Annotated in this window: 171 protein-coding genes and 4 tRNA genes (1 of these 175 cut by a window edge); 73 read left to right on the top strand and 102 right to left on the bottom strand. The window is 61.1% G+C overall.

Annotated elements, in window-relative coordinates; all coding sequences use genetic code 11:
• The first annotated feature begins 303 nt into the window (after positions 1-303).
• The 4 genes from accB (at position 304) to FPL22_RS12850 (ending at position 3236) form a co-directional block, all read left to right on the top strand.
• Complete coding sequence (gene accB, locus FPL22_RS12865) at positions 304-747, top strand: acetyl-CoA carboxylase biotin carboxyl carrier protein (RefSeq protein WP_203235156.1); 444 nt, start codon at positions 304-306, stop codon at positions 745-747.
• Between the two features lie 110 nt (positions 748-857).
• The gene (gene accC, locus FPL22_RS12860; protein ID WP_144230819.1) at positions 858-2222 is read left to right on the top strand and encodes an acetyl-CoA carboxylase biotin carboxylase subunit; all 1365 of its coding nucleotides are present in this window, start codon (positions 858-860) and stop codon (positions 2220-2222) included.
• A 133-nt stretch (positions 2223-2355) separates the two neighbouring features.
• Entirely contained in the window at positions 2356-2805 is a 450-nt protein-coding gene (locus FPL22_RS12855; protein WP_144230818.1) for an Asp23/Gls24 family envelope stress response protein, read from the top strand.
• Positions 2806-2828: 23 nt separating this feature from the next.
• Positions 2829-3236, top strand: coding sequence for an alkaline shock response membrane anchor protein AmaP (locus FPL22_RS12850; protein ID WP_238991414.1), 408 nt, complete (start codon positions 2829-2831; stop codon positions 3234-3236).
• Positions 3237-3242: 6 nt separating this feature from the next.
• On the opposite strand, the gene FPL22_RS12845 is transcribed toward FPL22_RS12850, so the two are convergent.
• From FPL22_RS12845 to argC, 4 genes are all read right to left on the bottom strand, one after another.
• Complete coding sequence (locus FPL22_RS12845) at positions 3243-4130, bottom strand: 50S ribosomal protein L11 methyltransferase (protein WP_144230816.1); 888 nt, start codon at positions 4128-4130, stop codon at positions 3243-3245.
• A 113-nt stretch (positions 4131-4243) separates the two neighbouring features.
• Complete coding sequence (gene creD / locus FPL22_RS12840) at positions 4244-5749, bottom strand: cell envelope integrity protein CreD (RefSeq protein WP_144230815.1); 1506 nt, start codon at positions 5747-5749, stop codon at positions 4244-4246.
• A gap of 19 nt (positions 5750-5768) precedes the next feature.
• Positions 5769-6593: a winged helix-turn-helix domain-containing protein gene (locus FPL22_RS12835; RefSeq protein ID WP_144230814.1), complete on the bottom strand. Its 825-nt coding sequence runs from the start codon at positions 6591-6593 to the stop codon at positions 5769-5771.
• A gap of 34 nt (positions 6594-6627) precedes the next feature.
• Entirely contained in the window at positions 6628-7578 is a 951-nt protein-coding gene (gene argC / locus FPL22_RS12830; RefSeq protein WP_144230813.1) for an N-acetyl-gamma-glutamyl-phosphate reductase, read from the bottom strand.
• Positions 7579-7711: 133 nt separating this feature from the next.
• On the opposite strand from argC, the gene FPL22_RS12825 reads away from it, so the two are divergent.
• The 4 genes from FPL22_RS12825 to FPL22_RS12810 are packed head-to-tail and all read left to right on the top strand — an operon-like array spanning position 7712 to position 11828.
• Complete coding sequence (locus FPL22_RS12825) at positions 7712-9451, top strand: DNA translocase FtsK (protein ID WP_144230812.1); 1740 nt, start codon at positions 7712-7714, stop codon at positions 9449-9451.
• 29 nt (positions 9452-9480) lie between these two features.
• Positions 9481-11058: a flagellar biosynthesis protein FlhF gene (locus FPL22_RS12820; RefSeq protein WP_144230811.1), complete on the top strand. Its 1578-nt coding sequence runs from the start codon at positions 9481-9483 to the stop codon at positions 11056-11058.
• 5 nt (positions 11059-11063) lie between these two features.
• Complete coding sequence (locus FPL22_RS12815; protein ID WP_238991413.1) at positions 11064-11411, top strand: hypothetical protein; 348 nt, start codon at positions 11064-11066, stop codon at positions 11409-11411.
• A gap of 21 nt (positions 11412-11432) precedes the next feature.
• Positions 11433-11828 (top strand): hypothetical protein, encoded by a 396-nt coding sequence (locus FPL22_RS12810; protein ID WP_144230810.1) that lies wholly within the window; start codon positions 11433-11435, stop codon positions 11826-11828.
• 10 nt (positions 11829-11838) lie between these two features.
• Here FPL22_RS12810 and purN read toward each other — a convergent pair whose 3' ends face one another.
• From purN to FPL22_RS12785, 5 genes are read right to left on the bottom strand one after another with little or no spacing between them, the layout of a single operon-like run.
• On the bottom strand, positions 11839-12417 hold the full coding sequence (purN, locus tag FPL22_RS12805) for a phosphoribosylglycinamide formyltransferase (RefSeq protein ID WP_144230809.1): 579 nt from the start codon (positions 12415-12417) through the stop codon (positions 11839-11841).
• Positions 12418-12439: 22 nt separating this feature from the next.
• Positions 12440-13612 (bottom strand): molecular chaperone DnaJ, encoded by a 1173-nt coding sequence (dnaJ, locus tag FPL22_RS12800; RefSeq protein ID WP_144230808.1) that lies wholly within the window; start codon positions 13610-13612, stop codon positions 12440-12442.
• 9 nt (positions 13613-13621) lie between these two features.
• Positions 13622-14191: a nucleotide exchange factor GrpE gene (locus FPL22_RS12795; protein WP_144230807.1), complete on the bottom strand. Its 570-nt coding sequence runs from the start codon at positions 14189-14191 to the stop codon at positions 13622-13624.
• Positions 14192-14206: 15 nt separating this feature from the next.
• On the bottom strand, positions 14207-15010 hold the full coding sequence (locus tag FPL22_RS12790; protein ID WP_144230806.1) for an AsmA family protein: 804 nt from the start codon (positions 15008-15010) through the stop codon (positions 14207-14209).
• Between the two features lie 22 nt (positions 15011-15032).
• Positions 15033-15980: a type I phosphomannose isomerase catalytic subunit gene (locus FPL22_RS12785; protein WP_144230805.1), complete on the bottom strand. Its 948-nt coding sequence runs from the start codon at positions 15978-15980 to the stop codon at positions 15033-15035.
• 104 nt (positions 15981-16084) lie between these two features.
• Here FPL22_RS12785 and FPL22_RS12780 point away from each other — a divergent pair, with 104 nt between their 5' ends.
• From FPL22_RS12780 to FPL22_RS12770, 3 genes are all read left to right on the top strand, one after another.
• Positions 16085-18574, top strand: a complete 2490-nt coding sequence (locus FPL22_RS12780) for an FtsK/SpoIIIE family DNA translocase (RefSeq protein WP_144230804.1) — start codon at positions 16085-16087, stop codon at positions 18572-18574.
• Positions 18575-18731: 157 nt separating this feature from the next.
• A complete protein-coding gene (locus tag FPL22_RS12775) occupies positions 18732-20558 on the top strand; it encodes a coiled-coil domain-containing protein (protein ID WP_144230803.1) in 1827 nt (608 codons plus the stop codon).
• A 101-nt stretch (positions 20559-20659) separates the two neighbouring features.
• Positions 20660-21466: a helix-turn-helix domain-containing protein gene (locus tag FPL22_RS12770; RefSeq protein WP_144230802.1), complete on the top strand. Its 807-nt coding sequence runs from the start codon at positions 20660-20662 to the stop codon at positions 21464-21466.
• A gap of 76 nt (positions 21467-21542) precedes the next feature.
• Here FPL22_RS12770 and FPL22_RS12765 read toward each other — a convergent pair whose 3' ends face one another.
• Genes FPL22_RS12765 through FPL22_RS12750 form a run of 4 tightly spaced genes read right to left on the bottom strand, consistent with a single transcriptional unit; the run spans position 21543 to position 25051 of the window.
• On the bottom strand, positions 21543-22145 hold the full coding sequence (locus FPL22_RS12765) for a hypothetical protein (protein WP_144230801.1): 603 nt from the start codon (positions 22143-22145) through the stop codon (positions 21543-21545).
• A 6-nt stretch (positions 22146-22151) separates the two neighbouring features.
• On the bottom strand, positions 22152-23147 hold the full coding sequence (floA, locus tag FPL22_RS12760; protein WP_144230800.1) for a flotillin-like protein FloA: 996 nt from the start codon (positions 23145-23147) through the stop codon (positions 22152-22154).
• A 15-nt stretch (positions 23148-23162) separates the two neighbouring features.
• On the bottom strand, positions 23163-23630 hold the full coding sequence (locus tag FPL22_RS12755; protein WP_144230799.1) for an NfeD family protein: 468 nt from the start codon (positions 23628-23630) through the stop codon (positions 23163-23165).
• Positions 23627-25051: an NfeD family protein gene (locus tag FPL22_RS12750; RefSeq protein ID WP_144230798.1), complete on the bottom strand. Its 1425-nt coding sequence runs from the start codon at positions 25049-25051 to the stop codon at positions 23627-23629. Before FPL22_RS12750 ends, FPL22_RS12755 begins: the two co-directional genes overlap by 4 nt.
• Positions 25052-25183: 132 nt before the next feature.
• On the opposite strand from FPL22_RS12750, the gene FPL22_RS12745 reads away from it, so the two are divergent.
• From FPL22_RS12745 to FPL22_RS12720, 6 genes are all read left to right on the top strand, one after another.
• Positions 25184-26104 (top strand): aldose epimerase family protein, encoded by a 921-nt coding sequence (locus FPL22_RS12745; protein WP_144230797.1) that lies wholly within the window; start codon positions 25184-25186, stop codon positions 26102-26104.
• Positions 26105-26180: 76 nt separating this feature from the next.
• Complete coding sequence (locus tag FPL22_RS12740) at positions 26181-26546, top strand: Sec-independent protein translocase subunit TatA/TatB (RefSeq protein ID WP_144230796.1); 366 nt, start codon at positions 26181-26183, stop codon at positions 26544-26546.
• A gap of 66 nt (positions 26547-26612) precedes the next feature.
• Positions 26613-27875 (top strand): MFS transporter, encoded by a 1263-nt coding sequence (locus FPL22_RS12735; protein ID WP_144230795.1) that lies wholly within the window; start codon positions 26613-26615, stop codon positions 27873-27875.
• A gap of 70 nt (positions 27876-27945) precedes the next feature.
• Positions 27946-28266, top strand: a complete 321-nt coding sequence (locus tag FPL22_RS12730; RefSeq protein ID WP_144230794.1) for a phasin family protein — start codon at positions 27946-27948, stop codon at positions 28264-28266.
• Positions 28263-29900, top strand: a complete 1638-nt coding sequence (locus tag FPL22_RS12725; protein ID WP_144230793.1) for an ABC1 kinase family protein — start codon at positions 28263-28265, stop codon at positions 29898-29900. The genes FPL22_RS12730 and FPL22_RS12725 overlap by 4 nt, the downstream gene beginning before the upstream one ends.
• A gap of 237 nt (positions 29901-30137) precedes the next feature.
• On the top strand, positions 30138-32729 hold the full coding sequence (locus tag FPL22_RS12720) for a U32 family peptidase (protein ID WP_144230792.1): 2592 nt from the start codon (positions 30138-30140) through the stop codon (positions 32727-32729).
• A 94-nt stretch (positions 32730-32823) separates the two neighbouring features.
• On the opposite strand, the gene FPL22_RS12715 is transcribed toward FPL22_RS12720, so the two are convergent.
• The 7 genes from FPL22_RS12715 to FPL22_RS12685 form a co-directional block, all read right to left on the bottom strand.
• The gene (locus FPL22_RS12715; protein WP_144230791.1) at positions 32824-33054 is read right to left on the bottom strand and encodes a DUF3185 family protein; all 231 of its coding nucleotides are present in this window, start codon (positions 33052-33054) and stop codon (positions 32824-32826) included.
• 58 nt (positions 33055-33112) lie between these two features.
• Positions 33113-33319, bottom strand: a complete 207-nt coding sequence (locus tag FPL22_RS12710; protein ID WP_144230790.1) for a hypothetical protein — start codon at positions 33317-33319, stop codon at positions 33113-33115.
• 71 nt (positions 33320-33390) lie between these two features.
• Complete coding sequence (locus FPL22_RS12705) at positions 33391-33741, bottom strand: phage holin family protein (protein WP_238991412.1); 351 nt, start codon at positions 33739-33741, stop codon at positions 33391-33393.
• 48 nt (positions 33742-33789) lie between these two features.
• A complete protein-coding gene (locus FPL22_RS12700; protein WP_162525302.1) occupies positions 33790-34101 on the bottom strand; it encodes an ElaB/YgaM/YqjD family protein in 312 nt (103 codons plus the stop codon).
• Positions 34102-34308: 207 nt separating this feature from the next.
• Positions 34309-36123 (bottom strand): sensor histidine kinase, encoded by a 1815-nt coding sequence (locus FPL22_RS12695; protein WP_144230787.1) that lies wholly within the window; start codon positions 36121-36123, stop codon positions 34309-34311.
• A gap of 18 nt (positions 36124-36141) precedes the next feature.
• Positions 36142-37476, bottom strand: a complete 1335-nt coding sequence (locus tag FPL22_RS12690; RefSeq protein ID WP_144230786.1) for a sigma-54-dependent transcriptional regulator — start codon at positions 37474-37476, stop codon at positions 36142-36144.
• Positions 37477-37951: 475 nt separating this feature from the next.
• Positions 37952-38113: a DUF1328 domain-containing protein gene (locus FPL22_RS12685; RefSeq protein WP_144230785.1), complete on the bottom strand. Its 162-nt coding sequence runs from the start codon at positions 38111-38113 to the stop codon at positions 37952-37954.
• Positions 38114-38430: 317 nt separating this feature from the next.
• On the opposite strand from FPL22_RS12685, the gene FPL22_RS12680 reads away from it, so the two are divergent.
• Entirely contained in the window at positions 38431-39660 is a 1230-nt protein-coding gene (locus FPL22_RS12680; protein WP_144230784.1) for a nucleoside monophosphate kinase, read from the top strand.
• 57 nt (positions 39661-39717) lie between these two features.
• Here the strand turns inward: FPL22_RS12680 and ppgK are convergent, their stop codons facing one another.
• The 4 genes from ppgK to FPL22_RS12660 all read right to left on the bottom strand — a co-directional run bounded on the left by ppgK (position 39718) and on the right by FPL22_RS12660 (position 44321).
• The gene (ppgK, locus tag FPL22_RS12675) at positions 39718-40449 is read right to left on the bottom strand and encodes a polyphosphate--glucose phosphotransferase (protein WP_144230783.1); all 732 of its coding nucleotides are present in this window, start codon (positions 40447-40449) and stop codon (positions 39718-39720) included.
• A gap of 19 nt (positions 40450-40468) precedes the next feature.
• The gene (locus tag FPL22_RS12670) at positions 40469-40972 is read right to left on the bottom strand and encodes an FKBP-type peptidyl-prolyl cis-trans isomerase (RefSeq protein WP_238991411.1); all 504 of its coding nucleotides are present in this window, start codon (positions 40970-40972) and stop codon (positions 40469-40471) included.
• Between the two features lie 53 nt (positions 40973-41025).
• Positions 41026-43551, bottom strand: a complete 2526-nt coding sequence (locus tag FPL22_RS12665; RefSeq protein ID WP_144230782.1) for an ABC transporter permease — start codon at positions 43549-43551, stop codon at positions 41026-41028.
• 65 nt (positions 43552-43616) lie between these two features.
• On the bottom strand, positions 43617-44321 hold the full coding sequence (locus FPL22_RS12660; protein ID WP_144230781.1) for an ABC transporter ATP-binding protein: 705 nt from the start codon (positions 44319-44321) through the stop codon (positions 43617-43619).
• Between the two features lie 45 nt (positions 44322-44366).
• On the opposite strand from FPL22_RS12660, the gene FPL22_RS12655 reads away from it, so the two are divergent.
• Complete coding sequence (locus tag FPL22_RS12655) at positions 44367-44987, top strand: arylesterase (RefSeq protein WP_144230780.1); 621 nt, start codon at positions 44367-44369, stop codon at positions 44985-44987.
• Here the strand turns inward: FPL22_RS12655 and FPL22_RS12650 are convergent.
• From FPL22_RS12650 to FPL22_RS12640, 3 genes are all read right to left on the bottom strand, one after another.
• Complete coding sequence (locus FPL22_RS12650; protein WP_144230779.1) at positions 44979-47408, bottom strand: VWA domain-containing protein; 2430 nt, start codon at positions 47406-47408, stop codon at positions 44979-44981. The two genes, FPL22_RS12655 and FPL22_RS12650, sit on opposite strands and share 9 nt — an antisense overlap.
• Positions 47409-47420: 12 nt before the next feature.
• Entirely contained in the window at positions 47421-47948 is a 528-nt protein-coding gene (locus FPL22_RS12645) for an RNA polymerase sigma factor (RefSeq protein ID WP_144230778.1), read from the bottom strand.
• 88 nt (positions 47949-48036) lie between these two features.
• Positions 48037-48807, bottom strand: a complete 771-nt coding sequence (locus FPL22_RS12640) for an RDD family protein (protein ID WP_144230777.1) — start codon at positions 48805-48807, stop codon at positions 48037-48039.
• A gap of 101 nt (positions 48808-48908) precedes the next feature.
• Here FPL22_RS12640 and FPL22_RS12635 point away from each other — a divergent pair, with 101 nt between their 5' ends.
• The 6 genes from FPL22_RS12635 to FPL22_RS12610 all read left to right on the top strand — a co-directional run bounded on the left by FPL22_RS12635 (position 48909) and on the right by FPL22_RS12610 (position 55608).
• Positions 48909-50519 (top strand): peptide ABC transporter substrate-binding protein, encoded by a 1611-nt coding sequence (locus tag FPL22_RS12635; protein WP_144230776.1) that lies wholly within the window; start codon positions 48909-48911, stop codon positions 50517-50519.
• Between the two features lie 116 nt (positions 50520-50635).
• The gene (locus FPL22_RS12630; RefSeq protein WP_144230775.1) at positions 50636-51208 is read left to right on the top strand and encodes a hypothetical protein; all 573 of its coding nucleotides are present in this window, start codon (positions 50636-50638) and stop codon (positions 51206-51208) included.
• An 18-nt stretch (positions 51209-51226) separates the two neighbouring features.
• Entirely contained in the window at positions 51227-52717 is a 1491-nt protein-coding gene (locus FPL22_RS12625) for a circularly permuted type 2 ATP-grasp protein (RefSeq protein WP_144230774.1), read from the top strand.
• Positions 52718-52722: 5 nt separating this feature from the next.
• On the top strand, positions 52723-53709 hold the full coding sequence (locus FPL22_RS12620) for an alpha-E domain-containing protein (protein WP_144230773.1): 987 nt from the start codon (positions 52723-52725) through the stop codon (positions 53707-53709).
• Positions 53710-53731: 22 nt separating this feature from the next.
• Positions 53732-54697 carry a hypothetical protein gene (locus FPL22_RS12615; RefSeq protein WP_144230772.1) on the top strand — a complete coding sequence of 322 codons (966 nt, stop codon included), beginning with the start codon at positions 53732-53734 and terminating at the stop codon, positions 54695-54697.
• A gap of 59 nt (positions 54698-54756) precedes the next feature.
• Positions 54757-55608, top strand: coding sequence for a DNA-3-methyladenine glycosylase family protein (locus FPL22_RS12610; RefSeq protein WP_144230771.1), 852 nt, complete (start codon positions 54757-54759; stop codon positions 55606-55608).
• Here the strand turns inward: FPL22_RS12610 and FPL22_RS12605 are convergent.
• The 13 genes from FPL22_RS12605 to FPL22_RS12545 all read right to left on the bottom strand — a co-directional run bounded on the left by FPL22_RS12605 (position 55598) and on the right by FPL22_RS12545 (position 70131).
• Entirely contained in the window at positions 55598-56683 is a 1086-nt protein-coding gene (locus tag FPL22_RS12605; RefSeq protein ID WP_144230770.1) for a hypothetical protein, read from the bottom strand. The genes FPL22_RS12610 and FPL22_RS12605 overlap by 11 nt on opposite strands.
• Before the next feature lie 115 nt (positions 56684-56798).
• Entirely contained in the window at positions 56799-57434 is a 636-nt protein-coding gene (locus FPL22_RS12600) for a DUF6498-containing protein (RefSeq protein ID WP_144230769.1), read from the bottom strand.
• A 1-nt stretch (position 57435) separates the two neighbouring features.
• Positions 57436-57828, bottom strand: a complete 393-nt coding sequence (locus tag FPL22_RS12595) for a VOC family protein (protein WP_144230768.1) — start codon at positions 57826-57828, stop codon at positions 57436-57438.
• Between the two features lie 55 nt (positions 57829-57883).
• A complete protein-coding gene (locus FPL22_RS12590) occupies positions 57884-59359 on the bottom strand; it encodes a hypothetical protein (protein ID WP_144230767.1) in 1476 nt (491 codons plus the stop codon).
• Positions 59360-59363: 4 nt separating this feature from the next.
• Entirely contained in the window at positions 59364-59807 is a 444-nt protein-coding gene (locus tag FPL22_RS12585) for an ExbD/TolR family protein (RefSeq protein ID WP_144230766.1), read from the bottom strand.
• Positions 59808-59817: 10 nt separating this feature from the next.
• A complete protein-coding gene (locus FPL22_RS12580) occupies positions 59818-60243 on the bottom strand; it encodes an ExbD/TolR family protein (protein ID WP_144230765.1) in 426 nt (141 codons plus the stop codon).
• A 66-nt stretch (positions 60244-60309) separates the two neighbouring features.
• Complete coding sequence (locus FPL22_RS12575) at positions 60310-61125, bottom strand: MotA/TolQ/ExbB proton channel family protein (protein WP_144230764.1); 816 nt, start codon at positions 61123-61125, stop codon at positions 60310-60312.
• Between the two features lie 38 nt (positions 61126-61163).
• Positions 61164-61964 carry a tetratricopeptide repeat protein gene (locus FPL22_RS12570; RefSeq protein WP_144230763.1) on the bottom strand — a complete coding sequence of 267 codons (801 nt, stop codon included), beginning with the start codon at positions 61962-61964 and terminating at the stop codon, positions 61164-61166.
• Complete coding sequence (locus FPL22_RS12565; protein ID WP_162525301.1) at positions 61961-64861, bottom strand: tetratricopeptide repeat protein; 2901 nt, start codon at positions 64859-64861, stop codon at positions 61961-61963. Before FPL22_RS12565 ends, FPL22_RS12570 begins: the two co-directional genes overlap by 4 nt.
• Before the next feature lie 220 nt (positions 64862-65081).
• A tRNA-Leu gene (locus tag FPL22_RS12560) sits at positions 65082-65165 on the bottom strand.
• Positions 65166-65267: 102 nt separating this feature from the next.
• Positions 65268-67328 carry a hypothetical protein gene (locus tag FPL22_RS12555; protein ID WP_144230761.1) on the bottom strand — a complete coding sequence of 687 codons (2061 nt, stop codon included), beginning with the start codon at positions 67326-67328 and terminating at the stop codon, positions 65268-65270.
• 109 nt (positions 67329-67437) lie between these two features.
• The gene (locus FPL22_RS12550) at positions 67438-68337 is read right to left on the bottom strand and encodes a phosphatidylserine decarboxylase (protein ID WP_144230760.1); all 900 of its coding nucleotides are present in this window, start codon (positions 68335-68337) and stop codon (positions 67438-67440) included.
• Between the two features lie 150 nt (positions 68338-68487).
• Positions 68488-70131: a beta strand repeat-containing protein gene (locus tag FPL22_RS12545; RefSeq protein WP_162525300.1), complete on the bottom strand. Its 1644-nt coding sequence runs from the start codon at positions 70129-70131 to the stop codon at positions 68488-68490.
• 291 nt (positions 70132-70422) lie between these two features.
• Here FPL22_RS12545 and FPL22_RS17855 point away from each other — a divergent pair, with 291 nt between their 5' ends.
• Entirely contained in the window at positions 70423-71235 is an 813-nt protein-coding gene (locus tag FPL22_RS17855; RefSeq protein ID WP_203235155.1) for a PEP-CTERM sorting domain-containing protein, read from the top strand.
• A gap of 112 nt (positions 71236-71347) precedes the next feature.
• Here the strand turns inward: FPL22_RS17855 and FPL22_RS12535 are convergent, their stop codons facing one another.
• Complete coding sequence (locus tag FPL22_RS12535; RefSeq protein WP_144230758.1) at positions 71348-73126, bottom strand: GH1 family beta-glucosidase; 1779 nt, start codon at positions 73124-73126, stop codon at positions 71348-71350.
• Between the two features lie 254 nt (positions 73127-73380).
• Between FPL22_RS12535 and FPL22_RS12530 the strand changes: the two genes are divergently transcribed.
• The 8 genes from FPL22_RS12530 to FPL22_RS12495 all read left to right on the top strand — a co-directional run bounded on the left by FPL22_RS12530 (position 73381) and on the right by FPL22_RS12495 (position 87034).
• On the top strand, positions 73381-74820 hold the full coding sequence (locus FPL22_RS12530; protein ID WP_144230757.1) for a GH1 family beta-glucosidase: 1440 nt from the start codon (positions 73381-73383) through the stop codon (positions 74818-74820).
• An 18-nt stretch (positions 74821-74838) separates the two neighbouring features.
• Positions 74839-77283 (top strand): glycoside hydrolase family 16 protein, encoded by a 2445-nt coding sequence (locus FPL22_RS12525; protein WP_144230756.1) that lies wholly within the window; start codon positions 74839-74841, stop codon positions 77281-77283.
• 78 nt (positions 77284-77361) lie between these two features.
• Positions 77362-78078: a type II secretion system protein gene (locus tag FPL22_RS12520; RefSeq protein WP_144230755.1), complete on the top strand. Its 717-nt coding sequence runs from the start codon at positions 77362-77364 to the stop codon at positions 78076-78078.
• A 35-nt stretch (positions 78079-78113) separates the two neighbouring features.
• Entirely contained in the window at positions 78114-81923 is a 3810-nt protein-coding gene (locus tag FPL22_RS12515) for a hypothetical protein (RefSeq protein WP_144230754.1), read from the top strand.
• Complete coding sequence (locus FPL22_RS12510; RefSeq protein WP_144230753.1) at positions 81899-82651, top strand: hypothetical protein; 753 nt, start codon at positions 81899-81901, stop codon at positions 82649-82651. The genes FPL22_RS12515 and FPL22_RS12510 overlap by 25 nt, the downstream gene beginning before the upstream one ends.
• Before the next feature lie 20 nt (positions 82652-82671).
• A complete protein-coding gene (locus FPL22_RS12505) occupies positions 82672-84144 on the top strand; it encodes an MFS transporter (RefSeq protein ID WP_144230752.1) in 1473 nt (490 codons plus the stop codon).
• Positions 84141-85253 (top strand): glycoside hydrolase family 5 protein, encoded by a 1113-nt coding sequence (locus FPL22_RS12500; RefSeq protein ID WP_162525299.1) that lies wholly within the window; start codon positions 84141-84143, stop codon positions 85251-85253. Before FPL22_RS12505 ends, FPL22_RS12500 begins: the two co-directional genes overlap by 4 nt.
• A complete protein-coding gene (locus FPL22_RS12495; RefSeq protein WP_144230750.1) occupies positions 85226-87034 on the top strand; it encodes a heparinase II/III domain-containing protein in 1809 nt (602 codons plus the stop codon). Before FPL22_RS12500 ends, FPL22_RS12495 begins: the two co-directional genes overlap by 28 nt.
• An 18-nt stretch (positions 87035-87052) precedes the next feature.
• Here the strand turns inward: FPL22_RS12495 and FPL22_RS12490 are convergent, their stop codons facing one another.
• The 3 genes from FPL22_RS12490 to FPL22_RS12480 form a co-directional block, all read right to left on the bottom strand.
• Positions 87053-89263, bottom strand: coding sequence for a hypothetical protein (locus tag FPL22_RS12490; RefSeq protein WP_144230749.1), 2211 nt, complete (start codon positions 89261-89263; stop codon positions 87053-87055).
• Positions 89264-89293: 30 nt separating this feature from the next.
• Positions 89294-91564 carry a response regulator gene (locus tag FPL22_RS12485; RefSeq protein WP_162525298.1) on the bottom strand — a complete coding sequence of 757 codons (2271 nt, stop codon included), beginning with the start codon at positions 91562-91564 and terminating at the stop codon, positions 89294-89296.
• A 123-nt stretch (positions 91565-91687) separates the two neighbouring features.
• Positions 91688-92677, bottom strand: a complete 990-nt coding sequence (locus tag FPL22_RS12480; protein WP_162525297.1) for a LacI family DNA-binding transcriptional regulator — start codon at positions 92675-92677, stop codon at positions 91688-91690.
• A 97-nt stretch (positions 92678-92774) separates the two neighbouring features.
• Here FPL22_RS12480 and FPL22_RS12475 point away from each other — a divergent pair, with 97 nt between their 5' ends.
• Positions 92775-93548 carry a PEP-CTERM sorting domain-containing protein gene (locus FPL22_RS12475; protein WP_144230746.1) on the top strand — a complete coding sequence of 258 codons (774 nt, stop codon included), beginning with the start codon at positions 92775-92777 and terminating at the stop codon, positions 93546-93548.
• A gap of 35 nt (positions 93549-93583) precedes the next feature.
• On the opposite strand, the gene clpB is transcribed toward FPL22_RS12475, so the two are convergent.
• Positions 93584-96166, bottom strand: coding sequence for an ATP-dependent chaperone ClpB (gene clpB, locus FPL22_RS12470; protein WP_144230745.1), 2583 nt, complete (start codon positions 96164-96166; stop codon positions 93584-93586).
• 146 nt (positions 96167-96312) lie between these two features.
• The gene (locus FPL22_RS12465; RefSeq protein WP_144230744.1) at positions 96313-97062 is read right to left on the bottom strand and encodes a DUF72 domain-containing protein; all 750 of its coding nucleotides are present in this window, start codon (positions 97060-97062) and stop codon (positions 96313-96315) included.
• A 185-nt stretch (positions 97063-97247) separates the two neighbouring features.
• Between FPL22_RS12465 and FPL22_RS12460 the strand changes: the two genes are divergently transcribed.
• The gene (locus FPL22_RS12460) at positions 97248-97700 is read left to right on the top strand and encodes a hypothetical protein (RefSeq protein ID WP_144230743.1); all 453 of its coding nucleotides are present in this window, start codon (positions 97248-97250) and stop codon (positions 97698-97700) included.
• A 44-nt stretch (positions 97701-97744) separates the two neighbouring features.
• On the opposite strand, the gene FPL22_RS12455 is transcribed toward FPL22_RS12460, so the two are convergent.
• The 9 genes from FPL22_RS12455 to FPL22_RS12415 all read right to left on the bottom strand — a co-directional run bounded on the left by FPL22_RS12455 (position 97745) and on the right by FPL22_RS12415 (position 108197).
• Complete coding sequence (locus tag FPL22_RS12455) at positions 97745-98827, bottom strand: NAD(P)-dependent alcohol dehydrogenase (RefSeq protein ID WP_144230742.1); 1083 nt, start codon at positions 98825-98827, stop codon at positions 97745-97747.
• A gap of 164 nt (positions 98828-98991) precedes the next feature.
• Entirely contained in the window at positions 98992-99720 is a 729-nt protein-coding gene (locus tag FPL22_RS12450) for an energy transducer TonB (RefSeq protein WP_162525296.1), read from the bottom strand.
• Positions 99721-99847: 127 nt separating this feature from the next.
• A tRNA-Val gene (locus FPL22_RS12445) sits at positions 99848-99924 on the bottom strand.
• A gap of 65 nt (positions 99925-99989) precedes the next feature.
• Positions 99990-100976 (bottom strand): DNA/RNA non-specific endonuclease, encoded by a 987-nt coding sequence (locus FPL22_RS12440; protein ID WP_162525295.1) that lies wholly within the window; start codon positions 100974-100976, stop codon positions 99990-99992.
• A gap of 232 nt (positions 100977-101208) precedes the next feature.
• Entirely contained in the window at positions 101209-101886 is a 678-nt protein-coding gene (nth, locus tag FPL22_RS12435) for an endonuclease III (protein WP_144230739.1), read from the bottom strand.
• Positions 101887-101980: 94 nt separating this feature from the next.
• Positions 101981-102811 (bottom strand): prepilin-type N-terminal cleavage/methylation domain-containing protein, encoded by an 831-nt coding sequence (locus tag FPL22_RS12430; protein WP_144230738.1) that lies wholly within the window; start codon positions 102809-102811, stop codon positions 101981-101983.
• Positions 102812-102987: 176 nt separating this feature from the next.
• The gene (locus tag FPL22_RS12425) at positions 102988-103788 is read right to left on the bottom strand and encodes a hypothetical protein (protein WP_144230737.1); all 801 of its coding nucleotides are present in this window, start codon (positions 103786-103788) and stop codon (positions 102988-102990) included.
• Entirely contained in the window at positions 103764-107102 is a 3339-nt protein-coding gene (locus FPL22_RS12420; RefSeq protein ID WP_144230736.1) for a hypothetical protein, read from the bottom strand. The genes FPL22_RS12425 and FPL22_RS12420 overlap by 25 nt, the downstream gene beginning before the upstream one ends.
• A 351-nt stretch (positions 107103-107453) precedes the next feature.
• Positions 107454-108197, bottom strand: coding sequence for a PEP-CTERM sorting domain-containing protein (locus FPL22_RS12415; protein ID WP_162525294.1), 744 nt, complete (start codon positions 108195-108197; stop codon positions 107454-107456).
• Positions 108198-108793: 596 nt separating this feature from the next.
• Between FPL22_RS12415 and FPL22_RS12410 the strand changes: the two genes are divergently transcribed.
• Positions 108794-109573, top strand: a complete 780-nt coding sequence (locus FPL22_RS12410) for a hypothetical protein (RefSeq protein ID WP_144230734.1) — start codon at positions 108794-108796, stop codon at positions 109571-109573.
• A 231-nt stretch (positions 109574-109804) separates the two neighbouring features.
• Entirely contained in the window at positions 109805-112714 is a 2910-nt protein-coding gene (gene gcvP, locus FPL22_RS12405; protein WP_144230733.1) for an aminomethyl-transferring glycine dehydrogenase, read from the top strand.
• Positions 112715-112776: 62 nt separating this feature from the next.
• Here gcvP and FPL22_RS12400 read toward each other — a convergent pair whose 3' ends face one another.
• Together FPL22_RS12400 and FPL22_RS17850 are read right to left on the bottom strand one after the other, a co-directional pair.
• On the bottom strand, positions 112777-114108 hold the full coding sequence (locus tag FPL22_RS12400; RefSeq protein WP_203235154.1) for a methyl-accepting chemotaxis protein: 1332 nt from the start codon (positions 114106-114108) through the stop codon (positions 112777-112779).
• Positions 114105-114602, bottom strand: a complete 498-nt coding sequence (locus tag FPL22_RS17850) for a hypothetical protein (protein WP_203235153.1) — start codon at positions 114600-114602, stop codon at positions 114105-114107. Before FPL22_RS17850 ends, FPL22_RS12400 begins: the two co-directional genes overlap by 4 nt.
• Positions 114603-114817: 215 nt before the next feature.
• Between FPL22_RS17850 and FPL22_RS12395 the strand changes: the two genes are divergently transcribed.
• From FPL22_RS12395 to FPL22_RS12385, 3 genes are all read left to right on the top strand, one after another.
• Positions 114818-115615 (top strand): fumarylacetoacetate hydrolase family protein, encoded by a 798-nt coding sequence (locus tag FPL22_RS12395; RefSeq protein ID WP_144230731.1) that lies wholly within the window; start codon positions 114818-114820, stop codon positions 115613-115615.
• Positions 115616-115864: 249 nt separating this feature from the next.
• Positions 115865-117364 carry a malate dehydrogenase (quinone) gene (gene mqo / locus FPL22_RS12390; RefSeq protein WP_144230730.1) on the top strand — a complete coding sequence of 500 codons (1500 nt, stop codon included), beginning with the start codon at positions 115865-115867 and terminating at the stop codon, positions 117362-117364.
• A 103-nt stretch (positions 117365-117467) separates the two neighbouring features.
• On the top strand, positions 117468-118910 hold the full coding sequence (locus FPL22_RS12385; protein WP_144230729.1) for a rhamnulokinase: 1443 nt from the start codon (positions 117468-117470) through the stop codon (positions 118908-118910).
• Here the strand turns inward: FPL22_RS12385 and FPL22_RS12380 are convergent, their stop codons facing one another.
• From FPL22_RS12380 to FPL22_RS12365, 4 genes are read right to left on the bottom strand one after another with little or no spacing between them, the layout of a single operon-like run.
• Entirely contained in the window at positions 118911-120236 is a 1326-nt protein-coding gene (locus tag FPL22_RS12380; RefSeq protein ID WP_144230728.1) for a glycoside hydrolase family 140 protein, read from the bottom strand.
• A 33-nt stretch (positions 120237-120269) separates the two neighbouring features.
• Positions 120270-121196, bottom strand: a complete 927-nt coding sequence (locus FPL22_RS12375) for a 2-dehydropantoate 2-reductase (RefSeq protein ID WP_144230727.1) — start codon at positions 121194-121196, stop codon at positions 120270-120272.
• A 43-nt stretch (positions 121197-121239) separates the two neighbouring features.
• Positions 121240-122004 (bottom strand): hypothetical protein, encoded by a 765-nt coding sequence (locus FPL22_RS12370; RefSeq protein WP_162525293.1) that lies wholly within the window; start codon positions 122002-122004, stop codon positions 121240-121242.
• Between the two features lie 8 nt (positions 122005-122012).
• A complete protein-coding gene (locus FPL22_RS12365) occupies positions 122013-124211 on the bottom strand; it encodes a CHASE2 domain-containing protein (protein ID WP_275263051.1) in 2199 nt (732 codons plus the stop codon).
• Between the two features lie 128 nt (positions 124212-124339).
• Between FPL22_RS12365 and FPL22_RS12360 the strand changes: the two genes are divergently transcribed.
• Both FPL22_RS12360 and FPL22_RS12355 read left to right on the top strand, forming a co-directional pair.
• Complete coding sequence (locus tag FPL22_RS12360) at positions 124340-126091, top strand: FecR family protein (RefSeq protein ID WP_144230724.1); 1752 nt, start codon at positions 124340-124342, stop codon at positions 126089-126091.
• A 30-nt stretch (positions 126092-126121) separates the two neighbouring features.
• Complete coding sequence (locus FPL22_RS12355) at positions 126122-127132, top strand: hypothetical protein (RefSeq protein WP_144230723.1); 1011 nt, start codon at positions 126122-126124, stop codon at positions 127130-127132.
• Between the two features lie 87 nt (positions 127133-127219).
• Here FPL22_RS12355 and FPL22_RS12350 read toward each other — a convergent pair whose 3' ends face one another.
• From FPL22_RS12350 to FPL22_RS12335, 4 genes are all read right to left on the bottom strand, one after another.
• Positions 127220-127420: a hypothetical protein gene (locus FPL22_RS12350; protein WP_144230722.1), complete on the bottom strand. Its 201-nt coding sequence runs from the start codon at positions 127418-127420 to the stop codon at positions 127220-127222.
• A gap of 172 nt (positions 127421-127592) precedes the next feature.
• On the bottom strand, positions 127593-128543 hold the full coding sequence (locus FPL22_RS12345) for a DNA/RNA non-specific endonuclease (protein WP_144230721.1): 951 nt from the start codon (positions 128541-128543) through the stop codon (positions 127593-127595).
• Entirely contained in the window at positions 128540-129133 is a 594-nt protein-coding gene (locus FPL22_RS12340; RefSeq protein WP_144230720.1) for a plasmid pRiA4b ORF-3 family protein, read from the bottom strand. Before FPL22_RS12340 ends, FPL22_RS12345 begins: the two co-directional genes overlap by 4 nt.
• Positions 129134-129217: 84 nt before the next feature.
• Positions 129218-129697 carry a YMGG-like glycine zipper-containing protein gene (locus FPL22_RS12335; RefSeq protein ID WP_144230719.1) on the bottom strand — a complete coding sequence of 160 codons (480 nt, stop codon included), beginning with the start codon at positions 129695-129697 and terminating at the stop codon, positions 129218-129220.
• A 369-nt stretch (positions 129698-130066) separates the two neighbouring features.
• Here FPL22_RS12335 and FPL22_RS12330 point away from each other — a divergent pair, with 369 nt between their 5' ends.
• Positions 130067-130801 carry an SIMPL domain-containing protein gene (locus FPL22_RS12330; protein WP_162525292.1) on the top strand — a complete coding sequence of 245 codons (735 nt, stop codon included), beginning with the start codon at positions 130067-130069 and terminating at the stop codon, positions 130799-130801.
• A 28-nt stretch (positions 130802-130829) separates the two neighbouring features.
• On the opposite strand, the gene FPL22_RS12325 is transcribed toward FPL22_RS12330, so the two are convergent.
• Positions 130830-132026: a KamA family radical SAM protein gene (locus tag FPL22_RS12325; RefSeq protein WP_144230717.1), complete on the bottom strand. Its 1197-nt coding sequence runs from the start codon at positions 132024-132026 to the stop codon at positions 130830-130832.
• 151 nt (positions 132027-132177) lie between these two features.
• Between FPL22_RS12325 and carA the strand changes: the two genes are divergently transcribed.
• Genes carA through FPL22_RS12310 form a run of 3 tightly spaced genes read left to right on the top strand, consistent with a single transcriptional unit; the run spans position 132178 to position 134975 of the window.
• Complete coding sequence (gene carA, locus FPL22_RS12320; protein ID WP_144230716.1) at positions 132178-133350, top strand: glutamine-hydrolyzing carbamoyl-phosphate synthase small subunit; 1173 nt, start codon at positions 132178-132180, stop codon at positions 133348-133350.
• Positions 133351-133410: 60 nt separating this feature from the next.
• Entirely contained in the window at positions 133411-134382 is a 972-nt protein-coding gene (locus tag FPL22_RS12315; protein WP_144230715.1) for an endonuclease/exonuclease/phosphatase family protein, read from the top strand.
• The gene (locus tag FPL22_RS12310; RefSeq protein ID WP_144230714.1) at positions 134379-134975 is read left to right on the top strand and encodes a hypothetical protein; all 597 of its coding nucleotides are present in this window, start codon (positions 134379-134381) and stop codon (positions 134973-134975) included. The genes FPL22_RS12315 and FPL22_RS12310 overlap by 4 nt, the downstream gene beginning before the upstream one ends.
• A gap of 8 nt (positions 134976-134983) precedes the next feature.
• Here FPL22_RS12310 and kdsB read toward each other — a convergent pair whose 3' ends face one another.
• Positions 134984-135730, bottom strand: a complete 747-nt coding sequence (kdsB, locus tag FPL22_RS12305; protein ID WP_144230713.1) for a 3-deoxy-manno-octulosonate cytidylyltransferase — start codon at positions 135728-135730, stop codon at positions 134984-134986.
• A gap of 77 nt (positions 135731-135807) precedes the next feature.
• On the opposite strand from kdsB, the gene FPL22_RS12300 reads away from it, so the two are divergent.
• Positions 135808-136104 carry an HPr family phosphocarrier protein gene (locus FPL22_RS12300; protein ID WP_144230712.1) on the top strand — a complete coding sequence of 99 codons (297 nt, stop codon included), beginning with the start codon at positions 135808-135810 and terminating at the stop codon, positions 136102-136104.
• Positions 136105-136161: 57 nt separating this feature from the next.
• Here the strand turns inward: FPL22_RS12300 and FPL22_RS12295 are convergent, their stop codons facing one another.
• The 6 genes from FPL22_RS12295 to FPL22_RS12270 all read right to left on the bottom strand — a co-directional run bounded on the left by FPL22_RS12295 (position 136162) and on the right by FPL22_RS12270 (position 141880).
• Positions 136162-136959: a TatD family hydrolase gene (locus FPL22_RS12295; protein ID WP_144230711.1), complete on the bottom strand. Its 798-nt coding sequence runs from the start codon at positions 136957-136959 to the stop codon at positions 136162-136164.
• 1 nt (position 136960) lies between these two features.
• Entirely contained in the window at positions 136961-138499 is a 1539-nt protein-coding gene (locus tag FPL22_RS12290; RefSeq protein WP_144230710.1) for a carboxypeptidase M32, read from the bottom strand.
• Positions 138500-138587: 88 nt separating this feature from the next.
• A complete protein-coding gene (locus tag FPL22_RS12285) occupies positions 138588-139517 on the bottom strand; it encodes a DUF4097 family beta strand repeat-containing protein (RefSeq protein WP_144230709.1) in 930 nt (309 codons plus the stop codon).
• 145 nt (positions 139518-139662) lie between these two features.
• On the bottom strand, positions 139663-139926 hold the full coding sequence (locus FPL22_RS12280; protein WP_144230708.1) for a hypothetical protein: 264 nt from the start codon (positions 139924-139926) through the stop codon (positions 139663-139665).
• A gap of 89 nt (positions 139927-140015) precedes the next feature.
• Entirely contained in the window at positions 140016-140399 is a 384-nt protein-coding gene (locus tag FPL22_RS12275; RefSeq protein WP_144230707.1) for a Spx/MgsR family RNA polymerase-binding regulatory protein, read from the bottom strand.
• Positions 140396-141880: an endonuclease/exonuclease/phosphatase family protein gene (locus tag FPL22_RS12270; protein ID WP_144230706.1), complete on the bottom strand. Its 1485-nt coding sequence runs from the start codon at positions 141878-141880 to the stop codon at positions 140396-140398. Before FPL22_RS12270 ends, FPL22_RS12275 begins: the two co-directional genes overlap by 4 nt.
• A gap of 130 nt (positions 141881-142010) precedes the next feature.
• Between FPL22_RS12270 and FPL22_RS12265 the strand changes: the two genes are divergently transcribed.
• Positions 142011-142823: an ABC transporter ATP-binding protein gene (locus FPL22_RS12265; protein ID WP_144230705.1), complete on the top strand. Its 813-nt coding sequence runs from the start codon at positions 142011-142013 to the stop codon at positions 142821-142823.
• On the opposite strand, the gene hrpA is transcribed toward FPL22_RS12265, so the two are convergent.
• Positions 142813-146826 carry an ATP-dependent RNA helicase HrpA gene (hrpA, locus tag FPL22_RS12260; protein WP_144230704.1) on the bottom strand — a complete coding sequence of 1338 codons (4014 nt, stop codon included), beginning with the start codon at positions 146824-146826 and terminating at the stop codon, positions 142813-142815. The two genes, FPL22_RS12265 and hrpA, sit on opposite strands and share 11 nt — an antisense overlap.
• Positions 146827-146957: 131 nt before the next feature.
• Here hrpA and FPL22_RS12255 point away from each other — a divergent pair, with 131 nt between their 5' ends.
• From FPL22_RS12255 to FPL22_RS12235, 5 genes are all read left to right on the top strand, one after another.
• Positions 146958-147233, top strand: a complete 276-nt coding sequence (locus tag FPL22_RS12255; protein WP_144230703.1) for a LysR family transcriptional regulator — start codon at positions 146958-146960, stop codon at positions 147231-147233.
• Positions 147234-147335: 102 nt separating this feature from the next.
• A tRNA-Leu gene (locus tag FPL22_RS12250) sits at positions 147336-147420 on the top strand.
• 53 nt (positions 147421-147473) lie between these two features.
• A complete protein-coding gene (locus FPL22_RS12245; protein ID WP_144230702.1) occupies positions 147474-148433 on the top strand; it encodes an acetylxylan esterase in 960 nt (319 codons plus the stop codon).
• Between the two features lie 24 nt (positions 148434-148457).
• Entirely contained in the window at positions 148458-149237 is a 780-nt protein-coding gene (locus FPL22_RS12240; RefSeq protein ID WP_144230701.1) for a hydroxypyruvate isomerase family protein, read from the top strand.
• 116 nt (positions 149238-149353) lie between these two features.
• Positions 149354-149998 (top strand): bifunctional 4-hydroxy-2-oxoglutarate aldolase/2-dehydro-3-deoxy-phosphogluconate aldolase, encoded by a 645-nt coding sequence (locus FPL22_RS12235; protein WP_144230700.1) that lies wholly within the window; start codon positions 149354-149356, stop codon positions 149996-149998.
• Between the two features lie 89 nt (positions 149999-150087).
• Here the strand turns inward: FPL22_RS12235 and FPL22_RS12230 are convergent, their stop codons facing one another.
• Positions 150088-150945, bottom strand: coding sequence for a hypothetical protein (locus tag FPL22_RS12230; RefSeq protein WP_144230699.1), 858 nt, complete (start codon positions 150943-150945; stop codon positions 150088-150090).
• A 14-nt stretch (positions 150946-150959) separates the two neighbouring features.
• A complete protein-coding gene (gene aroC / locus FPL22_RS12225) occupies positions 150960-152069 on the bottom strand; it encodes a chorismate synthase (protein WP_144230698.1) in 1110 nt (369 codons plus the stop codon).
• A 159-nt stretch (positions 152070-152228) separates the two neighbouring features.
• Between aroC and FPL22_RS12220 the strand changes: the two genes are divergently transcribed.
• Genes FPL22_RS12220 through FPL22_RS12210 form a run of 3 tightly spaced genes read left to right on the top strand, consistent with a single transcriptional unit; the run spans position 152229 to position 157263 of the window.
• Positions 152229-154256, top strand: a complete 2028-nt coding sequence (locus FPL22_RS12220) for a secretin N-terminal domain-containing protein (RefSeq protein ID WP_144230697.1) — start codon at positions 152229-152231, stop codon at positions 154254-154256.
• Positions 154253-155971: a GspE/PulE family protein gene (locus FPL22_RS12215; protein ID WP_144230696.1), complete on the top strand. Its 1719-nt coding sequence runs from the start codon at positions 154253-154255 to the stop codon at positions 155969-155971. Before FPL22_RS12220 ends, FPL22_RS12215 begins: the two co-directional genes overlap by 4 nt.
• Before the next feature lie 20 nt (positions 155972-155991).
• Positions 155992-157263, top strand: coding sequence for a type II secretion system F family protein (locus FPL22_RS12210; protein WP_144230695.1), 1272 nt, complete (start codon positions 155992-155994; stop codon positions 157261-157263).
• Here the strand turns inward: FPL22_RS12210 and FPL22_RS12205 are convergent, their stop codons facing one another.
• The 8 genes from FPL22_RS12205 to FPL22_RS12170 form a co-directional block, all read right to left on the bottom strand.
• Positions 157264-157788: a general secretion pathway protein GspM gene (locus FPL22_RS12205; RefSeq protein WP_144230694.1), complete on the bottom strand. Its 525-nt coding sequence runs from the start codon at positions 157786-157788 to the stop codon at positions 157264-157266.
• Positions 157785-158963 (bottom strand): hypothetical protein, encoded by a 1179-nt coding sequence (locus FPL22_RS12200; protein WP_144230693.1) that lies wholly within the window; start codon positions 158961-158963, stop codon positions 157785-157787. Before FPL22_RS12200 ends, FPL22_RS12205 begins: the two co-directional genes overlap by 4 nt.
• A gap of 77 nt (positions 158964-159040) precedes the next feature.
• Positions 159041-160222: a type II secretion system protein GspK gene (locus FPL22_RS12195; protein WP_162525291.1), complete on the bottom strand. Its 1182-nt coding sequence runs from the start codon at positions 160220-160222 to the stop codon at positions 159041-159043.
• A gap of 10 nt (positions 160223-160232) precedes the next feature.
• On the bottom strand, positions 160233-160874 hold the full coding sequence (locus FPL22_RS12190; RefSeq protein ID WP_144230691.1) for a PilW family protein: 642 nt from the start codon (positions 160872-160874) through the stop codon (positions 160233-160235).
• Entirely contained in the window at positions 160871-161332 is a 462-nt protein-coding gene (locus tag FPL22_RS12185) for a prepilin-type N-terminal cleavage/methylation domain-containing protein (protein ID WP_203235152.1), read from the bottom strand. Before FPL22_RS12185 ends, FPL22_RS12190 begins: the two co-directional genes overlap by 4 nt.
• Entirely contained in the window at positions 161332-161853 is a 522-nt protein-coding gene (locus tag FPL22_RS12180; RefSeq protein ID WP_144230689.1) for a pilus assembly FimT family protein, read from the bottom strand. Before FPL22_RS12180 ends, FPL22_RS12185 begins: the two co-directional genes overlap by 1 nt.
• Positions 161854-161883: 30 nt before the next feature.
• Complete coding sequence (gspG, locus tag FPL22_RS12175) at positions 161884-162378, bottom strand: type II secretion system major pseudopilin GspG (protein WP_238991407.1); 495 nt, start codon at positions 162376-162378, stop codon at positions 161884-161886.
• A gap of 22 nt (positions 162379-162400) precedes the next feature.
• Positions 162401-162475, bottom strand: a tRNA-Arg gene (locus tag FPL22_RS12170).
• 91 nt (positions 162476-162566) lie between these two features.
• Here FPL22_RS12170 and rpsR point away from each other — a divergent pair.
• Positions 162567-162761 carry a 30S ribosomal protein S18 gene (rpsR, locus tag FPL22_RS12165; RefSeq protein ID WP_144230688.1) on the top strand — a complete coding sequence of 65 codons (195 nt, stop codon included), beginning with the start codon at positions 162567-162569 and terminating at the stop codon, positions 162759-162761.
• 60 nt (positions 162762-162821) lie between these two features.
• Complete coding sequence (locus FPL22_RS12160) at positions 162822-163823, top strand: L-threonylcarbamoyladenylate synthase (RefSeq protein WP_144230687.1); 1002 nt, start codon at positions 162822-162824, stop codon at positions 163821-163823.
• 50 nt (positions 163824-163873) lie between these two features.
• Here the strand turns inward: FPL22_RS12160 and FPL22_RS12155 are convergent, their stop codons facing one another.
• Genes FPL22_RS12155 through FPL22_RS12145 form a run of 3 tightly spaced genes read right to left on the bottom strand, consistent with a single transcriptional unit; the run spans position 163874 to position 167956 of the window.
• On the bottom strand, positions 163874-166108 hold the full coding sequence (locus FPL22_RS12155) for a GumC family protein (RefSeq protein ID WP_144230686.1): 2235 nt from the start codon (positions 166106-166108) through the stop codon (positions 163874-163876).
• 20 nt (positions 166109-166128) lie between these two features.
• Complete coding sequence (locus FPL22_RS12150) at positions 166129-166806, bottom strand: polysaccharide biosynthesis/export family protein (RefSeq protein WP_238991406.1); 678 nt, start codon at positions 166804-166806, stop codon at positions 166129-166131.
• A gap of 10 nt (positions 166807-166816) precedes the next feature.
• The gene (locus tag FPL22_RS12145; RefSeq protein ID WP_144230685.1) at positions 166817-167956 is read right to left on the bottom strand and encodes an outer membrane beta-barrel protein; all 1140 of its coding nucleotides are present in this window, start codon (positions 167954-167956) and stop codon (positions 166817-166819) included.
• 275 nt (positions 167957-168231) lie between these two features.
• Here FPL22_RS12145 and FPL22_RS12140 point away from each other — a divergent pair, with 275 nt between their 5' ends.
• A complete protein-coding gene (locus FPL22_RS12140; RefSeq protein WP_144230684.1) occupies positions 168232-169893 on the top strand; it encodes a tetratricopeptide repeat protein in 1662 nt (553 codons plus the stop codon).
• Positions 169894-169922: 29 nt separating this feature from the next.
• Here the strand turns inward: FPL22_RS12140 and hisC are convergent, their stop codons facing one another.
• Positions 169923-171017, bottom strand: a complete 1095-nt coding sequence (gene hisC / locus FPL22_RS12135) for a histidinol-phosphate transaminase (protein WP_144230683.1) — start codon at positions 171015-171017, stop codon at positions 169923-169925.
• Positions 171018-171063: 46 nt separating this feature from the next.
• A complete protein-coding gene (locus tag FPL22_RS12130; RefSeq protein WP_144230682.1) occupies positions 171064-171663 on the bottom strand; it encodes an HAD family hydrolase in 600 nt (199 codons plus the stop codon).
• 123 nt (positions 171664-171786) lie between these two features.
• Between FPL22_RS12130 and FPL22_RS12125 the strand changes: the two genes are divergently transcribed.
• The 4 genes from FPL22_RS12125 (at position 171787) to FPL22_RS12110 (ending at position 176463) form a co-directional block, all read left to right on the top strand.
• Positions 171787-173286, top strand: a complete 1500-nt coding sequence (locus FPL22_RS12125; protein ID WP_144230681.1) for a SulP family inorganic anion transporter — start codon at positions 171787-171789, stop codon at positions 173284-173286.
• 120 nt (positions 173287-173406) lie between these two features.
• Positions 173407-174483, top strand: coding sequence for a helix-turn-helix domain-containing protein (locus FPL22_RS12120; RefSeq protein ID WP_144230680.1), 1077 nt, complete (start codon positions 173407-173409; stop codon positions 174481-174483).
• A 68-nt stretch (positions 174484-174551) separates the two neighbouring features.
• Positions 174552-175148: an NAD(P)H-dependent oxidoreductase gene (locus tag FPL22_RS12115; protein WP_144230679.1), complete on the top strand. Its 597-nt coding sequence runs from the start codon at positions 174552-174554 to the stop codon at positions 175146-175148.
• 157 nt (positions 175149-175305) lie between these two features.
• Complete coding sequence (locus FPL22_RS12110) at positions 175306-176463, top strand: aldo/keto reductase (protein ID WP_144230678.1); 1158 nt, start codon at positions 175306-175308, stop codon at positions 176461-176463.
• Between the two features lie 38 nt (positions 176464-176501).
• Here FPL22_RS12110 and arsB read toward each other — a convergent pair whose 3' ends face one another.
• From arsB to FPL22_RS12090, 4 genes are read right to left on the bottom strand one after another with little or no spacing between them, the layout of a single operon-like run.
• The gene (gene arsB / locus FPL22_RS12105; RefSeq protein WP_144230677.1) at positions 176502-177566 is read right to left on the bottom strand and encodes an ACR3 family arsenite efflux transporter; all 1065 of its coding nucleotides are present in this window, start codon (positions 177564-177566) and stop codon (positions 176502-176504) included.
• Positions 177563-178027: an arsenate reductase ArsC gene (locus tag FPL22_RS12100; protein ID WP_144230676.1), complete on the bottom strand. Its 465-nt coding sequence runs from the start codon at positions 178025-178027 to the stop codon at positions 177563-177565. Before FPL22_RS12100 ends, arsB begins: the two co-directional genes overlap by 4 nt.
• 27 nt (positions 178028-178054) lie before the next feature.
• Positions 178055-178549: a DUF6428 family protein gene (locus tag FPL22_RS12095; protein ID WP_162525269.1), complete on the bottom strand. Its 495-nt coding sequence runs from the start codon at positions 178547-178549 to the stop codon at positions 178055-178057.
• A gap of 11 nt (positions 178550-178560) precedes the next feature.
• Positions 178561-178950 carry a metalloregulator ArsR/SmtB family transcription factor gene (locus FPL22_RS12090; RefSeq protein WP_144230674.1) on the bottom strand — a complete coding sequence of 130 codons (390 nt, stop codon included), beginning with the start codon at positions 178948-178950 and terminating at the stop codon, positions 178561-178563.
• A gap of 130 nt (positions 178951-179080) precedes the next feature.
• Between FPL22_RS12090 and FPL22_RS12085 the strand changes: the two genes are divergently transcribed.
• Positions 179081-179692, top strand: coding sequence for an MIP/aquaporin family protein (locus FPL22_RS12085; RefSeq protein WP_144230673.1), 612 nt, complete (start codon positions 179081-179083; stop codon positions 179690-179692).
• Between the two features lie 72 nt (positions 179693-179764).
• On the opposite strand, the gene FPL22_RS12080 is transcribed toward FPL22_RS12085, so the two are convergent.
• Positions 179765-180916 (bottom strand): DEAD/DEAH box helicase, encoded by a 1152-nt coding sequence (locus FPL22_RS12080; protein WP_415663375.1) that lies wholly within the window; start codon positions 180914-180916, stop codon positions 179765-179767.
• Positions 180917-181557: 641 nt separating this feature from the next.
• On the opposite strand from FPL22_RS12080, the gene FPL22_RS12075 reads away from it, so the two are divergent.
• From FPL22_RS12075 to FPL22_RS12065, 3 genes are read left to right on the top strand one after another with little or no spacing between them, the layout of a single operon-like run.
• Positions 181558-183003: a type IV pilus twitching motility protein PilT gene (locus FPL22_RS12075; protein WP_144230671.1), complete on the top strand. Its 1446-nt coding sequence runs from the start codon at positions 181558-181560 to the stop codon at positions 183001-183003.
• 2 nt (positions 183004-183005) lie between these two features.
• Positions 183006-184082: a type IV pilus twitching motility protein PilT gene (locus FPL22_RS12070; RefSeq protein WP_144230670.1), complete on the top strand. Its 1077-nt coding sequence runs from the start codon at positions 183006-183008 to the stop codon at positions 184080-184082.
• Positions 184083-184085: 3 nt separating this feature from the next.
• The gene (locus tag FPL22_RS12065) at positions 184086-185225 is read left to right on the top strand and encodes a glycosyltransferase family 4 protein (protein WP_144230669.1); all 1140 of its coding nucleotides are present in this window, start codon (positions 184086-184088) and stop codon (positions 185223-185225) included.
• Positions 185226-185244: 19 nt separating this feature from the next.
• On the opposite strand, the gene FPL22_RS12060 is transcribed toward FPL22_RS12065, so the two are convergent.
• Positions 185245-185970, bottom strand: a complete 726-nt coding sequence (locus FPL22_RS12060) for a rhomboid family intramembrane serine protease (protein WP_238991404.1) — start codon at positions 185968-185970, stop codon at positions 185245-185247.
• Between the two features lie 280 nt (positions 185971-186250).
• Here FPL22_RS12060 and FPL22_RS12055 point away from each other — a divergent pair, with 280 nt between their 5' ends.
• Positions 186251-188797 (top strand): circularly permuted type 2 ATP-grasp protein, encoded by a 2547-nt coding sequence (locus FPL22_RS12055; RefSeq protein WP_144230668.1) that lies wholly within the window; start codon positions 186251-186253, stop codon positions 188795-188797.
• A 7-nt stretch (positions 188798-188804) separates the two neighbouring features.
• Here FPL22_RS12055 and FPL22_RS12050 read toward each other — a convergent pair whose 3' ends face one another.
• The 7 genes from FPL22_RS12050 to FPL22_RS18120 are packed head-to-tail and all read right to left on the bottom strand — an operon-like array spanning position 188805 to position 198238.
• Complete coding sequence (locus tag FPL22_RS12050; protein WP_144230666.1) at positions 188805-190916, bottom strand: response regulator; 2112 nt, start codon at positions 190914-190916, stop codon at positions 188805-188807.
• 15 nt (positions 190917-190931) lie between these two features.
• Positions 190932-191975: a chemotaxis response regulator protein-glutamate methylesterase gene (gene cheB, locus FPL22_RS12045; protein WP_144230665.1), complete on the bottom strand. Its 1044-nt coding sequence runs from the start codon at positions 191973-191975 to the stop codon at positions 190932-190934.
• Entirely contained in the window at positions 191972-194206 is a 2235-nt protein-coding gene (locus FPL22_RS12040; RefSeq protein WP_144230663.1) for a hybrid sensor histidine kinase/response regulator, read from the bottom strand. Before FPL22_RS12040 ends, cheB begins: the two co-directional genes overlap by 4 nt.
• Entirely contained in the window at positions 194203-194793 is a 591-nt protein-coding gene (locus FPL22_RS12035; protein ID WP_144230662.1) for a chemotaxis protein CheW, read from the bottom strand. Before FPL22_RS12035 ends, FPL22_RS12040 begins: the two co-directional genes overlap by 4 nt.
• Positions 194790-196019, bottom strand: a complete 1230-nt coding sequence (locus tag FPL22_RS12030) for a CheR family methyltransferase (protein WP_144230660.1) — start codon at positions 196017-196019, stop codon at positions 194790-194792. The genes FPL22_RS12035 and FPL22_RS12030 overlap by 4 nt, the downstream gene beginning before the upstream one ends.
• Positions 196016-196477 carry a chemotaxis protein CheW gene (locus FPL22_RS12025; RefSeq protein WP_144230658.1) on the bottom strand — a complete coding sequence of 154 codons (462 nt, stop codon included), beginning with the start codon at positions 196475-196477 and terminating at the stop codon, positions 196016-196018. Before FPL22_RS12025 ends, FPL22_RS12030 begins: the two co-directional genes overlap by 4 nt.
• A gap of 24 nt (positions 196478-196501) precedes the next feature.
• On the bottom strand, positions 196502-198238 hold the full coding sequence (locus FPL22_RS18120; RefSeq protein ID WP_144230656.1) for a methyl-accepting chemotaxis protein: 1737 nt from the start codon (positions 198236-198238) through the stop codon (positions 196502-196504).
• A gap of 454 nt (positions 198239-198692) precedes the next feature.
• Here FPL22_RS18120 and FPL22_RS12015 point away from each other — a divergent pair, with 454 nt between their 5' ends.
• From FPL22_RS12015 to FPL22_RS12000, 4 genes are all read left to right on the top strand, one after another.
• Positions 198693-199358, top strand: coding sequence for a vWA domain-containing protein (locus FPL22_RS12015; protein ID WP_144230654.1), 666 nt, complete (start codon positions 198693-198695; stop codon positions 199356-199358).
• Between the two features lie 53 nt (positions 199359-199411).
• Positions 199412-200161 carry a hypothetical protein gene (locus tag FPL22_RS12010; RefSeq protein WP_144230653.1) on the top strand — a complete coding sequence of 250 codons (750 nt, stop codon included), beginning with the start codon at positions 199412-199414 and terminating at the stop codon, positions 200159-200161.
• Positions 200162-200269: 108 nt separating this feature from the next.
• Positions 200270-201919 (top strand): phosphate ABC transporter substrate-binding/OmpA family protein, encoded by a 1650-nt coding sequence (locus tag FPL22_RS18115; protein ID WP_144230651.1) that lies wholly within the window; start codon positions 200270-200272, stop codon positions 201917-201919.
• A 15-nt stretch (positions 201920-201934) separates the two neighbouring features.
• Positions 201935-202839 carry the 5' portion of a coiled-coil domain-containing protein gene (locus FPL22_RS12000; protein WP_144230649.1) on the top strand. 16 nt of this gene lie beyond the right edge of the window, so 905 of the gene's 921 nt are visible here — the first part of the coding sequence; its start codon is at positions 201935-201937; its stop codon lies off the right edge, out of view.

Below are 202839 nucleotides of genomic sequence, written 5' to 3'. Positions count from 1 at the left end.
ACATCCGGCCTCATTTTATCGCGTTAGCACAAACACCACGCGTATTAGCCCCTTTTAGTCCAAAAAACTTATCTTTGCGGTGAGGAAATGTAATCAGGCATTCCTTACTTTACCGAGGAATTACCAAGATTTCAGGTGAAAATGACACGAATTAGTCGGATTTTGCCTCAGAATTCAAAGGTTGCACAAATCAATCCCATCCATTTCAAAATAGCCTCTAAACAAAGGAAGTCCCTTCCTTCTCCTCTAACTTAACCTAGGCATAAATTGGACCTAAAACAGATCAAACAAATCATCGACATCATGAAACGCTCCGAGCTGACCGAATTCGCGGTCGAGGAAGAGGGTTTCAAGCTGAAGATCCGCCGTGGCGCCAATGGCCTTCCCGTTGTTAGCAGCAGCTACGCGTCCAATGCCCCGGCCTCCTACAACGAAAACGTTGCCCCGGCCCCCGCAGTTCAAGCCCCCGCCGCTCCCGCCGCAGCCCCCGCTGGCGACGAAACCGGTATCTCTTACATCAAATCCCCAATGGTAGGCACCTTCTACCGTTCTGGCTCCCCAGAGAGTAAGCCCTACGCGGAGAACGGCACCAAGATCGTCGAAAACTCGGTCGTCTGCATCATCGAAGCCATGAAGATCATGAACGAGATCCAAGCCGAACTTAAGGGCACCATCGTTGAAGCCCTCGTCGAGAACGGCCAGCCGGTCGAATACGGTCAGAAGCTCTTCAAGGTTAAGCAGGGCTGATTTCAACCCATCGTCCATTTTCCTTAATAACCGCTAGTCGCCACTGAACCGCTGATTTAATTGGCGCAACTTAGTGCGGTTTAGCGGTTTATTTATTACCACTCCCTCTGATGATCCAGAAAATCCTCATCGCCAATCGCGGTGAAATCGCCCTTCGCATCGTCCGCGCCTGCCGTGAGCTCGGCATCAAAACCCTCGCCGTTTACTCGGAGGCCGACGTCCAGTCCCTCCATGTTCAGCTCGCCGATGAAGCCATTTGTATCGGCGGTCCTCGTGGTGCAGACAGCTATCTTAAGGCTGATCGCATTATCGCTGCCGCCGAGATCGCCGATGTTGACGCCATCCATCCCGGATACGGTTTTCTTTCCGAAAACGCCACGTTCGCCCAGCAGTGCGAATCGTGCAACATCAAGTTCATCGGGCCTAAGTCCAAGTCCATCCAGATGATGGGCGACAAGGCCGTCGCCAAGGACACCGTCAAGAAAGCCGGCGTCCCCACCGTGCCTGGCTCTGATGGTCCGGTCGAAAACGAATCCGAAGCCGTCAAGATCGCCCGCAAGATCGGTTATCCCGTCATCATCAAGGCGGTTGCCGGCGGCGGCGGTCGTGGCATGCGTATCGCGCACAACGACATTTCCTTCGCCAAGGAATACCACGTTGCCCGTAACGAAGCGGAAAAAGCCTTCGGCAATGGCTCGGTTTACATCGAGAAATACATCGAAAAACCCCGCCACATCGAGTTCCAGATCCTCGCCGACAGCCATGGCAAGGTCCTCCACCTCGGTGAACGTGATTGCTCCATCCAGCGCCGCCACCAAAAGCTCATTGAAGAGTCTCCTTCGCCCTTCCTGACGCCCGATTTGCGCAAAAAGATGGGCAAATTTGCCGTCAAAGCCGCTGAAGCCGCCGAATACGAGAACGCCGGCACCATCGAGTTCCTCGTCGATGCCAAGGGCAATTTCTACTTCATCGAGATGAATACCCGCATCCAAGTGGAACATCCCGTGACCGAGGAATGCACCGGTATCGACCTCATCAAACAGCAGATCCTCGTGGCCAATGGCGAAAAACTCGCCTTCGACCAGAGCGATATCAAATTCGAGAAGCACGCCATCGAGTGCCGTATCAACGCCGAGGATCCCGCCCGCAACTTCGTGCCGTCCCCCGGCACCATAGGCCTCTATTACGCCCCGGGCGGCCACGGCGTGCGCGTCGATTCCCATGCCTATTCCGGCTACGCCATCCCGCCTTATTACGATTCCATGATCGGCAAGCTCATCTGCTACGGTCGCGATCGTCCTACGGCCATCCAGCGCACCTACCGCGCCCTCAGCGAATACCTCATTCGCGGCATCAAGACCACCATCCCGCTTCACAAGGCGATCATGTGCGACCCCACGTTTATCGAGGGCAAGGCCACGACCGCTTACATGGAGGATTTCTTCGCCCGCACGCCCACGGACCTCTTCTCCTAAGCAACCGGCCGCGTGTTTCATGGTCAGCATTCACTCCCGCGATTCTTAAAGTCGCGGGAGTTTTTTTGCCCGAATACCGAGCCAGCCCTTGCAACCCACGCCCAAACGGCGTTTTTAAAAGCATCTAATTACCATGCAATCGTCCGAGTTCACACCCACCCCTCGCTTCGATGACCAGCCCGAGCTGGGCGACATCAAGATCAACCACACGGTCGTCGCCAGCATCGTCCGCCTCGCCGCCCTTCAGATCCCCGGCGTCGCAGGCGTTGGCGGCGGTATCGTTGACGGCATCAGCGAACTGTTCGCCAAGCGTCGTGAATCTGATCACCGCGGCGTAAAAGTTAATGAAACGGATGATGATACCTACACCATCGAACTCCGTATCGTCATCAACTATGGCTCCGAAATCGGCAAAACGGCCTACGAAGTCCAACTCGCGGTGCGCAAGCAGGTCATCGCCATGACCGGCAAAAACGTCGCCAAGGTCGATGTCATCATCGAAGGCGTGCGCCTCCCGGGCGATCTCAACGCCGCCCAGGATAAATCCGACGATCTCTGGCCCGACGCTCCGGCGACGGATTAATCCGCCACGGCTGCATGTTTGCGATGAATTGGGATCTCCTTCACTTCACGACCACGCAATACGTGCTCATCTGGAGCATGTTAGGCTTTCTAGTGCTGTTACTCTGCCTGCGCCCCCCCGCCACGCTTACGATTTTGCGTGATGACAAAGGTGCCTTGCGCATCTCGCGCCACGCCCTGCATCGCCTCATCGAGACGTGCTGCGAGCAGTTGGGCGGTATCGCGTCGGCCCGCGCTCAGGTTACCCGCAGTCGCGGCAAATTCAACGTAACCATTCGCTTGAAAGTCCGCCCGAACGCTAAGCTGGATGCCATTCAAGGCTATCTGGCCCAAGAAGTAGGCGATATCTTCCGCGAAAACCTCGGCATTGCCGAAATGGGTCGCGTCGAGGTCAAGGTGGTCGGGGTTACTCCCGCGCCCGCCACCTTTTAAACGCCATTAAACGGTGCGGGTGAGCGCGAGATCGCTCCACTCGCCCATGATGCGGCTTTCGATCGTCCAAGCCGGCACGGCCGCGGCAAACACCGCACGCACTTTCTCCAGCTCGATCGCGAGAATTCCGCTCAAGACGAGCGCTCCACCGGGCGCGACTGAAACCGTGAGCTCGTTGACGAACCGCATGAGCACGTCGGCCTGAATGTTGGCCAAAACGACTTCGGCCTGACGCCCGCCGGCCAATCCTGTCACCAAGTCGCCGGTGAAAAACTCCACCGCGCCCGCAAGTCCATTTAGTTCAGCATTTTCCTCACTCACGCGCACGGCTTCGGGATCATTGTCAAAGCCCGCGATTCGCCTGAAGCCCAGCTTTGCCGCCGAAAGCGCCAGAATACCCGAGCCACAACCGGCATCGATCACACGCCAGTCGTCCACCAGCGCGCCCGCTTTGGCCGCCAACGCCACCAAGCGCTCGCAGCAAAGCCGCGTGGTTTCATGGTTACCGGTGCCAAATGCCAGGCCCGGATCGAGCCAAATGACGACTTCGCCCGCGCCCGGCTGGAATTTCTCACGTTCCCACACCGGAACCCAGTGCAAGCGTCCGAATTGCGACGCTTTAAAATGCGCTTTGTAACTATCGCGCCAATCTTGATCGGCCAAAGCACGACGCTCGGGATCAGCGGGTTCCGCGATTCCAGCGATCAAAGGCAACAGTTCGGACCAACGCGCATCGCCCGTGGCTTCATTTTCGAAAATGCCCACGATCCAGGCGCGTTTTACGATGACATCCTGGAGCAGACTCCATCCTTCAACTCCCAGCTCCAGTAATACTTCGTCGATGGCATCGACCGCTTCAGGGGGAATTTCGGCTTTGATCTCAAACAAACTCATGCGGAAGAACGTCCCTGCCGCGCGCGACCTCGGCAAGGCCAATCCCCCGCGTCCCACCCTCAGCGGCAATAGGCCGGCCAGCGCACAATGTAATCGCGGCAAACGACACGGCCTCACGACAGCTCCGCCTCCGTCACCACTTGAGGTTCCACCGAGGATTCCAGCCGACGCGTCGCAAACATCACCGCCGCCAACACCGCAAACAGCGCTCCCGTGCCCGCCAACAGGGCGAAATCTTCCATCTGGAGCACGAAATACAGATAGGCATACACGCCGCCCAACATTCCCCCCACCAGCACGGCGCGCCGGTCATTTTTCAAAATTCGCCGCGCATACAATGCGATCAGCACCGTCGAAGCTCCGGCCGCCACCGCATACGCCACGCCGAACACCAGAAACTCCGCCAGAGCTAGTAACCCCAGGTAAAACAAACACAACGCGGCTCCCACCAAGAGGTAGTTCAGCGAACTGAGGCGCACGCGACAGACCGCCTCGAACAAGAAAAACGTCGTGAACACCAGCGTGACGAAGAGCACCCCATATTTAATCGCCCGTTCCACCGTGCGGTAGGCATTCACCGGCTCCATCAGGCTCACGCCAAACGCAGTTTCTTCGATTTTTTCCACGCTCGGCTGGCCATCACCGCCTTCGACCCATTGCTGCGGAAAACTACGGCCATAGTAACTGACTCGCCACGAGGCATTAAATCCCTCCAAGCCCACCTCGCGTTCAGTGGGCAGATAACCGCCATCAAAACTCGGGTCAGCCCACGTCGAGGCGAGTTTCACTTCCGTCTGACGCCCCAACGGCAAAAACCTCAACGCATCGCTCCCGTTCAAAGCCAATTCGAGGGAAAACTCCTTGGTCTCGTCTTTTACCAATTTCACCGGTGCGTGCACGCCCGCGCCCATCACCTCTGAAAAACGAGCCCCCGGCTGCAAGGCCACCGTCTCGCCGCCCCACTTCAGCGCCAGATCCTGCTGAGCTCCGCGTAAGTCACTGATGATGAAACAAACCCGCGCCTGTGCCCATAGCGGTTCAAGCCCGCGCAACGTCAGAAAATCAAATGAGGGCGCTGCAAATTTCCCCGAAATCGCCAATTTAGCCGCATACACCGGCGTTTCGTAAATCCCGCGCTTCCGAATCGAGGGCACCAAGGTGCCGTCCACCACCAGCCGCTCCGGCAAAAAGACGGCCTCGCCTCGTTGCTCACGATCCACGGTGACATCCACCCGGCGCCCCAAGACAACCTGCGATTCGATCGCCTCGACCTTGTAAGTGTAAGGCACCACCAGCACCGGCCCGGCCACGCGCTGAGCCTCGCCCCACGTCTGGGTGATCTCGTGCACCGCCTCCTGTTGTCTCGAATACCGTTCGCTCAGAGTCGATTGCACCATCCCGAGCGGGATAAATAAAAGCAGGCCGATCAGCGCCACGCCCATGAGTTTAAACACCAGCGCCCGCCGCCGCAGCCAGCCACGCACGCCCGACACCACCGAAGAAGATTCAGAGTTCATCCGCTCATCGTGCCCTGCGTGCGTGAAGCCCGTGTGAACCCTGCATGAATTCGCCGCGAAAAACGCATTCCTCACCTGGTCGGCGCGTCCCGAGCGATCCACAGAATCGCAAAGCGCGAGATTACGAGAGCAGACGCAGCGAGTAACCTTCGCCCCGATGCGTGCAAATCACGTCCGGCTCGGAGGCGATTGAGCGTAATTTGCCCCGAAGCGTCTTGATATGCGCATCGACGGTGCGATCAAGGCTCGCACCTGGATCTTCCCACACGCGCGTCATCAATTCATCACGCGACCACACGCGCCCCGGTCGCGAGTGCAGCACCGCCAGCAATCGAAACTCATAACGCGTCAATTCCAGTCGCACCCCGCAAAAAAACGCCTCCTTGCACTCCTCATTAACCGTCAGCCCCACCGCACCCGGAGCACCTCCAGCCGGTTTATAACTTAATACGTTACAAACTGGCTGCGTTTCATTGGTGAGAGAAGGCGCAGTAGTGGTGGCGGTGTTGGTGGTGGTCGAATTATGTGCGGGCGCGGCGATGACGGGGGGGTGCGTGCGGCGCAGGATCGCTCGCACACGTGCGGTCACTTCACGCGGGCTGAACGGTTTCGTCACATAATCATCCCCGCCGAGTTCCAGTCCCACCACGCGATCGATCTCGCTCGAACGCGCCGTGAGAAATAACACCGGCACCGGCGTGCGGGTGCGCAACTCACGACACAGGTCAAATCCGCTCATATCGGGCAAACCCACATCGAGAATCACCAACGCAAAACCGGCGGCGGGGTTATCCGCCATCGTTGCAGCGCTTGAAAACGCCGCCAATCCCTCGCGGCCGGTCGCACACCATTCGGGCGCAAAACCCTCGGTGCGCAAAGCATACACGAGCGTGTCGGCGATGGCCGGCTCATCCTCGATCACCAAAATGCGCACAGGTGCAGTCATCCGGTGATCAAGTTCGCCGTTGTCGTCCGCTCGATCAGACCGCGAGGCCCGCGCCTTCGTCGAAGCCGAGGTGCAGGTTCATACACTGGATCGCCGCACCCGATGCGCCTTTACCCAAATTATCCAGCCGTGCGACGACGACGGCTTGATCAGCATGGCCGAAGACCGCGAGATCGCAGCGATTGGTGTCGTTGCACGCCTGCACATCGAGGAAGCCGCCATCGAGCACGCCTTCGTCACCGAAGGGCAGCACGCGGATGAATTTCTCCCCCGCATACGTCTCGGTCAGCGCATGGTGCAAGGCCTGAGGACTCGGCGCGACCGGTAGTTGCCGAAGCGGCAATGCCACGGTGATCGTGAGACCTTTGTAGAAATTACCCACGACCGGACTGAAAATCGGCGCATTCACCAAACCGGTGTGCACGCGCATTTCCGGCAGATGCTTGTGCATCAAGCCGAGCGCATAAGGACGCGGGCTCTTCAACGCCTCGGGCAACGGCGTCTGTTCATAATCGGCGATCATCTTTTTGCCGCCACCGCTGTAGCCCGTGATCGAAAAACACGACAACGCGAAATCCGCCGGCACGAGTCCGCGTTGCACCAGCGGACGCACCGCGAGCGCGAACGCCGTCGCATGACAGCCGGGATTGGCGATGCGTTTGCTGGTGCGGATCGCCGCGCGATAATCCGCGCCCAGCTCCGGCACGCCGTAAACCCACGCGGGATCGATGCGGTGCGCCGTCGATGCGTCGATGATGCAAGTATTCGGATTCGTCACCAAAGCCGCCGATTCCTTCGCCGCGCCGTCGGGCAAACAAAGAAACGCGACATCGGCAGCGTTCAGGCAGGCTGCACGCGCAGCCGTATCCTTGCGCTTGGCCGGATCGATTGCGATCAGCTCGAGCTCGGGACGCAGCGCGAGCCGTTCATGAATTTGCAGGCCCGTGGTGCCTTCCTGTCCATCGACAAAGATCTTGGTTTTCATCGCGAAAATAACTGTCGCCCCCCTGCCTGCCCGCCGCAAGCGCATTGGCCGGTCATCATGTTAAAAAATGATGGCACGCTTCGCTTGCACGATCGCTCCACGGGTCTGTAAATTTGCCCCTTTTCCCCTCCAAATGTCCGTCGCTTCTCCCGAGCCCACTCTTCCTTCCATCCCCAGCCCGCTCCTCAGCGAAGACGAACACCTGCTCTCCTTCTGGCACGAAGAGATGGAAGCCCGCCTCGAAGAACGCGCCACGCTCCGCGCCCGTCACCGCGATCAACTCGAAGACGCGCTCGATCACCTCGAAGGACTTCGCCAAAACGCCCGCGAACGCGCCCTCGATACGTCCGCGCCCGAAGCCTCCGCCATCGCCGCGCCCGCTCCGACACTCGTCGCGCCCGTGGAAAAACTCCCAGATCCGTTCACCTCCGACGAGATGGCGGCCTACCAATTCGCGCCGCTCGATTTGTTGCGCGCGCCGTCGCCCGGCGAACGTGCTTTCTCGAGTGCCGATGAATTGGATGCCGACAAACGCCTGCTGCAAGACGCGCTCGACAGTTTCGCCGTCGATGCGCTCGTCCACGACGCCATCGTCGGCCCACGCATCACTCAGTTCCGCGTGCGTCCCGGTTTTGGCGTGCGCGTCGAAGCCATCGCCTCGCTGGAGAAAAATATCGCGCTCTCCATGTCCGCCAACGCCGTGCGCATCCAGGCACCGATCCCCGGCGAAAACTACGTCGGCATCGAGATCCCCAACCGCAACACCATCCCGCTCACGTTGCGCGGCTCCTTCGAATCGACCGACTGGCTCAACACCACCGCCGAGATTCCGCTCATCCTCGGCGTCGATATCGCCGGCCGTCATGTGCTCTGCGATCTCGCCCGCGCCCCGCACGCACTCATCGCCGGCGCGACCGGTTCGGGTAAATCCGTCTGCATCAGCAATCTCATTCTCTCGCTCGTCTATCGTTTCCGCCCAGACGAGCTCGAGCTGATGTTGATCGATCCGAAGATTGTCGAATTCGCCATCTATCGTGACCTGCCGCACTTGATTCACCCCGTCGTCACCGAGCCCAAACAAGCCGTGCAGGCACTCAAGTGGCTCGTGCGTGAGATGGAACGCCGCTACGAAATTCTCGCCGAGAAAAACGTCCGCAATCTCGCCGGCTACAACGCCAAGGCCATCACCGAGGGCTTCCCGAAAATGCCGTTCATCGTCCTCGTGATCGACGAGCTCGCCGACCTCATGATGACCGCCTCGCAAGAAGTCGAAACGCCCATCGCCCGTCTCGCGCAGATGTCGCGCGCCGTTGGCATTCACACCGTCCTCGCGACGCAGCGCCCTTCGGTGAACGTCATCACAGGTATCATCAAAGCCAACTATCCCACGCGCATGGCGTTTCAGGTTTCGTCGCAAGTCGACAGCCGCACCATCCTCGATGGCAAGGGCGCCGAATCCCTCCAAGGCCGCGGAGATATGCTCTACAGCCCTCCCGGCCTCGGACGCCTCCAGCGCCTCCAGGCCCCCTTCGTGGACGATGCCGAGATCGAGCGTGTCGTCGGCTTTCTCAAGACCCAGGTCCAGCCTCGCTACCGCGTCGAGTTACGCGCCGAAGACGCGCCCGGCCCTTCGGAAAGCGTGGACGGCGAAAGCATCAACATCGGCGCCGATCCCATGATCAAAGAAGCCCTCGAGATCATCGCCTCGCACGGTCGCGCCAGCACGAGTTATCTCCAACGCCGTCTCAAAATCGGCTACAACCGCGCCGCCTCGCTCATGGAGGAAATGGAACAGCGCCGCTACATCGGCCCGCAAGTCGGCAACAACCCGCGCGAGATCTATGTGCAACCGGGCGACATCCGTCTCGGCTGATTGTGTAATCAAAAATAAACTACACACCGATGTCCGCCGAAACTCTCACCGTCGAAACCTTGCTCGCCCGCATCCGCAGCGATGGCGTGCGGCGCACGTCCGCCGCCTTGCGCAAGCCACCGATTCCCTCGCGTCTGCTCCAGGATCTTGCCGCGCTACCCAACACCCCCGAAGCACTCGAATTCGTCGCCAGTTATCCGCTGTCGCCGAGTCATCTGCTGGAAACACTCGCCGTCGGTGCCGCGCCTGCGGTGCTCGCGCATCTCGCGACAAATCCCCGCACGCCACCGCACTTGATGAGCCAGTTCGCCGCGCACGAAAACGCCGGCGTCCGCGCCCAAGCCGCTGCGCATCCGCAACTGCCCGCGCGTGAGCTTTTCACTCTTACCACCGACGCCGATCCCGAGGTGCGCCGCTCGCTCGCCGGCAATTCTTCGCTGCGCCTGCCGCACCAAGCCGTGCTCGTCGTGGATGCGGATCCGTCCGTCCGCTTGCGCCTCGCCGCACAATCCGCCCTGCCCGCGCCCGCCGCACTCGTGCTCGGTGCCGATGCCTGCGCCGTCGTCCGCGTGCACACCGTGGCCTCCGTGACCGCCGAGGAGGATTTGTTGCTCGGCTGGGCCGCCGGTGACGAGGAGGACGTCCAACTCGCATTGCTTCAGCGCAAAGCCCTTCCCGCCGAGGTGAACCACACGTTGCTGCGTTCACCGCACGCCGCAGTGCGCCGCCTGGCCCGCACGGATCTCGACCTCGATGATGTCGACCTCCTGTTTCTCGCCACGCGCGGCGAGCCCGACGAGCGCGCCTGGGTCGCTGCACGCCCGCAGCTTTCGCGCCCGCTGCAAAGCCTGCTCGCCCGCGACTCCGACCTCGCCACCCGCACCGCCCTCGCGGCGAATCTTTCCCTCGACGAAACCATCGCCCGCTACTTCACCTCGCTCGCCGAGGAAACCGTATGCGAAGCACTCGCTGGCAATCCCGCCATGCCGTCCGATCTCGTCGAAGAACTCGCCGCCACACGCCAACCCGCGGTGCTCGCCGCCCTCGCGTATCGCGAGAATTTGAGTGAACAGCTCGTGCAATTCCTCCTCGTGCACAGCCCCGATTTTCGCCGCCACTGGGCCATTCAAGGCCGCACCGATCTGCGTCTCGACTTGGAAACCGCCAAGATCTTGCTCGCCGATCCGCTGCCCACCGTGCGCGTGCTCGCGGTGAGCGCCTGCCCGGCCTGGCGGCGGGCCGACATGTATGATCTGGCCCGTGATGCCGCACCGGTCGTGCGCATCGCCGCGCTGCGCCACGCCAACGCGCCTGACGAATTACTGCAGGATCGCGCAACCGATTCCTCGCAAGAAGTCGCCGATGCCGCTCGCGAAGTATGGGCCGGCCGCGAGGCCAACGCCCGTCAGACTGCGGCTGCAAAAGCACTCCCGCCCATGCCTCCGGTGGTCGTGCGCGCCACGCCTGTCCGGCAAACCGCCATTGACGTGGCGCCGCCACGTCCGACTGTGTCCGCCCCGCCGCGAGCATCCGCTCCAGCGACATCCCAAGAGCGCCCCGAGGCGCCCGACCTTCTCAATAAACTCAAACGCATTTTCTGGCAGTAATCACCATGGCTAAAAAAACCGCATCCCTCTCCTTCCGCGACATCGTCCTCGGCGCCGATGCCGAGGTCATCCGTCAGGCCCACGAAGCCCGCGTAAAGATCGATCTCCTCATCGAGGAGCGTCAGCGCGCCTACGAACGCATCGCCGAACTCGAAACCCAGGTCGAAGACGTCCTCGGCGAAACCGGCGCGTTCCCCTTCCCTGCGCCTCCTCTCGCCGTCGCCGGCTTCGATCCGAAGGCCGACACCGTCACGCGCGGCGCCGCCAAAAAGCCCGCCCGCACCGCCGCGAACACCGGCGCCGACGAAGACACTGCGGACTCCGACGACTCCGCTTCGACCGACGAATCCTGATCCGCCGGCTTTTGTTTTCAGATGTCGGCCGATTCTCAAATTCGCATCAACGCGCTGCTCCTCCAACGTGAGGCGCTGTTCGTGCGTATTCACGAGATCGAGGGCGCCGTGTCCGCCTTGCTGCGTGAGCCGTATCCGTTCACGCGCCCCGCGCTGCCGTCGGACCAGCGCGTGAAACGCAAAGCTCCCGCCCGCGCCGCCGCCGCGAAGGACAAACTCCGCAAGCTGGAGTCCGATGAAACCGGCTACCGCGTGACGTATCGTCAGCAGGGCCAGGTCCGCGTGGAAACTCACGACTCGCCGGACGCCCTCCGCACCTTGCTGGCCGCCCAAGGCGCGCAGCTTGAGGTGCAATTGATCGAGACAGTCGACGCCGCCGGCACCGCGAAAGCCGTGCTGCACGGCAGCGCGTCGTAAGGAAAGCCGCTCAGGCTTTCTTTTCGCTCAAACGAGCGATCACCGCCGGCAGCAATGCGTGTTCGGCCGCGTGGATTTTATCCGCGAAACTATCCGGCGTATCCTCCGCCTCCACGTGCACCGCAGCCTGATCGATGATCGGGCCACCATCCACTTCCTGCGTCACGTAGTGCACGGTGCAGCCGGCGATTTTCACACCACGGCGCCAAGCCTGGCCGATACCGTCGAGACCGGGAAAACTTGGCAGCAAGCTCGGGTGGAGGTTGATGATTTTTCCGGCGAATGCCGTGAGAAAACCCGGCTTGATGACGCGCATGAAGCCCGCGAGCACGATCAAGTCGGGCTGACACGAGCTGATCGCTGCGATGTAGTGCTGTTCGGCGGAGCCATCGAGCTTCGTCTTGAACGGAGCGGCATCGAGAAACGTCGCCGGCACGCCGAAACGCGGCCCGAGCGCGAGGATGCCCGCGTCGGGTTTGTCCGCGAAAATCTGCACGACCTCGGCCCGGCCGAGTTTGCCGGCGGCTTTCGCGAGCAGGATGGCTTCGGCATTGGAGCCGCGACCGGAACCGAGGATGACGACGCGCATGATTTTCGGAGAGGACGGAGGCTTAGAAGAACTTCTTGGCCTTCTCGAAGAAGCTCTTCGAGGTGGGTTCATCGGCATCGCCGCTCACCTTGGCGAACTCTTCGAGGAGCTTGCGCTGCTCGGCGGTGAGCGATTGAGGGACTTCCACCTGCACGCGCAGGAGTTGGTCGCCCGGCGAGCCGCCGCGCAGGGACGGCATGCCCTTGCCCTTGAGTCGGAAGGTGGTGCCGCTTTGCGTGCCGACCGGAATCTTCAGCGACGCTTTGCCGGAGAGCGTGGGCACTTCGATGCTGCCGCCGAGTGAAGCGAGGGTGAACTTGATCGGGATCTCGCAGAAGAGATCGTTACCATGACGCTCGAAGAGCTCGTGCTCGCGAACGTTGATCACGATGTAGAGATCGCCCGATTGACCGCCCGCCATGCCGGCCTCGCCGTTGCCGCTGGAGCGGAGACGCGAACCGGTTTCGACGCCCGCAGGGATGCGCACGTTGACCTTGGTGGCCTTCGCGGTGCGGCCTTCGCCACGGCACGCGGTGCACGGCTTCTCGATTTTTTGGCCACTGCCGCCGCACGTCGGGCACGCTTGTGTGAACGTGATGATACCGCCGCTGCGACGGACCTGGCCGTGGCCTTTGCACGTCGGGCAGGTGACTTTTTTCGAGCCGGGCTCGGCACCACTACCGTCGCAGCGTTCGCACGTCATCGCCTTGCGGAAGGAGATTTCCTTCTCGATGCCCTTGGCGGCTTCTTCGAGGGAGATTTCCAAATCGTAGCGCAAGTCGGCACCGTCGCGGTCGCCACCACGGCCACCGCCTCCACCGCCAAACATGTCTTCGAAAATACCGCCACCACCACCGCCGCCGCCACCTTGACCGCCAAAGACGTCACGGAAGATATCGAAGGGATCGTGGAAACCGCCGCCACCACCGCCGCCGCCAGGTCCGCGCGGACCGGCACCGCCACCTTGCTGGAAGGCGGCATGGCCGTAGCGATCATAGGCCGCGCGTTTCTGCGGGTCTTTGAGGACTTCGTAGGCTTCGGAGACTTTCTTGAACATCTCCTCCGCTTCCTTGTTGCCCGGGTTTTTGTCCGGGTGGAACTGCACGGCCTTCTTGCGATAGGCCTTCTTCAGCTCCTCATCCGTGGCGCCTTTGGCCACGCTGAGGAGTTCGTAATAATCTTGTTGGGCAGCCATACGGTTTGGTTAGGCGGACTGCTCGGTGGCGGGGCCGGTGGAAACAATCACCGAGGCGGGACGCAGCAAGCGACCGTTCAGGGTGAAGCCAACGCGCACCACGGTGACGACGGAGCCTTCAGCGACATCGGCGCTGGGCTGCTGCGAGATCGCCTCGTGCAAATTCGGATCGAAGGGCTGGGCGACGGGATTGACCTCTTTGAGGCCGTGGCTCGCGAGCGATGACTTGAGCTGCTCGGCCACCATCGAAATACCACCGACGAGCGTCTTCAAATCGGCGTTGGGCGCCTTGGCGGCGGCGAGGCCGAGACCGAGATTGTCGATCACGGGCAGGAGGTCTTCGAGCACGCGCGATGAGGCGAATTGACGGAGCTCATCTTTTTCGCGGACGGTGCGGCGACGGTGATTATCAAGATCGGCGACCGAGCGGACGTAACGGTCGTAGTTGTCGGCCGATTCTTTCTTCGCGGCGGCAAGCTGCTCACTCAGGTCGGGACCGGCGGCGGGAGCCTCGGGCGCGACATTATCGGCGGAAGTGGTGGTCTGCGGATCTGGGTTGGTCGGTTCTGTCTCGTTCATGAACCGCCCACCAAATCAAGGCTTCGGCTGTTCTTCAAGTTTCCTGGCGCTTTCTCCCGACTTTTCCCGCTTGTCGCCCCAAGCGTAGGTGCGTCGGTCAATGGGCTGGGTCGCGTTGGTCACCAGCTCTTTGAGATCACCGGTAAGCATCTCGCCGATATTTTTGCCGGCGGCGGCCACGGCAGGAGGCAAATCGGCGTTAAATTTCGTGGCCGGCGTGACATTCCGGTAGCTGCGCTGGAAGGCGAGCTGGTGCACCGTCTCGGCGCTTTTCCCAGGGCGTTCATCCCTCACGATCACTTCATTGAGACGGACATCGAGATCGCGAACGAGAAACTGCAGCGGCGAACCGGCGGCAGATTTGGAGCCGGCGGCGGTTTTCGCTTTTTTCTCGGAAGGCGACGTGACGGCCAGGCGGCGATACATCAAGTCGAGGTTGTTCGAGCCGCGCGCATTGGTGACGACGGTGATGCGAGCCACGTCGACGGTGCTCATGTCGAGCACGGGCTTGCTGCCCAAAAGCGAAAACAGGTCCGCTTGGGCCGTGAACTCGCGCACCTCAAGAAATTCGCTTTCACCAAAGCCCGCCGGATTCGCGACGACCAGTCCGCGCATGCGCACTTCGGCGGTGAACGGGTTGGCGTAAAACGAATCAACGCGGGCCGCGAAGCCCGTGCGGTTTTCAATCACACTCGTGAACAAACCCGGCAACAACAGCATCCAGCCCATCCCCAGCATGGCGAACGCGCACACCAGAAACATCATGATCTGGATGAGGGCTCCTCCCCCGGCTGTTGAGCGTGAGTGCTTCAGTTGCATGGCTATTTCTAACCATAAGCTGTCAGCAAAAGTTCTCGGTGACTAGCGTAAGCGTGTCACTTTGCGCGATAAATGAATTTTTTACCGAGTAAGGGATGATGATATTATCGCCCCGGGTAAGCACTTCGCCGTCGGGCGTGATCAGCTTGCCCTCGACGACGCTGAGGATGCGCGGCTGTTCACCGGCTTCAAACGTGAGCTCTGCACGCTCGGCCAGCGGCACGCGGCGAATGCGGAACTCCTTCGCGTTCGCGATAGTTGCCGGAGCGCGCACGCCACGGATCGGCTCGGGCTCGAAATCGTCCCACTTGATGGATTTCAACGATTGTTCGACGTGCATCGCGCGGGGTTTGCCATCGAGACCGACGCGGCCCCAATCGTAAACGCGATAGGTCGTGTCGGAGTTTTGCTGGATCTCGAGAATGAGATTTCCGCCGTCGATCGCATGGATCTGGCCGCTGTGCACGAGAATCGAATCACCGGCTTTCACCGGAAAACGATGCACGCAGTCCTCGAGCGTGAGGTCGGTGAGCGCCTTTTCAAACTGCGTGCGTGTGACGCCCCTCTTCAGGCCGACGATGAGCTTAGAACCGGGTTCGCATGCGGCGATATACCAGTTCTCGGTCTTCGGCTCGCCCTTCAACTCCGGCGCAACCGCAGCAGGCGGATGCACCTGAAGGCTGAGACGCTCTTTGCAATCGAGCCATTTCACCAGAATCGGAAACGGGCGATCCGCCGGCCACTGCGGGCCCATGATCGCGGCGGTGTTGCCCGCAATGACTTCGCGCAAAGTCCGGCCGTCAAATTCCCCGCCACTCAAGACGGATTGTGCCTCGGGGCGATCAACGATCTCCCAGCTTTCACCGATGGGACGATCCGGCGGCAGCGTCCGGTCGAGCGCGCTTTCGAGTGCACGGCCGCCCCACACGCGATCCTGATAGAGAGGTTTTAAACGAAGAAACGATGACATGGTAAATTTTGCGTTTAGCGAGAAATGGGAACAGGGGGATATTGCGTTTGACCGAGGGAAACGTTGCCGTGGAATTAGTCCGGCATTCCAAGGCCGAAAAACACATGCCCAAGCCAGCGAGTTCAACTGTAAACACCGTCCCGTCCTTCCAGCCACCGCGCACCCGTCCGCGGTGGATCGCCGCAAGCTCGTGCCTGCTGATCGGCCTGCTGGTGACCGTGGCCTTCCTGGACTTCGACCCTGAGCAAAGCCGCCAGACGGGCACCAATTTCCGTCAGGCCGCCCCCAATCTCGTCGGCAGCGTCGGCGCCGAATTCACTTGGTGGTCCATTCATACCATCGGCGTGAGCATCTGGTTGCTGCCTCCGTTTTTGTTTTGGATGACGTATCTCGCGCTGCGCAACGCCAAGCAGTTCGCCGCCACGCGCGTCATCGCCATGGTGATCTGCGTCGTCAGCGCATCGGCGCTCGCCTCGATGGTCACGAGCTTCGGTAAAACCCAGTATTTCACCGAAGGCCTCGGCGGATTGCTCGGCGATCTCGTTTACACCGGTCTCTTCAGGGACACGCTGGGAGTCTTCGGCACCGTGCTGCTCCTCGGCACCACTTACATTCTCGGCTTCGTCTTCATTCTGGTGCGCGACATCGGCACCGAGTTTGACAAGCTCATCCACGCTTTCCACGCTTGGCGCGAACGCCGCGCCGCTGTCCGTGCCGAGGCCGCCGATCTCCGCGCTCAACTCAAAGCCAGCGCCGATAAACGCAAGATCGAGGCCAAGACCGCCGCCCCCGCCGCCTCAATCGTGGCCGCACCGCCGCCCAACAAAAAACTCACGCTGCCGCGCACCGGCAACACCGCCTCGCCCTTCGCCCCGAAGACCGACGACGAGTCCAAACCCGCCGCGATCGTTGCCGCCGTCGATACGCCGCCGCCCGTTGCTCCCGTAGCGCCCCGCATCAATCGCGGCCCCGCCAAACCCGAGGGCACGCTCGAGTCGTTGCCCGCCGGCCTCGGCCCCGTCTCGATCGTCAAACCCGAGGAAACCAAAAAGGCCAAGGCCCCCGCGGTTCCGCTCATCGAGGAAAACTACGAGTTCCCTTCGCTCTCGCTGCTGAAAGAACAATCCGCCGCCTCCGCCGACGGCACCGACGAAGAATACGCCAAAAACATGGCCGACCTCGTCCGCATTCTCGGCGAATTCGGCGTCACAGTCACCCCGGGCGAGATCCATGTCGGTCCGGTGATCACGTGCTACGAAGTCGCTCCCGCTCCCGGCGTGCGCGTCGAAAAAATCGCCGGCCTCGACAAGAACATCGCCCTCGGCATGCGCGCGCAGTCCGTGCGTATTCTCGCCCCGATTCCCGGCAAAGCCGCCGTCGGCGTGGAAATCCCCAACCGCGTCCCGACGCCGGTCGGCATGCGCGAGATTCTTGAGTCCGAAGACTGGTCGTCCGCGAAGGCCGAGATTCCCATCGCGCTCGGCAAGGATGTGTCCGGCAAGCCGCTCATCTCCGACCTCGCCAAGATGCCGCATCTCCTGATCGCCGGTGCCACCGGCTCGGGCAAATCGGTGTGCATCAACTCCATCATCGCCTCCATCGTCTATCGCAAAAGCCCGAAGGACCTGCGTCTCATCATGGTGGATCCAAAGGTCGTTGAGCTCAAAGTCTTCAACACCCTTCCGCACATGCTCATCCCCGTGGTGACCGAGCCGAAGAAGGTCCCCGCCGCCCTTAAGTGGCTGCTCGGCGAGATGGAACAACGCTACCAGATCTTCGCCAAGGTCGGCGTGCGCAACATCGCAGGTTTCAACACCCGCAAGAAATCCGGCGCGGCCGATTTCCCTTCGGCCGACGCCCAGCAATCCCTCGACGGTGTGGACCCGCTGGCCGCCGATGACGGTCTCGATATCCCCGAGAAACTCCCCTACATCGTCGCCATCATCGACGAACTCGCCGACCTCATGATGGTCGCGCCCGCCGAGATCGAGACCAGCATCGCCCGCCTCGCCCAGCTCGCCCGCGCCGCCGGCATCCACCTCATCATCGCCACGCAGCGCCCGTCGGTGAACGTCATCACCGGCGTCATCAAAGCCAACTTGCCCTCGCGTATCGCGTTCCAAGTCGCCTCGCAGATCGACTCCCGCACCATTCTCGATGGCAAAGGCGCCGAGACGCTCATCGGTCGCGGCGATATGTTGTTCTCGCCTCCCGGCAGCTCGCGTCTCGTGCGTGCACAAGGCGCCTTCGTCTCCGACGAAGAGGTCCAGGACTTCGTCGAGTTCCTCAAGAAGAACGGCCCGCCCCAATACGCCTCGTCCGTCCAGCAACAGATCGATCGCGACGCAGCCGGCGAAGAAGAATCCTCCGAAAGTGGCGACAGCGACATGGGCGACGACGAGGAGTTGTTCAACCAGGCGCTCGACGTCATCAAATCCACCAAGCGCGCCTCGACCTCGATGATCCAGCGCCGCCTGCGCATCGGTTACAACCGCGCCGCCCGCATCATGGACCTCATGGAAGACAAGGGCATCGTCGGTCCCGAAAACGGCTCCAGCCCGCGCGAAATCCTCAAGGATCTCGACTCGATCTAAGCCAGACGCCCTCCGCGGCAGTCAGCCCTTCACCCGCGCGCCGGCGTGAGAATTTTCAGAATTCTCGCCCCGGCGCGCATCTTTTTGGGATTAAGCGGGTCGGAGCGCTTTGAGCGTCGGCCCGTTGCCGGCGGCAATCTCCCTTAAAATGATGATGATGAACAGATCCCTGACCTTGTTGGGCGCCTCCGCGCTGACTCTTGTTGTGCTGACCGCCGGTTGCCAATCCCGCTCGCCCGACACCGTTCTACTTAAAAAGGATCCAGGTTCATCCGTCATCTATCGTGCGCCCGGCGAAAACGACGTGCCTTACGCGACCAACGTCGTCCACGTCCCGCGCGATGCGCGTTTCAGCCTGAGCCTCGAAGCGCTCAACCCCGGCTGGCTCCACGAAGCCGGCGTGCGCAAAACCAACAATTCCCTCTCCAGCGAAGCCGGTCTCGCTGGCAAGGATCTCTGGCTGCTCATCCACATACGCACGCTTTCGTCCAACGACGCATTGCAGGTCGAGAGCAAGCGCATCTCCCGCGCCTCCCTCGTAAAATACGATCTGCGCTCCTTCGGCCTCATTCCGCTCACCGTGGACGAGGTCACGCCGTTCGCCCTCGAGGCCAATACCGACTACGAGGTCGATATTCGCCTCTACGAAGTGAAAAAGGGCTTTCAACGCGCCTCCTTCGACAATCGCCCCGGCCTCTCCGGCGTCGCCCGCACCGCGTGGGCCACCACGACCGACACGTTCAAATCCCTCGTGGGTAACTCCGGAACTAAACCCTTCACCCCGGCCGCCTCCGACGATCTGCCCATCGAGCGCCAGCTCCTCGAAGCCGGCGGCTCGCTCCAGTTTGACGCCCGTTTCGCGATTTACCGCAGCGCCGACACCCTCGCCCCGCGCCATCCCGACGACGACCCTCGCGGCGGCACGTTGATCAACCACTACCAGCTCACCGATCCCTACAACCGCCGCATCACCGATCGCCAGGAGCCGCGCAAAGACGCCCGCTTCACCGACGCCGCCAGCTACCTCGAACACCTGCAGTCCCTCGAAAACGCCGAGATCCCCGGCCGCCAGGACGCTTTCCTGCGTTTCCGCATCGAATCCATGTGGAGTCCCGTCGTCGAGACGCTCGCCAAGATCCAAGCCGCTCCCGCCACGCCCGAAAACGTCAGCCAGGAACAGGCCCTCGCCGCCGAATCCCTCGCCGCCACCGCCCGCGAGACGTTCATGAAGGTCTCCGAAGAGGAAAAACAGGCCAGCCTCGCCGCCACCGAATCCCTGCGCAAATCCAGCGAGACCAACTCCGCGCAACTCGAAGAAACTTCGCGCGCCCTTTCCCGTAAAACCCAACAGGTCGCCGCGTCCCGTGCCGCCATGGAAATCGCCCAGGCCCGCGCCCTCGCCGCCCGCCAGGCTGTCGAAGCCGCCGCATCCCGCGCTGCACAAGCCGCCAACGCCGAGAAAACCGTCGAGCTCGCCAACACCGCACTCGATGCCGCGCGCCGCTCAACCGAAGCCGCCGTGAAGTCTCTAGACGACGCCCGCGCCGCCCTTCAGGAAACTCGCGCCGCCGCCGAAGCCGCCCGCCTCAAGAAAGAGGAATGGATGCAGACCGAAACCCGCTCCAAACGCCGCCTCGACGAAGTCCGCGAACAACTCGCCGCACTCACCGTCAAAGCCGAAAAGAAACCCGACGACGCCGAACTCCGCCAAAAGCTCGTCACCGCCGAACAACAGCTCGCCGATACCACCAAGTCCGTCGAAACCGCCGCGTCCGAGTGGAAACTCGCGCAAAAGGATCAGGAGGCCAAGTTGAACGAGGTTGAAGACCGCATCGACGCCGTCGCCCAGAAGCGCCTCGCCCTCGCCGAGGCCGAACAGGAAAAACAACGTGCCCGCACCGCCAAGGATCAGGCCGATGTCGTCCTCAACGGCACCAACGCCACCGATCCGCGCCCCGCGATCCTGCGTGCCCGCAGCCTCTGACCGCATCACCCGATTGGAAAAAGGGGAACGGACGGCAATGCATCCGCTTGCATTGTAAAATCCTCCTTCCCCTTCCCGCCCTTTTCACCTAACTCACCTCCATGCAGACCATCGGCGAACGCCTCGAAGAAGCCCGTAAGCGCAAAGGCATCTCCATCCGTGAAGCCGCCGAAGCGACCAAGATCCGCGGCGACTACCTGCACAAATACGAGAACAACCAGTTTGATATCAAACTGCCCGAAATTTACGTGCGCGGCTTCCTCCGCACCTACGCCACTTACCTGAAGCTCTCCGGCGACAAGATCATCAACGATTACCACGCGCTCGGTCTCGGTGACGCCGCCAAAAACGGCCGCGCCATCAACCGCGAGGTCTATGGCCGCATGGATATCAGCGTCGCCACCGCCAAGGCCGGCAACGTTGGCGAAGCGCCTTCGGCCGCCGCCGCTGCGATGACGCCCGGCGCCGATGTCGTTCCCAACGACAAAAACCCCGCCACCTTCCGCCCTCGCGCACCCGGCGGCCTCAACCTCGACCCCAATCTCATTCTTAAAGGCAGCGCTCTGGTCTGCGGCGTGATCGTCCTCGTGCTCCTGCTCATCTGGGGCATCGGCGCCCTCACCGGTCCCAAGGCCGACAAAATTCCTTGGGTCCAGCCTCAAGCCGGCGAACGCGCCCTCGGCATCGTCGCCACCGCCAACACCGAGCTGGTCAGCGTGACCGACAGCTCCGGCACCGTTCTCTACCGCGGCCCCGTCAAGGCCGGCGAAACGAAACTCATCCCGTGGAACCAGGCGCTCGTCCTCACCACGCAGACGCCGCAAAACATCCAGATCGACCACCGCGGAAACCGTTTCCCGCTCAAGGATGTCACCACCCCGATGCGTGCTCCCAAGCCCAACGAGTAACCGTTTCACGAATACACTCCGCAAAAAAGCCGCTCTGAAAAACAGCGCGGCTTTTTTGTGCTCCGGCTTCAGGCGTTCAGCGCAAACCCACCGGCGTGCCCAGCACTTCCCGCAGCACGATCGCCTTGCGCAACGAACTCGCGTTGCGCAATTCGGTCAGCAGTCCGATGTCGTCCCGTGAAGACTTTGCCGCCGCCACCGACTCCGGCTGCTGCATCCACACCGATTTCGCATCGCGACCCGCCTCCGCCTTCCGCTCACGCAGGGCCGCCAGTTGCTCGGCCAGCTTGCGCTGGCGTTCCAGCACGATCGCCGCCTCGCGCTCCGTTTCCTCACGGCGAATTTCCGTCGCATAAGGAGCCATCACCGGTTCGCGCCGGTGGGCCGGCATGGGCGGAGGCGTGGGCGTAACCGTCGGCGCCGTGCGGGTGACACCACCCTGACGCTCGGCGATCTTGCGGCGTATTTCATCCTGGATACGGCGGGTGTTTTCATCGTGGTCCGCCGCCTGGTCATGCTCACGCATGGTGCGACCGCCGCCGGGAGCATGAACCGCCTGGCCGTCGCCATCATAATCAGCCGCTTCGCCCGCCTTGTTCTTGCTGCGCGCGTTGAGCCAGTAAGCGATCACACCGGCGATCGCTATGACGATTTGGAGATGATCCTTGATCCAGTCCATGACCGGTTACTTGTGACCTTCGGGCTTGGCGATGGCGGAGCGCATCTCGGTATCCGCCTTCACGTTTTCCATCTTGTAATAATCCATCACGCCCAAGCGGCCCGAACGGAACGCCTCGGCCAGCGCCTTCGGCACCTCGGCCTGCGCGCGAACCACCTCGGCCTGCATCTCCTGCACGCGGGCCTTCATTTCCTGTTCAACGGCGACGGCGGCCGCACGGCGGATTTCCGCCTGCGCCTGGGCGATGGACTTGTTCGCCTCGGCCTGCGCTTCCTGCAACTTCGCACCGACGTTCTCGCCCACGTCCACGTCGGCGATGTCGATGGAAAGGATTTCAAACGCCGTGCCCACATCGAGACCGCGCGCGAGCACCGTCTTCGAAATGCTGTCCGGCGACTCGAAGACCACCTTGTAGCTTTCGGCCGAACCGATGGTCGTCACGATGCCTTCACCCACGCGGGCGATGATGGTCTCTTCCTTCGCACCACCGACGAAACGATCCAGATTCGTGCGCACCGTCACGCGGGCTCGCACGCGCACCTGAATGCCGTCCTTGGCCACGCCATCGATGGTCGTGCGGCCGGACTCGGGATTGGGGCAGTCGATCACCTTCGGATCGACGCTCGTGCGCACGGCTTCAACCACGGATTTACCGGAGCCCTTGGTCGCGAGATCGATCGCGCAGGCGCGGTTCCAGCTCAGCTCGATGCCGGCCTTTTGAGCCGCGATCAGCGCTTGGATCGTGGGGACGACATTACCACCGGCGAGGAAATGCGCCTCGATGTCATCGATGGAGATATCGATGCCGGCCTTCTTGGCAGTGATGCGGGCATCGACCACCAAACCATAAGGCACCTGACGCAGGCGCATCGCCACCAACGTAACGATACCGACGTAGGCGCCCGCCAACCAGGCGCGCAGCCATACGCTGAAGAACGACAAAACAATGCCGCCGATGATGAGGACGGGCAGACCAATAACAACGATGAGGAACCAGTTCATAAGGAGATAAGGAGGTTAGTTTTTTTGGACAATCAGACGAAAATTATCGAGTTCCACCACACGCAGCGTCTCGCCCTTGGCGATCAGCCCTGCGCGCGAATACGCCTCGTAGCGTTTCCAGGCGACAATCACGTAGCCGCTGGGCGCCAGCGTCGTGTCGGCCACGCCCGCCTGCCCCACCATGGTCTCGCGCTCCGCGAGCGGCGGCTGGCTCGCCCCCGAGATCTCGGCCTTGAGAAAAAGTCGCCGCCCCAGCGCGGTCTTCGGCAGAATCATAAACTCGAACCACAACGTGACACCCGTGAGCCCGAGAGCCGCCGCGATGGCGATCCAGCCTCCCATCGATCCGTAATCGACGAATGACAACACCACGCCGACCAGCAGCGCGATCGCCGCAAAAATCCCCAAGATCGCGCCCGGCACGAACACTTCGGCTGCGAGCAGCACAGCACCCGCGATAAAAAACATGATGATCGTGTTCATGAGTCGGCGCTTTCCACCACGAGTCCGAAGTCACTGCGTTTAACGACCACGACGGCCGCACCGGCTTCGATCATACCCACAACCACGCGGGCCTCATAACGACGTCCATCGATTTCAATCTGGCCCGAGGGCATGAGCGCCGTTGCCGCGATACCACGACGGCCGGTGAGCGCGCCGGACTCCGTCGAGCCGGTGGCCGCGCCCTGCGAGTCGGCATTGATGGCCGCCTGCAGAATCATCTTATCCCAGAACCAGCCGCGCGGCATGAACCGGGCGAACAACACCGCGAGCACCCCCGCCACCAGCAGGCCGAGCCCCATGTTGACCAGCGGCTGGGTAAACACCTCGCTGTTGATCGAGACCGGTTCATTCGGCCACAGGTCGGCCATCGACCAGACCAGTGCACCGAGCATCAACAACAAGCCGCTCAACGCCGCCACGATCACTCCGGGGAAAAAGAAAATCTCGGTCGCAACCAGCAACACGCCGACCACAAACACCAGCACCGGTTCGTGCCCCGACAAGCCCGCCGCGTAGTGGCCAAAAAATACAATGCCCAACAAAATGCCGCCGGAGATGCCAAAGAAACCAAAGCCCGGGGTCTTGAATTCGATGAACACGGCCAGCAATCCGAGTCCCATGAGAATCGGCGACCACGCATTGAGATATTGGGCCAGCTCCTCGGACCACGTCACCTCGAGGCGCTGCACGGTAAAATTACCCGCACCGTATTTTTGCGTGAGCAGATCATTCACGTCCGTCGCGATACCGGCCGCCAGCAACGGTTGCGCCGGGTCCCCGTAGCTCTTGCTCGCCTCCGTCGCGGTGAGCGAGAGTAACTCGCCCTTCGGCTTCAGCACTTCCTCGCCGATCTTGAGTTCATAATCCTTGTCGAGCATCGCGGAGACCGCCGCCCCACGATAGGGCTCGCCCTCGGACATCGCGCGAATCTTGGCGCGCAGGAAACTGTTAATTTTGAGCTGCATCGTCGTGTCGATGTCTTTGCCGTCTCCCGAAACCGCCGCCGCTGCGCCGATGATTCCGCGCGGAGAAAACCAGATTTCCTTGGTTGTCGCCGAGATAAACGCACCGGCCGAGATCGCCTCTTTGTTCACGAAGGTGATCGTGGTGCCCTCAAATTTCTCCAGCGCTTCCATGATGTCGAAGGTCACGTCGAGCCGGCCGCCGGGCGTCTCCATGTCGAGCACCACCACATCCGCCTTTTTCTCAATGGCTTCCTTCATCCCGCGGCGCAGCACGTAGAGGATAGGCTTGTCGATCGCCTCGCGCACCGGAATCACGACCACCGTTTTGGCGGACGCTTTGGCTGCGGGCTCCGCCGGAGCAGCCTCCAATGCCTGCGCCTGAATCATCGCGGGAAACACGATGGCGGCGAGCAGGGTAAGAAAAACGCGCGTCATAGGCCGGCACCTTAAAGTCCGCGCGATTCATTGCGCAAGCGTCACGACCTGTCAGCGCGTTATAAAATCACCTGCGTGTTTCCACAGAATCCTTTTGCCTGCCCGATTCTCGCAGGCGAGAAATGTCCGCTCATGGAAAAGGTGTCCTATCTCGGAAAAACGCTCACACGCTGGCAGGTCGGCAATTCGACGTTCCTCGCCTTGCCCGAACACGGTGCACGCCTGATGAACTGGCACCTCGCCCTCGGCGACAGCACCACGCGCGATATTCTCTACTGGCCCGAGGATGCCAATTTCGACGAATTCCACAAAGTCCGCGGCGGCAACCCGATCTTGTTTCCGTTCAACGCCCGCACGTTCGAAGCCGGTGAGCTCGGCTATTGGCGCGATCCCGCCGGCGTGCGCCGCGTCATGCCGATGCATGGTTTCGCCCGCCAGGGTGAGTTCAAAGTCACGCGACTCGACGCGCGCGGCTTCACCGCCGTGCTCGTTCCGAGTGACGAAGCGAAACAGGCATATCCCTTTAACTACGAGTTCAGCGTCGCCTACCGTTTCTCCGAGCTCGGCCTCGCCTGCGAACTCACGCTGCGCAACCTCGACACGCAACCGATCCCGTGGAGCGCAGGTCACCATTTTTATTTCACGATGCCGTGGGCCGAGGGCCAGACGCGCGGCGATTACATCATCCGCATTCCTTCGACGCGCACCCATCGCCAGGATCCCGCCGGCAAACTCATTCCCGGTCCCGCGCTGAAGCCCGAGGAGCGTCTTGATAACCCCGCGTTGATCGACGCGATCCACCTCGGCCTCAAGTCCAACGCCGTTAGCTTCGGCCCCGCCGCCGGCCCCGGTTCCGTCACCGTGCGCAACGGCACCGCCGCCGTCCCGCCCGCCGAGGCGGCGTTCGTCACTTGGTCCGGCTCGCCCGAATCGCCGTATTATTGCGTCGAACCGTGGATGGGACCGCCCAATGCACCCGAGACGAAAGTCGGTCTTCACTGGGTGCAACCCGGCCAGGCGCAAAGCTTTGTCGTCGAGATCGCCGTAAAATAAAAAATCGCCCGCCAATTGGCCTGCGAACGCGATACGTGTAACTTTTACGCGGCAATCCGGTCATCTATTCCTTCCTATGTCCTCCCTGTTACTTTCCCTCGCCTTCATCGAAGGCCTCGGTGGCGGCGAAATGGTTCTCATTTTCTTCGTCATCCTGCTCCTGTTCGGCGGCAAACGCCTGCCAGAACTGGCTCGCGGGCTCGGCAAGTCCGTCCGCGAATTCAAAAAGGCCACCGCCGGCGTCGAAGATCAAATCAAGCGCGCCCTCGATGACGACGAACCCGAGGTTCGCCCCGTCCGCAAAAAAACCGTCTACACCGCTCCGCCCGCCGTCATCGAGCCCGTCGTCACGATCGATACGCTCGAGACGCCCGTGGCTCCTCCCGTCACGCCGCCTCCGGCCGACGACTCGACTCCTCCGCCGGAAAAGCCTGCGGCTTAAGCTCGCGGATTTCCGCCGTATTTCTCCCACCGCCGGCGCATTCGCCCGCGGGTCATTTTAGTAATCATGTCTTCCTCCGCCTCGTCCGCCGCCCGTGCCGCCACGTCCGAACGCGGAATTTTGTTCACGTTGGCCGGCGTGCAGTTCACGCACATCATGGATTTCATGATCATGATGCCGCTCGGTGCCGGCCTCATGCGGGTGTTCAATATCTCGCCCACGCAATTCAGCTATCTTGTGGCCGCCTACGGGCTCGCCGCCGCCATCACGGGATTTGCCGGCGGTTTCTTCATCGACCGCCTGGATCGAAAACGCGCGCTATTGTGGCTCTACGCAGGCTTCGGATTGGCCACGCTCGGCTGTGCGTTTGCCCCGACGTTCCACTGGTTGCTCGCCGCGCGCGTGGCCGCCGGTGCTTTCGGTGGCGTCGCCGGTTCCATCGTCATGGCCATCGTGAGCGACGTGATTCCGCCCGAACGGCGCGGACGCGGCATGGCCGTGGTGATGTCCGCGTTTCCCCTCGCCTCGGTCATCGGCATTCCCACCGGGTTGATCTTGGTCGACATGTTTGAATGGCACGCACCGTTTCTGATGCTCGCCGGCCTGAGCGTGCCCATCTGGTTCGTCGCCTCGCGGTTTCTGCCCGCTCTGCCACCGTCGCCCATCAAAACGCATCCCGTGCGGCAGATGTGGGAGATCATGACCCACGGCATTCACTTGCGCGGTTTTATGGTCACCGCGGCGCTGGTGTTCGCCGGTGCTTCCGTAGTGCCATTCATGTCGCCTTCGCTGGTGGCCAACACCGGCCTCTCCGAATCGCAGCTTAAATTCGTCTATCTCTTCGGCGGTGCGGCCACCTTCATCACGACCAGCTTCTTCGGGCGCCTCACCGACCGCCACGACAAGATCCATGTGCTCGCCGGCGTGACGGTCTTCTCCATCGCGACCGCCATCGTGGTAACCCATCTCGGCCCCACGCCCATCTGGCTCACGTTGATTGTGACCACGGTTTTTTTCGTCACCATGGCCGGTCGTTTCACGCCCACGATGGCGATGATCAGCAACGCCGTGGAGCAACGTTATCGCGGCGGTTTCATGAGCGTGAACTCCGCCGTGCAACAAGCCGCCGGCGGTCTGGCCAACATCGTCGCGGGCATGCTCATCACCCGCGAAGCGACCAGCGGACGCCTCATCGGTTACCCACGCGTCGGCTGGATCGCCGTGAGCGCTTTCATCCTGACCGTGGTGCTCGCGTGGCGCCTGCGCTCGATCGCACCGCATGCGTCCCGACCGGGCCATACCGCGATCACCCCGATCGTCGCCGAATAAACGGCCGCGGTGACCGACGCAGCGCCTTTGCGGTTGCCCGCATGGGAACCGTGATTACGCTGGAGTCACCATGATCGATCTTATCAAAAAAACCCTCCTCGCCGGCGTCGGCGCCGCTGTCATCACCAAGGAAAAAGTCGAAGACACGCTCGATGACTACGTGCGTCAGGGCAAAGTGAAAGCCGAGGATGCCAAGATCATCGCCTCCAAAATCGCCGAGCAGGGCCGCAAGGAATTCGAAGACGTCAGCCAGGCCCTCGCCGCCAAGATTCAAGACCTCGCTTCGCGCGGCACCGACAAAACCGACCCGCGCATTGCCGCCCTCGAACAACGCATCCGCGACCTCGAAGCCAAGCTCGCCACGCCTCCCTCCCGCGCCGGCGAACCGTGAAACCACTGACGTTCCTCAGTAACGCCTCACGCGCGAAGGACATCTTCGCCGTGCTCGTGAAGCATGGCTTCGCGAATCTGGTCACGCAGCTCGACCCGCAGGAAGGCCTTTGGAAACGCATCATTCCGCAGCCGTCGCAGCGCCGCACCACTTGGGAACGCATCCGCCTCGCCCTCGAGGAACTCGGGCCGACTTTCGTCAAAGCCGGCCAGTTGATGAGCATGCGGCCCGACGCCCTGCCGCACGCCCTCATCTTCGAACTGCGCAAACTTCAGAACTCCGTCACCCCTCTGCCTTTCTCCGAGATGAGCTCCGTGCTCATCGACGACCTGGAAGTCACGCCCGCCGCCGCGTTTCTTTCGTTTAACGAAACCGCGATCGCCAGCGCATCGCTCGCGCAGGTTTATTTTGCCACGCTGCACGACGGCCGCGAAGTCGCCGTGAAAATCCAGCGCCCCAATCTGCTCAAGACAGTCCAGGCCGACCTCGATCTGCTGACGTGGTTCGCTCAACAGCTTCACAACCGCGTGGACGGACTCAAACCCTACGACCTTCCGTCCGTCGTCGCCGAAGTGAAAGAAAACCTCCTGCGCGAACTCGATTTCCGCCACGAGGCGCGCAATCAGCAATATTTCAACGCGCTCAATCCCCATCCCGACCGCGTTTACGCGCCCTTCGTCGTCGATGAGTTGTCCGGCGAACACGTGCTCGTTATGGAGCGTATCAGCGGAGTCGCCGTGGGCACCGCCCGCCTCGCCCCCGCCGAAGCGAAACGCATCGCCGCCAACGGCGCCGCGTCGCTCATCCACCAGGTGCTCATCGCCGGTTTCTTCCACGCCGATCCGCACGCCGGCAACGTGCTTGTCACGCCCGACGGACGCCTCTGCTTTCTCGACTGGGGCATGGCCGGCAACCTCACGCGCCGCCTCCGCCTCGCCCTCGCCGATCTCTTTATCGCCGCCGTGCAACAGGACGCCGAGCGCATCGTGCAGATCGCCGCCGACCTCGGCAGCCCCGGCGGACGCGCCGATCTCCGCGGCATGGAACGCGACGTCACGCTCGCCCTGCGCGAAGATTTCAACAGCGCCATCGGCCACGTGCAGCTCGGCCGCGCGATGTTGAAGCTCCTCTTCATCTTCGGCCAAAACGGCATCAACATCACCCGTGATTATTCGCTGATGGCGAAGGCCGTCCTCTCGATCGAGGAAGTCGCCCGCACGCTCGATCCCGACTTCGATCTGCGCGCCGAAGCCCGCCCGATTCTGACGCAGCTCCAGAAAGACCGCACCGGTCCCTTGGCGATCATGCGAGAGAGCCGGACCGTGTTGCGTTCATTGCTCACGGGTGCGCGCGAATTGCCAGCGGAGATTTTCCGCATCATCCGCCGCATCGAGCACGACGACCTCACGATCAAGTTTCAGCATCAAGGCCTCGAAGATCTCGACGACGCACTCAAGACCTCGGCCAACCGCATCGCGCTGGGTTTCATCAGCGGCTGCTTGTTCATCGGCAGCTCGCTGATCGTCGCCGCCAAGGGCGGAGCCAATACGAGTCTGAGCATCGCCGGTTATGTCATCGCCATGATGCTCGCCGCCTACGTCGCCTACGGCATCTACAAAGAGGGCAAGTACTAGGCTCAGCGGCCAAGGGCTCAGCGCCTCGTGCGCACCCACTCCAACACCCTAGCTGCCCGCGCCAGCAAGGTAACCGTCCAAACCCATTTGTAACTTAATACGTTACAAACTGCCGTCCCATCCACGCCCTCAATCGTCCAGCTGCAACCGCTTTACCGGACCCATTGTAACTTAATAAGTGACAAACTTGCGGAGTTGCCCCGAGGGCAGACCCGCGCATGGTTCCGACCCACGACCATGTCCGCCATCGAAACCGCTCCCGCACCCGTTCCCACCACACCCCGCCCCTTGGTGCGTCCGGAACTGCTCGCGCCCGCCGGCGATTGGGAATGCGTGCGCGCCGCCGTCGAAAATGGTGCCGATGCCGTTTACTTCGGCCTCGAACGTTTCAACGCCCGCATGCGCGCCAAAAACTTCACGCAGGCCGACCTCCCCGCGCTCATGGAGTTTCTCCACAAACGCGGCGTGCGCGGCTACGTGACGTTCAACGTCCTCGTCTTCACCCACGAGCTGTCCGACGCCGAGGACTACCTGCGCACCATCATCGCGTCCGGCGTGGACGCCGCCATCGTGCAGGACACCGGCATCTGCCGCCTCATCCGTAAAATCTCCCCCGACTTTCCCATCCACGGTTCCACGCAGATGACCGTCACCGGTGACGCCGGCGTGGAATTCGCCCGCGAGCTCGGCGCCGAACTCGTCGTCCTCGCCCGCGAAAATTCCATCAAAGAAATCCACGCCATCCAGGACGCCCAACGCGCCGCCAACAAAACCCCTCTCCCGCTCGAAGTCTTCGTTCACGGCGCCCTCTGCGTCGCTTACTCCGGCCAGTGTCTCACCAGCGAATCCCTCGGCGGACGCTCCGCCAACCGCGGCGAATGCGCGCAAGCCTGCCGCATGCCCTACGACCTCATCTCCGACGGCGCGCAGGTCGATCTCGGCGACCGCAAATACCTCCTCAGCCCGCAAGACCTCGCCGGTCTCGATGTCCTTCCCGAGCTCGTCAAAGCCGGTGTCTCGTCGCTCAAAATCGAAGGTCGCCTCAAAGCCCCCGAATACGTCGCCAGCATCACCCGCGTGTATCGCCAGGCCCTCGATAAAATCTTCGCCGAATACGATAACGCTTCCGCACCCTTCGACGCCGCCCGCGCCAAATACGAACTCTCGATGACGTTCTCGCGCGGTCTCTACACCGGCTGGTTCAACGGCATTCAAAATCAGGAACTCGCCCACGGCCGCTTCGGCACCAAGCGCGGCGTCCTCCTCGGCACCGTCACCCGCGTCGCCGACGACCATGTCGCCCTCCGTCTCGAATCCGCCCTCAAACCCGGCGATGGCGTTGTCTTCGACGCCGGCAACCACGCCGCCGGCGAGGAAGGCGGACGCGTCTATCAAGTCGAACCCCAGCGTAACGGCGAGACCGTCCTCCGTTTCGGCCACGGCGATCTCAACTTCCGCCGCATCAAGCCGGGCAACTTCCTCTGGAAAAACAACGACCCCGCGCTCGACCGCGAACTGCGCACCACGTTCGAAGGCGAAAAGATCCGTTTCACCCGCCCCGTTGATGTCGAGGTGCACGGCCACGCCAACGCGCCGCTCACGCTCATCTTGAACGACCGCGAAGGCCACGTCGTAAAGCTTGAGTCACAAGTCGCCCTCGCCGCCGCGCAAAACCAGCCGCTCACGCAACAACGTCTCGAAGATCAGCTCGGTCGCCTCGGCGGCACGCCCTTCCAACTCGGCACACTCAGCTCGCATCTCGAAGGCGCGGTCATGCTCCCGATGAGCGAACTCAACCGCATCCGCCGCGAAGCCTCCACCGAACTTGACCGCTTACGCGGGCTCCCCAAGCGCTGGACGCTCGTCGAAAAAACCCCGCCGCTATCCTTCGCCGCAACCAACTCCGCTCCGTCAAACGCCGCGCTGATCGTCCTCGTTCGCAGCCTCGAACAACTCGACGCCACGCTCGCCGCCGGCGGCTTCGCCGACATCTACTGCGAATTCGAAAACCCCAAGCACTACCGCGACGCCGTCATCCGCTTCCGCACCTGGCAGTCTTCCGTTGCCGGCCTTCAGGTTTCAGGTCTCAGCCCTCAGGTTTCTCCTCCCGCAATATGGGTGGCGCCTCCGCGCATCTTCAAACCCGGCGAAGAGTGGATCCTCAAACAAGTCCGCTCCTCCGAAGCCGACGGCTACATCGTCCGCAACCACGAGCACCTGCGTTACTTCAAAAACGACCGCAAGCGCGGCGACTTTTCGCTCAACGTCGCCAACCCGCTCACCGCCGAGTATTTCATTTCCCACTACGGACTCGAGCGCGTCACCGCCAGCTACGACCTGAATGTCGTCCAGCTTGAGTCACTCCTCGGCTCTGCGCCCGGCGCGTGGTTCGACCTCACGATCCACCAGCACATGCCCATGTTTCACATGGAGCACTGTGTCTTCTGCGCGTTTCTATCGAAGGGCAAAGACTACAAGGACTGCGGACGCCCTTGCGACAAACACACCGTCGCCCTGCGGGACCGCACCGGCTCCGAGCTCCCGCTCAAGGCCGACGCCGGTTGCCGCAACACCGTCTTCAACAACCGCGCGCAAACCGGTGCGGAATACTTCGACCGCTTCCGCGCACTCGGCGCGCAAAACTTCCGCATCGAATTCGTCAACGAATCCCCCGCCGAAGTCACCCGCACCATCGCGCATTACCAAAAACTCCTGCGCGGCGAAATCGGCGGCACCGAGCTCTGGAAGGAACTGCGCGTCATCAATCAGCTCGGCGTCACCCGTGGCCAAATGGAAGCCGCGCCCCAGGTGATCTTCAAAAAGAACTGACCGCCTCTTCTTTTATCACAAAAAAAGCCCGGACAAAAATGTCCGGGCTTTTTGGTATCAGGACTGCGAGGGCGTCCGGAATTTTATCTGAATATTACGACGACTTGCCACCGCGCACCACTGCACCAATGCCGACCGCAGCGATCACGCCACCGCCGATAATGTAGTAAAAATGCTTCGGGATGCGGCCCTTGCCGTCGACCGCATTGGCCACGTCGGTGCCCACTTCGGCAGCGGCGCCGGCGACCGAGTCTTTACGCTCGATGCCTTGGTAGATCAGGAAGCCACCGACCACGATCAGGATAATACCGATAATTCTGCTCATAACGGGAAAGGACAGGGTTAGTTGAACACGGGACAAAACGAATAACAGCAGATGCGGACTAACGCATCGACTTGAAAAGACTGAAGGCCGTGGGCCCCCAGCGAAACAGACCGCTGATCAAACCTCCGCTCTTGGGGAATACTTTTTTCTTCAGCAAAAACCCGAGCGGAATCGCACCGAATTTTACGATGGGCGAGATGGCTTTCCACTGCGCATAAGCCTGCTCGAGCCAGGTCACCGGCCGCAGCACGCGCTCGATTTCCACGACACACTCAGCGCGCCGGGAACGGATCCGCGAGCGGAGCCGTTCCTTGCGTCCTGCCAAAATCGCGAGGTCTATTTGCGGATACATGCGCGATCCTCCGTGATGCTTTCGATCGTGCCTTCGAAGGGTTTCGGCTGGTGGGTAAACACCCGGCGCAACGCGATGACGACAAACACCAGCGCGATGGCGTAGAGTCCGGCGAAACCGCCAAGCACGGCGAGGCGCGCCGTGTCCCAGAAGAGATACACCACGGTCAACGTAAGAAACGTGAGCGTCATGCCCGCCGCGAACACCGTGGCGCTGATCCAGATGATCAACTGCACCAAGCGGTATTTCTCTTCCTGAAGCTCGATGGAAATCAGCTCGATACGCTCTTGAAGCGTGCCGAGCAGATTATCGCCAAGCCCCGCGAGGGAATCCATGAAACCGGGAGAAGCTGGATGCCGGTTTTCCATGATGGTGGCTCAGGATTACTTGTTGCGACGCAGGAAGGCGCCGAGGAGCACGCCGACGCCGAGGGCGATGGCGAGGGACTCGTAAGGATGCGAACGGATAGCCGAGTCGGTCTGCTTGGCGCCGGCGACAACACGCTCCTTGGCGTAGGAGAGCGCGTGCTCCACCTTCTCGCGGGTTTCGGAGAGACGATCGCGCAGCGAGGCGAGCTTGTCTTCGGCACCTTCGGCAATACCGCCGCCGATGGTCTTTTCGGCTTCGGCGATCAACGCGCGGAGGTTTTCAACGATCTGTTCAGGGGATTCGGCAGTGGCTTTTTTGGTGCTCATGGAATGATGGGTAAGAGAATTTATGTTAATTGAGTTTAACTGACTTAACCCACCGACCGCTGCATCAACGATCAGTTCGCCATTTATCGTTATTTTTTCATCACCAACGAATAACAGATAAACCGGGTTTCCGCCAAAATTTACAGATAATGCAAACTGCAACATCCTGCCGGCCTGCGTAACTCAATCCGCACATCGGGCGGATGTTCAACCCGCTGCGTCCGCAGTCACGTTACCCACTGGCAGGAGAAAGTAAAAATCACTGCCTTTGCCCGCATTGCTGGCGCACGCGATCGATCCGCCGTGAGCGACGACGATCTCTCTCGCAATCGTGAGGCCGAGACCCGCGCCTTTTTTCGCCTGGTCAGGCACCCGATAAAACCGGTCAAAGATATGCCCCATGCTTTCTGGCGGAATGCCCGGGCCTTGGTCGCGCACACCGAAACGCACAAACGCATCCGGCGCGGGTTCGGCGTAGAGCGTGATCTCCGTGCCTTCACCGGAATACTTGGAGGCGTTCGTCAGCAGATTGATGAACACGTGGCGCACGCGTTCAGGATCCACATTCACTTCGGTCAGCACGGCATCGGCCCGCACCGTGATGGTTTGTCCGGCGGCCTCGATGATCGCGGTCATCTCGCGCGCCATGTCATCGAGCAACGGCGCAACCGACACGGGCCGCCGGTTCAACCGCGAAGCGCCGCCTTCAAGACGACTCAGGTCGAGCAGATCATTAAGGATGCGCAGGAGTCGCTCCGCATTGTCGCGCGAGGTTTCCACCAGGTAGCGCTGCTTTTCGGTAAGCGGACCAAAGCTTTCCTCGAGCAACATGTGCACCGCCATAATGAGGCTGGTGAGCGGAGTCTTGAGTTCATGACTCACAGTCGAAACCAGGTTGCCCTTCACGTCATCGAGCAGCCGGAATTTAGTGACGTCCTGCAAAATCACCGCCGCTCCGCCGAAGCCCGTCAGCGAGTCGCCGATCGCGAGGATGCGAGGGAGGTAATGACGCTCGCCGCCATCAACATGCACCGTGACCACTTGATCGTAATCGGTGGGCAGGTAATGCGTGCCACTGGCCAACACTTGCTTGAGCGGCGCCTCGAGGGCGACCGGGAGACCGCCGGCCAGTTCAGGCAGTGCGGCAATCGCCTCGGCGGCGGGATTGCGCACTTCGTGGCTGCCATCGGCATTGATCACGAAAAGCGGATCCGGCGTCGAGGTGAGTGTGGCTTCCATCGTGCGACGCGAACGGCTGACGCGCTCATTCATCGCATCGCGATAACGGCGCAGCTTGTCCGCCATGATATTGAACGTGCGCGCGAGATCGCCGAGCTCATCGCTCGATGTCACCGGCACATCATCGTCAAATTTGCCTTCGCCAAACGCCGCGGCCGAGGTCTGCAGCGCCTGAATCGGACGGAGCAACGAACGCGCGAGACGATAAGAAAGAAACACCGAAAGCAGAATCGCGACGACCATCGCCGCGACGAGAAAGTTGATGCTTTTGTGCGAGAGACCGCGCGCACGCTCGGCCGAAGCCGCCACCTCCGCGTAATCGCCCTCGGCAATGCGTTCGATGGCTTTGAGCGTTTTAAACAACGCCGTTTCCGTATCACGCAACGAATGAATCGACGCATCGCCCGCTCCGTCGAGCCGCGCCCGCCCCAGCGTGTCGAGCTCCAGGAACGCCGCGTCGAGCTGGTTCATTCTTTCCGCCCGGGCGGAATCGGCGGACGCCAGCGATTGCTCCATGAAGTGCCGGCGGAAACGCGACCGTTGTTCCTCGTAGGTTTTGCGCGCACCGATGGGATCACCGCGGTCGCCATGCGTGATCGCACCGGCCATGAGCGTGGCCGCCTCGCGCATTTCGTAACCACCGATCATCGCCCGATAACTCACCGTGAGACTGCGCTCAAACGTGCCGGCCAGATCCCGGTAGAGATACGTGCCCACCGCGCCGACCGCGATGAAGAGCAGCAGCAGCGGAAGCAGTCCGAGGTAGAGGCGGTTGCGCAGCATGACGGCGACGGCGGCTCGTTAAATCATCCCGAGTTTCTGTCGCTTGCGATAAAGCGTCGCGGGATCGATACCGAGAATCTTGGCTGCATCATCGAGTGTCTTCGTCGTGCCGAGCACGCGGCGCAGATGCTCCGTCTCCAGTTCTTCGAGAGTCACCCGGCCGCCGACCGTCACGCGGGAATCTTCCGGCGTCGCGAATTCCTCCGGCATATCCTCGAGCCCGAGGCGGTCGCCATTGGCCAGAATGACGGCGCGCTCGATCACGTTACGCAACTCGCGCAAGTTGCCCGGCCAGGCATAACGGCTGAACGCATCATCCACCTCGGGGGAAAAACCGTTGAGCTTTTTGCCGATGCGCTTCGAAAAGAAATCGAGGTAACTCGTGGCGAGCCGGGAGAAATCCGCCGGACGATCACGCAGGCCGGACATCGTGAGCGTGATGACGTTGAGCCGATAAAAAAGGTCTTCGCGGAAACGCCCGGCCTTCACCTCTTCGGCGAGATTGCGATTGGTCGCGGCGATGACACGCACGTTGGCCCGGCGCGTGCGGGATTCGCCCACGCGCTCGTATTCCCGCTCTTGCAGCAGACGAAGGAGCTTCGGTTGGATTTCGAGCGGCATCTCGCCGATCTCGTCCAGAAAAAGCGTGCCGCCATCGGCCGCCGCCACCTTGCCGATCGTGTCGGCAACGGCGCCGGTGAAAGAGCCTTTGACGTGGCCGAAGAGTTCACTCTCCAGCAGCTCTTTGGAAAGACTCGGGCAGTTGACGGTCACAAAGGCGTTGTCCTTCTGCGCGCCACGCCGGTGAATCTCCCGCGCCAGCACGCTTTTGCCCGTGCCGCTCGGCCCTAAAATAAGAATACTGGCGGAGGTCTCCGCCGCTTTGAAAGCGATAGCCAGCGTGCGCTGCACGGTGACTTCCTCGGACGTGAGATCTACGGCGGGCGCCTCGTCGGTGATCTGCGACTCCAGTTGTTCGACACGTTTTTCGAGACGCCGGTTTTTTTCGATTTTTTCAAGCACCTGTCGGATTTGCTCGGGCGTGAAAGGCTTCGGTATAAAATCGGTGGCCCCGCGTCGCATCGCATCCACGGCGGTGCTGATATTCGCGTAAGCGGTGAACATGACGACCGGCAGCGAGGGCTGGGCTTTGAGCAGTTTTTCCAGCACCACGAGGCCGTTCTCGGTGCCCAGTTTCAGATCGAGAAAACAAGCGTCGAACGCCTCGGTTTCGATTTCCTTTAAAGCCTTTAGCCCGCTGGAAACGCCGATTGGCTCGTGCCCCATTGCTTCCACGGCGAGCGCGGTGGTTTTCCGGATCCCCGGCTCATCATCGACAATCAATACTCGCATGGTGCTTAACACGGTGGTCGAATAAGCAAACCGGTTCCCGCCTTTCGCAAGAGTCGATTACCGCGTCGAGTTCCCGCCCTAAAAAAAGCCAAGGCGGGGTCGCTTAAGGCGGCCCCGCCAGGTCCAGCTTCAACTAACAACCCCGGAAGTCGCACCTCCGGGAATCTTTATGAGTTTAACACACAACACACATTTAACAGTGGGTGGTTCTCATTAATTTTTAGGTGTGCGACGGATGAAAAACATCGCGATCGCGATCACCAGAAAACCAACACTAGCCACCCGTGCATAGAGACCCGCGGGTTCACTCGGGGTTCCGCTGAATGCAAAAATTGCGGAGACCAACGACAGCAGCAAACACGTGATCGCCCACGTCACCAACGCGGCATGGCCACCTTGGTGTGATCGATCACGCGGATCGGAATCGTGGTGCGTATGTAAATGCACGGAGGAGAGAGGTTTTAAAACCCGCTGCTCAAACCTTCTTGCGGCCGAAGATCAGCGACAGGATGAAGAGCACGAGAAACACGAAGAACAAAATCTTCGCGATGCCGACAGCGGTGCCGGCGATACCGCCAAAACCAAGAGCTGCGGCGATGAGAGCGATAACGAGAAAAGTAAGGGACCAGCTTAACATGGTGATGAAGAGTTGAGGATTGGATTAAGGGATTTGATCGAACTGCGAACGACTTCCCTAACGCCCAATGCATGCCAACCCTTGCTTATATAAACCTAACCCCCTTAAAATTAACGGATTAAATAGTTATCAGTGAGCCCCGGCGTGTTACTCGCCCGCCGGGGCCGTGCAAGATGCAGTCCTGTTTCCACCTCAAAGACCGCAAAACGCATGAAGCCCGCTTCGCAGCCACGGAGCATCCCTACTTTTTCGCCGAAGTGTGTTTCTAGTGTCGAGTTGCACCTAGGAATCCTTCTAAACCTGATCGTAACATTTCCATGGATATCCCCTCCCCCGAAAAAATCGTCCCCGCATCCCCCACTGCCGGCGTGGACGCCCAGAGCAACGACCTCGAGATCAAAGACGCCCAGCTGATCTTCAACTCCGTGTGGGAATCGCTCGAAGCGGAAGTCGGCCGTCAAAACCTGCGCTTCCCCAAGGAAATCATTCTGCTCGGCGGCGCCCCCGGCTCCGGCAAAGGCACCAACACCAACTTCATCCTCAAGGCCCGCGGCCTCACCTGCGAACCGATCGTAGTGAGTTCCCTGCTCGATTCGCCCGAGGCAAAAAAGATCAAGGATGCCGGCGGCATGGTCGGCGATCGCGAGGTCATCGGCCTGCTTCTCCGCAAACTGCTCGAAACCCAGTTCCGCGACGGCGTCATCCTCGACGGCTTCCCCCGCACCAAGGTCCAGGTCGAGTGCCTCAAGCTCCTCGTCAGCCAGATCCAGTCCTTGCGTAGTGAGTTTTACAATACACCGCTCGGCATCCATTTCCGCCAGACCACCATTCACATCATGGTGCTCTTCGTGGACGAAAAAACCTCCGTCGACCGCCAGCTGAAACGCGGCCGCGAGATTCAGGTTTATAACGCCGAGGTCCGCCGCACCGGCGTGGGCGAACTCCAGGAAGAACGCGCCACGGATTACGACACCGGCCTCGCCCAGCGCCGCTACCGCGTCTTCAAAGAGCAGACGTGGGACGCCCTGCAGTCGCTCAAGGAAATCTTCCACTATCACTTCATCAACGCGCAGGGTGACATCCGCGAGGTGGAGTCCAACATCCTCGGCGAGCTTCAATACCAGAGCACCCTGGAACTCGACTCACGCACGCACGACATTCTCCGCGTCATCCCCGTCGCCAGCGAGATCATCGTCCACGCCCGGCAGGAAATGGTGAAGCGCCTCGACGCCTACGCCGTCGAAAACGCCGAGCTCTTCGCGAAGGTCGTCAGCTTCATCGACAAAAAAATCGTTCCCATCGTGCTGCGCCACGCCATCTCCGGCGTCGCCCTCGTCAACACCGAGGAGCCGTTGCTCGATGATCCGCTGTGCCTCGCGATGCTCATCGACATTTTCTCCGAGCGCGGCTTCCACGCCGTCGTTGATCTCCACCGCATCGAAGTCCCCGAGAAGTTCGACCTCGCGACCGGCTGCATCAAGTGCCGCATCAAAAAGGTCTACCGCATCCAGATCCGCTTCCAGGGATCCGAAATCCGCCGCGGCTGATTTCCGTCCACGAAAAAGGGGCGCGCAACCGAAAGGTCGCGCGCCCCTTTTTTATGCTTACTTCTTGGCCGAAAGCGCGGCGCCGACGATGCCCGCCTCGTTCAGAAACGCCGCCGGCATGATCGGCGTGCGCAGCTTCAGGTATTTGAACCATTTTTTGTAGTCCGCGCTGATACCGCCGCCCACGATGATGAGCTCGGGCCAGAGCACGGTTTCGAGCTGGTTGAGGTAATCGCTCACCTTGTGCGCCCACTTTTTGTAGGAGAGTTTTTTGCGCTCCTTGGCAGCGGCCGAGACAAAGCACTCCGCCGACTTGCCCTTGATCTTCAGGTGGCCGAATTCACTATTCGGATACAAAATTCCGTCCACGAACAGCGCGCTGCCCACGCCGGTGCCAAAGGTCAGCAGGAGCACGGTGCCTTTGCGGCCCTTGCCCGCGCCAAACGTGGCCTCGGCCGCGCCCGCCGCATCGGCGTCGTTGACCAGGCTCACCGGCAGGCCGGTGACCTTGCTGAACAGCTTGCCTGCATCGAGGTCGATGAAGTCCTTGTGCAGGTTGGCCGAGGTGCGGATGACGTTGCCGTGAACCACGCCGGGGAAGCCGATGCCGATCGGGCCCTTCCAGTTGAAGTGCGCGGCCAGCTCCTTGATCGCCAGGGCCATGTCCTTCGGCGCAAGCACGTCAGGCGTGGCGATACGATGGCGCTCCGCGAGGAGCTTGCCGGTTTTGGTGTCAACGGGAGCGCCCTTGAGCGCCGACCCGCCAATATCGATTCCGAGAACGTTCATAGGTAAAAAATGCGTGGGGTTAGTGTTTGCAGCCGCAATCGTGGCTGCCGCAATCGCCTTCAGCCTGACCTTGGTGGGCGTGGCCGTGTTTGATCTCTTCTTCGTTGGCAGCGCGCACCGCGACCACCTCGACGTCGAAAATCAGATCGACGCCCGCCAGCGGATGATTCGCATCGAGCATGACATGGTCTCCATCGACTTCGACCACGCGCACGATGGGAGCAAATTGATCCTCGCCCGCGCGGAATTGATCACCGGGATTCAGGTCACCTTCGACGGGCAGGAGCGCTTTCAGCACGCGCTGAACCTGCGACTCGTCATGCATGCCATAGGCTTTGGCCGCCGGCACGTTGACCGTCTGCTTCGTGCCCGGAGCCACGCCGTGCAGCGCCTCGTCGAGGCCGTCGATGATCTGGCCCGCACCCTCAAGGTAGCTCACCGGCTGGCCGCCCGAAGACGTGTCCAGCAGGCGCCCATCGGGATCGCGCAGCGTATAATGAAAAGTAACGACGTTCCGGATCATGGTGTAGTCGTCCAGTCACCAACGAGCCCCACACGCTGGCAAGGGTGAAAACATCATGCCTCCTGCCGCAACACTTCCAACGGCGGTTGACGGGTGATCCCGCGCCCCGACAGCAATCCCGTGGCCAGCGTCAGTCCCGTCACCAGCACGACCGACAAAACCAACGGCATGACCGGCAGGATCACAGGTGCTTTGAACACCCAGATGGCCAGCGCTGCATTCGCCCCGTAGGCGAGTCCGCCGCCGACCAGCGCTCCGAGCACGCCCAGCACCGCGTATTCGACAAGCTGGATTTGCATCAACTGCGCACGCGATGCCCCCAGCGTGCGCAACAACACCGTCTCGCGCACGCGTTGGAAACGTCCCGTCATCACCGCGCCTGCCAGCACGATGACACCGGTCGCCACCGTGAACAATGACATGAACTGCACCACAAACTGCACCTTGGAAAAAATCCCGTCCAACGTCTGCATCACTAGCGCGAGATCGAGCGCCGACACATTGGGGAACGCCGTGACCACCGCCTGCTGCGCTTTGGCCGATTCCGCCGCTCCGTTCGCACGCGCCGCCACCACATAAAATTTCGGCGCCGCTTCCAGCACGCCTTCGGGAAACACCACGAAGAAATTTGGCGACAACCGCTTCCAGTCCACGCGCCGCAAGCTCGTCACGCGGGATGCCACCGGCACGCCTTGCACGTCGAACTCCAGCTCGTCGCCCAGCGTGAGCTGCATGTCTTTCGCGAGCCCTTCCTCCATCGAAATCGGGATGACCGTGTCGTTCTCCGTCGCCCTGCCGGTAAACGTCCCGCCGATGACCGTCTCGGTCGTCGTCAACTCACCGCGGAACGTCGAGCGATACTCGCGGCGCAACGTCCACGCCGGTATGCGCACGCTTTCATCGAGCAACAGCTCCTCGACCGCACGCCCCTTCAGGCTCCGCAACCGCATCGTCACGATCGGCGCACTCGCCTGCACCGGCACACCTTGCTTCGCCAGCACCGCGCCGAGGGGCTCGATCTGGTCATCCTGGATATCGAAGAACAACAGATTCGGCCGCGCGCCATCGCCCGAATCGCGGATCTGGCTGAGCAACGTCTCACGCGCCAGCGAGAGCGTGAGCAGCAAAAACGTCCCCAGTCCCAGCGACAACAGCAGCAGCACCGTGCGGTTGTTCGGCCGGTGAAGATTCGCCACGCCCTGACGCCACACATAAGGCAGGCCCTTCGGCAAAAAGCGTCGAGCCAGCCACGCCACCACGCGTGCCGAGCCGGCCAGCACCGCAAAGCTCACCAGCAACGCCCCCGTGAAACCCAGGCCCCACGATACACGTTGCGTTTGCCAGATCGCAAAGCCCGTCACCGCCGCAAGGATCGCCGCATAGACCGCCCACCGCAACGGATCGCCCTGCCCCGCCCGCTCGGCAAACGCCGACCGGATCGCCACCAAGGGCGACACCCGCCGCACCGCCAGCAGCGGTAGCAACGTGAACAACACACCCACACCCACGCCCGCCAACAATCCCCGTGCCACCGCCGCCCACGATACAAAGAAATCAATCTCGAACGGCAGCATGCCCTTCACCAGCGCCGGCAACGCCAGCTGCACCGCCACACCCAACACCGTTCCCGCCAGCGCACCGATCACGCCCAGCGCCAGGCCTTGCACCAGATACACGCCGAAGCTTTGCCACGCGCTCGCGCCGAGACAGCGCAACACCGCGACCGTGGTGATTTTTTGCCGCACATAGACATGGATCGCACTCGCCACGCCGATCGCGCCGAGCACCAGCGCGACGAAGCCCACCAGACTCAGGAAGCCTTGCACGTTTTGCAGCGACTGCCCGAGTTCGCGCCGACGCTCCTCGACCGTATCCACGCTGAGTCGCAACTCACGAAACCGCGCACGATTGTCCGCCACGAAGCGCTCCACATCGCGCTCGGGACCGAATTTGAAATACGCCCGGTGCCGGACCAGTGATCCGCGACCCATGAGTCCCGTTTCAGCCAGCGCCGATCTCGCCACCAGCACACGCGGTGAAAGCGTCGCCACCGCCGCCGAATCGCCGGGCAACTGCTCCAGCCCGCCCGCAATCGTGAACGTCTTTTCGCCGAGCTTGAGCGGATCACCCGCCTTCAAGCCAAACTGCCGCAGCAAGGTTTCCTCGACCACCACTGCATCGCCTTGCGGCAGTCGCGCGAATCCGTCCGCCGGATTCGTTTTCACCACGCCATAAAACGGATACCCGCCTTCAAGCGCGCGCACCGTGATGAGCCGCGTCTGGTTGCCCGCCGAGGGGAACACCACCATCGAGGAAAACGTGGTTTCCTTCGCCTGCTCGCCACCGAGTCCGTCGAGAAACGCCTGCGCCTCGGGCGTGACCGCCGAGCGTGACGTCACCGCGAGATCCGCCCCGAGCAGGCCCTTCGATTGATCGTCGATCGCCTGCCGCAGATTCGCGCTGAACGAACCGATCGCCACGAGCGCCGCGACGCCCAGCACGATCGACAACGAAAACAACACGAGCCGCCGGCGCGCGGTCCGCGAATCCCGCCACGCCATTTTAAATACAAAATTCATTTAGACAGGATTTACGGGATAAATACCGGGATAAAATGCATCACCGGGTTCGGACATCGTGACTTTCATCCTGTTAATCCTGTCTTCACTTCGGAGTCTTCCACCACGCGCCCATCCCGGAGTCTCAACACCCGTCCGCACTTCTTCGCCAGCTCCAGGTCATGCGTCACCAGCACGAGCGTCGTGCCTTGTTCGCGATTCAAACCGAAGATCAGGTCGATCATCGCGTGCGACGTCGCCCCGTCGAGATTCCCCGTCGGCTCGTCACAGAACAAAATCTTCGGCGCGTTGATGAAAGCCCGAGCCAGCGCCACGCGCTGCTGTTCGCCGCCCGACAACTGAATCGGATAATGTCCCGTGCGCGCACCGAGCCCCACGCGTTCGAGCAAGGCCAGCGCCTCGGGCTCGCGTCCACTCACACCGCGCAGCTCCAGCGGAACGAGCACATTTTCCACCGCCGTGAGCGTAGGAATGAGCTGAAAATTCTGAAACACGAAGCCGACCTGCTCGTTGCGCACGCGGGCACGCGCATCTTCGCCGAGGCCACCGAGCGAAACCCCGCCCAGCGCGACTTCGCCTCCCGACGGACGGTCCAGCCCTGCGCACAACCCCAGCAACGTGGTCTTGCCGCTGCCCGAAGGACCCACGATCGCGAGGCTCTCGCCGGCGCCGAGCGCGAAACTCACCTCGTGCAGCACGGTGATCGGGCCGGCGGCGGTCGGATAAGTTTGGGTCAGCTTCTCGACTTTCAGGATGGGTTGATCACTCATTTATGGAACCGCGAACGAAACGCCGCGTCCTGCTTTGAGCAACTCATGAAGCCACTGTTCCCTTTTCTCTTCGCCTGCGTGTTGTTTTTTTCGACCGCGCACGCCGACACGCCCAAGACGATCCTCTTCTTCGGCGACAGCCTCACGGCCGGCTACGGCCTCGATGACTCCGCCACTCAGGCGTTTCCCGGCCTCGTGCAGAAAAAAATCACCGACGAGAAACTGTCCTACCGCGTGATCAACGCCGGCCTCAGCGGCGAAACCACCGCCGGTGGCCTGCGCCGCATCGACTGGATCCTGCGCACGCCCGTTGACGTATTTATCCTCGAACTCGGCGGCAACGACGGCCTCCGCGGACTCCCGCCCTCCGTCGCCGCCAAAAACCTTCAAGGCATCATCGACAAAGTCCGTGCGAAAAATCCGTCGGTGAAACTCGTCATCGCCGGCATGGCAATGCCCGTGAGCATGGGCGCGGCCTACACCCGCGAGTTCTCCGCGATCTTCCCCGCGATCGCTCAAACCAACAATGCCACACTGATTCCGTTTCTCCTCGAAGGCGTAGGCGGCATGCCCGAGCTGAACCTGCCCGACGGCGTCCACCCCACCGCCGCCGGCCACAAGATCGTGGCGGAGACGGTGTGGAAGACACTCAAGCCGTTACTTTAATTCGGCCGAGCGGCGCACGAGCTGGATGAATTCCGCACGGTAGCCGCCGGCGTCGTCGCCCAGTCCGTTCTCTGCCCAGCCGACCACTTGCTCGAAGGTCGCCGAACCCTTGTGCGGTGAATCGCGCAGCAACATGCCCCAAGCCGCCACCGCGGCGGCGAATTGGAATTCGCCATCGGCCTTCGTGAAATCCGCGCCGGTGTCGATCAGCGGGAATTCCTGCTTCTTGCTCACATCACCCTCGGGCGCTTTGTAACGAATCTTGAGCGTGAGCAACTCGCGCGAACCCGTGGTGCGAGCCGCAGGCTTGCGAACGTTGCCCTCCGTCCGCTGATATTTGAGCGGATCGACCAACGGACGCACCGAGCCATCCGCGTTCACGCCGACCGGCACGATTTCATAGAGCGCGGTCACCGTGTGGCCCGCGCCAATGTCGCCGGCATCGACCGCGTCGTTGTTGAAATCTTCCTTCGCGAGGATGCGGTTCTCGTAACCAATCAACCGATACGAGGCGACGCGGGCCGGGTTAAACTCGACTTGGATTTTCACGTCCTTCGCAACGGTCGCGAGCGTGCCCTCGACCTGTTCGACGAACACCTTCTCCGCCTCGCGGCGCGTGTCGATGTAGCCATAGGCGCCGTTGCCCTTGTCGGCCAGCGACTCGAGCGTGTTGTCCTTGAGGTTGCCCATGCCGAAACCGAATACGCTCAGGAAGACGCGGCTCTTGGCTTTTTCCTCGATGAGCTGCACGAGCTCCGTGCGGCTGGTGACGCCGACATTAAAATCACCATCGGTGCAGAGGATGACGCGGTTGATACCGCCGTTGGCCACGAAGTTAGCCTTGGCGATATCGTAGGCGAGGTGGATGCCCATCGCGCCGTTGGTCGAGCCGGAGGCGTTGAGATTATCGAGCGCCGCCAGGATTTCGTTTTTCTGCGAAGCCGGCGTGGACGGCAGAGCGAGACCGGAATTGCCCGCATACGTGACGATGGCCACGCGATCATCGGGCCGCAGACGCTCGACGAGGAGACGCAGCGATTGTTTCACCAGAGGGAGCTTGTTCGCCGAGTTCATCGAGCCGGATACATCGAGCAGGAAAACGATGTTGGCTGCCGGACGCGTGGCGGCGGTGAATTCGCGAGCCTTCAGACCGACACGCACCAGACGATGAGCCGGCGCCCACGGAGCGGAAGCGACTTCGAGCTTCGCGGCGAAAGGCGCCGCGTCCTTCGAGTCCGTTTTCGGCGCGGCGTAACGATACGGGAAATAGTTGATCAGTTCCTCAATGCGCACGGCATCGCGCGGCGGCAGGCGTCCGCTGGTGAGAAACCGGCGGACGTTGCTGTAGCTCGCCGTATCGACATCGATGGAGAACGTCGAAAGCGGTTCCGCCTCGACGGTGCGGTAGGCATTGTCGGCAGACAGAGCGTAGGATTCGGAAGTGTAGCCACCCAATGGAGCGGAATTTACTTCCTCCAACGGTTTTACTTTAAAGCGCAGCGGCGCACCCACCGTGACAACAACTTGGCTTAAGGGCTTATTACTAGGAACCGGTGCAGACGTCGCTACATCTCCGGCGTAAATGCCGGGTCGCTGCCATGAATTACTCACTTCCTCGAGCATCTGTTTGCGATTCCGACTACGGTTGAGCTCACCGATTTCTGCTTTTTCTTTCTGGATTCGTGTCAAAAAGGCCTTCGCTTGCGGATTAGCCGAATCAGCAGCCAGCACGGCGTGAAAAGTTTCCTCTGCCTGCGACATGTTTCCGGCGAGATAATCACTACGACCCTTCGAAATCATCCCGCCAACGGCCTGCTCTTCAGATTGCTTGGCCGCGCCCATCGAGGTGCGGTCAAACAACTTTCCATCAGCCTCCAGATTCTGCCGCACAGGAGCCGGGCTCATCCCAAGCGACTGATCAAACTTTACCTCAACAGGTGCCGATGCAGGCGAAAAAGTATCAGCTGCGACGAGTGCGACCGCTCTTTGCGCCGGCGGTTCAGCCGCTACCTTAAACGCAACGGCCGGTGTGGACACGGGCGTGGTATTCTCGACTGCGGCTATAGACTCCAACTCGGGCTTTGTTGGCTCGTGCCGCACCCACACCACGACCGCGAAACACGCCGCGGCGGCGGTTGCCAGGTAATGCAACGGAAACGGAATGAGCAGACCGCGGCGCTTCTTCGGCGCGGCAGCCGGCGCGGGCCGCGCGGCGTCTTCAATGACCGCCGGCTCTTCACCGAGCACAGAAGTCAGCGTGTCGCCAAAACCGCGCAGCTCCGCCACGGCGGCTTGCAGCGCGGGATCGGCCTGAACGGCCGCTTCGATGAGTTTGAGTTCGTCGCCCTCCAGTTCGCCAAAGGCGTAGGCGGTGATGCGGGGGTCGGCGGGGAAAATATTTTCGTGGGAATCGTGATTCATGGTCGTGGTTCCTCAGGGTTGCTGAGCGGCGAATTCGGCCTTCAGCCGTTGCACCGCGGTGTGGATGAGGACGCCGACATTCGAGACCGAGTGCTCGGTGATGCGGCTGATTTCTTTATAACTGAATCCGTTCTGAAATTTCAGACGGATAACTTCCTGCTGGTTCACCGGCAGGCAGCCGATGAGGCGCAGGAGCGCGGCGTGGGTTTCGGAGGCTTCGAGCGCGCGGCCCGGACGTGGATCGACGGCGGTCACGCGTTCTGCCTCTCCATCGGCAAAGCGTTTCATGCGGCCCTCCTTGCGCAACACGTCGAGCGCGCGGTGGCGGCAGACGGTGAACAACCACTCGGCAAGATGGTCCTCCACCGCGGCGCGCGGCTGCGCCATGAGTTTGACGAACGTATCCTGGACCACGTCGCGCGCCCGTTCGGCATCGCCGGCGAGCAGTCGGGTGGCGTAACGGAGCAGCGACGCCTGATGCGCCGCGACTGCGGATGGGACAAAATCTCCTGCGTTTTCATGGGCGGCCTCCGGGTTCATGGATGGGTCTTCTCCGGGATGACGCGCCAGCGTGCAGGTTCTTAGAAAATAGTTTCTCCGGCTGCGAACGAAGCCGGTTCGCGCCGCCTCAACGCTTCTTGAACACGCGGGTATTGCAGAAGAAATCGTGCAAGCCGCGCTTCTGGTCGTCGAACGCTGCGATCAGAAAACCGATGCCCAGCGTGGGGAAGCCCGCGAGGCCCTTGGCCAAGCAACGCGCCACGATGCGCATGAAACCGAGTGGCTGGCCGTCGGCCTGCGCCAGGCGGATGCCAAAGAGCAGCTTGCCCGGCGTCGCCGCGAAACGCAGCAGGAAGAACAGGTCGTAAACAATCGCCCAGACCAGCCCGATGAAAAAGGCCGTGCCAAGAAACCGCACGAGCATGATCAATTCATCCGGTTGCACCTGATAACCGGGCCCCTTTTGCGCGATCGCCATGGCCTCGGGAAAATACTTCGTGCCGACCACGCCAATCAAAAGCTGCCAGACGATCCACCAGAGCAGAAAATCCACGACTTGCGCGCCAAAGCGCAGCCAGAAACCCGCCAGCACCGGAGCCTCGGCCTCAACGGGAACCGCACGGGCTTGCAGGCCGGACACACGCGGCGCCTCAGGCTCTGCCAACTCCACCTCTTCCTCGAAAACCGGTTCCGCTTCAACGGCCGGCAACGGCGGCGGCATACCGGCAAACATCGCCGGATCGCGTGCCATCACCGCGGACAATGTCTTCCACTGGTCCAGGCCCTGGCGCCAGACCAACGCGTCGCCGGAAATCGTTCCCGCCTGCACCAGCCGTTCAAATTCAGAGTGGGTGACAGGCCCGAGGCGCTGTCCGTCGATCGCGTAATACCATTGCATACCTCGTGCAAACCTCCGCCCGCCGCCACTGGCAACGAAATAGCACGGCGTCTTTGCCCGGCCTTGCGCACCTTTCCCGCCCGCGTTTGTCTGCACGCGCCATGTCGCTCCGTATTCTCGTCGTGCTCGCGGTTGTGTTGTCGTCGTTCACCGGCTGCTTCAAACGCGAAACTCCCGTCGACGCCGCACGCGCCACCAAGACTTTGCTCATCGGCAACGGCGCGGAACCCGCCGACCTCGATCCGCACGTCGCCGTCCTTTACACGGACTACAACATTCTCGTCGCCCTCTTCGAAGGGCTCACCGTTATCGACGAGGCCACCTCGAAACCGCTCCCGGGCGCCGCCGAACGCTGGGACATCTCGCCCGACGGGCTGACCTACACGTTTCAACTGCGCGCCGACGGACTCTGGTCCAATGGTGATCCGGTCACCGCCGAGGATTTTGTTTTTTCCATCGAACGCATTCTCAACCCCAAGCTCGCTTCCGAATACGCCTACATGCTCGACGTGCTCGCCGGCGCCGCCGACTACACCGCGGGCAAACTCACTGATTTCGCCCAAGTCGGCGCCAAGGCCCTCGATGCCCGCACGCTCCAGCTCACGTTGGCCCGCCCCACGCCCTACCTGCTGTCGCTCACCGCCCACCAAGCCTGGTTCCCCGTCCACCGCGCCTCGGTCCTGAAAGCCGGCAATCCCCACGCTCGCGGCACCGGTTGGACGCGCCCCGGCAACTTGATCGGCAACGGCCCGTTCGTCCTCGCCGAGTGGAAGCCCGACCAGCACATCCTCGTTAAGAAAAACCCGCGCCACCACGACGCCGCGACCAACCAGATCGAAGCGGTCAAGTTTTTCCCCGTCGCCGACCCCGGCGTGGACGAACGCGCCTTCCGCTCCGGCCAGGTCCACATCACCTACGACGTCCTGCCCGACCGTCTCGACGCCTGGCGCCGCGAAGATCCGGCCAAACTCCGCGTCGATCCGATCCTCCAAACCTTCTACGTCCGGTTCAACTGCACCCGCGCGCCCTTCACCGATGTGCGCGTGCGCCGCGCACTCGGCCTCGCCATCGACCGTGAAGCCATCGCCGGACCCGTGATGCGCGGCAGCCGCAAGCCCGCCTACTCAATCGTGCCCCCCGACACCGCCGGCTACACGTCGTCCGCCTCGATGCCTACCGACTTCGAAGCCGCACGCCGCCTGCTCACCGAAGCCGGTTTCCCCGGAGGCAAAGGCTTTCCGAAGTTCGAGATCAAAATGAACAACGATCCGATCAACACCAAAGTCTTTGAGGCCATCCAGCAGATGTGGCGCAAGGAACTCGGCATCGAGTGCACCCTCGCGACCATGGATGACCGCGTTTACATCGACGCCATGCAGACGCTCGCCTTCGACGTGCTGCGCTCGCGCTGGATAGGCGATTTCAACGACCCCGCCACCTTCACCGATCTCTTCACCTCGACCAGCGGCAACAACAACACCGGCTGGAAAAACCCCGCCTACGACCGCCTCATCGAAGCCGCCGGCCGCGAACAGGACACCGCGAAGCGCTTCGAACTCCTGCGCCAGGCCGAAGCGATCGTCCTCGCCGAAGCCCCCGTCGCCCCGGTCTTTTTTGGAACCCGCACCTACCTGATCCACCCCGACGTCAAAGGCTGGATCCCCGCCCTCCTCGGCGTTCACCGCTACCAGACCATCCGCCTCGAACCCTGATCAGCCAACCCCGTTTGTAACTTAATAAGTTACAAACTATCCGAAATTGGGCGTATCCCAACTTTTGCTTTTCCTTCTTAACCCGCCTTCCTCGACCAAACTCGTGACCTCTTGGAATGAATTTCATTCACTCGCTGGCACACAATCTGCGACTGGCCTTGTGCTACGCCGGCCTGCCGCGTAAATCCTTCTTCATGCGTCTCCCCGCCCTTCTGCTCGCACTCACCCTAGGCTCAACCTCCGCATTCGCTGGTGGCATTGAAGTCGTTCGCCTGCTGCCCGAATACATGCCGGCGGCTTCCTTCATGCGGGTGTCCGAATATTTCAACGGCAAGGAAAACACCCGCGGTGCCACCATCCTGCGCACCCAGCCGGCTTCGCGTGAGGGTTTCTACTTTAACCTCCGCACCAAGTCCGACACCGCCATCGAGGTCGCGTGGATCGAGTTGCAAATCATCACCCCGGTCTCGCCCGAGGCGCGCACCGAGAGCTTTGCCATTTCGCTTCCCCGCGGCAGCCACCTGACCCGCTTCGGCCTGACCGGCAAAGACTGGCCGAGCCCCCAAGCCCGCCCCGTTGCTTGGAAAATTCGTCTGCTCAGCGCAGACGGCGCGGAACTTGCAACCCAACAAAGTTTCCTTTGGTCCAAACCCGACGCATCCGCTCCCGCCCCCAAAAAGGCGGAGTGACCGATTCTCCCAACTCACATGTCCGATCTCTTCGCGAACTACGAACACGGTAAATTTTATGACGAGATGTTTGCCTCACCGGGCAAATCCCGTCCGCACTACCGGCGTTTGTATGAGCGCTTCGGCCTGCTTGAAAACATGGCGGAGCTGATGGACCGCCAGCGCACCGCCGACCAGACGTTCATCGACCGCGGCGTCACCTTTACCGTCTATTCCGACAACGCCGGCACCGAGAAGATTTTCCCCTTCGACCTGCTCCCCCGCATCATCCCCGCCCACGAATGGGCGCACCTGGAACGCGGTCTCGTCCAGCGCATGACGGCGCTGAACATGTTCCTCGCCGACATCTACGGCCCGCAACGCATCCTCAAGGAAGGCATCATGCCCCGCGAGATGATTGAGACGTCGAAGAATTTCCGCCCCGAGCTCGTCGGCTGCAAAATCGCCAAGGACCTCTACGTCCACATCAACGGCTCCGACATGATCCGCGACGAAGCGGGCGTGTATTCGGTTCTTGAGGACAACCTCCGCACCCCGTCCGGCGTCAGCTACGTGCTCGAAAACCGCCAGGTCATGAAGCGCGTGTTCCCGACCATGCTGCGCGATTACCGCGTGCGCCCCGTCGAGAATTACACCAACGACCTGCTCAACCTTCTCCTCTACCTCGCCCCCGCGCACGTTCCCGAGCCGACCGTCGTGCTGCTCACGCCCGGCGTGTTCAACTCCGCCTACTTCGAGCACAGTTTCCTCGCCCGCCAGATGGGCATCGAAATCGTCGAGGGCTCCGACCTCGTCGTGGAAAACGACAAGGTCTACATGCGCCGCACCGACGGACTCGCGCCCGTCCACGTGATCTACCGCCGCATCGACGACGACTTCCTCGACCCGACTGTATTCCGCAAGGATTCGCTCCTCGGCGTGCCCGGCCTTTTCGAGGCCTACCGCAAGGGCAACGTTGCTCTCTGCAATCCGATCGGCACCGGTGTGGCCGATGACAAGGCCGTGTATTATTACGTGCCGAAGATGATCAAGTTCTACCTCGGCGAGGACCCCATACTCCCGAACATCGAGACCTTCCTCTCCGGCAACGAAAACGAGCTCTCCCACATCCTCGCCAACCTCCCAAAACTCGTCGTGAAAAGCGTCAACGAGGCCGGCGGTTACGGCATGCTGGTCGGCCCGCACAGCACGCAGACGCAGATCGAGGAGTTCCGCGCCAAGATCATTGCGAACCCGCGCAACTTCATCGCGCAGCCGACCATCGGCCTCTCGCGCTGCCCCAGCGTATGCGAAGGCGGCACGATCGAGGGACGTCACATCGATTTCCGTCCTTACATCCTCAACGGCGAAACCATCAAGATCATGCCGGGCGGCCTCACGCGCGTCGCGCTCCGCAAGGGCTCGCTCGTCGTCAACTCGTCGCAGGGCGGCGGCTCGAAGGACACCTGGGTCCTCAACGACGACGTCACCAACCCGCCCATGCCGGTGCAGGAACAAATCATCGTTTAACTCCCATGCTTTCACGCGTCGCTAGTCTCGTTTATTGGATGGCCCGCCAGCTCGAGCGTGCCGAAAACACCGCCCGCACCATCGACGTCAACGCCCAGCTCGTGCTCGACCTCCAGTCGCGCCAGGCCGCCGATGACCCGAAGTCCTGGGAGCCGCTCGTCTACGTCACCGGCGACCAGGAGAAGTTCTTCGAACTCTACGGAAAAGTCGCCAGCGAGCGTGCCGTCATCGAGTTCATGATCTTCGACAAGCGCAACCCGAGCTCGATCATGTCGTGCATTTCCGCCGCCCGCGAAAACGCCCGCTGCATCCGCGACCAGCTTTCCTCCGAGGTCTGGGAAACGCTCAATACGTTTTACCTGAAGCTCAAAAGCGACGACTATCCGCGCTACGCCCAACTCGGCTCCGCGGTGTATCTCAATCACGTCAAGACGCAGATCCAGCTCTTCTACGGCGTCGCGGATTCGATGATCCCGCGCACCGATTTGTGGTGGTTCTTCGATCTCGGTCGTCACCTCGAACGCGCCGACAACACCTCGCGCATCCTCGATGTGAAATACTACATGCTCCTGCCCAGCCTCCACACTGTGGGCTCAGCACTCGACATGATCCAATGGGCCAGCGTGTTGCGCTCCTGCTCAGCTTTTGAAGCCTTCCGGCGCTCCCGTCGCGGCCAGCTCAACCTCGAACGTGTGGTTGATTATCTCCTCCGCGACGCGGTTTTCCCGCGCAGCATTCTGTTCTCCATCATGGAAGCCGAACAGGCGCTCGGACAGATCACCGTGTCCGTTCATCACATGGAGGACAATGTGCCCGCCCGCCTCATCCGTGAGCTGCGCGCCGAACTGGAAATGATCGATGTCCCCGGCGTGATCGCCGACGGCCTTCACGAGTTCCTCGACGACGTGCAGAACAAGATCTCCGACATCCACAACGCACTCCTGTCGACGTTCGTCGAATATCCGACCGGTTCCGCCAAAGTGCTGGGTTGAGTTCCGCCGCAGAGCCTTCAACTTGCAACACGCCGCCGTCACCCTGATGGCGGCGTGTTCGTTTATACTCACCAAAGGCATCTCCATGAACTTCCCTCGATTGCTGCCCAAGTCCCTCCTCCTCCTGCTGGCCGTCATCGCGATCACGGCTTCCGCGACGCTCTCCTACGCAGAAACGTATTCCGTTAATTTCACCACGCCTTGGCGTGAAGGGCAGCTCTTCAAAGCCACCGTCAAAGCCTCCCAGAAATCGCGGATGCTCATCAGCCAAGGCACTCAAGTGGTGCAACAACAGGTGCTCGAAGACACCGCCGCCACCATGGAAGCCGACGCAAAAGCGCTCACGTTTTTCCCTCACGGCGGCATTAAAAAAGTCGCCTACACCATCCGCTCCCTGCGCGTTTCCCGCAGCAGCGGTCCTGAATCCGATTACCTTCCCGCCGGCACTCAAATCATCGTGGAGTCCATCGGCACCGGCGTGAAATCCTACATCATCGACGGCAAGGTCGCCACGAAGGAGCAAAAGGAAGTGCTCAAACTCGTCACCGCCACCGACGAGGCCAACTACAACGACCAGATTCTTTTCGGCACGGACAAACCCGTCGAGTTGAGCGGGACATGGCAACCCGACTTGGAAAAACTCAAGACTGCGATCGCCAAGGATGTCGGCGAAATCCCCGTGTCGACCGGCACCATGAAGCTCGAAGCCATTGAAGGAAGCGGTGACAAACAAGTCGCGGTTGTCTCCGGCAATGTTTCATTCAGCGGTTTTGCGCCGCCCCTGCCCCCGGGTATCAGCCCCAAAGCCGGCTCCTTCACCATCGTCCTAGACGGTCGCATACCCGCGACCCGCACCGGATCCAAACGAGTCGAAAACATGAAGGTCACCGCCAGCTTTGTCGGCGAAACCAAAGGTCCCACCGGAGCACTCATCATGCTCACTGTGATGGCCGATATGAGTAATTCGACCACGCTCGTCTTCCCCTGAATACGTCCGTCATTTCATCAGCCGCCGGCTGGACGCCTTTTGCATTACTCCAAGGTGCGGTGCCCGCGCTTACGCCGGGCACCCTCGCCGAATTGGTCGACGGAGGTCAGGCCTTCCGGTGGCAACGCGAGCCCGACGACACGTGGCTCGGTATCTGGGCCGAGCATGTCGTCCGCCTTCGTATGAATTCCAACGGCGGACTGGAGTGGTCTGCACCCGAGGCATTGGCCGCGCGCGTTCGCACAGCGCTGCCGTTGTATTTGTTTGGCCATGACACCGCCACCGCGGTCGATGCGCTGCCCTGGCGAAGCGATACCCATCTCGCACGCTGCCTCAACGCGTTTTCTGGCCTGACAATTCTACGTCAGCCTTTTGGCGAAACCCTCCTCGGTTTTCTTTGCAGCGCGACGAAGCAAATCGTGCAGATCAAACAAATGATCGCCTTGCTCGCCCAACGCCACGGCGCCCCGCTGGCCGGGACCAACAGCCTGCATCGATTACCAACATGGCCCGAGCTCGCGACAGCATCCGAGATCGAACTGCGGGCCTGCCTGCTGGGATTTCGCGCCCGCTACATTCACCAAACCGCCCAGTTCATTGCCGCCAATCCCGGCTGGCTGGAAGCCACCGAAGCCGCGCCTTACGCCGAGGCCAAGGCGCGCCTGATGACGTTGCCCGGTGTCGGAGCCAAGGTCGCGGACTGCGTGCTCCTTTTCGGCGCGGGCAAACTCGAGGCGTTTCCCGTGGATACATGGATCATCAAAGCCATGGCCCGTCGCTATGCGCTTGATGAGTGGACGCCGGAACAAGTGGCGCACTTTGGCCGCATGCACTTCGGAACCTTCGCTGGCCTGGCCCAACAATACCTCTTCGCCTACGAACGCGCCTACGGAAAAACCGTCAGCCCCTAGGTAGCCTTTCGTTACTCACGCGGCCCAGTCGAGTCGAAGGAATCAACCAGCTAAAGTTTCCTCGATAAGTGATCATCGCGCTTCCGATCACCTCGTTGGCATCGTAGCGAACTCTGAGCTGCCACGAGCCATGGATATTAATCCCCTCCACTCGATGGATCATCAGACGCTCCCCGTTTTGCTTCATCAAGTAATCAGGATAGGATTCATAGCTCGTAATAAAGCAGCGTAGATCGCCCAACGTCATACCCGTGTGAATGTTCGCCCAGCGCACGGGTCGTTGCGCCCATATCGCGCTAACCGCATACACCTGAACCCCCGTTACGACGGCTCCCACCATTACGAAAACCAACAAGCCCCGGCGAAGCATCCTAGCCTTAGGTAAACGCGGCCGGCATATCCGATAGCCCACGCCGATCATTAGCAGGGGAATCAGACTCAACGCCACCGCAACGATCTGAGTTTTCACCGGATCGTTCGCCAAGGGATCCTTCCGGTAAACAACCTCGAACTGAGGAGGAATAGAAGAATCCTCCAAGAGCTTCATCCCCTTCAGATAGTCTGCCACGAGTTCGGCTTCTCCATACTTCAAACACTCACCGAGCACACTGTTCTCCGGCTGCTGCTGAGGCAGAATTTCTCTTTCCCAAGTATGGTCGCCGCCCAGATCAAAAATCTCATCCTGCTGAATGAGCTTGGCTCCTTGAACGGCGTAGATGCCGACTTCTTTGGTCGCCGTTAAAAACAAAAGAGCTCTCCCCGGTGGAAAATACTCGGCCGGCGTTTCCGCAATTACGCCATCGGCATGTTTTTCTCGCATACCTTTACGAAGCGGCCGCCGGCTTACCGGCGCGTATTTTACAGTGAACTCCTTTCCCTCTTCGAGCACACCTTTGAACACGCGCAGGGATTTGCAGCGGGCAAACGCTTCCCGATAGGTCCAAGTGGGATACTCCGTCACGTTGTAGCCAATCTCCACTTCCTCACAGAGCACGACGACATCGGACACCACCGCCATCTTTTGCATGGTGAAATGAGGGATCACCACGGCACGCACGGGCAGAAGCGATGCCATGACTAACAACATGCCCAGCATAATCGATTTCACGGCTCATCCCAAACCGCGGTTATCGAGTTTACGACCTCATACTCACCATCCGCTTACGACACACCTAAACGCTCACCGTATCTTACGACTTTAGCACCAGTCGCCACGGGAAAAAATATACGGCGTAAACCACGGCGTAGATCGCGAAGCTCTCCCATTTCATGGCGTGGGCGAAGGCGAAGAAGAAAATCAACAGGTGCAACCGGATCACGTTGACGTAGGGTTTCATCATCAACGCCCCGCCATCCCGCGCTTTGCGGGCTTCGATGTCACCCGCATTGACCGAAACATTATCAACGCGTGGTGGTGGCCGGCGAAACGCTGCTCGCTCTGCAAAAAATGCCACCGGCAGCCAGATCGCATACCGCGCCACCACTTCGAGGTAATCCGGACCGCCCTCGCCGCGAACCCCATCCAAAGGGAAGAACTGTTCGAGAAACATCGAGTGCACGAAATGAAACATCCCGAAATGCACCGTGAAGAAGGCCAACAGGAACAAGCCGCCCAGCATCTCGCCGGCACGTCCCCACGCACGGCTGAAGATCGTCCAAACGATCATGGTATAGCCCACCACCAAACTCGACAGCCACAGGCTCCAAATCAAATCGCCCGTGTTCCAGCCCGCGAACCTCGCGATCGCAAGGCCGGCGACAAATGCCAGCGCATCGGGCCACGCCGTCAGCCACCGATTCTCGCAGACGTTTGCCGTATTGCCCACGTCAGCCTTTCGACGAACGCTGGATCAATTCGATTTCGTAGCCTTCAGGCGCATCAATGAAGGCGATCAACGAACCGCTACCCGTCGTCGTGGGACCGTCGCTGAGTTCGAATCCCTTGGCCTTCAGTTCAGCGGCAAAGGCCTTCAGGTCCTCGACCTCGAACGCGAGGTGAGTGAGATCGGCCTGCACCTTGACCGGCTCGGCGCCCGCGGGCATCTGACAAAGTTCGATTTCCTCGTCGCTGTTCGGCGTGGCTAGAAATACGAGCTGCGCACCGCGCGGGGAGGTGTGGCGGCGGGAGACCGTGAGCCCGAGCGCGTCCTGATAAAACTTAACCGTGCGCTCGATCTCGTTTACCCGGTAGCGGGTGTGAAGGAGTTTTTTAACAGCCATGCCGTGCAGCCAAACGCCGCACGGCCCGCCTCGCAAGCGTGGGACTCGCCCTCGCTTATTTCTTCTGCTCGTCGCGCTTGGACAGTTCCTGCAGGCGCTTGGTGGTGATCAGCTCAAACTTGCCGCCGTTACGCGAGCTGGTCTTTCCAAGGTTCTCCATGGACACCTTTGGCTCCTCGTTCGGTCCGACAAAAAGGAAGATGTTCAACGCGGCGCGATCCTTGAGCAATGCACGCTGCATTTGGGAAATATACATGATCACATCGGAGTATTCGGCGTTCTCCCACTCACTGTAGCCCGTCCACCAAAGGACTTTTCCGCTCTTGGTGGTCCAGCCCTTGGTGTCCAGTTTGATGCTTTCACCGATGCGTTTAAGCGCCGCCTGAAAGTCACCGTCAAACACGCGTTTGATGTCTTGGATAATGAAAGGCGACTTACCCTGCGCCTTGAGCTTGGCGTTGATCGCGTCGAATTCGGCGCGGGCCTTGTTCATGGCTGCGCCGCGGGCGGCACCCACGGCAGCCATGTCCAATCCTTCCCGTTTGAGATCGGCGATGTAGTCGTCGTTCTCCCGTTTGCGCTTGGCTAGTTCGCTCTCGCTCACTTTGCGGCGCTGGGCACCAGCGCTGCCCGTGATGAGATAAACCGTGTCAGGCTGGAGCTCCAACGAGGCGCGCAACGCACGCGTCCAAAGCGGAACATACAAAGTCTCATCGAGACCGGCATTGGTGATGGGCTTCGGTCTCCAGGTGACGCGATTGGGAACCGACTGGATGCCGACGCGGGCCGAGTCCGCATTGATCGGTTTGATCCACTCGAACAGTCGCTCTTTGTTGGCCACCGTGGCGGGCAGCAAGGTGCGCTCGAACGACGTGACAGCGCCATCAGTGCCGGACGTGCCGGTCTCGAATAATACGACGCCAAACTCCGCGCTCGGGGGCAGGCGGCTGATCAGCTTGGCCATTTCATCACGGATGATTTGAAACGCCTCAAAGCCACCTTTGCGGATGTCCATCAAGCCGGTGCCGACATCGACCACGAATACTATTTTGGAGGCGCGCTGGCTGGTCGTGCCGAGGAAGCTCATGCTCATGAACCCGCTGCCGAGACCATTGCCGCCACCGAGACCGGTGTTGTAACCCGTGCCAGTGCCCACCGCACCCATGCCGGCGCCGAAGCCCATGCCACTGAGCGAGCTCGCGCCAACCGACGGAAGGTCGGGCATGGCGGGCATCTGAAGGGCGTTGTCCGCCGTGGAGAAAATACGTGAGGCCGAAACCGGTGAAGAACTGGCGGAGCCGCCGCCTTTGCGGGCGACCTGCAGGCGGTGTTCAACCTGTTTTTGCGCGACCGACTCGGTGGCCGAGGCCGCCTCCATGATCTTCTTTTTTCCGATGATCTGCTCGCTCACCACAAAGTAGCCTGCGATCGCGATCAGCACGACGTGCACGATGACCGTGACGAGCAACGGCACGCTGGCCGTGACGCGCTTGTAGAGATTGGGGTGCTTTTTTGGGGTCTCCTCGGACATGGGATTATTCCTCCGAGTCGGAGGTGAAAGTCACGTTGGTGATACCGGCGACGGCCAGTGCGTTGAGCACGTCGATCGTGCGGTAATAGGGAGACTCGGGATTGCTGATCAGCGTTACCACGAGCTTGCTCTTCGCGGCGTCGCTCGAGCTCTTGAGGCGCATCAGCGTGCCGGTGAGCTGGGGCAATTCGCGGCTCTGCGGGGAGTCGTAGGATTCGTCGTTGAGCGAAACTTCGCCGTCTTCACTGACGCTGAGAATCTGCTCGTCGACAAACTCCGTGGTCGCCGAAGAAACCGAGATGCCAGGGAGCTTGGTCTGGAGAATCTGCTCGATCTTGATCTGCGCGGCCAGGGCCATGAAGAACACGAGGATCACGAACACCACGTCGATCATGGGCGCGATCTGGAAGCCCACGTCGGGGTTGGCCTGCTGGATGGGCATTTTCATGGTCGGTAAATCAGCGGCTGAGGGTGGCGAAGGTCACGTCGGAGATGCCGGCCTTGGCGGCGGCTTCCACCACGGCGGAAACATAACGAACGGGTGTGAGGCCGTCGCTACGCACAAGCACGCGAACCTTCGGGTCGGCCTTTTTGCGGGCGATGAGCGTCGAGACCACATCGTCCAGATTGACGGCGTGTTCTTCGAAGGTCGTGACGGCACTCTGCGTTTGAGCCTTCCAGGCGACATTGAAGACAAGTTCGCCTTCAGAGTCTTCCTTCTTGTTGGCATCGGGCGCCACGGGGAGCTCGATGCTTGGGTCATAACGCGAGACCGCAGTCGTCGCGATGCTCATAAAGAAAATGAGCAGCACGAGTAACACGTCGATCATCGGGGCTATTTGGAATTCGGGATCGCCCTCCGCTCCGCCACCACCACCTGCCATAAGTTTAAGAAGTTAAAGGGTTGGAATTGAGCGCGGGGAAAATGAATGCCCTGCGCGGGGGGATGATCAGGCCTCTTGGGCGTGACCGGGCTGAACGTAGGTCGGACCACCGGCCACCCAGTTGGGCGTGGCAGCGAAGCTCTCGCCGCCTTCGAACTCCACTTCGGCCAGATGGCTGTAAGGGAATTTGCGGAAAAGGTCGTTGGCGGTGTCGGACAGCGCGTGGATCGAGTGGCCCACGCGATTACGGATGAGGTAGTAGAACACGAACGCCGGAATGGCGACGGCCAGACCCGAGGCGGTCGCGTGGAGCACGTGGCCGATGGCGCCCGAGAGCTTCGAGGGATCGGCCGCACCGGCCTGGCCCATCGCCGCGAACGCCTGAATCATGCCGACGACCGTGCCGGTGAGGCCGATCATGGGCGCGATAACGCCGATGACGGAGAGGTAGGCGATCTTGCTCTGGAAGCGGGAGTTTTCACCGATGATGGCTGAGCCCATCGCATCTTCAGCAGCCTGTTTGCCGCTGGGGGCATGCTTCAGGCCGGCATAGATGACGTTGGCGAGAATGCCGGGATTGGCGCGGGCCCAGTTGTAGGCGCCATGATAATCACCGGCGCGAAAGAACGAACGGAATGCCTCGACCGCGACGGGCGAGACGAACTGCTTGTGAGCGGTCTTCATGTAGAGATCGATCACGAGATAGACGATCAGCGCCGAACAGATCCACAGGGGGATGATCGCCGGGGCGCTGAGCTCCTGGAGGAGCGATTTTTTAACGACAGTGGGGGCGGCGGCGGCTGCGCTCTGGGCAAGCAGGGCAAGCGGGCTGGCGGTGAGCAGGGCGGCGAAACCAGTGAGACGGCGGAGGGAGGATTTCATAATTCGCGGGAGAGTTGTTTTTAAGAAAGCAAAAGGGGTCAGAGGCGGGCGGACTCGGTCTTGGCAACCGCCGCCTCGGCAGTGTCGGGATAGGTTACGATGATGTCGAGATACGCGCGCTCGGCACGCGCGGAGTCACCGTAGCCACGATAGGCGCGGGCGCTGCCCAAAAGTGCGACCGGCATCACGGCATCTTCGGTTCCATAAAAAACGGGAACCTGGAGATAAAATTCGAGCGCCTTGGAGAACTCCTTGCGGGCGTAGGCAATGTCACCGCGAAGGATCGCGGCGCGCGCCTCGATCTCGGAGGAGGCGTCTTTACGCATGATTTCGTCGAGCATCGCGTCGGCGATATCCGCCTTGTTCAGGAGCATCTGGATGCGCGCCATGATCAGCTGGGCGGCGGCGACGGTTTCCGAATCCGTCGATGTAGACATCAGCTCACGGGCGGCGCGCTCGGTTTCGTCGTTCTTCTGCTGGGCAAGCAAAGCGCGGGCACGAATCAACGCAGCCTCACCCCACCACGAACCGGGCAATTTGGAATAAGGCGCGAACTGGCGGTAGATCGGGGTGATCTTTTCCTCGGCCTCGACGCCCTTGCCGGCCGCGACGAGCTGGCGCGCCTGCTCGACCTCTTCGGGCTCAGGCCAGTCGAGACGGGCCACTTGGGACAACGGGTAGGACACCTCCGCACCTGCGGCGACCGCACGCACCAGCTTGCCGTCTTTCAGGACAACGTCGGCCTGGTTGAGCGCCTTGCCATCCTTGAGGATGAAGCGCTGGGCGCACAGCGGTGAAACCGCGGCGAGGGCCAACAATGCACAGATAAGCTTTTTCATGAGGCACCTCCCGTGGTGGTCGCCGCTGCGGCGGGTGAATCGGGCACTTGGAGTTCGAGGACTTTCGCGCGTTCCAACGCCTTGCCCAGCTCAGGATACGATTCGAACCGGTCGCGATTGCGGATCATTTCACGATAAGTGGCCAAGGCTTCCTTCGGCTGGCCCTGCTTTTCAAAGGTCTCGCCGCTGCGCAGGTAGGCGCGGGCCACCCAAGGCGTGAACTTCTTGTAGGAAATAAACACGCGCTGGAAATGCGCCTGGGCCTGCGCGAGATCGTTGGAAGCACCGCGCTTCAACAGGATTTCGCCCAGTGAATAAATGCTCTGCGCCGTGGCTTCGCCGCGCCAGGCACGGTTGCTGGCGATCTGCTCGAAGAGCTCCTTGGACTCATCAAGCTTGCCGGCGGCCAGCAGGGTCTTCGCGCGGCCGAGCGTGGCTTCGAGGAGTTTGAAGCGGGCGCCGGCACGATCAATCGCGTTGGTGAAATGGATGAGCGCGTTGTCGTAATCGCCGGCCAGATAGGCCAGTTCGCCCAAGCCGACGTAACCAAAATCCGCATACATCGAGCGCGGATAACGCAACACGAGCTGGTCATAACAAGCGCGGGCGCGATCCAGCTTGCCCTGCTGGCGCAGCAGGTCGCCGACGCGGCCGAGCAAACCGGGAGGCAGGGCCTCGGGAGCGATTTCGTCGCCAATGCGCGACAGGAGTTCATCGCGCAGCGCAGGGTTCTTACGGAGCGAGGCAACCTCGGCTTCGGTGAACAGCACACGGGCTTTGACCGTGTCCTGGTGCTTGGTCGCATCGGTGACCAATTCCTTTTCAACACGCGCCGCGATCTCTTCGTTGGAAGGCGCAGGCGGACGCACGCCATCGGGACCCGGACGGGGATTGCGGGCCAGCAGGGCGGCCATCTGAGTCAGCAAGCGCTCAACCGCGTCACGATTGGGATCGGTGAGGTAACGGCGGGCAATCTCACCCATCTGGGTGATGGCGACATCCGGCTTGCCTTCACGACCGCGCAGGCGGCCGATCCAGTAGGCGGCATTGATCACAAACGGATGATCAGGGCGTTCGCGGGCGAAGTCTTCCCACATCACCGCGGCGGTGTTGTAATCGCGCTTGGATTGGTAGTGCTTGGTCAGCTCATCGAGGACGTAGCCCAGCTGGTCGTCGGAGAGCGACGCCGACATGGCCGCGCGATAGCTGGCAATGGCGTCATCAATGCGGCCTTCGCCGGCATAAACATCACCCTGCGTGGAAAGGGCTTCGCCGCGCTGGGCGTGATCGACGGGGAAATCCGCCAGCCAGGCGTCCAACTGCTTCTCGGCAGCCGCGTAATCCTGCATCGCATACTGCGCGGCAGCGATACGGTAACGACCATCGGCGACAAAACGCCCCTCGGGGTATTTCGCGATGTATTCGTTGATCTCCTTGATGGCATCGCCGGCGCGACCGAGCACCAGCGTGGCCATCGCGCGTAGATAAGTCGCATCCTCGGCGAAACGTCCCTGCGGATACTTCGCGACGTATTTCTCGGCATCGGCGCGGGCCTCATCAAACTTGCCACCGGCGAAATGCGCGTTGGCCTGCATGAGCACCATGAACTCGGTGAGTTCGGCGTCGGGAAACTTGTTCACGCCCACTTCAAGAAACTCCAGCTGGAGGTCCGCGCGACCGCGATCAAACGCCGTCTGCGCGGCAACGTAGAGGGCCTGCGGCAGCAGTTTGCTCTCGGGAATCGCCCGCATGAAATCATCCAGCGCGGTGCGCATGCGATCCACCCGGCCGGAATCGGCATAGGCGCGCACGAGATCCGAGTAAGCGAGTTCACGTTCCTCGGCTTGCGGGTATTCCTTCAGCAAGCGCTCCAGAACGATTGCCGACTCCCACGCGCCACCACGGAGCAGGAACGTGTGGCCGAGGCGATAAAACAGGGTCGCGTCATAATCCGCGCGCTTCGAAATCTCATCGAGCGCTTCCTTGGTTGCCTTGATGCGCGCCTCGATGCGGCGAACGCTGTCGGCATCCGTCACCGAACCGCGAAACATCGATTTCTGACGGGCCAGCTGGCTCTCCATGCGGGCAGTGCGCTGCTTCTGCATGCGCAGGAGCTCGGAGCGTGGCAGCACCGTGCGATAAGCGGTCAAAGCACCCGCGAGATCATTGGAACCCAGCAATGTATCGCCCAACTGGAGACTGAGGACGTTGAGGCCTGCGAGGTTGTCCACCGTGCTCATGCTGCCGCGCAGGAGTTCCAGACCGCGACGCGCCGCATCGGGGTTCTTCTGCTGGAGTTGCAGGGCAATCAGAGTGAGAGCGGAATCGGCCCAGTCCGCATCACGCGGCGCCGATGCGAGCAGGCGGTTGAGGGCGTCGATGGCGACCTCGGGCTGGTTGGCCTGTTGCGCAGCCATCGAACGATACATGAGCGCCTTGTCGCGATAGACCGGAGATTCCTCCAACGCCTGAAAAACGGGCACGGCTTCGGCAAATTTCTTCTGCAGTGCGAGCGAGAGACCCAGCACCAAACGACCATCCGCCGCGGCCTGGCCGGTCGTGGTAGTCTTGAGCATCGCAGTGGCGATCTCCTCCGCGCGGGCAAAATTCTGAAGCTGAAAATTGGTATTGGCCGCCAGCAACTGCACGTTGGACAACGACACGCCGGAAGGAAGCGCCTCGCCCTTTTCCGCACGGGCCAGAACCATGTCGAGCAACGGCGCGGCATCGGCGGGTTTACGGGCCTTGATCTGCGTATCCGCCTCACTCAAAACCTGCGGAAGCGGCACTTGAATCTGTGCCTGCACGCCGGCTGCGGTGACCACGGCAACACCCAGACCGCAGGCAAAGCGAGCAGGACCAAGTGAGGACGAAATTCGGCGCAGGGGTAAACGCATAGGGGAAAACCCTGACAGGGGAATTGTTTCGTTGTGCCACGTCAATGCATTCATGCTGAATTCTAGTTCAAACTATATCACGGGAATGCATCGCAGGCCAATTACATGAGCCATAAAATCGTGCAACTTCATGCACGTTTATTCAGGGTCACAGTATCCATACACGCCCTACACCAACCCCATACGGCAAACGAAGGCCCGCACGGAGGCCGGCAAAGATTGGTGCCCGGGACAGGACTCGAACCTGCACACCTTTCGATATGGGCTTCTAAGACCCACGTGTCTGCCATTCCACCACCCGGGCGGGCGCTGAGGGCGTCACAGTGCCGACGCCCGCTCTCCCGTGGCAAGTCCGAAGGCTAACTCGGCCGGCCCAATTTACCGAACGAGCGTCCCGCCTACATACTCACGGCAGCACGATCTCGTAACTCAACACCTGCTCCGTCGTCCCACCCGCGACTGCGAGCACGAACGATACGAGTTCCGGATCCGCGACCACCGGCTTCGATCCAGCCCCCGTAAACGCCGGATCATAACGCAGGCTCAGCGCCCCGGCCTTGGTTGCGTAAGCCACTTCACCCGTGCGCACCACCGGCAAGGCTCCCGGCGCCGTGAACTCAGTTGAGCCCAAGTGAACGCCGTAAACCGCATCCAACGTTCCCGACTTATCCGACAAGCCGGTGGGCTTGAAACGCACGTTCACCTTCACCGAATGAGGGAGGCAGGTATACGTCTGTCTCAGCAAAAACTTCGGGTGCACCACCTCCACGTCGAACACGATCGCACCGTCGCGCACCTGCTTGAGGACCCGCGCCCGATAATCGGGGCTGCCCATGTCGCCGGCCTTTCGCACCACCTTGCGCCCGTCGGCTCCCAGCGAAACTCCGTAAAGCCGCATGAAACCGAGATTCTTGACCCACGCCGAGGCGCGCCCGGTTGCCTTCAAATCCACCAGCACACCTTTCGGTGAAACCGCGAAACCGTAATGATCATTCTTGAAGCTGACCGGATCGCGCTTCAGTTCCGACTCGAGCAGAACCCGCTGTAACGCCGGATCCAATCCGGATGCCTCTTTCACCGCCGGGCCCGTCGCAGCCGGTTTCACCGAAGCCACCGAAGCCGTCGCTGCGGCGGACTTCGCCTTCTCGGCCGACGGTTTAAGAAAAAACATCGCTCCACCGGCCAGCAGCACCACACCCACCACACCCGCAATCACCGGCACCAACGGAAATTTTTTACCCGTCGTCGCAGCCGGTGCAGGCGTAATCGCAGACTTCAACGGAGCCTTCGCCGCAACGGGTTTGGGCGTAGCCGGCTTGGCCACTGCGGGTTCAACCGGTTTTATCGCCACCGGTTTGGGCGGCACCGGCTTCACTTGCGCGGGAGCTGGTGCAGGTGCACGCATCAGCACCGGAGCGGCCGCCGCAGGCCGCACAATCGCCGGCACCGGAACCGGCGCGACTGGAACCACCGCTTCGGCAATCGCCACCGGCATCGCCGCACCGGGCGTCAACCACACCGGCAACCACGCGCCACCCACCTGCCCCGCCGCAGCGGCTTGCAGCAAGCCGCTCACCCTCGACGACACATGTTCAGAAGAAACCCCGTAGCGGGCCGCCGCGATCGCCTCAGCCGGCGTCCACACGGGCAACTCGATCGATTTCGCCACCGCCGCCGCCAGCCACGACTGACCGGCGGTCAACCCGACGACATGCAACGCCGCCGGTGTTTCTTTATCCAAAGCCGTAAGAATGGCCGCGCCCACCCGTCCCCCGATCCGCTCCGCCGTCTCGCTGAAGTCATACTCACCGCTTAAAAACAACTTGGACGCCGCCATGCGGAACTTGAGCCCCAGCTCCGCCTGCACCGCCTCAAAAATCTGCGTAAACCCGACCGCGACTTCGCACACCGCACGAATGCCCGCAGACGATACGATCCATACTTTGCCGGCCGACTCACCCGGAACCCACACCGCCACGCTTTCCGTCGCAGGCCGGCCGCTCAACAGCTGCACCACGCCACCCAACTCGGCCGGCAACGCCGCGGTCACCGCCAGCGGGCTCAGCCCCAAAGTCGTCAACCGTGCGCGCGCCTCGGCCTCCGCTTCCGCCGTGATTCCAGCCATCAACACGCCCGTCACCCCATCGCCCACTGGCACGACACCCTTCGCCGCATCACACACCGCCACGCGCGCGCCGCCACCGCCCGCCGCCCGCGCCAAAAACGCGTCCGCCGTGCGCATCCCCGCCGCTTCTTCCGCCGACACCAGGGTCGCGATGCCCGACGCCGGAGCCAGCAATGCCACACTCACCGGCGCACCCGGCGCATGCTCCGTCACAAACGTCGACACGCCCGCCGCATCGTCCGCCGCAAATTCGCCCTGCGTGACCACGCGGTCGTTCACCACCACGGCGGCGCGCACAAAATACGGGGCAAGTTCAACAATCAGACGAGGGGTAGCGGACATAGGAAAAATCCAAGGATTAAGAATCAGTATTCAAAAGACATTACACTCAACCAACGGCCCGGGCGATCAGCTTCAAACGAGGGTCATTTTCACGCCACGGACCGGACACTTACAACGCCACACCGAGCCGGTCGCCCATGCGGGCATACGTCTCCACATGTTGCGCGCTCTGCGCCACCACGTCGTCGTCGAACCGGATGCTGCCTTTCTGGAAAACCGTGATCACGCACGAGCCGCCAAACGTGAACAATCCCTTCTCCTCGCCCTTCGCCACCGGTTTACCCGCCTCGAAGAAATTCTTGATCGTGCCGACGCAGGTCGCACCGACTTCGAACACTGCCACACGACCGAAGCGCGTGTCATTAACGAGCGTGAGCGCGCGTTTGTTTTGCACGAGGTAGCCGACGTTGCGGCGCAGCGCGATCGGGCTCACCGAGTAAAGGTAGCCGTTGATCAGTTTCGGCGCCGCCGGCACGCCCGCCACTGGAAAGTGGAAGCGGTGGTAGTCAACCGGACACAACCGCGAGATCACCATCGCGCCGCCGGCAAACTCGCGCGCCAGCGCCTCGTCGCCAAACAACTCGGCCAGCGAGAACTTCGCACCCTTCACATAAAAACCATCCGCCTTGTCCACGTCGGGAAACGCGAGATGGCGACCATCTGCGGCGAACACCGCGACATCCTCGCCGGCCGCGATGGGCCGCGCGTCTTTTTTTAGCGCACGGTAGAAAAACTCGTTGAAGGTTTTGAACTCCAGCGGCGACTTCGCGAATGCGTCCACATCGAGGTCATAGTCGGCGATGAAAGGCAGCACCTTTTGCGCACTGATCGGGCGATCCATGCGCCAGCCATACCAGTGCGAGAACACCGCGCGCTTGATCAGCGCCCACACTGAAAAGCCACCGGGTGCGGTCTCGTAGGTCCAGCGCAACCACTTCTCGCCATAGACCTGCTCGGTTTCGACGGACTGCGTGTAACGGTTATAAAAACGAATCGGCTCGGCGCACATAATGATGCGTTACGTTCGCCAACCCACGCCCCGGCGCAAAGCAGAAATAAGGCGGCCGAATGCACCGGACATTGAAAAGCCCGGGACTCTCGCGAGCCACCGGGCTTGTTAGGAAGGCCGTGGTTAATACGGCAAGGGATATACGAGCGCTTAAAGACGCTTGCGACGCAGGGTTGCCGCCAGGCCCAGAGACAACACGCCGCCGATCAGCGCGTAGGTCGACGGCTCGGGAATGGCGGAAACGGTGAGCACGATGTCGTTGCCCGAAATCGAAAGCGTGCCGTTCAGCCCGCCAACCGTGCCGGTAAGATTTGAACCCATCGTGCCGACAATCGAAGTGGTCGTCGAAAACAGCGTGTAGGTGCCGACGCCGTAGCCCGAAAGCGTAGTAAAGCTGAAGTCATTCCAATCCAGCGCGCCGGTGCCGATGGTGAGCGCGCCGCTCGACAACGCGATCTTGTCGCTGCTTCCGACGGAGCCGAGGTTGAAGAGCAAACCGCCGGTGCCCGAGGCGAGTCCGGAGATGTCGAGCGTGCTGGTAAACGTAAGAGTGCCGGCGACACCGCTGCTCGCGCCCGGGGACAAGAAAGAACCCGAAGCAGCGGTGGCCGCGCCGGCAATCGTGCCGTTGCCGCCAAACGTGCCGGAGGTGATCGTGACCGCGCCCGTTCCCGTCTTGGCACCGTTGATCAATAAAATGCCGCCGCTGACAGTGGTCACACCGGTGTAACTGTTAGTCAGACCATTGAGCGTCATTGCGCCAGCGTTCACGGTAAGCGCGCCGGACGTGTTCATGTTGCCGCTGAACACCAGCGTGCCAGTGCCCGCCTTGGTGATGCTCCAGCCGGTATTGCCGCTCCAATTGTTGGCAAAGGTCGCGGTCGTCGAGTTGGTAACCGTCCAAATCTTGGAGCCTCCGATAGTGGTGCCGGTCGTGGACGCGAAATTCAGGTCGCCCAAGCCGGTGGAGGCACCCTGAAGCGCGCCAAAAGACAGCTCATTGCTGCCCATCGACAGAGCATTGGTAATGGTGCGGGTGCTGTTGTCCAAAGACTGCACCGCACCTCGGCTCAGCGTAAACGTGCCCGTGCCAAGACCGTTGTTGGTTCCCGTCCCCAAAATAAGTCGTCCATCGGTCAAGGTCGTTCCGCCCGAGTGAAGGCCATTACCCAATAAGGTGAGAGTGCTGCCGCTGTTGGTCTTGGTGATTCTGCCCGCGCCCGAAGTGTTGCCCGAATAAACCACGGACACCGAGTCTACGTTTAAAACCGCTCCGCTCGCGATGTCGGCATTTCCGATCGCCGTGTCACTGGCCAGACGCAAGGTGCCCGCGTTCACGTTGGTCGTCCCCGAGAAGGTGTTGGCACCGGACAGGACCAAGGTGCCGAGACCAGCCTTGGTCAGACCACTGCTTCCGGCAATCACCGCGCTAATGGTGGCGGTGGCTCCCGTGCCAAGCGTATCAACCGTAATCGTAGGCGTTGTGCCGGCGAGGGTCAGCGCGTTCGCAGCATTGCCGTTATTCGACAAAACCCAGCTTCCCGCCGTGGCCGTGTTGGTATCGCCAAAGACCAGATTGCCGATCGTGCGCGTGGAATCCAAATTCACGGTCGTCACGGGCGTCGCAGGGATATCCACGTTGTTGAAGTTGGCGGTAAACCCGCTGCCATCGGCGATCACCGAGCCGGACCAGTTGCCCGCAGTGCTCCAAAGCAAGCCGGTGCTCGTCGTGGCCCACGTGCCGTCGGCAGCGCGGGAAACGGATGCGAGGGAAAGCAGCAGGGTGGTCGACAAAACAACGCGTGATACGCGGGAACGACAAAGGCGGGAGCTGGGGTTCATCGCTGCATCATACGCGAAAGCCACGTCAGCAGTTAGGCTAGTGCTGATCTGAAATGTGTCTTTTCCCGAGATTAGCGCCTTTCGATTTCAAAAGACCGACTGCTGCACATGCCTGCAGAATAACGGAAACCCAGCTGCAATAATCCCTACGAATCAGGAGATGACACATCTTATATCAGATCCGTGTTAACCGCTCCAAGCCGCTGTGTGCTAAATTTTGCTTAAGCCCACCCCATACAGTTTATGAAAATCAACCTACCCCGCCTTGCGTTCGTGCCCATTGCAGTCGTCACCTCCGCGCTAAGCCTGACGCCGCTTAAAGCAATAACCACAACCATCGACTTTTCCGGAACCCAATACGCAGACAATTTCACGGAAACCTCGAACCCCACGAATATGACCGTGAACAACGGTATACTCGAGACCACGACAAGCACCGGATCACTGTCAGGCATTGCCGTTTACAACCCCTCATTCACTGCGCAAAACACCGACAGTTTTTCACTCAAACTTGATGCGAAATTTGATGTGATGCCCTCCTCCTTTGGCGGCACGAGCGTGGGTTTCATAACAAACATCACAGGAGGCGTGGGATACCTGGCCGTATTTCGTCTTAATACGACCGGTGGAGTTAGCACTGCAGACTTTAGAATTTTCAAAGGAGCCAAGACCGATGGCACCTCGGTAGGAGCTCAGGTTGGATCGACCGTTACATTAAACTCTGCATCCCTGAACTCGGCCATCTTCAACTCGACCACCTTTTACACCATAAGCTTAAATGTTAATGCCGTAGCAGGCACTAGCATTGGTTTCACTGGCTCAATTCTAGACTCGTCCAACTCTAGCATCATCGGAGCATTTGGAACGATCTCGGATTCCACTCCGACTTTTGGCGGCACTTCAGTAGCTCTACGCTTAGGCACAGGCGGAAATAATGTGATGACCTCTGTTGATAATCTCGTCCTCACCACTTCCGCCGTTCCCGAACCGTCCACCTACGCGCTCCTCGGCGGTCTTGGTGCTCTCGGTTTCGTGCTCTCCCGTCGTCGTCGCTAATTCCCCCCCTTCGCCCGGTCTCATCACCGGTCGCTAACAAAGCCCCGACTCTCGCTCGCGAGAACCGGGGCTTTTTAATGTCCGCTCACTCCATCCCGATCACGCGGGCCTCTCACGCACCCGTGGCCGAGCGCGGGTTCTTCGACTTCAAACGCGGGTCCGCGACCACGCCGGCCCGTTCGCCCACACCCGCGCGGAATTGCCGTTGAAACTGTCCGGGCGTCTGCCCCGTGACGCGGCGAAACACCTTCGTGAAATGAATGCGATCGGAGAAGCCCGACTTCTCCGCCACGTCATCGATCAGCGAGCCGGACTGCTTCAAGAGCTCGCGCGCATGATCGATACGAACGCGCCGGATATACGCACTCAGGTCTTCACCCACTTGCTGTTTGAATTTGCGGCTCAGGAAATCCGGATGGCAGCGTAGGTGCGCGGCAAGATCTTTGATGTTGAATGACTCGCCTACATGCGCGGCGACATAACGCATGGTTTCCTGGATCACGTAGGGCTGCGGCGGGCCTGCGTCCGGCACGTATTTTTCCAGCGCCGCACCATTCGACACGATGACCTCGCGGAACCAATGCGCCGAATCTTTCAACGTGCGCCGCTGCGTCGCGTAATCGACATGGATCAGGCCGAAGCGGTGTTTATAACCTTCCTGCCATTCGAAATTATCCATCAGCGACCAGTTGAAATAACCGCGCACGTCGATGCCCTCGGCGAGCGCCCGGCGCAGTTGCAACAGGTAGCTGATCATGAACTCGATTCGCACCTGGTCATGCACGCGTCCGTCATGGCCCACCATGTCGCAATTCGACATGCCGCACTCGGTGATGACGATCGGCAGCTTGTAAGTTTCCGCCAAAAATTTCGGCCCCCAATAAAGCGCCTCGGGCGTCTGGCTCCACAGATAGAGCGTGCGCGGATGCCCGGGCGGCAGCGGTGCCAGCGTGGGCGCGCCACCCGGACCCGCCTTGATCGCCTCGCCTTGGAAAATATTGCACCCGTAAAAATCAATCGGCTGCTGGATGATTTTGAAATCCGCCTTCGTCGCACGCGGTGCCGCCGCGCCGTAAACGCGCAAGCCTTCCTCCGGATAATTACCAAACACCACGGGATCGCCCCACCAGCGGTTGTTCCACACACCGTCGGGCCACACCGAGTTGGTCGCGACGCGCGCGGCCGCGATATCCTCCGAGCTTTCCGTCGCCGGATAATAAATCGTGCCCGCCGGCGACCAACCCACGATCGGTTTCTTTTTCGCACGCTCGCGGATCACTTCCACCGCACGCCCGTGCGCCAGCAAGGCATGATGTCCCGCGAGCAGCACCTCGGGCAGATCGAGTTTTAAACCGGGAGCATGCTCGCCACTCGCGTGACCGAGGCCAATGAAGCATTGCGGCTCGTTGAGGGTCACCCAATGCGTCACCCGGTCCGACAGCCGGTCCACGACCGCCGCCGTGTATTTGGCAAACCAGGCTGGGCTCTCCGGATTCAGCCAGCCGCCGCGCAAAAAAAGTTGATAGGGAAAATCCCAGTGAAACAGCGTCACCCACGGTTGCACCCCGGCGGCGAGCAACTCATCCACCAACCGGTCATAGAAGGCCAGGCCCGCCTCGTTCACCGCGCCCGTGCCCGACGGCATCACACGCGGCCAGCACACCGAAAAGCGGTAGGCGTTGAGCCCCATTTGCGCCATGAGGGCCACGTCCCCTTTGTAGTGATTGTAGTGGTCGCACGCCACCTGGCCGGTCTGGCCGTCCCACACATGTCCGCGGCGACGCGTGAACATATCCCACACCGAGGGACCTTTGCCGTCGGCCTCCCACGCACCTTCGATTTGATAGGCCGACGTCACCGCGCCCCAGGAAAATTTATCCGGAAAACTCATGCAGGGTAAGGATTCGCAAGAAACTGCACTGCCGCGAAAGAGGTAAGCGATCAGCGAGTTCCCCGGCCTTGATGGTCAAAACCCGACTAAAAGCGAGGAAATCTTCCCTCATTGCCGGCGCAAACGCATCGGCAAATGACACATTCTGCATCAGCAGACGGCTAACCCCTATTCCTTCATTGGTGCTATGTTCATGCCCGAGCCACCCCGCTCTCTTCCCCTCCCCGGCTGCCGCCGCCCCCATTTACTTTCCCATGAGTTCATCCTTCCCATCCAACTTCACCTGGGGCGCCGCCGCGGCCTCCTACCAAATCGAAGGCGCCTGGCAGTCCGACGGCAAAGGCGCGTCCGTCTGGGACATGGTCTCACACCAAAAGGGCCGCATCTGGGAAGGCCACACCGGCGACGTCGCGTGCGACCACTACAATCGTTACAAGGACGACGTCGCCATGATGTCGCAGATGGGCCTGCAGGCCTACCGCCTCTCCGTTTCCTGGCCCCGCGTCCTGCCCAGCGGCACCGGCAAAGTCAACGAAGCCGGCCTCGCTTTTTACGATCGCCTCGTCGACGAGCTGCTCGCCGCGCGTATCCAACCTTGGGTTACACTGTTTCACTGGGATTTCCCCTACGATCTTTTCATGCGCGGCGGCTGGCTGAATCCCGACAGCGCCCAGTGGTTTGCCGACTACACCGCCGTCGTCGTCGACCGTCTCTCCGACCGCGTCTCGCACTGGATCACCCTCAACGAGCCGCAATGCTTCATCGGTCTCGGCCATCTCCACGGTGAACACGCACCCGGCCTCAAGCTAGGCCTCCACGAGGTCTTGCAAGCCGGCCACCACGCCTTGCTCGCCCATGGTCGCTCGGTGCAGACCATCCGCGCCCGCGCCAAGACCACGCCGGTCATCGGCTGGGCCCCCGTCGGTTGTATCAACTATCCGGTTACAGACTCCGCCGCCGATGTCGCCGCAGCCAACGCCGCGATGGACACCGTGTGGGACGGCCATTGCTGGAACAACCGCTGGTGGGGCGACGCCCCCGTGCTCGGCTCCTATCCCGAGCAGGGCTTGAAGGCCTACGGCAAAAACGCCCCGAAGTTCAAGGATGCCGATTTCGACATCATCAAGCAGCCGCTCGATTTCTACGGCTGCAATATCTACCACGCCACCCCCACCAAAGCCGGCGCCAATGGCGAGCCCGAGACCGTCCAGCTCGATCCAGGATTCCCCCACACGCACTTTCTGTGGAAGCGCACCGACAGCGCACTTTACTGGGGCACCAAGTTCCTCGCCGAGCGTTACAAGCTCCCCATCGTCATCACCGAAAACGGTCTCACCATGCCCGACTGGGTGTCGCTCGATGGCAAGGTCCACGATTCGCACCGCATCGACTTCCTCCACCGCTATCTCCTCGGTCTCGACAAGGCCATCGACGAGGGCGTGGACGTGCAGGGCTATTTCCATTGGTCGATCATGGACAACTTCGAATGGGCCGAGGGCTACAAGCACCGCTTCGGTCTCGTTCACGTCGACTACGCGACCCAAGTGCGCACACTCAAAGACTCGGCCCACTGGTATCGCGAGGTCATCCGCACCAACGGCGCCAACCTTTACAACACGCCTTCCTCCGCCACCCCTTTTACGACCGCGTCCAACGTCGGCGAAACCGCCTCGCTCACGACCGCTTCCGTCTAAAACCCCTCCCCTTTTTTAATGAAACGCTTTACCTCCTTCCGTCCGTTCTGCGCCGCCTTGCTTACCCTGGCAGCCACCCTTTCCGCGACCGCCGCCTCCGATCTGTTCACGCCCACGGCCGCCAGCATCGCCACCATCAAAACCGAGAAGGACCCCGTCCTCTCGCTGGAGGGTTCCGCACTCAAAGTGTCCTTCCCCAATGGCGGCGATTACCCGGGCCTTGACCTGCCCCTCGCCGGCGGCACCGCCAACCTCTCCGCCTTCGCCGGCGTCCAGGCCGAGATCACCAACACCGGCCCGTCCCGCCTCAACGTGAACCTCCGCGCCGACAACCCCGGCGACTGGCGCAAACAACCTTGGAACACCAACAACGTCTGGATCGCCGCCGGCGAAACCAAGATCGTCAAGGTCACCTTCGGCCAGTCGTATGGACGCGCCGGATACGCCCTCGATGCCGCTCGCGTGAGCAACCTCAAGCTCTTCGTCGAAAAGCCCAAGGCCGACGCAGTCATCCTCGTTAAAAACATCGCCCCCTTCGGCACCGGCACGCCGGCGGTCGCCCCTGCCGCCACCACCTCGACCTCACCCGCGGCCACGTCCGCCGCGGTTCCCGCCGGCGCCGTGATCTTCACGCCCACCGCCGCCAACATCGCCTCCATCAAGACCGAGCAGGCCCCGGCCCTCGCATTCGACGCGTCCTCCGGCGCCCCCGCCCTCAAGCTCACCTTCCCCAATGGCGGTGACTATCCCGGCTTCGACTACCCGCTCACCGGCGGACAGCTCAACCTCACCGGTTTCGCCGGCGTGCAGGCCACCGTCACCAACGCCGGCCAGTCCCGCGTCAACGTCGCCCTCCGCGCCGGCAACCCCGGCGACTGGCGCCAGAATCCCTGGAACACCGGCAACGTCTGGATCGCCCCCGGGGAAACCAAGACCCTCAAGGTCACCTTCGGCCAGTCGTATGGAAAGACCGGATACGCCCTCGACTCCTCGCGCGTGAACGTCCTCAAGCTTTACGTCGAGAAGCCCAAGGCCGACGCGGCCCTCCTCATCAGCAACCTCGCCCCGTTCGGCACCGCCTCCGCCACTGCCTCCGTGGAGACCGCTTCGGCCACACCCGTCGCCGCCGGTCAGGACGCCACGTTCTCGCCTTCCATCGGCGGTGAACTCCTCGACCTCGCGAAAAACAAACTCGCCGGCTTCAACCACTCCGATTCCTCCGCCGTCATCGAAGCCGGCAAAGTCAAGGTCACCTTCGAGGCCGGCTCCAACTATCCCAACATCCAGTTCCCCATTCCGAAGGGCGGCTGGAATCTCTCCGCCTTCAGCGCCATCGAAGTGAGCGTCACCAACGCCAACGACAAAAAGGTCACCGTATTCCTCCGCGCCGACAACCCCGGCGACTGGAAAGCCGAACCGTGGAACACCGAAAACACCGTCTTCAATCCCGGCGAAACCAAGATCCTCAAGCTCACCTTTGGCCAGCAGAACGGCGCCCCCGCCTTCCCGCTCAATCCCGCGCGAATCTCCGCGATCCAGATCTTCATCGTCCGCCCGAAGACCGCCACCACGCTCGTCCTCGACAACTTGAAGGCCTCTGGCAGCCCATCCGACGCCGCCAACAAACTTTCCTTCACCAAGCCCGAGGATCGCAACACACCGGCTGTTCTCCCCGCCTGGCTCGGCCAGCGCCCGCCCGCCGATCTCCCCGGCGAATGGGTCAAGACCCTCGATGAAAACTTCGACGGCACCCAGCTGAACGAAAAACTCTGGACCCCGCGCTTCCCGTGGGACGGCCCGCAGCCCGGCCAGTTGCAACATTACGTCCCGGAAAACGTCACGGTCGCCAACGGTGTCGCCACATTCAAAGTCGAGAAGAAGTTCGGCCACGAAAACAACGACCCCAAGCTCGGCACCCGTGCCTACAGCTCCGGCCTCATCCAAAGCTACAACAAGTGGTCGCAACTTTATGGATACTTCGAAGCACGCATCAAAGTCCCCTACGTCCGCGGTCTCTGGCCCGCCTATTGGATGATGCCCGACCGTGGAGCCGCCTCCGGCCTCGACACCTGGCGCCGCCGCGACACCGGCAAGGGCGCCATGGAAATCGACATCATGGAAATCCTCTCCGAGTGGGGCCCCGGCCGCAACAGCGTCGCCACCCACTGGGACGGCTACGGCTCCGACCACAAACAATGGGGCACCTCGCAAATTTACTACGGCCCCACGCCCGATGGTTACCACGTCTTTGGCCTCCTCTGGGAACCGGGTAAACTCACCTGGTATGTCGACGGCAAGAAAACCGCCGAGCAGATCAACGACCGCGTCAGCAACGTCCCCGCCTACTTGAAGTTCAACGTCCAGATGGGCGGCTGGGCCACCAAGAATGTCGATGATGCCAACCTCCCTGCTGTCATGGATGTAGACTACACCCGCGCCTGGCAGCTCAAGAGCCGCCTCTAAAGAACCGATATCCTTCGTTTGAGCACTCGCCGCAGGTGGGTTAAATTCCTCCTGCGGCCCCACCCCTCTACCCCCGTCATGAAACGCCACAACTACCCCACCACCCCGTCCGCCCGTGCAGGTTTCACGCTCATCGAGTTACTTACCGTCATCGCCATCATCGGCATCCTCGCATCGATTCTCATCCCCGTCGTCGGCAAGGTGAAGGAGTCGGCCGCCAAATCCACGTGCGCCAGCAATCTCCATCAGCTCGCCGTGGGCACGCTGACCTACGCCAACGATAATCGCGGCTCCATCCCTCTGCGGCCCGCCGGCAGTGTGATTTACCCGTTTCCGCACGCATTTATTTCCGCCGACTGGGACGCTTTCAGCCCGTATCTCGGCAACCCGCCGAAGGATGGAATCATGTTCTGCCCCGGCCCCCTAAAAGCGTGGCGCAGCACCGAGACCCCGGGCTACGCCGCTACTGGCACGACCGCGAATTACGTTACTTATTCCTACTTCGGAAATCTACCGCTCAAAGCTGCGATCGTTGCCGGTTTCGGGGCCGGCACCCCAAACGTGCTCAAACAGCGCAGCAACGTGCCAGATAATTTCCCTCTCTGGACTTGTCTCACCTACCGGTCCGCCGGTCGCAGCTACGGCCACTCCGATCCCGAACCTGTCACCGGCTCGGTGCAGGGCCAGAACGCCGCCCACGCCGATGGTTCCGTGCGCTGGGTGAAAGGACCCGCTCTCGTTTCCTACTTCGAGAGCGCCGGCGTGGATTTTTACGCCCCCGCCCCCGTCCTCTAAGACCGCGCCAGACGTCACCCCAAAGTCCGCCCGTAATGAATCGCATCCCCTCAAATTCCGTCGCCCGTCGTGAGCGCGGCTTTGCGCTGCTCATCACGATCACCCTCCTGGCCTTTCTCGTCCTGCTGCTCGTTTCGCTCGCGTCGCTCACGCGCGTGGAAACCCAGGTTGCGTCCAACAACCAGCAGCTCTCGCAAGCCCGCCAGAACGCACTCATGGCGCTCAACATCGCCGTCGGCCAGCTCCAGAAATACGCCGGCCCCGACCAACGCACCACCGCCCGCGCCGACCTGGAAAACACACCGGGCCAGAACAATTCCCAGTGGGTCGGCGTATACGGCAGCTCCGTTGCCGGCGACTACACCGCCACGCCCGAATCCATCGCGACCGCTCTTACATCGCCCACCAACATCATGGTGGATACCACCAACGCGGCAGATCCCCGTCGCAATACCGGATCTCCTGCACGCCTGCTCAACTGGCTCGTGAGCGGAAACGAAATCACGCCCTTCGATCCACGCCGGACCTCCGGCGATGTAGGTGCACTCGGCCAAATCACCACTGCTCCCGCAGCGGCCAGCATCCCCTACAAACCCGCCGGCACCGTCGCCAATCTCACCGAGACCACCGCGGCCCTGGCGACCAATCTCACCATCACCAACGCCAGCAACGTCACGCGCCCGGCCCGCCTTCTCGTAGGACAAAACAGCGTTACCTCATCCCTCAACGGATCGCAGCCCATTGATTACGTCGTCGCCCCCGCCGTGGACATCACCGTGCCCGCCGCGAGCGTCCCGGGCATGGGCAGCGGATCACCTGTCACCGTCGGCCGTTACGCATGGTGGGTTGGCGACGAAGGCGTGAAAGCTCGCGTCAACCTCCCTCTCGCCGGCACGGACATCAGCCTCACTAACGACGAAAAGTTCGAGCAACAACGCAACGCGTTCTCCAACTCCACGCGCGCAGCCATCGAACTGATGGCGTCCGACACACCAAGTTGGACGGCCTCAATGCCGGCCCTGAATTCGCCCCGCATCGACACACTTTACAGTCCTGACGCAGCCACGCTCGCGCCGATCGTCTCGCCCAAACAAGTCCCTCTGGCCTCCACCAATGCGCCCGCGATGTCGACGGCGCTCAAATACCGCTTCCACGACGTCACCACCCAATCCACTTCCGTCCTCGCCGACACCAATGCCGGCGGCCTTAAACGGGACCTCAGCATTCTCCTCGATCCCAGCTACACCCCGGCAGCAACCGATCCCACAGCTGACCTCAACCGCATGTGGGTTCCCCATTCCGGAGACAACGGAGGCTTCGTCGCCAGCGGTGGCTTTGCGATCCCCACTTGGCGGCATCTTCGCTCCTTTGCGCAAACCCGCGTGCCCACCGCATCCTCAGATCCCAACGCCCTGAGTGTCCCCGTTCGCCTGCCCACCTACGACAAACCGAACAAAACCACCGTTCCGGCCGACGCAGATCATGTCGGCGCCGCTCCTGTTATCACTTATTTCTCGCTCGGCTTTCGCGCCGCACCCGTAGCTACTCCCGCTCCCGGCGTGGAGATTCACATGAATCTCTATCCACTTGTCGTCATCTGGAACCCTTACAATGTCACCCTCCGCGCTCCCGCCGCCCAGGCAGACGGCAGCAATTTTGAAGTGGGTGTCCAGCCTTCGCACGACGGACAGGTCAACGTTGAGCTCGAAGCCGATATCGCGGGCACTTGGACATCCCGAGGTCGCTTCAACTTCCTCCGCACCCACTACGGCAACAACGGTAACTTTATCCGCTTTCGCCTGAAGTGCCCCGACATACTACCCGGTCAAAGCCTTGTTTTCTCCCTTCCTGTCACCTCGAGCGGTCAGGTTTATAACCAGCAGAACATACTTGAAAACATCGAGCCTGAGCCTGGCGCCTACGTTTCCGTTCCCTTCCGCACCGGTCCCGCCGGCAGCCCGACGAACATCACCATCTTGGCAGGCGAGGAAAACCTCTCCTATCGCCTCGCCGCAAGTCCCGGAACCCAGAGCGCCAGCTTCCTGGGTGGCGGAGGCATCAATATCTACCTCGGTGAGCCCAGCTCCCTCTCCTCTCTGACCACGACCGGCGGAGCCAACGATGCGGCCAATCGCGCCTTCTTCAACCCCTCCGCCACAAACCGCCGCTGGTATAGCACCGCACAGGATATGGATTGGTCCGGTCTGGTCGTCACCCCGCCCTTTCAAGAGCCCGGCCCGCTTGTCCACGACACCATCGCCTCAGAGCCCACCTATGTTTTCCAAACGCAGGCACTCTTCTCCGGCCAAGGCAGCAACGCACAGCTCAATGCCAACCAATACATGTTCGCGACCCGCTGGCTCGCGCAGGGCAACATGCGAGCCGTCCGCTCCGGGCGCACCCGCCGCGACAACAACTACAACGTCCTCTTCACCGCCACCGCCGGTCAGCCACTCTACACGTTCCCTTGGCAGAAATTCATCAACGGTCCCGGTCCGGATAGCGACCGCACTTCAGCCGGCCAAGGTCACGACTGGTTGGGCGGCGCTCCCGTCGATGTCGGTCTTTTTGAATTCCCCTACGAAAACCAACCGCTCCAATCCATCGGACAGCTTCAACACGCGAACCTTTCTCTCGTTGGCGCCTACCCAGCCTACCCCGTCGGCAACAGCCTGGCCGATTTCCGTCTCGTTTCCGGCGGCGCCAGTTTCTCGACCACGCCCCCCGGCTGGCAAATCGCCCGCGTCGATTCCGGCACCGGCGCCCAAGGCATCGGAAAACTCGGTTCCGACATGCGCGGCTATTACGACATTTCCTACCTGCTTAACCGCAACCTGTGGGACCGCTACTACTTCTCCACCGTCCCCGCCACCGGTGCCATCTCCGCGACCCAGACTTTTCCCAACACCCGCCATCTGCGCTACAACCCCGCGATCGATGTTCAAAACCCCGACCGCTCTGCAGCCGGCCTGATGGTTGCCGGCGCGTTCAATATCAACTCCACCTCCGAACAGGCTTGGCGGGCGATTCTGGGTGGTGGCAATCAGCTCAGGTTCAATCCGGAAAACCCGGGTTCCCCCTCAACCAATACGCTCAAGACAACCTTCTCCCGTTTCATCCGTCCCAACGGCGACGATAATCCCAATGATGCCTGGAAAGGCTACCGCTCACTCGACGAAAACGAAATCGCCCAGCTCGCCCGCGACATCGTCACCGAGATCCGCAATCGCGGCCCCTTCGTTTCTCTGGGTGATTTCGTGAACCGCCGCCTCGTGGATAACTCCGGGACCCCCGGCGAGGACGAGAGCTATCGCGGCACCATTCAAGCCGCCATCGACGCCACCACCACGTCCTCGTCCACCCGCTTTCCGACCAACGACGCCGGCGACACCTTCTGGGCGCAGGACCAGCTCATCACCTCGAGCGGAACCCGGGTTAACCAGGAAAGCCAATACACCATGGGCTACTACGGCCGCCCGCTCGTCGAAGGGCGCCGCAACACCTCGACCACCGCAGAACGGCCTTACGGCGGCCGTTCTTCCTTCGCTCCCAAATACATCACGCAGGCCGACATCCTTTCCAAGATCGGTGCAGGCCTCTCCGGTCGCTCCGACACCTTTACGATTCGCACCTATGGCGAAACCGTGAATCCCGTCCTGCCCGACACCGATCCCAATTACATCACCGGCCGCGCGTGGTGCGAAGCCGTTGTCCAGCGCCTCCCCGAATATGTCGAGAGCTCCGTGAACGCTTGGGACAGCCCGGGCAACGGCAGCGTCAGCCAAACCTTCGGCCGCAAATTCAAAATCATTTCTTTCCGATGGCTCTCGCCCAACGACATCTGATCCGCGTCCTCGCCTGCGTTTTTCTACTGGTCGCGCCCGCAATCTTGCGCTCGCAAACTTCGCCTGCGCCCGAAGCACCCGCCCCGCAGTTTCGCGTCGTCTCGATCGCCGGCGTGGAAACCTTCTTTTTCGACGTCGAAAAAAAGAAAGAATCACTGAACGCCGCCGCCGGCTCATTCTCCCAGCTCTACCCCGCACCAAAAAACCGGGACGTCGTCTTCTACCGCGAGGTGCCCAACGCAGACCCCAAACTGCCCCCGGTCAAAACGCCGGTCGCCAAGGCTCAGCTGCCTGCTCAAAAAATCGGCCCCTTTCTCATACTCATCGCCAAGAATCCGCCCGAAGCCGAACTCGCCTACAACACCCTCGTCATCGACCAATCTCTCGAAGCCCACCCAGCCAACAATTATCGCGTGTTCAATTTCTCCAAGCGCCGTCTGGCTGTAAATATCGCCGACACGAAGATGGTGCTGCCGACCGGCCAGTATCAGACCGCCCCCTATCCGACCTCACGCAAAGCTTGGCTTCAAGTAGCCGCGGATGAAAAAGCTGATGGCTGGCTCCTCGTAAGCAGCAGCGCCCATCCTGTCGGCGCCGATTCCCGCACCAGCATCTTCCTGGTGGATATTGCCCCGTCGCCGATGGACCCCAATCCCAAGGGAATCGTGGCCCGCCGTATCCGGGAGTCCATTACGACCGACGAAAAGGGTGTTCAGCACGTTCGCTGATCGCCCTCCGAACCAGCTCCATGTCCGCGATCCCGGCACCTGCTTCTTCTTCGTCTTCGCAACCCGCCGCCAACGATCCCAATCGGCTCAAGGTCGGCACGCTCACCTACACCCGGGCGAGTCTCATCACGCTCTTCCTCTTCCTGCTCTGGGGTGACTTCTGCTTCACGCTCATGGAGACGGTGGTGCCGAGCATTCTACCACTGAAGCTCAACTCCATCGGTGCGCCCAACTGGGCTCTCGGCCTCATCGTCACCACCATCCCCAACATGATGGCGGCGGCGATCAACCCGATCATCAGCTTCCGCAGCGACCGCTTCCGCAGCAAATGGGGACGACGCATCCCGTTCCTCATCGGTGCCACGCCGTTCCTCGTTATTTTCCTCATTCTGCTCGGCTACGCCGCTCCCATCGGCCGCTGGTTGCACGACATCGGCCTGCACGGTCGTTTCTCCGAGATGTCCGTCATGCTCGTCGTGATCGGCGTGCTGATGATCTGCTTCCAGTTCTTCAACCTCTTCATCACGTCGGTCTATTACTACCTGTTCAACGACGTCGTTCCCCACGCCTTCCTCGCCCGCTTCATGGCGCTCTTCCGCGTCGTGGGTTCACTTGCCGGCGCCGGCTATAATTTCTTCGTGTTGAAATACGCCGAGTCGCACATGCAGCTCATCTTTATCGTCGCCGGCGTGCTCTACCTCATCGCCTTCGTGATGATGTGCTGGAAGGTCCGCGAGGGTGATTATCCGCCTCCACCTGAATACATCGGCGAGAAAAAAGGCTTCCGCGCCGCCATCCGCACTTATGCCACCGAGTGTTTTACCCACCGCTTTTACTGGTATATCTTTCTCGCCAACGCGTGCATCGCCATGACCTGGGCCTCCGGTTCCTACACGCTTCTCTACCAGACCAAATACCTCGGTCTCTCCTTCGATTTCATCGGCAAGGTCGGCGGTATCTGCGGCATCGTCGGCGTCATTTTACTCTACCCCGCCGGCATCCTCGCCGACCGCGCCCATCCGTTGCGCGTGCTGCTGATCGCCATGAGCCTTCAGGTGTTCATAGGGCCGTTCTCCATCACGTTTGCGATGATGAGCCCGGGCATTTCACCCAACATCCTTCCTTGGATCTATGTCACGTTGAGTGTCATCGGCCTGCCGCTCTACATTCTTTATAGCGCCGCCGAGATTCCCACGCTCATGAAAGTCTTCCCGATGGATCGTTACGGCCAGTTCTCGTCGGCCAACGCTCTCGTGCGTTCCACCGCGCTCATCTTCGGCGGCGTCGCTTGCGGCGTGTTTTTCGATCTTACGTCCAAGCTGAATCCCAATCCGGTTTACGCCTACCGGTTCCTTCCCGTGTGGAACTTCACCTTTCAGGCCGGCTCGCTCTTCTTCACGTGGTTGCTCTACCGCGAATGGAAAAAGCTCGGCGGAAAAGACAATTTCGTCCCGCCCGCTCCGCTGCCCAATTCACCCGTCATGACACCATGAGCCCGCTGCCACTCACCGCCACCCGCGCCCAACGTCTGCGCCGTGGCATTAATCTCAGCCACTGGTTCTCCCAGATCTATGTCGCTCCGGGATATGTCCCCGCCCACTTCGATTCCTACATCCGCGTAGCCGACATCGCGCTCATCCGCGACCTGGGCTTCGACCACGTTCGCTTTCCGATCAACTGCGAACCGATCCTCGCCGCGGCAGCTGCCGATGGCACGTTGCCCGCCGACTACCTCGCGCGTATTCAGAACCGGATAGATGTGATCCTCGACCACGGGCTCGCCGTCATCGTCGACATCCACCCCGAGGATGCGTTCAAAAAACACCTCGCCACTCAACCCGCCGCCCTCGCGACGTTCGTTAATTTCTGGGAGCAATTCGCCGCCGCCCTCGTGCGCTTCGACCCCGAGCGCACGTTTTTTGAAGTGCTCAACGAGCCCTGCGTCCACGACCCGCTTCGTTGGAATAAAATCCAAAACACGCTCGTCGAGGCCATCCGCCGCGTCGCACCGCATCATACGATCATCATCACGGGCGATCAGTGGTCGTTGCTGCCCGATCTCCTGCAAGTAACGCCGCCGGCCGACCGCAACATCATCGCCAATTTCCATCTCTACGATCCCCACGTCTTCACGCATCAGGGAGCGGGCTGGGTGTCGCCCTGGGCGATGTTCACCAAAGGCCTCACCTATCCCGCCGACCCCACGTTCATCGCCGAATTCCTCAAGAGGGTCACCGATCACGATGCCCGCCGCCAGCTTGCCGAATATGTGGTGATGAACTGGAATGCGCAGGTCTATCACGACTTCATCCAGCCCGCCGTCACCTGGGCCCGCGAGCACGGCCTGGTTCTCACGTGCAATGAATTCGGCGTGTATAAAAAATTCGCACCACGTGCCTCGCGCCTGGCTTGGGTGCACGATGTCTCCGCTGCACTTTCTGCAAACGGCATTGGTTGGACCATGTGGGATTACGCCGGGGATTTCTCGGTCGTCTCCTCAAAGGACGGCCTCCGCGTTCCCGACATCGAGCTGTTGCACGCGCTCGGTCTGCCCGCTCATACTGCCGGCACCCCATGCGTAGTATCTTCATCGCCTGCCTAGGACTGATCGCAGCATTCACCGTTTCCAGAGCCGCCGAATCACCGGCGTTGCCACCTCATCCCCGGCTGCTCGCCACCTCCGCAGACTTCGACCGTATTCGCGAATCGGTTACGCATGACGGTCCGCTCAAAGATGCGTTCGTGATTCTGAGCGAAACGGTCGAGCGGGAATACTACGCCCCGCTTCTTACGAGGCAGCTCATCGGCCGTCGCATGCTCGACACCAGCCGCAACGCCGTCCGTCGCATCCTCAATGGCGCCCTGCTTTACCGCATCACCGGCGATAAAAAATGGGCGGCTCGCGCTGAACAAGAGATGCTTTCCGTCGCCGCCTTCAGTGACTGGAACCCATCCCATTTTCTCGACACCGCTGAAGCCGCCACCGCCGTGGCCATCGGTTACGACTGGCTCTACGATGTGTTGTCCCCCGAATCGCGCACGGTGCTTAGGCATGCCCTGGTCGAGCAAGCGCTCAAGCCCGGCGACTCCGACCAGCTCGGGTGGCGCAAGGGTCTTAATAACTGGCGCCAGGTGTGCGAAGCCGGCCTCACGCTCGCCGCGCTGGCCGTTGCCGAGGAAGAGCCGGAACTCGCCGCGCGCACCATCGCTCGTGCCCGTCGCAATGTTCCGCCTATTTTCGAAACCTACGCACCCGACGGCGCCTACGTCGAAGGCCCCATGTATTGGGAATATGGCTCCACGTTTCATGTGTTGCTCATCGAGGCCCTGCGCACCGCCACCGGTTCGTCTGCAGTGCTCGGCAGCGACCCCGCGTTCCTCCAAAGCGCCTCCGTCGTCAATATCCTCACCGGTCCCTCCGGTGACTTCTTTAACTACGGCGACTGCATACTTCGCCGCAGTTATCTGCCAGTCATGTATTGGTTCGCCCGCGAAACCCGCAGTCCGGGCATTGCAGCTCGCGAGCATTTGAAGATCGGGAAACCCGGCGTGGATTACAGCGCGCATCCGGAAAAGGCTCCGCTCACGAGTCGTTTTTTCGCGCTCTCACTCCTGTGGATGCCCGCCGGCCCGGCCGCCACTCCAGTCGCGACGCCTGAAAGCTGGAAGACTGAAGGTGCCAACCCCATGGCGATTTTCCGCCGAGGCGATGGTCGCAATTCACTCTATGCCGGCATCAAGGGCGGACGCGCGCGTATCAGCCACGGGCACCAGGATGCCGGCAGCTTCATTCTGGAACTCGGTGGCGTCCGCTGGACGACCGATCTCGGCATGCCCAGCTACAACACCGTCGAGCAGGCCGGCATTTCACTGTTCGGTAAGGACCGCTGGAAGGTTTTCGCCCTCAACGCCAGCAGCCACTCCGTTCCGTTGATCGACGATCTGGATCCCGACGAAAACGCAACCGCCACCCTGCAAGCATTCTCCGCCGGCGAACAATCCGCGCTCATCAACCTCACCCCGCTCTACGCCTCCCAAGCCAAGAAACTCACCCGCGAACTGCGTATCGATTCAGCGGATACCGTAATAATTCGCGACCGGTTGACCGGCGCGACCACCGGTGCGCATTATCGGTTTTCCTGGATGACCAAGGCTTCGGTCGAAACCAATCCCACCGGCGCGACTCTGCGCATGAACGGTAAAACGCTGCGCCTCGTTTTCTCCAGCGACGCCGCGTTCAAGGTCTTCGATGAAGACGCCTCGCATCCACCCGCGGACTACGACGCGCCCCAGCCAGGCCTTCGTCGTATCGGCGTGGTGTTCACCGTTACGAAGCCGGAGCACACGCTTAGTGTAACCGCGCGACTGGTCGACCAGCCCTGAATCGGTTCAGCAGTTGGTTCAGGGGAGCGTAAGTTCGATCACGAGCTTGCCTTCCTTGGCTTCGGGACCGCCCGAAAAATAGAAAACCACAAAGCTGCTGCTGGCCATGAGCGTCTCCTTGCCTTCCTCGCCCGCCTGACCCCACGCATCGCCGTTGAACTTGATCACGGCCGGTCCGGATTGGGTCGAGTAGGTCACCGAGCCGGGAGCCACCACGGCCTTCTGGCCGAGTGACAACGACGCGCGGTTCATCTTAACCGTGTAAACTCCGGAGATCGGGCCGCGCGGATCATCCATGTTGATCGGCTTGAACACCGTCTCGATCTTCAACGACGACGGAAGGCACGTGACCAGCGTCTCCACCGAAAAGCGCGAATGCACGCCGGTGATTTCAAACACCACCTTGCCGTCGCGCACGGTCTTGTTGATGGCCGGTTTGTAATCCGTGTCACCCATCGCGCCCGCATAAAACGTCTTGGCGGTCCCGGTGAACATACCCTGCAACTCCAACCAGCCGAACTCGTCGATGATCGTTTTGTTTCCCACGCCCACCATCTTGCGCAGAAGACCACGGTCAGAGACTTCGAAACTGTAGCGCTCGTTGCGGAAGCTGCGCGGCGATTTCATTTCCTCGACCAGCATGCGCGCGTTTTCTTCTTCGCGCAAGCGCAGCTCCTCGGCGGACAACTGTGGAACCGCCGCGACGACCTCCGGGCTGGCGCTCTTGCCCTTCGTCATAAAAAAAGCCCCCGCTCCGCCCAACACCACTACGGCCGCGATGGCGGCGAACAAAGCCACCGGTTTTTTCTTGGGGGCAACCTGAATGATTTCTGGCTCAGGCGCCGCCTCCACCACCGGATCATCCGGTAAAAAAAGTATCGGCACAGGAGCGGCAGGCACCACCGGAGCCACCACCGCGACGGGCGCGGGCGCAGGCAGAGGCGCGGGTTTGGGTGTCGGCGCCACCGGTTTCATGATCGGAGCCGCTGTCATCGGCTTGGGAGCCACGGGCGCCGCAGCCGCGGACGCGGGCACCGGCTTCATGATCACGGGCGCAGCCTTGGGCGCGGCGGCGGCGGCCGAAGCCATGACCGGAACCGGTGCAGGCTTGGCGGGAGCAGGTGCCACCACGGGAGCCGGTGCCTTGATCACCGGAGCCACCGGCTTGGGTGCGACCGGTGCGGATGCTGGCGCGGGTGCAACCGACACAGGTGCATTCACATCCAACCAACCCGGCTGCCACGCTTGCTCTCCGCCGCCGGTCGAGGACGCCTGGAACAACACGCCGAGCGCCGATACCGGCAGCGTGGCGGCGACGGCGCTGCCACCCAGCCCGCGTTGCGCGCAGAATGCCGCCATGTCTGGAGCCAGCGGCGCGAGCTCCAGCGCGGAGGCCACCGCCTTCGCCAGCCAGGCCTGACCCGCCGGCAAACCGGCCACATGCAACGCCGTCGGCGCGCAGCCCAGTGCCGTGATCGCCGGCCGCAGCACTGCAGCCAGCCGCTCTGCCACCGGACCCGCCGTCTCCGAGAAATCGTAATCGTTATTAAAAAACAGCTTCGCCGCCGCCGCGCGAAACTTCAGGCCCAGCCCGGCCTGCACCGCTTCGAAAATCTGCGTGAAGCCGATCGCCGCGAGTCCGGCCGCCTCGCAGCCCGCCGCGGAAACACACGCCAGCTGCGCGTCGGTCTCGCCCACCTGCCACACCAGCACGCGCGTCGATTCCGGCATGTCCTGCAACGCTGTCACCACGGCACCAATACGCACCGGCAACGCCAGCCGCACATTCGCGGCGGAGAAACCCAGTGACGCGAGCTGCGCTTTCGCCGCATCCACCTGTTCGGTGGCGGCACCCGTGACCACCCACGGCGACGCCCCGACGGTATCCACGCGGGAACCGTTCGTCGCATCAAACGCCACCACGCTCAACGGCGAACCCAGTCCGTGGGGCGCGGATTCTGCACGCGCGAGCAAGCTCTTCGTCGTGCGCATCGAAGCCGCTTCCTCCGCGGACGAACGCAGCACGAAACCCGAAGCAGGCACCAGCAGCACCTGCGCATTGGCCGTCGCCAATCCCGGTGCGATTTCTGCGAGCACCGTCGTGACGGCAGCGGCCTCGAGGGCGCATTCCTTAAAACCTTCCAGACGGCCGGCGGCATTGATCACTGCGAGCTGCACGGAATGTGGAGCGAGTTCTACGAGAAGACGGGGAACGGATTGTGATGCCATGAACGTGTGATATTAAACTGAAGCTGAGAATCAGGTGGCACTCATCATGTCTTGGATGATGCGTTTTCGTTTGGCCTCGAAGGCCTGCTCTTTTTCGGTGTGCGCGGTGTATTCGGCGTCCAACGCCTGGCGATCCGCGTCAAGCAACGCGCGGGCATTGGCCAGTGCGGCGAGATCTTTTTTCAACTGGGCCGCCTGCCCGGCCTGCTGCTTTTCGACCTCGGCGAACTGCGTTTCGCGACGTGTGAGTTCGGACGCCTTTTGCTCGAAGGCTTTTTTGGCCGCGTCCAGCGAGGCTTGTTCCTCTTCGGCCGCGGCACTGTCGGCTTCCATGCGGGCACGCAATGAAGCGACTTCCTTTTCACGGGTCGCCAGCGTCTGCTCGCGCGTTTTCAACGCGGCGGCGCGCTCCTCGATTTCGGCCGTGCGTGTGGCCACGGCATGCAACGCCTTTTCCTCGGCTGCCGCCGCGCGGGCTTCGATTTCGGCCGCCGTGGTTTCGCGTGCGGTGAGCTGCTTCTCTTGCGCGGCAATCTTCTTCGCCTGCGCCGCCAGCTCTTTGGCGCGCACCTCGGCTTCGGCCTGGGCTTCTTCAAGTCCCGCCGCATCGGCTTCGATCCGCGCAGTCTCGGCAGCGAGTTTGGCCTGAGTGACTTTGGCCGACTCACCCGCTTCCTTGGCTTGCGCGAGCGCCGCGGCGGTTTCCGCACGCATGGGCTCCAGCGCCTTCGCTTCCTTGGCCAGCCGGGATTTTTCGCCCAGCAGCTCGGCTTCAAGATTGGATAAATGCTCCGCGCTGATCACCGCGGCCTGTTCGCGCTCGGCCAATTTGACGAGTTGCGCGGCCAACGCTTTTTCACGGACCTTCAGATCGGCGACCTGCTTCTTCGCATCCGCTTCGGCAGCTTCCAAAGCGGCCGCTTCCGCTTCAATGCGGGCGGTCTCGGTGGCCAGTTTGGACTGAGTAACCTTGATCGACTCACCAGCTTCCTTGGCTTGCGCGAGCGCTGCGGCGGTTTCCGCACGCATGGGCTCCAGCGCCTTGGCTTCCTTGGCGAGCCGGGATTTTTCACCCAGCAGTTCGGCCTCAAGATTGGATAACCGCTCGGCGTTCACCATCACGGCCTGCTCGCGCTCGACCAACTTGATGAGCTGCGCGGCCGCCGCTTTTTCACGGAGAGCCAGATCACCCGATTGTTTCGCCGCAGCCGCCTCGGCAGATTCCAAGGCCGCGGCTTCGGCTTCGATGCGCGCAGCTTCGCGGGCGACTTCCTTTTGTTTGGCGGCGAGCGCGACTTGCGCCTGCGTGTGGGCCGCGGCCTCTTGCCCGAGGGTTTCACGAAGACTGGCCAGACCGGCGCGTTCCTCGGTGAGGCGTGCTTGCGCGAGGGGCAGATCTTTTTGCGCCACGTCAAACGCCGCGCGCGCCGCGGCCAGTTGTTTCTCGCGACCGGAGAGTAATTGCTCCGCCACTTCCACCTCGGCCCGGGCTTCTTCATGCGCGTTCACTTCGGCGGCATGACGCGCCTCTGCTTCAACCAGTTGCTTCTCGCGCGCAGCCTGGGCCGCGACGGAGAGCACGGACGCTGCTTGCAAGGCTTCGAGTTTTTCACGGGCGACACGGATGGCCGCCTCCTCGGCCGCATGCCGCTTTTGCTCGATGCTAAACGATGCTTCCATCTCGGCCAGGGCCTGCTCGCGCTCCTCGATGTCTTTAGCGCGCGACACGCTGGTGGCGTTGGCGAGATGTTGTTTATCGAGCGCTTCCTGCAGCTCGCGGCCCAGACGATCACACTCCGCGCGCAGGGTTTTTAATTCACGGCCATCAGTCGCGGACGATGCGGCGGTGGCTCGCGCACTGCCGCTTTCATCCGCCAAAAAAAGTGTCAGCGACGAACGGCAATGGAGCATAAAGGCTCCCTCCTCGTCCTTCGCGTAGACGGGTTTCAGCAGTTCGTCCGCCCGCGCAATCATTGCACCGAGATTAATCGGCGGATGGAAGAGATCACGCACGCCGAAGCGGATGGCCTTCACGATGAAATCGAGCTGCGGTTTTGCGCACAGCAACAAGATCGCCGCATCGGGCTGCAGGCCGCGCATGCGCTCGACCAGCTCGAGAACTTCAGCATCCCGCGTGCGCCCGTCGCACAGGATCAAATCAAATTTTTCGCCCTTAAGCGCTGCTTCCACCTCGGGTTCCGTCGCAAACGTGCGGTCATAGAGTCCGCTGGCAGTCGCAATCAATGCTTGGGCATTGAAGACGGCGGAGCCTGTCCTGAGTAGTAGGAGTTTAGCCGACACGAGGTAAGGGGTTGTTAACCGGCGGGGTGCGAAAGCGAGACAAAGCAAAGGGCACTCCTCAACGTCTTATCCTGCAACCCCAAAAACCGAACCTCGTCAGGCTTTTACAATGTTTTACCGTTTTTAGCCCGGCAGCTCCGCAGGCCCAGGCTCCTGCCAGGCCGAGCTCACCACGATCGTCTGCTCGTTGCGCGGTATTCCCTTTTCTCCATCGGCCAGCAAACGGTGCAGCAGCGTCATCGCCGAATGCCCCATGCTCGCATAATCACGAACGAATCGCGCCTGGGTGCACACCGTTCCGTCGGGCGGCGATAACTCCACTTGAGGCAGGTGCGCGACCAACCGGTGCAATTCCACCGCGCGTTCTTCAAACGATTTGCCCAACACCAGTGAATCCGGCCGGTTGCGTTTCAACCAACGCGCGAAATCCGCGGGCCGATCCAGTTTCGCCGTATAATAAGCGTCCGACATCTTATCCTCAGCGCGGTGATAGTGAACCAGTGCCGCCCGCAACAACGGCAGTCCCATCAGATGGTGCATGGTGTTGTCATCCACAAATCCCGGCCGACACCAGCCCTGCGCCCGCAGCCGCGACAAGGCAAAGCTGATGTCTTTGTCGTAATCACGCCCCACCCGATGCAACGCCGGCGAGACCAGGCTTTGCCCAATCGTCACCCAACTGAAGTCGCCCCATGGCAGCACGGGATCAACCAGCGCATGCTCCAGCGGTCCCAACAGCAGGCCGCGAATACCACGCGCCCGGCACATCCGCGCAGTCCTCCTCAACGCCGCCTTGTCCTCAAAATCCACCGTGAAAAACTCGATCTGGTATCCCAACATCCGCCCGCGTTCGCCCGCGGATGAAAACAAGTCTCCCAACCACGGCTGCGCTTGCGGCGATACATCCAGGAACCATCCGATGGTCTCCCGATAAAAATCATGCCGGCGCGCCCGCGACATGCCCTCGGCGACCACCGGGTCGGCGTGATAACCGCGGCTCGCCGCCAGCGACTTCACCCGTGCGGTGGTTTCGGGCGTGATGCGGGAGTCGGAACGCAGCGCGAGCGACACGGTCGCCGCGGAAATTCCAAGTTCGCGCGCGAGTTGACGCATGGTGGGCCGAGGCATCGTTCAACAGTTAAACAATCGCGTTCGTTGAGGTCGAGCGTGAAGCCCCGTTGCGTCGGTTTAACCAAGGTTTACTCCCCCCATGAAACTCTACTCCTGCCTCCTGCTCGCCCTTGCCAGTGTCGTCACCTCCTCGCTCACGGCTGCGACCTACACGTTCGATACAGCCGCTGATTACACCAGCAACTTCACCGCTGGTTTCACTCCGGGCACATCGATAGCATGGAGCAACACGAGTCCCTACGGTAACCACGTGGCAAAATTCGACGCCGCTACCAACTCAGGGTATTCAATTTTGAACTCAGCGGCGGCCGGCACCAGCTACACCCTCAAGGCGGATGTCGCCTTCAACGGGGCATTTACGGCCACCTCTTCGAGTTTTGGATTTTTAACCAATATCGGGACGAACAATGGCTACACGGCGGTCTTCCGCTTCACCGGTGCCAACACCGCCGACTTCCGTGTCTTCGAAGGCACCAGCGCCACCACCGGTGCCATCGGCACCCAGGTAAACTCCCTCCAGACGTTCACCCTTGGAGGACCCGCGACTTGGTCCAACACCACGTATTACACGCTCAATCTGGACGTGCTCAACACAGGCTCGTCCATTTCATTTACCGGATCGATTCTCACCACGGGCGGCACTGTTCTCGGCACCTTCGGCACCTACACCGAGACCACTCCTTTAAGCGTCTCCAACACCATCGTAGGCTTCCGCATGGGCGTAAATTCGCAAGAAACCGTGCGCATGGATAACTTTTCCGTGACTGCCATTCCCGAGCCCTCCACCTACGCGTTGATCGGCGGTGCTGGAGTGCTCGGCCTCGCTCTGTGCACGCGCCGCAAGCGTGCCTGAGCAATCCGTCTCGGTTCACTCAGGCACGAACGTTATTACGCGATAACCAGCTCGTCGCCCTGCACCTTGAAGGTGACTTCGGCGCCGTCCTTCACTTCGCCGCCGATGAGGGCGCGGGCGAGCTTCGTCTCGATCTGGCGTTGTAGGAAACGCTTGAGCGGACGCGCTCCGTAAACCGGATCGTAGCCTTTCTCGCCGACCCAAGCCTTGGCCGTTTTGTCGAGCATCACGGTGACGCGGCGATCGAGCAGGCGCTTGTTCAAATCGGCCAGCAACAGATCCACGATGCGGGTGATTTCTTCGAGCGTGAGCGGCTTGAAGAGGATCGTCTCGTCGATGCGGTTGAGGAACTCCGGGCGGAACGCCTTGCGCACTTCGGCCATGACCGACTCGCGCACGCTTTCCGGAATCACGTCGGTGGTGACACCTTCGATCAGGTAACGCGAACCGAGGTTCGACGTGAGGATGATCACCGTGTTTTTGAAATCGATGGTGCGGCCCTGCGAATCGGTGATGCGTCCGTCGTCGAGCACTTGCAGCAGGATGTTGAACACATCCGGATGCGCCTTCTCGATTTCGTCGAACAGGATCACGGCGTAGGGCTTGCGACGCACAGCTTCGGTGAGCTGGCCGCCTTCGTCGTAACCAATGTAGCCGGGAGGCGCGCCGACCAGACGAGAGACGCTGTGCTTCTCCATGTATTCGGACATGTCGATGCGCACGAGCGCGGCTTCGCTGTCGAAGAGCGTCTCGGCCAGCGTCTTCGCGAGTTCGGTTTTGCCGACACCCGTCGGGCCGAGGAACAGGAAACTGCCGACGGGGCGGCGCGGGTCTTTGATACCGGCGCGGGCGCGCAGGATGGCGTCGGTCGCAAGCGTCACCGCTTCGTCCTGGCCGATCACGCGCTCATGCAGCACCTCGCCAAGGCGAAGGAGTTTTTCCTTTTCGCCTTCGACAAAACGCGTCACCGGCACGCCGCTCCATTTGGAAACGATTTCGGCAATCTCTTCCGCGGACACCTCTTCCTTGAAGAGTTCAGTCTTTGCAGCGGTGGTCTCGGATTTCTTCAGCTCGGCTTCGAGCTGCGGGATCTTGCCGTGGCGGAGTTCGGCCAGCTTGTTGAGGTCGTAGTTGCGCTCGGCTTTTTCCAACTCGATACGCGCGGCGTCGAGTTGCTCGCGCACGGCGCGCACGGCGTTGACGGAGTCTTTTTCTTTGTCCCACTTCGCCTTCAGGCCGGCGGCTTGCGAACGGGCGTCAGCGAGTTCTTTGCGCAAGGATTCGAGGCGATGCTTGGAGGCGTCGTCTTTCTCGAGCTTGAGCGCGGCTTCCTCGATTTCGAGTTGGAGCACGCGGCGCTGGAGCGCGTCGAGTTCCTGCGGAGCCGAGTCCATCTCGGTGCGGATCATCGCGCAGGCTTCGTCCATGAGGTCGATTGCCTTGTCGGGCAGGAATCGGTCGCTGATGTAGCGGTTGGATAGCGTCACGGCGGCGACAAGCGCGTTGTCTTGGATGCGCACACCGTGGTGAAGTTCGAAACGTTCACGGATGCCGCGCAGGATGGAGATCGCGTCTTCAACGGACGGCGGCTCAACCATGACGGGCTGGAAACGGCGCTCGAGCGCGGCGTCTTTCTCGATGTGCTGGCGGTATTCGTCGAGCGTGGTCGCGCCGATACAGTGGAGTTCGCCGCGCGCGAGCATGGGCTTGAGGAGATTGCCGGCGTCCATCGCGCCGTCGCTCTTGCCGGCGCCGACGATGGTGTGGAGTTCGTCGATAAAGAGAATGATGCGGCCATCGGCCTGCTTCACTTCGTTGAGCACGGCCTTGAGGCGCTCTTCGAATTCGCCGCGGTATTTCGCGCCGGCGACGAGCGCGCCCATGTCGAGGGAGAAGATCGTCTTGTCCTTGAGGCCCTCGGGCACGTCGCCGCGCACGATGCGCTGCGCGAGACCCTCGACGATGGCGGTCTTGCCGACGCCGGGTTCGCCGATGAGGACGGGGTTGTTTTTGGTTTTGCGCGAAAGGATGCGCACGGTGCGGCGGATCTCGTCGTCGCGGCCGATGACGGGATCCATTTTGCCCTTCTTCGCGAGCTCGACGAGGTCGATGCCGTATTTGGTCAGCGCGGCGTAGGTCGTCTCGGGATTGTCGGTGGTGACGCGTTGTGCGCCGCGGAGATCTTTGAGGGACTTGAGGACTTTCGTGCGCTCGATGCCGAAGGATTTGAAATAGTTTTTAAGCGCGTCGGGTTTCGCGACGTCGAGCAGACCGAGGAAAAGATGTTCGACGGAAACGAAATCATCTTTGAGCGATTTGGCTTCGGCCTCGGCGCGGGTGAGGACTTCGTTGACCGACTGGGTGACGTAAACTTTCGATGTGTCCACGCTGCCGGAGACTTTGGGCAGGCGGTCGAGTTCGCGCTCGGCGGCGAGTTGCAGGGCGCTGGTGGTAAGCCCGAGCTTCTCGACGAGCGCGGGCACGATGCCGTTCTCCTGCGCGAGCAAGGCGTGGAGCAGATGCCAGGTCTCCACCTCATTGTGACTGCGACGACGCGCCTCGGCTTGGGCGTCGGTCACGGCCTGGCGGGACATCTGGGTGAGTTGATTAGAATCCATATAATTCATCTTCGCACACACCGGACCACTTCACAACGGGGTGTTTACCTAGGGCAAACGATACAAGCCGCGGCCACGCTGGGCCATAAGCGCCAGCGGGTGTGCCACCAACGACACAACTTGACTCAACGCACTTCCCGACGCCTTCAAACTCTGCCTCGTTTACGCAGCAAAAGCTTTTCCATCCTCAACGCATTCTTGATGGCATAGCCATCACGGTCGTTGTTGAAGAAAATCCACACCTCGCGCGCTCCGCTGCCCCGGATCTTGTCGGCCCACTTCGACAGCTCCGCGTCAGAGTAATCGTGACGATACCATTTCGGCCTTCCGTGAAACCGGATATAAAGGATATCCGAAGTCTTTACCAATTCCTCCGGCAGACGTGGTCCGCTGACCGAACAAAAAATCAGGCCGGCTTTCTCAAAGGCGCGATACACCGATTTTCGCCACCAGCTTTTGTGTCGGAATTCGATGGCGTTGCGAAAGGCCGAATCCAGCTGCGTCACCAAGGTCTTCAAACGCGACGGCGTGTAACGGTAACTGGGTGGAAACTGAAAAAGGAAACAGCCCATCTTTTTCCCCAAGGTCTCTGCGATGGTGTAGAATTCCCGCACGAGTTTCTTGGTCCCGATCATCCGCTTCTCGTGGGTGATCGTCTGGTTGACCTTTATCGCATAGCGAAAATCCGGAGACGCGTTGCGCCGCCAATTCTTGACCGTGGCCGGCTTGGGCCAGCGATAAAACGGAGCGTTGAGTTCCACCGTCTTGAAAACACCGGTGTAATGCTTGAACCACCGGTGGGTCGGAAGCTCCTCGGGATAAAACGTCTTTTTCCAATGCCAGTAATACCAACCCGAGCAGCCGATGTGAGATTCAACAGGTTTGGGCGACGCCATGAATACCCAGACAGGCGAAAAAAGGGAAAGGAACCCGCTTCAGCCCATCGGCGTTTTTACCGGCCGCTGAAAGTTTTTCCCTATGCCGCATGCGTGGGTCGACCCGATTACGGACGGGCGGAAAATGTCTACAATCAACAGACAAATCTCAGCATGTTGTGAAGAAAGACTCTCTCCAAATCTACTTGCACGATCATCTTGCGGGCGCGGCGCTCGCCATCGATATGCTAAAGAGATTTAGCGATGCCCGGCGGCATGATCCTCTCGGTGAATTTGCGGCCGAGCTCCTCGTGGAGATCGAGGAGGATCACCAACAACTGAAGCAACTGGCGTCACGGGTGGAGACTCGCTCGGCCGGCTTCAAAAAGTGGACGGCGCGAGTGATGGAAAAATTAAGCCGCCTGAAACTTCGCAGCAGAAAATCCAACGACCTCGGCGCGTTTGAAACGCTGGAGGCGCTCTGTCTTGGCATTTTCGGAAAAGCCGCGCTGTGGACGGCGCTGGCTTCCGTAAATGACCCGCGGCTCGGCGGTCTGCATTACCCCACACTCATCCGCCGGGCTCATCAGCAGCACCGGCGCGTCGAGCAGATGCGCCTGCAACTGGCGCAATCTGCGTTGGCGCGCGGCGCATCCTGATCCTCGCCAGAGGCAAAGCGGTCAGAAGGCAGGAGGTAAGCCGATCAGCTCTCGTTTTTGAGGGACGCCATGTCGATCGAGAAGCGGTATTTCACATCGCCTTTGAGCAGGCGGTCGTAGGCTTCGTTGATCTTCTGGATCGGGATGATTTCGACGTCGGCGGTGATGTTGTGCTCGCCGCAGAAATCGAGCATCTCCTGCGTTTCCGCGATGCTGCCAATCGGCGAACCCGAAAGGCTCTTGCGTCCCATCAACAACGAGAATGCGGCCACCGCCAGTGGTTTTTCGGGCGCGCCGACGAGCGTGAGATTTCCCTCGGGCGCGAGCAGCGCGAGGTAGGCGTTGATGTCGTGATCGGCGGAGACGCAATCGAGGATGAAGTCGAAGGAGCCGGCGTGGGCCTTCATCTCGTCGGCATTCTTGGAGATCACGACTTCGTGCGCACCGAGACGGATGGCGTCGTCTTTTTTGCCGTTCGAGGTGGTGAACACCACGACATGCGCTCCCAGCGCGCGGGCGAATTTCACACCCATGTGACCGAGTCCGCCGATGCCCACGATGCCGACCTTTTTGCCCGGGCCGACTTTCCAATAGCGCAGCGGTGAATAGGTCGTGATGCCGGCGCAGAGCAGCGGTGCGACTGCCGCCAGCGGGAGGTTGGTCGGAACGCGCAACGCGAAGTGTTCATTGACCACGATGCTCTCCGAGTAGCCGCCCTGCGTGGGTGTGCCGAGCACCGGCTCGGTGCCGCCGTAGGTGCCGATCTGCGTGGGCGAATACTGCTCTTTGCCCGCTTTGCAGAACGGACAGTTGGCGAGATCCGCGCCCACCATGCAACCCACGCCCGCGAGGTCGCCGGCTTTCATCTTGGTGACCTTGGGGCCGACCTTGGTCACGCGGCCGACGATCTCGTGGCCGGGCACGCACGGATACGACGCGGGCATGGCGCTACTCCATTCGTTGCGCGAGAAATGAAGGTCGGAGTGGCAGACGCCGCAGAAGAGAATCTCGATCTGCACATCGAGGTCGCCGGGCTCGCGGCGTTGGATGGTGTCGGGCTTGAACGGCGCGGTCGCGCTGGAAACGGAGTAAGCTTTGGCGGAATAAGATGCGGGCTTGGAGGACATAGATCGATGCGTGTGGACGAGTTCGGTTTCTGAGAAGGCAATAAATACTGCGCTTGAGTCGTTTTAGCTACCCACCGGGCACTCTTTTTGAAACGAAGCGGCTGCTTTTGTTCGTCGCTACGTAAAAAAGGCCCTCCCGCATCAACAACCTTGCTGCGACTCATTCAATCCACCTGCGTGCGAAACGTCACTTGATTGATGCCCGCCGAGCCCGCCGGGGGAACACCGAGATCACGCAACCGGCGAAACGCCGCTAGCACCGAGGCATCAAACTCGGGGTTGCCCGAGGTTTTAAGAATCCGCACATCACCAATCGCGCCATCGGCCTTGAGCATAAACTCCACGCGCACCTGTAAACCCTCGCCCAACCCCGCCGGTTTCTCATGCGCCGTGCGCAACTTGCCGAGCAGCCGCTGGAGATAGGAATCCACCTGCGCCGCATCGACCGCCGGCGGTGCACTCCGACTCGCAGCATCCGTCGCCAGGACTTCATCCAGATTGATTCGGGCGGACGATGGAGCCACCGGTGCTGGCCGCGCGACAACCGCAGATCGCGGATGCTGACGCATGTGCTCGGTGAGCGTCGTCGGGCGATTTTGCGGTCGTGCCGGTGTCGCGTGAGTGCGGACCTCGGGACGTGAAGGCGTCACGCTCGTTTCAGCCACATCCGGAACCGACGGCGGCGGCGCAGGCCGCACCACCACCGGCACCGGCGTAAAGCTTACCCCCAACGTAGTCGGCGCCCCATTGGGCATCGCCGTAGAATCCGAAACCGATGTCGACGGCGGCACTTGAAAAATCACGAGCGGCTCCGGCTCTGCATCGCGCTGCGCCCACCAGATCCACAGCAACACCACGCCCGCCACGGATGCATGGAGCAGGGACGAAAACACCCAGGGACGTGAAGCACGTGCAAACATCTTGGTTATACTTCGATGAACCACAGCCCCACCTCGACCACAAGTCGCCGATCACCGTTTACAAAAAAACCACCTCCGCAGAGGTGGCCTTAATAAAGAATGGTGGACTCAACTGGACTCGAACCAGTGACCCCCTGCGTGTGAAGCAGGTGCTCTAACCAACTGAGCTATGAGTCCCAAAGGTTGGGCACGTTGGGGAACGCCCCCCGGCAAATCAACATCGTTTTCTGAAGACCGCATATTCACGGCCCCGCCGTCTCGGTCAGCCATCCCAGCCACCGTTCGTCGGCCCGCAGCTCCAACGCGTCATTCCCGCCCAGTTTCGGCATGAAATTAAGCCCCGTGATCTCCTCGATCTTGCGGATGGGCACCACGAACGCGTCCAGATCCGCCGGCGTCAGATCCGTGCGATGCGGCACGAGAAACCCCACTGCCACCAGGCGCCCCTCCCGCCTGGCGATCACCACCTTGAAAAAGTGCGTCGGTATCGGCAGCCCGACGCCGTCCCGACCCGTCGTATACAGCAACCGGTTCATCGGCACCGGCCCTTTCGGGTCCAAATTATAAACCGGTCCGCTGATCACCGAAACCCCGCCCATTCGCGCCGCCCACTCGATGCAGTTGTCCTCCAGCTTCGCCCAGATCGGCGCGTTGTTGCGCTGCATCTGCGGGACCACGTTGGCCAACGAAAACGACTCCGCCTGCGACTGCAGCCCCTGCTCCGGCTCGCCCAGCGATTTCATCTCGGCGTTCGACGCAAGATGACCGCGCGTGATTTTCTCCGCCCCCTTTTCACCCACCGGAATTTCCGGCGGATTCGCCTGGGTGAAACTTTCGTTGGTCGCGAACTGCCATTTGCGTTTCAACGACTGCCCGGCCACCTGCGCATCCGGCATGAACTCGTCATTCGCCCGGCTCCAGTCACCCCGTTTGCGGCCCCGATATTTCAAGACCGAATCCGCGCGATCAACATGCGCCACCCACACCGGATAACGCCTCGCCACATCGTAGTTGGAAACATAATACAAATAACGCGCCAGCACCAGCGTGCGCCCCGCCGGAAGACGCAGCTCCGGCATGCCGCCAAACCGATTCACTTCATCGGCTGTCCACTGCAACGCCGTCCACTTGTCCGCCGCGCCCGGCTGCGAATGCACCATCCGCGTCTCCGCGGAAACACTGGCCATCGACACAATCCAAACGATTGCAGCGCACGCGAAGCCCTTCATGTGCGGCCACCGGCCGGACAACGCAAAGCACTCTACCGGCCCGCGCCGCGCGACCATTATCCACCATCGGAGGTAACCTCTCATCAGGGTGACCTACGACGCGCAGCCGACAAAAAAGAAACGCTCGCCGCGTATCTTTTATAAAATGCCAGCAACCTACAAAATCCACTGCAAGGACGCGGCATTTACACCGCGAAAAACCGCAAATCAGCCGCCTTTAAACTGCGTTTGTTTAAGTTTTCTTCACGCGCACCGCACGGCGACGTTCCGGAAATAATTCCCTGCAAATCATACACACCGTGCCGTCACATCCGCGCGCCGTGCAATGCTCGCGACCATAGTAAATGATTCGCAGATGAAGCGCGTTCCAATGGCCCTCGGGGAAGAGCTTTTTCAAATCACGCTCGGTCTGCTCCACATTTTTTCCGCTCGAAAGTTTCCACCGCTGAGCCAACCGGTGGATGTGCGTGTCGACCGGAAATGCCGGCACTCCGAACGCCTGCGACATCACCACCGAAGCCGTCTTGTGTCCCACGCCCGGCAACGCCTCCAACTCCGCAAACGTGTGCGGCACTTCTCCGCCGTGGTTCTCGAGCAACAACTCCGACAGCCGCCGGATGGCCTGCGCTTTCCGCGGAGCCAGTCCGCACGGCCGCACATGCGTGTCGATCTCGGCAACCGACAACTTCACCATGTCGCGCGGATTATCCGCCTTCGCGAAAAGCCCCGGCGTCTGCAAATTCACACGCTTGTCGGTGCACTGCGCCGACAGCAGCACCGCGATCAACAGCGTGTAAGGACTGCTATGATCCAGCGGAATCGGCGTCTCCGGATAAAGCGCCGCAAGACGCCGATCCACGTAAGCCGCCCGCAAGATCGGAGTAGAAAAAACTGAAGAGGTTAAGGCCATCGCGATACCCAAGATTGCATCCACACCTGTATGCGGTGCGACCTCATTTCAAACCTCTTGGCCCTAAAACACGCGCGGCATATCCGGGCGCGGATCAAAGATCCTGACGCCAGACGATCCGATCCGGATTGGCTCCTTTTTCCGCAGCCGTCCCGCCGTGTGTCACAATCTGCGCACCCGTTAACGTCCGCACGCTGCCATCAAAAAAACCGATGGCTGCTTTTCCCTTTTCGCCGCCTCGCTCAGCACTGGTTCCATTGCGGTTGTAAGGTCCCGTTGAGGCGGGGCTGGATATCTCATTGATATGACCATAAGGCACACCGCTTTGCAGAGCTTGGCTAAAATGCGGCGTTTCCGCAAACATCACAGTGCGCGAGGGCTCCGCCAATGTGCGTGAATTAGCCACGAAGTAAGTGGTGCCACTCCCTCGATTAGATGAACGCGGCGGGGCATAACAGGTAAACGCCGCCCAGCGGTTCGCCGCGACGGTATCTTCGGCCAGAGGAGACACCCAGATGGAGTTATCACCGAGCTTGGGCAGTGCACCCGTGGCATGCAGCTCAGCCAACGTCTTCTGCCCGATATAGGGCGGCAGTGCGTTCCACCACGGCAACACGGGGATATCTGCGGAAAACACCTCCATCGAATCCACAATCGACTCACCACCGGCCAATGCTGGCCCGCGCCAAGGGATGTAACCCTTGTGGTCCTGCATATGCAGCATGTTAGCCACGGTCCATTGCCGCACATTGCTCACATTCGTGGAATACTTGGCGGCCTTCCGCACACTTCCGATCACCGGAAACAAAATCGCCGCCAGAATGCCGATGATCGCGATCACCGTAAGCAACTCGATCAACGTAAACGCCCCAGCAGAATTACGCCGTGCGCAATCCGAACAATGCCCCGTGTAGTGCTTTTTCATTACAGCCACATAATAGCATTGGGCAAGCCAACCACCAACGGCTGCTACGTTAAGATTAGGCTAAGTTTACACCCATTCATCTGCTCATAACGCTTTCATGTGAGCACCAAACCCGCACTCAAAAGGCACCCTCATTGAGCTTTGAAGGGAGTTAATCCCCCACTGTCAGAACCCGTTCAAGGACTAAGCAGTGCAGTGCGCAGGCCCTTCTCTTCCACCGGCAATCGATCCACCAAGCATCGAGCATCAGGTAGTGCATCGCTGGTATTGGAATACGGAAATAAAACCCAAATCCGCCGCTGAGTTTCACCCAAAACCCATCTGTCACCACTTACCACATTCTGAAACTCAGGCTCAACCCGCGCAATCTTGACCGCAATTCTCCCATTTTCCGCTTTGTAGGGTTCGCTCACACCTCGAGTGATTTTAACCGTTGCTGAATTAACCTGCCCCACAAATTCACGCCCCGAAGCATTAACTATGACCATGGAGCCGGCCGGAACCTTGGTTACAGACATATCCATGGGGAAGACTTCACACTGAATCCCATCAGCAGCGGGGGCCGAGCGGGGAAAGAACAACAATACAGCGTTCTTCATTCCGTTCGGTATCGAGCATATAGCCACTGGTTTGATTCCAAGCTGTGGCTCAGGAGCAGAGGGATTAAGGCGCTTCGCTGCGGCAATTAACTCCAGTTCCTTAGTCAGCTGCACCTCATCATAAAATTTGATCTGCTGATCGCCCTTATAGGCATTAACATCGGAAAGAGTTACGCTGTAAAACTTTAACGGCGTAACCTTGGAGGAGTTACCCACCCGATAAGCTAGTCCCTTAAAGGTGCGCGTGCCAAAGACCGTAAATTTCAATTCAACCTGTGCTGGCACGGGGATGGAAGATTTGGTCTCTGCCCGCAGAACGGACACGCCCAAACCCATTAAAACAACCAAGGAAATTAAATGTCTGCTGATGATAGCCATCGGAATGATATGATTTTAAAACGTCGTCCAAAAGGTTGGTTTGGCTGAGAAATATCGTCGCCCGAATCAACTGTCTCGGGAAATCGCTGCACCGTAGCCTCACCCCAAGCAGTAGCATCTACGGTGCCAGTAATAGGGTTGATGACCTCCCCGTAGGTCCTCACCAAAAACGTGTCTGAACGTGCTTTCATGTAAGGAGCCAGCGCAGTGATCACATCCGCCTGCGTCAGAGTTAGCGTGCTAAACCCGGGCTGTGCATTGTTAAACGCCTTCCAATTTGCATCCACCGTAACTTCAGTCGCATTCATCCCCGCCTTTTTGATCGCCGCTTCCAGCAAACTACCATCCGCCGGGTCGGTTAGATCTGGTTCGGAGAGGAAGTCCTGCAAATTGACAAAGGGCCCCTTTGAATCAAAACGAGCTCTAATACGGCCGACAATCCCTTCGGCCAGCAGTTCGATTTGATCCACCGTCAGGTGCTGGCGATTGGTGCCGTGCTTGCCCGATGTAGTAAATATGCCCGTTTCACCGGAAAATCCATTGCTCGTTGCTGAGTCATTGAATCCACGCACGCCCACCCTGAAAGCCGATGTCTGCGTGAACTGGCGTCGGTTGGTGTTGGATGAAGATACCGTCTGCCACTGGAAAACTTCCTGCGCACTTTGCGGCAGTCGGAAGAAGACCGGTGACGGCACCGCCCCCAAACTCGTATCCACGCTGAAAGTCTGGCTCTGGACTGCATTACCATTCTGCGTCCCTGCATTGTTAGAGCTCGCCGATGCCGTGTTATCAATTGAGACCGCAGTAAACGGGGCGGCCGTGGAGAACCTGACACTTGAAAGCACCGCTCTCCACGCAGCGATGCTCGTGGAGTTGATGTTGAACCCGCCAGCCTGCAGCAAATAGCGCGAAGAAAGCGCGGTCTTCGTGGCATCTGCATCCGAGCGCAGCGTCGCCACATCAGGCGCATTTACTGGAGTTAAATTCCAGTTAGGTAGAGGCTCGACTCCCAGCGTGGGCCTATTTCCGGTTAAAGGAATTCCTGAGAAGAAAAACCGATCAAAAATTACATTGGTCGCCGTGCCACCCCACGAATTACCAATCGCGTAGGGGCGCTTATCTTTAACCTTCAGATGCTGTAATTCTCCCGCCGAAAGAATGGGTAAGCGCGGCAATTCGAAGAGCGACACATCGTTGTAAGTGCTCATGCCCGTGGCCGCCGTGCCCTGAACACGGTAGAGAAGATTCGAGACAAGGACGGTGCCGTTGGAAATCGATGTCGTGACTGGACTTTGGGCCGAATAGATGAGCGGAGCCGATGACGTCTCGGAATCCGTTCCAAAAGGAATCAGCAGAGGCGAATCACTCGCCACGATCTCTGCCTGATCGATCAGCTCGGCACGTGGATCATACTCCTTAAGCCATTCACGGGCGGAAGAGTAGCCACGGGGTTGATTTATCCGGAAGGTAAACCCAAAGCGCCAGACAGGCTTCTGGTATCCCGTTGGCGGAGTAGCTGGATCGTTCGGCGGTGCAGATGATACCTGTTCGTCGTAAACTGCTTTATAAGTTGAAACAACCGTTCCGTTCAATTTTAGCCGGACCGTGATAGTAGACTCGGGGATTGTTATACTCGGATATTGGTTTCCCGTTACCGGCGCGGGGACCGTCTGATCGTTCCAATTACTGGTCAGAGTATTATTGTAAAAACCTAGAACCGAGCTCGTTCCGCCTGAAGGAGTCACCCAAGAATAAACTCGGCCCGGAAACCAAGTCGCCAGTTCGCCCAGCGATCCATAACTGCCGTTGTAACGAGCGGTATCACTGAAAGGAAAAGTCACCCCACCTGAACTTGCCGAAACCCTGGATTGGTTTAAGTTAACAGGAACTCCGTCGGCAGTGATCGTTGGCAGATCAACATCAAGGCTCAAAACATCACTTGTAGAGGGCGCAAATGCCGTCGAATACGGATTCCAGAGTGTCACGTAAATGCGTGATTGAACGGCAAGATTCGTGGACGAAGCCGGGTTGCCCGTCCCGCTTCTGGCCACCGAAAACTGCAAATAAAAATTTGCAAGCACAGGTGCCACACTAAAGCCGATTTCCGGAAGCCCCGGTGCCGCATTACTTGGAACAGCCATCATCTTATAACGGCGGCGCGGAGAATCGACGCTGGTTATCGCCAGTAAAGGTGCCGTTGACCCCGCTATAGACGTGCCACCGGGCGTCTCCATATACTTGGTTGTAGGATCATACCGGCCGTCGTGATTCGCATAGGCTTTGAATGCCGTCCCCAGATCATCCGGTTTGAGCGAAAGGTCATGCATAAGCCCGCGATACGCGCTGCTAGCAGGAAATGTGTTCGCAAGAACCGAAAACGCGCTACCCGTAAAATCGTGGTAACGGTCTTTCATAAAGTCAGGCATCTCGATCGACCCTGACTTCGCTACCAGCGCAAATTGCGGCTGGGACAAAATATTCCGCTGAAAGCTGGTTGACTGAGGATCAAAGCCCTCAAGCCGCACTGCGGGCAAATTAGAAGTCGCTGCCGTGGTCCGGAAATAGCTGGGACTTGAGCCTATTTGCTGACGGATACGCTGACGCTGAGTAAGCGTATCCCAAGGAGCATAAGTGACTTCAGTCGAACGATCAGGCAGACCAAGAGAGGCTTTTACGCCTTCGTCGCCCACCCAATAAGCGTAACGACCAATCGTTACCTCAGAACCAGCCGCAAACCCCGGAGGGCTCGCCTTAATGGCCACCGCCGGAACTACCACAGCCCCATTTGTAATATTATTAACACTGAGATCGCTCATACGAGCCGTGGCAGGCCCTAAAAGCCTTACGCGACCTGCATCACTAGCCGTCAAAGCAGTATCAGGACTAGCCGACGTGCGGTTAAGATTAGTGGCAGCATTTACGCTCAAAGCTGAAGTTTCATTTCCGCTCACCAGCCATGTTAAAGGCGTCTTGGAATTACTATCCGAGTCCCATACCCCAGTGAACCAAGGGTTAGTCACGGTTGAACCGGTAATATTAGCCTGCGCAGTCACCCGCGCATCTGGCCCTGCATATTTCTGCAATTGGCCAATAGCTATATTCATAGCCATCATCGCATTTTGGCGAGCCTGCGCGAGCATCTGACTATTGGCAGCAACCTGCGTTTCTACGCGCGTCAGGGCCGCCAACGAAACCAGCAGGAGCACTAAAAACGCCAATAACGTAACAGTGATGAGAAGCGCAAACCCACGGTTCTTTTTAACCGAAAGGTGCCGACCGGCAGAATGAAACTTGAATGAAAAGGACGAAGACACTGTAGCAGAATAAGCACGAACCAGACTGGTTCGGACCGTCAGGATAATCCTGTTAAGATCTGCTCAACCGGCAACCCGCGAGCGTGACGTTTGAGTGAAGACCAGCAGCCATTAAATTGTATGAGTCGTAACATTGCATCGGCCATGCCAACGCCAGTGCGACAATATACGTAGACATCCGAATCACTTCCTAACACATTAACTATAAATGGATAGAAAATCCGACATGCCATCATGTTTTCCCACTGTGCACATACTTGATCAATCTCGGTCAGCATTAGCCCGTAAACGCAAAACGGCGACAGCCGAAGCCGTCGCCGCCTATTAATATCAAGCCTCGACTAATTAATATTAGCTGCGCTTGGCAGTCGACTGACGGCGACGCTGAGCGACAACAATTGTCAAAACCAGCCCGCCCAAAACCATAGCGTAGGTAGAAGGCTCAGGAACTTGGGATAATGCCGTGGTGCCCGAAAGAGTAAAATCACTCACTCCAGCAGTAGCAGTAGGCTCGTTCAAATACCAAGTTCCACTGGCACCCGTCGCACCATAATTCAATATTCTAAATGTTACGGATGCAACATTTTGAAGATCCACAATTCCGGATAAATCAATAGATGCCACCGCATTACCTGATGAAGTCGTGACATTACCCCATGTAATGGCCGAACCAATATCGTTAAAGCTCGTTCCACTATCTACTGAATACTGTAAAAGACCAGTTATCGGTCCACTTGCAGATCGACGGACATTAAAGGCATCAATCGAAGCTAAAGACATTGTGTAGCCTGCATCTGCATTAAGAGTAATCGTAATCCAATTATTAGCAGCAAGAGCGGCACTTGCAGTCGTCGCAGTCGAAGACCAGCCGTTGGTCCCCCATGCTTTACTTGCACTAGTCCCAGACTGACTTGTAGTAAAACCCAACCCAAGGCTGGCACTTACAACACCCGCGCTTAACGAAGTAGCTGCAAATGGGCTAGGGCCCCATACGTTACTAGCTCCAACCTGACCGTTAAAATCCCAACCTGCCAAAGTCGCCGCATTCAAATGTGCGGTGAAAACCGCCCCAAGCATCACGACAAGTAACTTCATTTTATATATCATATTCTTTATTTTTTAAATTTTAGCATCGTCCAACCGCGTCGAACTAGAATTCCGACCAATAACTGATTTAATCTATAACATCATTAGCAGTCACCATGCCTCACCCCTCCGTCAAACCGCTGGGGTGACGATTTGGTGAATTGAAATCGGCTGAAAAAGCCCGCGACTTATCGACGCTTAACGATTGCGATATCCGTAACCAATTGCTACTATGCGATCTGTTCAGAGTGGTGATTAATACGCAGTCATCTTCGGATTATAATTACTCATCGAGTGAGATTTTTTCATACCTCTATTGTTTATAGCTTTCATTTTCATGCATTGGCCGCTCTCTCTATTCAGAACCACGCGTAACCCATCCATCCACAATAGATAGTGTATTCTAGCTAGGCCCAGGCCCCTCCACGGCATTTTTTACAAATCGGCAGACACGACCACCGATTTTGTAAAAAAACGCGCACATCCCTCAAAATCCGCGCTAAAACTTTCGCCCCGCCGTCCCGCGACGGATAAAAATTGGTCTGGCCCGGTGTTCTATGCCTTGGTGGCCATGCCTCGATTCGATCACCGTCCCTGCGCCCCTCATGCAATCTCCCGTTCTCCGCATCGTTTTAGCCTCCCTTGCACTGGGCGCTGCATTGCCCGTTGCCTCGCTGGCCCAGAAGGGCTCCGACGCCAAACCGCTGGTCCCCCAGTGGGACGACGCCGAAACCCGCCAAGTGTTCAACGGCGCGACCACCCGGGCCACGACCACCGGGGCCACGCGTTACGCCGAAATCATCAAGGCCCTGAGTCAGGCCGGCTACATCCTCAAAGCCACCAGCAATCCCGAGGCTTGGATCATCACGTTTCCCGCCACCTCGGCGCCGCAACCGGCCATAGGCATACGCCTGTTTCCGCCCGAGGCCACTGAGGAGCAAATGAACGCCTATCAGTTTGGCGTTAGCTCGGCCTCCGTCCTGAATCACCGCCTGCGCTTCATCGCCCTTTTCCAAGTCACTTATCCCGAGGCCGAAATCGTGCCCGGCAGCGTCCTCAATCGCCGGGATGAGCTCATGTCGTCCCATGAACTGAAATCTCGCGTGATTCAGACCCTCTCCGAGCTGCCCGACATCCGCACAACCATTCTAGGGACCATCGCCGCCGAGCGCACCGCGCCCAGCCCGCTTAAGGAGATGATCGACCGGCTCCAAGCAACCAAGGTCCAAGCCGAAGCCCGCCGCGCCGCCCTCCTGAAAACCGATCCGCTTACCATCGAAACCTTGCGGCGTGCACAGACTTGGGAGGCCCTAGCGGCCGCCTTGGAAGCCACGATTGAGGATACCCAACGCGAAGCCCGCGGCGAACTCCCTGCCGCCAAGTAATACCCACAGGCTTCCATCCTGCGGATGCGGTTTTCCGCTCTCTGTATTCTGTCACTCCGTCGTCTGTTCTCCGTCCCCAGCGCTCATCCGTCAGTCCTCAGTCCGTCCGTAGTCCATCCTCCGTCCTCAGTCCTCTGTTTTCCGTTCTCGTCCTCTGTCTCGCCCTAATACCCACAGCATTCCCTAAAAACCATTTGCCGGACGGTAGGCCTCGCCTACCGTCCTTTTTTTATGCCCGCTTCCGCGAACGCCGCCAACGCCACGCCGTCCCTCTCCGAGTTGCTCGCCCCGACCGACTCTTTCGCGCGCCGCCACAACGGCCCCGACGCCGCCGAACAGGCCGCCATGCTCAAAGCCCTCAACCAGCCGTCCCTCGACGCGCTCGTTGACGCCACCGTCCCGCCCCACATCCGCCGCGACGCCCTCGACCTCCCTGCCGCCCTCGGTGAATCCGCCGCCCTCGCTGAACTCCGCGGCCTCGCCTCGCAGAACCAGATTTTCCGCAGCCACATCGGCATGGGTTACTACAACACCCACACGCCCGGCGTCATCCAGCGCACCATCCTCGAAAACCCGGGCTGGTATACCGCCTACACGCCCTACCAGGCCGAGATCGCCCAAGGCCGCCTCGAAGCCCTCCTCAATTTCCAGACGCTCGTCACCGATCTCACCGGTCTCGAAATCGCCAACGCCTCCATGCTGGACGAGGGCACCGCCGCCGCCGAGGCCATGATGATGTGCCACCGGCTCAAGGAAGGCGACGCCTCCGCCCACCGCGCATTCTTCGTCTCCGAAAAGTGCCACCCGCAGACAATCGACATCGTCAAAACCCGCGCCGTCCCACTCGGCATCGAGGTCATCATCGGCGACCACAAAACCTTCACCCCCACCGCCGGCACCTTCGGCGTCCTCGTGCAATACCCCGACACCACGGGCAGTATCCACGATTTCGCTACATTCTTCGCCGCCGCCCACGCCGTCGGCGCGTTCACCATCGTCGCCACCGACCTCCTCGCGCTCACCCTCCTCCGCGCCCCCGGCGAATTCGGCGCCGATGTCGCCGTCGGCTCCGCCCAACGCTTCGGCGTTCCCATGGGCTTCGGCGGACCCCACGCCGCCTTCCTCGCCACCAAAGACGCCTTCAAGCGCCAGATGCCCGGCCGTCTCGTCGGCGTGTCCAAAGACGCCAACGGCGACCCCGCCATGCGCCTCGCCCTCGGCACCCGCGAGCAACACATCCGCCGCGACAAGGCCACGTCCAACATCTGCACCGCCCAAGTCCTCCTCGCCGTCATGGCCTCGATGTATGCCGTCTATCACGGACCCGAGGGCCTCAAAAAAATCGCCCGCCGCGTCCACGCGCTGACCTCCCTCCTCGCGCAAGGCCTCCGCTCCGCCGGCGCCTCGGTCAACGCCGAGCCCGTCTTCGACACGCTCACCGTCGGCAATATTTTCGCCACGAAGATCCACGCCGACGCCCTCGCCCAAAAGATCAACCTCCGCGTCATCGACGACGCCACCGTCGGCATCTCGCTCGACGAAACCACCACCCTCGCCCAAGTCGAACAGCTCATCTCCTTCTTCGGCTCGACGCGCCCTGCCCTCACCTCCGACGTCGAACGCGCCGGCTTCTCCGCCCCGCTCGCCCGCACCTCGGCGTTCCTCACCGCGCCGTCCTTCAACCGCTACCACACCGAGCACGAAATGCTCCGCTACATCAAGCGCCTCGAGGCCAAGGACCTTTCCCTCGTCCACTCGATGATCTCGCTCGGCTCGTGCACGATGAAGCTCAACGCCACGTCCGAGATGTTCCCCGTCTCCTGGCCCGAGTTCGGACAACTCCACCCCTTCGCGCCTTCCGACCAAACCAAGGGTTACGCGCAACTCTTCACCGACCTCGAAACCTGGCTCACAGAGATCACCGGTTTCGCCGCCGTCTCCCTGCAGCCCAACGCCGGCTCCCAAGGCGAATACGCCGGCCTCCTCGTCATCCGTTCCTTCCACGAGTCGCGCGGCGAAGGACATCGCAACATCTGCCTCATCCCTACCAGCGCGCACGGCACCAACCCCGCCAGCGCCGCCATGTGCGGTTACCAAATCGTCCCCGTCGCCTGCGACGCCAACGGCAACATCGACGGCGCCGACCTCAAAGCCAAGGCCGACGCCCACGCCAAAAACCTCGCGTGCGTGATGATCACCTACCCGTCCACGCACGGCGTGTTCGAAGCCTCCATCAAAGACCTCTGCGCCCACATCCACTCCCACGGCGGCCAAGTTTACATGGACGGCGCCAACATGAACGCCCAAGTCGGCCTCACGTCCCCCGGCCACATCGGCGCCGACGTCTGCCATCTCAACCTTCACAAAACCTTCTGCATTCCCCACGGCGGCGGCGGCCCCGGCATGGGCCCCATCGGCGTCGCCGCGCACCTCGCTCCCTTCCTCCCCGGCCACGTCATCGTGTCCCCCGTCCACGACAAAGGCCGCAAACACCTCGGCGCCGTCTCCGCCGCTCCGTGGGGCAGCGCCTCGATCCTCGTCATCTCGTGGATGTATATCCGCATGATGGGCCCCGACGGACTCACCGCCGCGACGAAGATCGCCATCCTCAACGCCAACTACGTCGCCGCCCGCCTCGAGAAATATTTCCCCGTTCTCTACCGCGGCGCCACCGGACTCGTCGCCCACGAGTGCATCGTCGATCTGCGCGGCTGGAAGAAACACGGCATCGAAGCCGAAGACGCCGCCAAGCGCCTCATGGATTACGGCTACCATGCGCCGACCCTCTCGTTCCCCGTCCCCGGCACGTTCATGATCGAGCCCACCGAGAGCGAAACCCTCACCGAACTCGACCGCTTCTGCGACGCGATGATCTCCATCCACGGCGAGATGCAGGCTGTCGTCACCGGCGAATCGGACAAAGCCAACAACCCGCTCAAACACGCCCCGCACACCGCAAAGGTTGTGACCGCCGACGAATGGACGCGCCCCTACTCGCGCCAGACCGCCGCCTTCCCGAGCGAGTTCGTGCGCCAGTCCAAGTTCTGGCCGGCAGTAGGCCGCGTGGACAACGTCTACGGCGACCGCAACCTCATCTGCAGCTGCGTCGGCATGGAAGCCTACGCCGACGCGAAAGCTTAGCCTAAGCCTGGAACCGCAGCCACCATAAGCGCCGTCAAAGGGACGGCGCTTTTTTGGGCCCCTTACGCCGCCAGTCCGAGCTTCGACTTGCCGTCGCTCTCGCGCCTTTGCCGTCCGGTCAAGCGCTCAAGCTCGCCGATCGCGCCCGACACCAATCCAGCCTGCTCGCGCAACGCAATCGCCGTGGCTGAAAGTTCCTCCGAGCGCGCGCTGCCCGCCTGCGCGTTATTGTCGATGCTCCCCATCGCCGCCGTGATCTGGTCAACACCCGCGACCTGTTGGTCGAGCGTCTGAGCCACGTCACCGACCAGCGAGTCCAACTCCCTGAACGCCCCCTGCACCAACGACAGCCGGCTTGAGACCTCCAGGTTGACGCGCACGCCCTCGGCACCGCGCTCCGCCGCCAAGGTCACCAGTCCGGCGGTTTCCTGCGCAGCCTGCGCCGCCCGGCCCGCGAGCATGCGCACCTCGCCCGCCACCACGGCAAAACCCGCGCCCACCTCGCCAGCCCGCGCCGCCTCGACCGCGGCGTTGAGCGCTAGAATATTCGTCTGAAACGCGATTTCCTCGATCGTTTTCACGATCTTTGTGATCGCCTGGCTCGACTCGCGGACCCCGTTCATCGTCGTGTTCAACTTGGCGCCGGAAGTTTCGATCTCGCCGAGCGCCGTGCGCATCTGCGCAAGTTGTTTTATCTTCACCGTGGTCAGACGGTCTTTGCTGAGCCGCGCCTGGGTGGAGAATTCCACCAACGTCGCGCTGATCTCCTCCACCGCCGCCGCCTGCACATTGGCGTCTTCGGAAGCCGACATGCTCGCCGAACTGAGTTCGTCCGACGACGTGGTCAGGGCGGCGCCGGCCCCACCGAGATCGCCCATTACCTGGCCCGCACCGACAACATAGTTGCCAAACATCCGCGCGATCAGACAACCCGGCCCTGCCGCGAGCACCACAAACAGCGCGTGCAGAACCACGATCCAGAGGGTCGCATTGTAGTTGAAAAGGCTGCTCGGCAGAAAAAAGAAAAACGCCACATGGTGCACCGCAATGGTCACCGCGCCCGCCAGCACCACCGGCACGCGTCCGAAGACCGCTAGCAACGGCAACAGCACGAACACGTGGAAATGCATCTCGATCATGCCGCCGCCGAGGTGGATCAGCTGAGCGCTCAGCGCCAGACCACCCACCCCCATCGCCATCGCCGTCATCAGGCTCCCGCGCCGCAAGAGATGAAGCAAGGTCGGCCCGCTGACCACGAGAGCGCCGATCAGCACGGCCGACAGGATGCTCGTCCCGCGATAATAGGCGATGGTCGCGAAGACCGGCACATGAGCCCAGTAGGCGAGAAGGAACCAGCGGCTCACGCTGGCGATATGTTTTTGCTCGTAGCTCATAAGGTAAAAAGACCCTTCGTCCTGCCGCCCGGCGGCAAGACGCTCACGCATCCCACCGGCACATACGGCGCAACCGCCTCGCCACGGGCCACCCGTTTCAATAAAACGGTATCCAGCAGCATCGCGCCCTCCTCCTCCGGATCCGCTCCGCGAAACTGGCCGCTCCATAGCAACCCTCCGTCTATTCCATAAATTTCCAACCGCGGCTCCGCGTCCACGGCCAATCCCGATGACAGCACGGTAAACCCCGCCCGGCGTAAATCCGCTTCCCACGCGCTCGCAGGCCCGGGGAGATCGATTTCCTCCTTCGTGCCTGGCAAAGCTCTACGGTTCACAAGCTGCGCCACGATCCACGGAGTCAACGCGTGCTCCGCCGGCAACTGGTAGCGCAGCCGCCACCCCGCCGACCAGGTTTGCACCACCCCCGCCTGTTCGCGACCGCCCGTTTCGCACCCTGCCCGACTCATCGCCACCACCACTCCCAGAGTGCTCACACTCCATAGTCCGAAAACACACCAGGCTCCTACTCGTCCCAAAAGGGCAGCGGACAATTTATTCCTGCGGGTGTGCGATGTTGTAGTAATAACACCATCTCTTCGTCACACCGCCCGACAACTTCAGCCTGCAGCCTCATCAACTAAACTCGGAGCGGCTATTTCAGTCGATTTCACGCCTTTCCTTGCGCCCAAAGCCCTCTGTAATGCCACCCATGCGCCTGATCCGCCACCTCACCCCCGCCGGCCCCGCTTACGCCGCCCTCCAACCCGACGGCACCGCCCTCGAAGTCACCGGCGATTCCCTCGCCGGCACGCACCGCATCACCGACCGCACCATCACGCCCGGCAAACGCCTCGCGCCCATCGCCGGCTCGCCGCTCATCATCGGCATCGGCCTCAACTACGCCAAACACGCCGCCGAGGGCGGCAAGGCCCCGCCCGACCGCCCCATGTGGTTCGTGAAACTCCCCGGCGCACTCCAACACCCCGACTCGCCGATCACCCTCCCGCGCAACCAACCCACGACCCGCGCCGACTACGAAGCCGAGCTCGTCATCGTCCTCGGACGCGACTGCATCAACGCCACGAAGGAAAACGCCTTGTCCTACGTTCTTGGATACACCTGCGCCAACGACGTCTCCGCCCGCGACTGGCAACGTGACTTTGGTGGCGGACAATTTTGCCACGCCAAAAGCTTTGATACCTTCTGCCCCCTCGGCCCTGTGCTCGTCACCCCCGACGAACTGCCGAATCCCAACGCCCTCCGCATCCGCTCGCTCCTCAACGGCACCGTCATGCAAGACTCCACGACCGCCGACATGATCTTCGACGTCCCCACGATCATCGCCTTCCTCAGCGCCGACAAAACCCTCCCCGCCGGCACGATCATCCTCACCGGCACCCCCGAAGGCGTCGGCTTCGCCCGCAAGCCCCCAGTCTGGCTCCAGTCCGGCGACACCATCGCCATCGAAATCGAAGGCATCGGCACGCTCACCAACCCCGTCATCTGACAAAGTTAACGAAGTCAGCTACTTCGACGGCGAAGAATGATTCCACCCGCCGAACACCTCACCCTACCCAACCCAACTCCAAATCCAATTTGTCACTTAATAAGTTACAAACCTGCATTACTCCTTGCCCCAAAAAGTGTTAAGATCACCCATAATCCCGGCTTCGTGAAATTTATTGGTAGCTTCTGGTAGATTATGGAAGAATTGATAGCCAGCCAGCCCCTCACTCCCCATAACTGCCTTTCTCTCATGAAGACCCCTACCCACGTCGAGAACCCCGACGTCATCCTCATCGGCTCCGGCGTCATGTCCGCCAATCTGGGCGCGCTCCTCAAACGTCTCGACCCCGCGCTCTCGATCCAGGTTTACGAGGTCACCGAGGAGCTCGCGCAGGAAAGCTCCCACGGTTGGAACAACGCCGGCACCGGCCACGCCGGCATTTGCGAACTCAGCTACACGCCCACCCAAGCCGCCGACGGCACCGTGGACGTGTCCAACGCCATCAAGATTTTCGAGCAGTTCGAACGCTCCCGCCAATTCTGGGCCTACGCCATCGCCGAGGGTATGGTCAGCAACCCCAAGGACTTCATCAACCCCGTGCAGCACCTCAGCTTCGTGCACGGCGCCAAGTGGGTCGACTACCTCCGCGCCCGCCACGCAGGCATGGCCGCGCACCATTTTTTCGCCGACATGGTCTTCTCGACCGATCGCGGCACCATCGGCTCCTGGGCCCCGCTGCTCACCGCCGAACGCCCCGCCGCCCCCATCGCCGCCACCAAGATGGACTCCGGCACCGACGTGAACTTCGGCGAGATTTCCCGCAAACTCCTCCACTGGCTCGGCGCCCAGCCCGGCTGCGGCATCGCCTCCAACCACCGCGTCACCGACCTCGATAAAACCTCCGCCGGCTGGAACGTCACCATCCGCGACCTCGCCACCGGCCAGACCCGCCGCAACACCGCGAAATTCGTCTTCGTCGGCGCCGGCGGCGGCAGCCTCCACCTCCTCCAAAAATCCGGCATCCCCGAAAGCAAAGGCCTCGGCGGTTTCCCCATCGGCGGACAGTGGCTCGTCTGCGACAACCCCGCCATCGTCGCCCAACATCAGGCCAAGGTTTACGGTCAGCCCCTCGACGCCGCGCCCACCATGGCCGTGCCGCACCTCGACACCCGCATCCTCGACGGAAAAAAGACGCTCCTCTTCGGCCCCTTCGCCGCCTGGACCACCAAGTTCCTTCACAAAAAAGGCTCCGTCCTCGACCTGCCCGGCTCGGTCAAGCCCCACAACCTCGCCACGCTCCTCAAGATCGGCGCGAGCAACCTCGACCTCGTCAAATACCTCGTCCAACAGGGCACGCAGTCCATGAACGATCGCATGGACGTCCTCCACGTTTTCTACCCCGCCGCGAAGAAGGAAGACTGGAAACTCATCGACGCCGGCATCCGCGTGCAGGCCATCAAAAAAACCGACGGCCAGGCCGGTATCGTCCACTACGGCACCGAGGTCATCACCGACCAGGACCGCACCATTTCCGCGCTCCTCGGCGCCTCGCCCGGCGCTTCCGTGTCGGTGCACATCGTGCTCGAAGTCATTCAGAAATGCTTCCCACAACTCCTCGCCTCGCCGGAAGGCAAAGCCCGCATGAAAGCCATGATCCCCACCTACGACGTGGACATCAAGAAACCCGAAAACGCCGACTTCTACCGCACCCAAGCCCAACGCGCTTCCGAACTCCTGCAGCTGGCCTGATCAAAAAGTAGCGAGTAGCGGGCAGTGAGTAGCGAGCATTCCAAACCCTCCGAACTCCACTCCTACCTACTCACTACCCGCTACTCGCTACCCACTACTTCTCATGAAACCCCTCCACCTCGCCGCCATCGATCTCGGCGCCACCTCCGGCCGCGTCATCCTCGGCACTTGGAAAAACTCCCGCCTGACCCTCAAGGAAGTGCACCGCTTCCCCAACAGCTTCCAGTCCCTCGGCGGACACGACTACTGGAACATCGCCGGCCTCTGGTCCGAAATCCTCACCGGACTCCGCGCTGCCGTCGCCGCGCTCCCGAAAGGCGCCACCCTCGCCTCCGTCGGCGTTGACACCTGGGGCGTTGACTACGCCCTCGTCAACGACACCGGCCGCCTCGTGTATCCAGTCCACGCATACCGCGACGACCGCACGCAGGCAGGCCTCAAACGCCTAGCCAACACCCGCGCCGCCCTCAAACGCATCTACGCCGCCACCGGCATCCCCAATGTTTTCTACAACGCATCGCTCCAACTCGAGGAAACCGTCGCCACCCACCCCGCGATCACCGACCTCGCCACGCGCTGCCTCTTCCTCCCCGACTACTTCAATTTTCTCCTCTCGGGCAAGATGGCCAACGAGCTGACCATCGCCAGCACCACCCAACTCCTCGACGTCCACTCCACCGACTGGTCCCGCGCCGCCCTCGATCACTTCCGCGTCCCCGCGCAGTGGTTCTCCAAACCCGTCCTCGCCGGCACCAAACTCGGCAAAGTCCGCGCCCTCCCTCCACACCCCGCGCTCGCCACCACGCAAGTCATCGCCGTCCCCGGCCACGACACCGCCTGCGCCTACGACGCCATGCCCGCCTCCCCCGACGGCACCGACCTCTTCCTCAGCTCAGGCACCTGGTCCCTCGTCGGCTTCGAAAGTGACACGCCTCTCACCGGCACCGACGCCCTCGCCGCGCGCGTCGCCAACGAACGCATCGGCGACGGCCGCTACCGCCCCCTCACCAACGTCATCGGCCTCTGGCTCCTCGAAGGCACCCTGAAAGACTTCGCCTCTCGCCCGAAGTCCGACGCCGACTGGGCGAAACTCATCACCGCCGCCGAAAAACTCCCCGCCCCCGCCGCGCTCCTCGACGTCACCGACGCCGCGCTGACCAATCCGAAATCGATGAAGGCCGCCATCGACGCCCAACTCAAAAAGCGCCGCATCCCCGCGCCCAAAAACCTCGCCGGCTACACCCGCCTCATCTGCGACTCCCTCGGCCGCGGACACGCCGACGCCAAGGCCGCCTTCGAACGCATGAGCGGCCGCACCTTCAAGCGCATCCTCATGGTCGGAGGCGGTTCCAAAAACCGTCTCCTATGCCAGGCCACCGCCGACGCTTGCGGCGTCCCCGTCATCTCCTTCGCCCTCGAAGGCACCGCCGTCGGCAACCTCGCCAACCAACTGGTCTCCCTCCGCGCCGTCCGCTCCATCGCCGCTTTCCGCGCCCTCTTCGGCCCGACCCTCAAGCAGACGATCTACAAGCCGGCGAAGAAGTAATCACTTCCCCGGCGCGCCGTAGCCTTGCGAGCTCTGGTCAAGCACCAGGACCCAATCGAGCACCTCGCCGGGCGCGGGCGAAATAAACTCACGCTCGCCTTCGTTAGAAAACTCGCCCGCTGCGGTGGCCGCACCCGTGCGCGGATCAAACCACCACGCCGTCACCAGCGGCCCCGCGAGCTTGTCCATCCGCACGACAAACGCCCGCCCTACCGGCGCGTAAATCATCGCATAACGCCCCTCGGCATCGCGCGTCGCGTTGAAGCGATATAACCCCGCCCCCGGCACGAACGACTGACTCACCGCCGGCACGATCAAGTCGTCATCCGGGACACGCGTGAGCATCGGTCGCGACTCCATTAATCTCCGTCCGTGTATCATCTGCGCTGCACCGGCCGCATCCAGCGCCTCGCGCCAAAACATCACCGGCTTGTTGATCGGTTCCCGCCCCGCCGCCCAAAACTGCCAAATCGAATGATGCCCGTAGGTGTAACCACAGCCGCCATAAAACACCGACCAATAAAACGTCCGCCGCACATCCGCCGCCGTCGAATACCCATGCGTGTCCGCCGCCGCGTTGATCGGATGGTCCTCGTAAAGCGGCTCCATGTCGAAGACCGGCCGCGCCGGCACGAGATCGTAGTCGGCCTTGATCTGCGCGTAACGATTCCAATTCGCCTCATGCCCATTTTGACGGACGTTAAAATCCAGCCAGTCCACCCCGTGAAACCAATGTGCACTCCCATGTCCGCCCCACGGATGCATTGTAATCAAATGCGCACCGCCATCGCCGCGCCTCAGCCCAAGCGCCATCTCGCGCACCACCGCCACATGCACCTCGTGATCCGGTCCGCGATCTCCGCCCACCACCCACACAATGCCCGCGTCGCGATAACGTCGCCCCAACCACTCGCTAAATACAGCGGCATTCTCCGGCGTGAACACCTCGGGGCCGACGCCCCAACGTTGGTTCCATTTGTCACCCCATGTCGGCAGCAACGCCACATACATCCCCAACGCATTCGCCTGTTCGATCACCCCATCCACATGCGCAAAATACGCCTCGTTGGGCCGCGTCGGATCGAGATCAATCAGCGGTAATTCGCCCTGCGCATTCGGCGTGCGCAACCCATCGAGCTCAGCCAGCGCCACCGCTTGGATCACATTAAATCCCTTCGCCGCACGATCTCTCAAATACACCAGCGTCTCCTCACGATCCAACCGGTGAAACAATTCCCACGCCGTGTCGCCCAACCAGAAAAAAGGCTCGCCGGAGACCGTGGTAAAAAACCGCCGGTTGTCGCTGATCTTTAATCGGGGAAGCATCGAAGTGCGAAGTGTTGAAATAAAATCCTCAGCTCACGGCGACAGTTCCTTCAAACGCGCATACAACGCCTTTAACCGCGGCGTGCTCACGCTCTTCGCCTTCGCCCGCCGCAACGGCTCGCCCCAGATCGGCTCCACCTCAAGCGGTTTCCCCGCGACAAAATCAATCATCGTGGACGGCTTATACGCCCCCATCGGCCGCGTCCGCTCCACCTGATCGACCACGAAATCCTCGGGAATCACCACGCCATACGCCGCGGCCGCCGCCTGCACTTCCCTCATCAATGCCCACACCTCGGCCTCCATCTTCGCCGACTGCAAAATCATATCCGTCGTGATGCCGCCGCCCGTCACCGCGAGTCCGTTGAACGGCACATTCCACACCAGCTTCCGCCAACGCACTTCGAGCAGATTCTCGCTAACGCTCATCTTCACGCCGGCCTTCACAAACAATTCCTTCAATGCCCGGGTGCGCTCCTGCGAGGCCCCCGCGAATTCACCCGCCACGATGTGCCCCGCCATCGTGCACTCGGCCACGCCGGGTGCGGTGCGATTCACGCAAACAAAACACAAGCCGCCGATCGTCCGCTCCACGCCCACCACCGCCGCGACTTGCTCATCCACGCCCAGTCCGTTTTGAAAATTCATCACCACCGTCCGCTCGTGCAGCAATGGCGGCAGCAACTTCACCAACTCCCCGTTCGCCGTCGCCTTCAGCGTCACGATCACCAGATCAACCGGACCGATTTCCTGCGGCGTTGCTTCCACACGAATCGCGTCGGGCAGCACCATGAACTCACCATCGGGCGCCTTCACCGTCAGGCCCTGCGCACGCAGCAACGCGCGATCACTGCGCGCCAGAAACGTCACATCGTTACCCGCACGCGCCAGACGGCCGCCATAATAAAGTCCCAGTGCGCCCGCCCCGACAACGGCGATGGTTTTGAACTGCGAAGCCATGTCCGGAATTACGCGTCAACCCGCCCCGCGGCGGAAGCTCAAGTCACGGTTTGGCTTCAGACGGTTTTGCCGCCTCGGCTTTTTTCTCCGCAGGATTCGGCACCGCGATTTGAAAGCTCCCCGCCTCCGTCGCGCCGACGACCACGGCATTGGAAAGCGTTTTCAGGCGATCACGTTGGGCCACCGCTTGATTCACAATGCGCCGCAACCCCGGCAGCTCATCGGGAAAGCCTCCGACCAAGCGACTCGTGGCCAGCAACTCTTCGAGAAAAATCGTGACGATCGGACTGAACGTGGCTCCGCCCGGTTGCAGAAACACCAGCTCGCCCGGACGCAGCTTAAGCTGCACCGCGGGATCGAGTGGTTTGGACGTTTCGCCCTTCGCCTGAATCGGCTGGTCGGAATCGATACAGACGATCTTGAACCCGCCATTATCCACGGCCTGCACCAGCCACGTGCCGGCGGGAACGCCAAGCACGCTGCGACGACTCGTCACCGACCAGACCTGATCGGATGGAACCTGGAGCAGCGCCGTGCCCGCGAGCAATCGCGCGTTGTTATCAGAGAGAACAAACACCGCGCGCCGACCGACCCGCCAAATTCCGCCGGATGTTTTTATCTCAAACCGCGAGGCATCTCCGGTGATCAACGCCTCGCCTGCCACCAGCACATGCGCGGCGCCCACCCGTTCCAGTTTCTTTCCTTCAACGCGTGACAAGACCCGCCCTTCCACATGCCCGAGTTCGACCGCCGGTTCAGCCAGCAGCAAGGCGATCGGACCGAACACCAACAGCAAAAGACTGGGCACGCGGAAACTCATTTGCTCGTCATCCGGTAAACACCATCCCAAGCCGCACCGGGCGGATGCGCCTTCAATCCGATACAACGCGCGCGCATGAGCAGCGAAGGATTGGCCTCCACGCCCGCGTCACGTTCCACTTGTAACGGTTCAAGAGGAATCGCCTCCTCAAAACACTGCGTCGCCGCATCCCATTCCTGTTGCAGATAATGCATCCGGCCTTTCTCAAACAGCTCGAGACAACGCACCGCACCCTCGGGTAAATGCGCGGGCGACAACGCCACGATTTCAAAAATCTCCACCGGCTCCGTGCGGCCTTTGACCACGATGCGGTCCAGCAAACGAAACACGCACTCACAGCCCGCCGCCTTGGCCGCCGTCACCGTCGCACCCGTGGCCACTGCATAAGCGCCGAAGGACTTCGCACCGCTTTCGCAACGCGCCGCGAGATTCACCGTGTCTCCCATCATCGTGTAGTTGAACCGGTGGCTCGAACCCATGTTGCCCACCACCACACTCCCCGAGTTGATGCCAATGCGCGTGCGCATCGCATGCACGAGTGGCGGCCAGCGATCGCCTTGCGCGGTCCATTTGGCACGCAGCTCGGCCTGCCTCAGTTGCATCTTCGCCGTGGCTTCGCAGGCGCGCCGCGCATGATCGGGCAGCGGCACGAGCCCGCCGAACATCGCCACGATCGCATCGCCGATGTATTTATCGAGCGCCCCGCCGCTGTCCTGCAGGATGTCGGTCATCGCCCCGAGGTATTCATTAAGCAATACAACGAGGTCCGCCGGCGACAGCACTTCGGAAAACGCCGAAAATCCCTGGATGTCGCTGAAGAACGCACTGATCTCATCCTCGTGTCCGCCCAGCTGCGGCTCGACCCGCGCATCCACCATGCGCCGCACCAGCTCCGGCGACACATAGGAGCCAAACATACGGCGGATGCGGTCACGTTGCGCCTGCTCCTCACGGATCTTCAACATCGTCACCGCCGCCTGTTGCACGGCAAACGCCACCAGCGGCACCGCCAGCGGCACCATCCAGTTGCCCCACACCAGCAGCAGCCACGCAACAGCGGCGAATGCCACCGCCAGCACGGGAATCAGGATCACATAAATCGAGCGTCGCACCTCCAGAACCCAAGCCGCGCCCAGGCCCAGCAACAATATCACCACCAATCCCGGCCAGCGTGAAACCGGTCGCAGATAATCGCCGCGCAGGATGTTTTCCAATGCATTGATATGCACGAGCACCTTGGCGCTTTGCCCGTTGAGCGGACTGGGCCCGATATCGCTCAAGCCCACCGCCGTCTGACCCACGATCGCGATTTTGCCGCCGGTTGCAGGCGCCTCGCCCTTTTCGCCAAACTCGACCTGCTTCAAGAGCGTTTCGTGCAGGACGACATAGGAGATCTCATCGATGCCGTTGGGGAATTTTTCCGATCGCAGTTCGTAACGATAGTTAAGCGTAAAATACCCCGCCTTATCCACAGGGATGCGTCGTTCTCCACCACCGTTTTCGTGAATGACCACCGCCACGCCCGGGATGATTTCCACCTGCGCCGCGCCCACGTGAAGGTGCTTCATCATCAGATCCAACACCAGACTCGGATAGACATTATCACCCACTCTCACGACGAGAGGGAACCGGCGGACCACCCCGTCGGAGTCGGCATCGGCATTAAGAAAAGCAAACGATGTCGATTCCAGTAAGAGCGGAATGGGCAACTGCCCGCCCACGCGATCCGGCAGCCTCTTCAACGCACCTTCTGCTTTGGCCAGCGGTGCCGTCAGCCGTGGCGGAACCAGTGCGGGCCGCCCTCCGGTCACCACCATTAATCCCGCCGCCGCCTCATCGAACTGTGCGCCCATGACCACCGGATAGTCTTTCCGCACCGTTGGCTCGACCAGGAGGCTGTCCATCCCAGGATTCAAATCCTCTTCGGTAAATAGAATATCCCAGCCCAGCACCGAGGGTCGCGTCTTCTCACCACGCCCGAGCCAATCCATCAATTGCCCGTGATAAGAACGCGGAAACGGCCAGCGCCCGAGCTCGTGCACGCTCCGGACATCCACTCCGATCAAAACAACTTCACCTGTCGGCGGCACACCCTCCACCTTGGCCCTCAACTGCAATCGCAGCCCTTCGGTCATCCACTCCAAGCTTTTCAATGGCAAAGCATTCGCCGCGAAACCAAGCCCTCCCGCCAGCACCAATGTAACCCCCAGCCGAGCCCGCCAAGTCGGGGGAATTTTGTGCAATAGAGAGAAGAAGGGCAATTTCACCTAGGGAAAACCCTTGTATCACGGCCCTAATTCCAAGATTCAATCCTGCATATTTTATGCGAGTAAACATCTTGTTCGCCTCTCTCGTTCTCGCTCTGGCGTCCGCGCTGGGGCTTTCGGCTCAAACCGTGCGTGTTGTTTTTGTCAGCGGCCAGGCCGAGCTTCAGCGCCCTGAAGACTCCGCCCTGCGCGCCGTCGTCAAAGGCGAGACCGTCGTCATCGGCACCCGCATCGTCACCGGTGCCGATGGTCGCGTGGTGCTCACCCCGATGCCCGGCGTGAAATCCATCATCACGCCCAACACCACCCTCGTTCTCGAAAGCATCTCCGAGAAGCAGACCTCGCCCACCGAGGTCACCCACTCCGCCGTCCTCGACCTTAAAAAAGGTGCCGTCGTTTCAGACCTGCAAAAAAGCGAAGGCGTCGCCTACGACTACAACATCCGCACCGTCCGCGGCATCGCCGGCGCGCGCGGCACCAACTACACGGTCGGCATCAACGCCGCCGGTATCCAGACTGTCGTCGTGACCCACGGTAACATCGCCCTCTCCCTCGCGGATGGCCGCCAGGTCTCCATCACCCCCGGCCAGATTTCGATCACCCAGACCGGCGGCTCCACCCAAAGCGTGAACAGCATCAAAGAGCTTCCCGCCTCCGATCAGGCCATCGCTCAAAACTGGGCCGAAACCACCGTCGCCGCCATCGCCGCCGCCGTGGAATCCGGCGAGCTCTCGCCTGAAGCCCTCCAGCTCGCGCTCGACGCAGCCACCGGCCTCGGCGTAACCCTCTCGCCTGAAACCCAGGCGCTCGTTGACCGCGTCCTGTCCCTCATCGAAAAAGTCACGGCCACCGAGAAGACGCCGACCACGGACATCAAAACCATCATCGAGGCCAACACCGAGATTCAAGGTGAGACCGCCGTGACCGGCTTTGCCTCGTTCACCGCATTCCTGGGCTCGTTGAACGAATCCCAACAGTTCGCCATCGGCGACATTATCGAGCGCGGTTTCGATAATCAGGCCGCCCTCGAAACCCGCCTGCAAGACGGCCAATTTGCCGCCGATCTGGTCAAGGTGGTCGATCTCTACATCGAACTCGGCTTCACCAACGGAGAGCAGCCTCCCACCAATCGCCTTCAACAACTCGGCATCCTGGGCGGCGACAACACGACTGCCGTCGGTGCCGACATCGAAGGCCTGCGTAACTTGATCAAAGCGTATCAGTATCTCACTGAAACCCCCATCGCGCTCGACGAAAACACCTATCACGCCGGCAACGGAGCTCCCGCTCTGGGCGACAACTTCTTCTTCTCCGGACAATCCGGCCGTAGTGGTTACACTCTCTATAATGTCAGCTTCGACGCCAGCGAAGCCGGCGCGAACATGACCGTGGGAGCGACCCGAAATCTGATCATCGATAACACCGGCTATATTCCCGACACCTTTATCACCGAAAGCGGCGGCTCGGTCCGACTGATCGCCTCCGACTTGATCGATCTGAACAACACCCGCTTCAGCAGTGGCATGGCCAACATCATCATGGAGGCCGCCACCATCAATCTGAAGAATGTCGACCTGCCCGCCAACTCCTTCGTGTATCTTTACTCACGCGACGGTGGCACGGCCAACGGCGTCGATGGCACCGGCTATTATCCGCACTTCGGCTCCTCCAAAGTCGGCCGGGTCAACTTCATCTCCGGCGTTACCTATGGCGGTAATTCAGTAAATAGCGTCGGTAATTTCGACGCTCACGGTGAGAATATCTATATCGACAAACTGCCCAGTGGTCAGCCCGGCAATCCCCAGTAATCCATCCCTCTTCCGCTTCACCGAAATCGCATGAAACGCTTCATCCTTGCCGCTCTTGTCGGCACCGCAGCCACCAGCGGGCTCCTCGCCCAGTCCGCCAACGATGTCATCATCGACCGCGCCCAGCAACCCACCACGCCGCCCACCCCCGCCTCGCCGGCCAGCAAAGCCGGCACCGATGAAAAAGGTGATCTCGACGGCGGCACCCAGCGCATGGCCGAAACGCGCAAGCTGCCGTTCAAGCTCTCCCTCGCCTACGATCTGCAGGTTTTCTACACCGACAACGTCTTCCTTCAGCCGAATAACGAAGTCGAAACCGTGGTGATCGCCAACACCCTCGTCGCCCGCGCCGAAGGCAACAGCATCGCCGTCGGTCAAGGCCTGCTCCTCCCCTCGCTGAGCCTCGTTTACCAGCGCTACAACCACGATTTGTTCGGCGGCGACCAGGCCCGCCAGAATCTGGATTTCGATGCCTACAGCATCCCGTTCCAGCTGCGCTATCGTTGCGGCAACAACTGGGAGTTCGGCTTCGGTATCACCGGCACCGCGGTTTACAGCCTCGAGGGCCCGCCCGACTACAACCTCACCTACAAATCGATCTCGACCGCACTGACGGCCCGCAAGCTGGTTTCCTTGGGCCGTGACCACATCCTGTCGTTTGGCGCCGGCGTCACCTACTTCATCACCGACGCCGAAGCCCCCGCCGGCCCCCTCGGTTTCAACGCCGATCGTAACGACAAAATCGATTACACCGTTGATGCCGGTTATTATTACCTGAAGGACCGCTGGGTCGTCGGACCTTACGCCCGCCTGACCTACTCGGACTACCTTCACTTCCAAGAAGGCGCGTTCACCGATGTCAGCCGCAGCGACCTCACCGGCTCGATCGGCGTGAGTGTCAGCTACAGCATCACTCCCTGGGCCAGTGCCCGCATCTACAGCAGCTACGACTGGCGCACCCCGCAAGGTGACGAAATCGTCGATTACTCCTACAAGTCCGCCAACCTGGGCGCGGGAGCGACTCTCAGCATGAGCTTCTAAAGGGCTCACTGATTCCCCCCAAAAAAGAACCGCCCGGAAGCGTAAGCTCCCGGGCGGCGTTGTTTACTGGTTTTAACTGCGATCTCCTTAGAACCGCAGGTGCGACGACATACCACGACCGAGCACCTCAGTGAGGCGCGCAGCCTGGGCCGCCGTCGCGGCTTCATAATATCTCGGACGAACGATTTCAGCTGATGCGCTTTTTCCGGACAGGTTCTTTTTAAAGAAACCCGAGCGGGCAAACGCGCTGAAAGCGCTGATCGGAGACAGGTTACTTGTCTTGTTCATGGTCAGATGGAGACACCGGACATTCATTGCCCGACTCCTCCCGACTGACCACGCACCTTCCAAAGAACGTCCCTATCAAAGCATTTCATGCCGCGAACGTCAACCCGCGCATCACATCTCCATTCTCAACCAGCACCAAGAAAACGATTTCCGCTGGATGCGGCGCCGGTGTTCACCACACCCGGTCAACGTGTTTCGATTCGAGCGAATCCTCCGCCACAGCATCAAGCTCGGTCAGAAAATCCAATCCCGTGCGCCGCTCCACTTCGTCGATCGACACGACAAACCGCCTCGCATCGGCCCCGGCCGGCGCCTCTTGCGGAAATATCAACGCCTGCGCCCGGATACGCCCGTCGCTTTCGTCGATCACGATCATAAAAAACGCCTCCGGCACCGCCGTGCCATTCGGCAGCTTTGCCGGTCGCACTCCAAAAACCGGTCCCGCCAACACCCACACTTCGCCAAAACGGCCCGGATAGCTCGTCGCCACCTTCATCTCCATTTCCTTCCATACGCCGGCATTCAGCGCGTGCCGCTGCGGCGCGATATTGGACATGAGAAACGTCTCACGCTGCGCCGCCTCACCGTAACGCGTCGCCACCGCATAGTTCGGCGCCATGTGGCCGCGATCGTATCCACTATTCGTATACGCGGATGACGGCACCCGCGCCGCCGTGCGCAGATCCGTCTCGAAGTTATCGGGCCGCGGAGCAGGTGTCTCCACTTTCGCCACATCGCCGACCCGATACGCGACCCACGCGGGATTCTCCAACGCGTCGCAATACCCCGCGATGTAGCCCTTGTTCACCAGCACACGGATCGCATGGGGAAATTTTCCCGTCGCCGGCAGGCCGCCGTAGATATGCGTGCGATCTCCCGCCGCCGTCGCGGTGACAAAATCCCCGCTGTAGTAAAGGCGGTAGATATCCTGCGCCACATCGAGCAGTTCGATGCGTTTGCTCTTCTCGAAATAGTTTTCAACGAGCTTGCTCACCTCCGCGCGCCGCGGCTCCGGCTGCATCACAAACCAGCCGCCCATCACCGCGAGCAGCACCACATTGAACCAGAAGACCGCCTTGATCTTCCCGCCGCGCCGGGCGCCCTTTCGTGCACGCGCGCTCATTTGCCGAACTTTCTCAACGCCTTGTTGATCGCGACCAGATCGCACCGTTCCACATCATGCTGCGGGCCGAGCCACTCCATCCACTCACGCCCGAGTTCCGTGGTCGGCTCCGCGATACACGCCAGCATGTCGTGATAAGCCTCCAGCCCGCCGCAATCCTCCGGCGGGCCCGCACGGCCTCCGCCCACGCACCGCGGATACACTTCGCCCTTCGCCACTGGAATCACCTTCTCCACACGAATATCCACGCGCCAGCCGTCGCCGAAGTGATAATCGTAAACCATCCCGCCGCGCTTCGCCAGATCGAGCTCGGCCAGCGTGAGGTCACGATCATCTTCCACGATCACCCCGTCCTTCTTTGCCGGGTTTCCCAATCGCAAGTCTTCGAGCGTAAAGGTGTGCGTCTGATAATCAAACCAGTCGAACGCCACCTGGATCGAATCGTGCAAGCGCGCCAGCCACATCGTCTCCTTCACCACCAGTTGACGCCAGATGCGCGGCTCACAGCCGGCCACGGACAACCCGAGCACCATGGCTTGCGCCGGTGGTTTTTTCGCACGGGAACCCCGGCCTTCATGCAGCGAAATCATCCAGCCACACAAACAAGCGCTCCGGGCCAAGCGACAAAAAAGCCGTGCGCGGCGAGCGCACGGCCTGAATCTTTCCTCCGGCGCTTAACGCCTCCAGCCGCGGCCCGGATAACCACCGCGCGGCCCTTGATGGTAAACCGGCTGCGGATAACTCGCGTAACCATAATTCTGATACACGACCACAGGCGGCGGCGCGGACCGGTAGATCACCACCGTGGGCGCCGGTGACGGCGCGTAATAGCCCGTGCTATAAACCACCGGGGCCGACTGCACGTAGACGACCTGCGTGGTGACCGGTGGCGGCGGGCAATACACCGGTTGCGGTGCGGGTGCGTAAACCACCGTCGTCTGGTTGCTGCGGTCGACCGCGGTGCCGATCAAGGCACCGGCCAACGCGCCGATCACCGCACCTTCGCCGGTATGGCGGCCGGAATTATGTCCGATGACCGCGCCCGCCACGCCGCCGAGAACCGCGCCCTGCACCACGGCAGGGCGGATAGCCTGTGCCTGCGCAGGAATCGCTATCAAGGCGACCACTCCCAAAGCCAGTAATGTCTTTTTCATAACATCACCTGAGACGTCAGCCAGCGGTGAATGTTTGCACGCGTTTCCCGCAAATCACCCAACCCCTTGATCCTGCGTGGAGTGGACTCGATCATATTTCTCCGCCGCTCCAATCCCTGAAAATACAAAGGCCGCCTCTCATGAGAGGCGGCCTTTGTGACCTTGAACACCAAACAAACCTTAAGAACTAAAAAACTGACTACATGGGGATAGACGCAGCCGGACTCGAAACGCTCAAAAATAAATGAAGGATTTTTGGAAAAGTTTATAAAACCCACAACTCATTGAATTCAATCATCTAACAAATTGTGAATTTCTTCCAAGTGACAATGGCTGCGCGTGCGCATGAGTGATCTCGCACGTTCTTTCATGACCACTTCACGCCCTCATCTCTTCGGTTTACTCGCAGGTTTGGCGCTCTCCGCCGGCCTTTGCTTTGCCTCGATCACCTTCACCCGCGCCTGGACTCGCATCAGCGAAGACCAGGTCATCAATGTCACCGGTTCCGCGCGCAAAGAAGTGCGTTCCGATCTCGCCATCTGGCGCGCCAGTTTCACCTCGGATGCCGACACGCTGACTGAAGCCCACCAGCGCTCCAAAGCCGATCTCGCCCAAGTCGAAGCATTTTTAAAGGCCGCCGATCAAAGTGATTACGTGCTCAAACCCGTGCAGGTGACCGAGCTGTTTACGCGCACCAAGACAGAGGAGGGCGAGGTCTCCCGCCGCGCCGGCTATCGCATCCGCCAAAACCTCGAAGTGCGTTCGGGCGATGTGGACGCTCTGCCCAAACTCGCCAGCGATGCCGCCCGCTTGATGGAAAACGGCGTCACGCTCGCCTCCGAAGGCATGGACTTCATCTACACCAAGGCCGGCGAGGCGAAGATCGAGATGATGGGCGAAGCCGCCAAGGATGCCCGCACGCGTGCCGAGCAGATCGCGACTCAAGGCGGCCGTGTTTTGAAGGAATTGCGCAACGCCCGCATGGGCGTCGTTCAGATCAATCCCCTCTACTCCACCGCCACGAGTTGGGAGGGTAACAACGATACGTCGTCGCTGGAGAAAACCATCACCACGACGGTGACCGCGACTTTCTCTCTACGCTAAATCCGCACTCGCACCCGCGATCACACCCTCACCCGTGCAGCTCTTCATGGAGCTTCACGGGCTTTTCAACCGTCTCACCCTCGACGACCGGAGTCGCTGTAAGCGGATACCGGAAAGTGCGGCCTTCGTAGTTTTTGAAGACCACTTCCTCGTCGGTGATTTTCTCGATGTAGTTCGGGTTGACCGGCACCTTGCCGCCGCCACCGGGAGCATCAATCACGTATTGGGGAATCGCGTAGCCCGTCGTGTGGCCGCGCAACGCCTGGATGATCTCAAGGCCCTTACGCACATCGACTTTGAAATGCGCGCCGCCCGTAATCAAATCCATCTGGTAAAGGTAATAAGGACGCACGCGCATCCGCAACAGACGGTGGACGAGCGCCTTCATGACGTCGGCGTCGTCGTTCACGCCCTTGAGGAGCACGCTTTGGTTACCCAACGGCACACCGGCAAACGACAGGCGTTCGCAGGCATCACGCAGTTCGGCGGTCGCCTCCTTCGGATGATTCACATGAATGCTCATCCAGATCGGACCGTGCTTCTTAAGGATTTCGCACAGCTCCGGAGTAATGCGCTGCGGCAGGAAAACCGGAATGCGCGAGCCGATGCGGATGAACTCAAGGTGTTTGATCGCGCGGAGGCGCCCAAGGAGATGGTCGAGCTTACGATCGGACAACAGCAGCGGGTCGCCACCTGAAAGCAGCACATCACGGATCTCCGGATGCGACTCGATGTAGCGGAGTCCCTGTTCGTATTCGGGGTGGAAATTGTAGTCCTGCGCGTTGGAAACCAACCGGCTGCGCGTGCAATAGCGGCAATACGAAGCACAGCGATCCGTCACCAAGAACAGCACTCGATCCGGATAACGATGCACCAGACCCGGCACCGGCGAATGTTCGTCTTCACCCAGCGAATCCAGCATTTCCTCGGCGTGCAGCTGACCTTCGCCGGCGCGGGGGATCATTTGCAGGCGGATCGGGCAATTGGGGTTGTTGCGATCGATCAGGTTAAAAAAGTAAGGTGTGATCGCCATCGCCAGCTTGTGGCCCGCAAAAAGAACCCCCGCGCGTTCATCGGGTGTGAGCGTCATGTAACGCTCGAGATCCTCGAGCTTTGTGAGACGGTTCTTCAGCTGCCAGGTCCAGTCTTTCCAGTCACTTTCAGGAACGTGCTGCCAAAGTCCCTGGCCTTCAAACCAGGTGGAACGATCTTCAGTGTAGGGCATGGGCGGGTGTTGAAGGAGCTAAATTCAACCCTTTCGGCTGTCAAATGGTGGTGCAAATTACGGGAAACGCCCCATGCGTCGCACAGGTTTTACAAGGTTGCCCCACAAAACCCTTGGCAGGCATGGGGGGAGGGCTTTTCGTTGGGCTTTAATGTCCACGTTCAAGCCCGCAGTCCTTGCACTCGAAGATGGTTCCGTATTTCGCGGCCGCGCCTTTGGCGCCGATGCCACGATCTCCGGTGAATGCGTATTCAACACGTCGATGACCGGCTACCAGGAGATCATCACCGACCCGTCTTACTTCGGACAGATCGTCACGATGACCGCGCCGATGATCGGCAACTACGGCGTGAACGATGAGGACACCGAGGCCTCCCTGCCCCGCGCCAGCGGTCTGGTCGTGCGCGAACTCTCCCCCATCGTGAGCAACTGGCGCAGCCAGTCCTCCCTCCACGACTACCTGCGCAAATACGGCATCCCCGGCATCAGCGAAGTCGACACGCGCGCCCTCACCAAAAAACTCCGCGTCGATGGCGCGTTGAAGTGCTGTCTCTCCACGCTCCCGCTCACCGATGCCGAAGCCATCGCCAAGGCCAAAGCCTGGCACGACATGGCCGGCAGCGACTACGTCAAGGACACGACTTGCAAAGAGCCTTACATCTGGCGCGGTGATGACGCCGCCAACCACAACGCCGTCTACGTTCCCGCCGGCACCACCTTCGGCCTTCCGAACACCCCGACGAAACGCTTCACCGTCGCCGCCTTCGATTTCGGCGCGAAGCACTCGATCTTCCGCAAGCTGATCAACCACGGCTTCGACGTAAAAGTATTCCCCGCCACCGCCACCGCCGAGCAGGTCAAGGAGCACGCGCCCGATGGCGTTTTCCTCTCCAACGGTCCCGGCGATCCGGCCGCCCTCGCCTACATCCACAAGACGGTCACCGGTCTCGTCCCGCACTATCCGATCTTCGGCATCTGCCTCGGTCATCAAATGCTCACGCACGCCATGGGTGGCGATACGTTCAAGCTCAAGTTCGGCCACCGCGGCGGCAACCAGCCCGTGAAAAACCTCGAGACAGGCAAAGTCTCCATCACCGCGCAAAACCACGGTTTCGCCACCGACCCGAAGTCCCTCGAAAAAGGCGGCGCCATCGTCACCGAGATCAACCTCAACGACAACACCGTCGAAGGCCTGCGCCACAAAGAGCTCCCGATCTTCTCGGTGCAATATCACCCCGAAGCCGCTCCCGGCCCGAACGACGCCGACCCGCTCTTCCTCGATTTCTACAATCTGATCGCCAAGCGCAAAGCCGGCAAAATCTAAGTCGCCTGCACTCACGACAACCTCCCTCAAAAGCCACTCCACCCGGGTGGCTTTTTTAATATGCCCGCATCACCCCACGCCCCTCGTTGGACCTTACGCGGGTTCACTGACGCCGCGCTAGCAGTCGGCCTGCTCGGAGCGCTGGGCCTTTGCTTGCTCACGACAATCGCCTTTGCCGGCCAGCTTCACTGGTTGCTGGAAATCACCACTCACTTCCGTCCGCACTACGGCATCTTGCTGCTCATCTGCGCCGCCACCTACGCTTTCGCGCGCCGGTTCCGCTGGGCCGGTGTATTTGCCCTGTTCGCCGCGCTCAATTTCATCGTCCTCGCGCCTCGTTTTATCCCGCATGACCGTGCGCCCGCCAACGCCACGCAGCTCAAACTATTGCTCGCGAATGTTCAGAGTGGAAACACCCACCATGCCGCCGTGCTTGAACTGATCGCCCGCGAGCAGCCCGATGTCGTGGCGCTTCTGGAAGTAAACGCCACTTGGCTGACCGCCATGGCCCCGCTGGCTGAGAGTTATCCGCACATCGTCCGGGTTGCTCGCTCCGACAATTTCGGGATCGCCGTATTTAGCCGCCTTCCGCTGAGCGATACCCAAACACTCTACTTCTCACCGGCCGAAGTCCCGTCCATCCGCGCAACGCTCACTCTTGCCAGCGGCAAATCCATTTTGCTGCTCGCCACCCACCCTCTCCCACCCGGCGGCGCCGAAGGACAGTATTTGCGCGACAAACAACTGTCCAAAATCGCCAGCTGGTCCGCCACCGCCGCGCATCCCGCAATCGTGCTCGGCGACCTCAACTGCACGCCGTGGTCTCCCGCATTTCGCAGCTTACTCGCTGACGGTGAGCTCATCGACACCGGCTACGGTCTCGCCCCCACGTGGCCGGTTACACCCTGGTATCTCCGCATCCCGCTCGATCACTGCCTGACCACCCGCACCCTTTCTGTGGTCAACCACCACGTCGGTCCCGACATCGGCTCCGATCATTTTCCGATCATCGTTACCTTGGCCCTTCCATGAAAAAGTGGCTCGTCCTCATTCTGCTCGGCGCAGGTTGCTGGTATTGGTGGCACGAACCCGCCGCCGACTGGCGCGGGTTGCCCGCCTCGTCTGATCCGATCCAGATCACCACCGGTCTGCCGCCACCTTTCACACTCGACGACAACACCGTCACTCCACTCGCCCGCTACGAAATCAAAGCCGTCGTTCTTTCCCGTAAACGCTACCGCTACGACAAGCCCGCCAAGATCGGCCCCGTCGACCTCGCCCTCGGCTGGGGCCCGATGTCCGCCGCCGGTGTCATCAACGAACTCAACATCTCCCAATCAGGCCGCTGGTATGAATACACCTGGGCCGGCGATCCGCCGCTCGAGCCGCAAGCCATCGCCGAACACTCCGCCAACACCCATTGCCTTCCCGCCACTCCAGCCATCCGTAAACAACTTCTTGCCGTCAAACGTCACGACGTCGTCACGCTCAAAGGTTACCTCATCGAAGTGACCGGCCCCCAAGGCGAGCGCTGGCGTTCGTCGCTCAGCCGCTCGGACACCCGCGGCGGCGCCTGCGAAGTGATGTGGATCACGGAGCTGTCCACCACGCGCGCGCCGCGTTGAGGCACGCCTCAGCCGAGCCACTCTCCAAACTTCACCGCATCCTCCGGCGTATCGACGCCAATGGTCGGATCATTGGTCACCCCGCACAGGATTTCGAAACCGTTTTCGATCACCCGCAATTGCTCCAATTTTTCGATTTGCTCGTAACGCCCCGGCGGCAGCTTGGCGAAACTCTCGATTAACTCCGCTTTGTAGGCGTAGAGCCCGAGATGCTTGAAGCACGGGTTCGCCTGCACCCACGCATCATCCACCTGACCCGCGCGATCACGCGCATACGGGATCGCCGCCCGTGAAAAATACAACGCACGCGCTCCACCCGGCGCGAAAACAACTTTGACCTGATTCGGATTATTAAAATCCGCCGCGGTCGTGAAGGGTGTGCCGAGCGTCGCCATCGCCGCCGTGCCGCTGATCAATTCCGCCAGAGTCAGGATCTGCGCCCGCGTCACCAACGGCTCGTCGGCCTGCACGTTGATCACATGGTCGGCCTTCACCGTGCGGTTGGCCTCGGCGATTCGATCCGTGCCGCTCTGGTGTTGCACACCCGTCAAAATCGCCTGAAACCCCGCCGCCCGCAGCGGTGCGGCCAGCAATTCATCATCCACCGCGAAAAATAGCGGGAACTCCGGCGCCTCCTGTTTGATGCGCTCCGCCACCCACAGCAGCAGGGGCTTTCCCTTGATGACGTGCAGCAACTTGCGCGGAAAACGCGTCGATTCGAGACGGCATGGGACGATGATCGCAGTCTTGGGCATGATGCCGCAAAACCTGTGCGTCCGGTTTTTGGGTTGCAAGCCGTCCCCTCAAACCGGACTTTCCTCCGCTAAACGAAATGGAAAAGAACGATACGACTGCGGCCGGTCAGCAGGTAAAAGAGCTGGTTGTTCAAAACAAAATGGGCATCCACGCGCGTCCCGCCGCGATGATCGTGCGCATCACCAACAAATTTAAAGCCGACGTCTTCGTCGAAAAAGACGAGGAGCAGGTGAATGGTAAATCCATCATGGGCCTGATGATGCTCGCCGCAGGCAAAGGCTCGAAGGTCAAGTTCCTCGCCACCGGCGAAGACGCCCCGCAGATGCTCACCGAGCTTGAGCAGCTCTTCACCCGCAAGTTCGACGAGGCCTGAGCCGACCGTCCAACCGACACACTTGAAGCGACCCGATCCGGGTCGCTTTTTTTGCGCCTAAAGCCCGAAGAAAGCCCGCGCCGTTTTCGTGCTCGTCGCCGCCAGCTCGTCCAAACGCACGCCAAACATCTCCGCCGCATACTCCGCCGTGTGCCGCATGAAAGCCGGCTCGTTGGGCTTACCACGATTGGGCACTGGCGTGAGATACGGCGCATCCGTCTCCAACATCAGGCGCGCCAGTCCCTGCACCTTCGCCGCCTCGCGCACGTTCTCCGCGTTCTTGTAAGTGAGCACGCCGGTGATCGATCCGTAGGCTCCTCGTTTGATGAGCTCGCTCATTTCCGCCGGACCTTCGCTGAAGCAGTGAAACACCACGCGCGTCCAGTCGACGCCGCTAGCATCGATCATCGCGACCGACTCCGCAAATGCCCCGCGAGAATGCACCACCAGCGGACACCCCAACCGCTTTGCGATGTCCAGCTGCGCGGCAAACGCCGCCTGCTGCCAGGCGAACACCTGCTCCGCCTTGGCCGCGTCATCTTTAGGCAGATGGAACCGATCCAGCCCGCACTCACCGAGCGCGACCGGAAGTTTTGCCCCGCTCCAAAACATCTCGATCTGCGCCACCTCATCGGCCCAGTTCTCGCGCACACAACACGGATGCAGCCCGACCGAAAAATGCACCGTGCCCGCATACTCAACCGCCAGATCGCGAATGAGCGCCCAATCATCGCTCTCCGTGCCGATCGAAATCATCTCGGTTACGCCCGCCTCGCGCGCCCGCGCCAGCACCGCATCCAGCGTGCCCGCCCGCGCAAAGCCATCCAAGTGAGTGTGCGTATCGATCAGTGTCATATTATTTCAAATACAGCGGTGCATACCGTTCTTGCAAATAGCGCAGCAGGTATTTCGGCGTGAGCTCCTCGCCGGTTACACGGCGCACCAGTTCGAGGGTTTCGTAGCGGCGCCCCTGCTCGTGGATGTTTGTGCGCAACCAGCCCAACAGGCGCGAGAAATCACCCTGCTCAAAGTCCGCATCCAGCTCCGGAAATTTCGCCCGCACCGTGAACCACAATTGCGCGGCAATCATGTTGCCTAGGCAGTAACTCGGGAAATATCCGAACGCCCCGCCGGACCAATGCACGTCTTGGAGCACGCCAACCTTGTCGCTCGTCGGCGTGAGCCCCAGCAATTCCTGCGACAACGCATTCCATGCGGCCGGCAGTTCGCCCACCGTGAGTTCGCCCGCAAACAGCCGGCGCTCGAGCTCGAAGCGCAGCAGGATGTGCAGGTTGTAGTGCACCTCGTCGCTATCGACACGGATGAGCGTGGGCGCGACTTCGTTGACCGCGAGATACAGTTCTTCGGACGACACGGCGGCGAGTTGCGCGGGGAATTTTTCGCGAAAGCGCGGCTCGAAAAACGCCCAGAATGCACGGCTGCGCGACACTTGGTTTTCCCACAAGCGACTTTGCGATTCGTGCACGCCCATGCCGGCGTTTTGACCGAGCGGAGTGCCTTGCGCGGCGAGCGGCAGACCTTGTTCATAGAGTCCGTGCCCGGTTTCGTGGATCGACGAGAAGAGTGAATCGAGCGGGTTATCCGCATCGAAGCGCGTGGTCATGCGGATGTCCGCCCCCGAGCCTTCGCAGAAGGGATGGAGGGACACATCGATGCGTCCGCGGCGGTAGTTAAAGCCGAGTCGTTCGGTGACATCGCGCAGGAATTCCCGCTGCTCCGCGATCGGGAAGCCTTTGAAAATATCCGTGCGGGCGCGCACGGGAGACGCGGCGATGGCACGCACCAGAGGGACGAGACCGGCCTTCAACTCCGTGAACAATGCGGTGAGTTTTTCCGCCGTCATGCCCGGATCGTGTTTGTCGATCGCGTAGTCATAGGCCCGATCACCCCAGCCGAGATAGGCAGCTTCCTGTTTTGCGAGTGCGAGGTGTTTTTCGAGAAAGGGAGCAAACGCCGAAAAGTCCGACCGCGTCTTAGCCGCGGCCCACCCGTGATAAGCCGCGCTGGAGAGCCGGGCCTTCTCGGCCACGAAGTCCGCCGGGAGTTTCACCACACGATCATAGTCTTTCCGCGCCTCACGAATCACCACCGCGCGATCAGCAGTATCCGCATTTTCAGCCGAGCCCCCAGCCGGTTTGTAACTTAATAAGTTACAAACCGGCTGTTCAAGTTGGTTTAAAAGATCGCCGATTTCAGGGGCGGTTGCGGCGGCGTGCTGGAGTTCGGCGAGGAGCGCGGATTGCTCGGCGCGCTGGTCGGCGCTGTCGGCAGGTAGGTTGACCTGCTCGTCCCATCCCAAGAGACCGGCAACCGTGCCCAGCGTATGGGCGCGCTTAAGGTGAGTGACGAGACGCTCGTAGGAATCGGCGGGCATGCAGGAAGATTTTCCATGCAAGCGCACCGGTCAACCCACGCGACGAAGAATCACGCACCGCACACCCGCCCGACCTCAATGCACGACTTCACGGTCCGACGGAGCCGTTGGGATTTTCCGCGCGCGCTTCGGGAAGCGGCTCCACTCCTCGCAGCACCACGCTGCCGCCGCTGGCCCGCGCCATGATGACCGGCCCGCCGCCATTCAACGTCGCTTGTAATTTCGAGCGACCGGGTTTGCCGGCAGTGACTTTGAGCGGAATCGCGCCGCGGACCGAGACTTTGCCAAACATCGAGGAGCGCAGATCAAACGTGGCCGCACCACCCGATTCCACGACCAGCATGATCGAGCCTCCCGAAACCGCGATGTCGACCGGATACGCGATCGGTGTGGTAAAGCCCACCTTGGCATCAGAGCCGTTGCCGCTGATCTTCACTTCGCCGGAGGCCTGTTGAAGTTCGATATAACCGCCATCACTGGAGAGCCGCGTCGACGAACCGGCCCGCCCCACCGTGATGTTTCCAGAGGCAGTGCTCGCATCGATCGCGCCGGTCGCCGCCGTGATGGCGATTTCACCGCTTTTGCTGCGCGCGGTCACCGGACCATCAATATCACGGGTAAAAATACCGCCGGCTTCGTTGCCCAGCACGACACGGCCTTGAAGGGATCCGACCACAATACTGCCTTCGCGTGCGAACACCTGCACGTCACAGCGACGCGGCACTTTGATTTCGTAACTCAACGCCACCGGCGGCCAACTTTTCCAGGAGAACACCGCGTATTTCCGATAATCGGCGGTCAACATCACCGTGCCGTCCTGCTGGGTCATCACGAGATCCAGCGCGGCGAGGCGGTCGTCCATGGCTGCTTCGGTCGTCACGTCGGCCGACTGCACCACCACGACTTCGATCGTGTTGCCATCCGACGCTTCGATCCGCACTGAGCCGCTAAACGTATCGATTTTTAGCGCCACGTTGGACGCCGGAACGTCAAAACGACGCTCAACACGGCGTTCCACCAGCGCGAAAACCGGAACCGAGAGCAGGGCACAACTAATCGCAAATACGTATGAAAGGGCCCGAGGCATTTCTATGAACTAGGGTTTTTACCCTAGTAAACAAGCCCAGTTTCTAATCCTTCGATCCAGCGGCGAAGCCGTGACCTCAGGTTTTCTGCGCGTTGTTGCTCACATAATGAGCAAGCGAACGGTTCATGTTGTAAGCCCGGAGCGATGCATCCGCAGCGATGTTGTTGCTCTCCACGAGAAAGCGCGGGGAGCGTTGCAGGGCCACTTGCTCCTGCTCGGCGGCGGTGGTGATCAGCAGCAGCAGTTCCGCGCGGTTAGCCAGACGCGTCCCCGGAAAGTTCGCATAAGTAGCGAGCCAACGGACGGTTTTTTGCAGCGGTGTGGATACGGGAGCAGTCACGCGAGGGAATGTGCAGGAAAAACCCGCCGGGAGTCAACGAACGGAAAACGAAAAGCTAAAGCCTCCAGTCCGCCCCTCCACGACACACTTCAGCTCAACGCGGCCGACCACGTCGCTTCATCGAAACCGACCAACCCCACGCCACTCGCACCCGTGCCGGCACCCAGCGCGAACGGGCGCTTCACGAGGTTGCCGTTGCCTGCGAGCAACGCGATCGCATCGGCCTCGGTCATCGCGGGAAGTTTTTCGCCGAGTTTCTGCGCACGATAATCGACGCCGGATGTGTTGAACAACTTTCGCAACGACCCCGCACCACCGAGACGCGCGAGCATCGTGTGCAACTCGGCTTTCGTGGGCGGCGTCTCGCGAATGGGTTTCTCGGTGAAGTCGATTTTCTGGGCGCGCAGCCACTTCACGGCGCGGCGGCAGGTATCACAGTTGGCGTAGGTGTAGACGGTCAGCGGTCCGCTCATTTCACCCACTCTTTGCCCTGCACGACGAACTGCCAAGCACCCTTAAACGTGCCGAGTTCACCGTAGAATTGCAGTGTCTTCCCCTCACGCGCCTGCTCGCGGAGATCATCGCGAATCTCTTTCGTATGGCTGAAGACGTCGTATTCCTGGCCGTTCACCTTCACCTTCACGTGTCCTTTGTCGTTGGTGTAGCTCTTGGCGGAGATATAGAAAATCTTCCCCGTGTAAGTGCCATCGCGCATGTCGGCATCCTTGGGCAACTCGGCGGGCTTGAGCGCGGTTTTGAAGAGATCTACGCGCGCGTAATCCACCGCGACCGTGTTGCTGACTTCATCCGTGCTGGGCTTGGTGAGCGGCATCCAGCGGTCGGTGCGGTTGTCGGGCACCGTTCGGAACCGCGCATAAAGCGGGAAGTGATCGGAGAAGCCGCTGCCCGTTGCGGAAAACGGTTTCCAGCGATTGGGCAGTCCGAGTGAATCGGCATTCAGGCCGGCGATCTTCATCACCGCGAAGCTGCCATCCTCGTATTGCACGCCGCGCATGTCGTAGAGGCCGCGCGAAAGAATGATGTGAACGAGCGTGCCCCACTCGCCCTTGAACACGTCGCTGCCGCGTGCATCGGACGGAAGCTCGAACCAGAGGTTGTAGAGATCACGGTCCTTGCCGCGGATGGCGAGTTCGTTGCCCTGCGAGCCCAGGATATCGTTGATGCCCGTCTCCTTCATATCGCGGTAACGCTTCTTCTGGTTGTATTGGGAGTTCAGATCTCCACCGATGATGATGTCGGCATTCGGGTCGGTCGCGAGAATCTCATCGAGTCGCGTGCGCAGAGTCTTCGCATTGGCGCGACGGTCGGTCTCGGTCTTCGGATCGCCCGCGCCGGATTTCCAATGGTTGTTGAACACATAGAGCGGGTAACCTTCGACATCGAGTTCGGCCTCCACGATCGGGCGCGCGCTTTGCGTCGGATGCAGCCGCATACGCTTCACGGGGAAGCGGGAAAAGATCACGCACTTGATCGCGATCGAGCCGGACTTGTCGTCACCACTGACGACATTGTAGCCGCGCAGGCCGCCATCGTAGAGCGCCTTTTGCAGCCACACTTCGGACGGCACGCCTGCGAGTTCGGCGGGCAACGGAGATTGGGCGAGCAGCTCGGAGAACTTTTGCTTGTCGTATTTTTCGAGCCACTTGGGCACGTCACTCACGGTGCTGTTGGGCGTCTGGTCGGCCTCGATTTCGTTAAACAGAATGATGTCGGGACCGACGCCTTTATCGACCTTGGAGAGCACCTGCGTGATATTGGTGAGCTTCGTGGTGAGGTGCGCGGGCGTGTATTTGGACGGCTGGTAGTCGTCGTAAACCGCGACGCCATCGGCATCGAAAAGATTCTCGACGTTATAAACGACCAGCGAGAAAGGACGCGCCCAGGAAGCCGGCACGGAAACGGCCACGGCGAGCAGAAGAAAAATTTTACGCATACGAATGAGTGTCCTGTGAGCTTTTTTCAGACCAACTCTCTGACGCAAAAGGAAAGGCCGTTGTTTCCTGATCTTTGCAAAAACGCCGCACGATTTGACCCGCGTGCGTGACGAATCAGTCTGCATGCGTATGCCGGCACCTCTTCTGGACATCCGAAAACTTTCCATCCTGCGCGACCGCACGACGTTGCTCAGCTCCATCGACTGGCGCGTGGAGCGCGGCGAACACTGGGCGATCCTAGGCCCCAATGGTTGCGGCAAGACGTCGCTGCTCAAAGCGCTTACCGGTTACCTCACGCCGAGCTCCGGCGAAATCGAACTGCTCGGCGAACACTACGGCCAAAGCGACTGGCGCGACCTGCGCCTGCAAGTCGGTCTCGTTACCAGCGCACTCCAAGCCAGCGTGCCGCCCGACGAACCCGCGCTCGAGACCGTCATCAGCGGCAAATACGCGCAGCTCGACCTGTGGATGAAAATCACTCCGGCCGATCACCGCGCCGGCATGCGGTTGTTGCGCTTCACCGGCGCGGGCAAACTCGCCACGCGGCTCTGGGGACAACTTTCACAAGGTGAACGCCAGCGCATCCTCATCGCCCGAGCACTCATGGCGAAACCCAAGCTGCTCATCCTCGACGAGCCATGCTCGGGCCTCGACCCCGTCGCGCGTGAACAATTTTTGCACTTCATCGACGCGCTCGCCCGCCAGCCCAAGGCTCCGACGCTCGTGCTCGTCACGCACCACGTCGAAGAAATCACTCCGGCTTTCACGCACGCGTTGTTGCTCAAGGCCGGCCGCGTCGCCGCGAGCGGAGCGCGCCGCACCACGCTCACCTCAAAAAATCTCTCCACGATTTTCGGCACGCCGGTGCTCCTCGGCCATCGCGATCACCGGCTGCATCTGCGCCTGCCGGCGCGCGAGCACGGTGCCTCGTTTACTTCCTGAACAACGCGTCGAGCGATCCGAAGCTCTTCAGCGGAGACTTCGGCTTGGTCGTCGTCACGGGCAACGGCGTGGATTCACGCGGCTTGGCCACCGGCGTCTCGGCCACGGGTGCGGCGGCCGGCGATTTGCCACCTTGTTTTAATTCAGCGACGGCGCGTTCCAGTTTCTGCACCGACACCGGCTCGGCCGTGCCGAGTTCCTGAGCGAACAAACTCACGCGCAACTCTTCCACCTGCCAGCGCAACTCCGGCACGTTAATAAACGGCGCGAGCTGTTTCATGCGCTCGCTGTCCTTGACCTGACCTTGCTTCCAACGATCAGCGCGAATCTTCATCGCCTTCAAATAACGCGGAAAATGCGCGAGCCGTTCATACGGCGTCACCCTCAGAAAATCTGCCGGCACCAGCACGGTGAGTTCAGGACCTTGGCCGCGATACGGATTCGGATGCACCAGCAGCGTCTGCCGTAGCGCGAGAACTTCACGCAGCAAATCGACCAGACGCGGCACGAGGCCTTGCAGATCGTTTTTCGCCTTCATCACGGCGGCGGCAAACGCGGAGGCCGTGAGATGTTTCACGCGGTCCGCCGACAACAACCAGCGGCTCACCGCGATGTAAGCGTGTTCACGCAACGTATCAGTCGTGCCCAGCGTCGCGAGGAGCGCACCCAGTTCGCGCAGTTGCTTCAGGTCTTTGTGCAGACATGCGAGTTGATGGGTGAGCTGCCACTCCATCATACGTTCGAGCGCCGGCGCAGTTGAAGCCGCGGCTTCCTCGGGCGTTTTAAAAAGTCGCAACAACACGCCGCCACCCGGACCATTCTTTAATCCGGGGAAGGCATACACCGCCACGCCCGACAGATCGCAGACGTGCACACGCGCCGGCACATCGCCAAACTTCCATTCAGTCTGTTCGTTCATCTCGTGCTTCGCACGCGCCCGTCGCCAGGCCTCGGGATCTTCACGCGATACGCTTACACTGGCTTCGCGATGATGCGCCGCTATGGCCGTCGCAATCTCGGGCAACTCGCGGCTCGCGCAGATTTCCCGGCCTTCATCATCGACCACCCGCACGCGCACGCGAAGGTGATCGGGCAGCGGACGATCCTCGGCGAACACGCTCGCATCGAGTTTCAGTTTCAACCGTTCGCCAATCAACGTCGCCAGCGCCTCGGGCAGCGTTTCACGTTGCGCAGTGAGCCGCGAATGTTGCGCCGCCGCCTTCGCCAACTGACGCGCCGCATCGCCCAGCGGCACAAAATCACGTCTCAGTTCCTTCGGCAGCGCGCGCAGATAATGTTCTACTTTCGCGGCGAGGTGACCGGGCACCGCCCAATCGAGCGCGGCCGGCGTGAGGTCCGCAGCCGTGCGCACGGGCACGTCGAGCGTGACGCCATCGTCGGCCTGGCCGGGCTTGTAGGCGTAGGCGAGCGGCAGCGCGCTTTGCTGCAAGGGCATCGCCTCGGGGTAGGCTTCGGTGTCGGCCTGCAACTCCTCGGGATCGCGCAGGTCGTCCGGCTGCAATTCCAGAAAATGCGGCTCGGCGCCTTTGCGCTCGCGCACCAGATCGACAAGTTCAGCGACCGACGAAACGACGGGATCGTCGGCGGTCTGCGGCAGCAGGTGTGACGCGTAGAACCGGTATATCCCTTCATCGAGATTGAGGTAGCCGCTGTCACGCGTGCGCGTGAGCAGGTTCTCAATGTCTTCGCGCACGCCTCGATTGTGCGCGATGAAATCGAGGGGCCACGTGATCACGTCGTTGACCAAGCCTTCACGGATAAAAAGCTCGGTCGCGTGCACGGGATTTATTTTCCCGTAGCTCACTGCGCGCGATTCGAGTTCGAGTCCATAAAGGCGCGTGCGTTGTTTCACCATCACGCGGCCGGCGTCCTGGTTCCAGAATGGTTCGCTGTGCGCGACCTTCACCACGTGCTCGCCCAGATCGAGCGCCCAGAGCGGATCAAGCCGCGCCGACGTGCGAGCAAAGAGTCGCGAGGTCTCCATGATCTCGGCCGACATGATCCAACGCGGCGTCTTGTTTTCCTTTTTACCACGCGCGTCGTCACCACGCTTCGGGTGGGATTTTTTCTCGTCGCGCACCGCAAGCACCGAGCCGGGGAAAAGCGTCACGCGACGGTCGTGCGTGGCCTTGTAACCGCCGTTCTCATCGTCGCGTGTCGCGATATTCCCGAGCAGACCGGCGAGAATACTGCGATGGATCGCACGGTAACCGGGCGAGGCAAACGCGGTTTTGTCATCGGTGATTTTGTCCGGCTGCAGTCCGTCGTAAACCGAGGTGAACTGAAAATCCTTCCGCTGCTCCATCACGTCGAGAAGCTGCGAATGCACGTCCCGCCACTCGCGCATGCGCGTGTAGCTGAGAAAATGATCTTTGCAGAACCGGCGCAGCTTCGCCTGCGAGAGGCGGTCGAACTGGTCGTGGTAGGCGTCCCAGATATTGAGCAGCGCGAGAAAATCGGAATCAGGATGATTGAAACGGCGGTGCGCGGCGTCGGCTTTTTCGCGGGCCTCCATCGGCCGCTCGCGCGGGTCCTGAATGCTCAGGCCGGAAGCGATGATGAGCACCTCACGCACGGCTTTTTCAGCACGCGCCTGCAAAATCATGCGGCCCACGGTCGGATCAACCGGCAGGCGCGCCAGTTCGCGACCGAGCGGTGTAAGCTGGCGCGCGGCTTCGTTGGCGTTGGCGTCGAGCGCGCCAATTTCCTCGAGGAGCGCGTAGCCGGCGCGGATGGATTTCGCCGCCGGCATGTTGATGAACGGAAAGCGTTCGATGTCGCCGAGGCCGAACGCCTTCATCCGCAGGATCACGTCGGCGAGGTTGGCGCGCTGGATTTCCGGCTGGGTGAAACGCGGGCGCTCGTTGAAGTCTTTTTCTGAATACAGGCGGATGCAGACGCCGTCGGACACGCGACCGGCGCGACCCTTGCGTTGATCGGCGCTGGATTGCGCGACAGCCTCGATGGGCAGACGGCGCGTGCGGGCTTGCGGCGAATAGCGACTGATGCGCGCGAGGCCGGTATCGACGACGTAACGAATGCCCGGAATCGTGAGCGACGTCTCGGCGATGTTGGTCGCAAGAATCAGTTTGCGGCGCTGCGAGGAGGCGAAGACGCGCTGCTGCTCGCTGTTCGAGAGACGCCCGAAGAGTGGAACGATCTCGGTATTCGGCAGACGGCGGCCTTCAAGGAGCTCGGTGGTTTCGCGAATGTCGCGCTCGGCCGGCAGGAACACGAGGATGTCGCCCGAATCGCTCTCACGCACGATGCGTTGCACCGCCTCGACCGTGCCGTCGATGTAGTGAAGCGCTTCGGATTTGGCGGAGCGTTCGTCGCCCTCAGCCGCATCGCTGCCGAATTCGTCGAGCGGCGCATAGATGACCTCGACCGGATAGGTGCGACCGGAAACCTGGACGACGGGAGCATCATCGAAGGCTTTGGAAAAGGCCTCGGTATCGATCGTCGCGGAGGTGACGATGATTTTGAGCTCGGGCCGCTGGTGGCGGAGGTTGCGCAGGTGACCGAGGAGGAAATCGATGTTGAGTGAACGCTCGTGGGCTTCGTCGAGGATGACCGTGTCGTAATTACGCAGCATCGGGTCGCTCTGCACCTCGGCGAGGAGCATGCCGTCGGTCATGAACTTGATGACGGTGTTACGGCTGGTGCGGTCGTCGAAACGGATTTTGCAACCGACGGGACCGCCCCACTCCACGTTGAGCTCCTCGGCCACGCGTTTCGAAACCGACAACGCGGCAACGCGGCGAGGTTGCGTGCACGCGATGGCTCCCCGCTGGCCGCGCCCGGCGGCGAGGCACATTTTGGGAATCTGCGTGGTTTTGCCCGACCCGGTTTCGCCCGCTAAAATGATCACCTGATGGGCCGCGATCAGATCCACGATCTCAGCCGCGCGCGTGCTAATCGGCAGATCGGCGGGGAAGTCGATGCGGAAGGCAGGCGGGGAATTGTCGGCAGGGCGGGCCACGAGGAAAAGAGGCGCAACGTGACATTGAGACTACGGCGCCGCGAGGGGTTTTTTACATCAAGTCCACCCATCGCAGCCGGCTGGCTTGGAACGTGCTATTAGAAAAATTCTTCCGGCCGCCCACCACTCACATGACGACCATTCTCGACAGCCGCAAGCTGCTCGCCTTCATAACACTTGCACGAGTTGGCAGTTTTACCCTGGCCGCTCATGAGCTTCACCTTACCCAGTCCGCCATCAGCCACGCCATCAAGTCCCTCGAACAGGATCTCGAATGTCGTTTATTTGATCGGTTGGGCCGTCGCGTGACGTTGACCGATCCCGGCCATCACCTGCTGGATCACGCCAACAAAATCATCGCCGAGATGCAAAGTGCGCGCGCCGACCTCGCCGCCATGGGTAAATAATCAGCCCCGGCTGTTCACCGCGCCGACCCACCCCGCCAGCAAACGGTGCATTTTGTGTTTGCCTAGGGTGTCCGCCATCCGTGTGGTTTCCCTCCCTTCCCTGCCCGGGTGGTGGAATTGGTAGACACGCAGGTCTCAGAAGCCTGTGCCGCAAGGTGTAACGGTTCGAGTCCGTTCCCGGGCACCATTTTAAAAACCGTTATTCCCTTTCCGGATAACGGCTTTTTTATGTTCTCCGCCATGTCGCTTCCGCACGCCTTCCCCTTCGATCCCACCGGCGGTTACACGCCCGCTCAACTGCTCGCGCTGCGACCTGTCATCGATGAGCCGGCCGATTTTTCGGATTTCTGGCGCGCCACTTTCGACGAGGCCATGGCTGCTCCGCTGGATTGGTCCATCAAACCGTCTGCGCATCCGAGCAACGCTACTTATGAGGTTTTCGACATCGAGTTCGCCGGCATGCTCGGCAACCGCATCGGCGGCTGGCTCACCAAGCCGCGCAACGAAACCATCTCGCGCGGTCTGTTGATCGGCCACGGCTACGGCGGTCGCGATACACCCGACCTCTCTCCGCCCGTTGACGGCGCCGCCACGATTCAGCCCGTATGCACCGGCTTGCCCACGCGCAGCTTGCACACCAGCATTCCGTCGCAAGGCGGCGAACACGTGGCTCACGGCATCGCCCACCGCGACACCTACGTCCATCGCCACTGCGTAATGGATCACTGGCGCGCGATTTCCGTTCTGCACGAAGCCGTGCCCGAGTCCCGTTCGCGCACCGATTATCTCGGCGGCAGTTTTGGCGGCGGCGTGGGCGCCCTCACCCTGCCGTGGGACAACCGCATCCAGTCGGCTTACCTCTGCGTGCCCAGCTTTGGAAACCACCCGCTGCGCCTTGAACTGCCATGCAGCGGCAGTGGTGAAACGGTGCGTCTGCTCGCACAACGTCAGCCGGAAATCCGCGACGTGCTCGCGTATTTCGACGCCGCTATAGCCGCGAAACATACGCGCATTCCCGTCTTCGTATCCGCCGCCGCCTTCGATCCCGCCGTGCCGCCCGCCGGCCAGTATTCCGTCTATCACACGCTCGGCGGCCCCAAGGAACTTTATCCGCTCACAGCCGGCCACTACGACGGCTATCCGGGCCAGTCACGCGAAGAGCTGGAAATCCAATCACGCCTGCGCCGCTTCTTCGCCTGATCATCCAACCACCCTCTCCTTGCATTGAACGCTCCGCTGCAATCCTTCGCCTGGTGGTGTTTTTCAAATCGCGGCGTCGATGCCGACACGCTCCTGGCCCACGCTGCCCGCATCGGCTACGCTGGGGTTGATCTGCTCGATGAAACGCTCTGGCCGCTCGCCCGCCATCATGGCTTGCGCGTCGCCTGCATCGCCGGTCACGGCACGTTGCGCGACGGCCTCAACCGCCCGGAAAACGCCGCCCGCATCGAGGCCGAATTGCGCGCCAACATCGCCAAAGCCGCCGCTCATTCCATTCCTGTGCTCGTGTGCTTCAGCGGGGATCGTCAGGGGGCGTCCGACGACGAAGGCCTGGCCGTATGTGCCGACACGCTCGCCCGTGTCGCTCCCGCGGCGGAGGCTGCCGGCGTCACGCTCGCCGTCGAGTTGCTCAACAGCCGCGTCGATCATCCGGGCTACCAGGCCGACCGCACGGCCTGGGGCGTGCGTGTCTGCGAACACGTGAACTCGCCCGCCGTGAAATTACTCTACGACGTCTATCACATGCAGATCATGGAGGGTGATATCATCCGCACCATCGCGAGAGATCACCGCTGGTTCGCGCATTACCACACCGCCGGCAATCCGGGTCGCGGCGACCTCAACGCAACGCAGGAACTCAACTACCCCGCGATCCTCCGCGCCATCGCCCGCACCGGTTTCCAAGGTTACATCGGCCACGAATTCCTCCCCGCCGCCGACCCACTCGCCGCACTTACGCACGCTTACACCGTGACCCGCGATGCCTTTTCCGAAATTCACTGAGCAACCGCGTCGCTGCGCGCCCCTGTGCTAGATCCAGTCGCCTCCGTGCTAACCAACGGCCTTTTACCTCTCGCCGCGCCCCGCCGACCACGTAACCTCATCCGCATCCATTCCCCATGAAAAAAGACGCCATTCTCTCTAAGTTCAAAGCCGAGAAAGTCATCGCCCTTATCCGCGCTGAATCAGCGGACGGCCTGCTTGATTGCGCCAAGGCCCTGGCCGACGGCGGTCTCACTTCCATCGAGCTCACCATGACGACCCCCGGCGCGATCCGCGTGCTGGAAAAAGTCACCGCCGAGCTTCCCGACTTCGTCTTCGGCCTCGGCACCGTCCTTGATGCCGAGACCGCCCGCATGGGCATCCTCGCCGGCGCGAAGTTCATCGTCACCCCCGCGCTCCGCCCCGATGTCATCACGCTGTGCAAACGTTACAGCGTTCCGATTTTCTCCGGCGCGTTCACTCCGACCGAGATCGTCGCCGCGTGGGAAGCCGGTGCCGACGCCGCCAAGGTCTTCCCCGCCGAGTTCTTCGGACCCAACTACATCAAGTCCATCAAAGCCCCGCTCCCGCAGATCGAGCTCGTGCCAACCGGCGGCGTGACTGCTGAAAACCTCGGTGACTTCCTCAAGGCCGGTGCCTTCGCGACCGCCGCCGGCAGCTCGCTGGTCGACGCCAAGTCGCTCAAGGAAAAGAACTGGGCCGCCATCACCGCCCGCGCCAAGGCCTTCGTCGCCGCGGCGGCCGCCGCCGGCGTCAAGTAAACGCCCGCTTCGCGCGCTCAGCCTGCGCGATAAACGAAAAAGGCCCGGCGTGATGCCGGGCCTTTTTCGTGGGCGGATGCCGCTGTGGTTCACTCCAGATACTTGGCGATGTCCGGGATTTCCTTGGCCCGCCGACCGTTGGGCTGGATCTCGAAATAAGGCTCTTTCTCGGGCAGCCAATCATCGTCATCCAGCGGCGACTGGTTGGGGTGGCCTTTCTTTTTTCCACTGTCGGGCTTGGCCGGCGCTTCATCCTCGATCTCGGGTTCATCTTCGCCCTCGGTGCCGAACTCGACGCCTTCAAGGTTGATGCCGGTCCACTCGTTGATGTCGAAAATGTGCGACATGCGGCGTGCCTGCGGATCGAGCACGATCAGCGGATTTTTCACGCGACCATTCTTCACGATTTCAAACAGGCACGGATAACAGAGCTCTTTAAAACGCGTCTGGAATTCCGACATCCACTTGTTGGCCACGCCCTCGCGCTTGTTGAGCAACGCCACATCCGAAAAATGGATACACGCCTCATACCAGGCGACCAACGCGTGGTTTTTCTCGGCGAGCTGGCAGTTCACGACGGTGATGATGCGGCCGATCTCGCCGGAAACGGCGGTGATCCAGGGCTGCAATGCCTCGATCTGGTCCACCGGATTCAGGCGGCCGTCGGTCACGAAAAACACATGCGTCGCGCCCTCGGGCAGCGATGCGGCAATCACGCCTTCGCGCCAGGCCCAGCGCGAAATGTTGGCCAGGCGTTCATCGTGGGCATCCGCGGTTTCACCGGTGGAAAGCAGCACGGCGGCGCGGTCGCCTTCGCCGAGTCCGCCTTCGATCATGTCGGCCAGCACTTCACGGCGGCCCGAGCCGGCCGCACCCAGAATGATGTAGATAAGCGGCTTCTCGGCAGCGGTGGGTTGATCAGAATCCAGCAAGGGAACGGGGTCCATGGTGATACCTTCTGTTATTCGGTCGGAAACTCAAACGTGCGATTTTGGGCCGACTGGCGCATCGCATGATCGAGCAAGACGAGCGCGGCCATCGCCTCGACGATCACCACGGCGCGCGGCACCACGCAGGGGTCGTGGCGGCCCTTGCCCATGAGCTCGGTCGCGTTGCCTTCGAGATCCACGGTCTGCTGCGGCTGGAGGATCGTGGCGGTGGGTTTAAAGCCCACGCGAAACACGATCTCTTCACCGTTGCTGATGCCGCCTTGCACGCCGCCGGAGCGGTTGGTGATCGTGCGCACGCGTCCGTCACGGGTTTCAAAGAGGTCGTTGTGCTCGGAGCCTTTTTGCAGCGTGCCCTCGAAACCGCTGCCGATTTCAAAGCCCTTCGTCGCGGGCAAGGAGAGCATCGCCTTGGCCAGATCGGCCTCAAGGCGGTCAAACACCGGTTCGCCAAGTCCCACCGGCACGTTGCGAATCCGGCACTCGATCACGCCACCCACCGAATCACCGTGGCTGCGCACGTCTTTGATGCGCGCGATCATCGCCGCAGCTGTGGCCGGATCGGGACAACGCACCGCGCTCGCCTCGACCTCGGCCAGCGAGGGAAACGCCGTCGCGGACGTCACCGCAGGCATGGAAATATCATGAATGCGCGTCACATACGCCCGCGTCTCGATGCCATGGGCCAGCGCGAGGATTTTGCGGGCAAACGCACCCGCCGCCACGCGACCAATGGTCTCGCGGGCCGAGCTGCGTCCGCCGCCATTGGGATCACGCACGCCGAACTTAGTTTGATAGGTAAAATCCGCATGCGACGGACGAAACGCCGCCTTCATCTCATTGTAGGCGCTGGACCGCTGGTCGGTGTTGCGCACAAACAGCCCGATCGGTGTGCCGGTGGTCTTGCCTTCATACACACCCGACAAAATCTCCACGACGTCAGCTTCTTTGCGCGGCGTGGTGATGTCGCTCTGGCCCGGACGGCGGCGATCGAGCTCCGCCTGGATTTCCTCCGCCGTGATCGGCAGAAGCGGCGGGCAACCATCAATAACCACACCGATGCCGGGGCCGTGGCTTTCACCCCAGGTGGTAATACGAAAAAGATGTCCGAAACTATTGGGCATGCGAAGCGTCACGGTTGAGGCCACCCCTGTCACCCGCAAGTTTCAAAAATCCCCGTGCGTCCCGACAAACACCGCGTTCGCCCCGATAACTCCATTTACAACCCCTCTGCATTCGCCTCTTCTGGGCGCTTTCGCCCCAGCCGCCTCGTATCCCTTTTTATGCGACTTCCTCGCCCGTTCGTCATCGCCGGACTCTGCCTCGCCCCTGTAGCCGTCATCGCGCAGATTCCCGCCTCCACCACCGTCCCCGCAGTCCGCGCCCCCGAGGAGATCATCGATTCCCTCCGCCTTCGCGACGCCCCGCTCGATCTGATCATCGACCGGCTTGAGGTGTGGACCGGTCGCATCGTTTTGCGCCCGCAGGCCCTTCCGCAAACCCAGATCACGATCAATATCGCCAAGCCCATCCCGAAGTCCGAGGCGGTGCAGGCGATTATCTCCGTCCTCGCCCTCAACAACATCGGCGTCGTCGAGATGGGCGACAAATACCTCAAGATCGTCGAGCTCGCCAACAAGACCCGCACCGAGGCACCCGAACTGGTCACCGGTTCCCTCATGAACGTGCCGCCGTCGGGCAAAGTCGCCTCGAAGGTCTTCGAGCTCACAAATCTCAAGGCCCAGGATTTCGTCCCCCAGCTCAACACGCTGCTCAACGTCCAGCTCGGCGGCGCGGTGCTTTTCAACAACACCAATTCCTTCCTCGTCACCGACTCGATTTCCAACCTCCAGCGGGTCGAACAACTCCTGCTCTCCCTCGATCGCCCCGCCGCGACCGACTTCGCCCCGAAGTTCTACACTCTCCGTTTTGCCAAGGCCAGCGACTTGGTCTCCCGCATCAAGCAGCTCCTCCAGGGCCCGAGCCAGCAGTCGGTGGCCAATTCACTTTCGCTCAACGCCGATGACCGCACCAATCAGGCCATTCTCATCGCCGATACCCGCCAGCATCCGTTCTTCGACGAGCTCATCGCCAAGCTCGACGTAAAGGCCGACCCCAACACCCGCACCGACGTCCTCAAGCTCAACAACGCCAAGGCCGTCGATGTCGCCACTCTCCTCAGCCAGCTCGTGACCGGACAGACCGCCGCCGCCAAAACCGCCGGCCAGACTCCCGACGCCCGCAATAATAACAACCGTGCCAACGCCGCGGCGCCCGCCGCCGGCAATGCAGCCGCACCCGCCGCCGCCCTCGTCCAAAACGCCGCCTCCGCCGAAACCTTCAGCAGTCTCCTCACCATCCTCGCCGACGAACGCAGCAACGCCATCGTCGTCTCCGGCACCGCTGACGACATCCGCCTCCTCCGCGACCTCGTCACCAAAATCGACGTCCTCCTCGCCCAGGTTCGCGTCGAGGTCGTCATCGCCGAGGTCACCTTGAGCGACGATTCCACCACCGGCGTAGACAGCCTCGGCCTCCGCGTCGAAAACAACAAACTCACCGGCTTCAGCGCCGCCGGCCCCGGTGCCAGCATCGGCGGCATCGGAACCGACTTTGCAACCAGCTCCGGCTACGGACAAAATCTCACCGCCGCCATCGGCCTCTCCACCACGCCGCGCAAAAACAATACCACGATCCTCTCCGTCCCGACCATCGTTACGTCGCACAACAAAGAGGCCGAAATCTTCGTCGGTGAAACCCGTCCCGTCATCTCCGGCACCACCAGCGCCGCCTCCGGTGGCACCACAGGGCTGACCACCTCCTCCACCGTCACCCAGCAGGAAATCGGTATCCGCCTCAAGGTCACCCCGCTGATCGGTCCCGACGGCTCCGTGCAGATGGAAATCGAACAAGAGGTCGAAGACGTTCTCGGCACCGTCACAATCGACGGCAACGAGCAACCCCGCATCGGACGCCGCACCACCACGTCCTTCGTGAGCGCCGCCAACGGCGACATCATCGTCCTCGGCGGTCTCCAACGGGAATCCAATTCCAAGATCACCAGCCGCCTCGGCCCTATTCCCTTCCTTGGCGATCTCTTCGGTCGCCGCAGCCGCACCAAGAGCCGCACGGAGCTCATCTTCTTCCTGCGCCCCGTCGTTCTGACCAACACCGTGCGTGACAATGCCGAGGTGCTTCAGCGCCTCGAAACCAATCCCCAAGGCAAAGCCATCCGCGCCGTCATCGAAGCCCGGCCCGCCGCCGCCACCCCGGTCACGCCTTCCGAGTCCCTGCCCGCCACCCAGCCATGATGGCCGACCTCCCCGCCTCGCTCGCGGAGCGCATCTCCGACGCTCACCGACAGACGATCGCCGAGACTCCGCGCGGACAGCGGCTGAAGCTGCTCGCCTCCGCCCTCACGCTCGACGAACCCCAGACCCTAGCCGCCCTCGCCACCGCCGCCGGACTGGACGTCGCCAGCAACCTTGAAGCCGACAACGACGCCCTCGGCCTCCTTCCCGCACGCCTCGTCCACGATTACCAACTCGTTCCCATCGCGTTCGGTCCCAAGGTCACAGATTCCGATCCGTCCGTCCTCCGTCCTCCGTCCTCCGTCCCGCTGCATCTCGCCACCGCCTGGCCGCCGGAGCCTGTAATGTCTGACTGGATACGCACGTTCACCGCGCGTCCGCTCGTCTGGCATCTCGGCGTCCCCGAAAAAATCCACCACCTCATCCTCCAGCACTTCGGCGTCGGCTCCGGCAGCCTCGAAGGCGGCGATGAGGACTACGTCGCCCCCGAAACCATTCAGCAGGCCGACGCCGAGGTCGATGAGGAGGCCGCCGTGGTCCGCTTCGTCACCGATGTGATTTCCCAGGCCGTCGCCGACGAGGCGACCGACATTCATTTCGAGCCGCAGGAATATCAGCTCACCATCCGTTACCGCGTTGACGGCCTGCTGGTGCAAGTTCCCGTCCCCGAAAATCTCCGCCGCTTCCAGGATGCGATCATCTCGCGCCTGAAGATCATGGCGAAGCTCAACATCTCGGAAAAACGCCTCCCGCAGGACGGCCGCATCAACTTCCGCGCCGGTGCCAACGTCCTCGATATCCGCGTCGCCACCGCGCCCACCATCTACGCGGAATCCGTCTCGCTCCGTCTTCTCAATCAGAAGAAGGAAGCCTACACGATGGACCGCCTCGGCATGAGCCCCGACGAACAGGCGCAGATCAACCACGTCCTCGAATACCCGCACGGCATCATCCTCGTCACCGGCCCCACCGGCTCCGGAAAATCGACCTCCCTCAACGCCTTTCTTCGCAAGATCAACTCGACCGATCTGCGCATCATCACCGTCGAAGACCCGATCGAATACGAAGTGCCGGGTGTTAACCAGATTCAGATCCGCTCCGAGATCGGTCTCACATTCGCGAACGCCCTTCGCTCCATTCTCCGTCAGGACCCCGACGTCATCATGGTCGGTGAAATCCGCGACCGCGACACGGCCGATATCGCCATCCGCGCCTCGCTCACCGGTCACTTGGTGTTCTCCACGCTCCACACCAACGACGCGCCCGGCGCCATCACCCGTCTCATCGACATGGGCATCGAGCCCTTCCTCGTCGCCTCGGCCATCGAGCTCGTCATCGCTCAACGCCTCGTCCGTCGTCTCTGCCACGACTGCTCACGCGCCGAGCCCGTTGCCGCCTCGAAGCTCAAGGACACCATGGCCATCCTTGGCCTGGCCGAATCCGAAGCCGCCGGCGTCACCCATCTCCACAGCCCGGTCGGGTGTGACCGCTGCCGCGGCACCGGTTATCGCGGTCGCATCGGCCTCTTCGAAATTCTCAAGCCCAGCGACGAACTCCACGACTTGGTGCTCAAACGCGAAAGCACGCGCACCCTCGCCGAATGTGCCCGTGCCAACGGCATGCGCACGCTCGGCCAGTCTGGCTGGGAGAAAGTCAAAGCCGGCAACACCACGCTCGACGAAGTTCTCCGCGTCATCACCGTCGCCGAAAAGTGATCCGCGACTGATCCGTTTCCGTGCCCTCCTTCACCTACACCGCCCGCAACCGCTCCGGCCAGACCGTCAACGACGTGCTCGATGCGCCCACCCGCAAGGACGCCGTGCGCCTCCTCGCCGCGCGCGGGCTCACCCCGGTTCAAGTCAGCGAGGCTTCCGCCCGCCCCGCGCCCGGAAAACGCAAAGGTAAATCCTCTTCCGGCTCCCTCAACTCCCCAACTTCGGTCCTCGCCTCAAAAACACCCGCCGCATCCTCGCTGACGCGTCGCGAACGCCTGCCGTTTCTCGAATCGCTGGTCGATCTTACCACCAGCGGACTCTCCGCGGGCGAATCCGTGCGCATGCTCAGCGTGCGCATTAAAGAGCCGCGCCTGCGCGTGCTCTGCGGCCTGCTTTGGGAGCAGTTGAGTGAAGGCGCGCAGCTCTCGCGCGCCATGGGCACGCTCCCCGCCGTCTTCGACAGCTCGACGATCAACCTCATCCAATCGGGCGAGGCCACCGGCAATCTCAACGACGTGCTCATCCGCCTGATCACGCATCTGCAGGAGCAAAAGGAACTGCGTCGTCAGATCCTCAACGCCCTCGCCTATCCCGCCTTCATGATGGTGATGGCCGGCGGCGTGATCATTTTCTTCATGGTGTTCCTGCTACCCCGCCTGCAGACGCTCCTCAAATCCCTCGGCGGCGAGCTGCCCACGTCCACGCGCCTGCTGCTTGGTTTCTCCGACTTCGGTCTCAAATACGGCATCTTCGTCATCGCCGGTCTCGCCTTCGCCGCCGTCGCTTTCTGGCGCTGGCGCCACACCGAAGCCGGCCGCCTGCAAACCGACGCCTGGACGCTCAAGCTCCCGCTCATCGGCCCGTTCTCGGTTTCACAAACCGTCCTGTCGTTCAGCCAGACGCTCTCCGTGCTCCTCGAAAACGGCATCACCACATCGGAAGCGTTGCGCATGACCGAGCGCCAGATCGGCAACCGCGTGCACCGCGCCGCCTTCGACGCCGCCACCGATCGCGTTCTCGAAGGTGAAGCCCTCTCTGCATCTCTCGCCCGCACCGAATGTTTTCCCGACCTGGTGCTCGACCAGTTGAGCGTGGGCGAGAACACGGGCAACCTCGTGCCCAGCCTCAAAAAAATCGCCACCACTTATCAGAAGGCGATTTCGAATCAGCTCAACGCCTTCACCAAGATCATCGCGACTGTGGTGCTGTTGGGCGTGTTCAGCTTCGTGGGCTTCATCGCTTTCGCGATCGTCAGCGCCGTCTTCCAGCTCAGCTCCAGCTTTAAGATGTGATCAACGGGCGATCTCGATCGAGGTCACCCGCCAGGAAGCCGTGAGCTGCGAAGGGTTCGCCCGGTTGCTCGCCAGCGCAAACTGCTCCAGTCCTAGATACGGGGCCCGCTGGCCCAACGATTGATAAAATGCGATGAGCGCACTGATGTCCGCATTGCGCGCGGAGAACTGCACCGAGTGCACAGCGAACTGGCTCGTGCGGGTCGTGCGGCTGTCGGAAACATCGTAGTTGGACAGCCCCGCCGAACGCGCCAGCGAGTTGAGCTCACTCTGAAGGCGCACGTTGTCGAACGTGCGCGACGGATCGAGATGCTCGATCGCGACCGTCGCCTCTTTTTCAATACGCGCACGTTGCAAGAGCCAGCGCTGCTGCACATCGAGATCCGTCGAGGTGACCTTGATCGCACGCCATTGCGCGCCCACACGATCACTCACCCCCGACAGCCAGATGAGCGCGCCGATCAGCACGAAGGCCAGCATCAGGATTTTTTCGCGAAGGAGGCGGCTGAGGAAGAAAGCTTTCATGGTTGGGATGTCTCCGGCACTGCTGGGGTTTTCACTTCGACCGGCACGACTGCGGGTGCTGCAGCGGGTATCGCTGGTTTCGACGCTTCCAACGCGGGAACGTCCGCGGGGTTTTCAATGCCGCTCTTGAACGCGTCGGCCTTAAATGTGACCACGAGACGGAAAGTCGAAACACCATCGCGACTGCGCGGGTCCTGCACCTCGGCCTTTTCACAGCCGGGAAGCTTGTTGAGCGCGGAGCGAAACACATCGATATCACCCGAGGAACTGGTCTGCGCCTCGACCTCCAGCGTGTAAAGTCCACTGGTCACCGTGCGCATGAACTGAATCGCCGGCGGACGCACCGTGTTGACCACCGCCAGCATTTCGAAGGGTAACAGGCGCTTCGTCGAAAGCTCCTCGATGCGATTCGCGAGCGTATCCGAAGTGATGATACCCTCGACCACCGGTTTCTGCAGCGCCTCGAGTGCGAGCCGTTGTTTTTGCCAGATCGATGAGCCGACCAGCGCCAGCTCCAGCAAGACGCAGAGCGCGATCGCCGCCGCGCAGCCCAAAAAAGTGCGCCACAAAATAACATCCCGCGCATGCGCCCGGCGACGCGCTGCCAGATCACCTTTGTCGCGCACATCCAGCGCGGCGATATCCGCCGGCTCGAAATGCGTCTCAATCGTGCCCGCGCGAAAAATGAACTCTCCCTGCGGAGAAGCCGGATCGAACTGCGCGTCCGCACCCGCGTCGATCACGTGCATTTTTTCAGGAAACGAACCGAGCAATCCCTCGCGCACGGCGGCGCGCTCGATATCGGTCGCATCGGCGGACAGCGACTCCACCCTCACCTGGCTGGGCACTCCGCTCGCGTCGGAAAAATAAAGTCCGGTGAGTCCGCCCACACAGGGCACGATCACGGCGGTGGCCGGTTTCGGAGCCTTGTCCTTGTCGAGCACCGTGACAAACGAGGGCAGGACCGCCTCGGCGTCGTGCCACAAATCGAGCTCGTCCGACGTGAATCGCTTCCGGTAGGCCGCATACACGAGGGCATGCGTCGCGCCCGCCAGCCAGTGGTGGCCGTAATAAAGATTCGCCAGCGGGAAAGGCGCGAGCGCCTCGATCGCGAGTTCGGCCTGCGCCGTCACTTCGGCCGCAGTCGCGCCTTCAGTCACGGGCACGGAACGCATAAAGAAGAGCGTGTCCGACACCAAAATAACCTGGCGGGGAGGCGGAGCGGGGAGAAAGCGTTTAAGCGAAGAGAGACTCATGCGGTCGGTTCGTCGGACGGGGCGGGCGGCGGGACCCTCTTATCGTTTTCACGGATTTCGAGAAACGTAAACGGGTATTTAAGATCAACGACCTCGGGAACGGCCGTCGTAGGGGTGGATGAGGAAGTGGTGTTGGTCGTGGCAGTGGTGGAAGCCTGGCGGGTCGCTACGGCGCCGGACGACGTTTCAGAGCCGGCGGCAGCCTCGGTATCGTTGGTGGCGGTGTTACTGGCGGGCACGACTTTCGCACCTTGGGCGGGCGCCACCACGACGGACAACCGGAATGACGAGAGTCCCTGCCTCACCGTTACCGTGATTCGCAACGCTTGCACGGTTACCCCGTAACCGAGCCGCGCCGCCTGCACGCCCGCCACCGCCCCGATGCTGCGCGTGTTTTTGAAGAACCCCGGCCCCATCGACAGATAATTACCCGTTCCCGCCAGATACTCGGCCACGCGTTGCTGCTGGTGATCGACGATTATTTCCTGCGCGAGCAGAGGCTCCAGCCGGTTGCCGTTAATGTTGGGGGAATTATAGCGATAGAGTGAAAACGTCTCGGTGAGCCGCTGATAAAGCGCATTGGGCAGGCCCGTAGTCTCGTCAAAAAGCGCCTGCCTCACTCCCTCGATTGCCGAGAGCTCAGCCCACGAACGCAGCGAGCGTCCCGGCGGCGCGAAGGGCAGCGCGGTTGCTTCGTAATCTTGCGTGGTGGGAGCGCCGATCGCCGTCGGCGTGTAATCTTTTTTGATCCAACCGAGTAATGAATCCGCGATGCGCTCCGCATCCGTCTGCGGCACTTGCCAGTATTTGAGCAGAGCGACGAGCACCTCGGCCTTCACCGATGGCAGAGGCAGTTTCGCACTCTCGTCCTCCATCGTCACCTCGACCGTGCGGCCTTCCGTAGGCTCATATCCGGCAAACCCGAGCGGATCGCCCCAACCTTCCGCCGGACTGTGCAGTCCATCCCCCGCTTCACGGAAATCCTCCAACACCGCCAGCGTGGTTTCGAGGGCCGAGTAAGCTTCCAGCCGCAACCGGCTCGCGTCGGCCTCGCGGATGGGCACGAGCAGATCCGTCGTGGCTTTCTCGATGAAGAGCAGCAGCGCCGAAGTCGCGAACACCAGCGTGACCAGCACGATGAGCAGAACCGAACCGCGACTACGAAAGGATGAAGGCATGTGGTTCATTTTAGAAAACCGGCAGACCTTGAGTGACCGTGGGCAACACCAGAAACACTTCTTGCGAGCGTGAGCGATAGGTGAACTTCAAGCGCAGGCGTTGCGGCGCCTCGTATTCACCTTTGGCGTTACGGCGCGGCGCGGGTTCGTTTTTCCAGTTTTTGAAACTCGCATCATAATAGTCGTAGCTCAACGCCGAGACCAACGGTGACACCAGCGTCTCGCGAGGCGGTTGATCGGCGAAATCCTTCTCCAGTCGCGAGTGCCACAAAAACAACAGTCCGGTGCCTTCACGCACCGACAGCGAGCAGACCACCTCGGGCAGCGTCTGTCCGGGCCAGCTGAAAATCCGGCTGCCCTCGAACAACTCAAACGTGAGCAACGTCTCCGTCATGCCGCCCTGCGTGCGAATTTCCTGCACCGCGATGGGCGCCTGCTCCGCGACGCCCGCCGGCGGCAACGCAGCGGCGTGCAGCTCGCGTTCAAGGAAACGGGTAACCGCGCGCACGTGTTGATCGAACAGGCGCAAGTCGGTGTTGCGTCCCCACAACTCGCCCATCGAAAACACAAATGTGTTGAGCGCGACCATCAGCAACCCGGTGAGCGCAAGCGCCACCAAGGTCTCCAGCAGCGTAAAGCCACGGCGCTTCATTTGTTCACGCCCTCCAGGATTTTAAGTATGCGATCCTTCGATGCCGCCCGCAGTGTCGCACGCTCGGTCGCGATCGACCACGTCGGCCGCAGCACACGAAACACTTGCTGCGTTTTTTGCTCCTTGAGCAGCAGCGTGCCGGCAATCTCACCCTCAAACGTAACCGTAAAAAGATCCGCCGTTTCGGTCGGCTCGATCACCGCCGACCAACGCACATGCCGGCCGTCCGTCGCATCGAATTCACCGCCTTGACGGGCCAGCTCCACATCGGGCTGCGAGAGAAGCTGCATACGCGCAAACTGCATCTCCGGATCGCTCACCGTGGACCGACGCGCGACTTCATAGCCATTGAGCACGTTCACATAGCCGACCCCGATCGCGATGGCCGCCGTCGCCAGAATCGCGATGGCGATCAAGACCTCCAGAATGGTGAATCCCGATGTGCGCGCGCGTTTCATCACAGAGCTTGGGCGGCCAGTATCGGAGCACATGTCCACGGATCGATTTCCAGCACACGCGCGCCAAGTCGGGTTTTCAACTGCACGCGAAACGGTGAGCACGTGCCATCACCATAAAACATCACAAAGGGAATCGTGGCGGTCTCCACCAGTTGCCCGCCAAGCAAAACCGACGAGGACAGGCCAAGCGCTTTCGGTGCGAGAAAATCCAGCTCCGCCGTTTCTTTGACGACAAACGGATACCGCGTTTCCAATCCATCCGCCGACAAGGCGACGAAGGAGTTGGACTTCGCATCAAGCGTCAAACGCACGTCGCGATTGTTGAGCAACGCGTCCTTGCGCGTCGCGGCCGCGGCCGCCCAAAACAATTCATCCGCACTTAGCGGACGCGAGCGCAACAGACGGTTCGTGCCGACCACCAGCACACTGGTGAGCAGCGCGATGAGGGCGATCGTGATCAAGACCTCCAGCAGCGTGAACCCATGCGAACCGCTTGCGGATCTCGAAGCGGTAGCACACATGGGGACGCGGGCCGGCACGGCGTCGATGCCTTACCAGTTGCCGATGTCGTCAGGCGTTCCCTCGGTCTTGTCTGCGCCCTTGGAGTAGAGATCGTAGCTGTCCTTGTTCTTCACGCCGGGAAAACGATAAACATACGCTTCCTGCCAGGGGTCCATCGGGAGTTTGCCACCGGGGGTTTCGATATATGGCCCCTTCCAGTTATCGGCCTTGTTTTGCGGCGCGCTGACCAATGCCTGCAAACCTTCCGCCGTGGAAGGGTAGCCGCCCATATCAATACGATACGCGGTGAGCGGGGTCTTGACGCTGGAATTAACGAAAAGGCGGGCGATGTCTTCTTGTTTAGCGCCAAAGATGCCGCCAACTTTGGTCACGGCCAGGCCGACCAGCAGGCCGATAATAGCCAGCACGACAAGAATTTCGAGCAGGGTAAACGCACGGCGGGCCGCGCGGAGGGAGTTACGATGGGGGAAATGCATACGCTTGGAGGGGATGACGGTAACGGGTGACAAAAGTTGCGGTCTCATGTTGCGAAAGCGATTGGAAAGCTGGTGCCCCCGCCGGGAATCGAACCCGGATCCGTTGTTTAGGAAACAACTGTTCTATCCGTTGAACTACAAGGACGGCAAAAATGACCGAATCGGGCCGAAGTTGGGGGCTGGATTGTAGGTTGACAATCTTTGCCTGCGCAGGCTTTCATTCTCCCCTTTTTCAAATGAGCACGACCGAAACCACCCAGCAGACCGTCAACGCGGAGAACATTCCGTTCACCACGCCCCAGGCCATGCGCAACTTCGTTACCGACACCGGTAAGATCCTTCCGCGCAAATACACCCACCTGTCCGCCAAGCAGCAGCGCGCCGTTACGAAGACCATCAAACAGTCCCGTAACAACCTGCTCGCCCTCTAAGCGACAGATCAGGATTTCCCAGCCAAGGCCGGAGCTTATCCCTCCGGCCTTTTTCATGCCATGAGCACGACACCCACCGCCCGCGTTTACCGCCCGACTCCGCGAAATCTCGCGCTGCTGGCGCGGATTCTCGCCGAGGGCGGTCTGGTCGCCGCTCCCACCGAGACCGTCTACGGTCTGGCCGCAGATGCGCTCAACGCCAAGGCCTGCCGGGCAATTTTTCGCGCCAAAGGCCGCCCGGCTAATGATCCGCTCATCGTCCACGTTGCCAGCATTGAGCAAGCCGATGAGATTGCCGTGCTCAACGATGCCGCGCGCAAGGTAGCCAAACTCTTCTGGCCCGGCCCGCTCACCTTGGTCCTGCCCAAACGCGACGGCGTCCCCGACATCGTAACGTCCGGCTTGGCGAGCGTCGCCGTGCGCCTGCCGTCCCATCAACTTTTCCGCGAACTCATCCGTCGCAGCGGCTGCCCGCTCGCCGCACCGAGTGCCAATCCCTTCGGCTATGTGAGCCCGACCACGGCGGCGCATGTGCGCGATGGTCTGGGTAAACGTATCGGCCACATCCTCGACGGTGGCTCAGCCAAGATCGGCGTTGAGTCCACCATCCTCGATTTGCGTGACCCCAAACACCCAGTGCTGCTCCGTCCGGGTGCGGTATCGCGCGAAGCCTTGGCCCGCGTGCTCGGGCGCACGGTCACTGTTCATCGCCGCGCCACGCCGGCATCGACTGCGGCGATCGCTCCCGGGTTGCTCGAGCGCCACTACAGTCCGCGCACACCCCTCACGTTGGTTCGCAAATTAACACCCGCGCTCATCCAAAAAACGGGCGACAAGCACGCGCTGCTCTTCATGCAAAAACCGGCGCAGATCAGTGACCGCACCTTCTGGCTCGCCGAGGCACCCAACGCTTTTGATCAAGCGGCTCACAACCTGTTCGACCGTTTGCGCTCACTGGACAACGGCGACTGGGATCACATCCACGCAGAACTCGCGCCGGGCTCCGATGCCTTGGCGCTGGCGGTCAATGACCGCCTGCGCCGCGCCGCCGCCAAACGCTAAAAAAGGCGACCCGTTATGGGTCGCCTTTTTTGTGGTAGAATAAACGAAGCTTACCGCTCCGGAGTCGCATCGTCCTTGGACATCACGACGTAGTAATCCTTGTAGGACTTGTCGTAATACTGCGCGTAGTAATAACCGGATACCGCCAGGTTGAGACCGTTCAACACCGCACCGAAGACCGGCACGTTCGCCTCCAAGAGCTTCTTCGCGCTGAACTGGGCGGCCTTGCGGCGGACCTTGTTGAAGAAAATCGTGAAGACCGAGCCATCGACCAAGGGAAGGATGATGAGGGCATCGCTCACCGCCGCGAGCGGAGGCGTATCAAAGAACACGCGATCGTAGCGCTTGCGCAGATCGGCGATCATCGACTCGAAGTTTTTACCGTTAAGAATCTGGGTCGGATTCTTCGCACGGCCGCCGGTGGGAATCACATCAAGATTCGGGTGCACGCCGCGAATCACGACATCATCAATCGTCGCGGTGCCCGCGCAGATATCGATGACACCTTTACGATTCTCCAAACGGAACGATTTATGAATGTTCGGCTTGCGAAGGTCGCAGTCGACAACTGCCACACGCTCGCCATGGGCGGCGAAGGTCAGCGCCAGATTCGTCGTCGTGAAGGACTTACCCTCACCGGGAATCGTGCTCGTCACCAGGATACACTGCGCATTCTTGCTCTCGTCCTTAAGACGAAGGCTGGAGTGCAACGTGAGGAAAGCTTCGCACACTTGGCGATCGGCATTGTTGATGACGATCTGAGCCTTGTCCGGCTGCTCCATCTTTTTGATCTGAGGAATGATGCCGATCAAAGGCAAACCGACGACCGCCTCGATATCGAACGAGCTCTTCACGCGGTCGTCGATGAATGCGACAAAGAACGCAAAGGCCAAGCCGAGGGCGAGACCGCCACCGAAGCCCACGCCCAAATAGAGCGGGATTTTCGGCGACACGTAATTGTCCTCTTGCGAGGGCGAAGCGCGATCCACCACACGGGCGCTCTGCGTTTCCATGGTGGCGATCATGGTCGTGTCCCTCATACGTGAAATGAGGTTCTGCAAGAGCTCTTGATTGATCAGCAGCTTGCGGGAGCGTTCGTCGTATTCGACGGCCGCACGATCCAGCTCCATCGTCTCCTTGCTTGCCTGAACCAGTGAACCGCGGGCCTGCTCGTCGTTGCGGCGGGCGTTTTGGTATTCGGATTCGATGGTGGCGGACGCATTTTCGATGGCTCGTTTCAACTCCTGCTCGGCCTGCGCGAGGGAGTTCATCGTCTCCATCATGATCGGATGCTTCTCGCGGTAACGATCACGCAGCTGGGCCACCATGATCTTCTTGCTGGAAACTTCTTTCACCAGCTGGTCGATCAGCGGCTGGGTCGCGATGAAGGAAAGCTCGGTCAGATCGCCGCCGGTCGCCTTGCGCTCCTGCACCTGCTTCCAACGGATCTCCGAGTCCTTCAACTTGGCGTCCGTCTGGGTCACATAAAGATTCAGCGCCTTGAGCTTTTCCGTAACGATGTCTTTGCGCTGATCCAGCGAGATCATGTTGTTCTTCTCGCGGTAGGTCTGGAGTTCGTTGGCCAGATCGTTGACGGTGCGCTCCTGCTGCTCGGCGCGGATTTTCAACTCCTCAACCGCCTTCAGTGAGTCGTCGATACGGACGCGCGAACTATACGCGATGAACTCATCGACGAACAGATTGGCCACCTTCGCCGCGATCAGACGGTCCGGATGGCGATAAACCACATTGATGACCAAGCTGAGACGCTTGGGGGCGATCTTGCGGTTTTCGCCCAACACTTCGAGCGGCGTCACCGGATCGCTGCCTTTGCCCTTTTCGTAAGGAGCCATGAACTGGCGCATGTCTTCGCCGGTGATACGTTCGGCAACTTTCTGAATGATCGCACCACTGCTCAGAACTTCGACGACCGTATTAAGATCTTCGGTTCCACGGACAGTTTCATCAACGACCTGTTCGACCTTGGTCATCACCGTCGGCCCGCTGCGCAAAATGTGCACGCTGGCGACCGATTGATAAATTTTCGTCTGGCTGAACGTGTAAACCAACGCCGAGGAGAACACGACGAGGAACACCACGATGATATACCAGATGCGTTCGCGCAGGATCAGCGCGTAATCACGGAATCCGCGCTGCATGGAGGTTTCGCCTCCATAGCCGACCGCAGAATAACCCGCATAGCCACCACCGTAGCCATAATCACCCGAGCCCTGTTGTTGTCCCTGATTTTGATTCGGGGACTGATGCTTGAAATTCGAATCCATGAATAAGCGCCTCTGACTTTTTAAAGAATGCGTTCCGGCACAAAGATGATGTCGTTCACGAGGAGCGGCCAGCTGTTGCTGGAGCTGCCCTTGATGAGATCATCGACGTTGATAATGTAAGTGTCGCTTTTGCCATCGCTGTTGGTGCGGGTCAGCTTGACCTGCGAGCGATTGGCCAGACGACTGAAACCTCCGGCGCGAGAAATGGCATCAAGGAGCGTCAGCCCCTCTTCCTGGGGAAAGAGCACCGCACCCGGTTGATTGACTTGGCCGATCACGTTAACCGTGCGCTTGGCATATTCGATCACCACGACGTTGACCTGAGGATTCACCAGATAATCGCGGTCATAGAGCTCGCGAATAAGGTCCTCTGCCTGACGCAGCGACTTGCCCTTCACGTCCACTTTGCCGATCAGCGGCAGGGTAATGGAATACTCTTTGGAGACGCGCACGTCACGCTTCAGGTTTTCCTCCTGGAATACTTGAATATTCAACAAGTCGGACGGCTGAAGAACGTAGTCCTGCGCCGCGGCGGCAGGAAGTGGCCGTTGCTCGGCGGCCGAAAGCGAAAACGAAAAAACCAGGGAGCAGAAAAAAAGAACGGAAGTTTTAAACGTGGGCGACATGGGCACGGGCAAGGGGAGAAAAAAAAACGGAAGAAGACCAAATGATCTTCTTCCGTCGAAAGGAATGGTCAAGCCAGCCCTATTAGTAGCGAGCCGAGATCGACAGGGAAACGACGTTGTTGGAGAACTCGTTTGCAGCGCCAGCGTCCGAGGAGTTGTCGCGGAAGATATACGTCAAGCTGGTGCTCAGGTGGGTGTTGATGAGGTAGGTGGCACCAACAGAAGCCTGGACGTAATCATCCGTGCGGGAAACATTCTGGTAATCCAGCATGCGGTAGGTAAGAGCGGCATTCAGGCGCCAATCAACCGTGATGGCACTGGAAGCACCGATGGTGATTTCACTGTTCTCGTAAGAAGCACCACCAGCGGTCGCGTTGCTGAAGTTACGCGAAGCAGCGAGGGTGAACTGGGTCTTGTCAGAGTAGGCGTAGGCCAGCGAGGCGTCCGCACCGATCGAATCATCGTCATCCGGGCCGATGTTCACGCTGCGGGTGTTATAACCCACGCTGAACGAACCGCTGAGCTTGGGGGTAAAGGAACCACGGGCACCGACGTTGTAGTAGTAAGCGTCATATTCAGCACCGTTATCGAGCTCGGTGTTGGTGTAACGAATACCCGCGCTGACGTCGACCTTGGGGGTCAGTTCGTAATAGATGTTAACCGGAACCGTGTAGCTCTCCTCTTCAGTGTAAGCGGGATCTTTGTAGTCGACGTGGCTGTAAGCGATGCCGGCGCCGGCGCTGATCTTCTCTGAGAAGGCGAGTTCGCCGTTCACGCCGACATCGGCGACATGACGCTCGACGAGTTTACCGTTAGGAACGACATCAACCGTGGGTTGATCGAGCTCTTTGAACGAGGCGTTGGCGCCCAACTTGAGGCTGCCGTTATCATAGGTGGAGTTACCACCGATGGCGAGGAGCTGGTTGTTCAAGTTGTCGTTGTCAGCGTAGCTCGTGAGAGTGGCGGTGCCGATCAGGTTGCCTTTGATCAGGGAATCCTTGCCGAACTGAAGATCAAAGCCGGGGACAAACGTGAAGATCGTGTCTTCCAGCTCAGGAGAGCCGGGGACGCCGGAGGCCAGCAGGATGTTGTCGTTATAGGCGACACTGGCTTCACCAGTGGCAAAAAGCTCGGCGTTGTCGCCAATGGCGAGGAACGGAGCGGCAAACGCAGAACTGCCCACGCAGCTCAAGATAGTCAGGTTACGGACGATGTTCTTCATGAGTAAATGTGGCGAACTTAGGAACGGTTATATGGCGGAATCCAAAACTGTTTCGATCAAGATATTCTTAGCTTGGCTGTCAGGGGATTGAATCTCAGCAGAAGTTTGTTGCTAAAAAAGGACTGAGAGCAAGGTTGCTCGAATAGATTGCGTTGGAAAATACTGCTCCCGACAAGAGCCGCAAAAAAGATGCAACCGCCCTCCCAACGCAAGGCTATTTTGAACCCAAGGCCGCTGCTCCCTTTCCACAAAGCCCCCTGCCCTTCATTTCGCCCATGACCGAGCCTCTTTCCAACGCGGACGACTTAAAACACATCGAGCAGCGCCAGCCTCTCCAGCACAAAGGATTGCGCCGTTTTGCTCCTTTTTGGATCCGCCGCACATCCAAGGGCTGGCAGGTTCAGGTGTTTTGGAAATGGCTGGCCGTATCCTTGGTAATTTTGGGCATCATGGGATGGCTGGGTGGCGCTTCCGCCGCCTATGTTTTTGTAAAATACAAGCGCGGGTTCACCGAGGCGCGGTTTACCGACATCATGTTCCTGCGCTGGGACGCCTATCAGGTTTCTGCGGGCGATTTTTTCATTAAGAACGCTCAGGAGGACCTGAAGAAGCAAAAGTTCCGTGAGGCTTTTTACGGACTTCGCTTGGGTTTGATCAAATCACCCGCCAACAAGGAAGGCCGTCTCCTGCTGGCCCAATTCTACGGCCTCTGGAAACGCCCGGACCTCACCCGCCAGACCCTGCTGGACGGTTTTGCGTATCACAAAAACGATACCGACTACCTGAAGACGCTCTTCTCATTCCTGCTCCAACAGCAGGATGATCAACAGGTCATAAGCTATTACAAACAATTGCTGGGCAATGATTCAACGATCAGCCCTCGCAACCAATTAGTTGCCCTCGCAGCCGCTTCTTCGTGCTATTTTCGCGGTAACTACGATGAAGCGGAGGCCATTCTCCAACGCTATCAGCTGGAAGGCTCGCGCGATGGACGCCTGCTCATCGCCCGCATCAACTGGGAAACCGGCGCGCGTGATCAGGCGATCGACCGCTTGCGTGCACTCGCCTCGGAGATGCCCAACGATGAAGAGCTCTACACCCAGACCGTGACCTACCTCCGCGAAGCGGGTCGCGACGATGAGGCGCGTCGCGAGAGTTTTGTTCGCGCCCTCGCCAATCCCCGCAACGCCCGTGCCCGCATCGACCAGCTCTACGCCTACCAAAAAGAGGGCGATGCGGCTTCCGTGAAATCCAACGTCGAGGAGATCTTTAACGACTTCTCCTCCGATCCCAACGCCTTGCTCGCACTGGCCGACTTCGCCGCCAATTCCGGCGACCCCGTGCTCGCCCGCCGCATCTATGATCACGCCAAGGCCCGAAACCTGAACTGGGAAGGCGCCGCCCTCATGACGGTCGAGGCCAACATCGTCGCCAAAAAATACCAGGCCGCCATCGAGATGGTCCGTCTGCTCCAAAGCGAAAACCCCGATTGGAACAAACGCTACTATTCCGTCTTCAACGGCCTCCAGGCCATCGCCCACTATGGCTTGGGCGACGCCGAAGCCGCCCAGCTTTTCCTCAACAATTTCCTTGGTCAAAACAATGTCCGCGCCGACAACCTCATCGCTGTCTCGAAGCGCTTGCTGACCGTCGGCGCCAAGGCCCAAGCCCGCCAGGTGCTCGATCAAGCCGTCCAAGCCGATCCGCTGAATCAAGCCGCCCTCAGCAATCTGGTGCAGCTCGATCTGGACTTGAACAACACGCCTCCGCTGGCCGCCAACGTCCGCAAGCTCCTCGCGATGCGCAAGCCCTCGCAGGCCGTCCTCCGTTCCGCCTATCGCCAGCTCGGCAGCGATCTCTTCCTCTTCTCGCCCGACCGCACCGCCCTGCTTCAGGATCTGCGCGCCGCACTGACTGTGTCGCTGTCGAAATCCTGAAGCCTGTCGCGACGCCGGCGCGCAAGCCATCAACCGCGCAAGACGTCGGCCAGCGTGGTCAGCAAACGCTGGTTCTGCGCCGGCGTTCCGACCGTTACGCGCAACCACTCGGGCATGCCGTAAGCCCGCATCGGCCGCACGATCACGCCGCGTTTCTGCAATTCGACGAACACTCGCGCACCGTCCCCGACCTTCACCAGAAGGAAGTTTGCCACGCTCGGCACGATCTCCAGTCCCATAGCCTTGAAGCCAGCTTCAAGCTGCCCGAGCCCCACCCGGTTTTCACGGGCGCACTTCGCCGTGAACGCACCGTCATCCAGCGCCGCGATCGCCGCCGCCTGGCCGATGGCATTCACGTTGAACGGCTGACGCACGCGATTCAGCAGCGACGCCAGCTCCGGCGACGCGTAACCATAACCCACTCGCAACGAGGCCAGTCCGTAGATTTTTGAAAACGTGCGCAGACAGACGACCTTGCGCCCTTCACGAATCAGCGGACGCAGATCCGGCGGATTATCCAAATACTCCGCATACGCCTCATCGTAAGCGAACACCACGTGCTCCGGCAGCCCGCGTGCAAACGCCAGCAGCTCCGCCTCAGTATTGGCCGTGCCCATCGGATTGTTGGGGCTCGGCACAAACACCAGTTTAGTCTTCGGCGTGATCGCCGCCGCCAGTGCGGCGAGATCGTGCGTGTGATTGACCAGCGGCACTTCCACCGGCTTCGCGCCGAAGAGCAACGTCACTAGTTTATAAACCGCAAACGACGGGTTGCCCATGACGACTTCGTCGCCCGGACGTAGGAAAACATGCCCGAGGAGCTCGATGATTTCATTCGATCCGTTGCCGACCACGAACTGCGCAGGCTCCAGTTGATAAACCTTCGCCAGCTTCGCCCGCAGCGCTACGCATCCACCATCCGGATACAACTCGCCTTGATCGAGCGCCCGCACCGCCGCGGCTTTCGCCAGCGGAGACGGACCAAACGGGTTTTCGTTCGACGCGAGCTTGATGATCGTCGCCGGATCGAGACCGAGTTCGCGCGCCACATCCTCGATGGGCTTGCCCGGTTCGTAAACCGGCTGGGTGAGGACAGAGGGATTAACGAGGGCTTCCAGCTTCATGAAGCGTCCAGCCAAGCCGATCCTGCCGTCCGGCAAAAGCCTTTTGTCACACCACGCGACTCGGCACGCGCACGACTTGCATGCCCGCCGCCAAGGCCGCGCGAATGCCCGGCTCGGCGTCCTCGAACACCAGGCATTGCGCCGGCGGCACACCCATCTGCCGCGCCGCCTCCAAAAACATATCCGGCTCCGGCTTCCCGCGCCCCGGCCCCACATCTTTCGGCGTCACCACGATTTTGAAGAGATCGTCCAAGCCCGCCGCCTTGATCGCGGGCAAGGCGATTTCCGGCATGCCACCGGTCGCAATCGACACCGGATGCGTCAGCGACATACGACGCGCAAATTCCACGACCGGCGCGATGTGTTCGACCGCGTCCAACATGGTCAGAAAAAACCCTTCCTTGGTGTGCTCCACCTTCAACGGATCCACCACCAGCCCGTAATGCGCACCGATCAGCTCGGCGACCCGCACCGTGGGCACTCCACCCAGCGAATAAAACAGATCCTCGTTCAACACTTCGCCAAGCCCGTGCTGACGCATCGCGGAGTCCCAGGCACGGTAATGAAGCGGCATCGTATTGATGAGCGTGCCATCAAGATCGAAGATATAACCGGCGAAATCACCTGCGGGAATGTCGAGCTGCATGATTGGGCGAAATCCTTCGCCGTCGCGGACGAATCGCAAGCCCGCCCCGCGGAAACTTGGCCTTGCCATCCCTCCCCTCGCCACGAACGTCACGCCACTTTAACCGCACGCCCGCTCAGCGCCATGTCCGCCTCCTCTCTTTCGCCTTCATATAAACAACAATGGTTCGGTAACCCCGTCCGCGATCTCCTCGCCGGCACGGTCGTCGCGCTCGCGCTCATCCCTGAATCCATCGCGTTCTCCATCATCGCCGGCGTCGATCCCAAGGTCGGTCTCTACGCCTCCTTCTGCATCGCGGTCACCATCGCCTTCGTCGGTGGCCGCACCGGCATGATCTCCGCCGCCACCGGCGCGATCGCCCTCCTCGTCGTCAATCTCGTCAAAGACCACGGCCTCCAATACCTGCTCGCCGCCACACTGCTCACCGGCGTCATTCAAATCATCTTCGGCTTTCTGAAGCTGGGTAATCTCATGCGGTTCGTCGCACGCTCGGTCGTGATCGGCTTCGTCAACGCCCTCGCGATCATCTACATTCTCAAGCAGCTCCCCGAGTTCAACGGCCAGGGCCCGCTCATGTATGCCTGCGTCGCCGGCGGCCTCGCGATCATCTACGGTTTTCCCTTCATCACCAAAGCCGTCCCGTCCCCGATCATCTGCATCATCATCCTCACCGGCCTTTCCATGTGGTTCGGCTGGGCCGATGCGGACCTCCTCCGCACCGTCGGCGACATGGGCCAGCTTCCGTCCGCCCTGCCGTCCTTCGCCTGGCCCGACTTCCCGCTCACTTGGGAAACCTTCCTCATCATCCTCCCCTATTCGCTTTCGATGGCGGTGGTCGGCCTGCTCGAATCCCTCATGACCGCCACCATCGTGGACGACTACACCAACACGTCCTCCGACAAGAATCGCGAATGCAAGGGCCAGGGCATCGCCAACCTGGTCTCAGGTCTCTTCGGCGGCATGGGCGGCTGCGCCATGATCGGCCAGACGGTCATCAACGTAAAAACCGGCGGACGCGGGCGCCTCTCCACGTTCTGGGCCGGCACCTTTCTCTTGATTCTCGTCGTGCTGCTGGGCCGCTGGGTCTCGCAAATCCCCATGGCCGCCCTTGTAGCCGTGATGATCATGGTCGCACTCAGCACCTTCAGCTGGGCCTCGTTAAAAAACATCCGCGTGTATCCAAAAACCGCGACATTCATCACCTTCAGCACGGTCGCCGTCGTGCTCGGCACCGACAACCTCGCCCTCGGCGTCGGTGTCGGCGTGTTGCTCAGCGCCCTCTGCTTCGCCGCGCGTATCGCCAGGCTCCTCGACGTCACCGCGCACACCGGGCAGACGCCCGACGAAATGGTTTACCACGTGCGCGGCCAGCTGTTCTTCGCATCGACGACCACGTTCACCGACGCCTTCGACTTTAACGCCGCCCCGCGCACCGTGATCATCGATGTCACCCACGCGCATTTCTGGGACACGACCTCCATCAGCGCCCTCGACAAGGTCGTGCTCAAGTTCCGCCAGCAAGGCGCCGAGGTCGAAGTCTCCGGACTCAACGACCAGAGCAAAGCCATCGTCGAACGCCTCGCCATCTACAAAAAACCCGGAGCCGCCACCTCCGCGCACTAAAATGCAGACGGCGCTAGAAGAGCGCCGTCTGGCATGTCCGGATCAATGGCGTATTCGGCAAATAGATTGGCGGATTTCGCCAATTACAGGCTCGGTCTTTTGCGATAGAGTAGATCCACGATGAACTCCACCGGCACCGATAGCCCCAAGTCCCTCGCGAATCACTTTCGCGTCAGCGGCCATGCGCAGGATCGGATCAAGCTGCCGGGGGTTTTCTGGGCGGGCCTGAAAGCCATCGGACTTAGCCCAACCGTCGTCCTCCGTCACAGCGAGCTTCCTCCCACGGTTTACAGCGGAGAAACCTTCGTCACCACCCCTCAGAATTTCGCGATCTGGCGATCGATTCGTGAACTGTCGGGCGACCCGACGATGGGCTGGAAATTCATGAGCCAGGTCGAAACAGACCAGTATCATCCGACGCTCCTCGCCGCCTTGCACGCCCGCACCTATCGCGAATCCATCGAGCGACTCGCCCGCTACAAACAACTCTGCAGCGCCGAAGAATTCCGATTCACGCCGAAGGGCGACGAGATGCTGGTCGAGGTCTCGTGGCCTTTCGCGGAAGGCGTGCAGCCGCCCGTGCTGTTGATCGACGCGGTGTTTGCGCTCGTTACCGAACTGGGCCGCCGCGGCACAAAGACCAAACTCACCCCCAAACGCATCGAACTCACGCGACCCGCCGAACGCGACAACGGCCTCGCCGACTACTTTGGTTGCCCGGTGAAATATCGCGCCACCCGCGACGCGCTCGTGCTCCGCACCGCCGACCTCGCGCTTCCCTTCGCCACGCACAACGACGAGCTCCTGCAAATGCTCGCGCCCCAGTTTGAAACCCAACTCCAGTCCGGCCGCATCGCACCGGGCACGCTCGCCCAAGTGAAATGGATTTTGAAGCGCCTGCTCTCCGGCAGCCGCCCCGATCTTCCCATGGTCGCGAAGGAGCTGGGCATGAGTGATCGCACCCTGCAGCGCCGCATCACCGATGAGGGCACGACCTTCCGCCAACTACTCAACGAAACCCGCCACGAACTGGTTCGCCATTATCTCGGCGACCCGACGGTCGAGATCACCGAGGCAGCCTTTCTGGTCGGCTATGAAGACCCGACCTCGTTCTACCGTGCGTTCCGCGCCTGGGAAGGCACGACGCCGGCCGAGTGGCGCGCCGCGCACCTGAGCCGCCGGGCCAAACGTAACTGACACGCCCCCGTTCACCGCCCGCGCTCCGCGTTGGGTAGCTACTGCTTTAACTTCAACCATAGACCGCCATGAACATCCTCATCATCAACGCCCACCTCACCTACCCTGGCTGGTCCGAGGGTAAACTGAACAACAGCCTCGCGGAACTCGCGAAGACCTTCTTCATCGAGCGCGGGCACACCGTCACCGAAACCAAGATCGAGCGCGGCTATGATCCCGACACCGAAGTCGCCAAGCACGCGACGACCGATCTCGTCATTCTACAGACGCCGGTGAACTGGTTTGGCGCACCGTGGATTTACAAGAAATACGTGGACGAAGTTTTCAACGCCGGCGGCATTGGCACCAAGATCCTTCTTGAAGATGACGGCCGCACTCGCTCCGACCCGACCCGCCAATACGGCACGGGCGGTAAAATGCAGGGAAAGAGGTTTATGGTCTCAGCGACTTGGAATGCCCCGCACGAAGCCTTCGATAATCCACACGGCATCCTTTACGGCGGCAAAGGAACGGCAGACGTGTTTCTCAACATCACCTCGAGTTACAAGTTCTGCGGTTACGACGTGCTCCCCGATTTCAACGTGTTCGACATTTTCAAAAAAATCGAAGCCATCCCTGCCTCGTTCGAAGACTACAAACGGCACTTGGAGACACACTGCCTGTAGTCCGCATTCTGGCGGACTCTGCCAGTCAATTGACGCCTCAGGCCAATGGCAAATGCGCGCAGATCGGCTAAACTTTAAACGTAATTAAAAGCCCACCCGGCGATGACGGTTCCCAAACGCGCCGATCACATACCCAAAAAACAAACCGCGGATTTTTATGAACTCAAACAAATCAGCCACCCCGGAATCGCACACCCGAAATCGCGACCTGCATAGCGTCAGCCGCCGCGATTTCCTCACCCGCACGGCCCTTGTCGGAGCCAGCCTCGCAGTCGGCCCGGCCTCCTGGGCTGCAACGCCAGCTCAATCTCCGGCCCCCGCCAAAACCAAAACGGCCACGCGCAAACTGGGGAAACTCGAAGTCTCCGCCCTCGGCTCCGGCTGCATGAGCATGAGCAGCAATTACGGCCCGCCTGCTCCATTGGACGAAAGTATCCATGTCATCCGCGCAGCCTTCGAACGCGGCGTCACGTTTTTCGATACCGCCGAAGTTTACGGCCCCTACACCAACGAAACCCTCGTTGGCGGAGCCCTCGAACCGTTCCGTGATCAGGTCGCCATCGCGACGAAGTTTGGTTTCAATCTTCAGGCCGGCGGACTCAACAGCCGACCGGAGCACATCAAGCAGGTCGTCGAGCAGTCCCTCAAACGCCTGCGCACCGACCGCATTGAGCTGCTCTACCAACACCGCGTCGATCCGGCTGTGCCGATCGAAGACGTGGCGGGCGCGGTCAAAGAGCTGATCGCCGAGGGCAAGGTGCTGCACTTCGGCCTCTCCGAAGCGAGCCCCCGCACCATCCGCCGGGCCCACGCGGTCCAGCCGGTCGCGGCAGTGCAGACGGAATATTCCGTGATGGAACGCGACCCGGAAAAGAACGGTGTGCTGGCGACGTGCGAAGAACTCGGCATCGGTTTCGTGCCTTGGGGACCGGTGGGCATGGGCTACCTTACGGGCAAAGTCAGGGACCACGCGAAGCTGGATTCGAAAACGGATTATCGCGCCGCGATGGATCGTTTTTCTCAGGAAAACCTGGCCGCCAATTGGCCGGTGGTAGAGTTGCTCCATCGCATTGGCGCGGAGAAAAACGCGACGCCCGCGCAGATCTCCCTCGCCTGGCTCATGGCGCAAAAACCTTGGATCGTTTCCATCCCCGGCACGCGAAACCGAGAGCATTTGAACGAAAACTTGGGCGCTCTTCACGTCGAACTCACCGCCACCGATCTTCAGGAGATCGAAACCGCCTTCGCGAAAATTAAAATCCACGGCGGCCGTATGTCCGCCGCGTTCATGCGCGACGTAGATCATACGACGTGAATGCCTGCGCCGCATCTCTGTCACATAGCGAGAGTGGTTTATTTCACTGCATCACCCACCCGCCGCTTCCACCACAGCGCGACCGCCACTAGCGCGATCAGCGCCGGCACTTCCACCAAGGGTCCGACCACCGCCGCAAACGCTGCGCCCGACGTCAGCCCGAAGACTCCGACGGCCACCGCGATCGCCAGTTCAAAATTATTACCCGCCGCCGTGAACCCCAGCGTCGTTGCCTTCGCGTAATCCGCCCCCGCCTTCACGCTCATCCAAAACGTGACCGTGAACATGATCGCGAAATAAACCACCAGCGGCACCGCGATGTGCAACACGTCCAGCGGACGCGCCAGCACCTGCTCTCCTTGCAAGCTGAACATCACGACAATCGTGAACAACAACGCCCCCAGCGTGATCGGACTGATCGCCGGCAGAAATTTATCGTCAAACCACGCCACCCGTTCCGCCGATCCGCGCCGTAAAATTGCGCGCGTCAACCATCCCGCAATGAACGGAATCCCCAGGTAAACAAACACGCTCCACGCGATGCTCCCGATGGTGATCGCCGACAAATCCAGCACACCAAGATCCACCCCCACCAGCGGCGGCAGCACCTTCAGAAACAGCCACGCAAGCGGTGCAAACGCGAACACCTGAAACAACGCATTCGCCGCCACCAGCCCCGCGCAATACTCGCGACTCCCGCCCGCCAGGTCGTTCCACACAATCACCATTGCGATGCACCGCGCGATGCCCACCAAGACGAGCCCCGCAAAATACTCCGGCTGGTCTCGCAGGAAAATCGCCGCCAGCGCAAACATCAGCACCGGCCCGACCAGCCAGTTCTGAACCAGCGAAAGCCCGAGCACCTTCTTGTCGCGAAACACATCCGCCAACTCCTCGTAACGCACCTTCGCCAGCGGCGGATACATCATCAAAATCAACCCAACCGCAATCGGCACGGATGTCGTCCCCACGCTCCACGACGTCAGCGTCTCCGCCAGCGCCGGAGCGAAACGCCCCAGCGCCACGCCCACGGCCATCGCCAGAAAAATCCACGCCGTCAGCCAGCGATCGAGAAACGACAGTTGTTTCGTGAGTCCGCTCACGCCGCACCTTTCTTGGCAGCACTCTTGAACTGGTCGCGACGTCCGTCGGCATACGCCGTGAACGTGCGACGGATCTCATTCCGCACGCGGCGGAACATCTCCATCTTTTCCTCATCCGTTCCGGTCGCATGCGCCGGATCCTCAAACGGCCAGTGGTGACGGTTCACTTGCCCGGGATAAATCGGACACGCCTGATCCGCGTTGCCACACACCGTGATGACGGTCTCAACCGTTCCCTCAAGAAACTCGTTCATGTGCTTCGAGGTGTGCGCGGAGATATCGACGCCGATCTCGTTCATCACCTCGATCGCGATCGGATGCACATAGCCGGCCGGCTTCGATCCAGCGCTGACGACATTTAAAAAATCACCAGCCGCCGCCCGCAACAATCCCTCGGCGAGATGGCTGCGGCAGGAGTTGCCCGTGCAAAGAATCAAAACAGTGGGTTTTTCAGTGCTCATAAAATCAGGTGAAAATCGTTTCAGGTTTCAACAGCAGCCAGATCCAGGCGTGCAGGTGCCGTCGCTCTTCGGATTGGGAATGCACAAATCCTTCGCGAGACAATCGGTGTGCTTGCCCGCCAGTCGCACAATCAGCGCCGCGCCGGTATTCTCGACCGCTACCACGCGTAGCGTCACAACATTGCAGGCCTCGTATTCCAACTCCATCGGCAAGTCTTCACCCTTCAGCACCGGCGCGGCGAATTCAAACGCCTTCAGCAGCTTCGCACCCGTGATGTGGTGATCGACATCGTCGCCCACCCACGTCTGCAGCAGGCAGGTCGTCACTCGGCGCACCGTGCCACCGCAATCGACAAAGTCTTTCTGCACACGGCCGACTTCGGTCACGTGAAAATGCGCCTCGATCGGCTCACCATCCGGCCAGATCACTGTGATCGGCAGGCCGGGCGCCGCCTTCAGCACCGCACATACCTCGGAAATCAGCAAAGTCGCCTGTTCAGCGTTAGTCGTTGTTGTCGTCATAAAATCAATTTTTAGCAGCAGCACGTCTTGCCCTTGCCCGTTCCGCAGGCCTCGGCGACCGCCGCCGGCGCGCACTCCAGATCGAGTTTCTTCAACCGTGCCAGGTCGCGTTTAAATACCGCATTCTCCGCAGCGCAGTCCTGCAGGCACGCCAGGTTTGCCTTCAACTCAACCGACCGGGTTTTCTCCGCCGGCAACGCATAAATCATCCAATTGCCCGAGCGCTTCGCCGTCACCAGTCCACGCGTCTTCAGGTAGCCGAGGTGCTTCGAAATCTTTACCTGAGGCTCGCCCAGCAAACCTTGAAAATGACACACGCACAGCGGCCCTTGCAGCAGGAGATGCAACAGACGCAGCCGCGTCTCATCGCACAGGCATTGGTAGATTTGCACCAGTTTCATGGCATGATCTACATTCCTTTATCGGAATATAGATCAAGCACCAAACCGTGCCGCCGCCCATTTGTCACACACTGAGAGCGACGTTGCTTTCTGGCTCGGGCGGCTCCATCTCAAAGCCGATCACTTCTTTATGAAAAAATACATCGTCGAGTTCATCGGCACGTTCTTCCTGGTCTTCACGGTCGGCATGGCCGTCCGTAGCGGCAGCCCGCTGGCACCGCTCGCCATCGGTGCGTCACTTATGGTCATGATTTTTGCCGGCGGCCATGTCTCCGGCGGCCACTTCAATCCCGCGGTCACGCTTGCCGTGTGGTTGCGCGGCAAACTCCTCTTGAAGGACGTGATCCCTTACTGGATTGCCCAGATGCTCGCCGGCCTCGTCGCCGGCCTTCTCGTGAATCTCCTGCTTAATCGCATCCAGATGCCCGCTGATCACAACGTGGTTAACTCCCTCGTCGTCGAGTTCCTCTTCACCTTCGCCCTCGCCTGGGTCGTGCTTAACACCGCCACCTCCAAGGGCACGCTCGATAACTCTTTCTACGGCCTCGCGATTGGTTTCACGGTCGTCGCCGGCGCGTTCTCGGTCGGCGGCATCTCGGGTGGCGCGTTCAACCCGGCGGTCGGTTTGGGCGTGGTCGTCATGGGCTTCGAGTCCATCAGCCAGCTCGGCATTTATCTGGCCGCCAATCTCACCGGCGGCGCGGTAGCCGCCTTCGCCTTCAAGCAGCTGGTCGAAGACTGAGCATCCTCATCAAAAGCTCACAAAAAAGCCGGACGAAATTCGTCCGGCTTTTTCATGTCCACCGCGCGTCACTCAACGCGAGCCGCGCATCAGACGGCTCTTCGGCTTGGGCGGCGGAGCTGCCTCGGCCAGCGCCTTCTCGTCAAACAACGCCGAGTAGGTGTAAGGGAAGTTGTCGATTTTCTTCCGCTCGATCGCCGCGCCGATGAAACGCTCGATGGATCGCGCGTCGCGCACGTCGTCCTCGGTCACGAGCGTAAACGCATCGCCGGTCGTCTGCGCGCGACCCGTGCGGCCGATGCGGTGCACGTAGTCCTCGGGGTTCTCCGGCACGTCGTAATTGATGACGTGGGAAACACCCGCGATGTCCAACCCGCGAGCCGCGATGTCAGTCGCAACGAGCACCTCGAACGTGCCGTCCTTGAAGCCTTGCAACGCCTCGACGCGCTCGCGCTGGCTGCGGTCGGAGTGGATCACGCCCACCGTGTGTTTCTCCGCCAGCAGACGATGCGCGATGCGGTCCGCACCCATCTTGGTGCGCGTGAAAATGATGATGCTCTTAAACTCCGTGCGGCGCAGCAGCTCGATCAGCAGGTCGAATTTCTGCGGAGCGACCACCGGATAAAACGCATGAGACACCGTCTCGGCGGCCGAGCGGCGCTGGCCGATCTTGATCTCGACCGGATTGCTCAGCGCCCACGACGAGAGTTGCGCCAGTTCGGGCGGCATCGTCGCGCTGAAGAACAGCGTCTGGCGCACTTTCGGACAGCGCTGGATGATGCGTTTCACGTCGGGCAGGAAGCCCATGTCGAGCATGCGGTCGACTTCGTCGAGCACCAGAATCTCCACGCCCTCGAGGCTGGCGGTGCCTTGCTCCAAATGATCGAGCAGGCGCCCCGGCGTGGCGGCAATCACGTCCACGCCACGGGCGAGGTCGTCGCGTTGTTTGCCGTATCCGACGCCGCCATACACCACGGTGACGGTGAGGTCGGTGTATTTGGCGTATTTTTGAAACGCCTCTTCCACCTGCAACGCGAGTTCGCGCGTCGGCTCGAGCACGAGGCAGCGCGTTTTCTTTTGGTGCGCGCCGAGGCGGTTCATGAGCGGCAGCGCGAAGGCCGCCGTCTTGCCCGTGCCCGTCTGGGCGGAACCGATCACGTCCTTGCCTTCAAGGATCACCGGGATCGCCTGCGCCTGAATCGGCGTCGGCTCATTGTAACCCATCTCGGCGACCGCGAAGGCAATCGCATCACTCAGGCCGATCTTGGTGAAGGCCGTATCCTGCTTGGGGATTTCAATGGCCGCGACCGGCTTGATGGGCGCTCGCGTCGGACCGTCGAAGGATTGGTCGATGGCCGGACGCTCGCGTTTTTCCGCGTGTTTCGGACCACCGCCATGCCCGTGATCGTTGCGGGGACCGGGACCGCGATCGGGGCGCGGACCGTTGTTGCGACGACCGGCGCCCGCTCCGCCACCGCCGCCACCTGCGTTGGGTTCACGCGGCGGACGATCGGGACGGGGCTGGGATTGAGATGAATTGTGCTGATTATGCGGGTGAGCCGGTTTGCCGGGCCCCTTGGAACCTTGTTCGCGAGGACGGGAGTGATCGCCGCCGCGGGCGGGACCGGATTTGGGCTTAACGTCGTAAACAGGATGGCCGCCTTTGAGCTCGGGATTGGCCTTGGACGAAGGGGCGAATGTGTCGCGCAGCTTCGTGATGATCTTTCGTAACATGAATGAACGGATTAAGCTTCGCAGCGTCTGCTAAACGACCGGCTTTGCAACCTTCGATATGGCCGGTGTTGGGACTTGGCTCCGCACTCGCGCATCGCACACTGGCCTGATTCCGGCTTCGCCGGCTATTCATGCAAAACGAGATCCGCTGGCTCGTCCGTCTCTGCCTCGACCAAGGCCTCGTAACTCAAACGCAGGCCAACACCGTCCGTGCCAAGCTCGGCGACTCCGCCGATCTGATGGACTTTGCCCAAGAGCTCATCGACGACGGCCACATCGAGGACCACGCCATTTTGGAAAAAATCGCCGGCCTCGCCCTCACCAAAGGCAAAGTCGGTCCGCCGGCCGACGATCCGTTTACCGCCGGCGGTCCGTCGCGCGCCACCACGCCACCGATGCCCGCGCGCCGCGCCACCGGCGACACCGCCCCGCCTTTCATGGTGACCAGCGCCAGCGAGGGCCCGCCCAAGATCCCGTCGATCCCCTTCGACATGATCTCCGCGATGGACGATTCCGCCGTCGCCGCCTCCATGCGCACCTTGCTACGCGCCTGCGCCCGCTACGGCGCGAGCGACCTGCACCTTTCCGCAGGGACCAAGCCGTTCATCCGCGCCCAGCGCATGTTGAAAAACCTCTCGGAACACATCCTCTCCGAAGACGATTCACGCCGCCTCAACATCGCCCTGCTCACCCCGCACCAACGCGAGCTGTTCGAGCAAACCCGCGACTTCGATTATCCCTTGGCCCTCGATGCGACCGGCCGTTTTCGAGTGAACCTCATGGTGCACAAAGCCGGTGTCTCCGGCTGCTACCGCATGGTGCCCGCCACCATCCCGCGCCTCGACCAACTCGGCCTGCGCAACGTCGAGGCCGTCCGCAAACTCCTCAATTACCACAACGGCCTCATCCTCGTCACCGGCCCCGTCGGCTCCGGGAAAACCACCACGCTCGCCGCTCTCGTGGCCGAGCTCAACGAGTCCCGCACCGATCACATTATCACGGTCGAGGACCCCATCGAGGTCGTGCAGCCCGCCAAGGGTTGCAACGTCACCCAGCGCGAAATCGGCCCCCACACTGAGTCGTTTGCCACCGCGTTGAAAGGCGCCCTCCGCGAAGATCCCGACGTCATTATCATCGGCGAACTCCGCGACCTCGAAACCATCGAGATGGCCGTCACCGCCAGCGAAACCGGTCACTTGGTGATCGGCACCATGCACACCAGTGACGCGGCCACCACGCTCAACCGGCTGCTCGACGTGTTCCCGCCCGCCCAGCAGGCGCAGATCCGCGCCAGCGTCTCGGAAAGCCTGCGCGGCATTCTTTGCCAGCGTCTCCTGCCCGACACCTCCGGCGGCCTCGTCCTCGCCACGGAACTCCTCGTGGCCAACACCGCGGTCTCCGCCCTCATCCGTGACGGCAAAACCCAGGGTCTGCGCAACGTCCTCGAAACCGGCACCCGCGAGGGCATGTGCCTCATGGAAAACGTCGTCTTCGAGCTTTACCAAAAAGGCTCCGTCTCCGCCGAAACCGCCCGCCAGAACATCAGCAACCGCATGTTGCGCGCAAAAATCACCTGATCATGGCCGCCATCGACACTCTTCTCCGTTTCATGCTCGAGCGCGGCGGTTCCGACCTCCACCTGACCGTCGGCCTGCCGCCCAAAGCCCGGCTGTCCGGCGTGCTCACGCCCATCAGCGAAACGCCCTTCACCGCCGAAAAAATGGAGGCGCTGCTCAAGGAAATCTGCCCGCCCCACCGCTGGAAGCAGTTCCTCGAAAAGAAGGACCTCGACCTCGCCCACGAGATTCCCGGTCTCGCCCGCTTCCGCGCCAATTTCCTCTACAACCACTGGGGCCAGGCCGCCGTCCTCCGCCAGATTCCCTCGAAGATCCTTTCCTTCGCCGACCTGCGCCTGCCCGAGGCGCTCAAAAAACTCTGCCACCTCAACGAGGGCCTCGTCGTCGTCACCGGACCGACCGGTAGTGGTAAATCCACTACGCTGGCCGCGATGATCGACTACATCAACGACACGTCGGCGCGCCACATCATCACGATCGAGGACCCGATCGAGTTCGTTCATAAAAACAAGAAGTCCGTGATCGTGCATCGCGAGGTCGGCGACCACACCGGCTCCTTCGCCGCCGCGCTGAAAGGCGCCATGCGCCACGATCCCGACATCCTGCTCGTCGGCGAAATGCGCGAACTGGAAACCATCAAGCTCGCCCTGAGTTGCGCCAGCATGGGCATGCTCGTCTTCGGCACGCTACATACCAACAACGCCCCGAAGACCATCGACCGCATCATCAACGCCTTCCCCGCCGACGAGCAGAACCAGGTCCGCGTGATGCTCGCGGGTTGTCTTGCCGGCGTCGTCTCACAGCTCCTCTGCCGCGCCCTACCCAAGGGACGTTGCGCTGTGCACGAGATTCTCCTCCAGCACGAGGCGTTGCCCAATACGATCCGTAGCGGCCAGATCAACAACATCCGCGCCATCATCGAGGGCGGTGGTGCCGACGGCATGGTTACCATGGACCACAGCCTCCTAGAACGCGTGAAAGAGGGCAGCATCTCCGGCAAGGAAGCCTACATGAAAGCCGCCCACAAAGCCGCCTTCACCCAGTTTCTCCAGCCGGGCGATCTCGACGGCGCGCACTGATAGATGCTTCGTATTTTGATTGTCTCCACCGCCACCGGCTACGGAGGTGCGGAACGCAGCCTGGAACTGCTCGCCCCCGAGCTGGCCCAACGCGCCGACGTGCTCGTCCTCACCGGCAACACCCGACATCGCCGCAATCTCCACACCGCCGCCCGCCGCGCTGGCGTGCCTATCACACTCTGGCCGCTCCCGCTCGACGAAAACCGGTGCGGCTCCCGCAACACCGTTCTCGCCTTTCACGCGGCCCGACTCCTGTTCCGCCCCGATGTCATCCTGACGAATACCGAACTCTCGGCGATGATCGTCAGCCGCGCCGCGCAACTCCCGCCCCGCCACTCCGCCATTCCCACTTGGATCTATGTCCGCGACTTTCTCTGGTTTGATCTCCCCGGAGTATTCACCCGTCTCCCCGAAGCCCAAGTGCTGATCCCGGGTCCGGCCGTGCTCGAGCGCCCTGCTTATCTCACTCCTTGGGTCGCACCCTCCACCCCGCGCTCCGTGAGCATCATCCCTGACATGGTGGCGCTTCCCGATCTCACGTCCCTTACCGCCCGGACCGCGCGCTCCGGCTACGTCCTGCACCTCGCCACAGTCAACCCGTGGAAAGGCCATACGCACCTCATCCGCGCCGCCGCCCTCCTGCGCACCGCAGGCCGCCCCGTCCACATCCGCTCACGCGGAGTCACCGGCATACCGCAACTGCGTCACGCGCTTGAACAACAAATCGCCGCGGCCGGCCTCGCGGGCTCCGAAGGTTTCGAGTTGCTCGAACACGCCGAAGATCCCGCCGACGAACTGCGTCACTGTAGTTGCGTGGTGGTGACCAGTGTGAGCCGCGACGGCGGCCCCGAAACCTTCGGCCGCACCATCATCGAAGCCTGGTCGCATGGTCGTCCCGTCGTCGCTTTTGCCGCCGGCTCGATGCCTCACCTGATCACTCACAACGAAGACGGTCTGCTCGTCCCCGAAGGGGATGAACAAGCACTGGCCGACGCCCTCTGGCTCCTCTACACCGACCCCGCGCTCGCCGCCCGCCTTGGCGCCCGTGGCCTCGAAAAAGCCCGCCGCCACTTCACCGTGGACCGGGTCGCCGATCAATTGATCGCGCTCTTCAAAACCACCCAGCCCGCCAGAATCCTCTAAATCGCGAAATCGGCACGAGTCACTTCCTCACCCAGCGATTGCTCTTCGCCCAGAGTGTCAGACACACGCCGGTCAGAAAACCGCCCGCGTGCGCCCACCACGCCACGCCGCTCGCACCGGCCGTGCCGCCCAACAGCACGCCGAAGCCGTTCACGGCTTGCAGGGCGAACCACAGGATTAAAAATAGAAAGGCCGGAACCGGCAGGATCGGCACGATCCACGGCACCAGCGTCACGATCCAAGCCGTCGGCAGCAGAATAAAATACGCGCCCAGCACCGCCGAAATCGCTCCGCTCGCGCCGATCATCGGAACCGTCGCCGAGGGTGCCACCGCAATCTGCAACGCCGCCGCTCCAAGCCCGCCCGCCACATAAAACAACAGGTAGCGGACGTGCCCCAGTTTGCACTCCACGTTGTTGCCAAAAATCCACAGGAACCAGCAGTTCCCCAGCACATGCGCCACGCTGCCATGCAAAAACATATGCGAGCCCAGCGTCAGCCACTGCTCCTGTTCGGACCACCCCGCGATCAACCGCGACGGCACCAGCGCATGTCGGGTCACAAACGCCTCCAGTGCTCCGCCGCCTTGGAGCATCAACATCGCCTCGTAGCCGAACACCACCAGGTTGGCCAAGATCAGCGTGACCGTGACCACAGGTGCGCGTTTATGCGGATGCGAGTCCCAAAGCGGAATCATGCCCGCGAGCAAACCACCCAGCGCCGCCGCGCCAACCGCCAAAACCACCGCAAAGAAAACGTTTACAGTGATCACCTCCGCCGCGCCTGCGTCCCGCCCATTCCACCCCACGAGCCACACCTGCGCGCATACCCTCACAACCCACCTGCGCTTCCTCTTCAATGCCAATAAAACCGGCAGGTTTGTAACTTATTAAGTTACAAACCTGTCATGTCCCTGAATTGTCCCCGATCGTTCAGGCTCAATTCATTTGGGCTGCCGCCAGTGTGTGGCAAACGGCGTGCTTGCGCCTGTCGCCCGCACCTCTGTTTCATTCACCTTCGTTTTCATGTCGTCCGTCCGGTCGCCGCAATATCCCACGCTCCATCCCGCGCAACTTCGCCCGTTGCGCGGACGGCTCCGTGCCTCCATCCGCGACGCCGGCTTGACGGATTTCGGACTCAATCCCGGCTCGGGCGCCCAGCCTTTCTGGGAATTGGAACCCACTCCGCTCGTCATCGACGCGCCCGAGTGGTCGCTGCTTGAGGCCGCCCTCCGCCAGCGCGCGCACTTCGTCAACGCGCTGCTCGTCGATCTCTACGGCAGCCAGCAGGCTCTTCATCAACAAATCCTCCCGCCCGAGCTCGTCCTTTCCGATCCTTACTACCGGCGGCCTTGTCTCGGTCTTGAGCCCGACCGGGCCAGCCCGGCCACGCTCCTGCGTTTCGATCTCGTCAAAACCGCCGGCGGCTGGCTGTTCGACGATACCCGCGCCAACACCCCCATCGGCCTGAGCTATGCAGTGCAGAACCGGCGTTTCATGACCCAGGAGGCCACCGACCTCTACCGCGCGCTGCCCGACTACCACAGCGTAATCAATTTTCCACTACAGCTGCTCGATCATCTTCGCGCCCTGGCGCCCGACGATGCCCGCGCTCCGTCGATCGTCGTGCTCACCGCCGGTCCGCACGACCCGTTTTACTCCGAACACAGTTTCCTCGCCCGCAAGATGGGTCTTCCGCTGGCCCGTGGTGACGACCTCCTCGTTCTCGACAACCGCGTTTACTTCAAAACCATCGCCGGCCTTGAACGCGTGGATGTCATCTACCGCCGGCTGAACGAAGCGCACATCGATCCCGTCGTCTTCTCGACCGATCGCGAGAACGCCGGCATCCCCGGACTCCTCCAGTGTATCCGCACGGGCAACGTCGTGATCGCCAACTCCATCGGCACGGGTATCGCCGAGAGCCGCGCGCTCAACGCCTACGTGCCGCGCCTCATGCGGTTTTACCTGGGCGAGAAACCCCTGCTGGGCACCGTGCCCACCTACATCTGCGGCGACACCGACCACCTCGACTACATTCTCGAGAACGGCAACGACCTGCGCATCCTGCCCGCCCATGACCCGCGCCACGGCGACTGGCATTCCACGCAGGCCCCCGCCGCGTCGCCCGCGCTGTTCGGCCCCGGCGGACTTTCCCGCATCGTGTTGGAAAACCCTCACGCGTTCGTCGCGCAACCCAAGCTTCAGCTCCTCCCCGTCAGCCCCGGTCCGCGCAACGCCCCGCCCGCCCGCCTCAGCGCCTTCGTCCTCTGCAACGGCAAACGCTTCTCTGTGTTCCCCGGCGGACTCGTGCGCCTCGGCGACATTGACTCCGCCGCCGCCCGCATCGGCGCCACCGCCGACGCCGTCGTGCTCATCGACACGCAGGACAACTCCGGCGACATCGCCGACCACGAAGCCTCCGCCGCCGGCGTGCAGGCCAACACCCTCGGTTCCCGCGCCGCCGAACATCTTTTCTGGCTCGGCCGCTACCTCGAACGCGCCGAGGCCACCGCCCGCATGTTGTCCATTCTCGACGACGTGGCCCTCGAAGAAATCTCCGCCCGCGACCGTCGTCGCTGGTTGCCCATCTGGCGCGGTCTGCTCGAAGCCACCGGTCACACCGACCACAAGATCTCCGCGCGCGCCAATCCCCACGCTTCGCTTTCCACGGATCTCATGTGGCGCATGTCCCTCGACACCGCCAACTCCAGCTCGATCTATTCTTCGGTCAGCTGGGCCGTGGAAAACGCCCGCCAACTCCGCGACTACGTGAGCCCCGAGGTGTGGACCACGCTCGGCCGGCTGCTCCGTCGCCTCGACGATCTGCATAAACTCCGCCCCGTCCCCGGCCGCCGGCCCGTCGCCCGACCTGAGACCGGTCCGTCGCTGCCCACGCAGGCCGTGCAGGCCGTGCTCACCGAGATCAATGCCATGATTGGCCTCGCCGCCCGCACCATGGTGCAGGATGCCGGCTGGCATTTCCTCCACATGGGCATGCACCTCGAACGCGCCACGATGACGTGCAGTGCGCTCCGCCACATCCTCAGCGCGTTGGATTCAGCGGCCACCACCAAAGACTCCGCCGCCGAAGCCGCCGCGGCTGCCAAGGTTCCCTACCGCGACAACCCCGAGCTCTCCGCGCTCCTGCGCATGCTCGGCTCGCAGGACGCCTACCGCCGCCTCTACCAGATGCGCAGCCAGCCGCGTTATGTCGCCGAGTTGTTTCTCCAACAACCCGACGCCCCGCGCAGTATTTTCCACAATCTGCATCAAATCAAAACCAGTCTGCGCGCCATCCGCCTGGACGTGCGCGAGCAAGGCGATGATCCGACAATCGAAGCCGTTTCGGACACCCTTCATTTCATCGCGTCGGTTCCGCTCGCGCGCCACTTCAACGACGATCCGCTGCTCGACGACACCGAGGCCGCCAAGCTGGGCGACACCCTTGCCGACTTGCTCGACCGCCTCTATTCACTGCATCCCGTGCTCAGCGACCACTACTTCAGCCACCAGGCGCGCATCGCGCCTTCGGTGACCCAGGTCGAACTGAAGCTCGGCACCGCGGTTTAATCCGCACTCACTTCGCCTCGGGAGCCGGACCCCATTTCTCCAGAGCTGTAACCAGATCTTCGATACGCACCGGCTTGGTGATGTAATCATCCATGCCCGCCTCAAGGCACTTTTCCCGGTCACCCTGCATCGCGTTGCCGGTCATGGCGACCATCCGCGGACGCGCCCAGCCGGTCTCCGAAGCCCGCGCACAAATCGCCCTCGCCGCCTCGTAACCGTCCATCTCTGGCATCTGCACATCGAGCAGCACCAGATCATAATCCGTCTTCTCGAGCGCCGCAATCACCTGGCTGCCATCAGCCACGACATCGGTGCTGTAACCGAGTTTGCGCAGCAATGCCGCGCCCACCTTCTGATTCACCGCGTTGTCATCGGCCAGCAGCAGTCGCAACGGCAGGCGCGTGGCCATCCGTTCGTCAAAACGCCCCATCGCCACCGTGCGCGCGGCCGGCAGCGCACTCCCCGTGAAGACTTGGTGAAAGGCATCGAACAGGTCCTGGCGGCGCAGCGGTTTTTGCAGCTGCTCCACGCCGGCCCGCAACGCCTCGGGCAACTGCCCCGTGCGTCCCCGTAAATTTGAATACAACAGCACCGGCAGCGCGCTCGTCTCGGGCTTCGCACGCAAAGCGGCGATCCAGGCCGGCACGTCCTCCCGCGGCAGTTCGCGATCCAGCAACACAGCATCAGGCTTCGACGCGCCGCCCAGCACCGCATCGGCCTCCGCCAGCGAAGCCACACCCGTCGATGTGATACTCCAATACGCCGCCTTCGTCGTGAACAGCGAACGCAACGTCGCATTGTCCTCGATGATCAGGAGGCGCTTGCCCTCAAATGCGGGCTGCTGTCCGCGCCAACGCGGCGGTTCCGCCAGCACCGCAGGTTGCAACAACAGCGTGAAGCTGAAGGTCGAGCCTTTGCCCGGCTCGCTCTCCACCCAGATGAGCCCGCCCATCAGCTCCACGAGCCGTTTGCAGATCGCCAGCCCAAGACCCGTGCCGCCGTAATGGCGCGTCGTCGAGCTGTCCACCTGCGTGAACGACTTGAACAGCCGGTCTTGTTTTTCCGCGGGAATACCGATGCCCGTGTCGCGCACGTTGAACTGCACGTAGGCACCTTCCTCGGCGGCAAAGCTGTCGCGGAATGACGGATGCGGTCCGGACACCGGAACCACGTCGATAATCACTTCGCCGTGCGACGTGAACTTGAGCGAGTTGCCCGCGAGATTCACCAGGATCTGGCGCAGCCGCGTGACATCGCCGATCACCAGGTCGGGCAGCGACGCATCCATGTGCACCGCCAGATCCAGATTTTTCTCGGCCGCCTTGGGTTGCAGCAGCTCAAGCGCATCCGACACGACTTTCTCCAGCAGAAACGGACGGTGCTCCAGTTGCAGCTTGCCCGATTCGATCTTCGAAAAATCCAGGATGTCGTTGATGATCGTCAGCAGGGCGTCGCCCGAGGACCGGATCGTCTCCACATAATCACGCTGCTCGGGATCAAGCGGCGTCTCGCGCAACAACGAGGTCATGCCGATCACGCCGTTCATCGGCGTGCGGATTTCATGGCTCATGTTGGCGAGAAATTCCGACTTCGCCTGCGTCGCCTCGGCCAGTTTTTGGTTCAACGCGATCAACGCCGTGTTGCCGTCCACCAGTCGCTGCTGGCTCTCGCGCAACGCACGGTAGGCCTCGTCGCGCTGCTGTTGGTTGATCCACGCCTTCGCATGCACGCGCACGCGGGCCACGAGCTCGATCTTGTCAGGCAGCTTGACCAGATAATCGGTCGCGCCCGCCTCGAAGGCCTGGCTCTTCACCTGCGGGTCTTCCTTCACCGACAGCACAATGATCGGGATTTCCGCAGTCGCCGGCGTCGCCCGGAACCGGCGCACCAACTCCAGTCCGTCCATGCCGGGCATCACCAGATCCAGCAGGATCACCGACGGCTTGATCTGCGCCGCCACCGCCTGTGCCTGCAACGGATCGGCGCAATAATGGAAATCGATGTCGGAGTTGCCAGCCAGACTGCGCCGCACCGCCTCGGCCACGATGGCCTGATCGTCCACGAGCAATACCATCGAATGATAAGAGGCTGCGTTCGGCCTGTAGGAAATGTCGGACATAAAAAATCGGGTAACTTAGCGGCGCTTCAATTTGGTTTTATCAAGCGCGAGTTGTCGCAACTGACCGGAAATGGACTGCAGAGAAAGCACCTGTGATGCCGCATTCAGTTCGGCGGCTGCTTTGGGCATCCCATACACGGCGGAGCTCTCCCGATCCTGCGTGATCGTGAAAAAACCCGCCTGGCGCAGGCGTAGCAAACCGGCCGCACCGTCACGACCCATACCCGTGAGGAGAAGCCCGGTTCCTGCTTTTTTCCAGTTGGATGCCATGCTGGTGAGAAAAACGTCTATGCTCGGCAAATAGATGCATCCTCGTGGTTCATCGGTTTGCACCAGCAGTCCGGAGGGGCTGATCACCGCATGCCGGTCGCCGCTGGCGACATACACGTGCCCGGGCAATGGATACACACCGTCGCCTGCCGCCACGACTTTCAACGCACACTGGCTGTCCAGCCACGAGATCAACCCCGCCGCAAACGCTGTGTCGATATGCTGCACGATCACAATCGCCCCGGGAAAATCCGCCGGCAGCCCCGCCAGCACTTTGGCCAGCGCAGCCGGACCACCCGCGGAGGCCCCGATCGCCACCAGCCAGTCCGCCGCTTGCGCACCATCCGCCGGAGTCTCGACTTTTTTCTCCATCGCCGCCGCCGAAAACAAAGGTGAAGTCGACTGCCGGCCCATGATCTGGCGCTCGAGCAGATCGAGCTTCACCAGAAGAAATCCGGATCCTTTCCCAAACGCGGGCGTCTCCACGGCATCGAGCGCCCCGGCGCCGAGTGCTTCGTAAACGCGCGTGGCGTTGCCCTCGACCGTAGCCGTCACCACGAGGATGGCACAGGGGGTCTCGGACATGATGCGCCGCGTCGCCTCCACGCCGTCCATCACCGGCATGATCAAATCCATCAGGATGAGATCGGGCGTGTCGGCCGCGCATTTCTCCACCGCCTCGGCGCCGTCCCGTGCCGTCCAGCTGAGCGAGTGCCGCTTCTCGGTCGCCAGCACGCGACGCATCGCTTCCACCGCCAGCGGCATGTCGTTGACGATCGCGATTCTCATGCGCCCGCCTCCCCCACGGGACCGATCAGATCGACCACCGCGTCCAGCAAACTCTCGTCGTGAAAACTGCCCTTCGTCAGATAATAATCCGCGCCTGCATCAAGGCCACGACGCCGGTCTTCCTCACGATCTTTGTAAGAAACAATCATCACCGGCCGCGTCCGCAGACGATCGTCGGCCTTCATGAGTTTCACCAATTCGATGCCGTCCAGGCGCGGCATGTCGACATCCGTGATCACCAGGTCGAAGTCGCCCGTGCGAGCCGCATTCCAGCCTTCCATGCCGTCAACCGCCACCGTCACGTCATAGCCGCGCGAGACGAGAAGTTTGCGCTCCAACTCGCGCACCGTAAGCGAATCATCAACCACCAGCACGCGCTGCCGGCGCACATCCGCGCTCGCCGCCTTCGCACGCGACCAGCGTCCGGCCGCGCCTTCACTGGTGAGCCGGCCCATGGAGCGGCGCAGGTCTTGCACATCGAGAATCAGCGCGGGTGCACCGTCTTCGAGCACGGCCGCCGCCGCGATGTCCTCGACCTTGCCCAGACGCGGATCGAGCGGCTGCACCACCAGCTCCCGTTCGCCGAGAAATTTATCCACCACCAGTCCGTGCCGCGCGCCTTTGTCGCCGAGCACCACCACGCACCAGCTGTCGCCGCCCGCACCCGCCTCGTCGAGCTCCAGCACTTCGCGCGCAGACACCAGCGCCGCCCGCCCGCCGTCGAAGGCAAAATGCGGACGTCCCTCCGCCGTCTCGATCTGCGCACGTTCCACGCGCAACACCCGCGCGACCGAGGCCAGCGGCAGCGCATACGGTTCACCTGCGATTTCCACGAGCAACGCCCGCACCACCGAAAGCGTCACCGGCAGATGAAGCTCAAACGTCGTGCCGTGGCCGGACTGCGTGTGGATGCGCACCGTGCCGCGCAGCGCCTTGAGCATCGACTGCACCACGTCGAGTCCCACGCCTCGTCCGGAAATTTCGGTGACTTCGGTTTTTAGTGAAAACCCAGGGAGAAAAAGAAAATCGAGCACTTCCTGTGCGGAGAGTTTTGACGCCACTTCCGCAGTCGTGAGTTTTTTGCGCACGACTGCCGCCCGCACAGCTTCGATATCCACACCGCGCCCGTCGTCGGATACCGTAACGATCAGCATGCCCGCACGGTGACGCGCCTCGAGCCGCAGTTCACCGCACGCGGATTTGCCCGTGTTGATGCGTGTCTCAGCCGTCTCTAATCCGTGATCGACCGCATTGCGCAAAAGGTGCGTCAGCGGCGCCTCGATTTTTTCGAGCACGTCACGATCAACCTGGGTTTGTTCACCCGCAATCGTCAGCCGCGCGTCCTTGCCCAATTGATGTGAGAGATCGCGCACCATCCGCGGAAACGCCGCCACGCCATCGGCAAACGGCCTCATGCGCACGGCCTGCGCCTCACGATAAAGTCGTCCGGAGAGTTGCGTCGCCGCGCGGTCAAAGCGGTCCATCTCTTCCATGCGAACCTGGAGCAGCTCCCGGCTCTCCGCCGCGCGCGACTGCACTTCGCGCAGATAGCCACCCACGCGTTCACCCGCCTCATCACCCAGCACCTCGCGCAACCGGTCAATCGATCGACCGAGTTCCTGTTGCACGCGTTTGAGGCGAAGCAGGCTGCGGTTGAACGGTTGCAAGCGGCGCGACTCCACCAGCGATTCGCCAGCCAGGCCGAGCAAGCGGTTGAGTTTTTCCGCGGTCACCCGCAACACCCGGTCCATCGGCTCGGGCTCCACCGTCGCCGCCTTGGGAACATCGTGGGCCGCCACCGGCACGGGCGGCGCCGCGTTCACGACAGGCGTCTTCGACCCCGCTAATTCCCTCACATATGCGTCGAGTTGATCCGCATGCGCCGTGGTCCAGCTTTCCACGTCGGCCTCGTTGAGCCGCGACAATTGCGCGAGCCAGTCCACGCCTTGCAACAGCGCGTCAACCTCCGCACGTCCCAGTCGCGCACGATCCTGCTGGGCCGCCACAAAACAATCCTCCATCACGTGCGCAACCTGCACCGCCGGCGTGAGCCCCACGATACGCGCCGCACCTTTCAACGAATGCGCCGCGCGCATCATCGCCTCCAGCACTTCAGGCCCGGCCGGACCTTGCTCGAGCGCCAGCAGATGCCGCGTGAGCAGCGCGATCTGCCCTTCGGCTTCGAGCTTGAAGAGCTCGATCAACGAAAAATTACTCAAGTCGTCGCTCATGCGAGACTCCTTTCGAGTGCGTTCCATACGCTCTCCGCATCGAGCAGCCCCGGCGTGCGGCCTTTCCACTCCAGCAGGTGCTTCACATGCCGCAGGCGTCCGGGCGATGGCAGACTGCGCGCCGCGTCATAACGGATCACGCCAAAGACTTCGTCGGCCCGAAACACCAGCCGCCGCGCGCCTTGTCCCGCCACGACGAGGCGTCGTGAACCGGTGACTCCGTCCGCGGCATCGATGCCCAGCAATCCGTCCAATGAGAAACACGGCAGCAATTCGCCGCGCACGTTCACCAATCCTTCCAACGCACGTCCGCGCCGGTGCGGCACCGAATGCACCGCACGCACCGGCGCGACTTCCCCCACCCAGCTCGCCGGCAGGGCGAGCCACTCTGCGCCGACGCGAAACACCAGCGCCGAATCCGTCGTGACCTCGGCCTTCTTCGGAGGCTTCGACAGATACGCCGTCCACTCCGCGCGGTAACCCGGAGGCGGCTCACGATCCAGCAGCCGCGCACCAACTTCAGGATCAACCACACGACGACGCATGCCGCCGCCGTTCGGCGGCGTGGAGGGACTCTCTTCGCTCATGCGTTACCTCCCCGGCCCGACGGACGCCGCGCCCGTTGCCTCAGTCTCAACGCCTCGGGATCGCTCCGTTTATCCAGCAACAAGATCAGATGCGTGATCGCCCCGTCATGCTTCGGATTCAGATAAAGTGTTTTCCGGTAAGCCGCCTCCGCTCCACCCGCATCGCCGCGTGCGTCATGGATGATCCCGAGCAGATAAAACGCTTCCGCCGAGGGTTCATGCGTCGCCAGATGCGCCTTCGCGAGCAGCGCCGCTTCATCGACTCGTCCGGCGTCGGCCATCGACTGGATCTCCGCCAGCGATGCATCCTCCGTCTGAACCGTAAACGTCCGCTCCGTTCGCCGCACCACATCCGAAAACGGCAGCCGTTCTTTCGGCAACGACGGCGCACGCACGCGGGAATGCGCCTGCGCCGTGGAGACGGCTTTCGCTTTCACCGGCCGATCCGCCCGTCGTGTAAACGCAAACGACCGCAACTCCGGCCAGGACACGAGGCCTTCGCGCAACAGCACCGCCGCCTCCGCGTGCCCCACGAACAAAACCCCATCATCCACCAACAGGTCCTGCAAAAGCCGGACCGCCGTGCCCTGCATCGGCGCATCAAAATAAATCAGCAGGTTGCGGCAGAAAATAAAATCGTAACGCACCTCGGGCGCGAAGGTGAACAGATTGCCGTGATGGAATTTCACCTGCGACGACACGCGTTCATCCAGATACCAGCGCGCCCCCGCCGGCGTGAACCACATATCGCGCGCGCGGCCTTCGTCACCGCGGAACGCATTCGAGCCGTAGCTGGCGTGCTTCGCCACCGCCAGCGCGCCTTCGCTGATATCCACCGCGTCGATATGGAATGCATCGGATGCCAGCCCCGCGCCCAGCAACTTCATCGCGATCGAATAAGGTTCTTCACCGGTCGAGCACGGCATGCTCAGCACGCGCAGCGGACGTGCACGTGACCGGTCCAACGCCAGCCGCGCCAGTAATTCAAACGGCTGCCGGTCTCGAAAAAACCACGTCTCCGAAACCACCAGTTCTTCGATCAACACCTGCCGCAGCCGGCTGTCATTGCGCAACCGCACCACATACTCCGCCACGGTGTGCGCGCCGGCCGCGCTCATGCAACGTTGCGCCACGCGCATGACCAGCCCGCGGCCGATCGAATCGCTCGCCAGCCCGATGGTGTCGCGCAGGTAATTTTCAAGCGGCACGATGTCGGACTCATTCATACCCGTTCCTCCTCGACCGCCTGAAAAAGCACCGCGCGCAAATCAGGCGGCAACAACGCCCCGATCTCGATCCGTTGCGCCAGCGAACCCGCCGCCGGTGTGACCCCGCCCAGCCAGGGCGCCGCCTCGACTCCCGCCGATGTGAACGCCGCGTCGTCGGCGTGCAGCACACTCGTCGCCCGTTCCGCGACGAGCCCGAGCAGCTTTTCACCATCCGCCGCCGGATAACGCACCAGCACGAGCCGCGTGCTCAGACGATTGGCCGCCGCGCGACCGGTCGCGAGCGCCGACAGATCGATCACGGGCACCGGCGCGCCTTGGTAATTAGCCACTCCGGCGACGCCTTCCGGCGAGCCCGGCACCGGCTTGAGTTCCGGCATCGGCAGCACCGCCGCCACGCACTTCGCCTCAAGCAAGTAGCGGTGGCCGCCAATCTCGAATTGAAGGAAAAGCGACACGGGAAGTTGCGGCGGGAACCTGGTTCAGCCGCGAAGCTTGAAGCGGGCGACGCCGTTTTGGAGGTCGCGGGCCGCCTCGTTGAGATGCCCGATTGCGATGCTGGAACTGCGCAGGGATTCCGCCGTTTGCTGCGCCGATTCACTGAGCTGCAAAAGCGCCTCGGTGATCTGCTGCGCACCGGTGGACTGCGATTGCATGCCTTCGTTGACCGCCTCGAAACGCGGCGTCAGGGCCTGCACCTGCTGGATGATCTGCGTGAGTTGCGCGCCGACCTGGCGCACTTCATCCACACCGCGCCGCACCTCTTCGGAGAATTTATCCATGCCCATCACGCCGGCCGAAACCGCCGACTGCATTTCCTTCACCATCTGTTCGATGTCATAGGTGGCGACCGCGGTCTGGTCGGCGAGACGGCGTATTTCCGTGGCAACTACCGCGAAGCCCAGGCCGTATTCGCCGGCTTTCTCGGCTTCAATCGCGGCGTTGAGCGAGAGCAGGTTCGTCTGGTCGGCGACCTTGGTGATCGTGGTGACGACCGCGTTGATGTTGGTGGCTTTCTCATTCAGCACCGCGAGCTTTCCAGAGATCGTGCCCGAGGCGTCCATGATGTTGCGCATGGTTCCTTCCATCCGACCGAGTCCGCTCTGGCCGTTGCCGGCCAGTTGCGCGGTTTCCTCGGCCACGCGGTTGACCTCGCTGACGGTGCGCACGAGTTCCTTCGAGGTGGCGGAAATCTCACGCGACGTGGCGCCGATCTCGGTCGTGGTCGCGGCGATTTCCGTCGCGGTGGCCTGCTGCTGTTTCGAAGTCGCCGCGATCTCCGTGGCGGAGGTGTTGACCTGCAAACCGGCGCGCTGCACGGCGCCGACCAGCTGGGATAATTTATCGATCATCTGATGGTGCGCGTTGCCAAATTTATCGGAGGCGGACTGCGGCGTGACGGTCACGCTGAGATCACCCTGGGCGATGCGCGTGTTCACGGCGGCGACCTCGGCGAGCACCTTGCCCATGCGCGTAAAGCTGCGCGAGAGCTGACCGACCTCGTCACTGCGGCCGGCGGCGGACGACAATTCGACCGTCGGATCACCCGATGCGATCTGCTCGGCGGCATGCGTAATCCTGGCCAGAGGACGGGCGATACCGCGCGCCACCAGCAGTCCGACGATCAATAAAATGACGCCGGCAATCGGCGTGCCCGCGAGGATGATTAAATTCACACGGCGCGCATCCGCTTCGGCGCGCAGCGAACGCACCGCCAGCAACTCCAGCTCGGTGTTGCGCAGCTCGGCGGAGAGCGCGCGCACTTTGTCCATGATCTGCTTCCCGGTGCCTTTCAGGAAAAGCGCCATGGCCGCGTCCATGCCGTCGTTGCGACGCAAGGAAATCGATTCGGCGAGCACCTTCATTTTATCATCCGCGAGCACTTCCAAGCGGGCGATGCGGGCCTGTTGCTCGGGATTATCCTTGGTGAGCTCGGCCAGTTTCGCGATGGAGGCGGAGACTTGTCCGACCGCCACTTTGTAAGGCTCCAGATACGTTTCTTGTCCGGATAACACATAGCCGCGCTGGCTCGTCTCGGCATTCACGATCTCCAGTTCGATCTGCTCGATCTGGCCGATGACCTGATAGGTGTGAGTCCGGATGGCCGCGGCCGACAACAACTCCCGCACGCCGAGAAACGCGCCGACTCCGATCAACGCCAGCAACAGCAAGGCGAGCAGATAACCGAGCAGGATTTTTTTACCGATGGACCAAATCATGTGTGTGAGTGTTGGGCTTGTGCCCGGACCAAAAAGAGGGTGCTCCAGCACCTTATTCACTCGGCCAAACACCCTGTAGGGTCAAAGGCAAACACCCCATCTGAGGTAACCCACCCAGACGGCCGCGCACAGGGAAACCCGTGCATAGCCCCTCCATCCGTCGGGAAACACCTCTTCACTCCACGTTTTGATCCTTTTGGTTGGTTGGCAGGACGACTTCGGCAACACCATGGCAACAGCCGCAAAACCGCCCAGGAAATTCGTATCAAATAATCAACTACATCCGCCCCGATTACATCCTCAAAAACGGGCGGGGCTTTGTGCGCTTTTTCCACGAAGGACGAAAACCCGCCTGTAATTATAATTTCATGCAACGCACGGAGCTGCTACAACATCCGCCGTGTCCACCTCCAACTCCCCGTGTCGGCGCCGTCTGCTTCAAGGCGCACGATTCTTGATAATCTTCACCGCGTTTATTTCGGCTGCCGCCCAGGCAGCTACGCCCGCCGATGTCGCCCTCGCCGTTGTTTACGACACCTCCGGCAGCATGAAGACTCCCATTCGGGCACAGGACGGTCGTCTCGCCGCCAAGCACGTCATCGCCAAGCGCGCGTTCGGGCTCGTGATCGACCGCCTCGAACGCTTCACCCAGCCCTCGGCCGGTCAACCCGCCAAACGCCTTGATCTCGGCGTCGTCATCTTCGACGGCGTCCGCACCCGCATGGCGCTGCCGCTCGGTCCATTTCAAGCCGACGCCGCCCGCAGCTGGCTCGCAGCTCTTCCCGCGCCGGACAGCGGCACCCCGCTGGGTGACGCCATGCTGGCCGCGGGCCGGGTCCTGCAAGTCACTCCCGCCGCCAGCAAACATCTCCTCGTCATCACCGATGGTGAAAATACCACGGGCTCCACGCCCCTGGCCGCCCTCAAGGCACTGGAGAAACAAACCAACGGCCAGGATCAGCCGATTTTCGTCCACATCATCGCCCTCGACATCCCGCCCGAGGTTTTTGCCTCACTTCAGAAAGCCGGCGCCACCCTCATCGGAGCCGCCGATGAAAAACAACTGCAAAGCCAGCTCGATTTTATTCTCGAAAACCAGATTCTCGTCGAAGCGCCCTAAGCTCAGCCGCCTCTCCTCACCTTTAATCCGCCAGCCCTCAACACCACACCACTATGTTTCGCGCCTTCAAACGTCTCTTTATCTGGCTCGGTCTCGCCGCTGAAAAAGCCACCGAAACCGACGCCATCAACCAAGCCGTTGTCGAACGCGGCATCCGCGATGCCAAGGCCAAAGCCGACAAGGCCCACTACGCCAACGGACAACTCGCCGGCCAGATCGCCCTCCTCAAAGACCAGATCAAGCGCCAGGAACGCCAGCGCACCGACACCCAAGGCTTCCTTCAAGCCGCCGCCGCTTCCAACGACGAGGTCAACGGCATCCACTACGCCGAGGAACTCGCCGCGCTCGATCACGATCTCGCAGAAAACAAATCACAGCTCACCAGCCTCGAAGACCTCTACCAGCAGAACACCCAGATCATCGCCAACAGCCTGCGTGAAATCCAAAAGTTCCAGCGCGAGTTCGAAACCGTGAAGGTCAAGGTCGCCGTCGGGCGCAACCTCGAGCAGCTCGCCGGCCTCATGAAGGGTTCCATCGGCGAACTCCAGGGCATGATGGGCGACGAAATGGGCCAATCCATGCAGCAACTCCGCCAGTCCGCCGCCGGCGGCGAAGGCCAGATGCGCGCCACCCTCGACCTCGCCAAGGAAATGGGCTCCTCCATCCAGCGCCAGCAAGAGATGAAACGCGCCCGCGGCTCCCTTCTCTTCAAAGAATACCAGCAGAAGATGGGCATGGCCCAGCCCCAGGCCACCACACCGCAAGCAGAAGCCCCCGCCCGCCAGAAAATCGCTGAATCCTGATTCGTCCGCTTCGTAGCGGGGAGCGCCAGCGACTGATCCGTTTTCGCGGCCGCTCCCCCGCCTCGTTCTCATTCTCACCCTACTCCTTTTCCTCCGCCTCTCCCTCCCATGACCCTTCGCGGCAAACTAGTCTTCACCATCCTCATCCTCTGCATCGCCGGCCTCGGCACCTACAAGTGGTGGGATAAACTCATCCCCTCCGCTTCGTCCGCGGCGGCTAACGCCTCACCCGCCGCCGCCACCAACATTGACGAAGCCGAGTTTGTCGCCGCCCTCGACACGTGCCCGATTCTCCCTCCCGCCGCCGCCTACATCCTCAAGGACAACACCGTTGACCTCGAACTCAGCGAATACGCGGGCTACGCCGGCATCATCGTTGCCAACGGCGGTCTCGAGCCGTCCGAAAACTCCTTCTTCTTCAAGAAGCACGGCTTCAAGGTGCGCATCAAACTCAGCGAGGAAGAGAGCTGGCCCGCGCTCAACACAGGTCGCATCGCCGCCTCCGCCACCACCGTCGATGTGATCACCGCCCATTGCCGCAACTTCGCCGTCACTGCTCCCGTGCAGATCGGTTTCTCCCGTGGCGCCGACGGTCTCGTCGTCCGCAAAGAGATCCGCCGCATCAACGACCTCAAGGGCAAGACCCTCGTCACCGCCCAGTTCACCGAAGCCGATTTCTTCATCCGCTATCTTACTCAAGAGGCCGGCATCGGCGTGAACCTCCTCAAGTCCCCCACCGATCGTCCCGATCCCGAAAAGGTCAACTTGCTCTTCGCCGAAGACGCCTTCGCCGCCGGTGATCTCTTCCTCAAAGACCTGAAGGACGGCGGTAAACTTCTCGCCGGTTGCATCACTTGGGCCCCGAAGACCACCGAGGTCGTCGACGCCAGCGCCGGCGCGGCCACGCTCCTCACCACCAACAAGAATCTCCTGATTATCGCCGACATTCTTGTCCTCAACAAAGGCTTCGCCCAAGCCAATCCCAAGATCGTCGCCGGTCTCGTCGAAGGCACGCTCGAGGGCAACCGCCTCGTGCGCGACCAACCCGCCGCCCACCTCGACACTATCGCCCGCGCCTTCAAATGGAGCAAAGAAGACGCCCGCGACGAGTTAACCAAAGTCCATCTCTCCAACCTTCCCGAGAATCTCGCCTTCTTCTCCGGCTCCATCGATTCCGCCGGCAGCTTCAGCGGCATCTTCTCCTCCGCCCTCCTCGCCTACGGTTCGCTCATTGACCAGCCGACCGATGCCGAGCGCTACATGGATGTCTCCTACCTGACTGCTCTCAAGGCCTCCGGCGCCTTCGCCGGCCAGCAGATTTCCATCTCGCCCATCCGCAGCTCCGCCGCCGGCGCGCTCGAGGGCGATCCGCTCCTCACGAAAGACATCCGGTTCCTCTTCCAGCCCAATTCGTCCAATCTCGAAATGGGTAACATGGAGAACATGGCCAACCTCGACTCCATCCGCCGGCTCCTCCAGGTCAGCCCCGGTTCGACCATCCTGCTGCGCGGTCACGTGGACAACGCCTTGGTTGAAAAATTCCGCCAGCAGGGCGGCGACGCTTTCGTCCGCCAGATGTCTCTCAAGGCGATGGAACTCTCCAAGCTCCGGGCCAACGAAATCCGCCGCGTGTTGATCGAGAAGCTCGCCGTCACCCCCACCCGCCTCGAAACCATCGGTCGCGGCTGGGAAGAGCCCTCCGGCACCGACGCCGAGAAGAATCGCCGCGTCGAGGTCCAGTGGTTCACCGTCGAGTAAACTTGGCCAACGCCCTTGACCGACACTCCGCCCAACTACCGCCGGCTCTTCTGGAAGAGCCGCGACCATCTCTGGCTCGCCGTGCTCACGCTCGGCCTGGGGTTCGCCACCGGCGAGCCCCTCGGCCTGCTGGTGGGCGGCGTGCTCTACGCTCTCGGTCACGTCTATCTGCCCGACTCCGCCCGCTTCCGCAAAAAAATCGACGCCCGACGCCTCGCTGCCGACAACGCCGCCTCCTCCGAACGCGAACGCGCGTTCGAAGCCCAGCGCACCCAGCTCCTCGCTTCCCTTTCCGCCGAACGCCGCCGCCATCACCAGTCGCTCGTCGCCGTCTGCAAAGACATCACCGCCGCATCCGCCGAAAACTCCTCCGGCGATCTCACTCTCTCGCTCGATACCCGCCTGCGCAAACTCGACGAACTCCTCTGGACTTACCTGCGCCTGCAAACCATCGAGCAGTCCCTCGAAGTTTACCTCGAAACCGAACGCCGCGAACAACTCCCTCAAGCCGAGGAAGCCGCCGCCCGCGAAATCTCTGCGCTCGAAGCCGAGATCGCCGCCTCGCCCGCCAGCCCTTCGCTCGAAACCCGTCGCAAGCTCCTCGCCTCGCGTCGCGATCGTCTCGACGCCCTCCGCCAGCGCATCGCCCGCATCGCGCAAGCTCGCGCCAACCTCGATCTCGCTTTGTCCGAACAAGAGCGCCTCGTCGAACAGGCCAAGCTCATCCGAGCCGACGCCGTCGCCCACAAAAACGCCGAGTCCCTCGGCGCGCGTATCGACATCAGCATCGAACACCTCGCCGAAACCAACCGCTGGCTCTCCGAGCTCTCCGAATTCAAAGACCTCACCGGCCAACTCCCCGCCCTCCCCGCCGGCGCGATGGTCACTCCGTCCGCCACCGCCACCCGCCAGCCCGAACC

It is taken from the genome of Rariglobus hedericola, from assembly GCF_007559335.1.
GTDB lineage: Bacteria > Verrucomicrobiota > Verrucomicrobiia > Opitutales > Opitutaceae > Rariglobus > Rariglobus hedericola.
Note: the sequence above shows the minus strand (reverse complement) of the source record. Positions and strands in the feature narration are given on the sequence as shown.

What these genes read in the sequence shown, in the direction of transcription:
- accB (WP_203235156.1), top strand. Translation starts at nt 304, where the DNA reads ATGAAACGCTCCGAGCTGACCGAATTCGCGGTCGAGGAAGAGGGTTTC.
- accC (WP_144230819.1), top strand. Translation starts at nt 858, where the DNA reads ATGATCCAGAAAATCCTCATCGCCAATCGCGGTGAAATCGCCCTTCGC.
- FPL22_RS12855 (WP_144230818.1), top strand. Translation starts at nt 2,356, where the DNA reads ATGCAATCGTCCGAGTTCACACCCACCCCTCGCTTCGATGACCAGCCC.
- FPL22_RS12850 (WP_238991414.1), top strand. Translation starts at nt 2,829, where the DNA reads ATGAATTGGGATCTCCTTCACTTCACGACCACGCAATACGTGCTCATC.
- FPL22_RS12845 (WP_144230816.1), bottom strand. Translation starts at nt 4,130, where the DNA reads ATGAGTTTGTTTGAGATCAAAGCCGAAATTCCCCCTGAAGCGGTCGAT.
- FPL22_RS12835 (WP_144230814.1), bottom strand. Translation starts at nt 6,593, where the DNA reads ATGACTGCACCTGTGCGCATTTTGGTGATCGAGGATGAGCCGGCCATC.
- argC (WP_144230813.1), bottom strand. Translation starts at nt 7,578, where the DNA reads ATGAAAACCAAGATCTTTGTCGATGGACAGGAAGGCACCACGGGCCTG.
- FPL22_RS12825 (WP_144230812.1), top strand. Translation starts at nt 7,712, where the DNA reads ATGTCCGTCGCTTCTCCCGAGCCCACTCTTCCTTCCATCCCCAGCCCG.
- FPL22_RS12820 (WP_144230811.1), top strand. Translation starts at nt 9,481, where the DNA reads ATGTCCGCCGAAACTCTCACCGTCGAAACCTTGCTCGCCCGCATCCGC.
- FPL22_RS12815 (WP_238991413.1), top strand. Translation starts at nt 11,064, where the DNA reads ATGGCTAAAAAAACCGCATCCCTCTCCTTCCGCGACATCGTCCTCGGC.
- FPL22_RS12810 (WP_144230810.1), top strand. Translation starts at nt 11,433, where the DNA reads ATGTCGGCCGATTCTCAAATTCGCATCAACGCGCTGCTCCTCCAACGT.
- purN (WP_144230809.1), bottom strand. Translation starts at nt 12,417, where the DNA reads ATGCGCGTCGTCATCCTCGGTTCCGGTCGCGGCTCCAATGCCGAAGCC.
- dnaJ (WP_144230808.1), bottom strand. Translation starts at nt 13,612, where the DNA reads ATGGCTGCCCAACAAGATTATTACGAACTCCTCAGCGTGGCCAAAGGC.
- FPL22_RS12795 (WP_144230807.1), bottom strand. Translation starts at nt 14,191, where the DNA reads ATGAACGAGACAGAACCGACCAACCCAGATCCGCAGACCACCACTTCC.
- FPL22_RS12790 (WP_144230806.1), bottom strand. Translation starts at nt 15,010, where the DNA reads ATGCAACTGAAGCACTCACGCTCAACAGCCGGGGGAGGAGCCCTCATC.
- FPL22_RS12785 (WP_144230805.1), bottom strand. Translation starts at nt 15,980, where the DNA reads ATGTCATCGTTTCTTCGTTTAAAACCTCTCTATCAGGATCGCGTGTGG.
- FPL22_RS12780 (WP_144230804.1), top strand. Translation starts at nt 16,085, where the DNA reads ATGCCCAAGCCAGCGAGTTCAACTGTAAACACCGTCCCGTCCTTCCAG.
- FPL22_RS12775 (WP_144230803.1), top strand. Translation starts at nt 18,732, where the DNA reads ATGAACAGATCCCTGACCTTGTTGGGCGCCTCCGCGCTGACTCTTGTT.
- FPL22_RS12770 (WP_144230802.1), top strand. Translation starts at nt 20,660, where the DNA reads ATGCAGACCATCGGCGAACGCCTCGAAGAAGCCCGTAAGCGCAAAGGC.
- FPL22_RS12765 (WP_144230801.1), bottom strand. Translation starts at nt 22,145, where the DNA reads ATGGACTGGATCAAGGATCATCTCCAAATCGTCATAGCGATCGCCGGT.
- floA (WP_144230800.1), bottom strand. Translation starts at nt 23,147, where the DNA reads ATGAACTGGTTCCTCATCGTTGTTATTGGTCTGCCCGTCCTCATCATC.
- FPL22_RS12755 (WP_144230799.1), bottom strand. Translation starts at nt 23,630, where the DNA reads ATGAACACGATCATCATGTTTTTTATCGCGGGTGCTGTGCTGCTCGCA.
- FPL22_RS12750 (WP_144230798.1), bottom strand. Translation starts at nt 25,051, where the DNA reads ATGACGCGCGTTTTTCTTACCCTGCTCGCCGCCATCGTGTTTCCCGCG.
- FPL22_RS12745 (WP_144230797.1), top strand. Translation starts at nt 25,184, where the DNA reads ATGGAAAAGGTGTCCTATCTCGGAAAAACGCTCACACGCTGGCAGGTC.
- FPL22_RS12740 (WP_144230796.1), top strand. Translation starts at nt 26,181, where the DNA reads ATGTCCTCCCTGTTACTTTCCCTCGCCTTCATCGAAGGCCTCGGTGGC.
- FPL22_RS12735 (WP_144230795.1), top strand. Translation starts at nt 26,613, where the DNA reads ATGTCTTCCTCCGCCTCGTCCGCCGCCCGTGCCGCCACGTCCGAACGC.
- FPL22_RS12730 (WP_144230794.1), top strand. Translation starts at nt 27,946, where the DNA reads ATGATCGATCTTATCAAAAAAACCCTCCTCGCCGGCGTCGGCGCCGCT.
- FPL22_RS12720 (WP_144230792.1), top strand. Translation starts at nt 30,138, where the DNA reads ATGTCCGCCATCGAAACCGCTCCCGCACCCGTTCCCACCACACCCCGC.
- FPL22_RS12715 (WP_144230791.1), bottom strand. Translation starts at nt 33,054, where the DNA reads ATGAGCAGAATTATCGGTATTATCCTGATCGTGGTCGGTGGCTTCCTG.
- FPL22_RS12705 (WP_238991412.1), bottom strand. Translation starts at nt 33,741, where the DNA reads ATGGATTCCCTCGCGGGGCTTGGCGATAATCTGCTCGGCACGCTTCAA.
- FPL22_RS12700 (WP_162525302.1), bottom strand. Translation starts at nt 34,101, where the DNA reads ATGAGCACCAAAAAAGCCACTGCCGAATCCCCTGAACAGATCGTTGAA.
- FPL22_RS12695 (WP_144230787.1), bottom strand. Translation starts at nt 36,123, where the DNA reads ATGCTGCGCAACCGCCTCTACCTCGGACTGCTTCCGCTGCTGCTGCTC.
- FPL22_RS12690 (WP_144230786.1), bottom strand. Translation starts at nt 37,476, where the DNA reads ATGCGAGTATTGATTGTCGATGATGAGCCGGGGATCCGGAAAACCACC.
- FPL22_RS12685 (WP_144230785.1), bottom strand. Translation starts at nt 38,113, where the DNA reads ATGTTAAGCTGGTCCCTTACTTTTCTCGTTATCGCTCTCATCGCCGCA.
- FPL22_RS12680 (WP_144230784.1), top strand. Translation starts at nt 38,431, where the DNA reads ATGGATATCCCCTCCCCCGAAAAAATCGTCCCCGCATCCCCCACTGCC.
- ppgK (WP_144230783.1), bottom strand. Translation starts at nt 40,449, where the DNA reads ATGAACGTTCTCGGAATCGATATTGGCGGGTCGGCGCTCAAGGGCGCT.
- FPL22_RS12670 (WP_238991411.1), bottom strand. Translation starts at nt 40,972, where the DNA reads ATGATCCGGAACGTCGTTACTTTTCATTATACGCTGCGCGATCCCGAT.
- FPL22_RS12665 (WP_144230782.1), bottom strand. Translation starts at nt 43,551, where the DNA reads ATGAATTTTGTATTTAAAATGGCGTGGCGGGATTCGCGGACCGCGCGC.
- FPL22_RS12660 (WP_144230781.1), bottom strand. Translation starts at nt 44,321, where the DNA reads ATGAGTGATCAACCCATCCTGAAAGTCGAGAAGCTGACCCAAACTTAT.
- FPL22_RS12655 (WP_144230780.1), top strand. Translation starts at nt 44,367, where the DNA reads ATGAAGCCACTGTTCCCTTTTCTCTTCGCCTGCGTGTTGTTTTTTTCG.
- FPL22_RS12650 (WP_144230779.1), bottom strand. Translation starts at nt 47,408, where the DNA reads ATGAATCACGATTCCCACGAAAATATTTTCCCCGCCGACCCCCGCATC.
- FPL22_RS12645 (WP_144230778.1), bottom strand. Translation starts at nt 47,948, where the DNA reads ATGAACCCGGAGGCCGCCCATGAAAACGCAGGAGATTTTGTCCCATCC.
- FPL22_RS12640 (WP_144230777.1), bottom strand. Translation starts at nt 48,807, where the DNA reads ATGCAATGGTATTACGCGATCGACGGACAGCGCCTCGGGCCTGTCACC.
- FPL22_RS12635 (WP_144230776.1), top strand. Translation starts at nt 48,909, where the DNA reads ATGTCGCTCCGTATTCTCGTCGTGCTCGCGGTTGTGTTGTCGTCGTTC.
- FPL22_RS12630 (WP_144230775.1), top strand. Translation starts at nt 50,636, where the DNA reads ATGAATTTCATTCACTCGCTGGCACACAATCTGCGACTGGCCTTGTGC.
- FPL22_RS12625 (WP_144230774.1), top strand. Translation starts at nt 51,227, where the DNA reads ATGTCCGATCTCTTCGCGAACTACGAACACGGTAAATTTTATGACGAG.
- FPL22_RS12620 (WP_144230773.1), top strand. Translation starts at nt 52,723, where the DNA reads ATGCTTTCACGCGTCGCTAGTCTCGTTTATTGGATGGCCCGCCAGCTC.
- FPL22_RS12605 (WP_144230770.1), bottom strand. Translation starts at nt 56,683, where the DNA reads ATGGCATCGCTTCTGCCCGTGCGTGCCGTGGTGATCCCTCATTTCACC.
- FPL22_RS12595 (WP_144230768.1), bottom strand. Translation starts at nt 57,828, where the DNA reads ATGGCTGTTAAAAAACTCCTTCACACCCGCTACCGGGTAAACGAGATC.
- FPL22_RS12590 (WP_144230767.1), bottom strand. Translation starts at nt 59,359, where the DNA reads ATGTCCGAGGAGACCCCAAAAAAGCACCCCAATCTCTACAAGCGCGTC.
- FPL22_RS12585 (WP_144230766.1), bottom strand. Translation starts at nt 59,807, where the DNA reads ATGAAAATGCCCATCCAGCAGGCCAACCCCGACGTGGGCTTCCAGATC.
- FPL22_RS12580 (WP_144230765.1), bottom strand. Translation starts at nt 60,243, where the DNA reads ATGGCAGGTGGTGGTGGCGGAGCGGAGGGCGATCCCGAATTCCAAATA.
- FPL22_RS12575 (WP_144230764.1), bottom strand. Translation starts at nt 61,125, where the DNA reads ATGAAATCCTCCCTCCGCCGTCTCACTGGTTTCGCCGCCCTGCTCACC.
- FPL22_RS12570 (WP_144230763.1), bottom strand. Translation starts at nt 61,964, where the DNA reads ATGAAAAAGCTTATCTGTGCATTGTTGGCCCTCGCCGCGGTTTCACCG.
- FPL22_RS12565 (WP_162525301.1), bottom strand. Translation starts at nt 64,861, where the DNA reads ATGCGTTTACCCCTGCGCCGAATTTCGTCCTCACTTGGTCCTGCTCGC.
- FPL22_RS12555 (WP_144230761.1), bottom strand. Translation starts at nt 67,328, where the DNA reads ATGTCCGCTACCCCTCGTCTGATTGTTGAACTTGCCCCGTATTTTGTG.
- FPL22_RS12550 (WP_144230760.1), bottom strand. Translation starts at nt 68,337, where the DNA reads ATGTGCGCCGAGCCGATTCGTTTTTATAACCGTTACACGCAGTCCGTC.
- FPL22_RS17855 (WP_203235155.1), top strand. Translation starts at nt 70,423, where the DNA reads ATGAAAATCAACCTACCCCGCCTTGCGTTCGTGCCCATTGCAGTCGTC.
- FPL22_RS12535 (WP_144230758.1), bottom strand. Translation starts at nt 73,126, where the DNA reads ATGAGTTTTCCGGATAAATTTTCCTGGGGCGCGGTGACGTCGGCCTAT.
- FPL22_RS12530 (WP_144230757.1), top strand. Translation starts at nt 73,381, where the DNA reads ATGAGTTCATCCTTCCCATCCAACTTCACCTGGGGCGCCGCCGCGGCC.
- FPL22_RS12525 (WP_144230756.1), top strand. Translation starts at nt 74,839, where the DNA reads ATGAAACGCTTTACCTCCTTCCGTCCGTTCTGCGCCGCCTTGCTTACC.
- FPL22_RS12520 (WP_144230755.1), top strand. Translation starts at nt 77,362, where the DNA reads ATGAAACGCCACAACTACCCCACCACCCCGTCCGCCCGTGCAGGTTTC.
- FPL22_RS12515 (WP_144230754.1), top strand. Translation starts at nt 78,114, where the DNA reads ATGAATCGCATCCCCTCAAATTCCGTCGCCCGTCGTGAGCGCGGCTTT.
- FPL22_RS12510 (WP_144230753.1), top strand. Translation starts at nt 81,899, where the DNA reads ATGGCTCTCGCCCAACGACATCTGATCCGCGTCCTCGCCTGCGTTTTT.
- FPL22_RS12505 (WP_144230752.1), top strand. Translation starts at nt 82,672, where the DNA reads ATGTCCGCGATCCCGGCACCTGCTTCTTCTTCGTCTTCGCAACCCGCC.
- FPL22_RS12500 (WP_162525299.1), top strand. Translation starts at nt 84,141, where the DNA reads ATGAGCCCGCTGCCACTCACCGCCACCCGCGCCCAACGTCTGCGCCGT.
- FPL22_RS12495 (WP_144230750.1), top strand. Translation starts at nt 85,226, where the DNA reads ATGCGTAGTATCTTCATCGCCTGCCTAGGACTGATCGCAGCATTCACC.
- FPL22_RS12490 (WP_144230749.1), bottom strand. Translation starts at nt 89,263, where the DNA reads ATGGCATCACAATCCGTTCCCCGTCTTCTCGTAGAACTCGCTCCACAT.
- FPL22_RS12480 (WP_162525297.1), bottom strand. Translation starts at nt 92,677, where the DNA reads ATGCGTCAACTCGCGCGCGAACTTGGAATTTCCGCGGCGACCGTGTCG.
- FPL22_RS12475 (WP_144230746.1), top strand. Translation starts at nt 92,775, where the DNA reads ATGAAACTCTACTCCTGCCTCCTGCTCGCCCTTGCCAGTGTCGTCACC.
- clpB (WP_144230745.1), bottom strand. Translation starts at nt 96,166, where the DNA reads ATGGATTCTAATCAACTCACCCAGATGTCCCGCCAGGCCGTGACCGAC.
- FPL22_RS12465 (WP_144230744.1), bottom strand. Translation starts at nt 97,062, where the DNA reads ATGGCGTCGCCCAAACCTGTTGAATCTCACATCGGCTGCTCGGGTTGG.
- FPL22_RS12455 (WP_144230742.1), bottom strand. Translation starts at nt 98,827, where the DNA reads ATGTCCTCCAAGCCCGCATCTTATTCCGCCAAAGCTTACTCCGTTTCC.
- FPL22_RS12440 (WP_162525295.1), bottom strand. Translation starts at nt 100,976, where the DNA reads ATGAAGGGCTTCGCGTGCGCTGCAATCGTTTGGATTGTGTCGATGGCC.
- nth (WP_144230739.1), bottom strand. Translation starts at nt 101,886, where the DNA reads ATGGCCTTAACCTCTTCAGTTTTTTCTACTCCGATCTTGCGGGCGGCT.
- FPL22_RS12430 (WP_144230738.1), bottom strand. Translation starts at nt 102,811, where the DNA reads ATGAAAAAGCACTACACGGGGCATTGTTCGGATTGCGCACGGCGTAAT.
- FPL22_RS12425 (WP_144230737.1), bottom strand. Translation starts at nt 103,788, where the DNA reads ATGGCTATCATCAGCAGACATTTAATTTCCTTGGTTGTTTTAATGGGT.
- FPL22_RS12415 (WP_162525294.1), bottom strand. Translation starts at nt 108,197, where the DNA reads ATGAAGTTACTTGTCGTGATGCTTGGGGCGGTTTTCACCGCACATTTG.
- FPL22_RS12410 (WP_144230734.1), top strand. Translation starts at nt 108,794, where the DNA reads ATGCAATCTCCCGTTCTCCGCATCGTTTTAGCCTCCCTTGCACTGGGC.
- gcvP (WP_144230733.1), top strand. Translation starts at nt 109,805, where the DNA reads ATGCCCGCTTCCGCGAACGCCGCCAACGCCACGCCGTCCCTCTCCGAG.
- FPL22_RS12400 (WP_203235154.1), bottom strand. Translation starts at nt 114,108, where the DNA reads ATGAGCTACGAGCAAAAACATATCGCCAGCGTGAGCCGCTGGTTCCTT.
- FPL22_RS12395 (WP_144230731.1), top strand. Translation starts at nt 114,818, where the DNA reads ATGCGCCTGATCCGCCACCTCACCCCCGCCGGCCCCGCTTACGCCGCC.
- mqo (WP_144230730.1), top strand. Translation starts at nt 115,865, where the DNA reads ATGAAGACCCCTACCCACGTCGAGAACCCCGACGTCATCCTCATCGGC.
- FPL22_RS12385 (WP_144230729.1), top strand. Translation starts at nt 117,468, where the DNA reads ATGAAACCCCTCCACCTCGCCGCCATCGATCTCGGCGCCACCTCCGGC.
- FPL22_RS12380 (WP_144230728.1), bottom strand. Translation starts at nt 120,236, where the DNA reads ATGCTTCCCCGATTAAAGATCAGCGACAACCGGCGGTTTTTTACCACG.
- FPL22_RS12375 (WP_144230727.1), bottom strand. Translation starts at nt 121,196, where the DNA reads ATGGCTTCGCAGTTCAAAACCATCGCCGTTGTCGGGGCGGGCGCACTG.
- FPL22_RS12360 (WP_144230724.1), top strand. Translation starts at nt 124,340, where the DNA reads ATGCGAGTAAACATCTTGTTCGCCTCTCTCGTTCTCGCTCTGGCGTCC.
- FPL22_RS12355 (WP_144230723.1), top strand. Translation starts at nt 126,122, where the DNA reads ATGAAACGCTTCATCCTTGCCGCTCTTGTCGGCACCGCAGCCACCAGC.
- FPL22_RS12350 (WP_144230722.1), bottom strand. Translation starts at nt 127,420, where the DNA reads ATGAACAAGACAAGTAACCTGTCTCCGATCAGCGCTTTCAGCGCGTTT.
- FPL22_RS12345 (WP_144230721.1), bottom strand. Translation starts at nt 128,543, where the DNA reads ATGAGCGCGCGTGCACGAAAGGGCGCCCGGCGCGGCGGGAAGATCAAG.
- FPL22_RS12340 (WP_144230720.1), bottom strand. Translation starts at nt 129,133, where the DNA reads ATGATTTCGCTGCATGAAGGCCGGGGTTCCCGTGCGAAAAAACCACCG.
- FPL22_RS12335 (WP_144230719.1), bottom strand. Translation starts at nt 129,697, where the DNA reads ATGAAAAAGACATTACTGGCTTTGGGAGTGGTCGCCTTGATAGCGATT.
- FPL22_RS12330 (WP_162525292.1), top strand. Translation starts at nt 130,067, where the DNA reads ATGACCACTTCACGCCCTCATCTCTTCGGTTTACTCGCAGGTTTGGCG.
- FPL22_RS12325 (WP_144230717.1), bottom strand. Translation starts at nt 132,026, where the DNA reads ATGCCCTACACTGAAGATCGTTCCACCTGGTTTGAAGGCCAGGGACTT.
- carA (WP_144230716.1), top strand. Translation starts at nt 132,178, where the DNA reads ATGTCCACGTTCAAGCCCGCAGTCCTTGCACTCGAAGATGGTTCCGTA.
- FPL22_RS12315 (WP_144230715.1), top strand. Translation starts at nt 133,411, where the DNA reads ATGCCCGCATCACCCCACGCCCCTCGTTGGACCTTACGCGGGTTCACT.
- FPL22_RS12310 (WP_144230714.1), top strand. Translation starts at nt 134,379, where the DNA reads ATGAAAAAGTGGCTCGTCCTCATTCTGCTCGGCGCAGGTTGCTGGTAT.
- kdsB (WP_144230713.1), bottom strand. Translation starts at nt 135,730, where the DNA reads ATGCCCAAGACTGCGATCATCGTCCCATGCCGTCTCGAATCGACGCGT.
- FPL22_RS12300 (WP_144230712.1), top strand. Translation starts at nt 135,808, where the DNA reads ATGGAAAAGAACGATACGACTGCGGCCGGTCAGCAGGTAAAAGAGCTG.
- FPL22_RS12295 (WP_144230711.1), bottom strand. Translation starts at nt 136,959, where the DNA reads ATGACACTGATCGATACGCACACTCACTTGGATGGCTTTGCGCGGGCG.
- FPL22_RS12290 (WP_144230710.1), bottom strand. Translation starts at nt 138,499, where the DNA reads ATGCCCGCCGATTCCTACGAGCGTCTCGTCACTCACCTTAAGCGCGCC.
- FPL22_RS12275 (WP_144230707.1), bottom strand. Translation starts at nt 140,399, where the DNA reads ATGAGCGGACCGCTGACCGTCTACACCTACGCCAACTGTGATACCTGC.
- FPL22_RS12270 (WP_144230706.1), bottom strand. Translation starts at nt 141,880, where the DNA reads ATGCGTAAAATTTTTCTTCTGCTCGCCGTGGCCGTTTCCGTGCCGGCT.
- FPL22_RS12265 (WP_144230705.1), top strand. Translation starts at nt 142,011, where the DNA reads ATGCCGGCACCTCTTCTGGACATCCGAAAACTTTCCATCCTGCGCGAC.
- FPL22_RS12255 (WP_144230703.1), top strand. Translation starts at nt 146,958, where the DNA reads ATGACGACCATTCTCGACAGCCGCAAGCTGCTCGCCTTCATAACACTT.
- FPL22_RS12245 (WP_144230702.1), top strand. Translation starts at nt 147,474, where the DNA reads ATGTCGCTTCCGCACGCCTTCCCCTTCGATCCCACCGGCGGTTACACG.
- FPL22_RS12235 (WP_144230700.1), top strand. Translation starts at nt 149,354, where the DNA reads ATGAAAAAAGACGCCATTCTCTCTAAGTTCAAAGCCGAGAAAGTCATC.
- FPL22_RS12230 (WP_144230699.1), bottom strand. Translation starts at nt 150,945, where the DNA reads ATGGACCCCGTTCCCTTGCTGGATTCTGATCAACCCACCGCTGCCGAG.
- aroC (WP_144230698.1), bottom strand. Translation starts at nt 152,069, where the DNA reads ATGCCCAATAGTTTCGGACATCTTTTTCGTATTACCACCTGGGGTGAA.
- FPL22_RS12220 (WP_144230697.1), top strand. Translation starts at nt 152,229, where the DNA reads ATGCGACTTCCTCGCCCGTTCGTCATCGCCGGACTCTGCCTCGCCCCT.
- FPL22_RS12215 (WP_144230696.1), top strand. Translation starts at nt 154,253, where the DNA reads ATGATGGCCGACCTCCCCGCCTCGCTCGCGGAGCGCATCTCCGACGCT.
- FPL22_RS12205 (WP_144230694.1), bottom strand. Translation starts at nt 157,788, where the DNA reads ATGAAAGCTTTCTTCCTCAGCCGCCTCCTTCGCGAAAAAATCCTGATG.
- FPL22_RS12200 (WP_144230693.1), bottom strand. Translation starts at nt 158,963, where the DNA reads ATGCGTTCCGTGCCCGTGACTGAAGGCGCGACTGCGGCCGAAGTGACG.
- FPL22_RS12195 (WP_162525291.1), bottom strand. Translation starts at nt 160,222, where the DNA reads ATGCCTTCATCCTTTCGTAGTCGCGGTTCGGTTCTGCTCATCGTGCTG.
- FPL22_RS12190 (WP_144230691.1), bottom strand. Translation starts at nt 160,874, where the DNA reads ATGAAGCGCCGTGGCTTTACGCTGCTGGAGACCTTGGTGGCGCTTGCG.
- FPL22_RS12185 (WP_203235152.1), bottom strand. Translation starts at nt 161,332, where the DNA reads ATGAAACGCGCGCGCACATCGGGATTCACCATTCTGGAGGTCTTGATC.
- FPL22_RS12180 (WP_144230689.1), bottom strand. Translation starts at nt 161,853, where the DNA reads ATGTGTGCTACCGCTTCGAGATCCGCAAGCGGTTCGCATGGGTTCACG.
- gspG (WP_238991407.1), bottom strand. Translation starts at nt 162,378, where the DNA reads ATGAGACCGCAACTTTTGTCACCCGTTACCGTCATCCCCTCCAAGCGT.
- rpsR (WP_144230688.1), top strand. Translation starts at nt 162,567, where the DNA reads ATGAGCACGACCGAAACCACCCAGCAGACCGTCAACGCGGAGAACATT.
- FPL22_RS12160 (WP_144230687.1), top strand. Translation starts at nt 162,822, where the DNA reads ATGAGCACGACACCCACCGCCCGCGTTTACCGCCCGACTCCGCGAAAT.
- FPL22_RS12155 (WP_144230686.1), bottom strand. Translation starts at nt 166,108, where the DNA reads ATGGATTCGAATTTCAAGCATCAGTCCCCGAATCAAAATCAGGGACAA.
- FPL22_RS12145 (WP_144230685.1), bottom strand. Translation starts at nt 167,956, where the DNA reads ATGAAGAACATCGTCCGTAACCTGACTATCTTGAGCTGCGTGGGCAGT.
- FPL22_RS12140 (WP_144230684.1), top strand. Translation starts at nt 168,232, where the DNA reads ATGACCGAGCCTCTTTCCAACGCGGACGACTTAAAACACATCGAGCAG.
- hisC (WP_144230683.1), bottom strand. Translation starts at nt 171,017, where the DNA reads ATGAAGCTGGAAGCCCTCGTTAATCCCTCTGTCCTCACCCAGCCGGTT.
- FPL22_RS12130 (WP_144230682.1), bottom strand. Translation starts at nt 171,663, where the DNA reads ATGCAGCTCGACATTCCCGCAGGTGATTTCGCCGGTTATATCTTCGAT.
- FPL22_RS12125 (WP_144230681.1), top strand. Translation starts at nt 171,787, where the DNA reads ATGTCCGCCTCCTCTCTTTCGCCTTCATATAAACAACAATGGTTCGGT.
- FPL22_RS12120 (WP_144230680.1), top strand. Translation starts at nt 173,407, where the DNA reads ATGAACTCCACCGGCACCGATAGCCCCAAGTCCCTCGCGAATCACTTT.
- FPL22_RS12115 (WP_144230679.1), top strand. Translation starts at nt 174,552, where the DNA reads ATGAACATCCTCATCATCAACGCCCACCTCACCTACCCTGGCTGGTCC.
- FPL22_RS12110 (WP_144230678.1), top strand. Translation starts at nt 175,306, where the DNA reads ATGAACTCAAACAAATCAGCCACCCCGGAATCGCACACCCGAAATCGC.
- FPL22_RS12100 (WP_144230676.1), bottom strand. Translation starts at nt 178,027, where the DNA reads ATGAGCACTGAAAAACCCACTGTTTTGATTCTTTGCACGGGCAACTCC.
- FPL22_RS12095 (WP_162525269.1), bottom strand. Translation starts at nt 178,549, where the DNA reads ATGACGACAACAACGACTAACGCTGAACAGGCGACTTTGCTGATTTCC.
- FPL22_RS12090 (WP_144230674.1), bottom strand. Translation starts at nt 178,950, where the DNA reads ATGAAACTGGTGCAAATCTACCAATGCCTGTGCGATGAGACGCGGCTG.
- FPL22_RS12085 (WP_144230673.1), top strand. Translation starts at nt 179,081, where the DNA reads ATGAAAAAATACATCGTCGAGTTCATCGGCACGTTCTTCCTGGTCTTC.
- FPL22_RS12080 (WP_415663375.1), bottom strand. Translation starts at nt 180,916, where the DNA reads ATGGGTTACAATGAGCCGACGCCGATTCAGGCGCAGGCGATCCCGGTG.
- FPL22_RS12075 (WP_144230671.1), top strand. Translation starts at nt 181,558, where the DNA reads ATGCAAAACGAGATCCGCTGGCTCGTCCGTCTCTGCCTCGACCAAGGC.
- FPL22_RS12070 (WP_144230670.1), top strand. Translation starts at nt 183,006, where the DNA reads ATGGCCGCCATCGACACTCTTCTCCGTTTCATGCTCGAGCGCGGCGGT.
- FPL22_RS12065 (WP_144230669.1), top strand. Translation starts at nt 184,086, where the DNA reads ATGCTTCGTATTTTGATTGTCTCCACCGCCACCGGCTACGGAGGTGCG.
- FPL22_RS12055 (WP_144230668.1), top strand. Translation starts at nt 186,251, where the DNA reads ATGTCGTCCGTCCGGTCGCCGCAATATCCCACGCTCCATCCCGCGCAA.
- FPL22_RS12050 (WP_144230666.1), bottom strand. Translation starts at nt 190,916, where the DNA reads ATGTCCGACATTTCCTACAGGCCGAACGCAGCCTCTTATCATTCGATG.
- cheB (WP_144230665.1), bottom strand. Translation starts at nt 191,975, where the DNA reads ATGAGAATCGCGATCGTCAACGACATGCCGCTGGCGGTGGAAGCGATG.
- FPL22_RS12040 (WP_144230663.1), bottom strand. Translation starts at nt 194,206, where the DNA reads ATGAGCGACGACTTGAGTAATTTTTCGTTGATCGAGCTCTTCAAGCTC.
- FPL22_RS12035 (WP_144230662.1), bottom strand. Translation starts at nt 194,793, where the DNA reads ATGAGCGAAGAGAGTCCCTCCACGCCGCCGAACGGCGGCGGCATGCGT.
- FPL22_RS12030 (WP_144230660.1), bottom strand. Translation starts at nt 196,019, where the DNA reads ATGAATGAGTCCGACATCGTGCCGCTTGAAAATTACCTGCGCGACACC.
- FPL22_RS18120 (WP_144230656.1), bottom strand. Translation starts at nt 198,238, where the DNA reads ATGATTTGGTCCATCGGTAAAAAAATCCTGCTCGGTTATCTGCTCGCC.
- FPL22_RS12010 (WP_144230653.1), top strand. Translation starts at nt 199,412, where the DNA reads ATGTTTCGCGCCTTCAAACGTCTCTTTATCTGGCTCGGTCTCGCCGCT.
- FPL22_RS18115 (WP_144230651.1), top strand. Translation starts at nt 200,270, where the DNA reads ATGACCCTTCGCGGCAAACTAGTCTTCACCATCCTCATCCTCTGCATC.